General features: G+C 69.2%; 173 protein-coding genes (2 of these 173 running past the window's edge). 89 read left to right on the top strand and 84 right to left on the bottom strand.

Annotation, left to right across the window (positions count from 1 at the left end):
- The 10 genes from tgt to ACG00Y_RS08940 all read left to right on the top strand — a co-directional run.
- On the top strand, nucleotides 1-299 hold the final stretch of the coding sequence (tgt, locus tag ACG00Y_RS08985; RefSeq protein ID WP_394478005.1) for a tRNA guanosine(34) transglycosylase Tgt. It extends 829 nt beyond the left edge of the window; 299 of the gene's 1,128 nt are visible here — the last part of the coding sequence; its start codon lies off the left edge, out of view; it ends in the stop codon at nucleotides 297-299.
- 202 nt (nucleotides 300-501) lie between these two features.
- Complete coding sequence (locus tag ACG00Y_RS08980) at nucleotides 502-36,657, top strand: calcium-binding protein (protein WP_394478003.1); 36,156 nt, start codon at nucleotides 502-504, stop codon at nucleotides 36,655-36,657.
- A gap of 2 nt (nucleotides 36,658-36,659) precedes the next feature.
- The gene (locus ACG00Y_RS08975; protein ID WP_394478001.1) at nucleotides 36,660-37,391 is read left to right on the top strand and encodes a PEP-CTERM sorting domain-containing protein; all 732 of its coding nucleotides are present in this window, start codon (nucleotides 36,660-36,662) and stop codon (nucleotides 37,389-37,391) included.
- Nucleotides 37,392-37,454: 63 nt separating this feature from the next.
- On the top strand, nucleotides 37,455-38,801 hold the full coding sequence (locus tag ACG00Y_RS08970) for a TolC family protein (RefSeq protein ID WP_394478000.1): 1,347 nt from the start codon (nucleotides 37,455-37,457) through the stop codon (nucleotides 38,799-38,801).
- Nucleotides 38,798-40,510 carry an efflux RND transporter periplasmic adaptor subunit gene (locus ACG00Y_RS08965; RefSeq protein ID WP_394477998.1) on the top strand — a complete coding sequence of 571 codons (1,713 nt, stop codon included), beginning with the start codon at nucleotides 38,798-38,800 and terminating at the stop codon, nucleotides 40,508-40,510. Before ACG00Y_RS08970 ends, ACG00Y_RS08965 begins: the two co-directional genes overlap by 4 nt.
- A gap of 4 nt (nucleotides 40,511-40,514) precedes the next feature.
- On the top strand, nucleotides 40,515-42,665 hold the full coding sequence (locus tag ACG00Y_RS08960) for a hypothetical protein (RefSeq protein ID WP_394477996.1): 2,151 nt from the start codon (nucleotides 40,515-40,517) through the stop codon (nucleotides 42,663-42,665).
- Nucleotides 42,658-44,658, top strand: coding sequence for a preprotein translocase subunit SecA (locus tag ACG00Y_RS08955; protein ID WP_394477994.1), 2,001 nt, complete (start codon nucleotides 42,658-42,660; stop codon nucleotides 44,656-44,658). Before ACG00Y_RS08960 ends, ACG00Y_RS08955 begins: the two co-directional genes overlap by 8 nt.
- Entirely contained in the window at nucleotides 44,655-45,455 is an 801-nt protein-coding gene (locus ACG00Y_RS08950) for an efflux RND transporter periplasmic adaptor subunit (protein WP_394477992.1), read from the top strand. Before ACG00Y_RS08955 ends, ACG00Y_RS08950 begins: the two co-directional genes overlap by 4 nt.
- A gap of 5 nt (nucleotides 45,456-45,460) precedes the next feature.
- Nucleotides 45,461-45,970, top strand: a complete 510-nt coding sequence (locus ACG00Y_RS08945) for a hypothetical protein (protein WP_394477991.1) — start codon at nucleotides 45,461-45,463, stop codon at nucleotides 45,968-45,970.
- Nucleotides 45,971-45,995: 25 nt separating this feature from the next.
- Nucleotides 45,996-47,981 (top strand): DUF2075 domain-containing protein, encoded by a 1,986-nt coding sequence (locus ACG00Y_RS08940; RefSeq protein WP_394477989.1) that lies wholly within the window; start codon nucleotides 45,996-45,998, stop codon nucleotides 47,979-47,981.
- A gap of 17 nt (nucleotides 47,982-47,998) precedes the next feature.
- On the opposite strand, the gene ACG00Y_RS08935 is transcribed toward ACG00Y_RS08940, so the two are convergent.
- The 10 genes from ACG00Y_RS08935 to ACG00Y_RS08890 form a co-directional block, all read right to left on the bottom strand.
- On the bottom strand, nucleotides 47,999-49,459 hold the full coding sequence (locus tag ACG00Y_RS08935; RefSeq protein WP_394477987.1) for a radical SAM protein: 1,461 nt from the start codon (nucleotides 49,457-49,459) through the stop codon (nucleotides 47,999-48,001).
- The gene (locus ACG00Y_RS08930; protein ID WP_394477985.1) at nucleotides 49,456-50,184 is read right to left on the bottom strand and encodes a prolipoprotein diacylglyceryl transferase; all 729 of its coding nucleotides are present in this window, start codon (nucleotides 50,182-50,184) and stop codon (nucleotides 49,456-49,458) included. The genes ACG00Y_RS08935 and ACG00Y_RS08930 overlap by 4 nt, the downstream gene beginning before the upstream one ends.
- On the bottom strand, nucleotides 50,181-50,483 hold the full coding sequence (locus ACG00Y_RS08925; RefSeq protein WP_394477984.1) for a hypothetical protein: 303 nt from the start codon (nucleotides 50,481-50,483) through the stop codon (nucleotides 50,181-50,183). The genes ACG00Y_RS08930 and ACG00Y_RS08925 overlap by 4 nt, the downstream gene beginning before the upstream one ends.
- Before the next feature lie 9 nt (nucleotides 50,484-50,492).
- Nucleotides 50,493-50,750 carry a hypothetical protein gene (locus tag ACG00Y_RS08920; protein ID WP_394477982.1) on the bottom strand — a complete coding sequence of 86 codons (258 nt, stop codon included), beginning with the start codon at nucleotides 50,748-50,750 and terminating at the stop codon, nucleotides 50,493-50,495.
- Nucleotides 50,747-51,016: a hypothetical protein gene (locus ACG00Y_RS08915; protein ID WP_394477980.1), complete on the bottom strand. Its 270-nt coding sequence runs from the start codon at nucleotides 51,014-51,016 to the stop codon at nucleotides 50,747-50,749. Before ACG00Y_RS08915 ends, ACG00Y_RS08920 begins: the two co-directional genes overlap by 4 nt.
- The gene (locus tag ACG00Y_RS08910) at nucleotides 51,013-52,908 is read right to left on the bottom strand and encodes an MFS transporter (protein ID WP_394477978.1); all 1,896 of its coding nucleotides are present in this window, start codon (nucleotides 52,906-52,908) and stop codon (nucleotides 51,013-51,015) included. The genes ACG00Y_RS08915 and ACG00Y_RS08910 overlap by 4 nt, the downstream gene beginning before the upstream one ends.
- Entirely contained in the window at nucleotides 52,905-53,675 is a 771-nt protein-coding gene (locus ACG00Y_RS08905; protein ID WP_394477976.1) for a DUF2145 domain-containing protein, read from the bottom strand. Before ACG00Y_RS08905 ends, ACG00Y_RS08910 begins: the two co-directional genes overlap by 4 nt.
- The gene (locus ACG00Y_RS08900; protein ID WP_394477974.1) at nucleotides 53,672-54,100 is read right to left on the bottom strand and encodes a hypothetical protein; all 429 of its coding nucleotides are present in this window, start codon (nucleotides 54,098-54,100) and stop codon (nucleotides 53,672-53,674) included. The genes ACG00Y_RS08905 and ACG00Y_RS08900 overlap by 4 nt, the downstream gene beginning before the upstream one ends.
- 14 nt (nucleotides 54,101-54,114) lie before the next feature.
- A complete protein-coding gene (locus ACG00Y_RS08895; RefSeq protein WP_394477972.1) occupies nucleotides 54,115-54,579 on the bottom strand; it encodes a YiaA/YiaB family inner membrane protein in 465 nt (154 codons plus the stop codon).
- 106 nt (nucleotides 54,580-54,685) lie between these two features.
- Nucleotides 54,686-55,897 carry an amidohydrolase family protein gene (locus ACG00Y_RS08890; protein WP_394477970.1) on the bottom strand — a complete coding sequence of 404 codons (1,212 nt, stop codon included), beginning with the start codon at nucleotides 55,895-55,897 and terminating at the stop codon, nucleotides 54,686-54,688.
- Nucleotides 55,898-56,024: 127 nt separating this feature from the next.
- Here ACG00Y_RS08890 and ACG00Y_RS08885 point away from each other — a divergent pair, with 127 nt between their 5' ends.
- A complete protein-coding gene (locus ACG00Y_RS08885) occupies nucleotides 56,025-56,801 on the top strand; it encodes a helix-turn-helix domain-containing protein (RefSeq protein ID WP_394477968.1) in 777 nt (258 codons plus the stop codon).
- On the opposite strand, the gene ACG00Y_RS08880 is transcribed toward ACG00Y_RS08885, so the two are convergent.
- From ACG00Y_RS08880 to ACG00Y_RS08855, 6 genes are all read right to left on the bottom strand, one after another.
- A complete protein-coding gene (locus ACG00Y_RS08880; RefSeq protein ID WP_394477966.1) occupies nucleotides 56,770-57,453 on the bottom strand; it encodes a CAAX prenyl protease-related protein in 684 nt (227 codons plus the stop codon). The genes ACG00Y_RS08885 and ACG00Y_RS08880 overlap by 32 nt on opposite strands.
- A 74-nt stretch (nucleotides 57,454-57,527) precedes the next feature.
- Nucleotides 57,528-59,387 (bottom strand): phosphoenolpyruvate carboxykinase (GTP), encoded by a 1,860-nt coding sequence (locus tag ACG00Y_RS08875; RefSeq protein ID WP_394477965.1) that lies wholly within the window; start codon nucleotides 59,385-59,387, stop codon nucleotides 57,528-57,530.
- A gap of 495 nt (nucleotides 59,388-59,882) precedes the next feature.
- Nucleotides 59,883-60,428 carry a hypothetical protein gene (locus ACG00Y_RS08870; protein ID WP_394477963.1) on the bottom strand — a complete coding sequence of 182 codons (546 nt, stop codon included), beginning with the start codon at nucleotides 60,426-60,428 and terminating at the stop codon, nucleotides 59,883-59,885.
- A gap of 188 nt (nucleotides 60,429-60,616) precedes the next feature.
- Nucleotides 60,617-61,465, bottom strand: a complete 849-nt coding sequence (locus tag ACG00Y_RS08865) for a tetratricopeptide repeat protein (protein ID WP_394477961.1) — start codon at nucleotides 61,463-61,465, stop codon at nucleotides 60,617-60,619.
- A 95-nt stretch (nucleotides 61,466-61,560) separates the two neighbouring features.
- Nucleotides 61,561-62,676 carry a YbdK family carboxylate-amine ligase gene (locus ACG00Y_RS08860; RefSeq protein WP_394477959.1) on the bottom strand — a complete coding sequence of 372 codons (1,116 nt, stop codon included), beginning with the start codon at nucleotides 62,674-62,676 and terminating at the stop codon, nucleotides 61,561-61,563.
- Nucleotides 62,673-63,923 carry a cation:proton antiporter gene (locus ACG00Y_RS08855; RefSeq protein WP_394477957.1) on the bottom strand — a complete coding sequence of 417 codons (1,251 nt, stop codon included), beginning with the start codon at nucleotides 63,921-63,923 and terminating at the stop codon, nucleotides 62,673-62,675. The genes ACG00Y_RS08860 and ACG00Y_RS08855 overlap by 4 nt, the downstream gene beginning before the upstream one ends.
- 106 nt (nucleotides 63,924-64,029) lie before the next feature.
- On the opposite strand from ACG00Y_RS08855, the gene ACG00Y_RS08850 reads away from it, so the two are divergent.
- On the top strand, nucleotides 64,030-64,596 hold the full coding sequence (locus tag ACG00Y_RS08850) for an MOSC domain-containing protein (RefSeq protein ID WP_394477955.1): 567 nt from the start codon (nucleotides 64,030-64,032) through the stop codon (nucleotides 64,594-64,596).
- Nucleotides 64,593-65,735 (top strand): right-handed parallel beta-helix repeat-containing protein, encoded by a 1,143-nt coding sequence (locus ACG00Y_RS08845; RefSeq protein ID WP_394477954.1) that lies wholly within the window; start codon nucleotides 64,593-64,595, stop codon nucleotides 65,733-65,735. The genes ACG00Y_RS08850 and ACG00Y_RS08845 overlap by 4 nt, the downstream gene beginning before the upstream one ends.
- A gap of 6 nt (nucleotides 65,736-65,741) precedes the next feature.
- On the opposite strand, the gene ACG00Y_RS08840 is transcribed toward ACG00Y_RS08845, so the two are convergent.
- The 3 genes from ACG00Y_RS08840 to ACG00Y_RS08830 all read right to left on the bottom strand — a co-directional run bounded on the left by ACG00Y_RS08840 (nucleotide 65,742) and on the right by ACG00Y_RS08830 (nucleotide 70,607).
- Nucleotides 65,742-66,881, bottom strand: coding sequence for a hypothetical protein (locus tag ACG00Y_RS08840; RefSeq protein ID WP_394477952.1), 1,140 nt, complete (start codon nucleotides 66,879-66,881; stop codon nucleotides 65,742-65,744).
- Nucleotides 66,882-66,917: 36 nt separating this feature from the next.
- The gene (locus ACG00Y_RS08835) at nucleotides 66,918-69,431 is read right to left on the bottom strand and encodes a ShlB/FhaC/HecB family hemolysin secretion/activation protein (protein WP_394477950.1); all 2,514 of its coding nucleotides are present in this window, start codon (nucleotides 69,429-69,431) and stop codon (nucleotides 66,918-66,920) included.
- Between the two features lie 84 nt (nucleotides 69,432-69,515).
- Nucleotides 69,516-70,607, bottom strand: a complete 1,092-nt coding sequence (locus tag ACG00Y_RS08830) for an alkene reductase (RefSeq protein WP_394477949.1) — start codon at nucleotides 70,605-70,607, stop codon at nucleotides 69,516-69,518.
- Nucleotides 70,608-70,722: 115 nt separating this feature from the next.
- On the opposite strand from ACG00Y_RS08830, the gene ACG00Y_RS08825 reads away from it, so the two are divergent.
- From ACG00Y_RS08825 to ACG00Y_RS08810, 4 genes are all read left to right on the top strand, one after another.
- Complete coding sequence (locus tag ACG00Y_RS08825; protein ID WP_394477947.1) at nucleotides 70,723-71,589, top strand: 23S rRNA (adenine(2030)-N(6))-methyltransferase RlmJ; 867 nt, start codon at nucleotides 70,723-70,725, stop codon at nucleotides 71,587-71,589.
- An 18-nt stretch (nucleotides 71,590-71,607) separates the two neighbouring features.
- A complete protein-coding gene (locus ACG00Y_RS08820; RefSeq protein ID WP_394477945.1) occupies nucleotides 71,608-72,372 on the top strand; it encodes a UPF0149 family protein in 765 nt (254 codons plus the stop codon).
- A 125-nt stretch (nucleotides 72,373-72,497) separates the two neighbouring features.
- Complete coding sequence (locus ACG00Y_RS08815) at nucleotides 72,498-73,262, top strand: metallophosphoesterase (protein ID WP_394477944.1); 765 nt, start codon at nucleotides 72,498-72,500, stop codon at nucleotides 73,260-73,262.
- A gap of 200 nt (nucleotides 73,263-73,462) precedes the next feature.
- Entirely contained in the window at nucleotides 73,463-74,410 is a 948-nt protein-coding gene (locus ACG00Y_RS08810) for a formylglycine-generating enzyme family protein (RefSeq protein ID WP_394477941.1), read from the top strand.
- A 10-nt stretch (nucleotides 74,411-74,420) separates the two neighbouring features.
- Here the strand turns inward: ACG00Y_RS08810 and ACG00Y_RS08805 are convergent, their stop codons facing one another.
- The 3 genes from ACG00Y_RS08805 to glpD form a co-directional block, all read right to left on the bottom strand.
- Nucleotides 74,421-75,389, bottom strand: a complete 969-nt coding sequence (locus tag ACG00Y_RS08805) for a DMT family transporter (RefSeq protein WP_394478597.1) — start codon at nucleotides 75,387-75,389, stop codon at nucleotides 74,421-74,423.
- Nucleotides 75,390-75,520: 131 nt separating this feature from the next.
- Entirely contained in the window at nucleotides 75,521-76,468 is a 948-nt protein-coding gene (locus ACG00Y_RS08800) for an alkaline phosphatase D family protein (protein WP_394477940.1), read from the bottom strand.
- Nucleotides 76,469-76,508: 40 nt separating this feature from the next.
- Nucleotides 76,509-77,999, bottom strand: a complete 1,491-nt coding sequence (glpD, locus tag ACG00Y_RS08795; RefSeq protein ID WP_394477938.1) for a glycerol-3-phosphate dehydrogenase — start codon at nucleotides 77,997-77,999, stop codon at nucleotides 76,509-76,511.
- A gap of 23 nt (nucleotides 78,000-78,022) precedes the next feature.
- Here glpD and glpK point away from each other — a divergent pair, with 23 nt between their 5' ends.
- Entirely contained in the window at nucleotides 78,023-79,489 is a 1,467-nt protein-coding gene (gene glpK / locus ACG00Y_RS08790; RefSeq protein WP_394477937.1) for a glycerol kinase GlpK, read from the top strand.
- A gap of 8 nt (nucleotides 79,490-79,497) precedes the next feature.
- Nucleotides 79,498-79,749 (top strand): hypothetical protein, encoded by a 252-nt coding sequence (locus tag ACG00Y_RS08785; RefSeq protein WP_394477935.1) that lies wholly within the window; start codon nucleotides 79,498-79,500, stop codon nucleotides 79,747-79,749.
- Between the two features lie 114 nt (nucleotides 79,750-79,863).
- Here the strand turns inward: ACG00Y_RS08785 and ACG00Y_RS08780 are convergent, their stop codons facing one another.
- Entirely contained in the window at nucleotides 79,864-80,439 is a 576-nt protein-coding gene (locus ACG00Y_RS08780; RefSeq protein WP_394477934.1) for a TMEM165/GDT1 family protein, read from the bottom strand.
- Between the two features lie 86 nt (nucleotides 80,440-80,525).
- Between ACG00Y_RS08780 and ACG00Y_RS08775 the strand changes: the two genes are divergently transcribed.
- Both ACG00Y_RS08775 and ACG00Y_RS08770 read left to right on the top strand, forming a co-directional pair.
- Complete coding sequence (locus ACG00Y_RS08775; RefSeq protein WP_394477933.1) at nucleotides 80,526-80,921, top strand: VOC family protein; 396 nt, start codon at nucleotides 80,526-80,528, stop codon at nucleotides 80,919-80,921.
- A gap of 230 nt (nucleotides 80,922-81,151) precedes the next feature.
- Complete coding sequence (locus tag ACG00Y_RS08770) at nucleotides 81,152-81,826, top strand: helix-turn-helix transcriptional regulator (RefSeq protein WP_394477930.1); 675 nt, start codon at nucleotides 81,152-81,154, stop codon at nucleotides 81,824-81,826.
- Between the two features lie 105 nt (nucleotides 81,827-81,931).
- On the opposite strand, the gene ACG00Y_RS08765 is transcribed toward ACG00Y_RS08770, so the two are convergent.
- The 5 genes from ACG00Y_RS08765 to ACG00Y_RS08745 form a co-directional block, all read right to left on the bottom strand.
- Entirely contained in the window at nucleotides 81,932-82,501 is a 570-nt protein-coding gene (locus ACG00Y_RS08765; protein WP_394477929.1) for a glutaredoxin family protein, read from the bottom strand.
- 3 nt (nucleotides 82,502-82,504) lie between these two features.
- Nucleotides 82,505-82,873 carry a cupin domain-containing protein gene (locus ACG00Y_RS08760; protein ID WP_394477927.1) on the bottom strand — a complete coding sequence of 123 codons (369 nt, stop codon included), beginning with the start codon at nucleotides 82,871-82,873 and terminating at the stop codon, nucleotides 82,505-82,507.
- A 1-nt stretch (nucleotide 82,874) separates the two neighbouring features.
- The gene (locus tag ACG00Y_RS08755; protein WP_394477925.1) at nucleotides 82,875-85,652 is read right to left on the bottom strand and encodes a PAS domain S-box protein; all 2,778 of its coding nucleotides are present in this window, start codon (nucleotides 85,650-85,652) and stop codon (nucleotides 82,875-82,877) included.
- A gap of 167 nt (nucleotides 85,653-85,819) precedes the next feature.
- Nucleotides 85,820-86,902, bottom strand: a complete 1,083-nt coding sequence (locus ACG00Y_RS08750; protein WP_394477923.1) for an acyltransferase family protein — start codon at nucleotides 86,900-86,902, stop codon at nucleotides 85,820-85,822.
- 94 nt (nucleotides 86,903-86,996) lie between these two features.
- Nucleotides 86,997-87,320, bottom strand: coding sequence for a BON domain-containing protein (locus ACG00Y_RS08745; RefSeq protein WP_394477920.1), 324 nt, complete (start codon nucleotides 87,318-87,320; stop codon nucleotides 86,997-86,999).
- Nucleotides 87,321-87,484: 164 nt separating this feature from the next.
- Between ACG00Y_RS08745 and ACG00Y_RS08740 the strand changes: the two genes are divergently transcribed.
- From ACG00Y_RS08740 to ACG00Y_RS08700, 9 genes are all read left to right on the top strand, one after another.
- Nucleotides 87,485-88,021, top strand: a complete 537-nt coding sequence (locus ACG00Y_RS08740; RefSeq protein WP_394477918.1) for a DUF924 family protein — start codon at nucleotides 87,485-87,487, stop codon at nucleotides 88,019-88,021.
- Between the two features lie 75 nt (nucleotides 88,022-88,096).
- Nucleotides 88,097-89,815, top strand: coding sequence for a hypothetical protein (locus ACG00Y_RS08735; protein WP_394477916.1), 1,719 nt, complete (start codon nucleotides 88,097-88,099; stop codon nucleotides 89,813-89,815).
- Between the two features lie 97 nt (nucleotides 89,816-89,912).
- Nucleotides 89,913-90,767, top strand: coding sequence for a hypothetical protein (locus tag ACG00Y_RS08730; protein ID WP_394477914.1), 855 nt, complete (start codon nucleotides 89,913-89,915; stop codon nucleotides 90,765-90,767).
- A gap of 69 nt (nucleotides 90,768-90,836) precedes the next feature.
- Entirely contained in the window at nucleotides 90,837-91,817 is a 981-nt protein-coding gene (locus ACG00Y_RS08725; RefSeq protein ID WP_394477912.1) for an XdhC family protein, read from the top strand.
- Nucleotides 91,818-91,849: 32 nt separating this feature from the next.
- The gene (locus tag ACG00Y_RS08720) at nucleotides 91,850-92,476 is read left to right on the top strand and encodes a glutathione S-transferase family protein (RefSeq protein WP_394477910.1); all 627 of its coding nucleotides are present in this window, start codon (nucleotides 91,850-91,852) and stop codon (nucleotides 92,474-92,476) included.
- A 127-nt stretch (nucleotides 92,477-92,603) separates the two neighbouring features.
- Nucleotides 92,604-93,392 (top strand): spondin domain-containing protein, encoded by a 789-nt coding sequence (locus ACG00Y_RS08715; protein ID WP_394477908.1) that lies wholly within the window; start codon nucleotides 92,604-92,606, stop codon nucleotides 93,390-93,392.
- 41 nt (nucleotides 93,393-93,433) lie between these two features.
- Nucleotides 93,434-94,132: a response regulator transcription factor gene (locus tag ACG00Y_RS08710; protein WP_394477906.1), complete on the top strand. Its 699-nt coding sequence runs from the start codon at nucleotides 93,434-93,436 to the stop codon at nucleotides 94,130-94,132.
- Entirely contained in the window at nucleotides 94,129-95,457 is a 1,329-nt protein-coding gene (locus tag ACG00Y_RS08705) for a sensor histidine kinase (protein WP_394477904.1), read from the top strand. Before ACG00Y_RS08710 ends, ACG00Y_RS08705 begins: the two co-directional genes overlap by 4 nt.
- A gap of 136 nt (nucleotides 95,458-95,593) precedes the next feature.
- The gene (locus ACG00Y_RS08700; protein ID WP_394477902.1) at nucleotides 95,594-96,304 is read left to right on the top strand and encodes a PEP-CTERM sorting domain-containing protein; all 711 of its coding nucleotides are present in this window, start codon (nucleotides 95,594-95,596) and stop codon (nucleotides 96,302-96,304) included.
- Between the two features lie 28 nt (nucleotides 96,305-96,332).
- Here the strand turns inward: ACG00Y_RS08700 and sppA are convergent, their stop codons facing one another.
- Nucleotides 96,333-98,213 (bottom strand): signal peptide peptidase SppA, encoded by a 1,881-nt coding sequence (gene sppA, locus ACG00Y_RS08695; RefSeq protein ID WP_394477900.1) that lies wholly within the window; start codon nucleotides 98,211-98,213, stop codon nucleotides 96,333-96,335.
- 85 nt (nucleotides 98,214-98,298) lie between these two features.
- Between sppA and ACG00Y_RS08690 the strand changes: the two genes are divergently transcribed.
- The gene (locus ACG00Y_RS08690) at nucleotides 98,299-99,951 is read left to right on the top strand and encodes an FMN-binding glutamate synthase family protein (RefSeq protein ID WP_394477898.1); all 1,653 of its coding nucleotides are present in this window, start codon (nucleotides 98,299-98,301) and stop codon (nucleotides 99,949-99,951) included.
- 88 nt (nucleotides 99,952-100,039) lie between these two features.
- Nucleotides 100,040-100,687: a response regulator gene (locus ACG00Y_RS08685; RefSeq protein WP_394477896.1), complete on the top strand. Its 648-nt coding sequence runs from the start codon at nucleotides 100,040-100,042 to the stop codon at nucleotides 100,685-100,687.
- Nucleotides 100,688-100,830: 143 nt separating this feature from the next.
- Here ACG00Y_RS08685 and ACG00Y_RS08680 read toward each other — a convergent pair whose 3' ends face one another.
- Complete coding sequence (locus ACG00Y_RS08680; protein WP_394477894.1) at nucleotides 100,831-101,454, bottom strand: glutathione S-transferase family protein; 624 nt, start codon at nucleotides 101,452-101,454, stop codon at nucleotides 100,831-100,833.
- A 200-nt stretch (nucleotides 101,455-101,654) separates the two neighbouring features.
- Here ACG00Y_RS08680 and ACG00Y_RS08675 point away from each other — a divergent pair, with 200 nt between their 5' ends.
- The 4 genes from ACG00Y_RS08675 (at nucleotide 101,655) to purB (ending at nucleotide 106,625) form a co-directional block, all read left to right on the top strand.
- Complete coding sequence (locus ACG00Y_RS08675) at nucleotides 101,655-102,851, top strand: YjgN family protein (protein WP_394477892.1); 1,197 nt, start codon at nucleotides 101,655-101,657, stop codon at nucleotides 102,849-102,851.
- Nucleotides 102,851-103,879, top strand: coding sequence for a M48 family metallopeptidase (locus tag ACG00Y_RS08670; protein ID WP_394477889.1), 1,029 nt, complete (start codon nucleotides 102,851-102,853; stop codon nucleotides 103,877-103,879). Before ACG00Y_RS08675 ends, ACG00Y_RS08670 begins: the two co-directional genes overlap by 1 nt.
- The gene (locus ACG00Y_RS08665; RefSeq protein ID WP_394477887.1) at nucleotides 103,879-105,021 is read left to right on the top strand and encodes a YjgN family protein; all 1,143 of its coding nucleotides are present in this window, start codon (nucleotides 103,879-103,881) and stop codon (nucleotides 105,019-105,021) included. The genes ACG00Y_RS08670 and ACG00Y_RS08665 overlap by 1 nt, the downstream gene beginning before the upstream one ends.
- Nucleotides 105,022-105,248: 227 nt before the next feature.
- Nucleotides 105,249-106,625, top strand: a complete 1,377-nt coding sequence (gene purB / locus ACG00Y_RS08660) for an adenylosuccinate lyase (protein WP_394477885.1) — start codon at nucleotides 105,249-105,251, stop codon at nucleotides 106,623-106,625.
- 75 nt (nucleotides 106,626-106,700) lie between these two features.
- Here the strand turns inward: purB and ACG00Y_RS08655 are convergent, their stop codons facing one another.
- Entirely contained in the window at nucleotides 106,701-107,210 is a 510-nt protein-coding gene (locus ACG00Y_RS08655) for a GNAT family N-acetyltransferase (protein WP_394477883.1), read from the bottom strand.
- A gap of 71 nt (nucleotides 107,211-107,281) precedes the next feature.
- On the opposite strand from ACG00Y_RS08655, the gene ACG00Y_RS08650 reads away from it, so the two are divergent.
- The 4 genes from ACG00Y_RS08650 to ACG00Y_RS08635 all read left to right on the top strand — a co-directional run bounded on the left by ACG00Y_RS08650 (nucleotide 107,282) and on the right by ACG00Y_RS08635 (nucleotide 114,437).
- Nucleotides 107,282-109,531 (top strand): putative bifunctional diguanylate cyclase/phosphodiesterase, encoded by a 2,250-nt coding sequence (locus ACG00Y_RS08650; RefSeq protein WP_394477880.1) that lies wholly within the window; start codon nucleotides 107,282-107,284, stop codon nucleotides 109,529-109,531.
- The gene (gene pyrF, locus ACG00Y_RS08645) at nucleotides 109,528-110,331 is read left to right on the top strand and encodes an orotidine-5'-phosphate decarboxylase (RefSeq protein ID WP_394477878.1); all 804 of its coding nucleotides are present in this window, start codon (nucleotides 109,528-109,530) and stop codon (nucleotides 110,329-110,331) included. The genes ACG00Y_RS08650 and pyrF overlap by 4 nt, the downstream gene beginning before the upstream one ends.
- Before the next feature lie 2 nt (nucleotides 110,332-110,333).
- A complete protein-coding gene (locus ACG00Y_RS08640; protein WP_394477876.1) occupies nucleotides 110,334-113,636 on the top strand; it encodes a PAS domain-containing hybrid sensor histidine kinase/response regulator in 3,303 nt (1,100 codons plus the stop codon).
- 87 nt (nucleotides 113,637-113,723) lie between these two features.
- Nucleotides 113,724-114,437 (top strand): queuosine precursor transporter, encoded by a 714-nt coding sequence (locus tag ACG00Y_RS08635; RefSeq protein ID WP_394477873.1) that lies wholly within the window; start codon nucleotides 113,724-113,726, stop codon nucleotides 114,435-114,437.
- Between the two features lie 193 nt (nucleotides 114,438-114,630).
- Here the strand turns inward: ACG00Y_RS08635 and ACG00Y_RS08630 are convergent, their stop codons facing one another.
- Together ACG00Y_RS08630 and ACG00Y_RS08625 are read right to left on the bottom strand one after the other, a co-directional pair.
- The gene (locus tag ACG00Y_RS08630; protein WP_394477871.1) at nucleotides 114,631-116,709 is read right to left on the bottom strand and encodes an alpha/beta hydrolase family protein; all 2,079 of its coding nucleotides are present in this window, start codon (nucleotides 116,707-116,709) and stop codon (nucleotides 114,631-114,633) included.
- A gap of 64 nt (nucleotides 116,710-116,773) precedes the next feature.
- The gene (locus ACG00Y_RS08625) at nucleotides 116,774-119,836 is read right to left on the bottom strand and encodes a TonB-dependent receptor domain-containing protein (RefSeq protein ID WP_394477869.1); all 3,063 of its coding nucleotides are present in this window, start codon (nucleotides 119,834-119,836) and stop codon (nucleotides 116,774-116,776) included.
- A gap of 429 nt (nucleotides 119,837-120,265) precedes the next feature.
- On the opposite strand from ACG00Y_RS08625, the gene ACG00Y_RS08620 reads away from it, so the two are divergent.
- On the top strand, nucleotides 120,266-120,931 hold the full coding sequence (locus ACG00Y_RS08620) for an alpha/beta hydrolase family protein (RefSeq protein ID WP_394477867.1): 666 nt from the start codon (nucleotides 120,266-120,268) through the stop codon (nucleotides 120,929-120,931).
- Here ACG00Y_RS08620 and ACG00Y_RS08615 read toward each other — a convergent pair whose 3' ends face one another.
- The 4 genes from ACG00Y_RS08615 to ACG00Y_RS08600 all read right to left on the bottom strand — a co-directional run bounded on the left by ACG00Y_RS08615 (nucleotide 120,932) and on the right by ACG00Y_RS08600 (nucleotide 125,854).
- The gene (locus ACG00Y_RS08615) at nucleotides 120,932-122,140 is read right to left on the bottom strand and encodes a Fic family protein (RefSeq protein ID WP_394477865.1); all 1,209 of its coding nucleotides are present in this window, start codon (nucleotides 122,138-122,140) and stop codon (nucleotides 120,932-120,934) included.
- A 77-nt stretch (nucleotides 122,141-122,217) separates the two neighbouring features.
- The gene (locus tag ACG00Y_RS08610; RefSeq protein ID WP_394477863.1) at nucleotides 122,218-123,936 is read right to left on the bottom strand and encodes a M14 family metallopeptidase; all 1,719 of its coding nucleotides are present in this window, start codon (nucleotides 123,934-123,936) and stop codon (nucleotides 122,218-122,220) included.
- A 110-nt stretch (nucleotides 123,937-124,046) separates the two neighbouring features.
- Nucleotides 124,047-124,805 (bottom strand): LytR/AlgR family response regulator transcription factor, encoded by a 759-nt coding sequence (locus ACG00Y_RS08605; RefSeq protein WP_394477861.1) that lies wholly within the window; start codon nucleotides 124,803-124,805, stop codon nucleotides 124,047-124,049.
- Complete coding sequence (locus ACG00Y_RS08600) at nucleotides 124,802-125,854, bottom strand: sensor histidine kinase (protein WP_394477859.1); 1,053 nt, start codon at nucleotides 125,852-125,854, stop codon at nucleotides 124,802-124,804. Before ACG00Y_RS08600 ends, ACG00Y_RS08605 begins: the two co-directional genes overlap by 4 nt.
- A gap of 115 nt (nucleotides 125,855-125,969) precedes the next feature.
- On the opposite strand from ACG00Y_RS08600, the gene ACG00Y_RS08595 reads away from it, so the two are divergent.
- From ACG00Y_RS08595 to pcaF, 3 genes are read left to right on the top strand one after another with little or no spacing between them, the layout of a single operon-like run.
- On the top strand, nucleotides 125,970-126,767 hold the full coding sequence (locus ACG00Y_RS08595) for an enoyl-CoA hydratase-related protein (RefSeq protein ID WP_394477857.1): 798 nt from the start codon (nucleotides 125,970-125,972) through the stop codon (nucleotides 126,765-126,767).
- On the top strand, nucleotides 126,764-128,215 hold the full coding sequence (locus tag ACG00Y_RS08590) for a 3-hydroxyacyl-CoA dehydrogenase (RefSeq protein WP_394477855.1): 1,452 nt from the start codon (nucleotides 126,764-126,766) through the stop codon (nucleotides 128,213-128,215). Before ACG00Y_RS08595 ends, ACG00Y_RS08590 begins: the two co-directional genes overlap by 4 nt.
- Entirely contained in the window at nucleotides 128,212-129,414 is a 1,203-nt protein-coding gene (gene pcaF, locus ACG00Y_RS08585; protein ID WP_394477853.1) for a 3-oxoadipyl-CoA thiolase, read from the top strand. The genes ACG00Y_RS08590 and pcaF overlap by 4 nt, the downstream gene beginning before the upstream one ends.
- Here pcaF and ACG00Y_RS08580 read toward each other — a convergent pair whose 3' ends face one another.
- From ACG00Y_RS08580 to ACG00Y_RS08570, 3 genes are all read right to left on the bottom strand, one after another.
- Nucleotides 129,415-130,629, bottom strand: a complete 1,215-nt coding sequence (locus ACG00Y_RS08580) for an NAD(P)/FAD-dependent oxidoreductase (protein ID WP_394477851.1) — start codon at nucleotides 130,627-130,629, stop codon at nucleotides 129,415-129,417. It lies immediately after the preceding gene.
- Between the two features lie 112 nt (nucleotides 130,630-130,741).
- On the bottom strand, nucleotides 130,742-133,417 hold the full coding sequence (locus tag ACG00Y_RS08575; RefSeq protein ID WP_394477849.1) for a TonB-dependent receptor: 2,676 nt from the start codon (nucleotides 133,415-133,417) through the stop codon (nucleotides 130,742-130,744).
- Between the two features lie 313 nt (nucleotides 133,418-133,730).
- Nucleotides 133,731-135,911 (bottom strand): malate synthase G, encoded by a 2,181-nt coding sequence (locus ACG00Y_RS08570; RefSeq protein WP_394477847.1) that lies wholly within the window; start codon nucleotides 135,909-135,911, stop codon nucleotides 133,731-133,733.
- A gap of 159 nt (nucleotides 135,912-136,070) precedes the next feature.
- Here ACG00Y_RS08570 and ACG00Y_RS08565 point away from each other — a divergent pair, with 159 nt between their 5' ends.
- On the top strand, nucleotides 136,071-136,976 hold the full coding sequence (locus tag ACG00Y_RS08565) for a LysR family transcriptional regulator (protein ID WP_394477845.1): 906 nt from the start codon (nucleotides 136,071-136,073) through the stop codon (nucleotides 136,974-136,976).
- Between the two features lie 143 nt (nucleotides 136,977-137,119).
- Here ACG00Y_RS08565 and ACG00Y_RS08560 read toward each other — a convergent pair whose 3' ends face one another.
- The 6 genes from ACG00Y_RS08560 to ACG00Y_RS08535 form a co-directional block, all read right to left on the bottom strand.
- Entirely contained in the window at nucleotides 137,120-138,814 is a 1,695-nt protein-coding gene (locus ACG00Y_RS08560; RefSeq protein ID WP_394477843.1) for an AMP-binding protein, read from the bottom strand.
- A 95-nt stretch (nucleotides 138,815-138,909) separates the two neighbouring features.
- Nucleotides 138,910-141,672: a serine/threonine-protein kinase gene (locus ACG00Y_RS08555; protein ID WP_394477841.1), complete on the bottom strand. Its 2,763-nt coding sequence runs from the start codon at nucleotides 141,670-141,672 to the stop codon at nucleotides 138,910-138,912.
- Between the two features lie 16 nt (nucleotides 141,673-141,688).
- Nucleotides 141,689-142,273 (bottom strand): ECF-type sigma factor, encoded by a 585-nt coding sequence (locus tag ACG00Y_RS08550; protein ID WP_394477839.1) that lies wholly within the window; start codon nucleotides 142,271-142,273, stop codon nucleotides 141,689-141,691.
- Between the two features lies 1 nt (nucleotide 142,274).
- Nucleotides 142,275-143,561 (bottom strand): tryptophan--tRNA ligase, encoded by a 1,287-nt coding sequence (locus ACG00Y_RS08545; RefSeq protein ID WP_394477837.1) that lies wholly within the window; start codon nucleotides 143,559-143,561, stop codon nucleotides 142,275-142,277.
- Nucleotides 143,562-143,602: 41 nt separating this feature from the next.
- A complete protein-coding gene (locus ACG00Y_RS08540; RefSeq protein WP_394477835.1) occupies nucleotides 143,603-144,625 on the bottom strand; it encodes a LacI family DNA-binding transcriptional regulator in 1,023 nt (340 codons plus the stop codon).
- A gap of 11 nt (nucleotides 144,626-144,636) precedes the next feature.
- Nucleotides 144,637-146,559 carry a glycoside hydrolase family 3 protein gene (locus tag ACG00Y_RS08535; protein WP_394477832.1) on the bottom strand — a complete coding sequence of 641 codons (1,923 nt, stop codon included), beginning with the start codon at nucleotides 146,557-146,559 and terminating at the stop codon, nucleotides 144,637-144,639.
- A gap of 99 nt (nucleotides 146,560-146,658) precedes the next feature.
- Here ACG00Y_RS08535 and ACG00Y_RS08530 point away from each other — a divergent pair, with 99 nt between their 5' ends.
- From ACG00Y_RS08530 to ACG00Y_RS08505, 6 genes are all read left to right on the top strand, one after another.
- Complete coding sequence (locus ACG00Y_RS08530) at nucleotides 146,659-148,005, top strand: GH1 family beta-glucosidase (protein WP_394477830.1); 1,347 nt, start codon at nucleotides 146,659-146,661, stop codon at nucleotides 148,003-148,005.
- Between the two features lie 130 nt (nucleotides 148,006-148,135).
- Nucleotides 148,136-149,368, top strand: coding sequence for an ABC transporter substrate-binding protein (locus ACG00Y_RS08525; protein WP_394477828.1), 1,233 nt, complete (start codon nucleotides 148,136-148,138; stop codon nucleotides 149,366-149,368).
- Nucleotides 149,369-149,370: 2 nt separating this feature from the next.
- The gene (locus ACG00Y_RS08520) at nucleotides 149,371-150,246 is read left to right on the top strand and encodes a carbohydrate ABC transporter permease (protein ID WP_394477826.1); all 876 of its coding nucleotides are present in this window, start codon (nucleotides 149,371-149,373) and stop codon (nucleotides 150,244-150,246) included.
- A complete protein-coding gene (locus ACG00Y_RS08515) occupies nucleotides 150,246-151,112 on the top strand; it encodes a carbohydrate ABC transporter permease (protein ID WP_394477822.1) in 867 nt (288 codons plus the stop codon). Before ACG00Y_RS08520 ends, ACG00Y_RS08515 begins: the two co-directional genes overlap by 1 nt.
- The gene (locus ACG00Y_RS08510) at nucleotides 151,109-152,170 is read left to right on the top strand and encodes an ABC transporter ATP-binding protein (RefSeq protein ID WP_394477820.1); all 1,062 of its coding nucleotides are present in this window, start codon (nucleotides 151,109-151,111) and stop codon (nucleotides 152,168-152,170) included. The genes ACG00Y_RS08515 and ACG00Y_RS08510 overlap by 4 nt, the downstream gene beginning before the upstream one ends.
- A 128-nt stretch (nucleotides 152,171-152,298) precedes the next feature.
- Nucleotides 152,299-154,554 (top strand): putative bifunctional diguanylate cyclase/phosphodiesterase, encoded by a 2,256-nt coding sequence (locus tag ACG00Y_RS08505; protein ID WP_394477818.1) that lies wholly within the window; start codon nucleotides 152,299-152,301, stop codon nucleotides 154,552-154,554.
- Here the strand turns inward: ACG00Y_RS08505 and asd are convergent.
- Nucleotides 154,541-155,341: an archaetidylserine decarboxylase gene (asd, locus tag ACG00Y_RS08500; protein ID WP_394477816.1), complete on the bottom strand. Its 801-nt coding sequence runs from the start codon at nucleotides 155,339-155,341 to the stop codon at nucleotides 154,541-154,543. The two genes, ACG00Y_RS08505 and asd, sit on opposite strands and share 14 nt — an antisense overlap.
- Nucleotides 155,342-155,409: 68 nt before the next feature.
- Here asd and trhO point away from each other — a divergent pair, with 68 nt between their 5' ends.
- The 6 genes from trhO to ACG00Y_RS08470 all read left to right on the top strand — a co-directional run bounded on the left by trhO (nucleotide 155,410) and on the right by ACG00Y_RS08470 (nucleotide 161,717).
- A complete protein-coding gene (gene trhO, locus ACG00Y_RS08495; protein WP_394477814.1) occupies nucleotides 155,410-156,207 on the top strand; it encodes an oxygen-dependent tRNA uridine(34) hydroxylase TrhO in 798 nt (265 codons plus the stop codon).
- Between the two features lie 104 nt (nucleotides 156,208-156,311).
- Nucleotides 156,312-157,613: a UDP-N-acetylglucosamine 1-carboxyvinyltransferase gene (locus ACG00Y_RS08490; protein ID WP_394477812.1), complete on the top strand. Its 1,302-nt coding sequence runs from the start codon at nucleotides 156,312-156,314 to the stop codon at nucleotides 157,611-157,613.
- 2 nt (nucleotides 157,614-157,615) lie between these two features.
- Entirely contained in the window at nucleotides 157,616-158,506 is an 891-nt protein-coding gene (locus ACG00Y_RS08485; protein ID WP_394477810.1) for a hypothetical protein, read from the top strand.
- 145 nt (nucleotides 158,507-158,651) lie between these two features.
- On the top strand, nucleotides 158,652-159,551 hold the full coding sequence (locus tag ACG00Y_RS08480; RefSeq protein WP_394477808.1) for a pseudouridine synthase: 900 nt from the start codon (nucleotides 158,652-158,654) through the stop codon (nucleotides 159,549-159,551).
- Nucleotides 159,548-160,633, top strand: a complete 1,086-nt coding sequence (locus ACG00Y_RS08475) for a GGDEF domain-containing protein (RefSeq protein ID WP_394477806.1) — start codon at nucleotides 159,548-159,550, stop codon at nucleotides 160,631-160,633. The genes ACG00Y_RS08480 and ACG00Y_RS08475 overlap by 4 nt, the downstream gene beginning before the upstream one ends.
- Before the next feature lie 136 nt (nucleotides 160,634-160,769).
- Nucleotides 160,770-161,717 (top strand): GGDEF domain-containing protein, encoded by a 948-nt coding sequence (locus tag ACG00Y_RS08470; protein ID WP_394477804.1) that lies wholly within the window; start codon nucleotides 160,770-160,772, stop codon nucleotides 161,715-161,717.
- A 100-nt stretch (nucleotides 161,718-161,817) separates the two neighbouring features.
- Here the strand turns inward: ACG00Y_RS08470 and ACG00Y_RS08465 are convergent, their stop codons facing one another.
- The 3 genes from ACG00Y_RS08465 to ACG00Y_RS08455 all read right to left on the bottom strand — a co-directional run bounded on the left by ACG00Y_RS08465 (nucleotide 161,818) and on the right by ACG00Y_RS08455 (nucleotide 166,840).
- Nucleotides 161,818-163,650, bottom strand: coding sequence for an MORN repeat-containing protein (locus tag ACG00Y_RS08465; protein ID WP_394477801.1), 1,833 nt, complete (start codon nucleotides 163,648-163,650; stop codon nucleotides 161,818-161,820).
- Nucleotides 163,647-164,984, bottom strand: coding sequence for a hypothetical protein (locus tag ACG00Y_RS08460; protein ID WP_394477799.1), 1,338 nt, complete (start codon nucleotides 164,982-164,984; stop codon nucleotides 163,647-163,649). The genes ACG00Y_RS08465 and ACG00Y_RS08460 overlap by 4 nt, the downstream gene beginning before the upstream one ends.
- Nucleotides 164,985-165,064: 80 nt before the next feature.
- The gene (locus ACG00Y_RS08455) at nucleotides 165,065-166,840 is read right to left on the bottom strand and encodes a GGDEF domain-containing protein (protein WP_394477797.1); all 1,776 of its coding nucleotides are present in this window, start codon (nucleotides 166,838-166,840) and stop codon (nucleotides 165,065-165,067) included.
- Nucleotides 166,841-166,929: 89 nt separating this feature from the next.
- Here ACG00Y_RS08455 and ACG00Y_RS08450 point away from each other — a divergent pair, with 89 nt between their 5' ends.
- Together ACG00Y_RS08450 and ACG00Y_RS08445 are read left to right on the top strand one after the other, a co-directional pair.
- Nucleotides 166,930-168,405, top strand: a complete 1,476-nt coding sequence (locus ACG00Y_RS08450) for a M20 family metallopeptidase (RefSeq protein ID WP_394477795.1) — start codon at nucleotides 166,930-166,932, stop codon at nucleotides 168,403-168,405.
- A 13-nt stretch (nucleotides 168,406-168,418) separates the two neighbouring features.
- Nucleotides 168,419-169,366, top strand: coding sequence for a LysR family transcriptional regulator (locus tag ACG00Y_RS08445; protein ID WP_394477792.1), 948 nt, complete (start codon nucleotides 168,419-168,421; stop codon nucleotides 169,364-169,366).
- Here ACG00Y_RS08445 and ACG00Y_RS08440 read toward each other — a convergent pair whose 3' ends face one another.
- The gene (locus ACG00Y_RS08440; RefSeq protein ID WP_394477790.1) at nucleotides 169,367-169,882 is read right to left on the bottom strand and encodes a hypothetical protein; all 516 of its coding nucleotides are present in this window, start codon (nucleotides 169,880-169,882) and stop codon (nucleotides 169,367-169,369) included.
- A gap of 78 nt (nucleotides 169,883-169,960) precedes the next feature.
- On the opposite strand from ACG00Y_RS08440, the gene ACG00Y_RS08435 reads away from it, so the two are divergent.
- From ACG00Y_RS08435 to ACG00Y_RS08420, 4 genes are read left to right on the top strand one after another with little or no spacing between them, the layout of a single operon-like run.
- Entirely contained in the window at nucleotides 169,961-172,327 is a 2,367-nt protein-coding gene (locus tag ACG00Y_RS08435) for an LPS-assembly protein LptD (RefSeq protein ID WP_394477788.1), read from the top strand.
- A complete protein-coding gene (locus tag ACG00Y_RS08430) occupies nucleotides 172,324-173,625 on the top strand; it encodes a peptidylprolyl isomerase (RefSeq protein WP_394477786.1) in 1,302 nt (433 codons plus the stop codon). The genes ACG00Y_RS08435 and ACG00Y_RS08430 overlap by 4 nt, the downstream gene beginning before the upstream one ends.
- Nucleotides 173,613-174,392, top strand: a complete 780-nt coding sequence (rsmA, locus tag ACG00Y_RS08425) for a 16S rRNA (adenine(1518)-N(6)/adenine(1519)-N(6))-dimethyltransferase RsmA (protein ID WP_394477784.1) — start codon at nucleotides 173,613-173,615, stop codon at nucleotides 174,390-174,392. Before ACG00Y_RS08430 ends, rsmA begins: the two co-directional genes overlap by 13 nt.
- Nucleotides 174,393-174,419: 27 nt before the next feature.
- A complete protein-coding gene (locus tag ACG00Y_RS08420; RefSeq protein ID WP_394477782.1) occupies nucleotides 174,420-174,632 on the top strand; it encodes a hypothetical protein in 213 nt (70 codons plus the stop codon).
- Here the strand turns inward: ACG00Y_RS08420 and ACG00Y_RS08415 are convergent.
- From ACG00Y_RS08415 to ACG00Y_RS08405, 3 genes are all read right to left on the bottom strand, one after another.
- Complete coding sequence (locus tag ACG00Y_RS08415) at nucleotides 174,607-175,002, bottom strand: barstar family protein (protein WP_394477781.1); 396 nt, start codon at nucleotides 175,000-175,002, stop codon at nucleotides 174,607-174,609. The genes ACG00Y_RS08420 and ACG00Y_RS08415 overlap by 26 nt on opposite strands.
- A 46-nt stretch (nucleotides 175,003-175,048) precedes the next feature.
- Nucleotides 175,049-175,462, bottom strand: a complete 414-nt coding sequence (locus tag ACG00Y_RS08410; protein WP_394478595.1) for a guanyl-specific ribonuclease — start codon at nucleotides 175,460-175,462, stop codon at nucleotides 175,049-175,051.
- Between the two features lie 241 nt (nucleotides 175,463-175,703).
- Nucleotides 175,704-178,001, bottom strand: a complete 2,298-nt coding sequence (locus ACG00Y_RS08405) for an NADP-dependent malic enzyme (RefSeq protein ID WP_394477779.1) — start codon at nucleotides 177,999-178,001, stop codon at nucleotides 175,704-175,706.
- Nucleotides 178,002-178,091: 90 nt separating this feature from the next.
- Between ACG00Y_RS08405 and thiL the strand changes: the two genes are divergently transcribed.
- Genes thiL through ACG00Y_RS08390 form a run of 3 tightly spaced genes read left to right on the top strand, consistent with a single transcriptional unit; the run spans nucleotide 178,092 to nucleotide 180,054 of the window.
- The gene (gene thiL, locus ACG00Y_RS08400) at nucleotides 178,092-179,030 is read left to right on the top strand and encodes a thiamine-phosphate kinase (protein ID WP_394477777.1); all 939 of its coding nucleotides are present in this window, start codon (nucleotides 178,092-178,094) and stop codon (nucleotides 179,028-179,030) included.
- Nucleotides 179,027-179,554, top strand: a complete 528-nt coding sequence (locus ACG00Y_RS08395; RefSeq protein ID WP_394477775.1) for a phosphatidylglycerophosphatase A family protein — start codon at nucleotides 179,027-179,029, stop codon at nucleotides 179,552-179,554. The genes thiL and ACG00Y_RS08395 overlap by 4 nt, the downstream gene beginning before the upstream one ends.
- Nucleotides 179,555-179,556: 2 nt before the next feature.
- Nucleotides 179,557-180,054, top strand: coding sequence for a CinA family protein (locus ACG00Y_RS08390; protein ID WP_394477773.1), 498 nt, complete (start codon nucleotides 179,557-179,559; stop codon nucleotides 180,052-180,054).
- A gap of 10 nt (nucleotides 180,055-180,064) precedes the next feature.
- On the opposite strand, the gene ACG00Y_RS08385 is transcribed toward ACG00Y_RS08390, so the two are convergent.
- Genes ACG00Y_RS08385 through ACG00Y_RS08345 form a run of 9 tightly spaced genes read right to left on the bottom strand, consistent with a single transcriptional unit; the run spans nucleotide 180,065 to nucleotide 189,720 of the window.
- On the bottom strand, nucleotides 180,065-182,458 hold the full coding sequence (locus ACG00Y_RS08385) for a putative bifunctional diguanylate cyclase/phosphodiesterase (protein WP_394477771.1): 2,394 nt from the start codon (nucleotides 182,456-182,458) through the stop codon (nucleotides 180,065-180,067).
- A gap of 5 nt (nucleotides 182,459-182,463) precedes the next feature.
- Entirely contained in the window at nucleotides 182,464-183,051 is a 588-nt protein-coding gene (locus ACG00Y_RS08380; protein ID WP_394477769.1) for a methylamine utilization protein, read from the bottom strand.
- 38 nt (nucleotides 183,052-183,089) lie between these two features.
- Nucleotides 183,090-184,160 (bottom strand): DNA polymerase III subunit delta, encoded by a 1,071-nt coding sequence (gene holA, locus ACG00Y_RS08375; RefSeq protein ID WP_394477767.1) that lies wholly within the window; start codon nucleotides 184,158-184,160, stop codon nucleotides 183,090-183,092.
- Nucleotides 184,160-184,645: an LPS-assembly lipoprotein LptE gene (locus ACG00Y_RS08370; RefSeq protein ID WP_394477765.1), complete on the bottom strand. Its 486-nt coding sequence runs from the start codon at nucleotides 184,643-184,645 to the stop codon at nucleotides 184,160-184,162. The genes holA and ACG00Y_RS08370 overlap by 1 nt, the downstream gene beginning before the upstream one ends.
- A complete protein-coding gene (gene leuS / locus ACG00Y_RS08365) occupies nucleotides 184,645-187,305 on the bottom strand; it encodes a leucine--tRNA ligase (RefSeq protein WP_394477763.1) in 2,661 nt (886 codons plus the stop codon). The genes ACG00Y_RS08370 and leuS overlap by 1 nt, the downstream gene beginning before the upstream one ends.
- 40 nt (nucleotides 187,306-187,345) lie before the next feature.
- Entirely contained in the window at nucleotides 187,346-187,771 is a 426-nt protein-coding gene (locus tag ACG00Y_RS08360; RefSeq protein ID WP_394477761.1) for an ExbD/TolR family protein, read from the bottom strand.
- Entirely contained in the window at nucleotides 187,771-188,415 is a 645-nt protein-coding gene (locus ACG00Y_RS08355; RefSeq protein ID WP_394477758.1) for a MotA/TolQ/ExbB proton channel family protein, read from the bottom strand. Before ACG00Y_RS08355 ends, ACG00Y_RS08360 begins: the two co-directional genes overlap by 1 nt.
- Before the next feature lies 1 nt (nucleotide 188,416).
- Nucleotides 188,417-189,151 carry a 4-hydroxy-tetrahydrodipicolinate reductase gene (dapB, locus tag ACG00Y_RS08350; RefSeq protein ID WP_394477756.1) on the bottom strand — a complete coding sequence of 245 codons (735 nt, stop codon included), beginning with the start codon at nucleotides 189,149-189,151 and terminating at the stop codon, nucleotides 188,417-188,419.
- Nucleotides 189,151-189,720 carry an outer membrane protein assembly factor BamE gene (locus tag ACG00Y_RS08345; RefSeq protein WP_394477754.1) on the bottom strand — a complete coding sequence of 190 codons (570 nt, stop codon included), beginning with the start codon at nucleotides 189,718-189,720 and terminating at the stop codon, nucleotides 189,151-189,153. The genes dapB and ACG00Y_RS08345 overlap by 1 nt, the downstream gene beginning before the upstream one ends.
- A 103-nt stretch (nucleotides 189,721-189,823) precedes the next feature.
- Here ACG00Y_RS08345 and fur point away from each other — a divergent pair, with 103 nt between their 5' ends.
- Nucleotides 189,824-190,264 carry a ferric iron uptake transcriptional regulator gene (gene fur, locus ACG00Y_RS08340; protein ID WP_394477752.1) on the top strand — a complete coding sequence of 147 codons (441 nt, stop codon included), beginning with the start codon at nucleotides 189,824-189,826 and terminating at the stop codon, nucleotides 190,262-190,264.
- An 11-nt stretch (nucleotides 190,265-190,275) separates the two neighbouring features.
- On the opposite strand, the gene hprK is transcribed toward fur, so the two are convergent.
- The 3 genes from hprK to hpf all read right to left on the bottom strand — a co-directional run bounded on the left by hprK (nucleotide 190,276) and on the right by hpf (nucleotide 192,334).
- Nucleotides 190,276-191,232: an HPr(Ser) kinase/phosphatase gene (gene hprK / locus ACG00Y_RS08335; protein ID WP_394477750.1), complete on the bottom strand. Its 957-nt coding sequence runs from the start codon at nucleotides 191,230-191,232 to the stop codon at nucleotides 190,276-190,278.
- Nucleotides 191,233-191,270: 38 nt separating this feature from the next.
- The gene (gene ptsN / locus ACG00Y_RS08330) at nucleotides 191,271-191,741 is read right to left on the bottom strand and encodes a PTS IIA-like nitrogen regulatory protein PtsN (protein WP_394477748.1); all 471 of its coding nucleotides are present in this window, start codon (nucleotides 191,739-191,741) and stop codon (nucleotides 191,271-191,273) included.
- 251 nt (nucleotides 191,742-191,992) lie between these two features.
- Nucleotides 191,993-192,334, bottom strand: a complete 342-nt coding sequence (gene hpf, locus ACG00Y_RS08325) for a ribosome hibernation-promoting factor, HPF/YfiA family (RefSeq protein ID WP_348009756.1) — start codon at nucleotides 192,332-192,334, stop codon at nucleotides 191,993-191,995.
- Nucleotides 192,335-192,747: 413 nt separating this feature from the next.
- Between hpf and corA the strand changes: the two genes are divergently transcribed.
- Entirely contained in the window at nucleotides 192,748-193,737 is a 990-nt protein-coding gene (gene corA / locus ACG00Y_RS08320; RefSeq protein WP_394477746.1) for a magnesium/cobalt transporter CorA, read from the top strand.
- On the opposite strand, the gene ACG00Y_RS08315 is transcribed toward corA, so the two are convergent.
- From ACG00Y_RS08315 to ACG00Y_RS08280, 8 genes are all read right to left on the bottom strand, one after another.
- On the bottom strand, nucleotides 193,730-194,146 hold the full coding sequence (locus ACG00Y_RS08315) for a nuclear transport factor 2 family protein (RefSeq protein ID WP_394477744.1): 417 nt from the start codon (nucleotides 194,144-194,146) through the stop codon (nucleotides 193,730-193,732). The two genes, corA and ACG00Y_RS08315, sit on opposite strands and share 8 nt — an antisense overlap.
- 235 nt (nucleotides 194,147-194,381) lie before the next feature.
- Nucleotides 194,382-195,140 (bottom strand): SDR family NAD(P)-dependent oxidoreductase, encoded by a 759-nt coding sequence (locus ACG00Y_RS08310; protein ID WP_394477742.1) that lies wholly within the window; start codon nucleotides 195,138-195,140, stop codon nucleotides 194,382-194,384.
- Nucleotides 195,137-195,658 carry a DUF3833 domain-containing protein gene (locus ACG00Y_RS08305; protein WP_394477740.1) on the bottom strand — a complete coding sequence of 174 codons (522 nt, stop codon included), beginning with the start codon at nucleotides 195,656-195,658 and terminating at the stop codon, nucleotides 195,137-195,139. The genes ACG00Y_RS08310 and ACG00Y_RS08305 overlap by 4 nt, the downstream gene beginning before the upstream one ends.
- Nucleotides 195,655-196,890, bottom strand: a complete 1,236-nt coding sequence (locus ACG00Y_RS08300; RefSeq protein ID WP_394477738.1) for an MFS transporter — start codon at nucleotides 196,888-196,890, stop codon at nucleotides 195,655-195,657. The genes ACG00Y_RS08305 and ACG00Y_RS08300 overlap by 4 nt, the downstream gene beginning before the upstream one ends.
- A complete protein-coding gene (locus ACG00Y_RS08295) occupies nucleotides 196,877-197,392 on the bottom strand; it encodes a chalcone isomerase family protein (RefSeq protein WP_394477736.1) in 516 nt (171 codons plus the stop codon). The genes ACG00Y_RS08300 and ACG00Y_RS08295 overlap by 14 nt, the downstream gene beginning before the upstream one ends.
- Nucleotides 197,393-197,395: 3 nt before the next feature.
- Nucleotides 197,396-198,604, bottom strand: a complete 1,209-nt coding sequence (locus ACG00Y_RS08290) for a class I SAM-dependent methyltransferase (protein ID WP_394477735.1) — start codon at nucleotides 198,602-198,604, stop codon at nucleotides 197,396-197,398.
- A 5-nt stretch (nucleotides 198,605-198,609) separates the two neighbouring features.
- Nucleotides 198,610-199,356, bottom strand: a complete 747-nt coding sequence (locus tag ACG00Y_RS08285; RefSeq protein ID WP_394477733.1) for a DUF1365 domain-containing protein — start codon at nucleotides 199,354-199,356, stop codon at nucleotides 198,610-198,612.
- Nucleotides 199,353-200,654 (bottom strand): NAD(P)/FAD-dependent oxidoreductase, encoded by a 1,302-nt coding sequence (locus ACG00Y_RS08280; RefSeq protein WP_394478593.1) that lies wholly within the window; start codon nucleotides 200,652-200,654, stop codon nucleotides 199,353-199,355. Before ACG00Y_RS08280 ends, ACG00Y_RS08285 begins: the two co-directional genes overlap by 4 nt.
- A gap of 534 nt (nucleotides 200,655-201,188) precedes the next feature.
- On the opposite strand from ACG00Y_RS08280, the gene ACG00Y_RS08275 reads away from it, so the two are divergent.
- Both ACG00Y_RS08275 and ACG00Y_RS08270 read left to right on the top strand, forming a co-directional pair.
- On the top strand, nucleotides 201,189-202,160 hold the full coding sequence (locus ACG00Y_RS08275) for a MerR family transcriptional regulator (RefSeq protein WP_394477732.1): 972 nt from the start codon (nucleotides 201,189-201,191) through the stop codon (nucleotides 202,158-202,160).
- Between the two features lie 13 nt (nucleotides 202,161-202,173).
- Nucleotides 202,174-203,034, top strand: coding sequence for a ferritin family protein (locus ACG00Y_RS08270; protein ID WP_394477730.1), 861 nt, complete (start codon nucleotides 202,174-202,176; stop codon nucleotides 203,032-203,034).
- Here the strand turns inward: ACG00Y_RS08270 and ACG00Y_RS08265 are convergent, their stop codons facing one another.
- The 3 genes from ACG00Y_RS08265 to ACG00Y_RS08255 are packed head-to-tail and all read right to left on the bottom strand — an operon-like array spanning nucleotide 203,035 to nucleotide 205,137.
- Nucleotides 203,035-203,907 carry a hypothetical protein gene (locus tag ACG00Y_RS08265; RefSeq protein ID WP_394477728.1) on the bottom strand — a complete coding sequence of 291 codons (873 nt, stop codon included), beginning with the start codon at nucleotides 203,905-203,907 and terminating at the stop codon, nucleotides 203,035-203,037.
- Between the two features lie 10 nt (nucleotides 203,908-203,917).
- The gene (locus tag ACG00Y_RS08260) at nucleotides 203,918-204,787 is read right to left on the bottom strand and encodes an ABC transporter ATP-binding protein (protein WP_394477726.1); all 870 of its coding nucleotides are present in this window, start codon (nucleotides 204,785-204,787) and stop codon (nucleotides 203,918-203,920) included.
- A complete protein-coding gene (locus ACG00Y_RS08255) occupies nucleotides 204,784-205,137 on the bottom strand; it encodes a GntR family transcriptional regulator (protein ID WP_394477725.1) in 354 nt (117 codons plus the stop codon). The genes ACG00Y_RS08260 and ACG00Y_RS08255 overlap by 4 nt, the downstream gene beginning before the upstream one ends.
- Nucleotides 205,138-205,463: 326 nt before the next feature.
- Between ACG00Y_RS08255 and ACG00Y_RS08250 the strand changes: the two genes are divergently transcribed.
- On the top strand, nucleotides 205,464-206,009 hold the full coding sequence (locus ACG00Y_RS08250) for an EF-Tu C-terminal domain-related protein (RefSeq protein WP_394477723.1): 546 nt from the start codon (nucleotides 205,464-205,466) through the stop codon (nucleotides 206,007-206,009).
- Nucleotides 206,010-206,211: 202 nt separating this feature from the next.
- On the opposite strand, the gene ACG00Y_RS08245 is transcribed toward ACG00Y_RS08250, so the two are convergent.
- Nucleotides 206,212-206,751, bottom strand: a complete 540-nt coding sequence (locus ACG00Y_RS08245; protein WP_394477721.1) for an RNA 2'-phosphotransferase — start codon at nucleotides 206,749-206,751, stop codon at nucleotides 206,212-206,214.
- Nucleotides 206,752-206,756: 5 nt separating this feature from the next.
- Complete coding sequence (locus ACG00Y_RS08240; protein ID WP_394477719.1) at nucleotides 206,757-207,650, bottom strand: LysR family transcriptional regulator; 894 nt, start codon at nucleotides 207,648-207,650, stop codon at nucleotides 206,757-206,759.
- A gap of 103 nt (nucleotides 207,651-207,753) precedes the next feature.
- Between ACG00Y_RS08240 and ACG00Y_RS08235 the strand changes: the two genes are divergently transcribed.
- Nucleotides 207,754-208,272, top strand: a complete 519-nt coding sequence (locus tag ACG00Y_RS08235) for a hypothetical protein (RefSeq protein WP_394477718.1) — start codon at nucleotides 207,754-207,756, stop codon at nucleotides 208,270-208,272.
- 48 nt (nucleotides 208,273-208,320) lie between these two features.
- Here ACG00Y_RS08235 and ubiG read toward each other — a convergent pair whose 3' ends face one another.
- Both ubiG and ACG00Y_RS08225 read right to left on the bottom strand, forming a co-directional pair.
- Nucleotides 208,321-209,025, bottom strand: a complete 705-nt coding sequence (ubiG, locus tag ACG00Y_RS08230; RefSeq protein WP_394477716.1) for a bifunctional 2-polyprenyl-6-hydroxyphenol methylase/3-demethylubiquinol 3-O-methyltransferase UbiG — start codon at nucleotides 209,023-209,025, stop codon at nucleotides 208,321-208,323.
- A gap of 23 nt (nucleotides 209,026-209,048) precedes the next feature.
- A complete protein-coding gene (locus ACG00Y_RS08225) occupies nucleotides 209,049-209,456 on the bottom strand; it encodes a thiol-disulfide oxidoreductase DCC family protein (RefSeq protein WP_394477715.1) in 408 nt (135 codons plus the stop codon).
- Between the two features lie 97 nt (nucleotides 209,457-209,553).
- On the opposite strand from ACG00Y_RS08225, the gene ACG00Y_RS08220 reads away from it, so the two are divergent.
- From ACG00Y_RS08220 to ACG00Y_RS08210, 3 genes are all read left to right on the top strand, one after another.
- On the top strand, nucleotides 209,554-209,886 hold the full coding sequence (locus tag ACG00Y_RS08220; RefSeq protein ID WP_394477713.1) for a metalloregulator ArsR/SmtB family transcription factor: 333 nt from the start codon (nucleotides 209,554-209,556) through the stop codon (nucleotides 209,884-209,886).
- A gap of 378 nt (nucleotides 209,887-210,264) precedes the next feature.
- Nucleotides 210,265-211,491 carry a hypothetical protein gene (locus ACG00Y_RS08215; protein ID WP_394477711.1) on the top strand — a complete coding sequence of 409 codons (1,227 nt, stop codon included), beginning with the start codon at nucleotides 210,265-210,267 and terminating at the stop codon, nucleotides 211,489-211,491.
- A 10-nt stretch (nucleotides 211,492-211,501) separates the two neighbouring features.
- Nucleotides 211,502-211,717: a hypothetical protein gene (locus ACG00Y_RS08210; RefSeq protein WP_394477710.1), complete on the top strand. Its 216-nt coding sequence runs from the start codon at nucleotides 211,502-211,504 to the stop codon at nucleotides 211,715-211,717.
- A gap of 155 nt (nucleotides 211,718-211,872) precedes the next feature.
- On the opposite strand, the gene ACG00Y_RS08205 is transcribed toward ACG00Y_RS08210, so the two are convergent.
- Nucleotides 211,873-212,169 carry a DUF3892 domain-containing protein gene (locus ACG00Y_RS08205; protein ID WP_394477709.1) on the bottom strand — a complete coding sequence of 99 codons (297 nt, stop codon included), beginning with the start codon at nucleotides 212,167-212,169 and terminating at the stop codon, nucleotides 211,873-211,875.
- A 369-nt stretch (nucleotides 212,170-212,538) separates the two neighbouring features.
- Between ACG00Y_RS08205 and ACG00Y_RS08200 the strand changes: the two genes are divergently transcribed.
- Both ACG00Y_RS08200 and ACG00Y_RS08195 read left to right on the top strand, forming a co-directional pair.
- Nucleotides 212,539-212,874: a hypothetical protein gene (locus ACG00Y_RS08200; RefSeq protein WP_394477708.1), complete on the top strand. Its 336-nt coding sequence runs from the start codon at nucleotides 212,539-212,541 to the stop codon at nucleotides 212,872-212,874.
- Nucleotides 212,871-213,131 (top strand): hypothetical protein, encoded by a 261-nt coding sequence (locus ACG00Y_RS08195; protein ID WP_394477706.1) that lies wholly within the window; start codon nucleotides 212,871-212,873, stop codon nucleotides 213,129-213,131. Before ACG00Y_RS08200 ends, ACG00Y_RS08195 begins: the two co-directional genes overlap by 4 nt.
- A gap of 125 nt (nucleotides 213,132-213,256) precedes the next feature.
- Here ACG00Y_RS08195 and ACG00Y_RS08190 read toward each other — a convergent pair whose 3' ends face one another.
- Complete coding sequence (locus ACG00Y_RS08190) at nucleotides 213,257-213,676, bottom strand: Fur family transcriptional regulator (RefSeq protein WP_394477704.1); 420 nt, start codon at nucleotides 213,674-213,676, stop codon at nucleotides 213,257-213,259.
- Between the two features lie 83 nt (nucleotides 213,677-213,759).
- Between ACG00Y_RS08190 and ACG00Y_RS08185 the strand changes: the two genes are divergently transcribed.
- The 6 genes from ACG00Y_RS08185 (at nucleotide 213,760) to ACG00Y_RS08160 (ending at nucleotide 223,661) form a co-directional block, all read left to right on the top strand.
- Nucleotides 213,760-215,883, top strand: a complete 2,124-nt coding sequence (locus ACG00Y_RS08185; protein WP_394477702.1) for a TonB-dependent siderophore receptor — start codon at nucleotides 213,760-213,762, stop codon at nucleotides 215,881-215,883.
- 2 nt (nucleotides 215,884-215,885) lie between these two features.
- Entirely contained in the window at nucleotides 215,886-216,620 is a 735-nt protein-coding gene (locus ACG00Y_RS08180) for an ABC transporter ATP-binding protein (protein WP_394477700.1), read from the top strand.
- A 73-nt stretch (nucleotides 216,621-216,693) separates the two neighbouring features.
- Nucleotides 216,694-218,121 carry a DUF3526 domain-containing protein gene (locus ACG00Y_RS08175; RefSeq protein ID WP_394477698.1) on the top strand — a complete coding sequence of 476 codons (1,428 nt, stop codon included), beginning with the start codon at nucleotides 216,694-216,696 and terminating at the stop codon, nucleotides 218,119-218,121.
- Nucleotides 218,118-219,485 carry a DUF3526 domain-containing protein gene (locus tag ACG00Y_RS08170; RefSeq protein ID WP_394477697.1) on the top strand — a complete coding sequence of 456 codons (1,368 nt, stop codon included), beginning with the start codon at nucleotides 218,118-218,120 and terminating at the stop codon, nucleotides 219,483-219,485. The genes ACG00Y_RS08175 and ACG00Y_RS08170 overlap by 4 nt, the downstream gene beginning before the upstream one ends.
- 187 nt (nucleotides 219,486-219,672) lie before the next feature.
- On the top strand, nucleotides 219,673-220,212 hold the full coding sequence (locus tag ACG00Y_RS08165; RefSeq protein ID WP_394477695.1) for a hypothetical protein: 540 nt from the start codon (nucleotides 219,673-219,675) through the stop codon (nucleotides 220,210-220,212).
- A 5-nt stretch (nucleotides 220,213-220,217) separates the two neighbouring features.
- Nucleotides 220,218-223,661 (top strand): caspase family protein, encoded by a 3,444-nt coding sequence (locus ACG00Y_RS08160; RefSeq protein WP_394477693.1) that lies wholly within the window; start codon nucleotides 220,218-220,220, stop codon nucleotides 223,659-223,661.
- Here the strand turns inward: ACG00Y_RS08160 and ACG00Y_RS08155 are convergent.
- Complete coding sequence (locus ACG00Y_RS08155) at nucleotides 223,658-223,876, bottom strand: heavy-metal-associated domain-containing protein (protein ID WP_394477692.1); 219 nt, start codon at nucleotides 223,874-223,876, stop codon at nucleotides 223,658-223,660. The two genes, ACG00Y_RS08160 and ACG00Y_RS08155, sit on opposite strands and share 4 nt — an antisense overlap.
- A 178-nt stretch (nucleotides 223,877-224,054) precedes the next feature.
- Between ACG00Y_RS08155 and ACG00Y_RS08150 the strand changes: the two genes are divergently transcribed.
- The 6 genes from ACG00Y_RS08150 to ACG00Y_RS08125 form a co-directional block, all read left to right on the top strand.
- Nucleotides 224,055-226,472: a heavy metal translocating P-type ATPase gene (locus ACG00Y_RS08150; RefSeq protein ID WP_394477691.1), complete on the top strand. Its 2,418-nt coding sequence runs from the start codon at nucleotides 224,055-224,057 to the stop codon at nucleotides 226,470-226,472.
- Nucleotides 226,469-226,945, top strand: coding sequence for a Cu(I)-responsive transcriptional regulator (gene cueR, locus ACG00Y_RS08145; protein WP_394477689.1), 477 nt, complete (start codon nucleotides 226,469-226,471; stop codon nucleotides 226,943-226,945). Before ACG00Y_RS08150 ends, cueR begins: the two co-directional genes overlap by 4 nt.
- A 30-nt stretch (nucleotides 226,946-226,975) precedes the next feature.
- Nucleotides 226,976-227,368 (top strand): hypothetical protein, encoded by a 393-nt coding sequence (locus ACG00Y_RS08140; protein WP_394477688.1) that lies wholly within the window; start codon nucleotides 226,976-226,978, stop codon nucleotides 227,366-227,368.
- A 98-nt stretch (nucleotides 227,369-227,466) separates the two neighbouring features.
- Nucleotides 227,467-228,891: a TolC family protein gene (locus ACG00Y_RS08135; RefSeq protein ID WP_394477686.1), complete on the top strand. Its 1,425-nt coding sequence runs from the start codon at nucleotides 227,467-227,469 to the stop codon at nucleotides 228,889-228,891.
- Between the two features lie 13 nt (nucleotides 228,892-228,904).
- Nucleotides 228,905-230,272, top strand: coding sequence for a multicopper oxidase family protein (locus ACG00Y_RS08130; protein WP_394477685.1), 1,368 nt, complete (start codon nucleotides 228,905-228,907; stop codon nucleotides 230,270-230,272).
- A gap of 10 nt (nucleotides 230,273-230,282) precedes the next feature.
- Nucleotides 230,283-230,686, top strand: the 5' portion of a protein-coding gene (locus ACG00Y_RS08125; RefSeq protein WP_394477683.1) for a copper-binding protein. The gene runs 325 nt beyond the window's last position; the window shows 404 of its 729 coding nt (coding positions 1-404); the start codon lies at nucleotides 230,283-230,285; the stop codon falls past the right edge of the window.

Raw genomic sequence — 230,686 nt, 5'->3', positions numbered from 1 at the left:
ATGCGCGCAACGGCCATCTGTTCACGCGCTTCGGCGACCTGCGGCTGCGCAATGCCCGTTACAAGAATGACGAAAAGCCCGTGGATGAAACCTGCGCTTGCGAATGCTGCAAGGGCTTCAGCCGCGCCTACCTGCACCACCTGGACCGCTGCGGCGAGATGCTTGGCCCCATGCTGACCAGCGTGCACAACCTGCATTACTACCTGAACCTGATGCGGGAAATGCGGGACGCGCTGGACGCGGGCGGCTTCGAGGCCTGGCGGGCGCAGTTCCACGCCGATCGCGCGCGCGGAATCTAGGGAGGGCCCGCCCTCCCACGAGCTAGGGGGGCGGCGCCACTTTGGACGGGTCGAGTCCCCCGTTTGCAGGTCAAGAAACGTAAATCCGTCACGAGTGGCAGCCCAGAATCGCGCCGGCCTTCTCCGGATCGGGTGCGCTTGCTGCCGCCTGTAACTGCCTGAAACAGCGGGGTTGGCGAACCAACTCCCGAAGGTTTCAGACATGTCGATCAAGTCCCTGCGCGCCCGTGCGGCGGCCGCCCTGCGCCGCGCTTCCAAGACTGCCTCCGCCCGCGTCGAGGCGAGCCGCACCGAGCCCTGGAAGATCGAAACGCTGGAGCCCAAGCTGCTGCTGTCGGCGGATGCGCTGCCCGCCGTGCACCTGATGGCCAGCCAGAGCGAGGCGGCGGCGCCGAAGGTCTACGGCTTCGAGCGCGGCGAGGGCGCGGCCTGGGTGGATGCGCGCGCCGCCGGTGACGATGCCAGCGGCCTGCTGCAACTGGGCGCCGGCATCGCGCCGGCCGACGTGGCGCTGCGCCGCGTTGTGGACGACGCCACCGGCCAGGCCGATGCGCTGGAGCTGGCGCTGCGCGGTACGGCCGACCGTGTGCAGATCCGCGGCTTCTTCAGCGCCGCCAACCCGGTGCAGACCGTCGCCTTTGCCGACGGCACGCGTTGGAGCGCCGACGAGCTGCCCGAGCTGATCGAGACCGGCCCGCAGCGCCAGGCGCTGGCGGTGGGCGTGGCCCAGGCCAATGCCGTCATCAGCAACGGCCCGGGCAACAACCTCTACCTGTTCGGCCGCGGCGACGGCGCGACGACGGTGCAGTCCTACTCGGACCCCAACCTCGGCAAGGTCAACACGCTGCAGTTCAAGCCCGGCGTGCTGCCCGCCGACATCAGCGTCGCCCGCGCGACGGACGACCAGGCCGGCGGCAATGTCGCGCTGGCGCTGACCATCATCGGCAGCAACGACGTCATTTCATTCAACGGCTTCCTGTACGGCGGCACGCCGGCCAACGAGTTCAACGGCCTGCAGAAGGTGACCTTCGAAGACGGCACGGCCTGGGACGTGTCGCATCTGCTCTTCCTGCTGGGCATGGGCACGGCGGGCAATGACAGCCTCGCCGGTGGCACGGGCGCCGACCTGCTGAACGGCGCGGCCGGCAACGACAGCCTGAGCGGCGCCGGCGGCAACGACAGCCTCTACGGCGGGGCCGGCAACGACACGCTGGACGGCAGCAGCGGCGACGACGTCCTCGAAGGCGGCACGGGTGACGACACCCTCAACGCCGGCGCCGGCAGCAACGTCTTCCTGTTCGGCCGTGGCGATGGCTCGGACCGCCTCTACTACAACCACAGCGGTGGTCAGGCGCGCATCAACACGCTGCAGTTCAAGGCCGGCGTCGCGCCCGCCGACGTGGTGATTCGGCAGGCCTACGACAACTACTTTGGCGGCAACCGCGCGCTGGAGCTGGGCATTGCCGGCACCGCCGACAAGGTCACCGTCAACGCCTTTTTCTACAACGACGACCCGGCCAGCGCCTACGCCGGCATCCAGCGCGTGCGCTTTGCCGACGGCACCGAGTGGACGGCCAACCAGATCGTCACGATGCTGCTGGCCGGCACGCCGGGCGACGACAACCTGCGCGGCACCAGCGCGGCCGACAGCATTGACGGTGGTGCGGGCAACGACACGCTGAATGGCGCCGGTGGCGACGACATCGTCTCGGGCGGCAGCGGCAATGACAGCCTCACCGGCGAGGCCGGCGCGGACCAGCTCTTCGGCGGCGAGGGCAACGACACGCTGGACGGCGGCGAAGGCAACGACACGCTGGACGGCGGCGCGGGCAACGACACGCTGAACGCCGGTGCCGGCAGCAACAGCTTCCTGTTCGGCCTGGGCGACGGCCAGGACCGGCTGTACTACAACCACAGCGGCGGCCAGGCGCGCACCAACGTCATCGTCTTCAAGGCCGGCATCGCGCCGGGCGACATCGTCCCGCGCCAGGCCTATGACAACTACTTCGGCGGCAACCGCGCGCTGGAGCTGAGCATCGCTGGCACTGCCGACAAGGTCACCGTCAACGGCTTCTTCTACAACGACGACCCGGCCAGCGCCTACAACGGCATCCAGCGCGTGCGCTTTGCCGACGGCACCGAGTGGGATGCCGCCGCCATCGTCAGCATGCTGTTTGCCGGCACGGACGGCAACGACGACCTGCGCGGCACCAGTGGCGCGGACGTGATGAACGGCGGCGCCGGCAATGACGCGCTGAACGGCGCCGGCGGTGCCGATGTCATCTCCGGCGGGCCGGGCAACGACAGCCTGACCGGCGAGGCCGGCGCGGACCTGCTGCAGGGTGACGCGGGCGATGACAGCTTCGATGGCGGCGACGGCGACGACACGCTGGACGGCGGCGCCGGCAACGACAGCTTCAACGCCGGCCATGGCAGCAACACCTTCCTGTTCGGCCGGGGCGATGGCCAGGACCGGCTGTACTACAACCACAACGGCGGCCAGGCGCGCATCAACACGCTGCAGTTCAAGGCCGGCGTGCTGCCGGGCGACGTGATCGTCAGGCAGGCCTACGACAACTACTTCGGCGGCAACAACAACGCGCTGGAGCTGGGCATCGCCGGCACGACCGACAAGGTCACCGTCAACGGCTTCTTCTACGGCGACAACCCGGCCAACGCCTACAACGGGTTGCAGCGGGTGCGCTTCGACGACGGCACCGAGTGGGACATCCCCGCCATGCTGGCGCGGCTGTACGCCGGCACCGACGGCGACGACGTCTGGCGCGGCACCAATGCCGCCGAGACCTTCAGCGGCGGCCTGGGCAACGACAGCATCTCGGGCGCGGGCGGCAACGACCTGCTCGACGGCGGTGCCGGCAACGACAGCCTCGCGGGCGAGGAGGGCGACGACACGCTGACCGGCGGCACCGGCAACGACAGCCTCAGCGGCGGCATCGGCGCCGACCTGCTGCAAGGCGGCGACGGCGACGACAGCTTGGATGGCGGCGACGGCGACGACACGCTGGACGGCGGCGCCGGCAACGACAGCTTCAACGCCGGCCACGGCAGCAACACCTTCCTGTTCGGCCGCGGTGATGGCCAGGACCGGCTGTACTACAACCACAACGGCGGCCAGGCCCGCATCAACACGCTGCAGTTCAAGGCCGGCGTGCTGCCGGCCGACGTGATCGTCAGGCAGGCCTACGACAACTACTTCGGCGGCAACAACAACGCGCTGGAGCTGAGCATCGCCGGCACGACCGACAAGGTCACCGTCAACGGCTTCTTCTACAGCGACAACCCGGCCAACGCCTACAACGGCTTGCAGCGCGTGCGCTTCGACGACGGCACGGAGTGGGACATCGCGGCGCTGGTGGCGATCACCCAGACCTTCACCGACGGCGACGACAACGTGCGCGGCACGACGGCCGAAGAGGTCCTCAACGGCGGCCTGGGCAACGACACCATCGCCGGCGCGGCCGGCAACGACACCATCGACGGCGGCCCCGGTAACGACAGCCTCTCCGGCGACGATGGCGACGACACCGTCACCGGCGGCACGGGCAACGACAGCCTCAGTGGCGGCAACGGCGTCGACCTGCTGCAGGGCGGCGACGGCAATGATTCCGTCAGCGGCGGCGCAGGCAACGACCAGATCCAGGGCGGCATCGGCGACGACAGCCTGGACGGCGGCGACGGCGACGACTTCATGGAAGGCGGGTCGGGCAATGACACCCTCAATGCCGGCGCCGGCAGCAACACCTTGCTGTTCGGTCGCGGCGACGGCCAGGACCGGCTGTACTACAACCACAACGGCGGCCAGGCGCGCGTCAACACGCTGCAGTTCAAGGCCGGCGTGGCGCCGACCGATGTCGTCCTCAAGCAGGTCTACGACAACTACTTCGGCGGCAACAACAACGCGCTGGAGCTGAGCATCGCCGGCACGACCGACAAGGTCACCGTCAACGGCTTCTTCTACAGCGACAACCCCGCCAACGCCTACAACGGCCTGCAGCGAGTGCGCTTCGACGACGGCACCGAATGGGACATCGCCTACCTCGTCGCAACGCTGCTGGCCGGCACGCCGGCTGACGACAACGTCGCCGGCACCAGTGCGGCCAACGAGATGCACGGCGGCGCCGGCAACGACACGCTGGCCGGCCGTGGCGGCAACGACGTGCTTCATGGCGACGAGGGCAACGACGCGCTCTACGGCGAGGACGGCGTCGACACGCTGATCGGCGGCGCCGGCAACGACTACCTCGACGGCGGCACGGGCAACAACGTCTACGTCTTCGGCCGCGGTGACGGCCAGGACAATATCGCCGGCCGCTACGACACGGCGGCGGGCAAGCTCAACACGGTGCAGTTCCGCGCCGACGTGCTGCCCGGCGACGTGACGGTGCGCCGTGTCTACGAGAGCCAGAGCAGCGGCGTCAACGGCCTGGAGCTGGCCATCGTCGGCAGCAACGACCGCATCACTGCCAACTACTTCTTCCACGGCGACGACCCGGGCAACGTCTACAACTCGCTGCAACAGGCCACCTTTGCCGACGGCACGGTCTGGAACATCGCCCGCCTGCTGGAGCTGATGAGCGCCGGCAGCGAGGCCAACGACAACCTGCGTGGCACCACCGGCGCCGACGTGCTGACCGGCGGACGCGGCGACGACCTGCTCACCGGCAACGACGGCAACGACCGCCTGCTGGGCGGCGAGGGCAATGACGCGCTCTACGGCGGCTACGGCAACGACACGCTGGACGGTGGCGCCGGCAACGACTGGCTGGACGGCAGCTACGGCAACAACACCTACCTGTTCGGTCGTGGTGACGGGCAGGACACCATCGCCCACTACTACGACGCCACCGCTGGCAAGCTCAACACGGTGCAGCTCAAGGCCGGCGTGGCCCCGAGTGACCTGCTGGTGCGCCGCACGGGCAGCGAGTCCATCGAGCTGCTGATCCGCGACACACAAGACCGGCTGACGATCAACCTGTTCTTCCAGGGCGACAACCCGGCCAGCGTCTACAACCCCGTCCAGCAGATCCGCTTCGACGACGGCACGACCTGGAACATCGGCGCCATCCTGGCCGCGCTGGGTGCCGGCACGGCGGGCGACGACGCGCTGCGCGGCACCACCGGCGGCGACACGCTGACCGGCGGGCGCGGCAACGACAGCCTCGAAGGCCTGGACGGCAACGACACGCTGGTGGGCGGTGAAGGCAACGACGGCCTGTACGGCGGCTACGGCAACGACACGCTGGACGGTGGCGCGGGCAACGACTGGCTGGACGGCAGCTACGGCAACAACACCTACCTGTTCGGTCGCGGTGACGGGCAGGACACCATCGCCCACTACTACGACGCCACCGCCGGCAAGCTCAACACGGTGCAGCTCAAGGCCGGCGTGGCCCCGAGTGACCTGCTGGTGCGGCGCACGGGCAGCGAGTCCATCGAGCTGCTGATCCTCGGCACGCAAGACCGGCTGACGATCAACCTGTTCTTCCAGGGCGACAACCCCGGCAGCGTCTACAACCCCGTCCAGCAGATCCGTTTCGACGACGGCACGACCTGGAACATTGGCGCCATCCTGGCCGCGCTGGGTGCCGGCACGGCGGGCGACGACGCGCTGCGCGGCACCACCGGCGGCGACACGCTGACCGGCGGGCGCGGCAACGACAGCCTCGAAGGCCTGGACGGCAACGACACGCTGGTGGGCGGTGAAGGCAACGACGGCCTGTACGGCGGCTACGGCAACGACACGCTGGACGGTGGCGTGGGCAACGACCACCTGGACGGCAGCTACGGCAACAACACCTACCTGTTCGGTCGTGGTGACGGGCAGGACACCATCGCCCACTACTACGACGCCACCGCTGGCAAGCTCAACACGGTGCAGCTCAAGGCCGGCGTGGCCCCGAGTGACCTGCTGGTGCGCCGCACGGGCAGCGAGTCCATCGAGCTGCTGATCCGCGACACACAAGACCGGCTGACGATCAACCTGTTCTTCCAGGGCGACAACCCGGCCAGCGTCTACAACCCCGTCCAGCAGATCCGCTTCGACGACGGCACGACCTGGAACATCGGCGCCATCCTGGCCGCGCTGGGTGCCGGCACGGCGGGCGACGACGCGCTGCGCGGCACCACCGGCGGCGACACGCTGACCGGCGGGCGCGGCAACGACAGCCTCGAAGGCCTGGACGGCAACGACACGCTCGTCGGCGGCGAGGGCAACGACGGCCTGTACGGCGGCTACGGCAACGACACGCTGGACGGTGGCGCGGGCAACGACCACCTGGACGGCAGCTACGGCAACAACACCTATTTGTTCGGTCGTGGTGACGGGCTGGATCTCATCGCATCGGTGTACGACTCGGCCGCTGGCAAGCTCAGCACGGTGCAGTTCCGCGCCGGCATCACGCCTGACGATGTCGTGCTCCGCCGCGTGACGGGCACTCAGGGCGGTGCCAACGAGTCGCTGGAGATCACGCTGGTCGGCAGCGACGACCGTCTGATCGTCAACTACTTTTATCAAGGCGGCAGCAGCACCAGCGTCTACAACCCCGTCCAGCAGCTGCGCTTCGACGACGGCACGGCCTGGGATCTGGCCGCCATCACGGCTCGCCTGCAAACGGCGCCCGCCACGACCGTCATCAACGGCACGAACCTGGTCGACACGCTGACCGGCACGGCCGCCGATGAGACCCTCAACGGCCTGGCCGGCAACGACACGCTGGCCGGTGGCGGCGGCACCGACTTCCTGGCCGGCGGCACGGGCAACAACACCTACCTGTTCAACCGCGGTGACGGTGTCGACACCATCCTCTACAGCGGCGACACCAACGGCAGCCGGCTCAATGTCGTGCGCTTGGGGCCCGGCATCCTGCCGACCGACCTGGTGCTCAAGCGCCTCATCGACGGCCAGACCAACCGCTACAGCGCGCTGCAGATCAGCATCCAGGGCACAGCCGACAAGCTGGTCATCAACTACTTCCTGGAGAGCGACAACCCCGCCAACCCCTGGAACCCGGTCCAGCAACTGCAGTTCGACGACGGCACCATCTGGACGGCCAGCCAGATCTTTGCGCATCTGAACCTGCCAACAAGCGGCGACGACGCGCTGACCGGCTCCACCGGCGGCGAGACGCTGGAAAGCGGCGACGGCAACGACAGCTTGAGCGCACGCGGCGGCAACGACACGCTGCGCGGCGGCGCAGGCGACGATCTGCTCTATGGCGAGGCCGGCAACGACACGCTGGAAGGCGGCACCGGCAACGACTACCTCAGCGTCGGCGCCGGCAACAACACCATCACGCTCAGCCTGGGCGACGGCGTCGACACGCTGGCCTACACCGACTACGACACCAGCAAGACCAACACGCTGCTGTTCAGCGCCGGCATCACACCGGCCGACGTCAAGCTGCGGCGCGTGCTGGAAGAAGGCGCGCGGGCCTACCGCGCGCTCGAAGTCGCCTACGGCAACGGCGGCGACCGCCTCATCGTCAACGCCTTCTTCGAGAACGAGGACCCCAACCGCGGCTACAACCCGCTGCAGCGCATCCAGTTCGCTGACGGCACCGTCTGGAGCATCACCGACATCCAGGCCATGGTGCTGGCCAGCACGGCCGCAAGCGACACGATCAACGGCACGGCCTGGGCTGAGACCATCGCCGGCGGCGAGGGCAACGACACCCTCAGCGGCGGCTCGGGCAACGACACCCTGAACGGCGGCGGCGGTGACGACCTGCTCTACGGCGGCGCCGGCAACGACACGCTGGACGGCGGCACCGGCAACGACTACTTCAACGTCGGCGCCGGCAGCAACACCCTCACGCTGGGCCTGGGCGACGGCGTCGACACGCTGGCCTACACCGACTACGACACCGGCAAGACCAACACCCTGCTGTTCAAGCCCGGCATCGCGCCCAGCGACGTGAAGCTGAGCCGCGTGCTGGAAGAAGGCGCCCGCGCCTACCGCGCGCTGGAGGTGGCCTACGGTGCAGGTGGCGACAAGCTCGTCGTCAATGCCTTCTTCGAGAACGACGACCCCAACCGCGGCTACAACCCGCTGCAGCGCTTCGAGTTCGCCGACGGCACGGTCTGGACCCTGGTCGACATCGTTGCCCGCGTGAACGCCGGCAGCGATGGCGCTGACTATCTGACCGGCACGGTCGCCGGCGAGACGCTGGACGGCGGCCCGGGCGGCGACAGCCTCTCGGGGCGTGGCGGCAATGACACGCTCAAGGGTGGCACCGGCCATGACGTGCTGTCCGGCGAAGCCGGCAACGACACGCTGGAAGGCGGCGAGGGCGACGACCTGCTCTACGGCGGCGGTGACGCCGACACGCTCGACGGCGGCGCCGGCAATGACTACTTCAGCTTCGGCAACGGCAGCAACACGCTGACGCTGGGCCTGGGCGACGGCGTCGACACGCTGGCCTACACCGACTACGACACCAGCAAGACCAACACGCTGCTGTTCAAGGCCGGCATTGCGCCCAGCGATGTGAAGCTCAGCCGCGTGCTGGAAGAGGGCGCCCGCGCCTACCGCGCGCTGGAGGTGGCCTACGGCACGGGCGGTGACAAGCTCATCGTCAACGCCTTCTTCGAGAGCGACGACCCCAACCGCGGCTACAACCCGCTGCAGCGCATCGAGTTCGCCGACGGCACGGTCTGGGCCCTGGCCGACATCGTCGCGCGCGCGCTGGCCGGCACGCCGGGCCACGACAGCATCACCGGCACCGATTGGTCCGAGACGCTGGACGGCGGCGCCGGCAACGACAGCATCAGCGCCGGCGCGGGCAACGACAGCCTCAACGGTGGTGAGGGCGACGACAGCCTCACCGGCGAAGCCGGCAACGACGCCTTCGACGGCGGCACGGGCAACGACACCCTCAACCCCGGCGCCGGCAACAACACCTACCTCTTCGGTCGCGGTGACGGCCAGGACACGCTGATCGAGAGTGCGCACAGCACCACCAAGGTCAACACGCTGCAGTTCAAGCCGGGCATCGCCCCGGCGGATGTCATCGTGCGCCGCGTCTTCGACTACCGCACGGCCCAGTACACGGCCATCAGCATCGGCCTGGCCAACAGCGACGACAAGCTGACCGTCTCCTACTTCTTCTACGGCAACGACCCGAAGAACGGCTACAACCCGCTGCAGCAGGTGAAGTTCGACGACGGCACGACCTGGGACTTGAACGCCCTCGTCGCCGAGGTCGACAAGGCCGTGGGCATGGACCTCGTCGTTCGAGACGTGAGCGTCGTGCCGGCCGCAGGCGCCAGCCAGTTCCTGTCCGGCGGCAACGTCGTCGTCACGTGGACGACCCTCAACCAGGGCCCCACCGCCACCATCGGCGACTTCGCCGACCGCGTCACGCTGCGCAGCGCCGGCGGCGACGTGCTGGCCGAGTTCCTCGTGCCTTACGTCGAGGCGATTTCGGGCGCGCTCGCGTCCGGCGCCAGCATCACGCGCACCGCCACGCTCAAGCTGCCCGACGGCCCCACCGGCGCCGGCAGCCTGCTGGCCGTCATCGAGAGCGACTTCGGCAACACGCAGAAGGAAGGCGGCGTCACCGAGACCAACAACCGCGGCCAGGTCGCCTTCACCAGCACGCTGGCCGAGTACGTCAACTACGTCAACCTCGCCGCCAGCAACCTCAGCATCACGCCGGCCGGCGACTGGCAGAACGGCGACACGGTCACCGTCGGCTGGACGACCACCAACGCCGGCACCATCCCGCCGGGCCGCAACTGGACCGAGCGCGTCGAGGTGCTGAACCAGACCACCGGCGTCGTCATTGCCAGCCTGACACGCACCGGCACGCCGGCTGAAGCGGCCCCCGGCGTCAGCGTCGACCGCACGGCCGCGTTCACCTGGCCCGGCGGCGCCAACGCGGCCGGCGCGATCCGCCTGCGCGTCACGGTCGACGCCGGCAACGAGATCGCCGAGTTCAACAGCACCGGCACGCTGGAGAACGACAACCAGCTGCAGGCCAACGTCAACGTCGGCAGCGACCTGATCGCCCGCAACCTCAGCCTGGACTCAGGCACACCCACGTCCGGCGATGTGCTGACGCTGCGCTGGGAAGACGTCAACCAGGGCAACGTCGCCACCAACCTGAGCCACCAGGACCGCGTCGTCATCCGCCAGCGCAATGCCGACGGCAGCGCCGGGCCGGTGCTGGTGGACACCCTTGTCAGCTTCACCGGCGCCGCCGCGCTGCCGATGGCTGCGGGCGAGGTGCGCCAGCGCAGCTACGGCTTCGCGCTGCCGCAAGGCCTGCGTGGCGCCGGCACCTTCGACGTGACCGTCAGCGTCGACCGCAGCAGCACCGGCCAGGGCATCCTTTTCGAGGCCAATGCCGACGGCACGGCCGAGACCAACAACGACGCGGCCTGGAGCTTCACGGCCGTGCTGCGCACCTATGCCGACCTCGCCGTGACCGTGGTCGACGTGCCGCCCAGCGCCAGCTCGGGCACGGACATCAGCGTCGGCTGGACCGTCAAGAACAACGGCGCGGCGGACGCGACTTCTGCCACCGGCTGGGTCGACCGCATCGTGCTGAGCCGCGATGCCGTTGTCGGCAATGGCGACGACGTGGTGCTGGCTGAGATCCCGCGCGGCACCAGCCTCGCAGCGGGCGACGAGTACAGCCAGACGGCCACGGTCCGCATCCCCTCGCGCATCGACGGCGCCTACCGCATCGCCGTCATCAGCGACGCGACCGCCAAGGTCACCGAGCCCGACACGCGCGCCGACAACGCCAAGCTCTCGGCCGCCATCACCATCACCCAGACCTACGCCGACCTGGTGCCGACGCTGACCGTCGTGCCGGCCGAAGTCTTTGCGGGCCGCAGCGCGCGCGTGGAGTGGTCCGTCCGCAATTCGGGCACCGTCGGCACCGACGTGAACCGCTGGGTCGATCAGGTCTACCTGAGCAGCACGCCCAGCCTGACGGCGCAGTCCACGCTGCTCGGCTCCGTCACCCGCGTGGGCACGCTGGCCAAGGACGACAGCTACGCCGCCGCCCTGGACTTCACCGTGCCGCGCGACGCCGCCGGCCAGCGCTACTTCATCGTCAAGACGGACGCCTTCACAGCCGTCTATGAACTGGGCCGCACCGACAACAACGTCGTCGTCGCCACCGACGCGACCTTGGTCAAGGCCGAGCCCAAGCCCAATCTGCTGATCGAGGGCGTCAGTGCGCCCGCCAACTGGCGGGTCGGCCAGACCGTGCAGCTCAGCTACACGGTGCGCAATGCCGGCAACGACGCCATCAGCGGCTTCTTCGGCGAAGAGATCCGCCTCGTCGACACGCTGGGCCTGGCGCCCACGCAGGTGCTTACCAGCACCTGGGCCTTTCAGACGCTGGCCGCCGGCGGCACGGGCGTGCAAAACCAGACCCTGGCCGTGCCCGCCATCCCGCCGGGCAACTGGCGCCTGGAGATCGCTGCCGACAAGGGCAACTACGTCGCCGAGTCCAACGAGGCCGACAACATCGCCACGAGCGCCGTCGCCGTCATCGCACCCGACCTCGTCGTCGGCAGCCTCACCACCACCGGCCTGCTGCAGGGCGGCGAGGCCGTCACGCTGAACTGGGTCACGCGCAACGCCGGCAGCGCGCCGGCCGTGAACATCCGCGACAAGGTCTACCTGTCCAAGGATGGGCTGATCGATGCCGCCGACACGCTGCTGGGCGAGCGCCTCGTCGACAGCCTGGCCGCCGGTGCGTCCAGCGATGGCAGCCTGGGCTTCACGCTGCCGGTCGACCTGTCGGGCTCCTGGCGCCTGATCGTCGTCACCGACACCGACAAGGCCAACAACGAGGCCACGAACGAGGGCAACAACCAGGACGGCCTGGCCATCAACGTGGCCATGGACGCCTATGCCGACCTGGCCGTGCTGAGCGTCGGTGCGCCCACGCAGGTCATCGACGACCCGGCCAGCATCACGGTGGAGTGGACCGTCAAGAACGAAGGCCCCGGCGCCGGCCGCGCGACCAACTGGACCGACCGCGTCATCTACAGCACCAATGCCGTGCTGGGCGACGGCGACGACATCGTGCTGGGCAACGTCGAGCGCAATGGCGCGCTGGCCGCAGGCGCCAGCTACAACGGCAGCCTGAACTACGCCTTCGGCCCGGCCTTCAGCCGCCACGGCACGATCTTCGTGAAGTCGGATGCCACGGGCGCCGTCTGGGAAAACGGCAGCGAGACCAACAACACCCAGGACGCCGGCCACGCCACCGATGTGATGCCCATCGCCTACGCGGACATGCGCGTCGAGTCGGTCGGCACGACCGGCACTGCCTACAGCGGCCGTGACCTCACCGTGCAGTGGACCGTCGCCAACCGCGGCATCGGCATCACCAACACGACGAGCTGGAACGACAGCGTCTGGCTGAGCCGCAATGCCGACGGCAGCGGCCAGACCTTCAACCTCGGCAGCGCCGGCCACCTCGGCCAGATGGCCGTGGGCGACACCTACAACCGCAGCATCAACGTGCGCCTGCCCGAGGGCATCTCCGGCGACTGGTTCCTGAACGTCTCGACCAGCGGCCCCTACGAGTTCATCTACACGAACAACAACGTGGGCCGCTCGCTGGCCGTGCCGGTCACGCTGAGCGATTCGCCCGACCTCGTCGTCGAGACGCTGGACGCCCCGGCCACCGCGCAGGAAGGCGCCCTCGTCGACGTCAGCTGGACCGTGCTCAACCAAGGCATTGCCCGCGCCGCCGGCCAGTGGCAGGACACCGTGCTGCTGCTGGCGCCCAACGGCTCCACCGTCGTGCTGGGCAACTACGTCTATGACCGCGGCCTGGACGCCGGCCTGCGCTACACGCGCACCGAGCAGGTCCGCCTGCCGGGCAAGATCGAGGGCGGCTACCGCCTGCGCGTCGTCACCAACAGCCTGGTCGGCAGCGGCGGAAGCCCGCAGGTCTACGAATTCGGCGACGCCCGCAACAACAACACGACGACAGACACCGATGCCATTGTCGTCAGCCTGAACGACCGGCCCGACCTGCGCGTCACCGACATCGAGCTGCCCGCCAGCGTGACGGCCGGCACCAGCCTGGGCCTGAAGTTCACGGTCGGCAACTTCGGCCCCGAGGCCACCTCGGGCCAGTGGCAGGACTACGTCTACCTGTCGCTGGACGGCATCGTCAGCGCCGACGACGTGCTGCTGGCGCGTGTCGACAGCGGCTCGGCGCTGAGCCCGGGCGGCGAGCCCTACACGACCACCGTCAACGGCGTCGACATCCCCATCCGCTACCGCGGCGATGTCTACATCATCGTCGCGGCCGACGGCGGCAACCGTGTCGACGAGTACCCCAGCGACGGCAACAACACGCGCGCCGAGCGCATCCACATCGACCCCATCCCGTTCGCCGACCTCGTCACCAGCGATGTCGTCGCGCCCGACCAGGCCGTGCACGGTTCCACCATCGAGGTGCGCTACAAGGTCACCAACAAGGGCTCGGCCACCACGCGTGGCGACGCCGCGACCACCAACAGCTGGACCGACACCATCTGGCTGACCGTCGACAAGACCCGCCCCAACCCGGGCAAGGGCGACATCAAGATCGGCCAGGTCACGCACACCGGCCACCTCGCCATCGGCGAGGACTATCTCGGCCTGGTCAACGTTCAGATCCCCGACAACATCCAGTCGGCGCGCTACTACGTCACCGTCTGGAGCGACACCTACGACGCGATGCTGGAGGACACGCTCTCCAGCAACATCAACCCGGACGATCCGACCCAGATCGACAACAACAACTACAAGTCGCGCGACGCGGACGGCATCGGCCCGATGAAGGTGCTGGGCATCACGCCGCCCGACCTGCAGGTCACCAGCGTCATCGCGCCGACGACCGCCGCCGCCGCCGGCAGCTACAGCTTCAGCTACACGGTGCAGAACCGTGGTGACGCCTTCGACGGCGGCTGGACCGACAAGGTCTGGCTGATGGACAACCCCGATCCGACCCAGGCCAAGGTCTACTGGCTGCTCGGCGAGTTCAAGCAGCAGCGCGGCCTGGGCAATGGCGAGTCGTACAGCGTCAGCCAGACCGTCAACCTGGGCCCCTCGGTCAGCGGCGCCTACCTGGTCGTGCAGACCGATGCCAACTACGGCTACACCGGCCGCAACGAGGTGGGCGAGGTCGCGGAGGACAACAACGTCAACCGCGCCGCGTCCAACGTGACCAACGCGCCGGCCGACCTGCGCGTCACCAACGTCACGACGCTGCCCACCAACTATTCCGGCGAGGACACGACGGTCACCTGGACCGTGCAGAACGTCGGCGCGGCCGTCTGGAGCGGCACCAAGGGCTGGCTGGACCACATCTGGGTCAGCCCGGACCCGACCTTCATCCCTAACCGCGCCACGCAGATCGGCTCGGTCGTGCACAGCAACACGACGACGCTGGGCGCCGGCGAGAGCTACACCGCCAGCGCCGTCGTCAAGCTGCCGCCGGGCACCGACGGCGTCTACTACATCTACGTGATGGCGGACGGCAAGCACTCGGCCGACTCGCTCGCGCCCGACATGGGCCGTGGCGAAAGCGCCGACCCGCGCAGCCAGTCGCAGGACGAAATCCTCGCGCCGCCCACGCCGCACAGCGACTACAACGTCTACACGCGTGACCGCCTCTACGCGACCTCGGTCTTCGAGGGCGCGCGCCGCGACAACAACCTCGGCCGCGGCACGCTTGACATCATCTACCGCGAGCCCGACCTGCAGATCGACTCGATCACGGTCAACAACCCCAACCCGGGTTCGGGCGACACCATCACGGCGACCTGGACGGTCACCAACCGCGGCACGCGCGACACCCGCGTGCCGGGCTGGTTCGACGGCGTCTACCTGTCGCGCGACGCGACGCTGGACCCGAGCGACTACCCGCTGGTCGACCGTGGCAGCGAAGCCGAAATCCTGCTGCGCGCCCGCCAGGTCTACCTGACCGATGCGTTAGGCAAGCCGCGTTTCCTGAAGCCCGGCGAGAGCTACACGCAGACCGCCACGTTCGCGATCCCGACCTCCATCAGCGGTGACTTCAAGCTCATCGTCAAGGCCGACACCGGCGTCTTCAAGGACTTCTACAACGAGGTACCCAGCACCGTCCGCGCCGGCCTGAACGTCATCCGCGAGAGCGGCGCCAACGGCGTGCTGGAGTTCAAGGACGAGGCCAACAACGTCGCGCAGATCGCGCTGCCGATCACGCTGGCTGCACCGCCCGACCTGCAGGTCACCAGCGTCACCGCGCCCGATGAAGTCATCGCCGGCCAGAACTTCACCGTCGCCTACAAGGTCGAGAACCTCGGCGGCAAGACGCCGGTCGACCAGGGCACGTGGTACGACATGGTCTACCTGTCCAAGGACCGCTTCCTGGACCTGAACAAGGATCGCTACCTCGGCTATGTGCAGCATGGCGGCGGCCTCGCGGCCGGCGGCAGCTACACCGGCAGCCTGACCTACACCGCGCCGCGCGACCTGGAAGGGCCTTACTACGTCTTCGTCGTCACGGACCCGGCCCGCATCTGGGGCAGTGGCGAGACCGGCCGGGTGCTGGAGTTCGGCAAGGACGACAACAACAACGCGGCGGCCGTGCAGCCCATGCGCATCGAAACGCCGCCGCCGGCAGACTTGGTCGTCACCAACGTCATCGTGCCGCCGAGCGCCAAGGTGGGCGACGAGGTGGAGATCGTCTTCACGATCCAGAACACCTCCATCAATCCGGCCTATGGCCGCTGGACCGATGCGCTCTACCTGTCGGCCGACAACGCCTGGGACCTGAGCGACATCCTGCTCGGCAAGGTCGCCCATGTCGGCGACCTCGGCGAGAACGGCACCTACACCGCCAAGCTGACGGCCAAGCTGCCGGCGCTCAAGGACGGCGGCTGGCGTGTCATCGTGCGGCCGGACCTCTACAACGAGGTCTTCGAAGGCCGCATCACCTACACCGACACCGGCCTGAATCTGCCGCCCGGCGAGGCCAACAACCGCAGCGCCTCGGGCGCGACGCTGAACGTCACCGTGCCGGTGCTGACCGTGGCGCAGACGCTGTCCACGACGCTGAGCACCGGCCAGACGCAGGTCTACAAGGTCAGCGTCGGCGCCGGCGAGACGCTGCGCGTGCTGCTCGACTCGACCGCCGCCTCCGGCGCCAACGAGGTCTATGTGCGCTGGAACGACGTGCCCACCGGCAGCGCCTTCGACGTGGCCTACAGCAACCCGGTCTCGCCCGACCAGACGCTGGTCGTGCCCACCACCAAGGCCGGCGACTACTACATCTTCGTGCGCGCCCGCCAGGGCAGCAATGCCACGCCGGTGACGCTGCGCGCCGACCTGCTGCCGCTGTCCATCACCAAGGTCACGCCCGACCAGGGCGGCGTCGGCAACGACGACCACCGCTGGGTGACCATGGACATTGAAGGTGCCCGCTTCGCGGCGGGCGCCCTGGTCAAGCTGGCACGCCCGGGAGAGTTCGAGATCGAACCCGAGCGCTGGCAAGTCCTGGACGCCACCCGCATCCGCGCCGTCTTCGACTTGCGCCATGTGCCGCTGGGCCTGTACGACGTCATCGTCACCAACCCCGACGGCTCGCGCGTCGTCGAGCCCTACCGCTACCTCGTCGAACGCATGATCGAGGTGGACGCGGCCATCGGCGTCGGCGGCCCGCGCAACATCGAGCCGGGCGACTCGGCCACCTACAGCGTCAGCCTGCAGAGCCTGACCAACGTCGACACGCCTTATGTGCGCTTCGACGTGGGCGCCACCGACATGGGCAACAGCAAGTACGTGCTGGAAGGCCTGAACCTGCCCTTCGTCGTGTTCGGCGCCAACGTGGGCGGCATGCCCGATGGCGCCATCGCCGCCGGCGACGGCAACAACCAGCAGTACGGCACCACGCCCACCACCGGCGTGCGCGCCGACGTGCCCTGGGCCGCGCTGGACGGCATGACCAACACGAACGGCTGGAACCTGGCGCCGGGCTATGCCTTCGACCTCGCGGCCAACGGCTTTGCTGGTGCCACCTTCAAGGTCCAGACCTACCCGGGCCTGCAGGAGTGGATCAACTACGACTTCGAAGGCCTGCGCGACAAGCTCTACGCCATTCGCCCGGACTGGAAGGCCTCAGGCATCCTCGATGAAGGCGTTAGCGGCCTGAACAAGATCTCCCCGGGGCTGACCGCCAAGTTCCTGTCCACTGACCCCGAGGTGCACATCACCAAGGAAGAGGCGCTGGCCATGGCCTTCCGCTTCGACACGCTGGCCAGCGTGACGACGCTGACCCGCGCCGAGTTCATCGCCGACCAGACCCGGCATGCGCAGGCGCTGCGCGCCGCCATCCTGGCCGACACCACGGCGCCCAACACGCTGGCCGTGCTGGCGGCAGACGAGGCGCAGTGGGTCAAGGGCTGGCTGGGCGCGCTGGAAGCTGCCGGCCTGCTGCGTGCCGAGGGCACCGCCCCGGCCATCCGCAGCGACGAGCTGGTGCTGAGCCTGAACGCCACGCTGGCCACCGGCATCCTGATGGCCAAGGCCGGCGAGAGCTACCGCACGCAGGCCGACCTGCTCGGCTTCTTCGCCAAGGTGCAAGAGTGGTACGGCGACACGGCCAAATACGCCGGTGACCGCAATGCCGCGCATGCGCCTGTCGACTACGAGGAAATCCGTCAGTCCGACGAGGTCGTCGTGGAGGTGCCCGTGCCCGTCGCCCCCAACCCGGCCGACTACGACCAGGGCGCTTCGCAGTCCACGCACTTCATCAGCTTCGACGTCTTCGCCGGCAACCGCGCCGAGCTGGAGTACCTGCGCCACATCGGCGTGCTGGATGCCGAGTTCCGCCCCGTCGGCCCGCAGGCGCTCAACCTCACCAGCTACCTGCAGCAGGCCGCGCAGGCGCAGGCCAATGCCGGCGCCGCCATCAGCGTGCGCGGCCCGCAGGCGCTGCCGGCGGCCAACGGTTCGACCTACATCCCGACCGACTACGCGCTGCCCTACACGCTGTCGTTCAACAACGCCACCAGCGCGGCCGTGGGAGAAATCCGTCTCGTCACGGCCATCGACCCCGACCTCGACGCGCGCAGCCTGCGCCTGGGCGACCTGAAGATCGGCGACATCAACATCCATGTGCCCGCCGGCCAGGCCGTCTTCCAGGGCGACTTCGACTTCACCGGCGCGCCGGGCAAGGGCTATGTGCTGCGCGTCAGCGCCGGCATCGACGCCGAGGCCGGTGTGGCCACCTGGCTGCTGCAGGCCATCGACCCCGACACCGGCGAGGTGCTGCGCGACCCGGCCCGCGGCCTGCTGCCGCCGGATGCGAACGGCAAGGCCACCGGCGGCTTTGTCTCGTACACCATCCGCGCCAGCGACACGGCGCAGAGCGGCGCCAACATCAGCGCCGCCGCCCGCGTGTTCTTCGACGCCACGCCGCCCATCGTCAGCTCGGCCATCAGCCACACGCTGGACGCCGACGCGCCTGTGACGACGCTGACCGTCGCCAGCAACGGCAACAACGCCAGCGGCCAACCCACGTTCAAGCTGAACTGGAAGTCCGTCGACGACGCGGCCGGCGTCAAGCACGTGACCGTCTACGTCGCCGAGGACGGCGGCGACTTCAAGATCTGGCAGAAGCAGGTGGCCGGTGCCGAGAGCACGGCCATCTTCACCGGCCAGGCCGGCAAGGCCTATGAGTTCCTGGCCGTCGCCACCGACAACGCCGGCAACCGCGAGGCCGCCAGCATCTCCAACGCCGTGCTGCCCGACGACGGCAGCCGCACCGAGGCCCAGCAAGGCCTGGGCGTCACCGACACGCTGGACCAGACCGACGAGCTGCCGGCCGCAGCGCCCGACCGCAACTACAGCCCCAGCGACCTGTTCGCGCAGGCCGCGCAGCGGCTGCCCGGCTTCGTCATCACGCCCGCGCTGGGCGGCCTGGGTGCCGACCTGCAGTCGGTGCTCGCACCGCTGCAGCTGCGCGGCTTCGCCAGCGGCTTTGGCGCCAGCCAGGGCGCCATCGGCGCGCTCGCCATGGTCGAGCTGGCCGACGGCTCGGTGCTGGCCAGTGCCGGCGCCGAGCGCAACCAGGTCTTCCGCTTCGCCAAGGAAGGCGGCCGCTCCGTGCAGCCGCTGTTCACGACGCAGGCGGCCATCCTCGACATGGCGCTGGACACCGTCGGCAACCTGTGGGTCATGACCGGCTCCGAGCTGATGATGATCGACGCCGGCAGCGGCGCCGTCATCAGCCGCACCCGCGCCCCGGCCGGCGAGCCGCTGACGCATGCGCTGGCCATCCAGCCCGGCACCGGCCTCATCTATGTAGCCAGTGGCAACGGCGTCGAGATCTTCGACCCCTCAGCCCAGGCGGCGAACGCCTGGAAGCACTTCAGCAACACCCGCGTCGGCGACCTCGCCTTCGGGCCCGATAACCGCCTGTGGGCCGTGCGCTGGACCGGCAGCGACGTGCGCGGCGCGCTGCCCGAGGCGACGACCGACATCGTCAGCTTCCCGATGACCGGCCGCACCGTGGGCCGCGCCGAGCTGGAATACCGCCTGCCCGGGCTGGTCGACAGCATCACGTTCGGCAAGGCCGGCACGGGCCTGGCCGGCCTGCTGCTGGCCAGCAGCAACACGGCGCAGCGCCCGGTCGCCGCCAATGGCAGCACGGCCGTCGCCCACACCAGCGCGGTCTGGGCCGTCGAGCTGTCGAGCCGCCGCAGCCTCAAGCTCGCCGAGGGCGGCACGCGCGGCGAAAGCATCGTCGCCACCGCCGACGGCCGCGTGCTGGTTGCGCAGACGAACCGCATCGACGAACTCGCGCCCATCAAGGCGCCCAAGGTCGTCTCCGCCAGCGTCGCCGACGGCGCCCTCGTGCCGCTGCCGCTGACGCAACTGGCCATCAGCTTCGACCAGGCCATGTGGACCGGCGCCAACGGTGCCGACACCACCAGTCCGTCCTCGGTGCTGAACCCCAAGAACTACAGCCTCATCGCGACGGGCGCCAACAGCAATCTGATCCTGACGCCCGAGAGCGTGCGCTGGGATGCGGCGAGCAAGAGCGTCATCCTGACGCTGCCCAACCTGCCGGCAGGCGGCTGGCGTGTCGAGGTCGTCAACACGGTGCGCAGTAGCGCCCAGGTCACCTTGGGCGAGGCCTGGGGCCTGGTGTTCACGGCCGTCACCGACATCTCCAACCTCGTGCGGCTGGAGTTCGCCGACACCCGCGCCGACCGCCTGACCGGCGCGATCAGCTACGACGTCAACATCACCAACATCGGCGTGGACGACCTCAAGGGCCCGCTGCTGCTGCTGCTGGACCCGGGCCGCTACTTCGGCGACAGCATCACCGGCGCGGCGCAGGGCGATGGCGCGCAGGCCGAGCTGTGGGTGCTGGACCTGACGGCCGCGCTGCAGGGCCAGCCGCTGAAGACCGGCGAGACGCTGGCCAACCGCACGGTCACCGTGCGGCCGGCGTCCAGCTTCGGCACCACGCCGGGCTCGGGCCAGATCGTCAAGGTCAACCTGGGCCATGGCGTCTACGCACTGCCCTACGACAACACGCCGCCGGTGCTGGGCCAGGCCAAGGCCGATGGCAGCCTGGACCTGGCCACCGTCGCCCTGCCCGCCGCCACCGCCGGCACGGCCTGGACGGCCAACCTGGGCGCCGTCGATACGGATGGCCGCCTGTTCTTCTGGGAGCTGGTCAGCGCGCCCGCCGGCATGATGATCACGCAGGACGCGCTGGTCGAGAGCAGCGCCAGCGGCTACGGCAACAAGGCCACGCTGCACTGGACACCCCAGGCCACCGACCGCACCGACAACCAGATCCTGATGCGCGTCATCGACAGCCGCGGCGGCGTTGCGCTGCGCCGCTTCACGCTCGACGTGGCCGGCGCCAACCATGTGCCGGTGGTCGATGCGGTGCAGAACCTGACGCTGGAAGAGGGCGACAGCCTGCAGCTGCCGCTGCTGGCCAGCGACGAGGACGGCGACACCGTCACGCTGCTCGTGCGCAACCTGCCCGCCGGCGCCTTCTTCGACGCCGCCACCGGCATCCTGAGCTGGACGCCGGGCTATGACCAGGCCGGTGTCTACAAGGACATCACCGTCGTCGCCAGCGATGGCAAGCACGAGGTGCAGCGCCGCTTCAACCTGACCGTCAAGCAAGGCTACCCGGCACCCGTCTTCCCGGTGCTGGACACGCAGGTGCTGCGCGAAGGCGACCGCTTCGGCCTGCAGTTGCCTGGCGCCGCGCCGGGCGGCCTGCAGCAGGCCGACGGCAGCAGCGTCACGCTGAAGTGGAGCGCCGAGCTGCTCCCCGGCGGCGCCACGCTGGACGCTGACACGGGCTGGCTGTCGTGGACCCCGGGCTATGCCCAGGCCGGCCTGTTGACGCTGCCGGTCACGCTGATCGCCACCTTCACGGCCGCCGACGGCAGCAAGTCCGTCACGGCCGTGCGTCGCGAGCTCAAGTTCGACGTGCGCAACGCCAATGGCGCGCCGGTGTTCGACCCGGTCGAGACCTGGGCGGTGCTGGAAGGCCAGCCGCTGCGCATCAGCGTGTTCGCCTTCGACCCAGACAACCCGACCTTCGAGCCCAAGGTCCGCCTGACCCCCGGCGGCGAAGCCAGCGGCCCCGCCGGCAGCACCGCCAGCGTCAGCTACGCCGTCACTGGCCTGCCGACCGGCGCGACGTTCGACGCCGACACGCTGGAACTGATCTGGACGCCGGGCTATGCCCAGGCGGGCACCTACTACGTGACGGTCAAGGCCACCGACGACGGCAATGGCACCGGCACCCCGTTGACCAGCGAGATCACGCTGCCCATCGTCGTCAGCAACGCCAACCGCGCGCCCGAGATCCGCGATGTCACCAACGCCTTCGTCGACCGCGGCGCGGTGCTGGAGATTCCGCTGGAGGCGACGGACGCCGACGGCAACGCGCTGACGCTGACCGTGCAAGGCCTGCCCAGCTTCGCCACCTACACGCAGACGCTGAACAGCGCCGGCCGACTGACCGGCGTCATCCGCTTCGCGCCCGGCGCCGGCCATCGCGGCGACTACACGCTGACGGTCGTCGCGCAAGACAACGGCGACGGCGACGTGAACCAGGTGCTGGCCACGGCGAAGAGCTTTGTCGTCACGGTCAAGAGCCTGAGTGAAGCGCCCGTCATCACGCTGCCCAGCCAGGTCGTCGCCGTGGCCGGCACCGAGCTGCGCGTGCCCATCCTGGTCTCGGACATGGACCAGGACGCGCTGACCTACGCCGCCACCAACCTGCCCGCCGGCGCGCGCATCGAGAGCGACCCGCGCTACGGCCACGCCATGCTGGTGTGGACCCCGGCCGCCGGGCTGACGGGCAACTTCGACATCAGCCTGGCGGTCACCGACTCGGGCTTGCCCCCGGCCGACGCCGGCTATGTCGTCGACCCGCTGAACCCGCCCGTGCCCAGCACGTCCGTCAAGGACTTGCGCATCGTCGTGCGCGCGGCCAACGCCACGCCCACACTGTTCGCCGTCGCCGCCACCGGTGGCACCGTGCAGGGCGACCCGCTCGCCGGCACGCGCACCGTTATCAAGGTCGACGAAGGCTCGCCGCTGGCCATCGATCTGTCCGGCCTGGACGCCGACCTCGACCTGCTGCACTGGACGGCCCAGGGCCTTCCCGCCGGCATGCAGCTGGTGCCCAGCGCCGGCAGCGGCGGCCAGACCCGCCTGCAACTGCGCTGGACGCCCGGCCTCTTCGCCGCCCAGAGTGACAACCAGAACGGCGCCGCGCCCGGCCGCTATCTGCTCACGCTGACCGCCAGCGACGGCGCCGCCAGCTTCACGCGCGAGGTGGAGATCGTCGTCGCCAACGTGAACCAGGCGCCGGTGCTGATCCCGATGCCGCTGCAGCTGGTGCCCGAAGGCCAGACGCTGTCGTTCACGATGCGCACGACCGATGGCGACAACGAGGCCACGCAGCTGGCGCTGATCTACGACACCGACATGCCCAGCGGCGTGTTCTTCGACGCGTCCACCGGCTACTTCGAGTGGACGCCCGGCTCGGACATCGTCAACAACGCGACCGACGACACGCGGGCCTACACCTTCAACTTCAGCGCGACAGACGGGCAGGCCACCGTCACGCGCACGGTGCAGGTGCGCGTCTTCGACGTGAACCAGTCACCGCAGATCACCACCGCCAGCCGAGCGCTGCTGGTGGGCCAGAGCTTCTCGCTGCCCGTCGTCAAGGGCTCAGCAGCCCCGGCCGGCGCGCTGCGCCTGTTCGACGCCGACGGCGCGGCCCAGACCGCCGCGCTGGCCGTCAGCTTCACCGGCCTGCCCGAGGGCGCGGCCTATGACGCCGCCACCGGCCGCCTGAACTGGACGCCCGGCCCCGGCCAGGTGGGCGACTTCACCGTGCTGGCCACCGTCAGCGATGGCCGGAACTCGACCACCAACAGCTTCGTGCTGCGCGTCGTGGCGGACGCCAGCGCCAACGCGCCCAAGCTGCTGGTCAACCTGACCCCCAGCACGCCTGTGCTGCCCGGCCAGGTTGTGCTCGCCACCGTGCGCGCCGACGCCTTCAGCCCCATCGCCAGCATCTCCGTGCAGGCGCGCGGCGCCGGCATTGGCCAGGCCGACTGGGTGCCAGTCATGCTGGACGGCCTCGGCCGCGTGCGCATCACGCCCAGCCAACCCGGACTCATCGAGCTGCGAGTGACCGCCGTCGATGCCGACGGCTTCTCGGCCACGACGACGCAGACGGTGCGCGTGCGTGACCCGCTGGACACGACCGCGCCGACGCTGGCCTTCACCGGCGCGCTCGACACCGGCGGCCTCGCCCCCGCCGTCATCGGCGCCACCACCACGCTGACCGCCCGCGTGGCTGACCTGCAGTTGATGGGTTATGTGCTCGAAGCCGCACCCGCCAATGGCGACCGCCTGGATGAGTCCGCCTGGCGCACGCTGGCGTCGGCCGACTTCAGCGCCGTTGCCGTCAACGGCAACCTGACGCTGGCCACGCTCGACCCCTCGCGTTGGGCGAACGGCGTCTATCAGCTGCGCCTGCGCGGCTGGGACCTGGCCGGCCGGACGACCGAGATCACGACGCGCATCCTCGTCGACTCGACTGCCAAGCAGCTGGTGCAGGCCCGGGCCACCGACGCGGTCTTCCGCCTCGGCAACCACGACCTGGCGCTGACCCGCCACCTCGACGCCAACGGCGGCAGCGGCGACCTCGGCAACTGGACGCTGCCGCTGCTGGACACGCGCCTCAGCCACGACCAGGCCGGCAGCGATGCCCTCGGCGCGGCCGCCGCCTGGACGCTGGGCGCGCGCGTCTGGCTGCAGGTGCCCACCAGCCTGTCCGCCGCCAACGCGGCCAACGAGTACCTGAGCTTCACGCTGGGCACGACCGCCACGCCGCTGTCCAGCGACCCGACCTCGCCGCTGGTGCAGCGCCCGGTCTTCACGGGCAGCACGGCCGGCTGGAGCCTGTCGGTCGTCAACGCCGACCCGACCATCCCGGTCGCGCTGCTGCCCCAGGGCCAGCGCCTGCTGGACCGCGTCACGGGCCTGCCCTGGCAGCCCACCGCCTACCTGCTGACCGGCCCCGACGGCACCAGCTACCGGCTCGACGCGCGCGGCCAGATGCAGAGCGTGCGCTTTGCCGACGGCCAGCAATGGCTGGTGTCCGACGCGGGCGTGGCCCTGGTCGGCAGCAGCGACCCGAACGCCCGCCTCGTCTTCGAGCGCGACAGCCAGGGCCGCATCGAGCGCGTCGTCGGCCGCCAGACGGCCACGGCCGACGCGGCCATCGTCTACCGCTACGACAGCACCGGCCGCCTCGCGCTGGCGCGCAGCCTGTACGGCGATGGCAACCTGAACTTGAGCGTCGGCTACCACCCCGATGGCAGCGTCATCAGCGAGCCCATCACCGCCCAGTTCGGCACGGCGGCGGGCTGGCTCGCCAGCGTCGCCACGCCCAACAACAGCTGGAGTGGCAGCTTGAGCACCGGCACGCCCGCGCGCTTCAGCTTCGTCGTGCGCGACAGCGAACTCGCCAGCACCGTCAAGGCGCCGGGCGCCGCCGGCGCCATCATCTACGCGATCGAAACCGCGGCCGGCACCAGCCTGGCCATCGAAGGCGCCACCGTGCTCGGCCAGGTGGCCAATGGCGGCAAGACCGTCACGCTCGTGCGCGTGACCGAGGCCGGCCTGAAGCTGCTGACGCTGACCGGCAACGGTGCAGCCAGCATCAAGGTCAGCATCGCCGGTGACCTGAACCGCGACGGCCGCATCGACGGCACGGACTCGACCGCGTTTGCCGCGTCCGGTGTCGACCTGAACGGCGACGGCACGGCCAACGACACCGATCGCCAGGTGCTGTACGCCAACTACGGCTGGCGTGCCAACCTCGCGCCGGTCAGCGTCGTCAGCGCCACGCCGGTGCTGGCCCACACCGACCTGAACAAGTGGCTGACGCTCGACAACGTGGCGCTGGACCGCGAGGGCGACAGCGTCTTCTGGCGCGTCATCGGCGCAACCCATGGCAGCGCGCAATTGGCGGCCGATGGCCGCACGCTGCTGTTCAAGCCCGAGGCCGGTTATGCCGGCGCGGCCGCAGTCACCATCGAGGCTGACGACGGCTGGGGTACCAGCGGGCCCATCGTGCTGCAGTTCAACGTCAGCGGCGCGGCGCTGCTGGCGATCAACATTCAAGATGTCGGCCCGCTGCGCTCGGGCGAGAGCCGCGTGCTGCGCGCCTTCGGCGACTTCGCCGACGAGAAGGGCGTGGCGCTGACGGGCAACTACCTCCAGTGGACGGTGGAGAACTGGCAGGCCGGCGCCGCCAAGGTGGTCGTCACCCCCGGTGACACGCTGCTCAAGGGCGAGACCGACGGTTGGGGCTATGTGCGTGCCAGCCACGGCGCGCTGCAGGGTGTGCGCAGTTTCGAGGTGGGTGGGCCGAGCGAAGCCACCATTAAGCTGGCCCTCGGCGGGCTGGACGTCTACCCGGGCTCCGTCTCCCTGGTCGCGCCTGGGGCCGACGGCAACGGCGCCGGCCTGCGGCAGATCAAGCTGACCGAGGTGGTCGGCAGCACGGATGTGGCGGGCTCCTACTACACCAGCTACTTTGTGGCCGACGGCAGCGTGGTGGAAGTCAGCCTGGATGGCGTCATCCGCGCCAAGAACGCCGGCACCACCAAGGTCTATGCCATCTACAAGTCGGGTCAGGTCGAGCTGACAGTGCATGTGGCGGCGCCGACCGTGGTGACGGCACAGCAGCCGAGCATCCAGGTGGACGCCAGTGGTGCGCTGCTGCAGACCCAGGCGGGTGTGCAGGTCGCCATTGCCGCCGGCGCCTTCGACACGCCGCGCCAGGTCACCTTGACCGATCTCGACCTGGCCCACCTGCCCATCGAAGCGCCGCGCTTCGAGGGCTTTGAACTCCTCTCGGGCTTCCACCTGGACATCGGCACCGCCAAGAGCGCGCAGCCCATCCAGCTCGCCACGGCCGGCCTGGGTCTGGACCCGGCGAAGTACGAGGTGTTGATCCTGCGCCGCGGCACGATCACGTTGGAAGACGGGTCCGTGAAGGAGACCTGGTGGGTGGTCGACAACGGCCACATCGGCGCCGACGGTACCGCCCGCACGGCCAGCCCGCCTTACCCGGGCGTCACCAGCTCCGGCGACTACCTGGTGGGCGCGCGGCGCATTGACAAGGACCCGAAGACGGGCGCCTCGGCGACCCGCATCGTGTCCCTGGACGCGAACTACCAGTACATCTACTTCAACGCCATCAACACAGCCATGATGGTGGCGGCCGGCGGCAACCTGGTCGCCTCCGGCACCGCCATCGCGTTGATGGGCATGCTGCCCACGGCGGTGTTCGGCGTCTACACCTTCACGACCACGGCGCAGTACGTGCAGACCGGCACCGCGACCGTGAAGGGTGATGAGCTGGAGATCAGCGTCACGCCCATCCCGCCCATCGCCGCCAACGACCCGGTGTTGACCGGCATCACCAAGGTCAATGCGACGACCTTCAAGCTCACCGGAGACAACTTCAAGCTCGACGAGGGCGTCACGCGCCTGCGCGTCTGGATCAAACCCGTCGGCAGCGGTCTGGCGGACCGCAACTCGGCACCCGACCGCGGCCTGCTGTGGGACACGCTGACGGTCAGCGGTGTCACCAAGACCTCGGCCGAGGTCAGGGTGCCGGAGGGCGTCGCGCTGGGCCTGCACGAGATCTGGGTGGAGCGCGTCATCGATGCCGTCAACCCGGATGGCACGGCCGGCGACGGCTATGGCTTCATGTCGGGCAACCCGAGCTACCCCATTGAGCTGAAACCGCAGGAGGAGCTGGGCGTCGTGCTGGATCGCCAGCATGTGCAGTTCACCAACGGCATCATGACCAGCGGCCCCGGCACCGACGGACCGCTGAAGATCCTTCAGGACGTCATCGACCTGCCGGGCTATCTGACCGGACTGAAGACCGACGCGCTGATCTACGGCACCGACAACCGGGTCGTCTACGTGGCGGGCGCGGGCAAGATCTACATGATCGACATGCTCAGCCACAAGCTGGTCTACACGCTGGAGATGCCCGGGTCCACCGCCAACATCTCGTCGCTGGCCGTATCGGGCGACTGGATGTACATGGCCGAGGGCGCGAGCTACGGCAGCAGCAGCCCGGCGCGGCTGATGCGCGTCAACATCAACAGCAAGGACCCGAAGTTCCTGAAGGAGATCCAGCAGCTGCACCTGCCGGGCAGCATCTCCACCGGCCCGAGCGGCTTTGTCGACCTGGCGGTCAGCGGCGGCCGCTACCTGGCCGTGACGGCGCCCAAGACACGGGCGACCCGCATCGGCTTTGCCACGCAAGAGAAGGGCGACGTCTTCGTCATCGATCTGGTGATGATGGACAAGGCCTGGGAGAAGCAGGTCAAGGACAGCGAGGGTGCCGACCGCACGCTGCGTGTGCAGGACGTCGACGTCAAGATCATCGACTTCAACACCTCCGGCAAGCCGCGCACGGGCCAGGTGCCCTACTACGTCAGCGCCGGCTCGGAGGCCGGGCAGTTCGTCGTGAGCACGCCAGGGGCCTACAACCAGGGCTTCGCCGCCTTCACGGCCAAGCGGGACGATGATGGTGCCTGGAGCGATGCCAAGGTCGGTGCGCCATGGCTCAAGCCGTCGCAGTCCAACTGGTGGGACGGCACCAAGTTCCGCCAGAACATCCAGCACGCGTCGGGCGTCGTCGTCTCCGCCGACGGCAAGTACGCCTTCGTCGCCGACTACGAGCTGATCTTCGACGAGCCGGGCTTCATGGACGGCGCGCTGGTCTACAAGCAGGTCGGCGGCAAGATCGGCATCATCAAGGACCCGTTCACCAACCCGGTCTTCCTGGGCGCCACCACGCCCATCGAGGGCGCGAGCCTGGACAACGTGTCGCTGTCGGCCGATGGCAGCACGCTGCTCGTGACGGCCATGGTCGAGGAGTACGGCGGGCCGGGCGACGGCTACTACAGCCGCTTCTTCTCGACGGTGTTCCAGTTCAACGCCGCAGGGTTGATCGCGGCGGCCGAGGCCGGCACCGGCGACCTGCGAAAGCCCATCGATCTCGACAACGCCAGCCTGCTGCCGCGTCGCTACGACGATCTGCCCAAGTCCTGGGCGGTGGCGACGTTGGCCGCCAACGGCGACCTGGAGCTGATCAGCCCCAAGGTGGATGCCGACGCGCGCCCGGTCTTCGAACTCAAGTCCAGCCAGAACATCGTCGAGCTGAACATCTACCTCAGCAGCTTCGGGCCGGGTGAAGGGCTCTTCCCCAACGACACGCCGAAGTTGCCGGAATGGCATGCGGGCGACCATGACGCCACCGGCGCCGAGCACGACGAGCGAATCCTCACGCTCCGTGATGTTGGCGATGGCACCGTCTACCGCGCGGGCCAGCTCATCACGGTGCGGGACTTTGTCGACGAGGAAGACCTGGCCAAGTTCAAGCTCACCGCCGGCCAGCGCTACTGGTGGGCGGCCGAGGCCAAGCTGGCTGACGGCACCATCCTGACCGCTTCCCAGCCGTTCACGGTCAAGAAGGCCTACCTGGACGCCGACTTCGGCGGCTCATCCGTGACCATCCTCACTCACGGTTATCAGCCCCCCTTGGTCTCTGGCTCGGATGGTCTGAGCTCATCCATTCCCAACGCGGTGTTTGGCAAGACCAAGGCAGAAACCACCGGCGCCGCCGAACTCGCCCGCACCATCGCGAAGGACCAGGAAGGCTACGCGTTCAAGTACGACAGGTTCAGCGGCCGCTGGGTCGGCCTGGACGGCGACACGGGGACCAGCCTGACCGCAGCGCTGAACATGGGCAAGCCGGTCGCCCTCGTGCCGGACTGGGTGCTCGAGTCGGGCTGGAGCGACTCCGGTTTCGCGGAAGCTGCCGCCGATGCGGTGTACGCGTCCTTGCTCACGGCCGATCGCGCGGCGGGCGGCAAGCTGCTGTCGGGCAATCTGCATCTCATCGGGCACAGCCGCGGCACCGTCTTCAATTCGGAGCTGGCACAGCGCATCGTCTGGGGCGTCGACAAGTACAAGCTGGCGGCGCCTGCCGATCTGCAGATGACGACGCTGGACCCGCATGATTTCAACCAGCCCTCGTTGATCCAGAGTTCGACGGTGTCCAACCTGATGGTCAGCCTGGATCGCGGCGACCCCACCAAGCTGGTCACCAATTTCCTGGGTGCGCTGGGGCTCGGCGGCGTGGATGCGCTGCTGGAAAAACTGGGCATGGGCGGCCTGTTGGCCGAGATAGGCGCTGTCAAAGACGGCGGCATGCTGGACGACTTCATGAAGGTCGTCCGCGATACGCTGGTCGGCGCGCTCGGAGAAGCTGTCGACCAGGCCGTTGATATCGCCGAAATATTCCAGCTTGACGCAGAGAAGCTGGGCCTCAAGAAGATCGACTTTGCCGAGTTTTATGACCCCGATGTCATGGCCTGGGAGGGCATCAGCTACGCCGACAATTACTACCAGATCGTTGCCAAGGAAACGGCAGCGCCAGGTACCACGGTCACGCCCAATGGACGCTCATTGACGGGCGCTCAGGCCGCTTACAAGGATGCCGGTTTCGACTTTGAAATCGACCTCACCGGCCTCAAGGGCTTCACGGTGGACGACTTCCTGCCGTTGGTTGGCTCCAAGGCGCAGACCCATTCCCGCCCGCACGCCTGGTATGCCGGCACCCTGTCTTCGACGTTGAGCTACTTCAGCCCGTCGATGACCAAGGGCGAAGACGAATTCCCGGATCGTGATTGGATCGTGCGGCGTCGTGCAGACAGCGCCTTTGAGAAGGTGGCCGGGCTCGGCCATCGCCCCGCACCCTATGACGACAATGAATCGGCTTGGTACATCCAGCGCCTGAGCGAGCTTCTCGGGCGTCAGGTGGATGGGGAGGACATCAACGAACTGGCAGACGAGGCGGCGGCAGAGGACGAGCCCGGCAATACCTGGGAGGGCGTTGGCGCCGGCTTCTACTTCTCCAAGCTCGGTGGCGGTGCTGATGACCGCCTAGTGCTGGGCGAGGCGCAGCGGGTCGAGGCTTCCGTCGACAACACCGAGTTCGGTAAATCGGTCCTCGCGGTTCCGACCGTGTTCAACGGCGACTTCCAGGCCAGTGTTCGCCCCTACTTCGGCCGCTTCATCACCAGCTATCAGCTGCCGGGCTGGGGCCTGCACAACGGCCAGAGCCTGACCGGCAGCGACGCGATACAGGCGCGACAGCTGGAGTTCCTCGGCTTCAAGCCCAACTGGGAATCGCAGCTGGAAGCCAAGGATGTGGAGGACTTCAAAGCCACTTTCGAGAAATACGAGTCCGTGTTCGGCGAGCAGTTCGGCATGCGCCATCTGGAAGAAGCCGTCTGGATCTCGAATGTTGCCGACTACCTGCGGGACAAGCTGATCGAAGTGGTGGTCAAGCTGGCGATCAAACGCTTTCCGCCTGCGGGCATCGTGTTGAGCATCCCGGGGCTGACGGAGCTTTTGGAGGTCAAACTTCAACAGGGCTTCGATTTTGTGATTTCGAAGTTCCTGCTCGGCTACAAGCAGCAGATCGGCGACTTCGGCCAGAACCTGCAGAAGGTCGCGGATTGGGGCTTCCGTCTCGACGCGGGGGTCCCCACGCTCACGCACAACCGCACCGTGGTGCCGCAGTCGGTGCAACAGGTCAGCTTCAGCCTCAGCAGCGGCGCGGTGCAGCCTGGCAGCGACAGCGACCCGGTGTTGCTGGTCAAGCTGCTGGTGGACGACCCTGCGACGGGCCAGCCGACGGAACACCTGCTGCCGCAGCAGATCCGCATCCGCGATCTGCCCAAGGACGCGCCCACCGCACTGAAGATCATCGGCATCCCGGCAGGCATCCTGGCTTCGGCGGCCGAGTCGGTTCGACTCCAGTTCGAGTTGGTCAACTACCGGCTCGGCACCTCCGAGAAGATTCCGCTGGTCACGGGCGACCGTGTCGTCATCGACAACATCCGCTTCGGCAGCACGCTGAGCCTGCGCGACTCCAGCGGCGGTGCGGACGACCAGATGATCTTCATGCGCGACAACCCCGCCAGCTCGCCCAGCACCGCTGCCGAGCGCCTGGAGTGGATGCCGGCCGGCCTGTTCTTCCGCGCCAACGAGCATCGTGTCGACCTGAAGAACGACAGCGACGGCGACGTGAGATTCAGCGCCTACGCGCTGCCGAACGAGTTCCTGGGCTTCGGTCTTGGCGCCGGCGCAAGCCCGGCGGACACCACCAGTGGCGAGCGCCTGCTGCTGTCGAACCAGGCCCTGGCCAAGGGTGGGTCGGCTGCCATGACGGTGACCGCTCAACTGACGGAAGCCGCCCGCAAGCGCTTTGCCGACACCTACGACGCCGTGCTGCTGTCGGGCACGGTGCGTTTCGACGCCGAGCAGCAAACCGCCAGCGGCTATGTGGCGGCGGGGTCCACCAGCGTCCAGTCGGTCTACTTCAGCGAACTCGGTGATCTGAGCGCCGTCGACGGCGTGCTGAACGCCCCAGCCCTCCAGGCGGGCCAGTGGCGCAACATCCGCATCTACAACCCCAACGAGTTCGAGGTGCTCGTCGAGGGCGACGGGCGATGGACGGCCCAGCAAGAGGGTGCCAGCACGGTGCTGACGCTGCTCACCACGCCGCAGGATCGCGGCGTGATCCGCGCCAACGTGGTGTTCAAGCTCGCCGGTCAGGTCTACGGCCGCGCCGCTGTTCAGGCCGAGGTCATGGCGACTCAGCAACTGAGCGTCGATCTCGTCGCGCTGCAGAACCAGATCGCCCAGGCGATGGCGATCGCGCATGCGGACGCAGCCACCAGTGCCGGCTTCAGCGGCAATCAGCTGGCGATCTACAACCTGCTGGCGGGGGGCGACGTCAAGCTGGCGCTACCCGCCGACCTGAGCGCCGCTGACCTCGCGCTGATCAGCGAGGGCCTCAAGTCGGGCCTGGGCGGCGGCGACGGCAGCGGCCTGTTCGACCAGTTCAAGACGCCCGGTTTCGTGGACATCCGCTACGGCAGTGCCACCGGCCTGGACGACAAGACCGCGGCCCGCACCACGGCCGTGAGCTTCGTTTCCGAGTTGCTGGGCAATGGCACCGAAGCCGGTCAGGCGGGCGTGGACCTGCCCAGCCATCAGATGAACCTGTTGCTGACCAAGGCCGACGGCAGCGTGCGCGACGACGTTGGCAGCCGCGCCAAGCAGTACGCGCTCAGCCGCCTGCTCAACCAGGAGCAGGCCGGTTCGGCCTACGGCGCCACGGCGCAGGTGTCCGTGCCCGCGGCGCTCCGTCAGGCCGTCGCGTGGGCCGGCACCATCGCTGACCGCAGCGCGCGCATGGTCACGCTGGGCCGCTACTTCGGCTGGTTGGTCGGCCATGAGTTTGCGCACAACCTGGGCTTGCCCGACGAGTACAAGCTCGACGGCCTGGGCAACCGCATCCCGCTCACCTCGACTGCCAGCTTCATGGGCGTGCCGGGCAGCCAGGCGCGCAGTGCGGAGCAGAACCAGGCCTTGCTGCTCGCCCTGCACAGCGGAGACGGGCGCTTCGACGCCGCGAGCGTGGACAAGCTGATTCGCTACCTGCGCGACCTGTCGGCCGGCACGGCGTTCTCGGGCGCGCCGCCGGTGGCCGGCGGTGATTCGGCGGGCGCAAGCTTCGCCCTTCAGGCCAACGCCTCTTCGGAAGCGTCTCCTGCGGTCAGCCCGACGACGACGGCGCCCAGCTTCGTCGCCGGCCTGCCCGTCCACGCCACGCTGAGCGGCGGCGCGCTGCAGGACGCCACCGGCTGGAGCACGCGCGGCCATGTCGTCATCCAGGACGGCAAGGCCGTGCTGGGCGAATCCGCCTCGCGCCAGGCGCAGCTGTCGCAGGTCTTCACGCTCGGCGCCAACGACAAGCTGCTCAGCTTCACGGTCGAATCGCCGCAGCTGCTCGCCAACGCGGCCGGCCCGTTCGACGCCTTCGAGGTGGCCTTGCTCGACGCCACCACCGGGCTGCCCGTCGCCGGCAGCATCGGCCTGAACGGCTCCGACGCGCTGCTCAACCTGCAGACCAACGGCCGCGAGCGCCTGGCCACCACGGTGCGCAAGCAGCTCAACGCCGACGGCAGCGCGACCTACTTCGTCGCGCTGGCGCCGGAGCTGGCGGGCAAGGCCGTGCTGCTGAGCTTCGACCTGCTCGGCTTTGCCGCGCAGACCAGCACGATGACCGTGCGCGACATCAAGCTCATCGGCGACCCGCAGGCCGTCGGCGACGCCGTCGCGCTGGACGAGGACGGCGCCGCCAGCGGCAACGTGCTCACCAACGACCTGGTCTTCGGCGCCACCAACGTCACCATCGAGCAGGTCGACGGCCCGGCCCACGGCACGCTGACGTTGCTGGCCAACGGCCAGTTCAGCTACCAGCCTGCGGCCAACTACAACGGCAGCGACAGCTTCAGCTACCGCTTCGTCATCGATGGCCAGGCCAGCAACACGGCCACCGTGGCGCTCACCGTGCGGCCCGTCAACGACGCGCCCACGCTGACCGGCCGCAGCCTCACGGCCCAGGCTGGCCAGACCGTCGCCATCAATCCGTTGAGCACGGCGTTCGACATCGACGGCGACACGCTGACCGCCGCCGTCGTCGACGGCCCGGCGCATGGCGTGTTGACCGTGCTGGCCGACGGCAGCTTCAGCTACAAGGCCGTCAGCGGCTTCGCCGGGCCGGACAGCTTCAGCTACCGCGTCAGCGACGGCCAGGCGGAGTCCAACCTCGTCACCGTGACCATCACCGTCAGCAACGACGGCACGCCCAACGTGGCGCCCACCGCCGCCGACGGCCAGGCCACGGGCAACGAGGACGAGGCACTCGCGCTGACCTGGGCGCACTTCGCGGTCGTCGACCCCGACAGCCGGCCCGACCTGTTGCAGGTCGAGATCACGGCGCTGCCGGTCGACGGTTTGCTGCAACGCCTGCTGGCCGACGGCAGCTGGGCCGCGGTCGCCATCGGCGAGCGCTTCAGCCAGGCGGGACTCGCGGCACGCGGACTGCGCTTCGTGCCGGCAACCAACGCCTCGGGTGGCGCGGGCTACTTCGGCTCGGGTGAGGGCAACGGCCAGGCGCACTACGACCACATCGGCTTCAAGGCCTTCGACGGCGAGCTGTACAGCCCGGCCGCCCGCCTCGTCGTCGACATCGCGGCGGTTGCCGATGCGCCCACGCTCACCATCACCGGCGGCAACACCGCCACCGGCCTGGAGGACGCGGCCCTGGCCCTGCACGCCATCGTCGCGGGCCTGGTCGACAACGACGGCTCCGAGACGCTCATGCTGACGCTGACGGGTCTTGCGGACGGCTTCACGCTGTCCGACGGCACGCGCAGCTTCACCCCCTCGGCCACGCAACGCGTCGTCAACCTCGCTGGCTGGCAGCTCGACGCACTCGTGCTGACGCCGCCGCGCGACTTCAACGGCAGCGTGGTTCTGCAACTGCAGGCCACGGCCATCGAGGGCGCGACGGGTGAGTACGCAACGACGACGCAACTGCTGACCGCGCAGTTCGTCGCCGTGGCGGATGCGCCCGGCTTGACGCTGAGCCCGCGCGACGTGGCGGTCAGCCGGGAGTTGGTGGCGACGAGTTGGGAGACGCCGGCCAATGCAGGCACGACGGCGACCGTCGTCGGCGGGCCGACGCTGGAAGGCTGGACGGTGCGCACGCCCACCACCGGCAAGGCTGGTTCGTTCGAGATCTGGTCGGCCAACGACCGAATGCCCAACCTGGGCGGCAACCTCGTGCTGGTGCAACCGATGGCCGGCAACGGCGGCCAATGGCTCTCACTGCGCAACGGCCGCAGCAGCCTCGCGTACCAGACCGTGGCCATCGAGCGGTCGGTCGATACCTTTGACGGTGCGATCTACACGCTGAGCCTGGACTACGCCGGTGGTCTGGGTTTTGCGATTGCCAACACGCAGATCGGCATCTACGTCGACGGCGTCAAGGTCGGTAGCTACGCCGGCACCAGCACGGCCACGGCGTTGAAATGGGAAGCGCTGAGCTTCAAGTTCGGCGGCAACGGTCAGACCCGCCGCATTGCCATCGTGCTTGAAGGCGGGGACAGCATCGCCAGCGGCTCGGCAGTGCCGCAGCGCAGCGCCAATATCGACGACATCCATCTCGTCGAGACGCTGCCCGTCGGCGTTGCTCGCGTCTATGGCCTGGCTGATACGGCGATCGCATTGCCCAAGGTCAGCGCCGTGCTGACCGATGCGTTCGGCGGCGAGCGCCTCGGTCTCAGTCTGCTCGGCCTGCCTGCAGGCGCGGTGCTGAGCGACGGTGTGCGCAGCGCCACCGGTGGCTCGGTGATCGATCTGAGCGGTTGGGACCTCGCCTACCTGAGTGCCAAGCCGCCGGTCGGCTTCACCGGCGACTTCAGCCTCACCCTGCAGGCCGTCAGCGTGGAGACCAGCAATGGCGCCAGCGCCAGCGTCAGTCAGACCTTTGTTGTTCATGTGCTGCCGGGCTCGCCCGTCGCCACGCCTGTGGGTGTCAACCCCTTCGTCGTGACGGCGGTAGGCACGCAGACGGTGCAAACACAGGCCGGTAGTCAGGCGGTCACCTCGGCGACGGCTGCTGAATTGCTCGCCGATGCGCGTGGCCAGCTGGGCGGGGCAGCCGAGCCGGCGCCTCTGCCCAAGACAGCTGCCGAGATCGCCCAGGCCGAGGCCGACCGGGCCCGAGCATTGAGTGACGCTTGGCTCAAAGAGCTTGAGGAGCGCGCCAAGGCCCAGTGGCAACAACTGGTGGGCGGCAAGTAACCATGAAAACGCTCCTTCATCCGCCCCATGCTCCAGGGATGGTTGGCAGCACCCGCCATCCCTACCATCCAGGCAAGCGCAAGCCCCACGTCTCAGTCCTTTCGAGTCTCCACATGTCTCTACAAAATTCCTTTCGCCCTTGGTATGCCGCTGCGGCACTGACACTGGGCCTGTTCTGCGGTGCTGCTCAAGCTGGCCTTGTGACGGGCCAGATAGGCGTCGACGACGGCCTCGGCCCGGGCATTGCGAGTGGGGACGAGATCTTCGCCAGCGATTTCACGGACGGCACAGGCCTGGGTGAATGGCATGAAGGCGGCTTCATCGGGCAACTGAGCCGCAGCTGGTCGGGCAGCCTGACGGGCGCGCAACTGCAGGTGTTCGCTGGCGGCTGGGGGGCCTACGGGCCTGCCGAGGTCCTGCTGAACGGCGCGGTCGTCGGTCAACTCACGGTCGCAGACTTCGACATCCTGGGTGCCAACTACGCATTCCTGGACAGCATCAACCTGGGTGTCGGCAGCGGCGTGCTGAATGGCCTCAACGACATCGAGATTCGCGTCGCCACTTCGAGTGACCCTGACGCCCCGCTGGACACAGGCGTGGTCGGTTTCGTCAGGCTGGTTCTGCGGACGGATGACGGCACGCCCGGCAACACCGTTCCCGAACCCGGCAGCATCGCGCTTGCCGGCGTGGCCCTTGCCGGCGTGCTGCTGACGCGCCGCCGTCGTCGCGACTGACGCCATCGCGCACACTCACGCGCCGGCCATTTCGGTCGGCGCGTTTCGTTTGGGCTATCCCTCTTGATCCGACCTCTCCTGTTGTTGTCGCTCGCGCTGCCCGCCGCAGCCCAGACCCTGCCCGAACTGGCCGCCCGCGCGCTCGACGCCGACCCCGCCGTGCGCGCCACCGCCGCCTCGCTGCGCGCGGCCGACCAGCGCCTGTTCCAGGCCAAGGCCGCCTTCGGGCCGACGGCCAACGTCACGGTGACGAGCAACAAGAGCCGCTACGCCGAGCCGCCGACCTACAACGCGCGCGGCCTGCGCTCCGACCAGTATGTGTTGCAGGTCGCGCAGCCGCTGTGGCGCGGCGCGCTTTACCCGGCCGTGCAGGCCGCGCGCAGCCAGTTCGAGCAGGCCGAGAACGCGCTGGCGCAATCGCGGCTGGAGGCCCAGCAGCGCCTGGCCGAAGCGGTGCTGGAGGTCTTCAAGGCGCGCGACGTGCTGGCCCATGCCACCGCGCTGCGCGAGGCCTACACCGAGCAGTTCGCGGCGGCAAAGCGCGCCTTCCAGGTCGGCCGCGCGGCCGCGCCCGAGGTGCGCGAGGCCGAGGCGCGTGTCGACAACGCCATCGCCCAGGCGCTGGCGGCCGAGGCCGAGCTGGACCTGCGCCAGCAGGTGCTGGCCGAGATCGCCAATGGCCCGACGCCGGCGCTGCTGCTGCGTGCCGTCGCACCCGACGCGCTGCCCTCGCTGCGGGCCGACGGTGTGCTGGACTGGCTCTCACGGGCCGAGGTCGACAGCCCTTCGCTGCGCCAGGCCCGGCTCGCCGTGGAGGCCGCCGAGGCCGAGACGCGCAAGGCCTCGCTGGCCCATGCGCCGTCGGTGGACGTGAACGCCAGCTACACCCACTCCAACGACAACGGCACGGTGACCAGCATCTTCCCGCGCACCGGCAACACCACGGCCGTCGGCGTGACGCTGACCATTCCCATCTTCGCCAGCGGCGCCACGCAGTCCAAGGTCGTCGAGGCGCTGGCGCTGCGCGACAAGGCCGCCGGCGAGTTGGACCTGGCGCGCCGCACGCTGGTCATCGGCGTGCGCCAGGCCTTCGTGGCCACGCTGTCGGCGCTGTCGCAGGCCAAGGCGCTGGGCACGGCCGAGCGTTCGCAGGCCTTGTCGGTACGTGCCAACCAGCGAGGCTTCGAGGTGGGCATCAAGACCAATGCTGATGTACTGGAGGCCCAGGGCAAGCTCTTCGAGGCACGACGCGATCTCTCTCGCGCGCGGCACGACGCCTGGGCGAGTTACTTCAAGCTGCGCGCGCTGTCCGGCGCGCTGAGCGACGCCGACTGGCAGGCGCTGGACGCGCAGCTCGTGGCGCATCAGCCGAACGAAATGGGTCGAGCCCGCGACCGGAGTGGCTCATGAGTGACCACGAGGCGGTGCTGCCGCCGCCCTCCGCTACGCCGCAGGCCGCCGAGCTGGCACCGGCGCTGGCCATGTGGCTGCAGCGCTTGCATGCTGCTGGCCTGGGCTGCCAGGGCGTGGCGCTGCATGCGGCGGACGCGGCCTGGCGCGCGCCGTTCGAGCGCGCGGACGTGGCCGAAGCCTGGGCGGAAGCCCGCGCCCGTGTCACGCGCGACAGCCCCGTCGCGCTGGGCCGCGTGACCACGGCAGAGCTTCTCGTTGCCACGCACTTGATGCTGCCCAGCGGCCAGCCCGGCATCGTCGGCGCGTTGCTGAGCCCGCCGCACAACGACCGCAGCCTGCAACTGCTGCTGCTGTCGCTGGGCTGGCTGCAGCTGACGCTCAGCGCGGCCAGCCTGGCGCACAACCAGCGCGCCGCCGAGCTGCTGGAGCTGATGGGCCATGTCGCGTCGCAGAAGGACGCGCGCGGCGGTGCACAGGACTGGGTCAACCGCACGGCCGCCTGGGCGCGGCGCGAGCTGCCGCCGACAGGCGACCTGCGCCTGGCGCTGTTCGAGGTGCGCCACGAGCGCGCGCGCTGGTGGGTGGCCGCCGATGTCGCCTACGCCGAGACCGGCAGCCCGGCCGTGCAGGCGGCCACGGAGATCGCCCAGCGCGCTTTCGTCGAAGGCCGCGAGCTGACCGACCCCGAAGCCTGGGCGCTGCCGCTGCTGGACCAGGGCGAGGTCGTCGCCGTGCTGGTGGCGCAGGGGCAGGCCACGCCCGCCGCCCAGCAGGTGCTGCGCACGAGTGCGGCGTTAGCGGAGCCGCTGCTGCGCCACTGGCGCACGGCCGAACTGCCCCTGCCCATCCAGACCTGGCGCGCGCTGCGCCGCGTCGGCGGCCGCCTGCGTGGCCCCGGCCACTGGGCCTGGAAGTCCGGCGCCGCGGCGGTCGTGCTCGTGCTGGCCGTGCTGTTGCTCATCCCCGTGGACGACCGCGTCACGGCCCACACGGTCATCGAAGGCCGCACGCGCCAGCTCGTCACCGCGCCGTTCGAGGGCTTCATCGCCGAGGCCCTGGTGCGGCCGGGCGACCGCGTGCGCCAGGGCCAGGTCTTGCTGCGTCTGGACGACCGCGAGCTGAAGCTGGAGCAGGCCCGGCTGCGCGGCGACCGCGACCAGGCCGCCGCCAAGCTGCGCCAGGCCATGGCCGAGCGCGAGGCCGCGAGCGTGGCGATGGCCAGCGCCGAGCTGCAGGGCGCCGAGGGCCAGCTGGCGCTGGTGGAAGCCAAGCTGGCGCGGGCGCAGCTCGTCGCGCCCATCGCCGGCCTCGTCGTCAGCGGCGACTGGGTGCAGCAGGTCGGCGCGCCGACCGAGCTGGGCAAGGAGATGTTCGAGATCGCCTCCGAGGGCTACCGCGTCGTGCTGCATGTGCCCGAGCACGACATCGCCCGCGTGCGCACCGGCCAGCGCGGCGTGCTGCGCCTGGCGGGGCAGCCACAGGACGGCCACGACTTCGAGCTGAGCCGCGTGACGGCCACGGCCAGCGTGCAGGACGGCACCAATGGCTTCCGCGCCGAGGCGGCGTGGGTGGGCGAGACGCCGCCGCTGAGCCCGGGCATGCAGGGCGTGTCCAAGGTCGTCGTCGGCACGTCCAACCTGGTGACGATCTGGACGCGCGAGTCGGTCGCGTGGCTTCGTTTGAAGCTCTGGCAATACTGGATCTGAAGCCATGCAGGCGCTGCTTTCGGAGCACTGGCATGCGCTACGGCACCTGAGGCCAAGGCTTCGTGACGGCGTCGAGCCCCTGCACCGCCGCCTGCGTGGTCGCTCCTGGGTGCTGCTGTCCGACCCCGTCAGCCAGCGCTTCCACCGCATGACGCCCGAGGTCTGGCGCGTGCTGTCGCTGTGCGACGGCCGCCGCACGCTGGATCAGGTCTGGGACGCCGCCTGCGCCGCCGCCAGCGACGATGGCGCCAGCATCTCGCAGCATGAGCTGGTGCAGCTGGTGTCGTCTCTGCACTCCAACGACCTGCTGCAGAGCCAGGTCTCGCCCGACGCCGGCGAGGTGTTCGAGCGCTTCCAGCGCCAGCGCAAGGCCAAGTTCAAGCAGAACTGGCTCAACCCGATGAGCCTGCGCCTGCCGCTCTTTCACCCGGATGCGTGGTTCGACAAGCAGACGGCCCTGGCGCGCCTGCTGTTCAGCCTGCCGGTGGCGCTGCTGTGGCTGGCGCTCGTCGTGCCGGCCGCCGTGCTGGGCGCCCAGCACTGGCAGGCGCTGACCGAGAACCTGTCGGACCGCGTGCTGTCGGCCAGCAACCTGCTGCTGCTGTGGTTCGTCTACCCGGCCGTGAAGGCGGTGCACGAATGGGCGCACGGCCTGGCGGTGAAGGCGCGTGGCGGCACGGTGCGCGAGATCGGCCTGCTCTTCATCATCTTCACGCCCGTGCCCTATGTGGACGCGACCTCGTCCTACCGCTTCCCGTCCAAGTGGGCGCGCGCGCAGGTGGCGGCGGCGGGCATCCTGGCCGAGCTGGCTCTGGGGGCAGTGGCCGTCTACGTGTGGCTGGCGGCCGAGCCGGGGCTCGTGACGGCGATTGCGTACAACGTCATCCTGATCGCCGGTGTGTCCACGCTGCTCGTCAACGGCAACCCGCTGATGCGCTACGACGGCTACTACATCGCCACCGACCTGCTGGAGCTGCCCAACCTCGCGCAGCGCGCGCAGAACTACTGGGTCTATCTGAGCGACCGCTTCCTGTTTGGCGCCAAGGACGCGGAGCCGCCGCTGGCGTCGCAGGGTGAGCGCTGGATCCTGTTCCTCTACGGCGCCATCGCGCCGGTCTACCGCCTGCTCATCACGGTCGGCCTGATTTGGTTCGTCGCCAGCGAGTACCTGCTGATCGGCGCCATCATGGCCGTCATGGCGGGTTGGCAGGCGCTGGTGATGCCGGTCTGGAAAGCATGGAAGCATCTGGACGAAGGCGGCTCGCTGGCGCGCCGGCGCGACCTGGCCAAGCGGCGTACGCTGTTGTTGATCATCGGTGTGCTGGGCTTCCTGGGCCTGGTGCCGCTGCCGTTCTATTCGGTGCACCAGGGCGTGGTCTGGTTGCCCGACGAGGCGCTGGTGCGTGCCGAGGCGCCGGGGCAGATCAGCGCCGTGCAGGCTGCGGCGGGCAGCGTGGTGGCGCGCGCTGCGCCCATCCTGAAGATCGACAACCTGCCGCTGCAGGCCGAGCTGACGCAGGCCGCCGCCGCGCTCGCGCAGACCGAGGCCAACCTGCGCCGCGCCGAGGTGGCTGAGCCGGCCCGGGCCATCCCGCTGCGCAGCGAACTGGCCGCGCGGCAGTCGCGCTACGACGAGGCGCTCGCCCGCGTCACCGCGCTGGACGTGGTGGCCGCCACGGCGGGCCGCTGGTTGCCTGACGCGCCCACCGAGCTGACCGGCCGCGCGGTCAAGCGCGGCGAGCTGCTGGGCTACCTCGTCGCCGGCCCCACCGACCGCGTGCGCGTGGCCGTCACGCAGGAGGATGCGGACATGGTCAAGCACCGCGTGCAGTCCGTGCAGGTGCGGCTGATGCAGACGCCGCACGCGATGCTTGACGCCCGCGTGCGCCGCGAGGTGCCGGGCGGCGGCTTCGAGCTGGTGTCCGCCGCGCTGGGTTCGTCGGGTGGCGGCGAGATCGGCGTGGACCCGGCCAAGGAGGGCGGCAGGCACAGCCTGCGCCGCGTGTTCGATCTTGAATTGCAGTTGGACGATCCCTCGCCCAGCGCGGTGTTCGGCGACAAGGTCTGGGTGCGCTTCGACCTGGGCGCCACGCCGCTGGCGGCGCAGTGGCTGCTGCGGCTGCGGCAGGCTTTCCTCGCGAGGCTGAATGTCTAGCCTGGCCGCCGACCTGCGCTGGCTGCGCGCGCTCGCCGGCCCCGAGTTCCGCCGCGCCGACACGCTGCGCGACGAGCGCGGTGCCGAGGGCGACCAGAAGCTGGAGCGCTGGCTGCGCGATGCGGCCGGCTGGCTGCCGGTGCAGAGCGAATCCGCCCGCAGCATCGCCGCGCTGAACGCCGCCATCACCGCACTGCCGCTGCGCGACACCAGCGACGAGGCTCTGACGCAGCAACTGAGCGGGGCCATGACCGCCCTGCGTGCTGATGCCAACGACGCCGCCGCTCTCGCCCGTGCCCTCGGCGCCGTCGGCGAAGCCGCACGCCGCAAGCTGGGCCTGTGGCCCCACCCCGTGCAGTTCGCGGGCGCGCGCCTGCTCATCACCGGCCGCCTGGCCGAGATGCGCACCGGCGAGGGCAAGACGCTGGTGGCCGCGCTGGCCGCCACCGTGATGGCAGCCAGCGGCGCGCGCGTGCACGTCGTCAGCACCAACGACTACCTGGCCGAGCGCGACAGCGAGGAGATGCGGCCGCTGTTCGAGCTGTTTGGTCTGACGGGCAGCTTCGTCAAGGGCGGCATGGAGCCCCACGAGCGCCGCGCCGCCTACCGCCATGCCGTCTGCTACGTCAGCGGCAAGGAGCTGGTGTTCGATTACCTGAAGGACCGCCTCGCCGGCCACGGCCTGCTGCCCGGCCGCGTCGCGGGTGTGCGCGGCTTCGTTCGTGGCGATGCGCCCGAGCCGCTGATCCCGGCCCTGCACTTCGCCATCGTCGACGAGGCCGACAGCGTGCTCATCGATGAGGCGCGCACGCCGATGATCCTGTCGCAGGAGGCCGAGGGCATCCACGAGCCCGTGCTGCTGGCCTGGGCGATAGGCGCCGCGCGTGGTTTGCAGGAAGGCGAGCACTTCGCGCTGAAGCGCGCTAACCGCGAGGTCGAGCTGAAGCCCGGCACGCTGGACGCCTGCCCACCGCTGCCCGGCGGCATCCGCCCCGTCTGGCGCGCCCGGCCCTGGCGCGAGCAGCTGCTGCGTCAGGCGCTGACGGCGCTGCACTTCTACGAGCGCGATCAGCACTACATCCTGGCCCCCGGCGAGAAGCCGGAGGAGGGCCTGAAGGTGCAGATCGTCGACGAGAGCACCGGCCGCGTGATGGCCGACCGCAGCTGGGAGCAGGGCCTGCACCAGCTCATCGAAGCCAAGGAGGGCGTCAAGCTCACCGCCGGCCGCGACACGCTGGCGCGCATGACCTTCCAGCGCTTCTTCCGTCGCTACTACCTGCTGGCGGGGCTGACCGGCACCGCCGCCGAGGCCGCGCGCGAGCTGTGGGCGACCTACCGTCTGCGCGTGCGCCGCCTGCCGACGAACAAGCCCATCGCTCGCCGTGAGCTGCCGGCCGCGTGTTTTGCAAACGCCTCAACCAAGTGGCAGGCCGTGGCCGACGACGCCATCGCGGCGGCCGCGCGCGGCCAGGCCGTGCTGGTGGGCACGCGCAGCGTCGAGGCCAGCGAGGCCGTCGCGGCCGTGTTCGCCGAACGCGGCGTCGATGTCGTCGTGCTGAACGCGCGCCAGGACGCCGAGGAAGCTGCCGTCGTGGCCGCCGCCGGCATCTCCGGCCGCATCACGGTGGCCACCAACATGGCCGGCCGCGGCACCGACATCAAGCCCGACCCGGCCGCACTCGCTGCCGGTGGCCTGCATGTCATCCTGACGGAATACCACGAGTCCCCGCGCGTGGACCGCCAGCTCTTCGGCCGCAGTGGCCGCCAGGGGCAGCCGGGCAGCGTGCGCGCGCTGGTGGCGGCGGACGACCCGCTCTTCAAGACCCTGCCGGCGCCTTTGCGCGCAGCGCTTGCACAGGGTCAGGGCTTGCCGCTGGCCGTGCGCATCGCGCAGGCCGCCGCCGAGCGCCGCGCCTGGCAGATGAGAAAACAGACCCTCCGCCAGGACCGCGAGTTACACCGCATCATTGGCATTGCAGGCACAACGACATGAAACCGACCCTCCTCCTCGCCCTGCTCAGCCTGCCTGCCTTGCCCACATGGGCGCAGGACTACGACTGCATGATCGAACCCGCCCAGACGGTGGAGATCCGCAGCCCCGTCGTCGGCATCCTGGAGCGCGTGCACGCCCGCCGTGGCGACGCCATCCGCCAGGGCCAGGTGCTGGTCAGCATCGAGAGCAGCGTCGAGTCCAGCGCGGCGGAGTCGGCACGCGCGCGCGCCGACGCGCAAGGTCAGACGGAGCTGTCGCGCGCCAGGGTCGGCGCACTGCGCGAGAAGGCGCGTCGGCTGCAGGACTTGCTCGCCGAGGAATTCGTTTCCGCCCAGGCCGTCGAAGACGCGCAGGCCGAACTCAAGCTCGCCGAGGCCGAGCTGAAGACGGCCACCGAGAACAACCAGATCGCCCGCCTGGACCACCGCCAGGCCGTGGACCAGCTGCGCCGCCGCCAGATCCTCGCGCCCTTCAGCGGCGTCGTGGTGGACCAGTACCTCTACCCCGGCGCGCTGATGGACAGCAGCGACACCAAGAAGCCCGTGCTGAAGATCGCGCAGACCCACCCGCTGAAGGTGCAGGCGCTGCTGCCGGTCAAGGCGTTCACGCGGGTCAAGCCGGGGCAGATGGTCAGCGTCACGCCCGAGGCGCCGTTCGCCGACAAGCCCATCCAGGCCAAGGTGCGCACGGTGGACCGGGTGCTGGACGCGGCGGCCGGCACGTTTGGCATCGTGGCGGAGATCGACAACGCGAAGGGTGAGCTGCCGGCGGGGCTGCGCTGCAAGGTCAAGCTCTGAGCGTCATGCTCAAGCTCCTGCTGGCTCCGCTGCGCTGGACGGTTCGGTTCGTCTTCGCGCTGCTTATCCTCTTCGAGGAATGGGGCTGGGAGCCGCTGCGGCGCGTCTTTTCGCTGCTGGCCAGGCTGCCGGTCATCCGGCAGTTCGAGGCCCTGCTCAAGCGCCTGCCGCCGCGCTGGGCACTGGTCGTGCTGTTGCTGCCCAGCCTGCTGATCCTGCCCATCAAGCTGCTGGCGGTGTGGCTGGTGGCCGAGGGCCGCGTAACGCTGGGAATCGCCGTCATCGTTGCCGCCAAGCTGATCGGCACGGCGCTGCTGGCCTGGCTGTTCCAGCTCATCCAGCCGGCGCTGATGCAGCTGCCCTGGTTCGCGCGAGTCTATGAGCGCTGGACGTACTGGAAGGCGGAGCTGCTGGCCTGGGTGCGGGCGAGCGCCGTGTGGCGGTCGGCCCGGGCGATCAAGCTGCGGGTGAAGCGGTTGTTCAGGCGGGGGCGAGAGGTGCCGCCCTCGGCTTGAAGCCGCAGGCTCGATACTGAAAAACATGAATGTCAGCCGTGCCTACTACGCATCGACTCTCGACGATTTCCTGCGCGCATCGGCAGACAGCGTACTGGGTGAGTTGGCGCGGAACTCTGGTTTCTCGATTGAACTGAGTCAACGCAACGCCTGGGTTCGACAGACCGAGATCCTCAAGCTTCAGCTCGAAGAATGGGGGCGAGCAGGACACATTTTTCTTGAGTTCGTCGTTCCCCGGATGGGGCGCCGCATCGATGTGCTGGTACTCATCCGCAACACAGTGCTGGTCATCGAGTTCAAGGTGGGCGAGTCGAACTTCACGCGTGCCGCGCTCGATCAGGTCTGGGACTACGCACTTGATCTGAAGAACTTCCACGAACCAAGTCATGGGGTCACGATTGCTCCGCTACTCGTTGCAACGGAGGCCACCGCAGGATTCAGCGCAGTGGCGACAAGCCATCACAACGACGGGGTTCTGTTGCCCATCAGGACTGACCCCGCCTCATTGAGCTTGTGCATCCAGCAAGTGCTCGCTTTGAGTGAAGGGTCTGGCATCGACCCCGACAGCTGGGTGCGCGGGCGCTACAAGCCAACGCCCACGATTGTGGAAGCCGCCTCGGCCTTGTATGGGCAGCATTCGGTCGCAGACCTGTCTCGCAGTGATGCGGGTGCCAAGAACTTGTCGGTCACCTCTGCCGTCGTCGACCAGATCATCGAATCAGCACGACGGCAACGACGCAAGGCCATCTGTTTCGTGACTGGCGTGCCCGGCGCGGGAAAGACCTTGGTGGGTCTTGACGTCGCGACCAAGCACATGGACGCAAGCAGCGAGCTGCACAGCGTTTACCTCTCTGGAAACGGGCCGCTGGTCAAGATCCTCTGCGAGGCCTTGGCCCGTGACGAAGTGGCTCGGGCTCGGTCGAAGAACATGCGTCTGCGGAAAGGCGAGGCCTGCAAGGCGGTGGAGGCGTTCATTCAGAACGTTCACCACTTTCGGGACGCCTACCTCGTTGACGACCGTGCGCCCATCGACCACGTGGTGATCTTCGATGAAGCGCAGCGCGCGTGGACGCTGGAACAGACCAGCAAGTTCATGGCGCAGAAGAAGGGACGCCCCAACTTCAACCGATCCGAGCCCGAGTTCCTCATTTCGTGCATGGACCGGCACGAAGACTGGGCCGTGGTGATCTGCCTCGTCGGTGGCGGACAGGAGATCAACACGGGCGAGGCTGGCATCAGCGAATGGTTGGCGGCCGTTGAGCGGCATTACCCCTCGTGGCAGGTTCACGTGTCGCCGCATCTGACGGACAGCGAGTACGCGGCCACCGATGCGATTGCGTCGCTGCAGCAGCGCGCCCATGTCGTTTTCAATGAAGGCCTGCATCTGGCCGTCTCCATGCGCTCGTTCAGAGCCGAACACGTATCCAGCTTTGTGAAGCATTTGCTGGACCGCGACAAGGCCCAGGCGTCCGCTGCACTACAAGCCGTTCAACAGCGCTATCCGATCGTCGTCACGCGCGATCTGGGTGCAGCCAAGCAATGGCTCAAGTCCCAAGCGCGCGGGACGGAGCGCTATGGGATCGTCGTCTCATCGCAAGCCGAGCGGTTGAAGCCTCATGCGATCGACGTGCGTTCACCGATGGACCCGGTGCACTGGTTCTTGGACGAGAAGGACGATGTGCGTTCTTCCTACTACCTCGAAGACGTGGCGACGGAGTTCCACGTCCAAGGCCTTGAACTCGATTGGGCTTGCGTGGTCTGGGATGCAGACCTGCGGATCAGCGACGACGGCTGGCGACATCACCAGTTTGTCGGCAACAGGTGGCAGAACATCCACAAGCCGGAACGGCAGCTCTACCTGAAGAATGCCTACCGGGTGCTACTCACTCGCGCGCGGCAAGGCATGGTCATCGTTGTTCCGCGGGGTGATCCAGAAGATCCGACACGCGACGCGGCGTTTTATGACCCGATGTTTCTCTACCTGCGCGAGATCGGCGTGCCGACTCTTTAGGGGCCGCTCGCTTCAGGTCAGGCGCGCACGAGCGGCGCCACTTTGGGCCTGAACTGCAGCCGCTGTTTGCGCTGCCCGTCGATCTCCGCACGGATCTGTTCCAACTCGGCCTGGCGCTCATCCCGATAGAACAGGTTGTACGCCTCGAACGGCACCATGCGCCCGTCCGGCCGCGCGATGTGGATGCAGCTCTTCTTCAGCGCGCGGATGTCCAGCGATTGCGCGTCCATGAACTGCACGATGAGCACACGAAAGACGTCGCGGTAGCTGAGCTGGGGTGCATCAATCTTGGGCAGGCAGCACAGCAGCTCGGACAGGCAGTTGGACTGGCTCTCCGGCGAGTGGTTGGTGGAGAACAGCTTGAAGACCGAGGCCTTCAGTGCCGGGTCGCCCTCGAAGACGATGGTGCTGCGGTCGCCGCTGAGTAGCGTGGCTGCGTCGAGATAGCGCGTCAGTGGCACCAGCCCGTTCGGGCCGCGCAGCGCATAGGCCATGGCCAGCGTGTCCGGGTTGCAGGGCACGGGCAGCACATCGGCCAGTGTGAAGATGCCGCTCTGCTCGGCGATGCGGCGGCGCAGTTCGCTCACCGTCAGGCGATGCTTCGCCGCGTCATAGGCCTCGACACGCCCGGCGTTCTGGATGGGCTGCAGCGTCACGCCGCGCACGCAGGCAAAACTCTGGCCGTGGCGGATCACGTCGCCGATCTCGTCGTCGTTGATGCCGCGCTTGACGGTCATCACCAGCGTCGTCGAGATGCCCAGCGCATCCAGCCGCTTCAGCGCAGCCTCGTGCGGGCCGCGCAGGTCGGCGCCGCGCAGGTCCATCAGCGCTTCGCGTCGCAGCGAGTCGAACTGCAGGTAGACCTCCAGCCCCGGCGCATAACTCGCCAATCGCTCGGTAAAGGCCGCGTCTTGTGCAATGCGCAGGCCATTCGTGTTGACCATCAGGTGCTTGATGGGCCGCGCCTTGGCGGCGTCGAGGATGTCGAAAAACTGCGGATGCAGCGTCGGCTCGCCGCCGGAGATCTGCACCACGTCGGCCTCGCCCTCGGCGGCGACGACGGCGTCCAGCATGGCGATGACTTCGTCCATCGAGCGGTGCGACAGCCGCTCGGGCCCCGAGCCCGCGTAGCAGGTCGGGCAGCGCAGGTTGCAGTGGTCGCTGACCTCGATGAGGGACAGGCAGCTGTGTTGCATGTGGTCGGGGCACAGGCCGCAGTCGTAGGGGCAGCCGTATTTCATGGGCGTGGCGAAGCGCTGCGGCATCTCGGGCGGTTTGACGAAGACTTCGCGGCATTGCCGGTAGTAGCTCGCGTCGTCGCTGACGAGCACGCGCTCGGTGCCGTGGGCAGGGCACCACTTGTCCATGTAAACCATCTCGTCCTTGATGACGATCTTGGCCTCCACCGGGCGCAGGCAGGTCGTGCAGACGGACTGCGTCGTGTCGTAGAACAAATACGGGCGGACTTTGCGGGTCATGAGGGCGTGCGCGCAGCGCGCAGCGTGAGGGGCAGGTAGATGGCCAGCGCGACGAGACAGGTCCACTGGATGCCCGACAGGCCCAGCGGATACGCGACCGGCACGGGCTTGAGGAACTCAATGGCAAAGCGCCACAGCAGGTAGGCGCTCAGGAACAGCTTGAAGGCCAGGCCTGGCGTGGGCAGGCGGGCGCGGTGCAGCGCCAGGCCCAGCGGCAGCACGACGGCGATCTCGTAGAGCTGGGTCGGGTGGCGCGGGATGCCGTCGCCAAAGTCCATGCCCCATGGGGCAGCAGTCGGCAGACCGTAGGTGTCGTCATGCAGGCCGGCGAGGAAGCAGCCGACGCGGCCGATGGCGAGGCCCACCGCGATGGGCAGCACCATCGCATCGCCGGTGCTGCGCGTCTGGCCGGTGAGCTTCTTGGCGATCTCCACGCCGATGAGCCCACCGAGCAGGCCGCCGACGATGCTCTGGCCGGGGAACATCAGCGCGCGGCTTTGCCACATGGCCAGCACCACATCCGGCCGCTCGATGAGGAAGACCAGCTTGTTGCCGAGGGCCGCGCCGACCAGCAGGCCCACCAGCACGCCGAAGTTGCCCGGCGCCAGCGCGCCGCCGCGGTGCTGTTGTCGCAGGCAACGGCGCCACAGCGCCGCGCCGAGGCCCATGCCGGCGTAGGCGAAGGCGGTGTGCGCCCAGGCGGCGGTGGTGGCGCTGGCGATCACTCGCGCCACCACTTCCATAGCTTCCGCCCGCACCACCAGGCCACCCCGCAGCCGATCAACAGACTGGGCACGGAGATTTCGAGGAAGGCACCGGGGCCCATCCGGAGCCCAACGCCTGGCACCGGCGTGGTGAAGAAGCCGGTCCAGTCGCCTGATGACAGCCAACGGAATATGCCGGGCAGCGACATGACGGTGAAAGTGGCGCCGCACAAACCCGCCAGGCCGAAGCCCAGCGTGGCGAAGATCAGCACCCAGATCAGCAGTGCCCGAGCAATCGCAGAGCCGGTTTCGTTGCTCATGCCCGCCAATCAGTCCGAGCCGCGCAGTCGCTTGCGCAGGGCGTGCACGCACCACCACGTCAGGCCGCCGCCAATCAGCAGGCTGGGGATGGAGATGACGAGGAAGGCGCCTGCGTAGTTCTCGGCGCGCCCGGAGAACATGTCGGGCAAGGCCATCGCCGTGAAGGCCGCGCCGCAAAGCCCCGCAAGACCGAAGCCCAGCGTGGCGATGACGAGCAGGCCGGTGATCAGGGCCCGGCCCAGCCAGCCCTCGGTGTCGTCGCTCATGAGGCCTCCTCGCCCACGGGCGGTTTGCGCAGCAGTTGCCGGATCTTTTCCACGCAGATCCTGACCATGAAAAGGCCGCCCATCAGGCAGGGCACGGAGAGCAGCAGGAGCGCGATCGTGCCGGCGCCGCCGGGCTGGAACATGGCTGGCACCGTCCATGCGGTGAAGTAGCCGCCACACAGCCCGACCGCGCCGAAGCCCAGCACGCCCACGGTCAGGGCCAGCAACGCCAAGCCGCGCTCGATCTGGTCGAGCCGGCTGCTCACGATGAAGCGGATAGCAGTGCGGAGACGCGGCCCTTCAGCTCTTCCGGTGACACTGTGGCAGGCGCCATCGCCTCACCCACCGTCAAGCTGACCCGGCTCCAGAACCCTCGCCGCAGCGGCTTGCTCATCGCCTTGCCGCCCTCGACGCGCGAGAAGAAGCTGCCCCACAGATTGCCCAGCGCCATCGGGATGACGGGCACGTGGGGCAGGCCGTCGATGAGCTTCATGACGCCGCCCTTGAACGGCTGCAGCGTGCCGTCGCGCGTGATGCCGCCTTCCGGGAAGATGCAGACCAGCTCGCCATCCGCCAGCACGGCTCGGGCGGCTGTGAAGGCGGCTTCATACGTGGCGGGGTCGGCCTTGGCCGGCGCGATGGGGATGGCCTTGGCCAGCTTGAACATCCAGCCCAGCACCGGCGTCTTGAAGATCTGCGCATCCATCAGGAAGCGGATCGGGCGTGGGCTGGCGGCCATCAGCAGCACGGCGTCGACGAAGGACACATGGTTACACACCAGCACAGCCGGGCCGGTCGTCGGGATGCGGTCGTCGTTGACGATCTTGAAGCGGTAGACGATGCGCGTCAGCACGAAGGCCGTAAAGCGCAGCAGGTACTCCGGCACGATGAGGAAGATGTAGAACGCGACGACCGCGTTGGCGATGCCCACCGCCAGGAAAATCTGCGGGATGGTCAGCCCGGCGCTCAGCATTGCGCCTGCAATGACGGAGCTGGCGATCATGAAGATCGCGTTCAGGATGTTGTTGGCCGCAATGATGCGCGCCCGGTGCGTAGGTTGGGCGCGCAGCTGGATCAGCGCGTACATCGGCACGCTGTACAGGCCGGCGAACAGCGCCAGCAGCGTCAGGTCGGCCAGCACGCGCCAGTGCGCCGGCTGTGCCAGGAAAGCGCTCACCGTGTACGGCTCGCTGGCCGGCAGGCCGCTGGCGGCGAAGTACAGGTCAATGGCGAACACGCTCATGCCGATGGCGCCCAGCGGCACGAGGCCGATCTCGACCTGGCGCTTGCTCAGCATCTCGCACAGCAACGAGCCGATGCCGATGCCGATGGAAAACACGGCCAGCAAGAGCGAGGCGACCTGCGCATTGCCGTGCAGCACCTCCTTGGCGAAGGCCGGGAAGTTGCTGAGGAACACAGCGCCGAAGAACCACATCCACGAGATGCCCAGCAGCGAGCGGAACACGGCCAGGCCCTCGTGCGCGAGCTTGAGGTTGCGCCAGGTCTCGGTGAAAGGGTTCCAGTTGATGACGAGGTCAGGGTCGGTCGACGGGCTGGGCGGCAGCGCCTGCGCGGTGATGCGGCCGAGCACGGCCAGCGCGATGCAGGCCCAGGCCACGTGATGCGGGCCGACGACCGGCGTGTCGACGAGGATGCCGCCCGCCAGCTGGCCCAGCAGGATGGCCACGAAGGTGCCCATCTCCACCATGCCGTTGCCGCCGGTCAGCTCGCGCTCGTTGAGGTGCTGCGGCATGTAGGCGTACTTGACCGGGCCGAACAGCGTGGAGTGCAGGCCCATCAGGAAGACGCAGGCCAAGAGAGTCGGCACGTGGGCGGCATAGAAGCCCCAGGCGGCGATCACCATGATGGCGATCTCCAGGCTCTTCACCAGCTGCATCAGCCGCGCCTTGTCGTGCTTGTCGGCCAGCTGGCCGCTGGTGGCCGAGAACAGCACATACGGCAGGATGAACAGCGCGCCGATGACCAGGCCCGCCATGCTGGGCGGCAGCCACTCCAGCTGCAGCTGGTAGGTCACCATCAGCGTGAACGCGAACTTGAAGACGTTGTCGTTGGCGGCGCCGAGGAACTGCGTCCAGAAGAAGGGCGCGAAGCGGCGCTGGCCCAGCAGGGCGAACTGGTTGGGATGCTCTGTGCTCATTGCTGGACGAGTTGGGGTGGTTGGGACAGTCCGGCGCGCGGCAGCCAGGCAAACATCGAGTCGACGGTGACGGTGTCGATGTGCCGCGTCATGCGGCGCGCGGTCGGATGATCGTCGAAGGCGATGTTGGCCTGCGTCAGGCGGCCGCCCAGCCGCTCCAGCGCGGACAGGCGCAGGTCCGTCGGCTGGTAGCCCTGGGCCTTGAGCCAGGCCTGCGCGTCACGCCGGCTGTGGATGCCGGGCGCGGCGGCGCTGGCCAGCATCTCCAGCACCCACTGGTTGCTCTGCTGGTAGGTCGTCGCGAACGGGTAGGCCACCATGCTGTAGCGGCGCTCGTTCAGGCGAGCGACCCGTGTGTTGTCGGCCAGGATGGGCAGCAGCGCCTGCTGCAGCTCCGGCTTGAGCACGACGAAGGCGGCGTCATAGCGGTGCGGGCGGTCCAGAAAGAACTCGCCCAGGCCTTGCCGGTACAGCGCCGCGTGGTCGGTGCCGCAGTTGTTGAGCTTGTGCATGACGCGCCAGACATTCCCGTCGCGGTAGGCAAAGCCCAGGTGCGACCACTGCAGGCCGTACTTGCTCAGGTCCTGCCCCGCGCGCGCCAGGATGGCGACCTGGGCGCCGCTGGCGTCGAGCTGCGTGGCTGTGGCCTGGGCGAGGTTCAGGCCTTGCTCGACCTGGCGCGTTGTCTGCGGCTTCTCCTCGCAGGGCCGGCCGGCGTGGGCGGTGGCGGCCGCCGCGAGCAGCAGCAGCGCGGCGACGAACCTCACCGGCTCACCTGCTCGTTGTGCAGCAGCGCCTTGCCGACCTCGTTCGGGATGAAGGCGATGACCTTGCCGGCGGTAGACAGCACGACGCCGGTGCCGATGACGGACACGGCCACTGTCGCGCCGGTGGACACCACCAGCCCCTCGGCCAGCTTGCCCGAGGTGCGCAGGCTGATGCGCGCGCCGTCGGACGCGCGCTCCAGCACCCAGACGGTGGCGCCGCCGACCACCTCGACGCTGACGACCACCAGCGCCGTGCCGGCCGAAAGCAGGGCCGCTGGCACCACGCTGAGCGCCGCGCCGGTGGCGCTGACGGCCACGACGGACAGGGCCACCGGGGCGACGGAAATGGCGCTCAGCTCGGACTGGGCGTGGGCGTGGCTGGCAAGGGCCAGCGACAGCGTGAGGGCGGCGAGCAGGGGTTTCATGAGGGTCTTTCCGTTCATTGCGTTTCGGTGTTGTCGGTCATCGCGTCGCGGCGGCCTTGGAGACGGGCTTCGAGCAGGTCGGCCTCGTGGGCGTCGCGCAGCATCTTGGCCAGCGTGAACACGTTTGAAATGAGGTACAGCCAGCAGACGCCCAGGTAGGCCTTCCACACGGGCTGTATCTCCATGCGCCACAGGCCCCAGCCCGTCAGGCTCATCGCCAGCACGAAGCCGGCCCAGACGACGACGCGCCACATCGGCGTGTCGACCTGGCGGCCCTGGTTGTCGCGGATGAACTTGGCCAGCGCGAAGGCGGTGGACAGGCAGAACACATAGCCCATCACCATGAAGGCGCGGTCCAGGTCCTGCCCCGGCAGCCAGGCCAAGCCCGAGCCGCACAGCAGCACGCTGATGCCGAACGAGACCCAGACCTGCAGGCGCCAGGCACTGGTGTCGCGGCGGACGGTCAACGGTGAGGACATCGAAAAACTCCCTGTGGTTTGGAATGGGCGCGATCTTGCGTGAAGCCGCACCAGCCGACCTCGGGAATAGTTCCGAGGCGCACGGCAAGCGCCGGCCGGTAGCGTTTTATGCAACCAAATGCTGCCGGGTTGCAAAAATTGACGGCGACAGGCGCATGCCACGCCACCGGACGAGGCGCTTGAGGGCCAGGTCGAACAGCAGCGGGTTGTGCTCGCGCAGCGTCTCCAGCGCGGGCGCATTGGCCGCGTCCAGCAGGCCGGCGTTGACCAGAACCGACAGGCGCAGCGCGGCCGGGATGCCGGGCAGCGGGTAGTCCGAGCCGTGCAGCAGGCGCGGGTGCCAGTCCTGCCGCGTCAGCAGCGTGCGGGCGACCTCGGGCTCGCGGTTGGTCTGCAGCGTGACGGAGATGTCGCCCAGCAGCCGGCCGCCCCAGTCCTCATCCATCAGCCGGGCGAACAGCGAGAAGGCGCTGGCGTCGCGCGGGCGCTTCTGGTCCAGGTCCAGCGCGCTGCCCAGCGACGCGCAGTGGGCGATGACGACGCGCACGCCCCGCTCGAGAGCAGCGCGCACATGCAGCGGGTTGCCCAGCTCGTCGCGGCCGGCGCCGGGCACGGCGCGCTCCTCGCCGCAGTGCACGATGACGGGCAGGCGCGTGGCGGCCAGGCGGTCGTAGAAGGGCCGCAGACGTGGGTCGCGCAGGTCGATGTTCATGGCCGATGGCAACCACTTCAGCGCGACGGCGCCGTTGGCAATCGCCGAGTCCAGCCGCGTCAGCGCATCCGGTCGGTAGGGGTGGATGGACGCTACCCAGGCGAACCGCTGCGGTGTCTCGGCAGCAATGCGTGCGGCATAGGCGTCGGGCACGTGGAAGGTGGTGTGCGCCGCATGCGACCGGCCCGCGTCGTCGCAGGCGTGGTCGAAGGCGAACAGCATCCAGCGGGCGCCGGGCGGGAACTCGTCGGCCAGCGCATGCAGCCGCGCGACATAGGCGCGGTCCACGCTGGGCGCGTCGGCCGGCACGCAGGCCGCGTTCAGGATGAAGCGCTTGCGCAGCACCTCCATCGGGTGCCACCACTGGCTGAGCTGCGCATTGACGGTGCAGCCGGAGCCGGAGTCGCCGGTCCCCAGCAGATGGGTGTGGACATCCCACAGCTGAGTCGGGTCCAGACCGTCGAACGTGCGCTCGACCAGCGGCCGCAGCGCGTCGGGAATGCCGCTGCGGCAGGGGTTGAGCAGGCTGGCGCGGGCTGGCGCGGCGAGCGAGGTGAAAAGACCGGCAGCGGCGCCGCAGCACAGCAGGTGACGTCGGGAGAGCATGGTGTGAAACAGGCGGGGTTGGCGTGGGGCGCGACTGTCGTGGTGCGCCGCGACGCTGCCGCGCCTTTTGTCGCAGCGTGCCGGCCGCCGCGCCCGTCGGTGCCGCCATGCGCTACCGTTCGCGCCCATGTCGAGCACCCAATCCCTCGTCGCACTCATCAAGGGCGAACTGAAGAGCCAGGGCCTGAGCTATGCCGAGCTGGCCCAGGCGCTTGCGCTGTCGGAGTCCAGCGTCAAGCGCATGCTGGCGCCGGGCGGCGAGATGCCGCTGTCACGCGTGGACGAGATCTGCCGCGTGCTGAAGCTGGACTTCGCCGAGCTGGCCGCCCGCCTGGCCCGCGAATCGCCCACGCAGCGCGTGCTGAGCCTGGAGCAGGAGAAGGCCGTCGTCGCCGACCCCAAGCTGCTGCTGGTGGCCATCTGCTGCCTGAGCCTGTGGGCGCTGGAGGACGTGCTGGCACGCTACCGGCTCAGCGAGGCCGATGCCGTCGCCGCGCTGGTCAAGCTGGACCGGCTGGGCGTCATCGAGCTGCGGCCGGGCAACCGCTACAAGCTCAAGGTCGCCAAGACGCTGCGCTGGCGGCCGCAGGGGCCGGTGATGACCTTCTTCCGCGAGCGGGTGATGGCCGACTTCTTCGCTGGCGGCTTCGACGGCGAGGGCGAGCTGTTGACGCTCGTGCACGGCGAATTCGGCGCCGGCCATGCGCGCGAGCTGGCCGAGCGGCTGCAGCGCACGGCCGACGACTTTGCGCGCCAGCACTTGCTCGACCAGAAGCTGCCTTCCGCCGACAAGCGGCCCTACAGCGTCGTCATCGGGCTGCGGTCGTGGGTGTTCGAGGCGTTCCGTGACTTGGAGAGACCAGGTTTAGGCCTCACCAGAACTCCCAACGCCCGGTCCAGATAACCCAGATGCCTAATAGCCCGTTCGTCACCGCGTGGGCGATGACGGCCGTCCACAGCTTGCCCGTCTGGCGGTACAGCAGCGCATAGGCCAGGCCCGCCACGATGGCGGCCAGCCACAGCGTGTGCGCCAGCGTGAAGACGAAGGTGGACAGCACGACGGCCTTGATGCCGACCGTGCGCGGGTCGACGCGCTCGAAGCCCGGGTGCTGCACCCAGCGCATCAGGAAGGAGCGCCAAAACAACTCCTCCATGACCGGCACCACCAGCGCGGCGCCGGCCAGGCGCAGCAGCACCAGTGGCCAGATCAGCTCGCCGGCGGCGTCCAGCGGCACGAAGGTGGCGGTGGCGGTGCCCAGCTGCATCCATGGCGCGTCCAGCTGCACCCAGATGGCGAACACGACGATGCCCACGGCGATGGCCCAACCGGTCTCACGCGCATCGGGCAGGTTCTGCCGCACCAGCTCGCCGTAGCCGCGCCAGTACCAGGCCAGCAGGCCGGCGACGATGACGGCCTGGCCGCCGTAGATCCAGCGGGCGTCTAGCCCCAAGTCGGCGGGCAGGTAGCCGCGCAGCGCCAGCAGCGCCATGAAGACGAAGAAGGGAATGCAGCGGGCAAGCGCGGCGGGGCTGAGCGAAGGGGCGGCGGCAGGCATGTCGGCGCGCAGCTTAGCCCGGCGCCGTGACAGGCCGCCGCAGACGCCCTCCTTCGTATCAGGGGGGCGGTGCTTCAGCCCAGCTCGGCCAGCCTGGCCCGGGTCTGCAGCAGCGGCGCCGGCACCTTGGCGCCCAGCTGCGCGAACAGCGCGTCGTGCAGTGCCATCTCGGCCTGCCATTCGGCGGCGTCTATGCCGGTGACGGAGTCGAACTGCGCTGGTGTGAAGTCCAGGCCGTCCCAGTTCAGGTCGCCATAGCCGGGCGTCACGCCGAACACGTGCTCCTGGCCGCCGCCCGTGCCGTCCAGCCGGTCCAGCATCCACTTCAGCGCGCGCATGTTCTCGCCGTAGCCGGGCCAGACGAACTTGCCATCGGCGCCTTTGCGGAACCAGTTGACGCAGTAGATCTTGGGCAGTTCGGCGCCCGAGAGCTGCAATCGGGTGCCCAGGTCCAGCCAGTGCTGGAAGTAGTCGGCCATGTTGTAGCCCATGAAGGGCAGCATCGCGAACGGGTCGCGGCGCACGACGCCCTGCTGGCCGGCGGCGGCGGCCGTGGTCTCGCTGCCCATGGTGGCGGCCATGTAGACGCCCTCGGTCCAGTCGCGCGCCTCGGTCACCAGCGGCACGGTCGTGGAGCGGCGGCCGCCGAAGATGAAGGCGTCGATGGCGACGCCGGCGGGGTTGTCCCAGTTCTCATCGAGCGCCGGGTTGTTGGTGGCGGCGACGGTGAAGCGCGCATTCGGGTGGGCCGCCTTGGCGCCGGTGGCCTTGGCGATCTCGGGCGTCCAGTCCTTGCCCTGCCAGTCGATGCAGTGGGCCGGCGGCGTGTCCGTCATGCCTTCCCACCAGACGTCGCCGTCGTCCGTCAGCGCCACGTTCGTGAAGATCACGTCGGCTGCCAAGCTGGCCATGCAGTTGGGGTTGGTGTGCGAGTTGGTGCCCGGCGCCACGCCGAAGTAACCGGCCTCGGGGTTGATGGCGTAGAGCCGGCCGTCGGCGCCCGGCTTGATCCAGGCGATGTCGTCGCCGATGGTGGTGATCTTCCAGCCGTCGAAGGCGGCGGGCGGGATCAGCATTGCGAAGTTGGTCTTGCCGCAGGCGCTGGGGAAGGCCGCGGCGATGTGGCGCTTCTGGCCCGTGGGGCTTTCCACACCCAGCACCAGCATGTGCTCGGCCAGCCAGCCCTGGTCACGGCCCATCGTGGAGGCGATGCGCAGCGCAAAGCACTTCTTGCCCAGCAGCGCGTTGCCGCCGTAGCCCGAGCCATAGCTCCAGATTTCGCGCGTCTCGGGGTAGTGGACGATGTACTTCGTCTTGTTGCAGGGCCAGCTCACATCGGCCTGGCCGTCCGCCAGCGGCGCGCCGACCGTGTGCACGCAGGGCACGAAGTCGCCATCCGTGCCCAGCAGGTCGATGACGGCGCGGCCCATGCGCGTCATCGTGCGCATGTTGACGGCCACGTAGGGGCTGTCGCTCAGCTCCACGCCGATGTGGGCGATCGGGCTGCCCAGCGGGCCCATGCTGAAGGGCACGACGTAGAGCGTGCGGCCACGCATGCAGCCCTTGAAGAGGGCCTGGTCGCCGGTCTGCAGCAGCTCGCGCATGGCGGCCGGGGCCATCCAGTTGTTGGTGGGGCCAGCGTCCTGCTGCCGCTCACTGCAGATGAAGGTGCGGTCCTCCACACGGGCGACGTCGCTGGGGTCGGAGTTGGCCAGGTAGCTGCCGGGGCGCAGGGCCGGGTTGAGCTTCTTGAAGGTGCCGGCGGCGACGAGCTGGTCGCACAGGCGCTGGTATTCGGCGGCGCTGCCGTCGCACCAGTGGATGTTGGCCGCCTCGGTCAGCGCGGCCATCTCGGCGACCCAGGCGATCAACCGGGCGTTCTTGACGTAACTTGGGAGATTCAGGCGCAGGCCCTGCATCGCGGGTTGGTTCATGGGGAAGCTCCAATCATGGGGATGTGTTTGGGGCAACCCCGGAGCTGGCCCAAGCACACCGGGCCTGGGCCGGCGGCATGGAAACCAATGTAATCACGCCGTAACTGACGATCCTCCTGGCGTCATGCAAAACAGGAATAATCCCATGCTGTCATGGGAGAGAAGATCACGCCAGTCGTGAAGTGGGCCTCGGATTTGCACGAAGCACCCCTGAAACCGGGTGTTCTCTCCCGTGCCCTTGGGCAGCCGGCAAATCTGTCAGCACGTGCTACATCGCTCAGGCCCGACTGGGCGATGTGCCGGGTCGCCAGCGGCAGGCCAGCCGCCAGAGCGGGCGCCGCAGGCGCGGGCCAGGCGGCCCGGAGTTGCTGAACCAGAGTTGGCTGGTGAACCTGAAGGGGAGTCTCATGGCGGTACAGGGCAGCTGTCACACCCGGTGCAACCGGCAAACCGCGTTCCCACGCCCCGGTCAACGGCTCTCAGCCGCTCAGTCGTTCACTTCATGCGGGGCATGGGCCGCGTCTGCACGCGGGGCCACACGCCTTCGCCCATGGCCAGCGACAGGGTCTCGCCCCAGGTGTCCGGGCAGCGGTCCACGGCCACATCGGCGATGAGCAGCTCGGCCAGTGCCTCCTTGACCGACGCGCCCTGGCCGCCGGGCTGGTCGGGCGGCAGGCCCGCGACAAAGGGCCGCTGGCCGTACCAGAACTTCACCCAGCGGTGGATGTTCAGCGTCGTGCGGCTGCGGCTGGTGTCGCGCAGGCTGTACTCGCACTTCAGCGTGGCGGGCTTGCTTTCCAGGCCGGGTAGCGCCACCTCGATCGGCCGCGCGCCGTAGCCTGTGCCCGGTCGCAGCACTTGCAGCGGGATGGGGCGGGGCTCGCCGAAGGTGACATCGTGCCGGATCGACTTGATCTCGCCCGGCTCCGATTCATCGACCAGCGATTGCAGCCGCAGCTCATAGCGCCGCGGCTGGTTGGCCGCTATCCAGCGCGGCGCGGTGTTGTTGGTGGTGGTGCTGGCGTGGCTGATGGCTGGCATGCGGCCTGCAGGTGCCCGTGGGGCCACCACGGCCGTGGTCGGTCGCCTGGCCACGGTCTCGCAGCCTTGCAGCAACGGCAAGCCGGCGATTGCCAGGCAGAGACCGATCGCGGGGAGCTGAAGGGTGGGGCGCTGTGTCATCGGTGTCATGGTTGCTGAAAACGGGTTGAAGTCAGGGCGAGCCGGCATCAGTCGCAGCGCGAGTAGGTACCCTGGCGTGCGTTCTGGCGGAGGCATCGCGACTGCGCGTCACCCTGGCGCTGGGCCTCGGCGGCGGCCTGCCGTTCCGCTTCCAGCCTTTCTGCCAGGCCGGGAATCCAGGGCAGCACGTGCTTCAGCACGTCCTGGTGGGTGCGCACGTACATCAGGCGCCGGTAGAGCGCCTCCGCCGCCTCCAGGTCCTTGGGGCCGGACTTCGGCAGGTAGAGGTTGAACAGCATCCAGGCGGCGGGCCCTGGGCTCTCGGAGTAGCCCTCGATGTCGCCGAAGATCGCCTTGTACAGCCACGTCATGGCCTTGCTCCTGCTCGCCGGGCTGCCCTTGTCGGCCAGGTAGAAGTTGGCCAGGTGCATGGCGGCCGAGCCGTAGCCCCAGTTGGCGGCGCGCTCCAGGTAGGCGATGCCTTGCGCCTTGTCCCGCTTCACGCCCTGGCCGGACAGCAGCATCAGCCCATAGGCCTCCAGCGCATAGGGCGCGACTGCCTTGTCCCTGTTGCCATCGGCCACCGCCTTGATCAGGCAGGTGGCGACGGCCGTGCCGTCCGGCTTCCAGGCCCCGAGTTGTTGCTGCGCGCCCGACAGGTGCGCGAGCACCAGTTCCTTCATGACCTCCACGCGCTCCTGCATCGAGATGTTGAAGCCCTGGTAGCGGTCCAGCTGGTCTGCCTGCTCGGGCGTGAGCTTCTCGGCGGCCCGCGCTGCCATCTCGGCCTCGCAGTAGTTGGTCTTCAGTGCCAGCGCCGGGCTGCCGAGCAGCAGCGGCAGGACGAGCGCGGTCAGCGCGCGCAGGCTGCGGTTTGTGGAGGTGGATGTTTGCACTTCGTGTTCCTGGTCGAGGGGCGGCCTGGCGGTGTTTCCGCCAGGCCGCACTCGGGGAGACGAAGGCCGCGCCCAGTTGTCAGGCGGCCGATGTGTCAGCCATGCCAGCGCCGCGTCGCGCGCCGTACCACTTCGGGCAGCAGGTGGGTCTCGGCCTCCACGCGGCGCAGCCAGGCCGCGTCGTTGCCCACGCCGGCGATCTCGCGGCGCAGGTATTGCAGCGCGGGCTCAGCCTTCAGGTCGGAGGCGTGACTGTCCAGCCGCGACAGCACGGTGAACAAGTCGTCGCGCAGCACGCGGTGCTCGCCGGTCTCGGGGTCCACGAAGGTGCCGTCCAGCCCGAAGCGGCAGGCCTGGAAGCGGTTGAAGGTGTAGGGCAGGTAGTCGTCCTCGCTGAGCTTGAACGGCTTCTCGATGGTGATCCAGCGTGCCAGGCACTGGATGAAGCCGGCGATGGCGGCCGCCTTCTCGATGGTCAGCGGCGTGTCCAGCACGCGGACCTCGATGGTGCCGAACTCGGGCTTGGGGCGGATGTCCCAGTAGAAGTCCTTCATGCCCGCGACGACGCCGGTGCGCGTCATCTTGTCGAAGTACACGCCGAAGTCGTCCCAGCTCTGCACGAAGGGCGCGCGGCCCGACAGCGGGAAGGCGAACACCGAGTTCAGCCGTGCCGAGTCGAAGCCGGTGTCCTCGCCTTGCACGAACGGCGATGACGCGGCCAGTGCGATCAGGTGCGGGATGAAGCGGCTCATGCCGTGCAGCAGCACGAGGGCCTCGTCCGCGCTCGGGCAGCCGATGTGCACGTGCTGGCCGAAGATGGTGAACTGCTTGGACAGGTAGCCGTACAGCGACGACAGCTCGTGGAAGCGCGGCGTCTCGAAGATGCGCTGGCGCTTCCAGTGCTGAAAGGGGTGCGTGCCGCCGCCGCACAGGCTCACGTCCAGCTGCTCGGCGCAGCTGACCAGCGCGTCGCGGATCTGGCCCAGCTCCGACAGCGCCTGGCCGTAGCCCGAACAGATGCCGGTCGACAGCTCGATCATGCTGCTGGTGATCTCGGGCGTGATGGCGCCGGGCAGGCTGTGCTTCTTCACCAGCCGCAGCAGGTCGCCCGAGACGGGCGCGAGGTCGTAGTCGTCGCTGTTGACGATCTGCAGTTCCAGCTCGACGCCCAGCGTCAGCGGTTGCGATTTGGAGAATGCGCCCAGGCTCATTCTTGGGACTCCTTCTTGCGCGCGGCGCGCTTGGGCGCTGGCGGCAGCTCGCCAGCCAGGCGCAGCGCGAACTGCACGGCGATAGGGCCGATCAGCTCCAGCACCGCGATGCTGGCCAGGATGATGGGCACGGCACCGGCGGCCAGCGTCGGCTCGGCGCGCATCAGCTCGCTGAGCATGACCAGCGCCGTGGCCGACAGCGGCGTCATCGTGATCGACAGGGCCAGGCCTTGCCGCCAGCTGGACTTGGCCGCCGGCGCCAGCAGGACGATGGCCGCCGCCTTGGCGACGAAGCGTGCCACCAGCAGGGCCAGCGCCGCGAAGCCGCCGGCCACGAGGATCTGTGGCGACCAGGCCGAGCCGACGATGACGAACAGCATCAGCACCAGCGCCCCGCCCGACGTGCCGAAGTGGCGCGGCCACACCCAGGGCCGCTCGCTGGTGTTGCGCAGCAGCAGGCCGGCCAGCAGCGGCATCAGCAGCGTGGACACGCCGATGGAACGCGCCGCGACGATGGCGAAGGCCACCATGCCGAACAGCAGCAGCGCCGCGCTCTCGTTGCGCAGGTCCAGCCGCCGCGCCGTCAGGTAGGCGCCGCCGGCCAGCAGCGCCGCCACGCCCAGCGTCGTCAGCAGCGACACGGCCAGGCCGGCCAGCGCCTGCGGCAGGCTGCCGCCATCGTCGGCGGCCCACCAGGTGCGCATCAACGTCAGCGCGATGACGGCGTACAGCGTGTTCAGCGCCGTCAGCACCGTGGCCCGCTGCGTGACCTGACCCTCCGCGCCCAGCTCCAGCGCGACACGGCCCGATACGGCGGCCGGCGCCGGCATGGCCAGGATGGCGCAGGCGATGGCCGTCTGCCAGCCGACGTCGAACAGCCGCAGCACGGCGGCCACGGCGACGGCGCTCAGCAGCGCCTCGGCCAGGCTGGTGGCCAGCAGGCCGGGGTTGCGGCGCAGCCAGCGCAGGTTGACGCGGCTGCCGATCTCGAACAGCAACAGGCCCAGCGCCAGGTCCGTCACCGTCTGCGCGGCGCCCGACAGCGGCATGGACACGCCGTGGCCGAACGCGGCCGCGAGGCAGCCCGCCAGCGTGTAGCCCACCACGCGCGGCAGCCGCGTCGTGGCGGCGATGAACTCGCCCGCCAGCGCGCCGGCCAGCAACACGCCGACGATGAACATCAATTCGCTGGACGGTGTGACGGCCAGACCCGCCCACACCCTGGCGCCACTGTCGAGTGCATTCATGCGCTCTCCCTTTCCTAGATATCTCCGGGAGCGTAACCGCTGGTATCCACCCACCCTGTAGGCGAACACGCCGTGAGCCGCGCCTGCCGTCCTGGACAATCCTGCCATGCGACTCCTCAGCGTCAACACCGCCCGCATCGAGCACTTCGTCGCCACCAACGGCGAGCGTCTGGACTCGGCCATCCGCAAGCGCGCCCGCGCGGGTCGCGTCAACGTCGGCCCGCTGGGCCTGGACGGCGACGAGCAGGCCGACCCCAGCGTCCATGGCGGCCTCAGCAAGGCCGTCTATGCCTACCCCCAGGAGCACTACGCCTTCTGGGCGACCGTGCGCGGCCAGGCCAAGGTCGAGGGCGATCTGCAGCCGGGTGATCTCGGCGAGAACCTCACCATCACGGGCCTGCTGGAGAACCGGGCCTTCATCGGCGACGTGTTGCGCTTCCCGGGCTGCGAGCTGGTTGTCTCCGAGCCGCGCCAGCCCTGCTTCAAGCTGGCCGCCCACCTGGGTTTCAAGCACGCCGTGAAGATGATGGCGCAGAGCGGCTACTGCGGCTTCTACCTGGCCGTGAAGCGCGAGGGCACGCTGGCGACGGGCGAGCCGTTCGAGCTGATCCCGGGGCCGCGCGAGGTCGGCATCGCCGAGCTGTTCAAGGCCAAGATGAAGAAGCAGGCATGACGCGGCGCCGCGAATTGCTGGCTGCGGCCGGGCTGCTGCCTCTTTTTACTTCGGCCGCCCACGCCGGCCCGACGCTCAAGGTCGGCCCGCGCCAGGCCGTCAAGTCGCTGGCCGCGGCCGCGCACCAGGCCAAGGACGGCACGTTGATCGAGGTCGATGCCGGCGACTACATCGCCGACGTGGCCACCTGGCACGCGCACGACCTGACCCTGCGCGCCGTCGGCGGCCGCGTGCGCCTGATCGCGGCCGGCGCGCATGCCCAGGGCAAGGGCTTGTTCGTCACGCGCGGCCAGCGCATGCGCATCGAGGGCTTCGACTTCACCGGCTGCACGGTGCCCGACCGCAACGGCGCCGGCATCCGCCTGGAGGCCGGCTCGCTGACGCTGGTGGACTGCGGCTTCCGTGACAACGAGAACGGCTTGCTGACGTCAAGCGGCGAGGCCATCACGCTGGACATCGTCGACTGCGACTTTGGCGCCATCCCGCTGCGCCGCGGTGCCACGCACAACCTCTACGTCGGCGCCATCGCCCGCCTGTCGGTGACCGGCAGCTACTTCCACCACGGCCTGCTGGGCCATCTGCTGAAGAGCCGCGCCGCCGTCAACCACATCCTCTACAACCGCCTGAGCGACGAGATCGGCGGCCGTGCGAGCTACGAGCTGGAGTTCCCGAATGGCGGCGTCGCCGTCGTCATGGGCAACCTCATCATGCAAAGCTCGACGACGGACAACCCGCACGTCATCTCCTTCGGCGTCGAGGGCGCGAAGTGGCCCAGGCAGGCGCTCTACCTGGTGCACAACACGCTGGTGGACCAGCGGGCGGGCGGCGGCATCTGGCTGCGCGTGGCGCCGCGCCACGCCGAGGTCATGCTGGCCAACAACCTGCTCGTCGGCACGCCGCAACTGGCCGCCGACGGCCATTGGACGCGGCGCGCCAACTTCTCGGCCGACTGGGACGAGTTCGTGCGCGCCGCCCGCGAGGACTTCCGCCTCAAGCCCGCTTCATCGCTGCGCGGCAAGGCGCAGGACATGGGCGAGGCCGAAGGCATCAAGCTCAGCCCGGCGCGCGAGTACCGGCACCCGCACACCACGGTCGCGCTGGGTGGGGCGGCGCGGCACCCCGGCGCGTTCCAGGCCTGAAGCGACCTACCAGCTCACGCCCAGGAAGGCGCCGACACGCCGGCCGTTCGGGTCGTTGACCACCTCGATGCCGCCGGACAGCACGAAGTCGTCCTGCACCAGCTTGCCGGTGATCTTCCTGGACACCGTCTCGCCGTCCTTCCTGTACTCGATGAAGACCTCCGCGTTCTTGCTGACGAACTGCAGGGCCGTGGCCAGGTTGGTGGTGGACTTGCTGCCGGTCTTGGAGTTGATGTATTCGAAATCCCAGCGCAGCGAGGCGCCGCTGTCGAAGGTCGCCTGCAGCCGCCCGCCCACGGTGATCTGCTGGGCCGTGTTGCTCTTGCTCTTGCCCACCTTGAGCACCAGCGCGCCCTGGCCGCCATCCCATTCGAATGTGGACTCGACCTCGATGGTGCTCGCCTTCAGGCTGCCGTCGCTCGCGTTGTCGATGCGGAACACCAGCTTCCAACCCTTCTTGATCTCCAGGCTGCCGGCGAACTGCAGGCGCTTGGCGCCGAAGCTGTTGGACTGATAGAACAGCTCCAGGTGGTTGCGGCGCGGGTCCACCTTCAGCTGGCCCGGCAGGTTCAGTGGCTTGCCCGGGATCTCCAGGCCTGCGCCCTTGGGCACGAAGTGCAGGCGGATCTCGTCCTTCTTGCCCGTGGGCTCCCAGGCACCGGCCAGCACGAAGGCGTTGGGCACGCCTGACGGGAAGCTTTTGTCCGGGAACTCGAAGCGAAAGCGCGATTGCGTGTCGGCCAGGTAGCCGTCGATCTCGGATTCCTTGCCGTTGATGGCGACGACGAGGTTGCCGTTGGCAGCGTTGAGGCCGAACTTGCAGGTGAGCTGGAACCAGAAGTCGCCGTCACCGTCCGGGTCGACGAACAGCACGTTGTTGCGCAGCTGCAGGCGCGGCAGGCCGTCCGTGCTGGCGGCGAAGGCCATCAGCACCGTGCCGCCCTGGGCGATGGTCAACTGGTTGTTGCCGTTGAAGGCCCAGTCCACCGCGATCTTGATGGCATCGCCACCCTCGGCCGGCTTGACGCTGAGGGCGTTGTCGGCGGTCGTCCACTTGCCGAACTCGTGCCCGTCGGGCTTGGTCACGACGCCGTCGGTGTCAAAGTGGCACTGGATGCCGTTGATGGGGAGCGAGAAGGTCTGCATGGCTGTCTCCGGGTGGCTGAATGAAGGGTTGAGGCGCTAGAGCGTGTGGCGGCTGGTGATGGAGAGCAGCCACTGGCCGGAGCGCAGGCGGGCGTCGTCTTCGCCCACGGGCCGCGCCCAGTCCAGGCGCAGCGTCACGCTGGCGTCGGCCAGGTAGCGCAGGCCCAGGCCGGCACCGGCCTTGGTGCCTGCATGCTGCGACGGCGAGCCGCGCAGGCCGCCGATGTCGACGAACAGCGCCAGCGCCACCTGACGGCGCAGCAGGGCGCCCAGTGCGGCATCGACACGGTCCGCGCCCGGTGGCGGCAGCCAGAGCTCGTTTTGCAGCGCCCACGTGCGGCGGGCCACCGCCAGGTCCGCCGCATAGCCGCGCACCGACTGCTCGCCGCCGAAGGTCGGCCACTCCGCCTGCGGTGCAGGGCCGCGCACCGCCGTGGCGTTGGCGCGCAGGTCCCAGCGCCAGAACGGGCCGACGAAGCGCTGCCAGGCCAGCGACGCTTGCGCGCGCCCGTAGCGGCCATGGCCGGCACCCGCGCGGCCGGCCTGCACCTGCAGCTCCGCGTCCAGCGCCGAAGGCCGCGCCGTTGCGTGCAGGCTGTGCGAGAACACCAGACCCAGGCCGGCCGAGCGCAGCGTCACCCCCGCCGTGCCGGTCGGTGCGCCGGCTTCGGGCCTGATCGTCTTGCGGCCGGCGGTCAGCAGCAGCTGCGCGAAGGAGTTCTCAACGTCCCGCCACAGGTCCACCGTCGCGCTCAAGTCCAGGCCGGTGTGGCGTTCGTCCTGTTCGCCGCTGCTGCGCGGCTGCCCGGGCTCGAACTCGGTGTAGCTGCGCACCGAGGCTTGCACGCGGCGCGCCACGCCGTTGTCGAACCACAGGAAGTCGCGGCTGTACTGCAGGTCGGCCGAGGCCTTGCCCTGGAACGCCGCCGACAGGCTGAGCGTGTCGTCGGGCGACAGGCCGGCGCGGGCGAGCGTGCTCAGCAGCCGCAGCGGGTGGGCGCCGTCGTACTGCGCGCCCACGGCCAGCTCGTGGCGCGGCGGCTCCCTGCGGCCGTTGTCCTGGGCGGCCCTGGGCGGCGGCGCAGCCACGGCGGCGATGTCGGCCACGGCGCCGGCCTCGGGAGCCGACCCACCCGCGCAGTCGGTCAGCCCGAGCGCGCCGACCGGCATGCCCGCGCTGGCGCTGCCGGACTTCGTGACGACCAGGCTGACCGACTTGCGCCGGTGCTCTGCGCGCAGAATCGGCGAGGCGAGCTGCAGCCGGTAGCCCACGTCGGCCAGCCGGCGCATGCGCTCGGCCAGCGCGCGCTGGGTCAGGTAGGTCGACGAGAACTGCGTCGGGAATGCCGGGTCCACGAAGCTCAGCATCAGCGGCTGCGTGCCCGGGCCGGGCTTGCCCCCGGGCAGGCGGCGCGCGATGCACATGCGCGTGGCCAGCGCGTCGCGCAGCGAACCCCAGTCCGGCGTGGGCAGCAGCAGGTACAGCACGCGGCGCACCAGCGGGCCGTCCAGGTCGGGGTCGGCGTGGACGATGAGGTAGTCGAGCTGCGGGTCGGGGCTGAGCAGCACCCGCCCGCCGACCACCTCGACGGACCCGGGTTCATTGCGGTAGCGCGTCGGCTCCACGGCGATGCCGGCCTGGTCGTTGGGCTCCATCTGCGGCAGGTTGGCAGCCTGGCCCTTGCTGGCCATGGCCTGCGTGGCGTAATGCTGCAGCGCCACGCCGCGCGCCTGCATGTAGTCCTGCGCCCGCCCCACCACGGCCTGGCGCGACCAGAGCTGGCAGTGCAGCGGGTCCAGCAGGTCCTCGCGCAGCGCTTGCAGACGCGACGCCCATGCCGCCAAGTTCACCGTCAGCGCCAGCTTGGACTTGCCCGTGCCGTCCTCCCGGGCCTGGAAGGGCGGGGCGATGTCGAAGATGACGGCGCCGCGTTCAAGCGCCTGGTGGTCTTCCGTCTGCAGCGTGCCGTAGAGGTCGGGGATGGGCCGCGCCGGCTCGTCCAGCCAGTCGCTGGCACTGGCCATAGTCGCGTAGACATCGGCGTACAGGCCTCGCTCGAACGTGACCCGCACGGGCAGCGGGTCGTTGCGGTGCGCCTCCAGCCAGCGGGTGAACACCTGCTGCGCCTGGGTCCAGGGGCCCGAGAAGGTGTTGGCTTCGGCGGTCGCCGGGTCCGACTTCGCCAGGCGGCCCAGCGCCAGGCGCAGCGCGGGCAGGTCGGTGCGCGGCTGGTTGTCGGCATCCGTCGCGTTGAACGGGTCGAGCGCCAGCTGCTCCAGCACCGGGCCGCGGCGCTGCAAGGTCTTGTCGATGGCGGCGATCAGCCCGGCCTTGAGCGCGTCATCGGACAGCTGGCAGGCCCGGTACACGGCGGCATGGTCGCCCAGCGCCAGGCGGGTGCTGGCCGGGTCCAGCGCGAGGTGACCGCCACGCAGCATCAGCGTGGCATGCAGCCGGGGCGGCGGCGACTGGGCGAGCGCCGCCGCCGGGCCGAGCAGCGCCGCTGCCAGCCCCACGGCGGCGAGCCAACTGCCAAGTCCACCCGCCATCGCGCCCTCCTTGTGGGGCGGCCAATGTCGCACGACGAGCCCGCCGGCGTTTCCCCAGGATTAGGGAACGCGGCTGGCGGGGGGTCAGGCGCGCAACAGTTCCGCTGCGGCGGGGTAGTCCGTGTAGCCCTCGGCGCCACCGCCGTAGAACGTCTCCTTCTGCGGCGCGGCCCAGGGCAGGTCGTCACGCAGGCGCTCCACCAGGTCGGGGTTGGCGATGAAGGGCCTGCCGATGGCCACTGCATCCACCCGCCCGCTGGCCACGGCGTCCAGCGCCATGGCCCGGTCGAAGCCGTTGTTGGCGATGTAGGGGCCGGCGAACCGGCGGCGCAGCTCGGCGTAGTCGAACGGCGCGTTGTCGCGCGGGCCGCCGGTGGCGCCTTCGACGACCTCCAGGAAGGCCAGTTTCAGGGGTGCGAGCTGGTCGACGACATGGTTGAAGAGGGCTTGCGGGTCGCTGTCCTGGCCAATGTCGTTGGCCGGCGTGACCGGGCTGATGCGCAGCGACGTGCGACCGGCGCCGATGGCATGCGCCACCGCCGTCATCACCTCGATGAGCAAGCGCGCGCGGTTCTCGATGGAGCCGCCGTATTCATCCGTGCGGTCGTTGGTGCTGTCGCGCAGGAACTGCTCCAGCAGGTAGCCGTTGGCGGCGTGCACCTCGACGCCGTCGAAGCCGGCCGCAATCGCGTTCTTCGCCGCCTGCGCGTAGTCGGCGATCAGCTGCGGCAGCTCGTCGGTGCGCAGCGCGCGCGGCACGTCGGTCGGCACCAGTTCGCCATGGGCCGCATAGGTCCGGGTCTTGGCGGCGCGGGCCGTGGACGACACCGGCGGCTGGCCGCCCGGCTGCAGGCTGTTCACCGAGATGCGGCCCACATGCCACAGCTGCACGACGATCTTGCCGCCGTCCGCGTGCACGGCGTCGGTCACCTGCTTCCAGGCGGCGATCTGCTCTGGGCTGTGGATGCCGGGTGTGTCGAAGTAGCCTTGGCCGTCGGGGCGGATCTGCGTCGCCTCCGTGATGATCAGGCCGGCGCTGGCGCGCTGCCGGTAGTACTCGACGTGCAGCGCATGCGGCGTCTGGTTAGGCGCGCGGTTGCGCGTGAGTGGCGCCATGACGACGCGGTTGGCGAGGGGGATGTCGCCGAAGCGGACGGGGTCGAAAAGGGTAGGCATGACGAGCGAGATGGGGATGGAAACGATGGCCGCAAGGCTAGCCGCGCCACCGCTTTCCCCGGCTGAGCGCGGTTGATGGGGCTGTGTTAGCGAGCCGCATAAGACAATTGGCCCCATGCTCGCCTACCGCCACGCCTTCCATGCCGGCAACCATGCCGACGTCCTCAAGCACCTGGTGCTGACCCGCGTGCTGCGCTACATGGGTGAGAAGGACAAGCCCTACACCCTCATCGACACCCACGCCGGCGCCGGCGGTTACTCGGTCGAGGGCCGCTATGCGCAGAAGAACGCCGAGTACGGCACGGGCGTCTCGCGGCTCTTCGACGCCAAGGGCCTGCCCGAGCCGCTGGCCGACTACATGAGCCTGGTGCGCGCCTTCAACCCCGATGGACAGCTGCGCCAGTACCCCGGTTCGCCCGCCATCGCCAACATGCTGATGCGCGAGACCGACCGGCTGCGCGCCTATGAGCTGCACTCGACGGACCACCGCATCCTCGTCAGCTACCTGGAGGGCCGCGCCAACACCCAGGTCAGCGACCGCGACGGCTTCACGGCCATCAAGGCGGAGCTGCCCTCGCCCACGCGCCGCGCGGCGCTGCTGATGGACCCGTCCTACGAGATCAAGACCGACTACGCCAAGGTGCTGGCCGCGCTGCGCGAGGCGCTGGAGCGTGCGGCCGACACGGTCGTCATGATCTGGTACCCGCAGCTGCAGCTGCTGGAGTCCAGCCAGCTCGCCCAGCGCCTGAAAGGCAGCGCCGACGCGACCGCCAAGAAGGGCTGGCTGCACGTGCGCCTGACCGTGGCCGAGCCCGCCGACCGCCCGGACGGCAAGGGCCTGGGCATGCTGGGCAGCGGCATGTTCATCGCCAACCCGCCGTTCACGCTGCACGACGAACTGGCCGAGTGCCTGCCGCTGCTGGTGGAGAAGCTGGGCCAGTACGACGGTGCGAACTTCGTGCTGGAGCAGAAGGCGGCCTGAAGGCCACAATCCCCCGCCATGAGCACCACCCAAGACCTGACCGACGCCGAGTTCGCCGAACTCGACGAACTCCTGGCATCCACGCCCGAGCCGCTGCAGCCACTGGACGCGTCCATGCTGGACGGCTACCTGTGCGGCGTCATCGTGCAGCCCCGCCTCATCGACACGGACGAGTGGCTGCCCAACATCTTCGACTACGACGGCGGCCTGCTGCCCGACAGCGTCGACGCCGCCTGGCTGGACCGCCTGACCCAGCTCGTCGAGCGCCGGCACGCCGCGCTGATGAAGGGCCTGGCCGAGGACGGCTGGTTCGACCCGGTCGTGCTGGATGTCGACGAAGATGCACAACCCGACCCGCTGCCCGAGGACGCGACCGACGAGGAGCGCTCGGCGCGCGCCAGCTACGACGCGCTGGGCCCGCTGTCGCATGCGCTGATGCCCTGGGTGGCCGGCTTCCAGCATGCGGTGCTGTGCTTCCCCGAGCTGGCCGACATGCCCAACGACGACGTCGCCGCCGCGCTGGCCCGCCTGTACCGTCACCTGCCGGCCGAGACCGACGAGGAGAAGGAAGTCGTCGCCACGCTGAACCGCGAGTACCCGCTGAAGGACCTGGACGACGCCATCGAGGAGATGGTGGCGGCGGTGGCCGATCTGGCCGACCTGACCGAGGCCGAGCGCTACCGCGTCGAGACCATCCGGCGCGACACGCCCAAGGTCGGGCGCAATGACCCATGCCCTTGCGGGTCGGGGCGGAAGTACAAGGTTTGCCACGGTTCCAATTGATGTGAGAACCAACCCCGTAGGGCGGGTCATGACCCGCCGTTTGGTTGCGGAATCAGGACGCGCGTGTCGGGTTGTCGCCATCGAATGGTGGGTCGCGATCCGCCCTACGCCTGTCCGCCACTGACATGAGGTTGCAGCTGCTCTCCGATCTGCACCTGGAGACGGAGTCCTACCTGCCAGTGCCCGCCCCAGGCGCCGAGCTGCTGATCCTGGCCGGCGACATCGACACCACCTGGCGCAGCTTCGAGCTGTTCCGCGGCTGGCCGGTGCCGGTGCTGTTCGTGCCGGGCAACCACGAGTTCGACAAGCGCGACGTGGACGAGGTGCGCGAGGCGCTGCGCGCGCACGTGAAGGACATCGGCCTGCGCATGCTGGACGACGAGTCCATCGTGCTGAGCGACGCGCAAGGCCGGCGCGTGCGCTTTGTCGGCTGCACGCGCTGGTGCGACTTCGACGCCTTCGGCCCGTCGGGCCGCGACCGCGCGATGCGGGCCGGCAGCTACTTCCAGAAGGTCATGCAGTCCACGCGGCACGGCGAGGTCTTCGGCGTGGACGCCGTGCGCGCGCTGGCGCTGGAGAGCCGCGCCTGGCTGGCCGATGAACTCAAGCGCACCGGCGACTGGGATGCCACGGTGGCCATCACCCATTTCGCCCCCAGCCTGAAGAGCGCCGACCCGCGCTATGGCCGCCAGCCGGGGACGGCCAGCTTCTGCAACGACGACGAAGCGCTGCTGCCCTTCGCGCAGCTGTGGCTGCACGGCCACTTGCACTGCCGGCAGGACTACCGGCTGGGTGACACGCGTGTCGTCAGCAACGCGCGCGGCCATTTTCGCAAGGGCGAGGCCGATGGCTTCGACGGTCAGCGCGTCGTCGAGGTCTTTCCCGCCTGAGGGCGGCCTGCGGCGCTCCGTCTGGGGTGCCGGGTCTTGCGCATGGTCGCGAGTTCGTGTCCCCGCTTTCGGAACTCAAGCGCCCGGAGCCTGATTCCGTCGCGCAGGGCTCGCGATGAGGGCGCGGCATTCCTAACATGCCCGTCGCCCGGAGCTTCCCTCCTCCGGCCTTGCCACCCGAACGCAACCCGGATACGCCCATGACCTGTTCCCTCCCGACCCTCTGGCGTGGCCTCGCCAGCGCCGCGCTCGGACTCGCCTTGATGCCGGCGCAGGGCACACCTGCCGTCGGCCAGACGATCAAGGATTGCGCCGATTGCCCGACGCTGGTGGTGCTGCCCAGTGGCAGCTTCCTGATGGGCTCGGTGGACACCGAGAAAGGGCGCCGCAGCAACGAAGGCCCGCAACACCGCGTGACCATCGCCTATCGACTGGCCGTGGGCCAGTTTGAGCTGACGCGGGGCGAGTTCGCGCGCTTCGTGAACGCCAGCGGCTATCGCGACGAGCTGTCGAAGGGTGAGGCCTGCCATGTGCTTGACGGCAGGAAGTGGGGCAAGAGCAGCCAGCACAACTGGCTCAACCCCGGCTACGCGCAGACCGACGAGCATCCGGTCAGCTGTGTCAGCTGGCACGACGCGCAGGCCTACCTGGCCTGGCTGAACCGGCAGGTGCCCGGCAAGGGCTACCGGCTGCTGAGCGAGGCCGAATGGGAGTACGCGGCGCGAGCCGGGCAGGGCGGGCGCCACGCCTGGGGTGACGACGACGACGTCACCGCCGCCTGCGCCCACGCCAACGCCATGGACCAGACCGGCAAGGAACAAATCCCCGACGTGACATGGGCGGGCGTCAACTGCGCCGATGGCGCGGCCTACCCGGTCGCCGGCCCGGTGTTCAAGCCCAATGCCTTCGGCCTCTACAACATGGCCGGTAATGTGTGGGAATGGGTGCAGGACCACGGCCGCGTGGACTACACGGGTGCGCCGACCGACGGCTCAGCCTGGACCGAAGGCGGCGAGCCGAACTTCCGCGGCACCCGCGGCGGCGCGTGGTTCAGCTATCCGCCGGCCCTGCGCTCGGCCTATCGCGGCAAGAGCGCGCCCGAGTTCCGGGGTGGCGGCGTCGGCTTTCGCATCGCGCGGCCGCTCTAGGAGTCTGTCGTCAGGCCGTGTGCTTCACCGGCTTGATGCGCAGCGCCCACATGACCCCTGCGATCAGCAGGGCTACGCCCGCCAGCGTCGCCGGCGGCGGCGTGCGCTGGTTCCACATGAAGGCATAGGCCAGCGCGGCCAGCGTCTCGAAGACGATGAGCTGGCCCGACAGCGAGGTGGGCAGGCGCTGGCTGGCCTCGTTCCAGCACAGCGTGCCCAGCCAGGACGAGCACAGGCCGATGGCGGCCATCAGGCCCAGATAGGCCAGTGGCCGGTCGCCGAGCGGGAAGGTGTAGCCGGTCGGGATCAGCGCACCCGGCGCGGCCAGATGCACGAGACCCAGCAGCACCAGGCCGATCAGCGCCATCGGCCCCGTGACCAGCCCCTGCGCCGTGGCCCAGGCGCGTGGCGAGCGATCGGCGTGCGCGCGCAGCCAGTCGGCGTTGCGGATGGGATACCAGGTCCAGCAGGCCACTGCCAGCACGGCCAGCGCGGCGCCCTCGGCATAACGGCGCAGGTCACCGGCGCCCGAGCGCAGCACCGCCAGCTCGTCGTGGTTGACGAAGCTCAGACCCGCCGCAATCAGCGCCAGCGATGGCGCCAGCTTCCCCCACGGCAGATGGCCGTCGCGCACGCGGTTGCGGTGGTTGGCGCAGATGGCGATGACGACCGGCAGCGTGCCGATGATCATCGTCGGCAGCGGCGCGCCGGCGCGCTGGATGGCGGCCGACAGGCACAGGTAGTACAGGAAGTTGCCCACCAGGCTGAGCTTGGCCGCCTCCCACCAGTCGGCGGCGTGCAGCTCGCGCAGCACGCGCCGGTCCAGCATCAGCGCCAGCGGCAGCGCGATGAGGCCGAAGGCCAGGTAGCGCCCCACCGTCAGCAGCGCCGGCGCATAGCCGGGCAGCATGACGGGCGCGACGAACACCAGGCCCCACATGAGGCCGGCGGCAAGGGCGAACAGCAGGCCGAAGAGCATGGCGCGCATCATCCCCGAAGCCTCACAGCCGGCTACAGGCGGGGTGCGCCTTCGGCGCAGGCATGGCGTTTTCGCTGCAGCTGCGGCTGGCGGCCGCAGGGTTCAAGCCGGCCTGGTGCGCGCCGAGGCATTCAGCGCCAGGTGGCGCGATCAATGCTCACCGGCGCCAGCGGCGAGGGTTGCCCGAACTCGAACCAGCTGGCTGTGAGGTTTTGAGCGTCGATGTCGACCAGACCGTAGTTCTGGCATGTCGAGCCGACCCAGATCGCCTTGCGGATGGCCGCACCCGAGGCGGTGAAGTCGAACAGCCGCCATGGCCCGGTGTCGATGGCCTGGAAGTCGACGTTGTGGATGTCGCCGCTGAGGCAGGCGATACGGTGAACAGCCGCCAAGGATTTGAGCCAGGCGAGGTCTTCGAAGTTGGCCCAGCAGTCTCCCTTGTGAGCCTCCAGCACGGAGCCGCTGGCGAGCAGATGCACCGTGTCTGGCGGAGCCCCCTCGATGGCCTCCTGGATCTGGCGCCGCTGCGCCTCGCCCAGCAGCGCCCGCCTGAGGCGCCAGCTGCGGCCATCGGTGAGGTGCAGGCGCAGGGGAGCTTGCCCGGGTGGGTCCAGGACCACCTGGCGATAGCCGGGCGCAGGTTCGCCGGCCTGCCAAAAGCGGGCGTCGCTGTTGCTGGCTGGAAAGGGCGCTCGCCCTTCAAGGTGGGCGCAGAACGCATTGAACAGGGCGCGCGAAGCGCGGATCAGGCCTGCGTAGACCTTGCGGGTGATGGCCTTCTCTTCATAGCTCTCGTTCCAGAGGAAGTCGTGGTCGTCCCAGATCGCCACCGTCGGCACCTGGGCGATCAACGCGGCGAAGTCGGGCTGGCCCAGTTGGCGGCGGTATTTCTCGGCCACCAGTTCGACGAACTCGTACTCCGACAGTTGCTTGGGATGCAGCGGCGAGGTGAGCTCGTCGATGTAGATGGCATCGCCGGTCAGGACGAGCCGGTCGGGCCGCGCAGCGAGGATGTGCCTCCAGACCGGTTGCTCCCGAAAGACGGTCGCGCTGAAGCAGGAGGTGTGGGCGATTCGCATGGCGTTCCCTGTCGTTGAGGCAGGGCAATCTAGATGCGAGTCAGCGCGGCGGCATCAACACTTGTGACGAGTGTTGTTGCATCCATGCCGCCACCGCCTCGCGTTGCTCCTCCGTGTAGTGCAGGCCCAGCTTGCTGCGCCGCCACAGCACGTCGTCGGCGCTACGGGCCCATTCATGGTCAGTGAGATGGCTAAGTTCGGACTCGAACAGGCCCGGCGCGATCTCGGCGCCCGGGGGCGCGGCCAGCAACTCGGCGGCCACACTGCCGTAGGCGCGGGCCAGGCGGGCGACGACGGCCGGCGCGCGGTCTGCATGCCGCGCTTGCAGCTCGGCCGTGAAGGCGGCGATGTCCACACCATGCGGCCCCAGGTCGCCGCCGGGCAAATGGGTGCCGGCCGTCCAGGGCTTGCGCGCATCGCCGAGCAATTCGCCGAGCTGCGTCGCGCCGTCCTCGGCCAGCTTGCGGTAGGTCGTCAGCTTGCCGCCCCAGACGTTGAGCAGCGGAGCGCCCCCGGCCACGTCCGTCTCCAGCAGGTAGTCGCGCGTCACGCTCGATGCCGAGCCGCCTTCGTCCAGCAGCGGCCGCACGCCGGCATAGGTCCACAGCACATCGGCAGGCGTCACGGGGCGGGCCAGATAACGGCTCGCCTGCTCGCACAGGTAGCTCACTTCGGCGGCCTCGATGGCGGCGCGCGCCGGTGGGTCCTGGCCGTCGGGCAGCTCCACGTCCGTTGTGCCGATCAGCGTGAAACGACCCTCGTAGGGGATGGCGAAGATGATGCGCCCGTCGGCGTTCTGGAAGATGTAGGCGTGGTCATGCGTGAAGCGCTGGTCCACGACGATGTGGCTGCCCTTGACGAGCCGCAGGCCGCGCGCCGGCAGGCCCTGATCGCGCAGGAAGGCTTCAGCCCACGGCCCGGCCGCGTTGACGAGGGCGCGGCTGCGAATGCGGCGGCCGTTCTGCAGCGTGATCTGCCAGGCCTCGGCGCCGCGCTCGGCCTTCGTGACGGCGCAGCGCGTCAGCACCTCGGCGCCACGGGCCTGTGCGTCTTGCGCGTTCAGTACGACGAGACGGGCGTCGTCCACCCAGCCGTCCGAATAGACAAAGCCGCGCGTGAACTCGGGCTTCAGCGGCGCACCGTAGGCGCTGCCCGCCAGCCGCAGGCCGTGCGAGCCCGGCAGCAGCTCGCGGCGGGCAAGGTGGTCATAGAGGAACAGTCCTGCGCGGATCATCCAGGCCGGCCGCAGGTGCGGCGCATGCGGCAGTACGAAACGCAGCGGGCGGATCAGATGAGGCGCGCTGCGCAGCAGCACCTCGCGCTCCTGCAAGGCCTTGCGCACCAGCGAGAACTCATAGGTCTCCAGGTAGCGCAGCCCGCCGTGCACGAGCTTGGTGGACGACGAGGATGTGTGCGAGGCCAGGTCTTGCGCTTCAGCCAGCAGCACCCGCCAGCCGCGCCCGGCAAGGTCACGCGCCAGGCCGGTGCCGTTGATGCCGCCGCCGACGACCACCACGTCAAAATCGATCATTGGCTCACTCTAAGGGACAAGTGATGGATGCACTGCTGGCGCTGGATCAAGGCACCTCCAGCTCGCGCGCCGTGGTCTTCGGCCGCGACGGCCGCATGCTGGCCGTGGCGCAGCGCGAGCTGACGCAGCACTTCCCGCAGCCGGGTTGGGTCGAGCACGATGCCGGCGAGATCTGGGAGGGCCAGATCGCGTGTGCCCGCGAGGCGATGTCCAAGGCGGGGGTGAAGGCAGCCGCCATCGGCATCACCAACCAGCGCGAGACCGTCGTGCTGTGGGACCGCAAGATGGGTGAGCCGTTGCACAAGGCCCTGGTCTGGCAGGACCGGCGCACGGCGGCCTTCTGCGAGAGCTTGAAGGCGCAAGGCCTGGAGCCGCGTGTGCGCGAGCTGACCGGCCTGCTGCTGGACCCGTACTTCTCGGCCACCAAGCTGCGCTGGTTGCTCGACAACGTGGCCGGCGCCCGCGAGCGCGCCGAACGCGGCGAGCTGGCCTTCGGCACGGTGGACAGCTGGCTGCTGTGGAAGCTGACCGACGGTGCCGTGCATGCGACCGACGCCAGCAACGCCTCGCGCACGCTGCTGTTCGACATCCACCGTGGCGATTGGAGCGATGAGCTGCTGGGCATCTTTGGCATTCCGCGCGCGCTGCTGCCCGAGGTGCGGCCATCGGCTGGCGTGTTCGGCCAGGCGGCGGAGTTCGGTGTGCCGATCTCGGGCATTGCCGGCGACCAGCAGGCCGCGTTGTTTGGCCAGGCAGCGCTGCAACCCGGCCAGGCCAAGAACACGTATGGCACCGGCTGCTTTTTGCTGATGCACACCGGCACGCAGGCGCACATGTCCACCCAAGGCCTGCTGACCACGCGCGCCGCGCAGCTGGATGCGTTGCCGCAGTACGCACTGGAAGGCAGCGTCTTCGTCGGCGGCGCCGTCGTGCAATGGCTGCGCGACGGGCTGCATGCAGTGCAGGCCAGCAGCGAAGTGCAGGCGCTGGCACTGAGCGTGCCGGATGCCGGCGGCGTCATGTTCGTGCCCGCCTTCGCCGGCCTGGGCGCGCCCTATTGGCGGCCCGACGCGCGTGGCGCCATCCTGGGCCTGACACGCGGCAGCACCCAGGCCCACATCGCCCGCGCCGCGCTGGAGAGCATCGCCTTCCAGAGTGCGGCGGTGCTGGCGGCGATGAATGCTGACGTGGGCGCGGCCGAGCGCCTGACCGAGCTGCGCGTGGACGGCGGCGCGTCGGCCAACGACTTGTTGATGCAGTTCCAGGCCGACCTGCTGGGCATCCCGGTGCTGCGGCCCCAGGTCATTGAGACCACGGCGCTAGGGGCGGCGCTGCTGGCGGGGATTGGCGCCGGGGTCTATGCGTCGGCCGATGAGATCGGCGCCATCTGGCAACTGGACCGCGCCTTCGAGCCGCGCATGTCGCGCGACGAGGCGGAGGCGCGGCTCGCGCAGTGGGACCGGGCGGTGCGGCAGGTGTTGGCGGCGTGAGAGTGCGTATGGACCGTGAGACGAAGTGGGTCGGCTGGTTTGCCTTGACGCTGGGTGGCGTCGGCATCCTGGAGGGCGTGCGCACGCTGGTGGATGGATTCACGCCCGCCGAGGTGAGCTACTGCAGGGCGTTTTGCGGGCTGGCACTGCTTGCGACGGAGCTGTTCGGTGCCGGCGCGGGCACGCTGGTCGGCGGCTTGCTCTGGCTGGCCGCAGGCGCGGTCTTCTGCTGGTTTGGGTATCGCGTCCTGAAAGGCTAGATCAGCCTCGTAGGGCGGGTCATGACCCGCCGCTTGGTGGCGTACCCGAACCCGAATTCCGATGTGGGTTTGCGGGGCGAAACGGCGGGTCGCGACCCGCCCTACCCGCTTGCATCAGCCCAGCAGCGCCCCACCCGCCACCAGCGTCACCACCCCCAACACCGCAAAGATCACCGCCGCCACCGCGTGCACCAGCTTCACCGGCAGCTTGTGCGCCAGCTTGTCGCCCACCAGCACGGCGGGCACGTTGGCCAGCATCATGCCGGCCGTCGTGCCGGCAACGACGCCGATGAAGTCCAGCGGGAAGCGCGCCGCCAGCGCGACAGTGGCGATCTGCGTCTTGTCGCCCATCTCGGCCAGGAAGAAGGCGATGACCGTCGTCACGAACACGCCGTGGCCAGGTTTGGGCGCGTCGTCCTCGTCGAGCTTGTCGGGGATCAGCATCCAGCCGGCCATCGCGATGAAGGACAGGCCCAGGCCCCAGCGCAAGGCCGTGGGGCCGATGACGCTGGTCAGCCAGCCGCCCAGGGCGCCGGCCAGCGCGTGGTTGACGACCGTCGCGACAAAGATGCCCAGCACGATGGGCCAGGGCCGCTTGAAGCGGGCCGCGAGCATGAAGGCGAGGAGCTGGGTCTTGTCGCCGATCTCGGCGAGGGCCACCAGGCCGGTGGCGATGAGGAAGGCTTGCATTGGTGGCGATTTTCGTCTGCCTTGCTGACACGGCCTGACAGGCGACCTGGCGCAGCATGCGTGCCTGCCAAGCCAAGGAGCACTGCATGAACTTCGCCTACACCCTCGTCTACGTGGCCGATGTCGCCTCGTCACTCGCCTTCTTCGAGCGCGCCTTCGGCCTACCGACTCGCTTCCTGCACGAGAGCGGCGCCTATGGCGAGGTCGACACCGGTGCCAGCGGCACCACCTTGGCCTTTGTCGACCACGCGACGGCGCGTGACAGCGTGCAGCACGACTACGTGGCCGCCGACGCCAGCGACAAGCCGCTGGGCATGGAGATCGGCTTCACGGTGACCGATGTTCAAGCGGCCTTCGACAAGGCCGTGGCCGCCGGTGCGAAGGCGCTGGCCTCACCCGTCACCAAGCCCTGGGGCCAGACGGTGGCCTATGTGCGCTGCCCGGACGGCACGCTCGTCGAACTCTGCACGGCGATGGGCTGACCTTGCCCCTTCGCTGGGCGGTCCGGCCCTGGCGCGGCGCGGGCGGTGAAGAGCTGATCCTGCGCCAGTGACAGCAGCGGGGCGCTGATGGCGCCCATCGAAACCACATCGACCCGCTGGGTGCCGCAGGCATGTGAGGAGGCGTAGATGCCCATGATCGTGTTCGACCTCGTTATCGGTGACCCATGCCTTCTGCAAGGACCGTACCGACACCCCCACAATTCCCTCCCATGCGCCGCGCCGACCGCCTCTTCCAGATCGTCCAGCTCATCCGTGGCCGCCGCCTCACGACGGCGGACTACCTCGCCCAGCGGCTGGAGGTGTCCATGCGCACCGTCTACCGCGACATCGCCGCGCTGGCCCAGCAGGGCGTGCCCATCGAGGGCGAGGCGGGCGTGGGCTACCGCATGCGGGCGGGTTTCGACCTGCCGCCGCTGATGTTCAGCAAGCAGGAAGCGCAGGCCCTGGTCGCGACGGTGCGCATGGCCGAGTCGCGGCTGGACGCGGCGCTGGCCCGCCAGGCCGAGAACGCGCTGTCCAAGATCCTCGCCGTGCTGCCGCTGGACGCCCGCGCCGCCGCCGAGAGCCTGGCGCTGTACGCGCCGCTGCCGGCGCTGGACCCGCAGACCGGCGCCCACCTGACCGTGCTGCGCGAGTCCACCGAGGCGCGGCGCAAGCTGAAGATGGGCTACCTGGACCTGGGCGGCGTGCGCAGTGACCGCATCGTGCGCCCGCTGGCCTGCCTGTTCTGGGGGCCGGTGTGGACGCTGTCCGCCTGGTGCGAGCTGCGCAACGACTTCCGCAGCTTCCGCGTCGACCGCATCGAGACGCTGGAGCCCATGGAGACCTTCCGCGACGAGCCGGGCAAGACGCTGGCGGACATGCGGCGCCAGCAGGACTGTTGACCCCTCGCCCGGGCTCAGCCCCCGAGGGGACGGCGATGCTCACGGATTGCGCCGCGAGCACATCGCAGGCCCGACGCTCGGCCCGAACTCAAGACGCAGAGGACGTCAGCTGCTCAACGCCTTGATGAACTCGTCGCTGTCGAAGCCTTCCTTCATGTGGTGCTCGCCGCGCGGGCCGCGCACGACGAGATAGGGTGTGCCCGTGGCGCCCAGCGCGCGGAACTCGTCCTCGCAGCGGCTGTCACGGCTCATGTTGCATTCGGTGAAGGCGAAGCCGTAGTCCTGCATCCAGGCGCGGGCCTGGGTGCAGTAGCCGCATTCGGTCGTGGAGTACATGACGACCTGCTCCGCGCGCACCGTGCCGGCCAACTGGCGCATGGCGGCCTCGTCCGTGCTGTCGGTGCCGCTGAACAGCTCACCCAGGCCGCGCTTGTCGAGGTGTGCCTGGTGGCCGCCATAGAGGCCGACGAGCACGGCGACGATGGTGAGCATCACGCGCCAGGGCGGGCCGCTCTTGCCCGGCGTGGCGCGATAGCCCGTGCTGCGCGCTTCAACCGGCCGGTTCATGGCCGCACCGGCCTTGGCGTAGGCCACACCGCAGGCGGGGCACTGCCAATCGGGTGCGGTCGTGTCTGCGGGGCGGATGTGGCGGCACTTGGGGCAGATCGTCGTCATCGTTCAGTGGTGGGTTGAGGGCTCAGTGTCCACCAGCACGAACTGCTTGCGCACCGGCTCCAGCACCTCGAACTCGCCCTCGAAGCCCGGGGGGATCACGGCGCCCTGACCGGGGCCGATGTCGGTGGCGCCGTCAGGCCCGTGCAGCCGCACGCGGCCGCTGAGGACGTGGAAATACTCCTGCCGCGTGGTGGGGAAGGCGATGCGCCAGCGGCCCACTTCGCATTCCCAGACGCCGGCGCTTGCCGGCCCGGCCTCGTGCAGCAGCCAGGTCCGGCGCAGCGGGTTGCCGGCCACGAGTCGGTCGGTGCGGGGGCGGTCCAGCGTGACAGCGTTGGGGTCAGTGGTGTCGAGCAGGACGATGGCGGTCATGTCATTTGCCGAGCACGCGGATCACTTCCGCCTCCGCCACCGGCTTCGCAATGAACCCGTTCATCCCCGCCGCCATCGCCGCCTGGCGTTCCTGGTCGAGCACGGCGGCGGTGAAGGCGTGGATGGGCAGGTGGGCAGTGGCCGGGTCGGCGCGCAGCAGCTCGGTCGCGCGCAAGCCGTCGACTTTGGGCATGTGCAGGTCCATCAGCACGGCGTCCAGCTGCCCGGCCTGGGCGCGGGCGATGGCCACGGCCTGCTCGCCGTCCTCGGCCTCCACGACCTCGGCGCCCAGGCGCTGCAGCAGCGCGCCGATGATGAGGCGGTTGACCGGGTTGTCCTCGGCCACCAGCAGGCGCTGGCCGGCCAGCGGGTAGAGCTGCGGGATGGGGATGCGCCGCCGCTGGGCGGTGTCGTCGATGGTCAGCGAGCGCGGCAGGCTCAGTGAGGCCCAGAAGGTGGAGCCGGTCGCGCCGTCGCTGTCCACGCCGACGTGGCCGTCCATGCGCGCCGCCAGCTCGCGGCAGATGGACAGGCCCAGGCCCGTGCCGCCGAAGCGCCGCGTCGTCGAGTCGTCGGCCTGCGCGAAGGGGCGGAACAGCCGCGCCTGCAGCTCCGTCGGCACGCCGATGCCGCTGTCCTGCACAGCGATGCGCACGCGGTCGGGGCCGGCCGGCGCCAGGCTCAGGCGCACGCCGCCGCGCTCGGTGAACTTCAGCGCGTTGACGAGGAAGTTGGCCAGGATCTGGCGCACCCGCACCGAGTCGCCGATGACCAGCCGGGGCAGGTCGGGCGCGATGTCCAGCCGCATGTCCAGCCCGCGCTCGCGGCCCAGCGCGGCGCAGCCCTCGAAGCTGGCCTGGGCGAGCGCGTGCAGGTCGAACTCGATCTTCTCCAGCTCCAGGTGGCCGGCCTCGATCTTGGACAGGTCCAGCACGTTGGAGACGATCTCGTTGAGCGACTCGGCCGCTGCGGCGAGGTGGGTCAGGTACTCGGGCCGGCGCGCGTCGTCCACTTCGGCCATCTGCAGCAGCCGGGCCAGGCCCAGCACGCCGTTCAGCGGCGTGCGGATCTCGTGGCTCATCGTCGCGAGGAAGGCGCTCTTGGCGTGGCTGGCCATCTCGGCCTGCAGCTTGGCGGCCTGCAGCTCGCGCTGCTGGCGGCGGTGCTCGGTGACGTCCTCGGCCACCCACAGCGTGGCGCGCTCGCCGTCGTGTTCGACGCGGCCGGACAGCGGCGGCAGGCCACGCGCGTTCAGGCTCACGGTGATGGTGCTGCCGTCGGGGCGCAGGTACTCCTGCTCGAAGGCCTGGGCCGCGCCGGTCGCGACCTGCGCGGCGGGCAGCTGCGGCTCGGCGCCGCCGAAGATCTCGCGCCAGTGGCGGTTGACGCGCTCGAACTTCGCGCCGCGCGTCAGCGCGATGCCGACGCTGGCGTGGTCGAGGATGGCGTCGGCCTCGATGCGGGCGCGCTCGCGCTCGGTGATGTCGCGCGCGATCAGCATGGTCGCCGGCTCGCCGTCCCAGTCCATCGACGCGGCGGAGACGAGCAGGTCGCGCCACTCGCCTTTGACGAGGATGGCGGAGCGGAAGTCGCGAGCGATGCCCGTGGTGGCCATCTCGGCGGCCAGGCGCTTGGGCTCGCGGCTGTCGGGCCACAGGCCCAGCTCGCGCCCGGAGCGGCCGATGACCTCGTCGCGGTTGCGGCCGATGAGGGTGCAGAAGCCCGAGTTGGCGAAGCGGATGCGGCCGTCGGCCGTGCGCGCCACGCAGATGGCGTCGGGGCTGGCGCGCAGCAGCCGGTCCAGCATGCCGGCCGTGCGCTCGTGCTGCTGCAGCGTCAGGCGCTCGCCGGTGATGTTGTGGCTGACGCCGCGCCAGCCGGTGTGCTTGCCGGCGGCGTCGAAGATGGGCTCGCCCGAGCTGAGCGTCCACAGCAGCCGGCCGTCGGGCGTGCGGAAGCCGTTGATGCGGTCGCGGTAGGGGCGCTTGGCGCGGATGTCTTCCACCAGCGCGTGGTAGTCGGCGTCGCGCACGAGGACGGCGGCGTCGGGCTCGCCCATGCGCAGGAAGTCGTCACGCTTGTGGCCGGACAGCGCCTCGAATTCGTCGGACAGCGACTTGACGCGAAAGCGCTCGTCGGCCTCCCAGGCCCAGTTGTGCGCGGCCTGCACGAGGCGGGCCAGGCGGGCCTCCTCGGCGATGGCGCGGGCCAGTGCGGCGCCGAGGATGCGGTTCAGCAGCAGCGCCGACGACAGGCCGCCCACGGCGATGAGCACATGGGCGACGACGCGGTCCATCACGCTCGGCAGCGTCGGCGCCTGCAGGCCCGGCAACAGGCCTTGCGCCTCCAGCACCGCCAGGCTGGCGATGGCCCCGAGATAGACCATGGTCAGCACGATGGCCGCCGCGTTGCCGGCCACGCCGCCGCCCAGCGCGATCAGCAGCGCGCCAGCAGCCAGGATGAGGGTGTGCACGCCCAGGCCGATGTGGGCCGCGTGCGCCACCAGGCTGACGAGGGTGCCGCCCAGCACCAGCGTCGTCGCCAGCCGCGGCCGGCCGGCGTGGTACAGCAGCGCCGCGACGCCGCCCACGCCCAGCAGCGCCGCGCCGATCAGCAGGCGCTGGCTGCCCCACAGCGCGCGCATGCCGAAGACGGTCTCGACGGCGCCTATCACCGCTGCCACGGCGCCGACGATGACGATGATCCAGATCAGCGTGCGCGCGGCCATGCGTTGCAGCGCGTCGCGGGTTTCGCTGGGTTCAAGCGGCGCTGCAGCCATCGCGTGCGGGTGGGCCTTCAGAGGAGGGTTGCGCGGCGCGGTGCCGCAGCGGTCGATGGGCTCGTCGTGGGGAGCGCCTGCTCCGGCAGGCAGCGCGGGCGATTAGACCGCAGCAGCGGTGGGCGGCCTCTCCGGGCATGCTCGGGGTTTGAGCAACGCGGGCCGCTTCAAGCCGTGCGCGGGCGGGGCAACCAGGCCAGCGGGTCCAGGCGCGCGGCCGGCACCTCCACCCAGCGGTGGAAGGGCAGGGACAGCCAGTTCGCCAGTGCCCAGGCCACGACCAGCAGCAGCAAGCCCGCCGCCACGCTGGCGTTGTCCACGTTGGCCAGCAGCGTGTTCGCCAGCAGCAGCACCGGCACGTGCAGCAGGAAGAGGGCATACGAAGGCCGCGCCCAGGCGGCTAGCGCCGGTGCCCAGTGCACGGGCAGCAGCGGCCGGCCCTGCGCCTGGCGCGCCTCGGCCCAGGCCAGCCACAGCGCGGTGGCCAGGGCCAGCGCCAGGCGGTCGCGCCAGTCCAGCGCCAGTGCCGCGCTGAAAGCCAACCCCAGCAGTGCCAGGCCGGCGCGCCGGTGCTGCCAGAGGTCCAGCCAGTGCACCAGCGCGCCCAGGCCGTAGGCGGCGAAGAAGTAGGGCGCCCAGGCGTCCAGCGCCGGGTCGCGGTTGAAGGCGAAGGCCGACGCCAGCGCCAGCGCGGCCACCAGCAGCGGCCCGGCGACGCGGCTGCCCGGCGCATGCGGGCTGCAGCGCCGCGCCAGCCACAGCAGGCCCGCGAGGCAGGCGAACAGCTGCAGGTCGATGGCCACGTACCAGGCGCCCACCGTCAGCGCCTCGAAGCCCAGCACGTCGTGCAGCAGCAGCGCATGAGCCAGCAGCTGGCCGGCGCTGATGTCGGCCGGCACCAGCTCGGGCCAGGACGGCGCGGCCAGCAGGCAGGCGCCCAGCGTCAGTACCAGCGCGGCGAGGAAGGGCAGCGTCAGGCGCAGGTAGCGCCGCCACAGCAGCGCCGGCAGCCCGGCTCGCAGCGTGCCGCCCTGCGGCGACAACGCGCGCGCACTCAAGTAGCCGCCGACGACGAGGAAGACCTGCACCGCCATGCGGCCGTACTCGTGCAGCACGCCCGCCAGCAGTGGCAGCGCCTCATGCGCCGCGTCGGCGATGGGGCCGTAGCTGACGAGGTGGTGCAGCACGATGACCTGGGCCGCCAGCGCCTTCAGGGCGTCGACGTGCGGCAGGCGAGAGGGCGATGACATGGGGTGCGGACAAAAGAAACGGGCCTGCGCAGGCAGGCCCGTTGTCGGGGAGGGGGCGAATTGTAAGGACGCCCCGGGTCGACCCAGAGGGGTCTTACTTCGGCGTCACGGTCAGCTGGTTGTCGACCATCTTCACGCCGTCGACCGCCTTGGCGATGGCCTCGGCGCGGTCCTTCTCGGCCGACGTGGCGACCTTGCCGGTCAGCTGCACATGGCCGTTGGCGTCGGTGTCGACCTGCACGGTGGTGAGCGACGACACCTTGCTGGCGGCCAGCTGCGCCTTGATCTTGGTCGTCACGACCGAGTCCTTGACCCAGGTCTTGGCGGTGCCGGCGGGCTTGGTGTCCTGCGCGTAGCTGGCGAGCGGCACGGCCAGGGCAGCGGCGACGGCGAGGGAAGCGAGCTTGGTGAACTTCATGAGCTTGTCCTTTCAAGGGCGCGACACGCCGGATGCGCGTCTCATGGTTGGCAAATCTAGGCAGCCCATCGCGCGGTGCCTGCCGGGCGACGTGAGATCGCGCTGTAGGAGGCCGCGCCGCCGGCGCTTGGCGGCGCCGCAGGAAACAGCCTATCGTGCGAGCCATGCCACACGCCGTCCTCGACTTCTGGTTCCGCGAAATCCGCCCCGCCGCCTGGTGGTCGGCCGACCCCGCGTTCGACGCGCTCGTCGCCGACCGCTTCGGCCCGCTGCTCGAACAGGCGCTGCGCTGCGAGCTGTCCGGCTGGCGCATGACACCCGAGGGCCGGCTGGCCGAGGTCATCGTGCTGGACCAGTTCTCCCGCAACATCCACCGCGGCACGCCGCGCGCCTTCGCGGCGGACCCGCTGGCGCTGGCCCTGGCGCAGGAGGCCGTGGCCGCCGGCGCCGACCTGCAGTTGCAGTTCGAGCAGCGACCCTTCCTCTACACGCCGTACATGCACAGCGAGTCCGCCGCCATCCACGCGGTGGGCGAGCCGCTGATGAGGGAGCGCGCACCGCAGCACACGCATGAGTTCGAGCTGAAGCACAAGGCCATCATCGACCGCTTCGGCCGCTACCCGCACCGCAATGCGATCCTGGGCCGCGCGTCGACGGCCGAGGAGGTCGAGTTCCTGAAGCAGCCGGGGTCCAGCTTCTGAATCGGTAGTCGCCCCGAGGCCCAGGGGCGGACGGGCATGCTTCAATGCGGCGATTGGAACCGATTCCAAATCTGCATGACCCTCCCCACCCGACTGCTGGCCGCCGCGCTGGCCACCCCCCTCGCTGCCCTGGCCGCGCCGCCGGACTTCGGCCCCAACGTGCACGTGCTCGACCCCGCCACTCCGGGTCTGCAGCAGCGCATCGATGCCATCTACGAGGCCCAGCAACCCAACCACTTCGGCCCGCGCCGCGACGCCATCCTGCTCAAGCCCGGCACCTACCGCGACCTGCGCATCCCCGTGGGCTTCTACACGCAGGTGCTGGGCCTGGGCGCGCAGCCGGGCGACGTGCACGTCATCGGCGACCTGCGCTCCACGGCCTTCCTGGACGGCGACAACGCGACGCAGAACTTCTGGCGCGGCGCCGAGAACTTCGCGGTCACGCCGACGCTGGGCATAGGCGACAACACGCTGCAATGGGCCGTGTCGCAGGCCATCCCGTTCCGACGCATGCATGTGCGCGGCAATATCCGGCTCAACCAGAAGCAGGGCTGGTCCAGCGGCGGCTGGTTTGCCGACGTGCTGGTGGACGGCCAGGTCAACTCGGCCAGCCAGCAGCAATGGCTGTCGCGCAACAGCGAGTGGGCGCGCTGGACGGGCTCGAACTGGAACATGGTCTTCGTCGGCGTGCCGCAGGCGCCGGCAGGCGAGTTCCCCACGCCGGGCCAACGCTTCACCAAGATCGCCAAGACGCCGCTGGTGCGCGAGAAGCCCTGGCTCTTCATCGACAAGGCCGGCGGCTACGCGGTGCGCGTGCCGGCGCTGCGGCGTGACAGCGCGGGCATCTCCTGGGCCAAGGGCACGGCGCCCGGCAAGACGCTGCCCATCACCCGCTTCCACATCGCCAAGCCGGGCGACACGGCGGCCGCGCTGAACGCGCAACTCGCCGCCGGCAAGCACCTGCTGTTCACGCCCGGCGAATACCTGCTGACCGAGACGCTGCAGGTCACGCGCCCCGGCACCGTCGTGCTGGGCATCGGCTTCCCGACGCTGCGCTCAGACAACGGCGCCCCGCTGCTGAAGACGGCCGACGTAGACGGGCTGACGATCGCCGGCCTGTTCCTGGATGCGGGCCGGGAGGACTCCGGCGTGCTGATGGAAGTGGGCCCGCCCGGCAGCAAACGCCGCCACAAGGCCGACCCGACGGTGCTGCACGACGTGTTCTTCCGCGTCGGCGGCGCCGCGCCCGGCCGCGTGCACACCGCCTTGCGCATCAACGCCCACGACACGCTGGTGGACCACACCTGGGTCTGGCGCGCCGACCATGGCGAAGGCGTCAGCTGGACCAGCAACCCCTCCGCCCACGGCGTCGTCGTCGATGGCGAGGACGTGACCATCTACGGCCTCTTCGTCGAGCACTTCCAGGACTACCAGGTGGTCTGGCGCGGCAACGGCGGGCGGGTCTACTTCTACCAGTCCGAGATTCCCTACGACCCGCCGACGCAACCGCAGTGGAACAGCCCCACCGGCCGCGGTTTCGCCTCGTACAAGGTGGCCGACACGGTGACGCGCCACGAGGCCTGGGGCCTGGGCGTCTACAGCGTCTTCCTGCAGCCGGACGTGCTGCTGGACCGCGCCATCGAGGTGCCTGAGAAGCCCGGCGTGAAGCTGCACCACATGATCACCGTCTGCCTGGTGGACAAGGGCAGCATCGAGCGCATCGCCAACGACAAGGGCGAGCCGGCGCGGTGCAAGGGCGGGGCCAACACGGCGACCTTGAAAGAGTTCCCGTAAGCATTTGCATCGGGTGGGAAGGAAGGCGGCGCGGCGGGCGTTGTGCGGTTGAAGGGGCCAAAAAGCAGGCCTCGCCCACAACACCGAGGAGCCCGCCATGTCCCGTCTGACCATCACCACCCTCGCCACCCTGCTCGCGCTGCCGGTTCTTGCCCAGGCCGACGAGCCGGCACCCAATCCCGGCAAGCGCGCCGTCGCCGTTGCCGCGCAGCGCGACTCGCTGAAGAACCAGCAGGCGGCAGCCTCGCTGACCCTGCCGGTGGGCCAGCGCGCCTGGGTCAACGTCGGCGCCGGCACGTCACGCAGCCAGGACGCCACCCGAACCTACCGCCCCACGCAGGTCAGCGCCGGTGTCGGCGTGGCCGGCAGCGCCTGGCAGGCCACGCTGGACGCCAGCCGCCGCCGCGACGGCAGCGCCTTGCACCAGACCGACTGGGCCGCCGCCGCGGACGTGCGGCCGGTGGACGGCGTTAGCGTGGGCGTGGATGCAACGCATCGCACGGCACGGGCGCGCAACGCCACGACCGAGCAGCGCCTGCGTGGCCGTGGCGTCGGTGTGCACGGTGCCGTGGCCGTGGGCCAGCATCTCACCGTGCACGGCGCGATGATGCGCAACCGCTACAAGGTCAGCGAGACGACGACGCAGACCGGCTCTTCCGGCGCGCTGGGCCTGCTGCTGCAGCCCCGCCCCTCCGTCGTCAACCGCGACGAGCTGGCGCTGGCGCGCAGCGCGCAGGTTGGCGCCACCTGGCGCTTTGACAACCAGGTGGCCGTCACCGGCGAAGTGCTGCGTGACCGCCTGCAGGACGGCGGCAGCCTGCGCACGGCCCAGCTGAAGGCTGCGGTGCCCGTGGGAGGCGGCTGGACGCTGGCGCCGGCCATCGGCCGCAGCCACGGCCCGCAGCGCACGCGTGCCACCTACGGCCAGCTTGGCGCCAGCTTCGCCTGGTGATGCCCCCAGGCGCCGCCAACGTCGAATTGGCGATTACCCTGCGGCCTTTTGCGGATGGGGCAAGGGGCGATGGACAACCTCGATCTCGGCGTGCTGCGCACGGCGGCCGGCTGGCGGGCCGAGGCGCGCGGCGTGGTGCTGGGCACGATCACGCGCACCTGGGGCTCGGCGCCGCGGCCGGTGGGCTCGCTGGTGGCGGTGCGCGACGACGGGCTGATCGCCGGCTCGGTGTCGGGCGGCTGCATCGAGGACGACCTCATCGCCCAACTGCGCGCCGGCAGCCTTCAGATCGACCACCCCACGCCGCTGCGCTACGGCGTCGGTGCCGAGGAGGCGCGCCGCTTCGGCCTGCCCTGCGGCGGCACGCTGGAGCTGATGCTGGAGCCACTGGGGCCGCAGTCCGGCATCGATGAACTGCTGGCCCGCCTGACGCGCGGCGAGCGCGTGCGCCGCACGCTGGATCTGCTGACGGGTGTCGCCACCTTGGCCGATGCCGAGCCCGGTGCCGACACGCTGACCTTGACCGACACGCAGCTCATCAGCCACCACGGCCCGCAATGGCGGCTGCTTGTCATCGGCGCCGGCCAGATGACCGACTACCTCGCGCAGATGGCGCTGGCGCTGGGCTACGGCGTGACCGTCTGCGACCCACGCGCCGAATACGCCGACGGCTTCGCGCTCGAAGGCGTGACGCTGACCCGCGACATGCCCGACGACGTCGTCACCGCCTTCAAGCCCGACGGCGCCACGGCCATCGTCGCGCTGACGCACGACCCCAAGCTCGACGACCTCGCGCTGCTGGAGGCGCTGACGAGCGCGGCCTTCTACGTCGGCGCCATCGGCTCGCGCGTCAACCAGGCCAAGCGCCGCGCGCGGCTGGCGGAGCACTTCGACCTGACCGACGCGCAGCTCGACCGCCTGCACGGCCCCGTGGGCCTGGACATCGGCGCCCGCACGCCGCCGGAGATCGCGCTCTCCATCCTGGCGGAGATGACGGCGGTGCGGTATCGCGCCGGCAGCGCGAAGGCGGAGGCGGGCTGCGCCGTCTAAAGTCCCGCGCATCCTTTCGTCGACCGCCCGCCATGATCGAACTGCACTACTACCCCAGCAACGCCAGCTTCGCGCCCCACATCCTGCTGGAGGAGATGGGCATCCCCTTCACGCTGCGCACGGTGGACCGTGCCAACAACGAGCACAAGTCGCCGGCCTACCTGAAGCTCAACCCCAACGGCCTGATCCCGGTGCTGGTCGACGGCGACCTCGTGCTCTACGAGACCGCCGCCATCCTGATGCACCTGGCCGACTGCCACCCCGGCTTTGCGCCCGCGCCGGGCACGGCCGAGCGGGCCGAGTACTACAAGTGGATGGTCTGGCTGACCAACACGCTGCAGGCCATGCTCATCCACTACTTCTACCCGGACCGCATGGCCAGCGATGCCGCCGAGGTCAAGGCCCGCGCGGAGGCGCAGGTGGCGCCGATGCTTGAGCAGATGGAGGCCCACCTGGCCCGCCACGGCGGCGACTGGTTCCTGGGCGAGCACTACACGGCGGTCGACCCGCTGGCCTTCATGCTGTGCCGCTGGACGCGCATGCAGGCCAACCCGGCCAAGACGCGGCCGGCGCTGGGGGCGTACCTGAAGCGGGTGTTCGACCGGCCGGCGACGCAAAGGGTGGTGGCGAAGGAGAAGCTGCCGGAGCCGGTGTATTGAAGCCTGGGGCCCGTAGTCCGAGCAAGTTCACGGCCCCGTGAACTTTGCGCGAGGCGGCCGTGAGCTTGCCTGGACACCATGGCGACGCCACCAAGCAGGTGGCGACACCTTTGTCCAAGGAAGCCTCATGCCCACCATCGCCCGCACCCCCCTCCTGCACGGCGCCCTCGTTGCGCTCGGTCTGGCCGCCGCCAGCGTCGCCCAGGCGCAGTCGACCCAGCTCACCGTCACCATCACCAACCTGGCGCCGGCCAACGGCCTGGCCTTCGCGCCGCTGCGCGTGGGCTTTGGCGACGGCAGCTTCGATGCCTTCAACCTCGGCCAGGTGGCCGGTGCACCCATCGTCTCGGTGGCCGAAGGCGGCTCCGGCGCGGCCTGGTTCCCGGCCTTTGCCGCCGCAGACCCGGGGGCCCTCACCGGCACCGTGGGCGGCCTGCTGCTGCCCGGCGCCTCGGCCCAGGCGCAGTTCACCGTCAACACCAGCAGCCAGGGCATGTTCACCTTTGCCGCCATGGTCGTGCCCAGCAACGACTTCTTCATCGGTAACGATGACCCGATGGCGTACAGGCTCTTCAACGCGAACGGCCAGCTCATGATGCCGAGCATCACCGTCAAGGCCCGTGAGATCTGGGACGCCGGCTCCGAAGTGTTCGACCCCGCCGCTGCCGCCTTCGTCGGCAACAACGACCTGCGCAGCGACCAGAACTCCGTCGTCGCCTTCAACTTTGCCGAGCTGTCGGCGTTCAGCGGCCTCGCGACCGGCGCGGGCTACACCTTCAACAGCAGCCTGGCGGCCGACAGCGATGTTTACCGCATCGACTTTGCGCTGGCCCCGGTGCCCGAACCCAGCACCTACGCGCTGCTGCTCGCAGGCCTGGGCCTGGTGGCGGCGAGGCGGCTGCGCGCTCAGGGTTAGTCCCTGAAATGTCGGGCGGGCAGCGTGCGACAGAGGCGGCTATGGCCGCTACGGTGTTCCTGGTCGAAGACGACGATGCAATTGCAGAAACCCTGCAGGAGCATCTGTGTCGCGCCGGTTTCACGGTGGACCGCGCCAGCGACGGGCTGCAGGCGCTGCGGCATGACCGGCCCTTCGACCTGCTGCTGCTCGATGGCATGCTGCCCGGCGCCGACGGCTTCGAGGTCTGCCGGCATTTCCGGCAGGCACAGCCGCAGTTGCCCATCCTGATGCTGAGCGCGCGCAACAGCGAGGCTCATCGCGTGCTGGGCCTGGAGCTGGGCGCCGACGACTACCTCGTCAAGCCTTTCTCCATGCTGGAGCTGGTGGCACGGGTGCGCGGTCAGCTGCGCCGCCTGGCCCATTGGCGGGCCTTGCCGCAGGAGGGCCAGGTGTTGCGCGTAGGCCCCTTCGAGTTGCAGCCGCAGTCGCGGGCGCTGCGGCGCGACGGCGGCCAGGCCCATGTGCTGCCGCTGCGGGAGTTCGAGCTGCTGCAGTTCCTGATGCGGCACCCGGGTGAAGTGTTCAGCCGCGAGGCGCTGCTGCGGCGTGTCTGGGGGGCCGGCTTCGATGGCTACGAGCACACCGTCAACAGCCACATCAACCGCCTGCGCAACCGTCTGGAGGACGACCCCCGTCAGCCGCGCTGGCTGCAGACCGTCTGGGGCGCGGGCTACCGCCTGAGCGCCGACGCGCCATGAACTTTGCCGTCCGCCTCACCCTCACGCTGGCGCTATTGCTGCTCGGCTTTGGCGCGCTGATGGCGGCGGCCGGTCTGCGCCTGTCGGCCGAGCGCGAGGCCGAGGCCTTGCAGCGGCTGAACGCCAACCTGGCGCAGCACATCGTCGGCCACTGGCCGGTGATCCAGTCCCAGCAGGTCGATGCCGGCGACCCCGGCGCCATCCGGCGCCTCATTGAGATGCTCACCGCCGTCAGCCCCGGCATCCAGGTCTACACCCTCGGCGCCGATGGCGCCGTGCAGCAATACCTGGGCGAGCCGGGCATGGTGCGCATCCCCCGCGTCGACCTGCAGCCCGTGCGCGCCTTTCTCGCTGGGCAGGCGCTGCCCTTGCGCGGCACCGACCCCATGGGCATGCCGGGCGCACGGCTGTTCAGCGCGGCGATGTTTCCGCCGCGCGTGGGTGATGTGCGCCCGCCCGGATACCTCTACATCGTGCTCGACGGCCCGGCCCGCCGCCAGGCCAACGCGCACGCCGAGAACCATGGCTTGATGACCCTCGCCCTGGCCTGGCTGGGCGTGGCTGCCTTGCTCACGCTGGCCGTCGGTGCCTGGGTGCTGCGTCGCCAGACCCTGGCCGAGCGCGAACGCCTGCGGCTGGCCCAGGAGCAGGCGCTTGCTGCCGAGCACCGCGAGCACATGGCCCAGCTCGCCCACGATCTGCGCACGCCGCTCACGGCCTTGCATGGCCAGTTGGAAGCCCTGTCCGCGCAGGCCCGCCCCGATGAACCCAACGCGCCCGAGCGCCCCGGCCTGGCCCGCGCCCTGGCGCAAAGCGAGCGCGTGCGCCGTCTGACCCAGCAACTCTTCGAGTTGGCCATGCTCGAAGCCACCCAGCAGGTGCCCCAGCGCGAACGCTTTGCGCTGGATGAACTGGTGAGCGACACCGTGCGCAAGTTCGGCGCCGCCGCGCAACTCGATGGCCCAGCGCCGGCGCGCCTGCAACTCGACGGCGACTGGCAGCTCGTCGAGCGCGCCCTGTCCAACCTCATCGACAACGCGCTGCGCCACGCCGGGAGCGTGCGCGTCAGCCTCAGTGTCGAAGGGCGACTTGCGCGGGTGCTGGTGCAGGACGACGGCCCTGGGCTGCCGCGCGACGTGGCCGAGCGGCTCGCCAGTGGCCACAGCCTGCGCCGCCCGCCACTGGCGCGGTCCGGTGGCGGCATCGGCGGCCTGGGCCTGGCGATCGCGCAACGCGTGGCCCAGCTGCATGGTGGCCGACTGATGACGATGGTGGGCTCGGGTGCCAGGCTCGCCTTGTGCCTGCCCCTGGCGGTGGAACACTGAGCGTCGGTGCGTTCTTGCGCTCCCCCACGTTTGCAGAGTGGTGCCCTGTCCGGGTCTGGCAGCGGTTTGCGTTGGTCTGAATGAGTCGAACTTGTCGGCTGCATTCCGTCCACCCCGCCACTCCAAGGAGCACCCCGTGACCCGCCATCAACTTGCCGCCCTCGCTGCCGCCGCCTTCGCCCTGAGCAGCGCCCAGGCCGCTTCTATCCAGGACACCTTCAGCGACGGCACCGGCCTGATCCAGACCGACGCCGCGCCCTTTGTCGAAACGCATCTTCCCTCGGCCGAGGCGCCGGGCGGCGGGCGCTACATCGCCAACAGCATCGAGGCGGGCGTGGCCCAATCGGGCAAGTTCAGTTTTGCGGCGATCCAGGCCGGCGCCTACTTCACGATGGCCGATACGGCCGTGCCGCTGGTCACCAACCTGACCTACGGCGTGGCCAACCAGCTGGGCCAGTACTTGTCCATCAACCTGCTCAGCGAGTCCGCCTTCCGGCTCGACTTTCGCTACGTCTCGGCGCCGATGTCGCTGACGGTTTCCGTCATCACCGCCCACGGCCCGGGCACGTTCAGCAGCGTGGCCGACTACGGCACGGCGCTGAATGCCTCGCTGGCGCAGAGCGTCATCATTCCGTTCAGCGCCTTCATCGACGACGCCGGCAATAGCAGCCCGGTGGACTGGGCCGACATCGACGCCATCAGCGTCCTGGTCTCCGGCCCCGGCGGTTCTGGCTTTGCGCTGGATACCTTCAGCACGACGCCCGTGCCCGAGCCGACGAGCCTGGGCTTGCTGCTGGCGGGCCTGGGCGTCGTCGGGGGTGTGGTGCGGCGACGCAGCGCGCGTTGAATCGCCATGGTTGGGCGGCGGTGCCGGCTCAAGGCGCCGCGCACAAACAATGCACCGCCGCCCCCCGCTCCCAGCTTCCCTGCGCCGACAGCCGCGCCAGCTCCCGCAGCGCGGTGAGTTCCTCGACGACGGGCGCCGGCAGCGCATCCAGCCCCAGCGCCTGACCGACCGCCTGCGCCAGCGGCGGCGCCGCCACGTCGGCCAACGACGCCAGCAGCCGCTCCTTGCGACTCAGGTCGCGCTCCACGTAGGCCACACGCGGCTTGTCGCCGGCGGTGACGTCCAGCTTGGCCAGCTTGACGGCCGCTTGCACCGCGTCGTCCAGGCTGCCCAGCCGGTCGATCAGGCCGCGCTCCTTCGCCTGCGCGCCGGTCCAGACACGTCCCTGAGCGACGGCATCAATTTTCTCCGGCGTGCTCTTGCGTGCCTGCGCCGCCAGCGTCGTGAAGCGGGTGTAGATGTGGTCGATGCTGGACTGCATGACGGCCTGCAGCCGCGGGTCCAGCGGGCGGCGGGCGTCGTGGCCGCCGGCCAGCCAGGTGGTCGTGATGCCGGCGGTGTGCAGCGACAGCTTGTCGATCAGCCCCTCCGCCGTCGGCAGCATGCCGTACACGCCGATGCTGCCGGTGATGGTGCCGGGGTCGGCGATGACGGCGTCGCTGCTGGTCGCGATCCAGTAGCCGCCCGAGGCCGCCACGTCGCCCATGGACACGACGATCGGCTTGCCGGCCGTGCGCGTCAGCTCCAGCTCGCGGCGCACGATCTCGGAGGCGAAGGCGCTGCCGCCGGGCGAGTTCACGCGCAGCACGACGGCCTTGATGGCCTCGTCCTCGCGCGCCTTGCGGATGAGGCGGGCCGTCGAGTCACCACCGATGCGGCCCGGCCCGGCCTCGCCGTCGACGATCTCGCCCTCGGCCACGACGATGCCGATGCCCGGTTGCAAGGCATTGGGTGTCGCGGCCTCCTTCACATAGGCCATATAGGCGCCCGACGAGATCTGCCGGAAGCTCTTGCTCGGCTCGTCCTTCGCGCCCTTGGCGATGAGCAGCTCGCGCATCTGGTCGCGCGTCTTCAGGCCGTCGACGAGCTTGCCCTGCAGCGCCAGCTGCGCCGCGTCGCCTTTCACGGCGGCCATGCGTTGCGGCAGCGTTTCGATGCCCTGAGCGATGCTGCCAGCCTCCAGCTTGCGTGCCTTCTCGATGGCGGCCGTGAAACCTTCCCATAGCTCGCCGTAGACCAGGCCCACGGACTCGCGCGTTGCCGGGCTGGGGCCGTTCTCGCTGTAGACCTCGGCGCCGCTCTTGTAGGTGCCGGCCTTGATGACATGGGCCTTCACGCCCAGGCGGTCCAGCGCGTCCTTGTAGTACAGGTTCCAGCGGCCGAAGCCCTCCAGCCCCACCATGCCCATCGGGTGCAGGTAGACCTCGTCGGCCAGCGCGGCCAGGAAGTAGCCGCGCTGGCTGTAGCTGTCCGAATACGCCAGCACCGGCTTGCCGCTCTGCTTGAAGCGCTGCAGCCCGGCGGCCACCTCGTGCAGGCCGGCCAGGCCCGCGCCGCGCAGCTCGTCCACGTCCAGCAGCAGGGCGCCGATCTTGTCGTCCGTGGCGGCCTGGTCCAGCACGGCCAGCACGTCGCGCAGCCGCGTCTGGCGCGCCGTCGAGCGGCCTTGCGCCTGGGCCAGCAGCTGCTCGCGCGGGCTGCCGGAGAACTGCTCGACGAGGTTGCCGTCCAGCTTGAGCACCAGCGTCGTCTTCTCGGCCAGCGGCGTGGGGCCGCGCGTGACGAGGGCCGTCACGACGATGACGATGAGTACCAGCATCAGCAGGTTCAGCAGCGCGCGGCGCGTGCCGTCGATGAGCCACCAGGTCTTGGAGAAAAACCAGCCGAGTGCGGAGAACAGGGACTTCATCGACAGCGATCCTGAGGGTTGATGCGCGCCGATTGTGAGCGCCAGCGGGGCTAGCATCCGTCGGTCACGGTTGAGAGAACCCCACATGCTTGCTTGGCCCCGCTGGACGAGACGCCTCAACGAGCACTTCCCTGTGCGTTATCTCACCTGGGTGCTGTGCGGCCTGCTGGCGTTGTTCTTCGCCATTCGCTGGATGGGTGACCTGGCCCATGGCCTGCTGGTGCTGGTGTTCCTGGCGCTCACGCTGCTGGGCCTGCGCGACATCCGCCAGACGCGCCACTCCATCCTGCGCAACTACCCCGTCATCGGCCATTTCCGCTTCCTGCTGGAGTTCATCCGCCCGGAGATCCGCCAGTACTTCGTCGAGGGCGACAACGACGCCGCGCCGTTCTCGCGCGCCCAGCGCTCCATCGTCTACCAGCGCGCCAAGGGCGACCCGGATCAGCGGCCGTTCGGCACGCAGCTGGACGTCGGCGCGCGCGGCTACGAGTGGATCAACCACTCGCTGGCGCCGACTCATCTCACCAGCCACGACTTCCGCATCACCATCGGCGCCGGCCGCGCCCAGCCCTATTCGTGCAGTGTCTTCAACATCTCGGCGATGAGCTTCGGCGCGCTGAGCGCCAACGCCATCCTGGCGCTGAACAAGGGCGCCAAGCAGGGCGGCTTTGCGCATGACACCGGCGAGGGCTCGATCAGCGCCCACCACCGCGTGCATGGCGGCGACCTGATCTGGGAGATCGGCTCCGGTTACTTCGGATGCCGCAATGACGACGGCTCGTTCAGCGCCGAGAAGTTCCAGGCCGCAGCGGCCGACCCGCAGGTCAAGATGATCGAGTTGAAGCTCAGCCAGGGCGCCAAGCCGGGCCATGGTGGCGTGCTGCCGGGCCCCAAGGTGACGGCCGAGATCGCCGCCGCGCGCGGCGTGCCCGAGGGCGTGGCCTGCATCTCGCCGGCCCGTCACAGCGCCTTCTCGACTCCCATCGAGATGATGCAATTCATCGAGCACCTGCGGAACCTGTCCGGCGGCAAACCCACCGGCTTCAAGCTCTGCATCGGCCACCCGTGGGAATGGTTCGCCGTCTGCAAGGCCATGCAGGAGACTGGCATCACGCCCGACTTCATCGTCGTCGACGGCGCCGAGGGCGGCACGGGCGCGGCGCCGCTGGAGTTCACCAACTACGTCGGCGCGCCGCTGCAGGAGGGGCTGCTGCTCATCCACAACACGCTGGTGGGCCTCAATCTGCGCGACAAGATCAAGCTCGGCTGCGCCGGCAAGGTCACCACCGCCTTCGACATCGTGCGGCTGATGGCGCTGGGCGCCGACTGGTGCAATTCGGGGCGCGGCTTCATGTTCGCGCTCGGCTGCATCCAGGCCCAGGCCTGCCACACCGGCCACTGCCCCACCGGCGTGACGACGCAGGACCCGCAGCGCCAGCGCGCCATCGTCGTGCCCGACAAGGCCCAGCGCGTCGCCAACTTCCACCAGGGCACGCTGAAGGCGCTGAAGGAGCTGGTCGAGGCCGCCGGCCTGTGCCACCCCCAGGAGATCACGGCCCAGCACATCGTGCACCGGCTGGACAAGCACGAGGTCAAGCTGCTGGCCAACCTGCTGCCCTTCATCGAACCCGGCGCCCTGCTGCGCGGCGAGCTGCCGCACAACACCTTCAAGGTCTACTGGCCGCTGGCCAGCGCGCGCAGCTTTGCGCGGCAGGGCAGCATCCAGCGGTCTGCGTAACCGCCTGGACGCGGGGGATGGTGACTACAAACTAGGGGGTTTCGGGGGCAAAACGCGCACAATGCGCGCCGTTGTACATCCTGTTGCCATGCCCACCGTCTATCTCCTCCGCCACAACGAGCCCTCCCTGCAGCGCACCCGCTCGCTGCTGCTGCAGGCCGACGGGGTGGAACTGGCAGGCAGCAGCGCCGTGCTGTCCGACGCGCTGGAAGAACTCGCCACGCTCGCGCCGGACATCGTCGCCTCCGACCTGCGCCTGGTCGACGCGCATGCGATGCGCGTCGCCCACGAACTCGGCCGGCTGCCGGTGCGCCCGCAGCTGCTGCTGCTGACGCCGACCGCCGACGACCTGCAGCTGTTCGCCGCCCTGAGCGCCGGTGCCAACGCCTATCACGTGGACGACGGCAGCGGCGCCGGCCTCGTCGAGGCGCTCATCCGCTTGCATGAGCGCCGCGCCATGCTCAGCCCGCAGCTCGCGCGCCAGGCGCTGGCCGCCTTCGGCATCGAGCGCAGCCCGTTGGTGATGGCCCGCCAGCCGGCGGCCTCGCTGGACACCACGCCCGCCGGCCGCCAGATCGACCAGGCCAGCCGCCACCTGCTGACGCTGCTGGCGCAAGGCCTGCTGCTGACGGAGATTGCCGCACTGTGGGCGCTGGACATCGCCGAACTGCAGCGCCGCATCTGGCGCCAGGTGCGCCTGCTGCATGTGCGATCCCGCGAACTGCTGATCGCTTGATTCGGGCCGAGAGCGCCGGGCCGCCCCAAGCCGGCCCGCGCTGGCGATGTGCTCGCGGCTCAACGCCGCGAGCATCGCTGTCCCCTCGGGGGACCGGCCAGACGCGCTCGCGTTCAGCGAAGCGAGGCTGGGCGAGGGGCCTGTCAGGCCGGCACGGAGTCGATGAAGCTCTGGCGCTGGGACAACTTGTCCATGTGGCGCGCCAGGTTCGGGTAGTCCTCGCGCCAGGTGATTTCCGGGAAGCGGAACTCCAGCCAGCCCAGGGCGCAGCCGACGGAAATGTCGGCCAGCGAGAAGTGGCTGCCCGAGCACCAGGGCTTGTCGCCCAGGCCCTGGCTCATCGCGGCCAGCGCCGCCGTCACCTTGGTCATCTGCCGGTTGATCCACGCCGGGCTGCGCTGCTCATCCGAGCGCTGGGCCCAGGTGCGCTCCATGCGCGCCAGGATGCCGGCGTCCATGATGCCGTCGGCCAGCGCCTCCCAGGTGCGCACCTCGCAGCGCTCTCGACCGCGCTCGGGGATGAGCTTGCCCACGGGCGACAGCGTGTCCACGTACTCGACGATGACGCGCGAGTCGAACACCGCGCCGGTGATGGAGTCCTGGCCTTCCATGACCAGGCAGGGCACCTTGCCCAGCGGGTTCATCTTCAGGATGGCGTCGCTGCCCCAGACGTCTTCGAGCACCAGCTGGAAATCGAGCTTCTTCTCGGCCATCACGATGCGCACCTTGCGCACGTAGGGGCTGGTGAGCGATCCGATCAACTTCATCGCGGTCATAGGCAGGCAGGGGTCACAGGTCGAAACGATTCTAGCCAGCGGCCCCGGCCGGCCCGGCCGTGAAAAAAGCCTGTCGGCTGGGGCCGACAGGCCCCCCAGGGAAGCAGGGGTTGCCAGCCACGCGGCCGGCCGCCAAAGTGTTGCCCGGCCCACCACGGCAGATGGTGGCTTTCGCAAATCAGGGAGTTCCCATGTCAGACATCCATGCCGCCCCCGAGGCGGCCGCCTTGCCTTCGCCCATGTCGGGGGGGCGTGTCCTTGAAATCCGCTTCACGGGTTCGGGCAGCGAGTACTTCCGCATCTGGGCGGTCAACCTGCTGCTCATCCTCGTCACGCTGGGGCTGTACCTGCCCTTCGCCAAGGCGCGGCGCATCCGCTACTTCTATGCCAACACGCTGGTTGACGGCCAGGCGCTGAGCTTCCACGGTGACGCGTGGAAGATGTTCCGCGGCTTCCTGCTGCTGGTGGTGCTGATGGGCGCTTACACCTTCGCCGGCAAGGTGTCGGCCACGGCCGCGCTCGTCGCCTTCCTGATCCTGTGCGGCGTCTGGCCGGCGCTGTGGCGGGCGTCGCTGCAGTTCCGCCTCGGCAACACCAGCTGGCGCGGCCTGCGCATGCGCTTCGACGGCAAGCTGAAGGACGCCTACCTGGCCTGCGCCCCGCTGTACCTGCCGCTGATGGCCTTCATGGTGTGGGCGCGCCTGATGGAGCCGGCCACCGACACCGATCGCGCCGCCATGGAGGCCTATGGCCTCACCAGCCTGCTGGTGATGGGCGTCGTGATGCTGCTGTCGCCGCTGTCCTTCGCGATGTTCAAGCGCTACCAGCACAACGGCTATCGCATCGCCGCCCAGCAGGCTCACATCGAGCTGAGCAATGGCCGCGTCTACCTGCTGGGCCTGAAGCTGCTGGGCGTGTCGATTGCCAGCACGCTGCTGGCGGGCCTGTTGGTCGGCGTGCTGGCCGTTGCCGTGTTTGCCGTGAGCGGCTTCAAGCCCAACACGGCGTCGCCTCTGTCTCAGGTGGGCTTCTTTGCCATCGGCCTGCTGGTCTACCTGCTGGTGTTCGCTGTCGTGCTGCCGTTTGGCGCCGCCCGCATGCAGAACCTGGCCTGGAACGGCACGCGCAGCCAGGCGCTGGCCTTCCGCAGCGATCTGCGCTTCAAGGCACTGTTCGGCCTGACCTTGACGAACTGGCTGCTGACGGCGCTGACGCTGAGCCTGTACCGCCCCTTCGCCGCCGTGGCCACGGCGCGCCTGCGCCTGGAGGCCGTGCAGATTGACAGCCAGGAAGACCCTGCCGACTGGGTGGCCGCGAGCCTGGCCGGCCATGCCGACGCCACCGGCGACATCGCCGGTGACTTCTTCGGCATCGACATGGGGCTTTGATGGCTGACTCCCCCCGCCTGGCCGCCGACTGGTTCGACGGCCGCAGCGCCCGCGCGCGGCCGGTGGAGGTCTGGCTCGCCGGCAGCACGCTGCACTTTGGCGACCAGACCGCACCGCTGCACAGCCTGACCTGGCCCGAACGCCAGCGCCATGGCCAGCGCCAGGTCTTGCTGCCCGGCGGCGGCCTGCTGAGCTTTGCCGACGCAGACGCCTTCGACGCCTGGGCGCAGGCCTCGGGCCGCAGCGACAGCGCCGTCGTGCGGTGGCAGCAGAGCTGGCGGTTGGCCCTGCTGTCGCTGGTGCTGCTGGTGGCCGGCCTGCTGGGGGCTTATCGCTGGGGCCTGCCCTGGGCGGTGGACCGCGCGGTCGACCTGCTGCCGCGCTCGGTCGAGCAGCGCCTGGGCGAGCATCTGCTGAGCGGGCTGGACGGCGAATGGCTCAAGCCCAGCCGGCTCGCGGCCGACCAGCAGCAGGCCTGGCGGCTGCGCTGGGCCACGGCGCTGAGGCAGGCGCGCGGCAACGGCGGCCCGGCCGTGCCGGAGCGCTTCGAGATCCACTTCCGCGACGGCGGCAAGGCGCTCGGGCCCAACGCCTTCGCGCTGCCGGGCGGCGACATCGTCATCACCGACGAACTGCTCAAGCTGCTGGCCGACGAGCCCGACGCCGTGCTGACCGTGCTGGCCCATGAGCTGGGCCATGTGCAGCACCGCCACGGCCTGCGGCTGATGCTGCGCGCGGGCGCCATCGGCGTGGTCGCGTCCGTCATCGTGGGCGACTTCTCCGCGCTGCTGGCGGCCGCGCCGGCCCTGCTGGCCAGCAACGCCTACTCGCGCGACAACGAGCGCGAAGCCGACCTCTATGCCCGCACGCTGGCACGGGCCGGCGGGGTGGATGCGTCGCGCATGGCGGTCTTCTTCGAGCGTGTGGCCAAGAAGCGCGAGGCGGCCGTGGAAAGCCACCCGGTGGCCATCGCGATCTCGTCGCATCCGGCGGACGAGGAGCGGGTGCGGTTCTTCAGCGAGCCCTGATGACCGAGCCCCCGCCGCCCGTTGAGCCGACGCCGCGCACGCTGGAGATCCGCTTCACCGGCTCCGGCAGCGAGTACTTCCGCATCTGGGCGGTGAACCTGCTGCTCATCCTGCTGACCTGCGGCCTGTACCTGCCGTTCGCCAAGATGCGGCGCATCCGCTATGTCTACGCCAACACGCTGATCGACGGCGAGCCGCTGGCCTTTCACGGCGACGCCTGGAAGATGTTCCGCGGCTTCGCGCTGCTGGCGGTGCTGCTGGTGACGTGCACGGTAGCCCGCGAGTTTTCGCCGGCAGTGGCGCTGCCGGCCTTCGTGATGCTGTGCGTGGTGTGGCCGGCGCTGTGGCGGGCGGCCATGCAGTTCCGCGTGGGCAACACCAGCTGGCGCGGGCTGCGCATGGGCTTCGAAGGCTCGCTCGCCGGCGCCTACCTGGCTCATCTGCCGGTCTACATCCCGATGGGTTTGCTGATGGTGCTGGTGCCCGACGGTCAGGGCCCCGGCAGCGACCCGGGTGCCAACGGCAGGTTCTGGTTCTACGTAAGTGTGACCGTGTTCTGCGCGATGACGCCCTGGTCCATCGCGCTGCTCAAGCGCTACCAGCACCGGGGCTACCGCATCGCGGGCGAGCGCGGCGAGATCGTGCTGCCCATGTATCCGGTCTACGTCATCGCCCTAAAGACGCTGGCGCTGGGTCTGGTGATGCTCCTGACCGTCATTGTGGTTGTGCTGCCGATCGCCGACTTGCTGGTCAGGGACGCAGGCTTCAAGGGATTGGGTCGCTATCGCGGCCTGATTGGCGTGGGCGTTTCCTGCCTGCTCTGCGTCGGCGGTTTGCCGGCCTACTACGCCTCGCGCCTCCAGGACCTCGTCTGGGGCAATACGCGGAGCGCAACACTGCGCTTTCGCAGCACGGTGATCGGATTGCCCGTGCTGTCGCTGACGAACTGGGTACGCACCATCCTCACGCTGGGCTTGTATCGCCCCTTCGCCGTGATGGCCACGATGCGGCTGCGCCTGCAGTCCGTGCGCATCTACACCACCACCGAACCGTCCACCTGGACGGCCACGCGCGCGGGCCTGCACACCGACGCCGCCGGCGACGTAGCGGGTGACTTCTTCGGTGTGGACATGGGGCTGTGACATGCGGCGTTGCGAACTGGGTTCGATGTCCAGCGAGGTGAGGCTCGGCCCGTGAAGGTGAGCCTCCGCGACCAGCAGCTGCAGTTGGCCAGCGCGCAGTGGCCCAAGCGGTTGCGGTACAGCCGGCGGCGTGGACCCGGCGCGCATCACCGTCTTCTGCGATCGCATGGCCTTCTTCAAGGGCCAAAACTAGAATCGCGGGTTTTCCACGATCAGCCCGGCCCGCCATGACCACGTCCGACTACTCTGCCATCAGCGCCCTCTCACCGCTGGACGGCCGCTATGCCGCCAAGGTCGCGGCGCTGCGCCCGCTGCTGTCCGAGTTCGGGCTGATGCACCGCCGCGTGCAGGTCGAGGTGGAGTGGTTCATCGCGCTGAGCGACGCCGGCTTCAAGGAGTTCAAGCCGCTGTCGTCCGCCGCGCGCTCGCGCCTGCGCCGGCTGGTGAAGAAGTTCAGCGAGGCCGACGCGGAAGAGATCAAGGCCATCGAGCGCACGACCAACCACGACGTGAAGGCGGTCGAGTACTGGATCAAGCGCAGCTTCGAGGGCCATCCTGAGCTGCTGGCCGCCGGTGAGTTCGTGCACTTCGCCTGCACCAGCGAAGACATCAACAACACCAGCCATGCGCTGATGCTGAAGGCCGCGCGCGACGAGGTCATGCTGCCGGCGCTGGACGGCATCGTCGCCACGCTGCGCAAGATGGCCCACCAGTTCGCCGGCGTGCCCATGCTCTCCCGCACGCACGGCCAGACGGCCAGCCCGACCACGGTGGGCAAGGAGATCGCCAACGTCGTCGCCCGCCTGGTCACGGCGCGCGCGCGCATCGCGGCCGTGAAGCCGCTGGCCAAGATGAACGGCGCGGTCGGCAACTTCAACGCCCACCTGTCGGCCTGGCCCAAGCACGACTGGGAAGCCTTCAGCAAGACGGTCATCGAGAAGCAGCTCAAGCTGACGTTCAACCCGTACACCATCCAGATCGAGCCGCACGACTACATGGCCGAGTTGTTCGACGCGTTCACGCGCGCCAACACCATCCTGATCGACTGGTCGCGCGACGTGTGGGGCTATATCTCGCTGGGCTACTTCAAGCAGCGCACCAAGGCCGGCGAGATCGGCAGCTCGACGATGCCGCACAAGGTCAACCCCATCGACTTCGAGAACGCGGAAGGCAACTTCGGCCTGGCCAGCGCCGTGCTGACGCACCTGTCGCAGAAGCTGCCGGTGAGCCGCTGGCAACGCGACCTGACCGACTCCACCGTGCTGCGCAACATGGGCGTGGGCCTGGGCTACGCGCTCTTGGGCTACGACTCGCTGGCCAAGGGCCTGGGCAAGCTGGAGGTCAACGAAGCCGCGCTGGCCGACGACCTCGATTCGGCCTGGGAAGTGCTGGCCGAACCCATCCAGACGGTGATGCGCCGCTTCGGCCTGCCCAACCCGTATGAGCAGCTCAAGGAGCTGACCCGCGGCAAGGCCATCACGCAGGAGTCCATCCGCGCCTTCATCGAGGGGCTGGACCTGCCCAAGGCGGAGAAGGCGCGGCTGTTGAAGATGACGCCGGGCAGCTACACGGGCATCGCGGCGGAGCTGGCGAAGCGGGTTTGACGGTGTAGGGCGGGTCGCGACCCGCCGTTTGGTGGTGTGGTGCCGTGCGACGTCAACGGCGGGTCATGACCCGCCCTACAGCTCCAACCGGAACACCCTCGAGGGCTCGTTGTAGCCCTCGATCTGTTGCTGCGCCTGCTCCACGAAGCCCAGCTTGCCGAGCAAGGCCACGCTGCCGGTGTTGTCCACGGCCGTGATGGCCATCAGCGCCGGCCAGCCGAAGCGCTCGCGCGCATGGGCCACGCAGCCGCGCGCCGCCTCCAGCGCGTAGCCGTAGCCCTCGTGCTCGGCCAGCAGCGCGTAGCCGAGGTCGGGCTCCGGCAGCGCGGGCCGCCTGAACAGGCCGCACATGCCGACGAGCACACCATCGTCGCGCCGCTCGACGGCCCAGAAGCCGTGGCCCAGCTCGCGGTAGGCCGTGAACAGCCGGCCCTGGGCCCAGGCCAGTGCGTCGTCCTGCGTGCGCACGCCGGGGTCGTTGATGTTGCGCAGCCAGCCCGGCTCGTTGACCAGCCGCAGCAGGAAGGGTGCATCAAGCGGTGTGAATTCACGCAGGGACAGGCGTTCGGTGTTGAGGATATGCATGGGACCAGACAATAAACCGCCGCCGCCCCGGATACTCCGCGCCTCCCAGCTCGCCGCTTGATGACGCCTTCATGAGCCTTGCGCCAGACACCAGCGACAACCCCGCGCTCAACCAGGCCATGCGGGAACTGGATGTCATCCTGGCCAACGCCGGTGTCGGCGTCGTCTTCGTCAAGGCCAAGACGCTGGTGCGCTGCAACCAGCGCTATGCCGAGATCTACGGTTTCGCCAGCCCGGAGGCCGCCGTCGGCCGCAGCAGCGTGGAGCTGTACGAAAGCGAGCAGGACGCACGCAGCCTGGGCCGTCGCGCCTACCCGCTGCTGGCCGCTGGCGAGACCTTTCGCAGCGAGCAGCTGATGCGCCGCCAGAACGGAGAGCTGTTCTGGGCCCACCTGACGGGCCGCCTCATCAACCCCGACGATGCTGCCGACGGCTCGATCTGGATCGTCGACGACATCCAGGAACGCAAGCTCGCCGACGCCGCGCTGGCCGACCTGCATGCCGAGCAGCAGCTGATCTTCGACCACGCGATGGTCGGTATCGTCTTCCTGCGTGGCCGCGGGGTCACGCGCTGCAACCGCGCCTTCGAGCAGCTGTTCGGCTACGGGCCCGGCGAGCTGGACGGGCGGCTGTCGCGCACCTGGTACCTCAGCGACGACGACTGGCAGGCCGCTGGCGACCGCTGCTACGAGCCGCTGTCGCGTGGCGACTCCTTCCATGCCGAGATGCTGCTCTGCAAGAAGGACGGCACGCCGGTGTGGTGCGAGGTGCGCAGCAAGGCCATCGACCGCAGCGACCTGTTGCGCGGCTCCATCTGGATCACGCAGGACATCACCGCCCGCAAGCTGGCCGCCCAGGAGCTGGAGCAGGCCCGGGCCCAGCTGGAGGCGCTCGTGCAGCAGCGCACCGAGCAGCTCAGCCAGACCGTTGCCGAGCTGGAGCTGAAGGTGGCCGAGCAGCAGGCGGCCGAGGCGCGCGCCGAGCGGCTGGCGCTGTTCGACGGCCTGACCGGCCTGCCCAACCGCCACCTGCTGGCCGACCGCGCCAGCCAGGCCATCGACATCGCCCGCCGCGGCGACGAGCCGCTGGCCGTGCTGTTCCTGGACCTGGACCATTTCAAGAACGTCAACGACTCGCTGGGCCACCGCATTGGCGACGCGCTGCTGGCCCAGCTGGCCAGCCGGTTGCGCGGCGCCGTGCGTGAGCAGGACACCGTGGCCCGCATGGGCGGCGACGAGTTCGTGCTGGTGCTGCCGCTGACCGACATCGCCGGCGCCGCCCACCTCGCCACCAAGCTGATGGCGCTGGCCAGCGCGCCCTTCCAGGTCGAGCAGCAGGAGCTGACCGTGACGCCGTCCATGGGCATCGCCATGTTCCCGACCGACGGCGACGACTTCGACACGCTGTGCAAATGCGCCGACGCAGCCATGTACCGCGCCAAGCGCGACGGCCGCAACGCCTACCGGTTCTTCACGAGCGAGATGCAGGCCCAGTCCGCCCGCGCGCTGCTGCTGGAGAACGCGCTGCGCCGCGCCCAGGAGCGCGGCCAGCTCAGCCTGCACTACCAGCCGCAGTTCGCGCTGGAGGACGGCGACCAGAGCCGCGTCATCGGCGCCGAGGCGCTGCTGCGCTGGCAGCACCCCGAGCTGGGCTGGGTGTCGCCGGCCGAGTTCATCCCCATCGCCGAGACCACCGGCCTCATCCTGCCCATCGGCGAATGGGTGCTGCGCGAGGCGCTCTCGCAGCTGCGCCGCTGGGACGCCGCCGGCCTGCCGCAGCTGACGATGGCCGTCAACCTGTCGGCTGTGCAGTTCCGCCATGACGACCTGCCCGACCTCGTCGAGCGCGTGCTGGCCGATGTCGGCATCCCCGCGCAGCGCCTGGAGCTGGAGCTGACCGAGGGTGCGGCGATGGACAACCCGACCGTGGCGATCACCGTCATGAACGAGCTGCATGCGCGCGGCGTGCGCCTGTCCATCGACGACTTCGGCACCGGCTATTCGTCGCTCAGCTACCTGAAGAAGTTCCGCGTCAGCAAGCTCAAGATCGACCAGTCCTTCGTGCGCGAGCTGAGCGACGATGCGGAGGACCGCGCCATCGTCGACGCCGTCATCCGCATGGCCGGCGCCCTGGGCCTGCAGACGCTGGCCGAAGGCGTCGAGACCGAGGGCCAGCTTGCCTTCCTGCGCCGCCAGGGCTGCCAGGCCGTGCAAGGCTATCTGTTCAGCCGGCCGCTGCCGGCCGAGGCTTTTGCACAATTCATGCTGGCCCGAACGTCGACGGCCCCCGCCCCCCTTTCCGCCTACGCCGCCCTGCCATGAGTTTTGTTTCCCAACTGCAAGCCCTGACCCCTCAATCGCGCTTGTGCATCGGCCTCGACCCCGAACCGGCCAAGCTGCCCGGCGCCTGGGCCGGCGACGCCAGCAAGATCTACGACTTCTGCGCCGCGATCGTCGACGCCACGCATGACCTCGTCTGCGCCTTCAAGCCGCAGATCGCCTACTTCGCCGCCCACCGCGCCGAGGAGCAGCTCGAACGCCTCATCGCCCACATCCACGCGGTCGCGCCCGGCGTGCCCGTCATCCTGGATGCCAAGCGTGGCGACATCGGCTCCACCGCCGAGCAGTACGCCCGCGAGGCCTTTGTCCGCTACCAGGCCGACGCCGTGACGCTGTCGCCCTTCATGGGCTTCGACTCGGTCGAGCCCTACCTCGCCTACGAAGGCAAGGGCGCCATCCTGCTGTGCCGCACGTCCAACAAGGGCGGCGACGACTGGCAGATGCAGCGCCTGGCCGACGTGCCCGGCCAGCCGCGGCTGTTCGAGCACCTGGCGCATCTGGCCGAGACGCAGTGGAACCGCAACGGCCAGCTGGGCCTGGTCGTGGGCGCCACCTATCCGGCCGAGATCGCCCGCGTGCGCGAACTCGCGCCCACGCTGCCGCTGCTGGTGCCCGGTGTCGGCGCCCAGGGCGGCGATGCGGCGGCCGTCGTGCAGGCGGCGGGCCGCGTGGCGCCGCTGGTCGTCAACTCCTCTCGCGCCATCCTCTACGCCAGCAGCGGTGCCGACTTCGCCGCGCGCGCCCGCGCCGTGGCCGAAGCCACGCGCCTCGCGTTGAGCTGACGATGCCGCGCGGCGCCGACGACCTCAGCAGCCTCGTCGGCCACGCGGAGCCGCCCGAGCAGCAGCGCCAGCGGCTGCACAGCAGCATGCGCGCACAGGCGTCGCGCATCTTCCTGCTGACCTGCTGCCCGGTGTTCCTGCCGGTGGCCGTGCTGCTGTGGTTCACGCGGCAACCGCAGGAATGGCAGGGCGGCTGGCTGCCGCCCGCGCTGTCGCTGCTGATCGCGGTGCTGGCCATGCTGAGGCTGCTGACGCTGGCCCGGGCGACACGCCGCAAGGAGCAGCCCTTGGTTGCGCTGCTGATGCTGACGCTGGTGCTGGCGCTGCCGGTCGTCGTTGCCGTGTCGCGCGACCTGGGCCTGTGGTCGCTGAGCCTGCCGTTGATGGGCCTGGTCATCGCCTTTGCGACCGGCCTGCTCGGGCTGTTCACCGGGCTGGTGCTGACGGCGCTGGGCGCGGCGGCGCTGGCCGGCCTGGGTGTGGCCGAGGCGCTGGGCTGGGCCACCCATCCGACGGCGTCTGCCAGCCTGCTGCTGCGCAGCATCCTGCAGGGCGCCTTGCTGGCCTCCGGCCTGGTGGCCGGCATCGGCCTGTTGCGGATGGTCAGGCGCTCGCTGGCCGAGGCCGACGAGCGCACCGCGCGTTTTCGTGGCCTGCTGGGCATGGCGGTGGACTGGTACTGGGAGATGGACCGCGAGTTCCGCTTCACCCATGTCGCCGAGGAACGCGCCGGCAGTTCGGGCCTGGACCTGCAGGCGCGTCTGGGCAAGACGCCCTGGGACGTCGAAGGCATGGGCTTGAGCGACGACGAGCTGGACGCCCACCGTGCCGACCTCGAATCGCACCGCCCCTTCCATGGCATGGTGGCGCGCCGTACCGGCGTGGATGGCTGCCCGCGCTGGGTGTCCATCAGCGGCGAGCCGCGCTTCGACGCCAAGGGCAACTTCCGCGGCTACTGGGGCGTGGGCCGCGACGTGACGCACGAGGTCGCCGCCGAGCAGACGGTGCATGCCACCGAGACGCGCTACCGCGAGCTGTTCCGCCGCTCGCCCAGCCCGCTGGTGTTGCACCGCTGGGGCCGCGTGGTGGACGCCAACCCGGCGGCCATGGCCATGTTCGGCTATGCGCAGCGCAGCAGCATGATCGGCCAGGACTTGTTCAGCCATTACGAGCCCGGCGACGACGAGACCGCCCGCCAGCAGGCTGCGCGGCTGGAAGGCATGGCACCGGGCGCCATGCAGCCCATGGCCGAGTACCGGCTGCGCACGCTGTCGCGCCGGCGCCGCCTCGTGCAGGCCACCAGCGTGCGCGTCGAGACCGCGAGTGGCCCGGCCACGCTGACCTTCTTCACCGACCAGACCGAGCAGAGCCGCGCCCAGGACGCGCTGCGCCGCAGCGAAGGTCTGCTGAGCCACCTGGTGGCCACCAGCCCCGACGTCATCACGCTGACCGAGGCCGAGAGCGGCCGCTATGCGATGGTCAACAAGGCCTTCGAGCAGCTCAGCGGCTGGACCAGCTCCGAAGTGCTGGGCCGCACGGCAGACGACATCGGCATCTGGCACAACGCCGCCGACCGCACGGCCATCCGCGAGGCCATCCGCCGCGACGGTGTTGCCAGCAACGTGCCCATCGCCTTCCGCCGCAAGGACGGCAGCGCCATCTCCATGCTGGTGTCGGTCGCGCCCTTCGAGATGGACGGGCAGAACTACCTGGTGCTGTATGCCCGCGACGTGTCGGAGAGCGAGCGCACGCGGCTGGTCCATGGCGCCATCCTGGAGAACGCGTCCATCGGCATCGCGCTGACGCGGGACCAGCAGTTCGTGCTGGCCAACCCGCGCATCGAGTCGATGTTCGGCTGGGAGCGTGGCGCGCTGATCGGCCAGCATGGCAGCGTCGTCTGGCCCAGCGTGGAGGACTGGCAGGCTGTCGGCCGCGAGCTGGGCCCTCGCCTGGCCGCCGGCGAGCAGGCCGAGGCCGAGCACACGATGCGCCGCCGCGACGGCTCCACCTTCCTCGCGCGGCTGCTGGCCCAAGCCGTGGACGTGGCCCACCCCAGCCGTGGCGGCACCATCTGGATCATCGAGGACATCACCGAGCGCCGCCGCGTGGAAGACCAGCTGGCCCAGGCCAAGAACGACGCCCAGGCCGCCAACCGCGCCAAGAGTGCCTTCCTGGCCAACACCAGCCACGAGATCCGTACACCGCTAAACGGCCTGCTCGGGCTGGGTCGCCTGGCGCAGCAGCCGGACATCTCGGACGAGCAGCGGCGCGACTACCTGAACCAGATGATGGACAGCGCCGAGAGCCTGTCGGGGCTGATCTCCGACATCCTCGACCTCTCCAAGATTGAGGCCGGCCGGCTGACGCTGGAGACCCAGCCGTTCTCGCTGCGCGAGCTGCTGGCATCCATCCGTCTGGCCTACCTGACGCTGGCGCAGGCGCGCGGCCTGACGTTCGCGGTCGAGATCGACCCGGCGCTGCCGGCCTGGGTGTTCGGCGATCCGCTGCGCACCCGCCAGATCCTGTCCAACTACCTGACCAACGCGCTGAAGTTCACGTCCCAGGGCGGTATCACCGTGAGCGTGAAGGCGCTGAGCCGTAACAGCCAGGGCAGCGTCGGCGAGTGGGTGCACATCGAGGTCAGCGACACCGGCACGGGTATCGCGGCCGAGCAGCAGGCGCGGCTGTTCCAGCCCTTCACGCAGGCCGACGAGTCGACGACGCGGCGCTTTGGCGGCACCGGGCTGGGCCTGTCCATCTGCCGCGAGCTGGCGACGCTGATGGGCGGCGAGGTGGGTGTGCGCAGCCAGGTGGGCGAGGGCTCGTCCTTCTGGGCCGAGCTGCCCCTGCCCGGCGCGCCGGCGCCGCTGGCCCACCAGCCGCGCGAGCCGCGCGCCAGCGGTGCAGCGCAGGAGGCCTTGCACGGCCGGCGCGTGCTGATCGCCGAGGATCACCCGGTCAACATGCTGATCGCCGTGGCACAGCTGGAGCAGTGGGGCATGGAAGTGGCGCAGGCCAGCGACGGCCGCCAGGCCATCGAGGCCGTGCATGCGGCCGCCAGCGTCGGCAAGCCCTTCGACATCCTGCTGATGGACGTGCAGATGCCGGTCATGGGCGGGCACGACGCGACGCGCGAGCTGCGCAAGCACTTCAGCGCCGAGGAGCTGCCCATCGTCGCGCTGACGGCGGCGGCCCTGGTGTCGGAGCGCGACGACGCCTTTGCGGCCGGCATGAACGACTTCCTGACCAAGCCCATCGACACGCTCAAGCTGCACCAGACCTTGCTGCGCCTGACGCGGGGGTGATTGTTGAGCGTGCGGCTGGGCGCCGGGCGGGCATGAATAATGCGCGCGGCTTCATGCCCCACCGTCAACGTCTGACCCCCTACCGCCATGAGCACACCCAGCCCGCGAAGCTACAAGTACTACGACTTGATCATGGCGGCCTGCGTCTGCGTGCTGCTGTGTGCCAACCTGATCGGCCCGGCCAAGGCGGCGCAGGTGGACCTGCCGCTGATCGGTACGGTCACCTTCGGGGCGGACCTGTTCTTCTTCCCGATCAGCTACATCTTTGGCGACGTGCTGACCGAGGTCTACGGCTACGGCCGCGACCGCCGCGTCGTCTGGGCCGGCTTCGGGGCGCTGCTGTTCGCGGCCTTCATGGCCTTCGTCATCGTCCACCTGCCGCCAGCGCAGAACGCCTTCATGGATGGCTACCAGCAGCATGTCGAGGCGATGTTCGGCAACACCTGGCGTGTCGTCGCCGCGTCCATGATCGCCTTCGCGGCGGGCAGCTTCGCCAACAGCTTCGTGATGGCCAAGATGAAGGTCGCGAGCAGCGGCCGCTTCCTGTGGGCGCGCATCGTCGGCTCCACCGCCGTGGGCCAGTTGCTGGACACGGGCCTGTTCCTGACCATTGCCTTCTGGGGCATCTGGCCGCAGGAGCAGCTGCTCGCCGTGTTCGTCGCGCAGTACTGCTTCAAGCTGGTCTGGGAGGCGGTGCTGTTCCCGGTCACGGCGCGCTTCATCGCCTTCCTGAAGCGGGTCGAGGGGCTGGACCACTATGACCGCGACACCAACTTCAATCCGTTCACGTTGAAGGTCTGAGGCTGCTCGTCGCAGCGACCAAAGAAAAAGGCACCTCGTGGTGCCTTCTTTGCGGGCCGAGCGCCGGGCCGCTCCCAAGCCGGCCCGGGTTGGCGATGTGCTTGGCGGTCGATCCGCCAAGCATCGCCGTCCCCTCGGGGGACCGACAAGACGACCCGCGTTCAGCGGGGGCGCCTGGGCGAGGGGTCAACAGTTACAAACCGCCGCCACCGCATCCTTTGCCGAGATAGCTGCTGATCAGGTTCAGCTGGTCCGCCATGATCTTGCGCGTCCATGCCGGCCCGTGGGCGTAGTCCTTGAGCACGTGGTACTCCACCGGCTTGCCGGCGGACTTGGCCTTGTCGACGAACAGCTCGGACTGGATCAGCGGCACGACCTGGTCCCGGTCACCGTGGTAGACCATGATGGGGATCTCGATCTTGTCGGCCTTGCTCAACGGGCTCAGCCCGCGCACGGTGGGCTCCTGGGCAGAGCGGAAGTACGGGTTGTCGAAGAACTTCGCCCAAATGCGCTCGATGTCCGACACACCCGCGCCGGCGATGGCGCACTTGTAGAGCCCATGCGGCCGCACCGCCGCCGCGAACGCCGAATAGCCGCCGTAGGAGAAGCCGAACATGGCGATGCGCTTGGGGTCGGCCAGCTTCTCGCTGACCAGCCACTTGGCGCCGTCGTCCTTGTCGTCCTGCATCTTCTGGCCCCATTCGCGGTCGCCGGCAAACCACAGCGTGCGGCCCCAGTCGGCCGAGCCGCGGAACTGCGGCTGCAGCACGACGCGGCACTGCGACACCAGCAGCGGCACCCAGCCCGAGGTGTCGTACTCCATGTAGTCGCGCCCCCACGGGCCGCCGTGCGGGTGCACGACCGCTGCATACGGGCCGGCGCCGCACAGCTGCGGGTTGGGCACGGTCAGGTAGGCGGGGATGTTCAGGCCGTCGCGCGCCTTGTAGTAGACGAAGCGGGCGGTGCCGAGGGCACGCCTGTCCACGTCCGGGCGCTCCTTGGCCAGCAGCTGGATGCTCTGGCCGCGCAGCAGGTAGTGCTCGGTCGGGTAGGTCAGGCCGCTGACGCGGATCAGGTAGGTCGGCGTCTCGCCGGCCACGTAGCCGGTGAGGCGCACGGACACGCCATCGAAGGAGCGCACCGTTGCACGCTCGCCGCTGCCCACGCCGACAAACTCCTGGTCGATCTCCTTGATGCCCAGGGCCTGGCCGACGCCGCGCACGACGGCATCCAGCTTCTCGTTGACCCAGTGGGTGTCGCGGGCCAGGTGGCCGTCGTAGGTGTAGCCGTCGTAGGCCTCGTCGGGCGGCGTGTCGTCGCTGCGGAGCGAGCGCACGCCGGTCGCGTCGAAGAACTTGTGCTCGAACAGCGCAGGGCCCATCTTGCGGGCGGCGATGTCGTACTCGTACAGGGCCGTGAACTCGCGGCCCACGTTGCTGCTGATCACGGCCGTGCCCGGCTTGGTGCCGACCGCGATCACGTCGACGACGTCGCGGTTCTTCACGTAGTTGCGGAAGTGCTCTTCCCAGTCGCCGTCCTTGTTGCGGAACTCGATGGCGATGAAGGTGCCCTGGCTGTCGCCGTTCAGGCGCGACTTGGCCCAGACGACGCCCTTGCTGTTGACGAAGACGTTGTTGTCCGATTCGCCCAGCCGCATGATGCGCTGGGCCTTGTTGCTGCGCAGGTTGTAGCGGTAGACGTCGCGGCTGGTGGCGTTGCCCGAGTCGCTGACGACGATGACGTTCTCCGGGTCGCTCAGCAGTCGGTTCAGCACCGTCGGGTTGGCCAGCGCGGCGGCCTTCTTGGCGATCTCGGTGCGCGGGATCTCTGTGGCCGCCATCGGCTCAATCCAGTTCTTGCCCTCGAGGTCGGTGAAGTACAGCTTGTTGATGAAGACCTTGATGGTCTCGTCGGTGCGCAGGTCGAAGGGCTGCGTCATGTTGACCTGCAGCATGTCGTTCTTCAGGAACGACACGCTGGAGATCTGCATGTTCTTGGCGCCGATGACGGTCGGCTTGGCGGCCAGGTCGGCCAGCTTCCAGACCAGGATGTTGCGGATGTCGCCCTGGCTCTGCAGGGCAACCATGTGCTTGCCATCGGGCGAGATCTGGAAGCCCGTCATGCCGGGGAACTGCGCCAGCGTCTCCACGGTCGGGACGCGGATGGGCGCGGCGGCGGGGGCGGTCTGCGCCATCACGGCGGCCGGGCAGGCCGCCAGTGCGGCACCGGCGACGGCCAGCAGCCGTGCCAGTTTGTTCAAGTAGCTTTGCATGGAAATCACACCTGAAAAAAAGCCCTGGCAACCGGGGTTGCCAGGGCGATGGAGCGTTGGCTTATCAGAAGGTCTTGGAGACGTTCATGAAGAAGCGGCGGCCTTGCAGGTCCATGCCGCTGTACAGCGGCGCATTGCCGATGCGGTTGGTGCCGTAGGTGGTGGCTGCGGAGATCTGCGGCGGGTTCTTGTCGGCGATGTTGCGCACGCCGCCGGTCACCTTCCACTTGCTCACCGAGTCGCTGTAGGACAGCGACAGCGAGTGCAGGAAGTAGTCCGGCGTGTCCAGCTTGAACGGGCTGGTGGCGGCGTCCAGGCCGTAGTAGCCGTAGTTGGACATCTTGCCGACCCACTCCAGGCCGTAGTACAGGTTCCAGCCCTTGACCGTGTAGTTCAGGTCCATCGCGCCCGACCAGGCCGGCGAACCGAGGGTGCCGTTGGTGTCGCGCAGCGCATCGGTCACGAACAGCTTGCTCGACTGCTCCTTGTACTCGGTGGCCATCATGTTCACACGCAGCTTGCCGGGGCCTACCTCGTTCGTGTAGCGCACGTTGAATTCATAGCCGCGGACGACGTCCGTGGCCAGGTTCACGTAGCTGTTGTTGACCGTCAGCGCGTTGTTGGCCGTGCTGCGGGTCACCAGGCGGCAGAAGCCGCCAGCGGCACGGAAGCCCGGATCGTCGTAGCACTTGGTCAGGATGTTGCCCGGGCCGCTGCGGTCGACGCCGTTCTCCACCTTGACGTCGAAGCGGTCCACCGCGAGCGACAGGTCACCCCAGCCGGTCGGCAGGCTCGGCTGCAGGATGATGCCCCACGAGGAGTTCCTGGAGGTCTCTGCAGCCAGCCCGGAGGTGGCGCCACCCGAGGTGATCGAGGTGATGCTGTTGGTCTGCAGGAACGTGGTCGGCAGGCCTTCGCTGGCGCAGTTGGCCGCGCGCACGGCACCCTTGGTGCTGTAGTCGTTGCACGGGTCACTCGTCGACGCAATGAAGCCGGTCGTGGCACCCACGAACTGCTCGAACAGCGCCGGGGCGCGGTAGGACGTGCCGCTGGTGCCGCGCACCGAGATCCAGCCTGATGGGGCCCACAGCGCGCCGATCTTGTGGGTCGAGCCCGAGCCATAGGACTTGTAGTCCGCACGGCGAGCCGACAGGTTCATCGTCAGCTCCTTGGCCATCGTGATGTCCTTGAGCAGCGGCACTTCCAGCTCGGCGAACACATCGGTGGCCTGGTCGCTGCCGCGGGTCACCCCGCTCGACGTGAAGTTGTAGATGGCAGCCGTCTGCATGGCTTCCGACGGCGTGTCGTCGATGGAGGCCTTGCGGAACTCTGCGCCGAACGCGCCCTTCACGTCGCCATAGGGCAGCTTGAACAGCTTGCCGGTCGTGGAGGCCGTGACCACGGTCTCCTTGTACTTCGTGTTGCCGACGAAGTTGCCGTAGACAAAGCCCAGCCAGGCCGCCGGCAGCTTGCCGGCAATGATGTCGGTGGTCAGTGCCGGTGCGGCCACGCAGCCATTGCTGGTGTCCACGCAGTTGAAGCCGCCGCTGCCGTTGGCCACGACGTTCAGGCTCTGCGCCAGCTTGCTGGTCGTGAAGCCGTCGAACGTGTAGGAGCCGCTGCTTTCGGAATGGACCGCCGAGACGTCGTAATCCCAGTTGATCTTGCCGAACGAGCCACGCAGGCCGACGACGGCGCGCGTGAAGTCCACTTCCTGGCTGGAGTAGCTGTTGCCGGCACCGATGAAGCCGCGCACGCCCAGCGCCAAGCCGTTGGTGATCAGCGTCGGGGCGGTCTGGACCGTGCTGAAGGCCAGGCTGGCCGGCAGCAGCGGGCTACCCTTGGCATAGTCCAGCGACAGCTGGCGGAAGCCCACCTGCGAGGATTCGCGGCGGTTGAACAGCAGTTCACCGTACAGCTCGGCGTCGCCCATGGCCGCCAGGTCCATGGAGCCTTCGGCGTAGAAGTTGTGGTTGCGGATCGGCGACAGCAGCGTGTTGTTCAGCATGCGCTCGTCGAAGGTGTCGCGCGGGTGCAGGCTGGTGGTCGCGCCGCCGCCGACGCCTTCGTAGCCGACCAGGCCCGTCGTCACGGCGGCGTTCGGACGCCAGCGGTTGAAGTTGGTACCCACGGCTCCTGGCGCTGCAACGCCAACGGTTGTCCCGCGCAGGGCTGCGGGGACAGAAGCGATGTTCGTCAACGGGTCAAACGTGCCGATGGTGTTGATGGTCACACCGTTCTCGCCGGTCTGGCCGGTCGGGTAGCACTTGGGCTTGCCGGTCTTCGGATCGACGTAGTCGGCGCTGCCCCAGCCGCCGACGACACCGCCAGCGACCGTGCGCTGGTAGGTCGTGTTGCAACGGGTCCAGTCGCGATCGCCCAGCGTCTGTGCCTGGTTGTCGTTGAAGTTGTACGACGCCAGCACGCGGTAGCTGTCCTTGATCAGGCCGCCGGCGATGGAGAAGTTGTAGGCATTGCCGCCGCCGTGCTCGGTGGCGGTGGCGCCGGCGTCGAGACGGATGGAGTCCAGGTCCTTGCGGGTGATGATGTTGATCACACCGGCTACGGCGTCGGAGCCGTAGATGGACGAGGCGCCGTCCTTCAGCACTTCGATGCGGTCGACGATGGAATTGGGCAGCGTGTTCAGGTCGGCGGCGCCGACCGAGCCGCGGGTGCCGGACGGCGACATGCGGCGGCCGTTCAGCAGCACCAGCGAGCGGGTCGGGCCGAAGCCGCGCAGACCCACGGTGTTGGCGCCCGGGCCGCCGTCGGTGACGTAGCCGCCGAACGCGGCGTTGATCTGGCCCTGGCCGCTGGTCACGGACGTGCTCTGCAGCACCTGGGCTGTGGACGTGAAGCCCGCCAGTGCGGCGTCTTCGTTCTTGATGATCTGGATGGGCGCCGGCGAGCTGAACACATCGCGCTTGATGCGGGAGCCGGACGTGACGACGACGGTATCCAGCTTGGTCGCTGCCGGCTTCGCTGCGGGAGTTTCAGCCGTGGTCGCCGGCTTGTTACTGTCGGCCGGGGTTTGTTGTGCTGCAGCATGCTGCGCAAACATCAGGCCGAGAACCGCCAGGGCGATGGGTTTTTGAACGGGTTTGAAACTGGAGGATTGGGTGGGCATAAATGGGTCCGTCAAGGGGGTGCGTTTCAAAGCCATCCGCCATCCGGGTAGGGCAGCGCAGCCAGCGGCTCGTCAACGAAGTTTCATGCTAGGGGGTGGCCTTGGTTACATGTGACCTTCAGCACGGATCTAGGGTCATTACCGATCCATCCGGCCTAGGCCGTGTGACGGCTTTGTTGCAAGTAGCCAACAAAGCAGGCGCTTTGCCCGGCGGCGGGCGGCGGGTGTGCGGCTGCCTGCGCGACCAGCTGGTCGGGCGGGTGAATACTCACGGAAACCTTCGCATACTGCGAACCAAGCAAGCTCGGCCGGCGAAATCAAATGTCCTTGAAATCTCTCGATGCCGGCTTTCTTACTGGGTCGCAAATATTCGGCCATGATTTTTTACGCAGTTGAAAAAATATCCCGGCCGCACCGAAAATCCCGTTCATGACCCCTCGCCAAGACGCCACCGCCCCGGACCTGCTGTTTGTGTTGCTGCCCGACAGCGGCCTCGCGCCCGACGGCCCGGACACGCTGGCCCCGCTGGCTGCCGCGCTGCAAGGCCAGTACCCGAACGCCGCCACGCTGACGCTGCACCCGCCGCTGCGCGATGCCGAAGGCCGCTGCCGCTGGTGGCTGGGCGAGACCGGGCCGGTGGGTGTGGAGGCCGCGCTGCCGCAGCTGATAGCCCGCCTGCGCGGAGAGGCCGGCAAGCTGGGCCTGCCCTGGGAGCGCGTGGCCCTGGCCGGCCTGGGTGACGGCGCGTTGCTGGCGCTGGAGGCGGTGCAGGCCGAACCAGCCCTGGTGGGCCGCGTGCTGGCCTTTGCCGGCGGCTATCTGTCGCGGCCCGAGCATGCGCCGCAGGATGTCTGCGTGCACCTGCTGCATGGCCTGGCGGACCAGCGTTTTTCGTACCGCCATGTGGTCGACGCCGCCCAGGCGCTGGTCGACCTGGGCGCCGATGTGACGGCCGATGTGCTGCCGCACCTGGACCATGGCCTGCACCCGGCACTCGTCGCCAAGGCCATGGAGCAGCTGCGTACCTTCATCCCGGCGCGGTTGTGGCGGGCGGCGGTGATTGCCGCCCAGGAGAGCGAGCGGCCTGCCGACTGATCAGCGGCCGGCCTGCGCCACATCGGCCTCCGCCTCCGGCCACAGCGCCGGAAAGTAGAAGCGCAGCGCATGCAGCGGCAGCCCGAAGCGCACCTGGCCCTGGGGCGAGTCGCTGGCCAGCAGACCGCGCTTGAGCAGGGCCGTCAGCAGGCTGGTGGCGGTGCGTTCGCCCAGGCCGGTCATGCGCTTGAAGTCGCCGCGCTCCAGTGAGGCACTGCTCAGGAACAGGTAGTGCAGCGGCCGCAGCGCCTCGATGCGCACGCCGCTCTTGAGCGAGGTCTGCTCGAAATGCAGGCAGGCGGCGATGCGGCCCTCCATGGCGGAGAGCTGCAGCAGGCCGGTCATGAAGCGGGTCTGGTCCAGGCAGATGTCCAGCACATAGGCGATCCAGTCCACCAGCGCGGCCTCGCTGAGGTTGCCCCGGCCGTCCAGGTCGCCCCGGCGGGCTTCGTCAGCGGCGGCAATCAGCGCGTAGTAGCGCTCCACGCTGCGCGCAAAACCGCGCAGTGGCGACCAAAGCCCTCGGGTGTAGCCCAGCGCGCCCAGCGCCAGATGGGTGTGCAGCCGCATCACGCGGCCATTGCCGTCGATGAAGGGGTGGACCCAGCCCAGGCGCTGGTGCGCCGCCGCCAGCGCCACCAGGCTGGCCTCGCCCCGGCGCACGCCGCTGTAGACCTGGCCCCAGCGCTCGATCAGGCCGGGCAGGCTGGCGGCGGCGGGGGCAATATGGCGGCCCACCTGCACATCGCGGCTGCGCAGCTGGCCGGGCGTGATGGCCTCGCCCTCGTCGGTGCGCAGGTCGGCTTCGGGCAGGCGTGCAAACAGCGCGTGATGCAGCTCGCCCAGCGCGGCCGGCGTGTAGAGCTGGCGCAGGCCGGCCTCGCCGGTAAAGCGGGGTTCAAGCGCGGCTTCGGCGGCGATATGCGCCAGCGCCAGGCGTTGCCGCGCGGCCAGCTTGGCGTCGGCCGAGAAGTCCTGTCTGAGCGCCTGCTCCAGTTCGAGCGGCCGGGTGTGCTGGCCCTCGATGCGGTTGGAGTAGTAGGAATTCATCGCCCGCAGCAGGCCGCGCAGCACGTCGGGCGCGGGTTGGCTGACGAGACTGAGTGCGGCCGCGCTCAGGTCATGGGCCTGGGACAGCAGGGGTTCAAGCTGGGCCTCCCGGGGGAGGAGCGGCTCAAACTGATGGGGCGAGTTATAGAGTGCAGGCAAAATTGCGCACTTGAATAGGTTTGTAATTCATTGAATTGAATCACTTTTTCTTCAAGTGTGCGTACATTTTTGCGTACTTAGTCGAGGACAACCTCGGTCCGAACAATGCCCGCCCGCTCCGCGCTGGCGCTCAACGCCAGCCGCGTGCCTACCGGCGCACGCACCACCCATTCGGCCACCGCGCGGTCGCCGGTGGGCTGTTTGCTCGGCAGGAAGGCCAGCTGGCTCTGCCTGGGCGCATGGCCTTCCAGCTGCGGGCCTTCGATGCGCTCCTTGCCACTGACCAGGCTGATGGTCGGGTCGCCCGTGGGCATGTGGATCTCGAACATCACGCCGCGCACCGTCTTGCGCTCCAGCGCGCGCTGCGTCACGTAGGCCGGCAGGTAGCCCGCATTGGCCACGGCCAGGCGCACGCGCCACATGTCGGGGCCCAGCGCGCGCACCTCGGTGCGGATCAGCTCCAGCTGGGGCAGGCTCATCGCCACCTGCGTCATCCAGGCCGGGAAGCGCGCCGCCTCGCGTTCGCGCAGCGCCGGCGGCGGGTTGCGCCAGTAGTTCATCTTGTCCCAGCCACCGATCTCCACGGCACCCAGCTGCGGATGCTGGAACGGCGTCCACTCGACATGCGCCTTGCCGCCGCATTGCTCGTCGCTCCACTTCAGCAGCTTCAAGTCGTCCTCGACCGGATGCTCCCGGTACCAGTCGATCCAGCGGTTGTCGTCGATGCCGGCTTCCTTCTTGGGCGACCACAGCTCCACCACCCAGAACAGCGCGCCCAGGTGCTCGTACACCCAGTCCTGCGTGCCGGTGATGACGTCCTTGGGGTCGTAGCGGAAGTCCTCGTAGATGCTGATCGCCGGATAGCCGGTGTGCTTTTCGCCCAGGGCCGAGAACTTCTGGAACAGGCGCAGGTCGTCCGGCGTCATGTCCTTGTCGCTGCGCGTGCCGCAAGGCCGCAGGATGACGCCGCTGTGCGTGTGGAAGCTCACCGCTGCGCCGATGTTGGGGTGCTGGACGATGAAGTCCACCATCGCCCGCACCTCGGGTTCGCTGGTCGGGTAGGGGCCGGCACCGACCTGCTGGAACTCCTGGCGCCATTCGCCGGGGAAGTTGCGGTTCAGGTCCAGCCCCTCGCGGTCGCCGTTGAGCTTGACGGTCAGGCCGTCATGGTTCTTGATGAAGCCCTCGGGGATGAGGCGGTAGTACTCGCCGCCGAACTCGCCCGGCTCGCGCGGCACCATCAGGCGCGGGTCGCCGGCGTGCTTCTTGTAGCCGCCATGCGGGTCGGGCACGCGCATCGTCAGGATGCGGCCGTCGCCGTCCACGTCTTCGGGCGTCAGGCCGTCGACCGGCTCCTCGGTGTAGGGGTAGGGCCGCGTGGAGCTGCGGATGTGGCGCGGCCGCTCGGCCAGGGCCAGCTCGGCGCCGTCGGGGTTCAGGCGCGGCACGAGGTAGAGGGTGCGCGTGTCCAGCAGGCGGTTGACCTGTGCCGCGTCGGCGCCGCTGCCGCCATGCTGCAGCAGCAGGTGGTGCAGGTAGTACAGGCAAGTGGTGGACGCCGTCAGCTCGGCCGCGTGGATGTTGCCGTCCACCCAGAGCGCCGGCTTGTCGATGTCCATGCCGCTGGCCAGGTTCGTGACGACGACGACCCAGATGTCGCGGCCCTCGTAGCTCTTGCCGATGGAGCGCACCGACACGAGGTTGGGCCGTGCCTCGGCGTAGGCAAACAGCAGCGCCGTCAGCTCGTCGTAGCGGTAGAAGTGGTCAAAGCGTGGGTTGGGCAGGGCGCTGGGCATGGTGTGCTTGTTGGTTTGGGCGCCCCCACGATTTAGGGGCTTCTCTGGTGGCGCGGATTGTCCGAACTCGCCCCCCCCGCTCCCCCAGGGTTTGCCCCGAGCTTTGGTCTTTATTGACCCTTGAACAGCGCCTGGAACTGCCGCGACACCGGCAGCTTCTCGTCCCGCCCGCGCAGCGTGACGACCATGGTGCCTTCGTCCACGCGCACGGCGCGCGCGATGCAGCGGCTGTTGACGAGCACGCTGCGGTGGATCTGCCAGAACTGCTCGGGGTCCAGCTGGGTCAGCAGCTCACGCAGCGGCGTGCGGATCAGTGCCTCGCCGCCGCTGTGCACGACGCGGGTGTAGCGTGCATCGGCCTCGAAGTAGATGACCTCCTCCGGCGGGATCAGCACCACCTCGCGGCCCACGCCGGCCTGGATGGGGCGGGCCACTGGCCTGGGTTGCACAAGGCCGGCAAGCAGCCGCTGCAGCGCCGCCGTGTCGGGCGCCGGCTGGGCCAGCCGCGCGCGCAGCCTGGCCAGTGCCTGGGCCAGGCGTTCGTCGTCGACCGGCTTGAGCACATAGTCCACTGCGCCGGCGTCGAAGGCGGCCAGTGCGTGGTCGTCGAAGGCCGTGACGAACACGATCAGCGGCGGCGCAGCCAGCGCGGACAAGCGGCGCGCCACCTCCAGCCCGGTCAGGCCGGGCATGCGGATGTCGAGGAAGGCGATGGCCGGCTCGTGCGCCAGGCAGTCGTCCCAGGCCTCGGCGCCGTTGCTGCTGGCGGCGACCAGCTTCAGCTCGGGCCAGAGCCTGGCCAGCGCGGCGCGCAGTTGTTCGCGAGGGGCCTCCTCGTCATCGGCGATCAGGGCAGTCAGTGCAGTCATGGGGTCAGCGGGATGGGCAGGGTCAAGGTGGCGACGCAGCCGGGGGAAGCATCGGCCAGCGTCAGCGTGGCCGCTGGGAAGGCGCTCGCCAGCCGGCGGCGCGTGTTGGCCAGGCCCACGCGCTCCGTCCAGCCGGGCGCGAGGCCGGGGCCGTCGTCGCGCACGGTCAGCACCAGGCGGTTCCCGTCACGATGGCCGGCGATGTCGATGCTCCCGCCGCGCAGCTGTGGCTCGACGCCGTGGGCGATGGCGTTCTCCACCAGCGTCAGCACCAGGCCCGGCGGCAGCTGCGCATCGATGTCGGGGGCCATGGCGATGTCGACGCGCAGCCGCTCGCCCAACCGCGCCTGCATGATGGCCAGGTAGCGGCGCACCATCTCTATCTCATCGGCCAGCGGCTGCAGCTCGCGCTCGAACATCGGCAGCGTGGCGCGCAGATAGGCCGTGAAGTCACGCAGCAGCGGCGCGGCGCGGGGGTCGCCGGTGTCCACCCAGTGCTGCAACGAGGCCAGCGTGTTGAACAGGAAATGCGGCTGGATCTGTGCGGCGGCCAGGCGCGTGGACAGGCGCAGCGCGGCGTCCTGGTCGGCCAGCTCGCGCAGCCGCGCCTCGATCTGGTCGACGCGGTAGACGGTCAACCCCCACCAGGCCGAGAGGATGGCCGTCATCACGACCACGGCGAGTGCGGCGTGATCGATGGCCACCTCGCGCCAACCCGTTTTGGCCAACACGATTAATGCCGCCGTGACGACGAGCGCCAGCCCGTAGCAGGCGATGTTGAGCCAGCGCCGGCTCGGCCTGCGCCAAAGCCAGCGCGCCACGCCCAGCGCGATGGAAGTGACAAACAGCGCCAAGAACCATGCCACCGGCCGCGTACCCTTGGACATCTGGTGCGAGAACGCGGCCAGCAGCAGCACGACGTTGACGAACACGTATTGGTCGATACCGGACGGCCACAGCTGCGTGCCGCCGCGAGCCATCTCCTCGGGCGTGAAGACACGGCGTGACCCGGGGTAGAACCACTGAGAGAAGTCTTCGAGGCGAGGCATGGGCCGCAGTCTAGGAGGCGCATGCATCTGCTGCGGGTCCGTGCGGCGAATGGCGCGCCCGGGCGTCTGAATGGCAGTGCGGCTGTCTAGACAAGTGCGGTGCAAGAATGCCGCCATGCCCTCCTGGACCTCCCTCGACCTGCAACGCCGCCCTGATGGCGTGGCCCAGCTGACGATGAACCGGCCTGCCGTGTTCAACGCCTTCGACGAGACCTTGATCGCCGAGCTGGACGCGGCCTTCGCGCTGCTGGGCGGCGACGCCAGCGTGCGCGCCATCGTGCTGGCCGGTGCCGGCAAGCACTTCAGCGCCGGCGCCGACCTGCAGTGGATGCAGCGCGCGGCGGCCGCGTCCGAAGCCGACAACCTCGCCGATGCGCGCCGCTTCTCGGCCATGCTGGCGCGCATTGCCGACTGCCCGAAGCTGACGCTGGCGCGCGTGCAGGGCGCGGCGCTGGGCGGCGGCGTCGGCTTGGTGGCGGCCTGCGACATGGCCGTGGCGTCCGACGCGGCGAGCTTCTCGGTCAGCGAGGCGCGGCTGGGCATCCTGCCTGCTGTCATCGGCCCGCATCTCGTCAACGCCGTGGGCCTGCGCGAGGCGCGGCGTCTGGCGCTGACGGCTACGCGCATGGGTGCCGACGAGGCGCTGCGCCTGGGCCTCGTGCAGCGCGTCGTGCCGGCTTCAGCGCTGGACACGGCGGTAGACGCCCTGGTGATTGACCTGCTCGCCTGCGGCCCGCAAGCTCAAGCCGAGATCAAACAGCTCTATGTCCGCCTCGCGCCCGGCCCGGTCACTGCGGACGTGCGCGAGCTGACCGCCCAAACCATTGCCCGCGTGCGCGCCACGCCCGAGGCCCGCGAGGGCTTCTCGGCCTTCCTGGCCAAGCGCAAGCCGAACTGGACACCGCCCGAATGACACTGGACAACGCCCGCATCCTTGTCGTCGGCGCCGGCCTGATGGGCGCCGGCATCGCCCAGGTCGCCGCCCAGGCCGGTCATGACGTGCTGTTGTTCGACACCCGCACCGGCGCTGCCGAAGCGGCCAAGGCCAAGCTGGCGCAGACGCTGCACGGCCTGGCCACCAAGGGCAAGCTGACCGCTGAAGCCGCGCAGGCGACGCTGGCGCGCATCACCCCGGTCGACGCGCTCGCGCCGGTGGACCTTGTCATCGAGGCCATCGTCGAGAACCTCGACATCAAGCGTGCGCTGTTCGCCGACCTGGAGGCGGTGCTGCCGGCCGAGGCCGTCATCGCCACCAACACCTCGTCCATCTCGGTCACGGCGCTGGCCCGTGACATGAAGAAGCCCGAGCGCCTGGTGGGCATGCACTTCTTCAACCCGGTGCCGCTGATGAAGCTGGTGGAGGTGGTGTCGGGCCTGGGCACGGCGCCCGAGGTGGCGCAGGCCATCCACGACCTCGCCGGCCGTTGGGGAAAAACCGCTGTGCACACGCGCTCCACGCCGGGCTTCATCGTCAACCGCATCGCCCGGCCCTACTACGCCGAGGCGCTGATGCTGCTGCAGGAGCACGCGGCGACGCCCGAGGTCATCGACGCCTGCCTGCGCGCAGCGGGTTTTCGCATGGGCCCCTGCGAGCTGATGGACCTGATCGGCCACGACACCAACTTTGCAGTGACGAACTCGGTCTTCGCCGCCAACTTCTTCGACCGCCGCTTCACGCCTTCGCTGGTGCAGCAGGAGCTGGTGGATGCTGGCTATCTAGGCCGCAAGAGCGGGCGCGGGTTCTACAGCTACCCCGAAGGCGCGCCCGCGCTGCGCACCTACAAGTACCCGCTGCCTGACGCCAGGCGCCTGGTCGTGCATGGCCAGGGCTTTGTCGCGGAGCGATTCGCTGCGGCCTTCCCGCAAGCCGAACGCGAGGAGGTCAGCGACTGGGTGGGCCTGGCCGCCGACCGCGCGCAGATCCGCCTCACCGATGGCCGTTCCGCCCGGGAGATCGCCGCAGAGCGCGACCTGCAGGCGCCGGTCGTCGTCTTCGACCTGCCTCTCGGTGCCGGTGGCGACCTGGCCTACGCCAAGTCCGGCAACTTCGACGACCACGTCGGCTGGCTGGTGGCGCTGGGCTTCACGCCGCGCGAGATGGTCGACGCCCCCGGCCTCATCGTCGCGCGCACCATTGCCATGCTCGTCAACGAGGCGCACGACGCCGTGCAGCAAGGCGTCTGCAGCGAGGAAGGGGCCGATGCAGCAATGAAGCTCGGCGTGAACTACCCGGCCGGGCCGTTCGAATGGCTGGGCCAGTGGGGCGCCGGCTCTATCGTGGCCTTGCTGGACTGCCTCGACACCTACCACCGCGGCGAGCGCTATCGCGTCAGCCCCTACTTGAGACGGTCGCTGACATGACCCACGCCTTCATCTGCGACGCCATCCGCACGCCCTTCGGCCGCTACGGCGGCGCGCTGTCGTCCATCCGCGCCGACGACCTGGCCGCGCTGCCCATCAAGGCGCTGATGGCGCGCAACACCAACGTCGACTGGGCGGCGGTGGAAGACGTCATCTACGGCTGCGCCAACCAGGCCGGCGAGGACAACCGCAACGTCGCCCGCATGGCCGCGCTGCTGGCCGGCCTGCCGGTGGTGGTGTCCGGTGTGACGGTGAACCGGCTGTGCGGTTCGGGCCTGGATGCCGTCGGCACGGCGGCCCGCGCCATCCGTGCCGGCGAGGCCGGGCTGCTGATCGCCGGTGGTGTCGAGAGCATGAGCCGCGCGCCCTTCGTCATGCCCAAGGCGGAGAGCGCCTTCAGCCGCTCGAACGCCATCTATGACACCACCATCGGCTGGCGCTTCATCAACAAGGCGATGAAGGCGGCCTACGGCGTCGATGCGATGCCCGAGACGGCCGAGAACGTCGCCACCGATTTCGGCATCGAACGTGAAGCCCAGGACCGCATGGCGCTGGCCTCGCAGATGAAGGCCATCGCGGCGCAGAAGCGCGGCTTCTTCGAGCGCGAGATCGTCCCGGTCGACGTGCCGCAGAAGAAGGGCGAGCCGCTGCGCATGCTGCTGGACGAACACCCGCGCGAGACCAGCCTGGACGCGCTGGCGAAGTTGAAGGGCATCGTCACGCCGGACGGCAGCGTTACGGCCGGCAATGCGAGCGGCGTCAACGACGGCGCCTGCGCACTGTTGCTGGCCAGCGAGGCTTCAGCGCAGCGCCATGGCCTCACGCCGCGCGCCCGCGTTGTCGGCATGGCCACGGCGGGCGTGGCGCCACGCATCATGGGCATCGGCCCGGCGCCGGCCACGCGCAAGGTGATGGCGCTGGCGGGGCTGACCTTGGCCGACATGGACGTCATCGAGCTGAACGAGGCCTTCGCCGCCCAAGGCCTGGCGGTGCTGCGCGACCTGGGCCTGGCGGACGATGACGCCCGCGTGAACCCGAATGGCGGCGCCATCGCGCTGGGCCACCCGCTGGGCGCCAGCGGCGCGCGACTGGTGACGACGGCCGTCAACCAGCTCGAAGTGACGGGCGGCCGTTATGCGCTGTGCACGATGTGCATCGGCGTGGGGCAGGGCATCGCCCTGGTCATCGAGCGCGTCTGATCACTCAAAGAAGAGTCGGCTGATGCCCTTGAGGCTGACGATATTGCCCGGGTTGCTCGTCTCGTTGAGCACGCCCGCCATGCGTTTGAGCACGCGCGGGCTCTTCTTTGCCCGCCAGATCACCAGGTCCGCCAGCCAGGGGTGGGCGTTGACGCGGTTGGCGGCCTCGTAGAGCTTGAATTTCGGTTTCAGCGCCGTCAGGCCGGCCTCGTAGGCGGCGCGGGCGGCGCTGTCGTCGCTGTGGGCCAGCATCGCGTCCGCCGCCAGCATGCCGGTCTCCATCGCCTTGCCGATGCCCTCGCCGGTGAAGGAGTAGGTGGAGCCCGCCGCCTCGCCGGTGACGATGAGGCCGGGCCGCGTCCACTTCGCCCCGGTCAGCGTGAAGCGCAGCGGCGCGCCCTTCAGGTCGCCCACCAGTTCGCCCACGCGCATCAGCTCGGCGGCGGGTTCGTAGTTGGTCACGAAGGCGTCGAAGATGGCGCGCAGGTTGGCGCTCTTCTTCTGGCCCTTGCCTTCGATGTCCATGTGCGAGTCGGTCACGCCCACACCGATGTTGAAGTGGCCGTCCGGCGCCGGGAAGATCCAGCCATAGCCCGGCCGCAGTGCCTTGTTCCAGACGACTTCCAGCGAGGTGATCTTGCCCGCCATCTGCGGCGCCTTCACATAGCCGCGCAGACCCACGCCGCTGGGCGTGTGGCGTTCGCACATGCCGGCTGCCGTCAGCGCCTTGGGCACGGCGCCTGTGGCCAGGACGACCCAGCGAGCCTGGACTTCAACGATCTCATCGCCCTGCTTCAGCCGCGCGCCGACGACGCGGCCAACTACTTCCAGCGGCGCCTCGAAGCGCGCCTGCTCGAAGCGCGCACCGGCGTCCCGGGCGCCCTGCAGCAGCAGCGCGTCCAGCTCCCTGCGCGGCAGCACCGCCATGGTGCCCGGCACGTCGACGCGCCCGCCGCGCGGGCCGATGCAGCCAACATGGCTGACCGGCTGCGCCCGGCGCATGACCTCATCCAGCAGCCCCAGCCGCTCAAGCGCCTTGTGCGCGTCGGGGATCAGGCCGTCGCCGCAGGTCTTGTCGCGGCCGGGTGGGTGCTGGTCGACCAGCAGCACGGCCAGGCCGGCACGGGCCAGCACGCGCGCGCAGGCGCTGCCGGCCGGGCCGGCGCCGATGACGAGGACCTCGGCTGGCCGAAGTTGCCGGGAAGGATCAGACATGCGCCACTTTCGATTCGGGGCTGCGATTCTCGCCGCCCATGAAAAAGGCCCTTGCCGAGGGCAAGGGCCTTGCTGCGCAGACCCGGGGGGGCGACCCTCCGGGGCTGGCGAATCAGAAGCGATACGTACTGCGCAGGTAGTAGGTGCGGCCAGTGGGATTCGCGAAGCGGGGGTCGTAGTTGGCCTGGAACACCTCGCCCTGGTTCGAGTAAGGCGGGTCGCGGTCGGTCAGGTTCTTCACGCCGACGGTCAGGTTCAGGCCTTTGTAGCCCGCCCAGGACACATAGGCGTCCGCCGTGGCGTACTGGCTGACCTTGTTGGTCGGGTCCTGGTCGACGTAGCCGCTCTTGTAGTGGCCGATCATGCCCAGCGTCCAGCTGCCCACATTCCAGACGGCGGTTGCCGAATGCTGCCAGCGGAAGATGGGCGCCGTGCCGACGTAGATGCCGACGTTCTGGTTCCAGGGGCCGTTGACATAGTCCTGGTACTCGTACTTCGTCACGTAGGTGCTGTTCAGGCCCAGGGTCGCGCGACCCAGGCTGCCCAGCGACTGGCGGAAGACCACACTGATGTCCACACCGTTGGTATTGAGGCCGCCCAGGTTCTGCTGGCGCAGGTCAAGGTAGCCGCAATCGCTGCCGGGGCAGGAGAAACCGTCGATCGACAGGTCACCGGTGCCGTTGCGATAGACGTACTGGGTGAAGTCCTTGAAATCGTTGCCCAGCACGGTGGTCTCGGACAGCGCGGCGATCTGGTTCTCCAGGCGGATCCACCACCAGTCAAAGCCGATGGACAGGTCGGCGGTCGGCTCGAGGACGATGCCGAAGGTCAGGCTCTGCGACTCTTCGGGTTGCAGGTCGATGTTGCCGCCGGTCAAACGCTGGAACTGCACGTTGCAGTTCAGCGCCTGCGACTTGCCGGCGATCGCCTTGCCGCCAGGGCAGTTGACGGGGTCGTTCACGTTGCCGGTGTTGGTGTACGCCGGTGTGGCATTCAGCTCATACAGCGACGGGGCGCGGAAGCCTGTCGAGTAGCTGGTGCGCAGCAGAAGTTCCTTCATCGGCTGGTAGCGCAGACCGAACTTCGGGTTGGTCGTGTTGCCGAAGTCGCTGTACTTGTCGTAACGCACGGCGGCTGTGGCATCCAGCGTTCGGGTCAGCGGAACGTTCAGTTCGGCGTAGACCGCCGACACCTTGCGGTTGCCTTCGGACAGCGAGTTCGGGTCCACACCGGTGCTGGCCTGCAGCAGCTCGGCCACGGGTGTGTTGGCCTTCGAGATGAAGTCTTCCTTGCGGAACTCAGCACCGATAGCGACGGCGGCACCGCGACCGGCACCGAACCAGTCACTCAGTTCGCGGCTGATGCGGCCGTCGAAGGTCGTGACCTTGCCCTTGTGGTTCTGCAGGTTGCCGCCAAGCAGCGCGTCCTGGATGGCCGCGTTGCCGGCTGCGTCCTGTTCGCCGAAGGGGTTGATCACGCCATTCAGCATGGCGGTCGTGATCTTGTTGCCGTCCGTGTAGCCGGAGACCACTTCCTTGATCTTGTTCTCGTTGATGCTCGCGCCGACCTGATAGTCCCAGCCGGAAACGAAGCCGTCCAGGCTCACCAGGAAGCGGGTCTGGTCGTTCAGCGAGGTGTTCGAGCGCTGGCCGCCGTCCAGGGCACGCCACTTCACCGTGACAAAGCCAGGCTGCAGAACGACGCCCGGGCGCGGCGTCATGTTGGCCTGCGTGTAGGTCGTGGTGATCGGCACGGCCGCCGTACTGGCGGGCATGTAGGGATTCGCTGTGCCGTCCGGGCGCAGGCGGTTCATCCACAGCGTGCCGTAGGGCACGGGCGCGATGGCGGTGGTGGAGTCGTTGCTGGTGGCGAACAGTTCGGCCGACAGCGTGTGTTCACCCAAGGCCACCGAGCCGCGCAGCATGCCGGCCGTGCGCTTGGTCTTGGCGGTGTAGTCCACGAAGCGCGACGTTGCCATCAGGCAAGACGTGCCGTCGCCGGCCGGCACCAGGAAGGTCGGGTCTGTACAGTCCGGTCCGGCAGGGTTGCCGGTCACCGAGGGGTTCTGGTAGTAGTTGGCCGGGAAGGGCGTCGGGGAGATGCCGCCGGGGAAGCGGTTGTTGAACTCGCGCTGCTGACCGCCGATCGCGTCAGTCTTGGCAACGTCCACGAAGCCGAAGATGTTGTAGCCGTCCTTGGCGATGTCGCCGAAGCCGAAGCCGATGTTGGCGTTGCGGCTCTTGCCGCCCGACTCCTTGGGCACGTCGACACCGAAGGTGATCTGGCCGCCGGTGTAGTCCTTGTTCGTGATGAAGTTGATCACGCCGCCGATGGCGTCCGTGCCGTACAGGGAGGAAGCGCCATCGCGCAGCACTTCAACGCGCTGCAGGGCAGCAAACGGGATCATGTTGAGGTCAGGTGCGGACCCGTCGATCGCGTTGTTCGCGATACGTCGGCCGTTCAGCAGCACCAGTGTCTTGCTGGCGCCGATGCCGCGCAGGTCGGCAAACGAAGCACCACCGGTGCCTGCGCCCACTTGCTGGCTGGAGCCTTGTGTCATCTGAACCGAGCTCAGCGAGCTCATGATCTGCTCGACCGAAGTGACACCTTGTGACTTCAGGTCTGCCATCTTGATGATGGTGACCGGAACGGCTGTCTCGGCATCGATTCGCTTGATTGCGGAACCCGTGACTTCGATCCTTTCCAGCTGTTGCTGGGCGAGGACGGGGACAGCGAATGCGGCCAGGTAGGCCAGCGCCGCTGCGCTCATGACGTTGAGTTTGAACATTGGGACTCCAAAGAGATCTAGACCAACCCCGGCTTGATGTGCCGGAGCGCGCCTCACGGCCGCGGTGCCACGGCGAAGAGGCGCCTAGTCTCAGTGGGCGTGAATCCTCAGAAGTGCGGGTTCATCTCTATTGCCCTGCCATTCGTCATGGCAAGTCGCCTAATGAGTAAAAAACAAGGGTTTACCCTTGCATTTGCGGTAACAAGCAGTCATGCACCTGTTGTCCAAGGGCGACGTGTGACCTTCGGTAGGGGTCAAGTATTCGTTGTGCCAATGTGTCAACTGATCGGCGCGCTAGGCGTCGCCCCCTAGATCAGCACTGCTTTACCTTGAGCCGCCAGGCGTGCAGCAACGGCTCGGTGTAGCCGCTGGGCTGGGCCTCGCCCTTGAAGACCAGGTCCAGCGCCGCCTGCATGGCCGCGCCGTCGGGATGGGTGGCCAACGGCTGGTAGACCGGATCGCCGGCGTTCTGGCCGTCGACGACGGTGGCCATGCGCGTGAAGGTTGCGCGCACCTGCTCGGCGCTGACGACGCCATGGCGCAGCCAGTTGGCAATGTGCTGGCTGGATATCCGCAAGGTCGCACGGTCTTCCATCAAACCGACACCATTGATGTCGGGCACTTTCGAGCAGCCCACGCCCTGGTCCACCCAGCGCACGACGTAGCCCAGGATGCCCTGCACGTTGTTGTCCAGCTCCTGCTGGCGTTGCTCGGGCGTCCAGTTGGCTTCGGGCGCGACGGGGATGGTCAGCAGCGCGTTCAGGATGCCTTCGCGCTCGGCGGCCAGATCCACCTTCTCCAGCTCCTGCTGCACGGCGGCCACGTTGACCTGGTGGTAGTGCAGCGCGTGCAGCGTGGCGGCGGTGGGCGAGGGCACCCAGGCGGTGTTGGCGCCGGCCTTGGGGTGGCCGATCTTCTGCTCCAGCATGGCCGCCATCAGGTCGGGCATGGCCCACATGCCTTTGCCGATCTGGGCGCGCCCGCGCAGGCCGCAGGCCAGGCCGGTCAGCACGTTGCTGCGTTCGTAGGCGGTGATCCAGCTGGACGTCTTCATGTCGCCCTTGCGCAGCATGGGGCCGGCGCGCATCGCGGTGTGCATCTCGTCGCCGGTGCGGTCCAGGAAGCCGGTGTTGATAAAGGCGACGCGGCTGGCGGCCGCAGCGATGCAGGCCATCAGGTTGACCGACGTGCGGCGCTCTTCGTCCATGATGCCCAGCTTGACGGTGCTGTCGGGCAGGCCCAGCAGCTGCTCCACGCGGGTGAACAGCTCGGCGGCGAAGGCCACCTCAGCCGGGCCGTGCATCTTGGGCTTGACGATGTAGACCGAGCCGGTACGGCTGTTGCCGCGGCGCTTCAGGTCATGCATCGCGATCGTCGTCGTGATGGCCGCGTCCATGATGCCTTCGGGGATCTCGCTGCCGTCCTCCAGCAGGATGGCCGGGTTGGTCATCAGGTGGCCGACATTGCGCACGAACATCAGCGAGCGGCCATGCAGCGTGACCGTGCCGCTGCCGCCCGGTGCCGTGTAGACGCGGTCCGCGTTCAGCCTGCGTGTGAAGGTCTTGCCGCCCTTGGCGACTTCCTCGGTCAGCGTGCCCAGCTGGATGCCCAGCCAGTTGCGGTAGGCCAGCAGTTTGTCCTCGGCATCGACGGCGGCGACAGAGTCTTCCAGGTCCAGGATGGTCGACAGCGCCGACTCCAGGATGACGTCGCTGATGCCGGCCGGGTCGCTGCGGCCGATGAGCGTCTCGCGGTCGATGCGCACGTCCAGATGCAGGCCGTGGTGCACCAGCAGCAGGCTGCTCGGTGACTCGGGCGCGCCCTGGTAGCCGGCAAACGTGCCCGCGTCGGCCAGGCCGGTCACGTCGCCGGACGCCAGCGTGACGGACAGCTGGTCACCCTCGACGCGGTAGGCCACGGCCTGGCCATGCGAGCCCTCGGCCAGCGGCGCGGCCTGGTCCAGCACCTGGCGGGCAAAGGCGATGACCTTGGCGCCGCGCACCGGGTTGTAGCCCCCCGCGCGGGTCGCGCCATCGGCTTCGGAGATGGCATCGGTGCCGTACAGCGCGTCGTACAGCGAACCCCAGCGCGCGTTCGCCGCGTTCAGCGCGTAGCGGGCGTTCAGGATGGGCACCACCAGCTGCGGGCCGGCCTGCAGCGCCAGCTCGGCGTCGACGTTGGCCGTCGTCGCCTGCACCTGCGCGGGCGGCTCGACCAGGTAGCCGATGCGGCTCAGGAAGCTGCGGTAGGCCGGCATGTCGGTGATGGGCCCGGGGTGGGCCTCGTGCCAGGCGTCCAGCTCGGTCTGCAGGCGGTCACGCTCGGCCAGCAGCGCGCGGTTCATCGGCGCCAGCTCGTGGGCGATCTTGCTGAAACCGGCCCAGAAGGCCTCGCTGGCGACGCCGGTGCCGGGCAGCACCTCGGTGTCGATGAAGCGGGCCAGGTCGGTATCGACCTGCAGGCGGTGGAGCGTGGTGCGGCTGGCGGTGGACATGGGCGAACTCCTGGCAGAGGGGCAAAACACGGATGCCGAAATCTAGCGCGCCGCCGTGTCGGGATTCCCGCTGCGGCACGCCATTCATCTGTGACTTGAACGCATGGATCGTGCCCGGAACGGTCGGTTTTGCATCGATGACCCAGCACAATCGCCGGCATGGACAAGCTCAAGCAGATCGAGTCCTTCGTGCTCGTCACGGCCAAGGGCAGCCTGACGGCGGCGGCGCAGTCGGAAGGCGTGGCGCCCGCCGTCATGGGCCGGCGGCTGGACGCATTGGAGGCGCGCCTGGGCGTCAAGCTGATGCTGCGCACGACGCGGCGGCTGACGCTGACGCCCGAGGGGCAGGCTTTTCTGGAGGACTGTCAGCGCCTCATCACCGCGCTGGCCGATGCCGAGGCGGCTGTCAGCGCCGGCGGCCTCAAGGCCAGCGGTCATCTGCGCGTGACCGCTCCGGCCGGCTTCGGCCGCCGCCATGTCGCGCCGCTGGTTCCGGGTTTCCTGGCGGAACACGCCGAGCTGAGCCTGTCGCTCAACCTCAGCGACCGCGTCGTCGACATCGTGCACGAGGGCTTCGACTGCGCGGTGCGCGTGGGCGACCTGCCGGACTCCAGCCTCGTCAGCACCCGCCTGGCCGACAACCGCCGCCTGTGCGTCGGCGCGCCCGGCTATCTGAAGCGCGCCGGCACGCCCAAGCACCCCGACGACCTCGCCCGCCACGCCTGCCTGACGCTCAGCTCCGAAGCCAGCCAGACGCGCGGCTGGGCCTTCCAGGTCGACGGCGCCGTGCAGCACCTGCGCCTGAGCGCGCGGCTGGACTGCAGCGACGGCCAGGTGCTGCACGACTGGTGCGTGGCGGGCCTGGGCCTTGCCTGGCGCAGCACCTGGGAGGTCGAGGCCGACATCGCGGCCGGGCGGTTGGTCAGCGTGCTGGACGGCTTTGCCGCGCCGCCCAACGGCATCTACGCGGTGTTCCCGCAGTCACGCCACCTGCCGCTGCGGGTGAGGTTGTGGGTGGAGCATCTGCGGGGGCACTATGGGCGCACGGACTACTGGCGCGGCTGAATTTCGGGCCGAGCGCCGGGCCGCCCCAAGCCGGCCCGCCATGGCGATGTGCTTGCGGCTCAATGCCGCAAGCATCGCCGTCCCCTCGGGGGACCGACCAGACCCGCCTGCGTTCAGCAGGGCAGGGCTGGGCGAGGGGCTTGTCAGTCCCCGAACTGCACCTTCGCCCGCTTGCCAGCCCACGCGTCGAACTTGCCTGCGTAGGCCTCCTCGACGCGGTTGCGCTTGACCTTGAAGGTCGGCGTGATGAAGCCGTTGTCCACCGTCCACGGCGTCTTGATGAGCACCAACGTGTCGAGCTGCTCGTGCGGGTCCAGCTTGGCGTTCACGGCTGCCAGATGCTGGGTCAGCTCGGCCTGCAGGCCGGCCGCGTCGCTGCTGGCGCGCTGCACGCCTTGCGGCGACAGCATGGCGATGCCCAGCGGCTGGCCCATGTTGGCGCCGGCCACGCAGCAGGCCTCGATGGCGGGGTTCATGCCCAGCTTGTCCTCGATCGGCGCGGGCGCGACGTACTTGCCCTTGCTGGTCTTGAACAAGTCCTTCACGCGTCCGGTGATGCGCACGCAGCCGTCCTTGTCCTGCGTGACCTTGTCGCCGGTGTGAAGCCAGCCGTCCTCGGTCAGCGCGTCGGCGGTCAGGCCGGGCTCCTTGTAGTAGCCCATCATCAGCGCCGGGCTGCGCATCTGCAGCTCGCCGCTGGCGGGGTCGATGCGCGTCTGCACGCCGGCATAGGCCGGGCCCACGGTGCCGCGCTGGTTCACGCCGGGCAGCGTCATGTGCGAGAGCGCGAGGTTCTCGGTCATGCCGTAACCCTCGTTGATGTGCAGGCCCAGCGTGCCGTACCACTCCAGCAGCGCCACGGGCATGGGCGCGGCGCCACCGACGGCGATGCGGCACTGGTCCAGGCCCAGCGCCTTCAGCACCTTCTTGCGCACCAGCCCGCCGATGATGGGCAGGCGCAGCAGCGTGTTCATCTTCTGCGGCGGCATCTTGGCCTGCACACCCTGCTGGAACTTGACCCACAGCCGCGGCACGCTGAAGAAGATGGTCGGCCGCGCGCGCTGCAGGTCCTGCGTGAAGGTGTCCAGCGACTCGGCGAAGAACACCTTGAGTCCGACCTTCAGCCAGGCATGCTCGATCAGCACGCGCTCGGCCACGTGGGCCAGCGGCAGGTAGGACATCATGCGGTCGCTGGCGCTCATCGGGAAGCGATCCAGCCCCTCGGCGATCGCCCAGGTGAAGGCGCCGAAGCTGTGCATGACGCCCTTGGGGTTGCCGGTGGTGCCCGAGGTGTAGATCAGCGTGCACAGCTCGTCGGCGCCGCGCGTGGGCTCGCCCTTCAGCGGCTCGGTGCGGGCGCAGAGGGCGTCCCAGCTTTCATAGTTCTGCTTCACGTCGTCGGGCGACAGCGCGTAGCTGGCGCCGGGCAGGCTGGCCGGCACGCCGGGCTTCATGCCCTCCCAGCCGTCCAGCTTGCCGATGAAGACGAAGCGGGCCTCGCTGTGCGTCAGGATCTGCTGGATGGTGTCCGCCGCCAGCGTCGGGTACAGCGGCACGCTGACATAACCGGCCATCCAGATGGCGAGGTCGCTCATCAGCCACCAGGCGCAGTTCTTGGAGAGGATGGCCACCTTGGCATCGGCCGGCCAGCCTTCGGCGGCGCCCTTGGCCTTCAGGAAGGCGGCCATGCGGCGCACCTGGTCGCCCACCTGGGTCCAGGTGAAGTCCTTGACGTCGGCGCCGCCCATGGGCTGGGTCAGCGTGATGCTGGCGCCCGCACTGCGTTCCCAGTGGTAGAGGCGTTGCAGGGCGAGTTGATCGGCGGCGATGGTGGCCATGGGGGTCTCCTGTTCTTCTTCGGGAGGAGGGAAGTTACCTGCACGGCCCGCTCCTGCCCCTACGGGTAAACGCGTTTTTGCGTGGAGAGTTGACCCTAAAAACGCCACTCGCAGTCGGCCGGCAAGTCCTCGGCCAACCGGGTGGCGAGGCCGGTCAGCGGGTGGGGCGAGGCCGTCAGCGAGGCCAGGTTGGCCGGCCGTGCCTGCTCGGCGCGGGCCAGCGCGTCGGCCCAGGGCTGGCCGTTGGCACGCAGTGCGCAGGCCAGCTGCAGGCGAGCGCTCCACTCGGGCAGGCCCTGGGTTTCGGGCAGCGCATCGAAGTAGGCGACGCGCTCGCGTGCCGCCGCGAGCGCGGCCTGCGGCGTGCCGGCCAGTCGGCCCTCGAAGACGGCGATGCGGCTCATGGCGTTGCGCGCCTGGGCCAGCACCGGGCGCAGCGCCTGCAGCCTCGTGCTCACGTCGCGCGCCAGCGCCAGGCCTGCCGGGCCAGCGCCTGGCGCCAGCGCCACGCGGCCCAGCATCAGCAAGCCGTCGGCGCGACGCACGTCGCCGATCAGCGGTGCACCGTCAAGCCCGGCCAGCGCCTGCGCGGCGGCCTGCACGGCGGCGGCGTCGGCCCCGCCGGCCGCCAGCGCACGGGCTTCCAGCAGCTGGATGCGGCGCAGCTGGCCGGTGACGGCGTCTTCGGCACCGGCCGCGTCCGTGTCCGCCTGGGCTCGTTCCAGCTGTGCGCGGGCGGCGTCGAACTCGCCGAGTTGCTGCAGGTAGATCGCCAGCTGCTGGCGCATCAGCGAGCTGCCGTGGTTGCCGGGGCGGGCCAGCGCGTCCCAGCGGGCCACGAGTTCGTCGCTGCGGGCCGTGGCGGCGGCGGCGCTTTCCGTGGCGAGGCGCCAGGAAGTGAAGATGTGGTTGCGTTCCAGCACCAGGCTCGGCCGCACGCGTGCGGGCTCCGCAGGCCGCCACAGTGGGCGCGTCGTTTCCAGCAGCGCGACGGCCTCGCGGATGCGCCCCTCGCTGGTCAGCACCACGCTGGCATAACCCTTGAACCGGGCGTGCTCCATCGGGTTGTCGGCGTTGACCACGTCGTTGGAGCGGCGGCCGATGTCCAGCTCGCGGTGGGCGTCGGCAAAGCGGCCCACGCGCGCATACGCTACCAGCAGATGCATGCGCAGCGCGTGGGACTGCGCGCTCATCTGGCCATGGCGCTTGTCCACGCGCGGCAGCACGGGCTCCAGCAGGTCGATGACGGGTTGGCCGCCCGCCACTGCGGAGTGGATGTTGGCGAGCGCGACGGCCGCGTCGTCGGCGAGTGGGTGCGTGGGCCCGAAGGCGGCGCGGGCATGGGTCAGCCGTGCCTGCGCCAGCTCGGCCGCCACGCCGAAGCGCTGCAGCGCGAAGTAGGTCTTGCCCAGCGTGTCGTAGATACGGTCCTTGACCTCGGGTTCGTCGTTGAAACGCTCCGTCAGCTCCTGCCGCTTCCTGTCCAGCAGCTCGATCACCGTCGGCTGACGGCCCGCGTTGCGGTCCGGGCTGGCGGCGCTCAGGACTTCGCTCAGATAGCCCGTCACCAGCTCCGCCCGCGCCGCCGCCGCCTGGGCCTGGCTGCGCTGCCAAAGCGCCGCTGTCATGCCTGCCGTCAGCGCCGCGAAGACCAGGCTGCCGCCCAGCGCCACGGCAGCATTGCGCCGCATCCACAGCCGCATGCGGTGGCGCCAGTCGTCGCGGCGCACGCTGACCGGCCGCTGGGTAAGCCAGCGCTGCAGGTCATCAGTCAGTGCGCCCACGCTGGTGTAGCGCTCTGCGGGGTTCTTGCGCAGGGCCTTGGCGACGACGGCCTCCAGGTCGCTGTCCACACGCCGCACGTCGGGCGGGCGGCCAGGGCCGGCATCGGCGCTGTCCTCCTCGGCCCGGCCCAGGGTCTGCCGCAGCCGCCGTGCTTCGCCGTGCACGACTTCATGCTCCAGCGCCGTGCGGCTCGAGCTGCGCTTGCCGAACGGCAGCTGGCCGGTGGCCAGCTCGTGCAGCATGACGCCCAGCGAGTAGATGTCCGCCGCCACGCCGATGGCACCGCCGGTGATCTGCTCGGGTGCGGCGTAGGCCGGCGTCAGGCGCCGGCCGGTGATCTGCGTCAGCGCGTTGTCCGACTGCTGGCCCGAGTCGTCCAGCAGCCCGGCGATGCCGAAGTCCAGCAGCTTCGGTGCCCCCTGCTCGTCGACGACCACGTTGCTCGGCTTCAGGTCGCGGTGGACGATGAGCTGGGCATGCGCGTACTCCACGGCGCTGGCGACGCTGACCAGCAACTGCACGCGCTCGGCGAGGCTGCGGCCACGCACATGCGCCGACAGCGTCTGCCCGGCCACGTACTCCAGCACAAGGAAGGCGCGGCCGTCCTTCTCGCCGGCGTCCAGCAGCCGCGCGATGCCGGGGTGGGCCAGCCGGCCCAGCAGCGCGCGCTCGCGGGCGAAGCGCTCGGCCAGGCCGGCGCCGGCCACGTCGTCGCGCAGCAGCTTGATGGCGGCCTCGCCCTGGTAGAGGCCGTCGGCGCGCTCGGCCCGCCACACCTGGCCCATGCCGCCTTCGCCCAGCAGCTCGGCCAGGCACCAGGCGCCGAAGCGCTCGCCGGGCTGGGCGGCAGGCGCCGCAGGCTCGGACAGCGCGCCGGCCAGTTGCTGCTGGAAGCCGAAGATGCTGCTGCCCACCACGGTCGGCACTTTGGCGGGAAGGTTGGCCAGCATGCGCGTGAGCGGCGCAGCCAGCTCGGGCGGCAGTGCGGCGAGCCGCGCCTCGCGCTCGGCCTCAGGGAGGTCTGTCAGCTCGTCGAGCAACAGGGACAGCCGCTGCCAGTCCGAGATCTGCATGGCCTGCCAGGCGCGGTCAGTACGTCGTGTCGGGCGGGTCGCCCAGCAGTTCCTGCAGCAGCGCCCGCGCCTTCAGCAGCTCGCGGTTGATGCTGCGTGTGGAAATATCGCGCAGCGTCGCGACCTCGGCGATGGTCAGGCCCGCGAAGCCGATCATCTCGATCAGCTCGTACAGGCCGGCGTCCAGCTCGCGCATGCGTGCCAGCGCCTGGTCCAGGCCGATCAGGTCGACGGCCTGGCTCTGCACGGCGGCCACGTCGTCGGCGGCCGACAGCGTCACCATGACGGCGTCGCCGCCGCGCTTGTCGCGGCCCTCGGTGCGGAGGTGGTCGATGACGACCGAGCGCAGCACGCGGCCCACGTAGGCGAAGAACTGGCCGCGCGTGTCGCCCTGCAGGCCTTGCTGGTCGGCCATGCGCAGGAAGCCCTCGTGCACGAGGGCGGTGGTGTTCAGCCCGGCAGCATGGCCGCTCTGGGCCAGCCGCATGCGGGCGACACGCTTGATCTCCGGGTAGAGCGCCGCGTAGAGCTGCTGCAGCGCCGCCGCGTCGCCGCGCGCGGTGCCGGCGAGCAGCTCGGTGATTGCCGGCGTAGTGACCACGTCAGACGTCTTCCTGGAAGGCAGCCAGCGCCGCAGCGATGTCGGCCTCGCTCCCCTCGCGCTGCACCGGCGCGTCGGCGACCCAGCCTTCCTTCTTCAGTCGCGCCACCCACTGGCCCGCCTCGCGGCCCTGCTCGAAGCCGCTGCTCTGCAGCAGCAGATCACCGCCGGCCGACAGCAGCTTGAAGTAGAACTTGCCGTCCGCCTCGCGGTACTGCTTGAAGACGGGCAGCGCGGACTTCTCCACCTTGGCCTGGGCGGTCACCGCAGTGGCGGTGTAAGGCCGCAGGCCGACGGCCTCGCGCAGGTCTTTAAGGAACGGCACGGCGATGGCGCGGGCCTTGGCGGCGCCGGCCTGCAGGATGGCCTCGAGCTGCTCGGGGTTGGCCATCAGCTGGGCATAGCGCTCGCGCATCGGCCCGATCTGCGACTCGATCTGCGCCACCAGCTGCTGCTTGGCCTCGCCCCAGCCCAGGCCCGCCCGCAGCGCCGCGCGGAAGGCAGTCCGCTCCTCGGGCGTGGCGAAGGCGTCGTACAGCGCCACCAGCGCCTGGCCGTCCGGGTCCTTGGGCTCGCCGGGCAGCTTGCTGTCGGTGACGATGCGTGCCACCGCCTCCTTCAGCGCCGCGCTGCCGCCTTCAAAGAGCGGCACGACGTTGTCATAGCTCTTGCTCATCTTGCGGCCGTCCAGGCCCGGCAGCAGTTCCATCTCGGCGTCGGTCACGGCCTCGGGCAGCGTGAACAGCTCCCGGCCCTTGCCGAAGAGATGGTTGAAGCGCTGGCCGACGTCGCGGGCCATCTCGATGTGCTGGATCTGGTCCTTGCCCACCGGCACCTTGTGCGCGTTGAACAGCAGGATGTCGGCCGCCATCAGCACCGGGTAGCTGAACAGGCCCAGGCTGACGTTGGCGTCCGGCTCCTCGCCGGCAGCGACGGCCGCGTCGACGGCGGCCTTGTAGGCATGGGCGCGGTTCATCTGGCCCTTGGCCGTGACGCAGGTCAGCAGCCAGGTCAGCTCGGGGATCTCGGGGATGTCGCTCTGGCGGTAGAAGGTAACGCGGTCGGCGTCCAGGCCGGCGGCCAGCCAGGTGGCGGCGATGGCGCGGCTGGAGTGGGCGAGGCGGTCCGGCTCGTCGCACTTGATCAGCGCGTGGAAGTCGGCCATGAAGAAGAAGCTCTCCACGCCGGGCGCGCGGCTGGCTTCGATGGCGGGGCGGATCGCGCCGACATAGTTGCCGAGGTGCAGGGTGCCGGTCGTGGTGATGCCGGTCAGGACGCGGTGGGACATGTGAGGGTCGAGGCCAAAAGTTCGCGACCCGGATTGTGGCCTCAGCTTCGTTTTCTGGACGGTGGTGCGGCTACCGACGCTCGCCACGTCACGGAGATGTCGAACTGCCTTGAGACGGGCAGTTCCGCCTCGTAGCAGCGGTTCAGCAGCCAGTTCAGCCCGGCGAGCGTGACTTCGTGGCTGGGGATGTGTACCGACGTGAGGCGCGGCGCGGCGAAGGCGGCGCTGGGCGAGTCGTCATAGCCCAGCACCGACACCTCGTGCGGCACCGACATGCCGCGTTCCTGGAAATGCGCCAGCAGGCCGATGGCCATCTCGTCGTTGGCGCAGAACACCGCGGTCGGCAGGCGCTTGAGCTTGAGCAGCGTCTCGGCCGCGTCCCAGCCGGCCTGGTTGGAAAAGTCCCCCGGCACCGTCAGCACCTTGGTTGTGTCCAGCCCGCGCAGCGCCAGCTCGCCCATGAAGCCGGCGATCCGGGCCATGTTGTCGGGCGACGAGGCGGGGCCGGCGACGACGGCGATGTCCTTGTGTTTGTGCTGCAGCAGCGCGCGCGCGGCCTGCACGCCGCCCTGCACATGGTCGGCCGTGAAGCACTGCTCCTTGATGCGGTCGAAGTGGCGGTTCAGCACGACGACCTGGCGCGCCGCCGTGCCCAGCGTCCTGATGTCCTCGTCCTGCAGCGCGTTGGACATGACGATGAGACCGTCGCAGTCGCGGTCCAGCAGGAAGCGCATGCCGTCCACGGTCTCGGCGCGCTCGTCCGCCCGGCCCGCGCCGAAGGCCACCACCATGTGCAGGCCCTGGCCGCGCAGCACCGTGTCGATGACGCGCAGGATGGGCGTGTAGTAGGTGCCCAGCAGGTAGGGGATGTAGACGCCGATCAGCTTTGACGTGCCGTTGCCCAGCGAGCGCGCCGCGTGCGAGGGCCGGAACTTCAGCTGCGCGATGACCTTGCGCACGCGCTCGGCGGTGGCCGGCGCGACGGAGCCGTTGCCGCTGATGACGCGCGACGCGGTGCCCACGCCCACGCCGGCCAGCCGGGCCACGTCCTTGATGGTTGCCATGCCGTCGCCGCTCAGAGGGGGCACAGGGCCGGCGGGTCGGCCAGCTCGGGCAGCGGCCTGGCCGCCGCCGTGGTTTCCTTGCCGCTCAGGCCGGCGCCGAGGGGCCACTGCGGCTTGGCGTCGCGCGTGCTGAACTGGCAGGGCCCCGCCGGCCAGGGGAAGGACAGCCGCCCCGTGAAGCCGGGCCAGGCCTTGCCGACGCCGGATTCGACCAGCAGGTCCACCATGCCCGCGCCTTCGCTGCCCGGCAGCCAGGCGGCGATGAAGGCGTCGCTCTTGTTGGCCATGTCGTTGACGTACAGCGGCCGCCCCGAATACAGCAGCGTGACGACCGGCGCGCCGCGCCCGGCCACCTTCTGCAGCACGGCCGCGTCCTTCGGGTGGCGGCGGCTAAAGCGCAGGTTCTCGGTCAGGCGTACATCGCCCTCGCCCTCGGCATAGGGCTCCTCGGCCAGCACGGCCACGACGGCGTCGAAGCGTGCCGGGTCGCTCTTCGAGCCATCGGCATCGAATGTCACCTGTGCCTCGCCCAGGCGCTGGCGCAGCGCGGCCAGCAGCGTGGTGGCCTGCGGGTAGTCGGCGTTGCTCGTGTCGCGGCCCTGCCAGGTCACGCTCCAGCCGCCGGCCTGGCGCTTCATGTCGTCGGCCGCTTCACCGACGACCAGCACGCGCGCCGTGCCCTTCAGCGGCAGCAGACCCGGCTTGTGCTTGAGCAGCACCAGCGACTCGCGCACCGCGCGGCGGGCCAGTTCGGGCGCCTGCAGCGCCTCGACGGTGGCGGGCACGGCGGTGGGCACGGACATGCTGAACTTCACGCGCAGGATGCGGCGCACGGCGTCGTCCAGCCGCGCCATGGGGATGCGGCCCTGTTCGACGGCGCGCACGGTGTTGGCGTAGAACTCTTTCCACTTGAAGGGCACCATGACGATGTCCATGCCGGCATTGATGGTGGCCGGGCAGTCCTCCGCCGTGCAGCCGGGCACCTGGGCCTGGCCGTCCCAGTCGCTGACGATGAGGCCGTCGAACGCCAGGCGCTGCTTCAACACATCGGTCAGCAGCGTCTTGTTGCCGTGCATCTTGCCGTGCTCGACATAGTCGGCGCTGTCGGTCCAGCTGCTGAACGAGGCCATGACGGTCAGCACGCCGGCGTCCAGCGCGCCGAGGTAGCCGGCGCCGTGTACGTTGGCCAGTTCGGTGGGCGAGGCATGCGCCACGCCCTGGTCGATGCCGCGGCGCGTGCCGCCGTCGGCCACGTAATGCTTGGCGGTGGCCAGCACGCCGCGGCCGTCCTTCAGGCCGTCCTGCAGCCCTTCGACGGCCGCCTGGCCGAGGCGGCGCACGAGGGCCGGGTCGGCGCTGTAGCTCTCGTAGGTGCGGCCCCAGCGCACGTCCTGCACGACGGCCAGCGTCGGCGCGAAGGCCCAGTGCAGGCCCGTGGCGCGCACGGCCCGGGCGGTGGCGCGGCCGATGTCGCGCACGAGGTCGGCATTGCGCGTCGCGCCCAGGCCGATGTTGTGCGGGAAGAGCGTCGCGCCGCGCACATTGTTGTGGCCGTGCACGGCGTCCGTGCCCCAGATCAGCGGGATGCCGGGCGTGGCCTGCAGCGCCGCAGCCTGGAATTTCTCGGACAGCGCGCGCCACTGCGCGGGCGTGGCTGCCTTGTCCATGTCGGGCCAGCCGCCGCCGCCGTTCAGCACGGTGCCGATGCCGTAGTCGCGCACCTCGTCGGGCGTGATGGCGCGGATCTCGGGCTGCACGATCTGGCCCACCTTCTGGCGCAGCGTCAGCGTCTTCAGCGCGGCCTCGACTTTGGCCTCGACGGCGGGGTCGCGCACGGGCTGGCGGGCCGGCCAGGCGTTGACGATGGCGTCCGGCTCGGCGGCGCCGGCCGTGGTGGCCAGCAGCAGCGCCAGCGCGAGGGGGAGTTGTCTCATATCTGCCTTCGTTTGGGGTCGCGACGGTAGGGGTTCGCAATGGCGGCCGTCAAGACCCGCAGTTGCGCAAGCGTATGGAATCGGTTCCAATTCTGCGCCATGACGACGCACACCATCCCCACCCGCCAAGACTTCCCCGCCGACTTTCGCTGGGGGGTGTCCACTTCGTCCTTCCAGATCGAGGGCGCCGGCCAGGCCGACGGCAAGGGCGAGTCCATCTGGGACCGCTTCTGCGCCGAGCCCGGCCGCATCCGCGATGGCTCCAACGCCTTGGTCGCCTGCGATCACTACCACCTGTTCCCGCAAGACCTGGACATGGCCCAGGCGATGGGCGTCAACGCCTACCGCTTCTCCATCGCCTGGCCGCGCATCCTGCCCACGGGCCGCGGCGCCGTGAACGAGGCCGGCCTGGCCTTCTATGACCGGCTGGTGGACGGCATGCTGGAACGCGGCCTCGACCCCTGGGCCACGCTCTACCACTGGGACCTGCCGCAGGCGCTGCAGGACGAGGGCGGCTGGCTCACGCGCGACACGGTGGCGGCCTTCGTCGAATACACCGATGTCGTCACCCGCCGCCTGGGCGACCGCGTCAAGCACTGGATCACGCACAACGAGCCGTGGTGCTCCTGCATGATGGGTTACTGGGAGAACATCCACGCGCCCGGCGGCACCAGCCTCGCCGACGCGCTGCAGGCCAGCCACCATGTGCTGCTGTCCCATGGCCAGTCGATTCCCGTCATCCGCCGCAACTCGCCCGGCGCCGACATCGGCATCACGCTGAGCCTGCACCCCATCACCGCCGCCTCCGGCAGCGCCGAGGATGCCGCCGCAGTGAAGCGCCACGACGGCCTGCGCAACCGCTGGTTCCTGGACCCGCTGTTCGGCCGCGGCTATCCCGCCGACACGTTGGCGCTGGTTGGCGACGCCGCGCCCACCGTGCTGCCCGGTGACCTGGAGGCCATCGCCACGCCCACCGACTTCCTCGGCGTCAACTACTACTTCCCCGAGATGGTCAAGGACGACCCGGCCGGTGGCCCGATGCGCGCCAGCCTCGTCGAGAAGGAAGGTGTCGAGCGCACCGGCTTCGGCTGGGAGGTCTCGCCGCAAGGCCTGGTCGACCTGCTGACCCGCGTGCAGCGCGACTACAACCCGGCCGTCATCCAACTCACCGAGAACGGTTCGACTTTCGAGGACGTGCTGACGCCCGAAGGCCGCGTGCATGACAAGGAGCGCCTGTCCTACCTGCAGCGCCACCTGGCCGCGCTGAAGCAGGCGGTGGACGCCGGCGTGCCGGTCAAGGGCTACTTTGCCTGGAGCCTGCTGGACAACTTCGAATGGGCCGAGGGCTATCTGCGCCGCTTCGGCCTGGCCTATGTGGACTACGCCACGCAGCAGCGCACGCTGAAGGACAGCGGGCTCTGGTACGGCCGATTTCTGAACGAGTGATTAATGTTTTTGTGGCGTTTTAGCCCTGTGAGCGCTGATTTCTAAACGAAACATTACAGGGTTCTTGCTCAGGCGGCCTCCGTCGGGCTGCGAGACACTCCGGCACCGAACCCACAAGACCGGAGACAAGATGACATCACGCCGCCGTGCCCTGGCCGCTGCCTTGCTCACTGCCGCTGCCCTGCCGGCGGCTGCCCAGCCGTTGAAGGCCGAGGTCATCCACTGGTGGACCTCGGGCGGCGAGTCCGCTGCCGTCAAGACGCTGGCCGAGGCCTACAAGGCGCAGGGCGGCCTGTGGGTGGACACGGCGGTGGCGCTCGGCGAGCAGGCCCGCTCCGTGGCCATCAACCGCATCGCCGGCGGCAACCCGCCGACCGCCGCGCAGTTCAACACCACGCAGCAGTTCCGTGACATCGTCGACCAGGGCTACCTGAACAACGTCGACGCCGTGGCCCAGCGCGACGGTTGGGACAAGTTCCTGCCGCAGCTCGTGCTGGATGTCATCCGCGTCAAGGGCCACTACTACGCCGCGCCGGTCAACATCCACAACATGACCTGGTTCTGGTTCTCCAAGGCCGCCTTCAAGAAGGCCGGCATCGCCGAGGAGCCCAAGACCTTCGACGAACTCTTCGCCGCGCTGGACAAGCTCAAGGCCGCCGGCCTCGTGCCGCTGGCGCATGGCGGCCAGCCCTGGCAGGACGGCATCGTCTTCACCGCCACGCTGGCCCATTTCGGCGGCCGCGACCTCTACCTGAAGGTCTTCCGCGACCGCGACCCCAAGGCCATCCTCAGCGAGGATTTCAAGAAGGTGCTGCTCACCTACAAGCGCCTGCAAAGCTACACCGACAAGGGCTCGCCCGGCCGCAACTGGAACGACGCCACCGCCATGCTCATCAACGGCCGCGGCGGCGTGCAGATCATGGGTGACTGGGTCAAGGGCGAGTTCGCGCAGGCCAAGCAGGAGCACGGCCGCGACTACGGCTGCGCGCCCGGCTTCGGCCCCAAGGCGCCCTACATCATCCAGGGCGACGTGATGGTCTTCCCCAAGACCAACAAGCCCGACCAGATCAAGGCCCAGCAGCTGCTGGCCAGCGTCATCACGCAGCCGGCCACGCAGGTGGCCTTCAGCATGAAGAAGGGCTCCATCCCCATCCGCACCGACGTGGACGCCAGCAAGATGGACGCCTGCGCGCAGATGGGCCTGGCCGCCATGAAGGACAAGTCGCGCCACCTCGGCAACGGCGAGATCTACCTGACGCCCGACCAGAACGGCGCGCTGCAGGACGTCATCACCGCGTTCTGGAACCGCAACGTGCCGGTCGAGAAGACCCAGAAAGACATCGTCAGCGCCTTGAGGAATTGACGATGAAGCGTCGTTCCCTCGCCGCCTGGGGCGCGCTGCTGCCCCTGGCCGTCATCGTTGGCGTCGGCTATATCGGCACCGTGCTGTGGACGCTGCGCACGTCCATGTCCAGCTCGCGCACCTTCCCGCGCGACGACTTCGTCGGTCTCCAGCAGTTCGAGCGCCTGCTGGAGAGCGACCGCTGGATGCTGGCCATCCAGAACGTCGCCATCTACGGCGTGCTCTACATCACCGCGGCCATGGTCATCGGCTTCCTGCTGGCCGTCTTCATCGACCAGAAGGTGCGCGGCGAGGGCGTGCTGCGCACGGCCTTCCTCTACCCCTACGCGATGTCCTTCGTCGCCACCGGCCTGGTCTGGCAGTGGGTGCTCAACCCCGACAGCGGCCTGCAGCACGCGGTGCAGCAGCTGGGCTGGAGCAGCTTCCAGTTCGACTGGATCGTCGACCAGGACATGGTCATCTACACCGTCGTCATCGCCGGCACCTGGCAGGGGGCAGGTCTTGTCATGGCGCTGATGCTCGCCGGCCTGCGCGGCATCGACGAGGAGATCTGGAAGGCCACCAAGCTGGACGGCATCCCCGCCTGGCGCGTCTACCTGTCCATCGTGCTGCCGATGATGGCGCCGACGCTGGCCACCGTGTTCACGCTGCTGGCCGTCGGCGTCGTGAAGGTCTACGACACCGTCGTGGCCATGACCCAGGGCGGCCCGGGCATCGCCAGCGACGTGCCGGCCAAGTTCATCATGGACCACCTCTTCAGCCGCGCCAATCTGGGCCTGGCCTCGGCCGGCGCGGTGATGCTGCTGGTCACCGTGCTCGCCCTCGTCGCACCGCTGTTCTACGTGCGCAGCCGGCAGAAGGCGCAGGGAGGCCACTGATGGCGAAGAAACGCAAATCCGGTGCGCTGTGGGCCCGCTTCGGCATCTACGCCTTCCTGCTGTTCGCTGCAGCCTTCTTCCTGCTGCCGCTGTACGTCATGCTGACGACCTCGTTCAAGAGCATGGACGAGATCCGCCTCGGCCAGATCTTCGCGCTGCCGTCGGCGCCGTCGCTGGACGCCTGGCGCGCCGCGTGGAGCGAGGCCTGCACGGGCGTCAGCTGCGAGGGCGTGCGTGGCGGCTTCTGGAACTCGGTCGCCATCGCCGTGCCGTCCATCGTGCTGCCCATCCTGCTCGGCGCCATCAACGGCTATGCGCTGAGCTGGTGGAAGCCCAAGGGCGGCGAGTGGCTGTTCGGCATCCTGATGGTCGGCGCCTTCATTCCGCTGCAGGTGATGATCTATCCGCTCGTCAAGCTGGAGGCGGCGCTGGGCATCTACAGCAGCCTGCCAGGCATCGTGCTGGTGCACCTGGTGTTCGCGATGCCCATCATGACGCTGCTGTTTCGCAACTACTACGCGGGCCTGCCGGCCGAGCTGTTCAAGGCGGCGCGTGTGGACGGCGGCGGCTTCTGGCGCATCTTCATCCAGCTGGTGCTGCCGATGTCCACGCCCATGCTCATCGTCGCGGCCATCATGCAGATCACCGGCGTGTGGAACGACTACATCCTGGGCCTGACCTTCGCCGGCCGCGAGAACCAGCCGATGACGGTGCAGCTCAACAACGTCATCAACACGACGACCGGCGAGCGTCTCTACAACCTCAACATGGCCGCGACCATCCTCACGTCGGCAGTGCCGCTGTTGGTCTATCTGATTTCGGGCCGTTGGTTCGTTCGCGGCATCGCCGCCGGGGCAGTGAAATGAGTGGCGTCAACATCGAAGGCCTGAGCATCAAGTTCGGCCACAACGAGGTCATCAAGAACCTCGACCTGCAGGTCATCGAGGGCGAGTTCCTCGTGCTGCTGGGTCCCTCGGGCTGCGGCAAGTCGACGCTGCTGCACAGCATCGCCGGCCTCATCGACGTGAGCGCCGGCCGCATCCACATCGGCGGCCAGGACATGACCGATGCCGAGCCTGCGGAGCGCGGCATCGGCATGGTGTTCCAGAGCTATGCGCTGTACCCGACGATGACGGTCGAGAAGAACATGAGCTTCGGCCTGCGCGTGGCCGGCACGCCCAAGGCCGAGATCGCGCGCCGCGTTGCCAAGGCCGCCGAGATGCTGCAGCTCACGCTGCTGCTGGATCGCAAGCCCGCCCAGCTGTCCGGCGGCCAGCGCCAGCGCGTCGCCATCGGCCGGGCGCTGGTGCGCGAGGCGGGTGTGTTCCTGTTCGACGAGCCGCTCTCCAACCTCGACGCCAAGCTGCGCGCCGAGCTGCGCCGCGAGCTGAAGCTGCTGCACCAGACGCTGGGCAGCACCATGGTCTACGTGACGCACGACCAGGTCGAGGCAATGACGCTGGCCTCGCGCATCGTCGTCATGAAGAGCGGCGTCATCCAGCAGATCGGCACGCCGGCCGAGGTCTACGAGCGGCCCGTCAACCTGTTCGTCGCCGGCTTCCTCGGCGCGCCGGCCATCAACCTCGTGCCGGCCAAGGTCGGCGCGGATGGCCAGTCGCTTGAAGGCGCATTGCCGCTGCAGCTCGCTGCCGGCCGCGTGAAGGCCGGCCAGAACGTCGTGCTCGGCGTTCGCCCCGAGCATGTGCGCCTGCAGGCCGACGGCCGCTGGCGCGCCACCGTGCAACTCGTCGAGCCCATGGGCAACCACCAGGTCGTCTGGATGAAGCTGGGCGAGCAGGGCTTCTCGGTGCTGGTGCATGACGGCCGCCGCGTCACGGCCGGCGAGGAACTGGCCTTCGACATCGACGAGCCCCTGCTCAGCGTTTTCGACGCGGCCAGCGAACAGCGCCTGCCGTCGTCGTGACAGCCTGCGGGTGAGGCAAGCCCTGGCACCTGGGAGCGTGACATCCGGCCGGTGTTGCTGACTTGCACACCTGACCGGAAACTTTCACCCCGTGTTGCAGCGCGGTCGGTCATCGCTAGGATGAGGCGATGACCGGTCTGCTCCTGATCAGCACCAGCTTGATCACCATGCTGGGCGTGACGCTGCTGGCGCTCGCCCGCCTGGAGCCCGGCCATCCCCACATCAGCGACTGGGGCTGGAGCCACGTGCTGCTGGCCCTCGGCCTGACGCTGGGCGTGGCGCTCGTGCCGGCGGACACGGCCTCCTTGCCTTACCGCGTGCAGGCCACCGTGGCGACGGCCTGCGTCATCGCCTCGCTGGCCCTGCAGCTGGCGGGCGCCGCACGCTATCGCGGCCAGCCCTGGCGGTGGAGGCGCAATGCGCCGGTGTTTGCCGCGCTGCTCGTCGCCATCCTGGCGCTGGCCCTGCTTGAGCAGCGCTACGGCGTCGTCGCTGCGGCCTTCGTGCTGACCGGCGGTGCCTGGCTGGCGGCGGCCTGGCTGTGGCGCGACGGCTCGCGCAGCGAGCGCTTCGTGGCGGGCTGCTTCGTTGCCTCGGGCGCCGTCCACCTCAGCGGCCCGCTGCTCGACCCGCTGGCCCGCTCCACGCTCACCCACGTCGCCGGCACCTATGTGCAGATGACGCTGGCCATGGCCCTCATCCTGCTGTCGGTGCGCCGCGCCCACCACGAAACCGAGCGGGTCAACGCACGGCTGCGTCAGCTCTACGAGCAGTCCATGCAAGGCCTCATCGTCGTGCGGGAGGGCCGCGCCGTCTATGCCAACCCGGCCGCGCTGCAGATATTCGGTCTTGCTCGCCTGGACGGCGAGCGTCCCATCGAGGCCGGCATGGCGCCCGCCGACGTCGAGGCCTTCCGGGCGCGCTGCGCCCAGCTGATGGCGCAACGCGGTGGCCACATCGCCTGGGAGGGCGAGCGCCTGCGCCGCGACGGCAGCGCCGTCTACCTGCGCGGCATCACCAGCTACATCGAATGGGAAGGCGACCCCTCTTTGCTGGTGCTGATGCTGGACGACACCGAGCGCCAGCGCGCCATCGAGGCGCTGCGCCGCCAGGCCTTGCACGACGAGCTGACCGACCTGCCCAACCGCCATGCCGCGCTGGACCGCCTTGCCGAGCTGACCGCGCCCGGCAGCCCCGGCTTCGCGCTGCTGTCGGCCGACGTGGACCGCTTCCAGCTCGTCAACGAAAGCCTGGGCCACGAGACCGGCGACGCGCTGCTGCAGGCCATCGCCCGGCGCCTGGGCGACGCGCTGCCGCCCGGCGCGCTGCTGGCCCGGCTGGGGGAAGACCAGTTCCTGCTGCTGCAGCCCGGCGTTGACGACGACGCTGCCGCGCTGCTGGCCGGCCAGCGCCTGCTGGCGCAGATGAACGCGCCGTTCGCCGTGGGGCACCGGGCGCTCTACGTGCACCTGTCGGTCGGCGTCGCGCGCTACCCGGCCCACGGCGAGAGCGGTGCGGCGCTGCTGCGCGCCGCCGACATCGCCATGCACCAGGCCAAGCAGCAGGCCGGCGCGGCCGTCGTCGCCTACCGTGCCGGCATGGCGGCCGGCGCGGGCGACCTGCTGGAGATCGAGCAGGCGCTGGCTGCGGCCATCGAGCGCGAGGAGTTCCAGCTCGATTACCAGCCCAAGTACGGCGCCGGCCTTCGCCGGCTCGCCGGCTTCGAGGCACTGGTGCGCTGGCAGCGGCCGGGCCAGGGCCGCGTCAGCCCGGCAGACTTCATCCCCGCCGCCGAGCGCACCGGCCAGATCGTCGCGCTTGGCGCGCTCATCGTGCGCCAGGCCATGCGCCAGCTGCGCGACTGGCAGCAGCAGGGCCTGGCCGTGCTGCCGGTGGCCGTCAACGTGTCGCCGCTGCAGTTCGAGGACACCGGTTTCGCCGACTGGGTGCTGGCGCTGGTGCAGGCCCACGGCCTGGCGCCGGCGCTGCTGGAGGTCGAGATCACCGAGACCGCCGCGATGACGCACATGGAGCGCGTGCTGCCCCAGCTCGCCCGCCTGCGCGAGGCCGGCGTGGGCGTGGCGTTTGATGACTTCGGCACCGGCCAGAGCTCGCTGACGCTGCTGCGCCGCCTGCCCATCTCGACGCTCAAGCTGGACCGCAGCATGGTCGAGCCCCTGCCCGAGCCGTCGGCCGGCGCTGTCGTGCGCGCGGCCTGCGTCGTCGCCGAGGCGCTGGGCCTGGCCATCGTGGCGGAGGGCGTCGAGACCGAGGCCCAGGCCGGCGAGGCCGAGCGCCTGGGTTGCACGCATCTGCAGGGCTGGCTGCTGGGGCGGCCGCTGGCAGCGGACGCGGCCGGCGCGCTGCTGGTCAGCGCGCCATAAGTTCGCCCATGCGGATCGCGCCGCCGGGCTGCCAGCTGTCGTTGAACTGCAGGCCGCTCTTCTCGAACAGCATGACGACCGTGGAGCCTAGCAGGAAGCGGCCCATCTCGTCGCCTTGCGCCAGCGTGACCTGGCCGGGCGCGTAGTCCCATTCCCGCACCGGCCCGCGCCGGCTGACGGGGCCGTGCCAGACGGTCGTCATGCTGCCGACGATGGTGGCGCCCACCAGCACCAGCACCCAGGTACCCAGCGTGTCGTTCTCGAACACGCAGACGACGCGCTCGTTGCGCGCGAACAGCCCCGGCACGCCGCGCGCCGTCGTCGGGTTCACCGAGAACAGCGCGCCCGGCACATGCACCATGCGCACGAGGCGCCCGGCGGCGGGCATGTGAATGCGGTGGTAGTCCTTGGGGCTGAGGTAGAGGTTGGCAAACAGGCCGTCCTGGAACTTGGCGGCGAGCGCCGCGTCGCCGCCGACAAGCGCCGTCGTCGAGAACGCCTGGCCCTTGGCCTGGAACACCTGGTCGCCCTGGATGCGGCCCACCTGGCTGATCGCGCCGTCCACCGGGCAGATCAGCGGTGCCTGCGCCAGCGGCCGGGCGCCGGGCTTCAGCGCGCGGGTGAAGAAGTCGTTGAAGGTCGCGTAGGCCGTGATGTTGGGCTCCGCCGCCTCGGCCATGTTGACGCCGTAGCGCGCCACGAAACGGCGGATCGTCGACGTCGTCATGCCGCCGCGCGGCTTGCTCGCAATGCGCCCGGCCAGGCGGGTCATGGCCGCTTTGGGCATCAGGTATTGGGGGAGGACTTTGAGGCGCGACATAGGGGGCGGAGTTTAAGAGTCGACAATTCCGGCCCATGTCCTTTGTGCACAGCTCCTTCTACCGTTTTACCCCGATGCCGGACCCGACCGGCTTTGCTGAATGGCTGCGCGAACGCGGCGCGGCGCTGGCGCTCGGCGGCGTCGTGCTGGTGGCCGAGGAAGGCCTGAGCGCGGCCGTGGCCGGTGAGGCCGAGGCGGTCCACACGTTTGAAGACGAACTGCAGGCGCAACCCGGCCTCGCCGACCTGCACTTCAAGCACAACGCCTGCGAGCGCCGCCCCTTCAGCCGCTTCAAGGTCTCGGTCAAGCGCGAGATCGTCGCCTTCGGCATTCCCGGCGTGCAGGGTGACGCGACCGACACCCACGTCAGCCCGCAGCGCTGGCGCGAGCTGCTGGCCGAGCCCGACACCGTCGTGCTCGACAACCGCAACACGTTCGAGTTCAAGCTCGGCCGCTTTCGCGGCGCCATCGACCCCGGCGTGCCCCACTTCCGCGACTTCCCCGCCTTTGTCGAGGCGCACCGCGACGAATGGCAGGGCAAGACCGTCGCGATGTATTGCACAGGCGGTATCCGCTGCGAGAAGACGGCGGCGTGGATGCAGGAGCGAGGGTTGAAAGTGGCCCAGCTCGATGGCGGCATCCTGAACTTTCTCGAAGCCTTTCCCGACGCGGCGGCCGATTGGGAAGGCGAGTGCTACGTCTTCGACAAGCGCATCGCCATCGATGCCGCCGGCCGGGAGACGGGCACGACGGCGGAGCAGGTCTTCACCGACCCGGGCGATGCCTGGCGGCTGAACCGGGCCAAGCGGCTTGACCCTGCAGCGGACGATTGATTCCCCCGGCGCGGAGCAAACCTTCCGGACGGCGGCGCATGCGCCCCGCCCCAAACGTCGACAATGCCACCGCGCGCCGCTTGCGCGCACTGAAATCTCATTCGATGTCCCACCTGATCGTCCACGGCGGCACGCCCCTCTCGGGCCGCATCACCCCCTCGGCCAACAAGAACGCCGTCCTGCCCATCCTGTGCGCGACGCTGCTGACCCGGCAGCCTGTGCGCCTGCGCGGCGTGCCCGAGATCACCGATGTGAAGAAGATCGTCGAGGTCTTCCGCAAGCTCGGCTCCATGGTCGAGCTGGACTTCAAGACCGGCATCCTCGACGTCCATCACCGCGACACGCACTTCGACCCGGCCACCGACCGGCTGCCCGAGGAGATGCGCTCCTCCATCATGCTGGTGCCCGGTCTGATGGCCCGCTTCGGCGCGGCGCGCATCGAGGACGACGTCAAGGGTTGCACGCTCGGCGCGCGCGAAATCGACCCGCATGTGGAGGTGTTCCAGCGCTTCGGCGCCGACGTGGAGCGCCTGCCCGATGGCCTGGTGCTGCACGTCAAGCGCCCGCTCTCCGCCAACGACCACTGGACCGACTACGCCTCCGTCACGACGACCGAGAACTTCGTGTTGTGCGCGGCGCTTGCTGACGGCGTGTCCACGCTGACCAATGCCGCCAGCGAGCCGCATGTGCAGGAGTTCTGCAACTTCATGTCGCTGCTGGGCGCCAAGATCGAAGGCCACGGCACGTCGAAGCTGAAGATCACCGGCGTGCAGGAGCTGGGCGGCGCCGACTACACCTTCACCGAAGACTTCCACGAGATCGTCACCTTCCTGGCGCTGGGTGCCATCACCGGCGGCAACGTGCAGGTCAAGAACGGCGCGCCGGAGATGTTCCCGCTGCTGGACCGTACCTTCGCGAAGTTCGGCGTGCAGATCGTTCATGAAGACGGCTGGAGCCGCTGCGTCACCGACGGCCCGCTGAAGGTCAAGGAGCCGTTCACGCGCAACATCCTGCAGAAGGTGGAAGCTGCGCCGTGGCCTTATGTGCCGGTGGACCTGCTGCCCATCTTCGTCGCGCTCGGCGTCAAGGCCGAAGGCAGCGTGATGTTCTGGAACAAGATCTATGACGGCGCGATGGGCTGGACGAGCGAGCTGGCCAAGTTCGGCGCGCATGCCTTCCTGAGCGACCCGCACCGCATGATCACCTTCGGCGGCAAGCCGCTGAGCCCGGCCGAGGTGGAAAGCCCCTACATCATCCGCGTGGCCATCGCGCTGCTGATGGTGGCGGCCAGCATCCCGGGCAAGAGCGTGATCAGGAACGCGACGCCCATCCGCCGCGCCCATCCGAACTTCGTCGAGCACATCGGCGAGCTGGGTGCCCGCATGGAGTGGGTCGAGGGAGACTGAGCATGCGCTGGGCATGGGCCGTCGCGGCCCTGCTGACAGCGGCGGCCGCGCAGGCCGACACTATCCGCTGGGTGGCGCAGGACATGTCGCCGCACTTTAGCTTCATCCACGGCCATGCGCCGCGCAGCGTGGCCGAGCTGGGGCGGGGCGAGGTGGATGGCTTCATGCGCGTGCTGCTGCCGCGCATGGCCGGCGTGCAGCATGCGTTCATCGAGGCCAGCACGACGCGTTACGAGGCACTGAGCCGCAGCGGCCAGACGCTGTGCTCCACGCTGCATGTGCGCACGCCGGAGCGCCTGAGCTGGCTGTACTTCTCCCACCTCTACCCGTCGCTGGTCTCGCGCGAGATCCACGTCATCGTGCGGCGCGATGCGATGGCGAAGATCGCGCAGGGCCCTGCGGGGGATGGCCGCGTCGTACTGGCGGACCTGCTCAAGCGTCCCGACCTGCGCCTGCTGCTGGCGCGCGACCGTGCCTTCGGGCCGCAGATCGATCCGCTGCTGGCCGGGCACGCCGTGCCGCGCCAGGCCGTGCGCGCCCAGCACAGCAGCCAGTTGTTGGACATGCTGCGCGCCGGCCGCATGGACTACACGCTGGACTACCCGGCCGTCGTCAAGGATCACCTGCGGCGCGCTGGCGACCCCGACGCCCTGGTCGCGCTACCCGTGGCCGAGGGCCTCAGCACGCTGCTGGCCACCGTCTCCTGCAGCCGCACGCCCGAGGGCCGGCGCCAGATCGAGGCCATCGACGCCGCCGTGCGCGCGCTGGCGCGGGAGCCGGATCGCGCCGCCTGGGTGCGCGAGTGGCGTGGCGTCAAGTTCGATGCCGTCGACCTGAAGCGCCTCAACACCTACATGGACGAGCGCGCCCGGGGCGGCCCGCGCATCGAGTGAGCGCCGCGCCGGGCCGCCCCAAGCAAGCTCGCTCCCGCCTGGCGGGAGTGAGCCCGGACATGAGATGCCCTGAGGGCATCTCGTGCCTGGCGAACGCCTGGCCGATCCGTCGGCCAGGCAAGGCCGCAGGCCGAAGGGTGCACCAGTGAGTCGTCCACGCAAACCCGAGCTGCCGCTGCGTGAGGGCGTGGCCGCCAGCGCCGTGTTCTGCCCGCCCGGGCCCTGGGCGACGACGGCGGCCTTCCTCGCCGAGCGCCTGCCCCGTGTCGACGACTGGGCTGAACGCCTGGCGCGCGGCGATGTCGTCGACGATGATGGCCGCGCGGTGCAGGAGGCGTACCAGCCCAACCGCCGCATCTACTACTGGCGCCACCTGGCCACGGAGCCCGACGTGCCCGGCGCCGAGCGCATCGTCTTCCAGGACGAGCACCTGTTGGTGGCCGACAAGCCGCACTTCCTGCCCGTCACGCCCAGCGGCCTCTACGCCCGGCAGACGCTGATGGCGCGGCTGCGCCACCGCACCGGCCTGGCCGACCTCATCCCCGTGCACCGGCTGGACCGCGAGACGGCCGGCCTGGTCGTCTTCAGCCTGAAGCCGGCCGAGCGCGACGCCTACCACCGGCTGTTCCGCGAGCGCGAGGTCGAGAAGGTCTACGACGCCATCGCGCCCTGGAGCGAAGGCCCCTGGCCACGCGTCGTGCGGCACCGCCTAGAAGAGCCGGACACCGAGCAGTTCCTGCAGATGCAGGTCGTCGCCGGCGAGCCCAATGCCGAGACCCACATCGCCCTCGTCGAGCGACTGGACGGTGGCCTGGCCCGCTACGAGCTGCGCCCGCACACCGGCGCCCGCCACCAGCTGCGCGCGCAGATGAACGCGCTGGGCTTGGCCCTGGTCGGCGACCGCGTCTACCCGCTGCTGCAGCCGCATGAGAACCCGCCGCGCTTCGACGCGCCGCTGCAACTCATCGCCCGCGAGATTGCCTTCACGGACCCGATCACCGGCGAGCCGCGCCGGTTTTCACGCGCCACAATCGCCGCCACATGACCGCTGTCGACACCCAAGCCCAGGTCCAGGAGCTGCGCCGCCAGCTGCAATCCCTGCTCGAAGCCGCCACGGCCAACGAGCGCAAGCTCGATCGCTTCGACGCGCTGGAGCGGCGCCTGATGGCGGTCGAGTCGATGGAGGAACTGGTCAACCTGCTGCTGGTGGAATGCCGCGCCGACTTCGGCCTGGACGCCGCCGAGCTGTGGCTGCTGGACCCCGACGGCGAACTCAGCCGCGCGCTGCCCAGCCTGCCCATGGCCCATGCGCCGCGGCTGCTGGAGAACCACCTGCCGCTGAAGGACTTGTTCGGCGCCGCGCGCACGGCCCGCCTCATCGGCCCCGGCCATGGCGAGGCGCTGCTGGCCCAGGCCTTCGGCGACGGCACGCCGGTGCGCTCGGGCGCGCTGCTGCCGCTGATCCGGCAAGGCCTGCTGATCGGCAGCCTGCACTTCGGCGCCAACGACGCCGAGCGCTACGACGCCGCCTCGGGCACCAAGTTCCTGGATCGGCTGTCCACCATCGCAGCCATCGCCATCGAGAGCATGCTCAACCGCGAGCGCCTGCGCCGTGCCGGCATGACCGACGGCCTGACCGGCGTGCACAACCGCCGCTACTTCGACCACCGCAGCCTCATCGAGTTCAGCCAGGCCGTGCGCCACCGCTACCCGCTGGCCTGCCTGTTCCTGGACATCGACCACTTCAAGGCCATCAACGACGGCCACGGCCACCCGGTGGGCGACGAGGTGCTGCGCCAGGTCGGCGGCCTCATCCAACGCTCGCTGCGCACGGGCGACTTGGCGGCCCGCTACGGCGGCGAGGAGTTCGTCGTGCTGCTGCCGCGCACCGACCTGGCTGGCGCCCGCGAGGTGGCCGAGCGCATCCGCCTGACGGTGCAGGACGCGCCCTTCATCACGCCCGAGGGCGGCACGGTCAGCGCGACGCTGTCGGCCGGCCTGGCCATGCTGCCGGCCGGCGCGGTGAGCTTCGCCGAGCTGCTGTCGGCGGCCGACCGGGCGCTCTACGAGGCCAAGCGCGCCGGGCGCAACCGCACCATCGCCGACACGGCGGGCGAAGCCGCGTGAGCTTGGGCGCCGCCGCGCGCCCCCTGACAAACCCCGAGCCCGAAACTCTCACAGCCGCTGGCGAGGCCGTGACAATTTGTGCCTTGCCGGCGCGCCCATGAACCTCGAATCCCTTGCCCCGCCTTCGGACCCCGCCATGCCGCGGCGGCTCAGCTCCGTGCGCTGGCGGCTGATGCTGGCCGTGCCGCTGGCGACCGCCGTCGCGGTCGCCTTGTTCGCGTGGAGCGCGGGCGGCTTCGCGCCGGTCGCTGGCGGCTGGGAGCGCGCCGGCTGGATGGTGCTGCTGCTCAGCGCCATCCAGCTGCTGCTCATCGAGGCCATGCTGCTGCGCCCGCTGCGCCGCCTGGCGGCCGGCTGCGAGGCGATGGAATCCGCGCCGCTGCCGTTGACGCCCGAGGATGCGGCGCCCACGCCGGGCCAGGCCGCCGAGCTGGACCGCATCGGCCACGCGATGCGCCGCGTGCGTGGCTCGCTGTGGCAGCAGGACCAGGACGCCCGCGAGCTGCGGCGCGAGCTGTCGCAGCAGCGCCTGCTGCTGGAGCAGGCCCACACGGCGCTGGAAGCCAACCAGCGCGAACTGGCCAGCCTCGCCCGCACCGACGCGCTGACCGGCCTGGCCAACCAGCGCGCCTTCGACGAGGCGCTGCGCCGTGAGTTCAAGCGTGCGCAGCGCCAGCGCGGCCTGCTGGCGCTGGCGGTCATCGACCTGGACGACTTCAAGCGCTTCAACGAGCGCTACGGTGCGGATGTCGGTGATGCTGCGTTGCAACGCATCGCGGCGCTGCTGGACGAGCGCTTCAAGCGCGACACCGACGTCGTCGCCCGCCTGGGCGGCGAGGAATTCGTCGCGCTGCTGCCGGGCTTCGGCATGGCCGAGGCGCAGAACGTGCTGGAGTTGCTGCGCGACGACCTGCGCACGCTGCGCCTGCCCGACGGCGAGGGCAGCCTGACCGTCAGCATCGGCCTGGCCGCCGCCAGCCCGGCCCATCCCTACCTGAGCGCCCAGGCGCTGATGCAGGCGGCCGACGAGGCGCTGTACATCGCCAAGCATGCCGGCCGGGACCGGCTGAGTCTTGCGGCTTGACTTGTAGGGCGGGTCGCGACCCGCCGTTTCGGGGCGGGCTACGGAATTTGTCGACGGGTTGGCGCCACCCAACGGCGGGTCACGACCCGCCCTACAGGCGTCAATGCCCCTTGCGGATCGTGTGGCCGTCCTCGGTCCGCTCGTCGTCCTTGAACACGCCCTCCCAGCGGTCGCCGCTGGGCCAGTGGAAGATGCCGTGGCCGTGCTTGAGGCCGCGCGCCCAGGCGCCTTCGTAGCGCTCACCGCTCTTCCAGGCGTACTTGCCCTGGCCGTTGGCCTTGCCGTTGTCGAACTCGCCTTCGTAGATGTCGCCGCTCGGGAAGATCATGCGGCCCTTGCCCTGCGGCAGGCCGGCGGCGAGCTGGCCTTCGTACTGGTTGCCATTGGAGAAGCGCATCTTGCCGACGCCCTGCGGCTTGTCGTGCACCCAGTCGCCCTCGTAGCGCTGGCCGCTCATCCAGACATAGCTGCCCTTGCCGTGCGGCAGGCCGTTGCGGATCTGGCCGGTGTAGACGTCGCCCGACGCATAGGTCAGCTTGCCCTCGCCCTCGGGCTGGCCGTCCACCAGCGTGCCGTCGAACTGGTTGCCGTTGGCAAACGCCATCAGGCCGCGCCCGGTGGCGCGGTCGTTGACCCATTCACCCTTGTAGCGCTGACCGCTGGCCCAGCGGATCTCGCCGACGCCGTGGCGCTGGCTGCGCGTCAGCGGGCCTTCGTAGGCGTCGCCGTTCTTCCACTCGACGCGGCCCGTGCCGGTGACGGTGTCGTCGTCGTTGCGCACGAACTGGCCCACGTAGCGGGTGTCGCCGGCCGTGCGGTCGAACAGCTTGGTCTCGGGTGCCGGCGCCGCTGTGGGCGGTGCGGTGGACGTGGTCAGCGGCACGACGGGCGTGGCGGTGGCCTGGCGCAGCGGCGTGGTGGCCACGGCGGCCGTGGCGGCAGCGACGGTGGCGGCCGCTGCGGGCTTGGTGATGGCGGGTGCAACGGCCGCCGGCTTGGGCGCAGCGGCCACGGCGATGGCGGGCGCGGGCGCGGGCTTGGGGGCCGGCTTGGGCGTTGGCGGTGCGCCGGGCAGCGGCGTCGACACCCAGGGCGTGCCCCGCTCGCGTGCCAGCGCCTGGGCGTGGTTGGTCGCCAGCTCCTGGGCGTTGCCCCGGCACTGGGCGGCGGTGTCGCGCCACAGCGTCTCGCCGATCTGGCTCTGCGTCTGGCGCTCGGCCAGCGGCAGCGCGGCGCCGCTGTTGCGCAGCTTGCCGGAGAACTCGCGCGCCCGCTCGAACGGCGGCGCGCAGAACTCGGCGTTGTGGCCGTCGATCTCGCTCAGCTCGCGGCGCGCCTGGGCCGTCTGCTGCTGGCTGCCGGAGCATTGCTCGGCGGCCAGCTCCCACATGCCCTCGGCCTTGCGGTAGAGGCTGGCGGCCTCGGCGAAGCGGCGCTCGCCGAACGCGCCGCGCGCGAGTTCCTGCAGCGCAGTGGCATCGCGGTGAGCGTGCTCGCACTGGCTGCCCGACTGGAGCTTCTCGGCCAGCGCGTCGTGCGCCTTCTGGCTGTCGGCCAGGTTGCGCTGGGCGCGCTCGCGGGCGCGGCCGTCGCAGGTGGCGATGGCCGCACCCCACTGGGCCACGGCCTCCTCGTAGAGCTTGACCAGGGTCTGCAGCGGCTGGTTCTGTGACTGCGCCGTGGCGGCCTTCAGGTCGGCCGACAGCGCCCGGCTGGTGAGCTGGGCACAGCTGGGTGGCGCGACGGGTGGCGGCGGCAACTGGGCATCGATGGACGACAGGGACGCGGCTGGTGCGGCGGATGCGGGCGCCTCGGGGCGCGCGGCGGCGTCGGGCGCCGAGGCTGAGGAAGCGGCCGGTGATGGCGGCGTCTGGGCCCGCGCCACGGTGCCTGTGAGCAGGGCCAGGCACAGGAGGAGGGCGAACTTCGTCATTGTTTTTTTCGGGCGCCGCTCTCGGCGGGCATTTCCAGCATCGCGTCGATCAGCCCGCGCGAGAAGCGGCCGGCGCCGGGGTCGTCCGCGCTTTCGAAGGAGAAGCTGGCCTGGGCGGACGCCAGCGGCATGGCGCCGATCTCGGCCAGCAGCGCGTCGGGGCGGAAGCCGCCGAGGATGGCGGTGATCTCGCGCTCGAAGCCGCGCGCGGCGGCCACCTTGTTCAGCGCCGCCAGGCGGTCGGCGTCGAACAGCAGTGCGTTCTGCGCCAGGCTGCGCTCCAGCAGCTTCTGGTGCAGCGTGAAGCCCGCCAGCGGCGGCGCGCCGAGGGCGGCCATGCGCGAGAAGGCCCAGGCGTCGGCGCGCTCGAAGCTGGTGGCGGCGATGCGCGAGATGCCCGACAGCGACCCGCGGTTGGCGGCCGCCGCCTGCATGACGTTGAGCACCTGTTGGCGGGTCAGGTTTTGCGCGGCGTCGACCAGGCCCTCGCGGATTCGCTGCGCGGCCAGCGCGCGGCCCTGCTCGATGAGCTGCTGCTTCAGGAAGTCGCTGGCCACGTTGGCGGCGGCGCTCTTGGCCGCGCTGATGGCGGCGTCGGCGGCCAGCGCGGCGGCCTTGACGCCCGAGGCCAGCGTGGCCAGGTTGTAGAGCGTGCCGGCGATCTTGAGCGCGTAGTGATAGGTCTTCATGCGCGCCCCGCCCTCCTCAGACAGGCCTTGCGTCCACAGCACCAGCCACAGCGCCTCGTCGGGCGTGGGCTCGGCCTGGATGACCTCCAGCGGGTGCAGGCTGAGTAGCCAGTGGTAGTCCTGCATCTGCGGCGTGTTGGGCGGCGCGAAGCGGGCGTAGCCGCGGCAGACCTCGAAGGGCTTGATCTGCACCGCCTTGCCCGCCGCCGTGCCGACAGTGAAGGGCTTGCCGTCGTCGCGCGCCTCGGCCAGCCATTCCAGCAGCTTCTCGCCGTCGTCGCTGGCCTGCCCGGCGATGTGGTTGAGCCGCGTGCCGACGGTCAGCGGCGAGTCCTGCGTCACGGCGATGACGGTCAGCCGTTCGTCCACCTGCAGCGCCCGCGCCCAGGCCACGCGGTCGTTCTCGTCCCAGCCGGCACTGGTGGCCACCGCGAACGGCAGCTCCCACTGCTTGTCGCATTCCTTGTCCTGCAGCGCGGCGCTGCGGGCGATGGCCGGGCGCATCAGCCGCTCGCCGGCGCCATAGGCCCGCATGCCGGCCAGCAGCGTCTCGTCAACCTTGCGGCCGTCGTCGATGGTGTATTTGGGGCCGGAGGCGCAGCCGGTCAGCAGCAGTGCGGCCAGCATCAGCAACAGTGAACGCATAAGGTCGAGCCTAAGTGCAGGCCCGTGGCGGTCGGGCCGTCGTTTTCCCCGATGGGGCGAGGTGGTGTCAGCGCACGTGCTCAATTCACGCCCGGCATGACGCCGTCGCCGCTGCTGCTGCGGACGCAGTTGCGGCCCGCTGACTTGGCGCGGTAGAGGCCGGTGTCGGCATCGCGGTACATCGTGTCTAGGTCGGCGATGCGGCGCGGCTGCACCCACGCCAGGCCGAAACTGGCCGTCACCTGCAGCGTGCGGCCGTCCGGCAGCGGGATGGGCGCGCCGGCCAGCGTCAGGCGCAGCCGCTCGGCCAGCTGCAGTGCCTCGTCGGCACGGCAGTCCACGGCCAGCACGATGAATTCCTCGCCACCGTGGCGAGCCAGCAGTTCGCCGCGACGCACCTGGCCGCGCGCCAGGTCGGCCACCGCGCGCAACACGGCGTCGCCGGCCGGGTGGCCGTGCTCGTCGTTGATGCGCTTGAAGTGATCCAGGTCGAACACGATCAGCGCCACCGGCCAGCCATGGCGGCGCGCCTGTGCCAGCAGCCCGGTCGCTTGCTCGGTGAACGCGCGGCGGTTCAGCAGGCCGGTCAGGAAGTCGGTGTCGCTGGCCTGGCGCAGCTGGGAGATGAGCTGCTCGCGCTCGGCCTCCAGGGCGCGGCTGCGCGCCGTGGCGGCTTGCAGTGCCACCACGGCGCGCTTCATGTCGCCGATCTCGTCGTTGCGCACCACCGGCGCCAGCGTCTGCGTCGGCACGTCGTGGCCTGCCATGACGGCGTTCATCGCGCGGGTGATGCGCAGCAGCGGCGACAGCACGCGACGGCGTATCAGCAGGAACACGGTCAGCTCGATGCACAGCACCGCCAGGCCCAGGCCGGCGTTGATGGCCATGCGGGAGCGGGCGTCGGCGACGCGTGCGGTGGCGGCGTCGCGCGCCGCGCTGAACATCGTGTCGCGCAGCGCCACGATGCTCTTCATCGGCGGTACGTAGAGCGCCACGAAGGTGGCCGAGTCCATGCCGTAGCCGCGCCCGGCCAAGCCGCGTTCCGTCAGCCCGGCGATGAAGGGCAGGCCGACGCCGAAGTACTGCGCCTCCATCTTCGCGAGGGCGGCCTGCAGCGGAGGCTCGGCGCGCCCGGCGCGGGCCTGCAGGGTGATGAGCTGGCGCAGCTGCTCGATGCGGCCCGTCAGCAGCGGAATCTCGCGCTGCTCCTCGCGGCCCAGCGGCAGGCCGGTGGCCAGCGGCGTCGTGAACTGCGAGCCCAGCCGCCCGGCGTACTCGCGCAGTTCGGCCGCGTAGCGCGCGCCGACCAGCGGCATGGCCAGTTCGGGGTAGACGGCCTCGGCGGCGGCGGACTGCGTGGTCACGCCGGCCAGCACCGTGTCGATGACGGCGAACATCAGGTCGATGGGCGCACGCGTCAGGCGCTGGCCGGGCGCGCTGCGCTGGGCATGGGGCAGGGCGGCGACGCGGTCGACCTCGGCGCGGGCGCGGTCCAGCTGCTGGCGGGCCTGGGCCAGCTGCGCGCGGGCGGACAGCGAGACGGGGTCGGTCGAGCCGGCCAGCGCGGCCAGCGCCTCGTCAAAAGCGGCGTCGGTGATGCGGCGGAACTCCTGCAGCCGGGCTCGCTTGGCCGGGTCGGCGGGCTGGGTGTCGTTCAGCACCGGGATGGCGGGGCCGCGCTCGGCCGACGCCTTCTCGGCCACCTTCATGCCCAGGTAGGCGCGCTGCATGGCCGCCAGGCCCAGCTCGGCCGCATCCACCTGGCGCCAGTCGGCCCAGATGGAGCGCAGCAGCAGCGCGGAGACCAGGCTCAGCAGCAGGCCGGTAGTCAGCAGGAACAGGCGAGTCAGGCGCATGGGAGGAGGGGCGGCGGCGCATTATGTAAGCGCCTAAACTGACCCGCCCGTCCATAGGCGCGCCACAAGCGCGCCGTCAGGAGTACGCCATGAACGCACGAGACCCCAACCTCCCCTTGCAGGCTGACGAAGCCAGCGCTTTGGGCGACTTTGCCGCCCGCGTCTGGGACGAAGAAATCGTCCCCGCACTGACCGACTACATCGCCATCCCGGCGAAGAGCCCGATGTTCGACGCCGACTGGGCAGCCAACGGTCACATCGAGAAGGTGTTGACGCAGGCCGCCGCCTGGGTTGAGGGCCAGAAGGTCGCCGGCCTCAAGCTGGAAGTCGTGCGCATCCCCGGCCGCACGCCGGTCATCTTCTTCGAGGTGCCGGGCACCAAGGCCGGTAGCGACGACACCGTCGTGCTCTACGGCCATCTGGACAAGCAGCCCGAGTTCAGCGGCTGGCGCAACGACCTGGGGCCCTGGACGCCCAAGTACGAGAACGGCCTGCTCTACGGCCGTGGCGGCGCGGATGATGGCTATGCCGTCTACGCGTCGCTGACGGCCATCATGGCGCTGGACAGGCAGGGCATCCCGCGCCCGCGCTGCGTCGGCCTCATCGAGACCTGCGAGGAGAGCGGCAGCTTCGACCTGCCCGCCTATCTGGACGTGCTGCGCCCGCGGCTGGGCAATGTGTCGCTGGTCGTCTGCCTGGACTCCGGCGCAGGCAGCTACGACCAACTGTGGCTGACGACCTCGCTGCGCGGCATGGTGTCGGGTGTGCTGAAGGTGGAGGTGCTGACCGAGGGCATCCACAGCGGCGACGCCTCGGGCTGCGTGCCGTCGAGCTTTCGCATCCTGCGCCATGTGCTGGACCGCCTGGAGGACAGCGCCACCGGCCGGCTGCTGCCGCAGAGCTTCCACTGCGAAATCCCCGGCGCGCGGCTCGACCAGGCCCGCGCCACGGCGGCCATCCTGAAGGACGAGGTCTACAAGCGCATGCCCTGGGCCTGCGGCGCGGACGGCGGCCCGGTGCTGCCGGTGACCAGCGACCCCGTCGAGGTGCTGCTCAACCGCACCTGGCGGCCGACGCTGTCGGTGGTCGGCGTCGATGGCTTCCCCGAGCTGAAGAATGCCGGCAACGTGCTGCGGCCCTACACGGCGTTCAAGCTGTCACTGCGCCTGCCGCCGCTGGTCGATGGCAATGCGGCGGCGCTGGAGTTGAAGGCGCTGCTGGAGGACAACGCGCCCTACAACGCCCGTGTCACGTTCACGCCCGACGGCCGCGCCGGGGCTTACGGCGCGACCGGCTGGAACACGCCCGACCTGTCGCCCTGGCTCAGCCAGGCACTGGACGACGCCAGCCAGGCCCACTTCGGTGCTCCCGTGGGCTACATCGGCCAGGGCGGCACCATCCCGCTGATGAGCATGCTGCAGAAGGGCTTCCCCCAGGCGCAGATGATGGTCTGCGGCGTGCTGGGCCCGAAGAGCAATGCCCACGGGCCGAACGAGTTCCTGCATGTGCCCTACGGCAAGCGTCTCACCGCCGCCGTCGCGCAGGTCATGGCCGCCCATCCCTGATCGAAGAGCAGGGATGGATCAACTCCGTGCCATCAAGGTCTTCGTCCGCGTCATCGACGAGGGCAGCTTTGCCGGCGCGGCGCGGGCGCTGGACCTGGCGCCGGCCGTCGTCACCCGCCTCATCGCCGAGCTGGAGGACCATCTCGGCACGCGGCTGCTGAATCGCACCACGCGGCGCCTGGCGCTGACGGAGATCGGCGACGCCTACCTGGAGCGCGCGCGGCGCATCCTGGCCGATGTGGACGAGGCGGCGGCGCTGGCGGCCTCGGCCACGCAGGAGGTGCGCGGCCTGCTGCGCGTGCTGTGCCCGCCGGCCATCGCCGTGCACCAGATCGCCAAGCACCTGCCACGCTTCCACCGCGACTTTCCGCATGTGACGCTGGAGATCACGTCCCCCGGCCCGGTCGCCACGGTGGACGACAGCTATGACCTGACCATCCTGCTGTCCCGCGAGCCGCTGGACGGCGACTTCATCGCCCGGCGCCTGGCGCGCAGCGAGTTCATCATGTGCGCGTCGCCGGACTACCTTGACCAGCGCGGCCGGCCGCTGCACCCCAGCGAGCTGAAGACCCACGACGCGCTGCTGCCGCCCAGTTCGGCGCTGCAGCGCGGGCTGACGCTGCAGCGCGGCGACGGCGGCGAGGAGATCACGCTGCCCATCGTGCCCTCGCGCGCGGCGCTGTCCACCAGCCACCTGGACACCAACTACGCCGCCGCGCTGCACGGCCTGGGCGTGGCCGGGCTGCCCAGCTTCATGGTGGAGGACGCGTTGCTGGAGCAGGCTCTGGAGCGCGTCATGCCGCAGTGGCGCCTGTTCCACACGACGCTGTGGGCCGGCATGCCGAGCCGCAAGTACGTGCCGGCGCGCACACGGGCCTTTCTCGACTTCCTGCTGGAGATCTTCGGCGGCGAGGACAAGGACCCATGGCTGGTGGCGGCCGGGTGCGCGACCTGCCCCTGACTATCTGAGACTGAAGCCGAGGTCGAAGAACTCCGGGTAGCGCGCCTCCATCGCCCGCTTCAGGAAGCCCAGCGCGACATAGCGGGCCGAGGTCTTGGCGATGCGGGCCAGCAGCCGGCGTTCTTCCGCATGCCCCTGGCCCAGCAGCGTCAGGTCTTGCCGGATGGCGCTCCACTCGATGCGGCGCCAGTACTCGCCGAAGTCGGCCGCCAGTTCCTCGTCCAGTTGGCCAGCGTCCCGGCAGGCCTGCCAGTGGCGCACGGCCCAGTCGATCTCCTGGGCCTCATCCCAGGCCTGGTCGGCCGGGCGAAGCAGCGCCGCGAGCGCGTCGGTCGAGCTGCCCTGCGGAGCGTCGGCGACGAGGCGCTGCAGCACCACGTCCAGCCCGCTGTCCGCTACGCGGGCCAGGCCGGCGGCCAGCGCGGTGGTATCGGGGGGCAGAAGGGCGGGCGGCTGTTCGAGAAGCCGGGCGCAGGCGGCGCGCATCAGCGGGTCGGCTTCGGTGGGAGATGTCATCGGAGAAAGCCCTCGTGGATAATCAATTTTAAGAAGCCGGCCCCGGCACTTCCTTCCGACTTCGCGCCCTTGCCGCCCGTGCCGCGTCCGCTCCGCACTCCCCACCCCGCCCCGCTGCCCACGCTGATTGCCCTGGCCTTGTGCGCCTGGGGGCAGGCCTGGGCGCAGCAGGTCGAGGAGGGCCTGCCGCTGCGGGGCAGCCGGGTGCTCAGCGCGCCGGCCCGGCCGGCCGCCAAGCCGGCGGTGGTCATCAGCGCCGGCAAGCTGTCGGCCCAGGTCGAGCAGCAGGCCGAGGCCGAGGACGATGTCGAGCTGCGCTACGGCGAGCTGCTGCTCAATGCCGACAAGCTGAACTACCGCGTCGTCGACGACTTTGCCCGCGCCGAGGGCAATGTGCGCATCCAGCACAAGGGCAACGTCTTTACCGGCCCGCTGCTGCAGCTGCACGTGAACCGCTTCGAGGGCGAGTTCCTGACGCCCAGCTTCTTCCTGAAGAGCACCGGCGGCGCCGGCAAGGCGCAGATCGTCAAGTTCCAGGACAGCCAGCATTTCACCGCCACCCAGGGCAGCTACAGCAGCTGCCCGGTGGTGGAGGACGAGGAGCCGGCCTGGCAGATCACGGCCAAGCATCTGCGCCTGGACATGGCCGCCAACGAGGGCGAGGCCGAGGGCGCGGTGCTGCGCTTCCTGGGCGTGCCGCTGCTGGCGGCGCCGGCCTTGAGCTTCCCGCTCAGCTCGGCGCGCAAGTCGGGCTGGCTGCCGCCCAGCATCTTCCTGGACAACCGCAGCGGCCTCGAATTCAGCGTGCCCTATTACTGGAACATCGCGCCGCAGCGCGATGTGACGCTGGCGCCCTTCGTGATGACCAAGCGCGGCGTCGGTGTGGACGGCGAGTTCCGCTACCTGGAGCCGGGCCACGCCGGCCGCATCAACGTTGACCTGCTGCCCACCGACCGCGTCTTCAGGCATTCGCGCTGGAGCCTCAAGCTCAACAACGACGGCCAGCTCGGCGGCTGGCACTACCGCCTGAAGAGCGAGCGAGTCTCCGACGACGACTACTGGAAGGACTTGTCGCGCCGCGTCGAGAGCCAGACGCCGCGGCTGCTGGCCAGCGACCTGGCGCTCAACCGCCGCCGCGAGCTGTCCTGGGGCACCATCGACAGTTACGCCCGCCTGCAGCGCTGGCAGACGCTGCAGGGCAGCGACGCGCTGGCGCGCTTCGACTCGCCCTACCAGCGCAGCCCGCAGCTGGGCATCCGCGTGTCGACGGCGGCCGACGAGGCGGTGCTGGACAGCTTCCGCCCCTGGGGCCGCAAGGCGCGGCTGGAGGGCGGCATGGAGCTGGAGTACAACCGGTTCGACCTGCCCGGCTCCGCCCTGGCGGGCCAGGCGCCCGGCGGCCAGCGCGTGCATGCGCTGGGCCATGTGGCCGCCCCGGTGGGCGGCGAGGCCTGGTGGTTCATCCCGCGCATCTCGGTCAACGCCGCCGCCTATGACCTGGACGAGCCCCAGGCCGATGGCCGCCGCCGCATGAGCCGCGTCATCCCGACGCTGAGCGTCGACCACGGCTGGGTCTTCGAGCGCGACACCAAGCTGTTCGGCCGGGCCGTGCGTCAGAGCCTGGAGCCGCGCGTGCTCTACGTCAACACGCCGTTCCGTGACCAGGCCGCGCTGCCCAGCTTTGACGCGGCGGCCAAGGACTTCAATTTCGACTCCATCTACACCGACAACCTGTTCTCGGGCGTGGACCGGGTGTCAGACCTGCATGCCGTCAGCGTTGGTGCCACCAGCCGCTGGGTCAGCGCGTCGCAGGGCGAGGAGATCATGCGCGTGGGCGCGGTGCAGCGCTTCCTGTTCCGCGACCAGTTGGTCACGCCGGACGGCCAGCCCGTCACGCAGCGCTTCTCCGACCTGCTGCTGGCCGCCGCTGCGCGGCTGGACGACCGCTGGTGGGCCGACAGCACGCTGGAGTTCAATCCCGAGATCGGCCGCTCGGTGCGCTCGGTGCTGCGCCTGCGCTATTCGCCCGGCGCATTCAAGACCGTCAGCGTCGCCTACCGCCTCGCGCGCGCGCAGAGCGAGCAGATCGAACTGGCCTGGCAATGGCCGATCTACGGCCAGCCCATCACGCAGCGCGGCGCCGACAGCAAGAGCTGCGGCGGCGCGTGGTACAGCGCCGGCCGCGTGCAGTATTCGCTGCGCGACAAGCGGCTGACCGATTCGGTCGCCGGCTTCGAGTACGACGCCGGCTGCTGGGTGCTGCGCTTCGGGCTGGAGCGGTTGTCCACCGGCCGGGCCGAAACCAACACCCGCTTCATGCTGCAACTGGAGCTGGTCGGCCTGTCGCAGCTGGGCTCCAATGCCCTGAAGGTCTTGAAGGACAATGTGCCCGGTTACCGCCGGTTGAGTTCCGACCGCTCGCCGAGTTCAGACTTCCTACCATGATCCATCGCCTCGCTCCCCTCGTTCTCGCCTTGGCCGCCCTGCATGCGGCCGCGCAGACGTCGCCCACGCTGCAGCCGGGGGACTACATTGCCGCCGTCGTCAACCAGGACGTCGTCGCCGCCAGCGAGGTCGTCGCGCGCACCGAACGGCTGCGCCTGGAGGCGCGCCAGAAGGGCGAGGCCATGCCCGAGACGGCCGGTCTGCGCAAGCAGGCGCTGGAGGCCCTCATCGAGGACCGCGTGCTGGTGACCCATGCGCGTGACAGCGGCCAGCGGGTCGAGGAGACCGAGCTGGACCGCGTGGTCGCCAACGTCGCCGCGCAGAACAAGCTGACGATGGCGCAGTTGCGCGAGCGCCTGAAGGCCGACGGCACCGACTACAAGAGCTTTCGCGAGAACCTGCGCGACCAGATGATGACCGAGCGCGTGCGCGAGCGTGAGGTGCAGGGCCGCATCAAGATCAGCGATGCCGAGATCGACGCCTGGCTCGACAAGAAGCGCGCCGCGCTGGAGCAGGGCGGCCAGATCAACCTGGCCCAGGTGCTGGTGGCCGTGCCCGATGGCGCGGCGGAGAGCGTCGTCGCCGAGAAGCGCGGCATCGCGCAGGCCGCGCTGGAGCGCGTCAAGGGCGGCGAGGACTTCGCCAAGGTGGCCCGCGAGGTCTCCGAGGACAGCAACAAGGCCAAGGGCGGCGAGATCGGCATGCGCCCCGCCGACCGCCTGCCTGACATCTTCGTCAACGCCGTCAAGGGACTGAAGGGCGGCCAGGTCGCGCCCGAGCTGCTGCGCAGCGGCGCCGGCTTTCACGTGCTGAAGGTCGTCGAGCGCCAGGGCGCCGGCTCCCTGACGCAGACGCAGCAGACCCGCGCCCGGCACATCCTGCTGCGCCCGTCGGCCCAGCTGACCGCCGAAGTCGCCGCCCGCCGCCTGGCCGAGATGAAGCGCCAGATCGAGGCCGGTCAGGCCAAGTTCGAGGACCTCGCCAAGGCCAACTCCGAGGACGGCAGCGCCGAAGGCGGTGGCGACCTCGGCTGGATGGGCGCCGGCGGCTTCGTGCCCGAGTTCGAGGAAGCCATGAACGGGCTGGCGCTGAACGGCATCTCCGGCCCGGTCCCGTCGCGTTTCGGTGTCCACCTGATCCAGGTGCTGGAGCGCCGCATGGTCGAGGTCGAGATGAAGACGCTGCGCGACCAGGCCCGCGCCGCGCTGCGCGAGCAGAAGTACGACGAGGCCTACCAGGAGTGGGTCAAGGAACTGCGCGCCAAGGCCTTCGTCGAAGTGCGCGAATGGCTGGACTGAAGTCCCATATCCCGCGCAAGCGGTTTGGCCAGCACTTTCTGACCGACAAGGCGCTGATCGAGGCCATCGTCGACCTGATCGACCCGCAGGCCGGCGAGACCCTCGTCGAGATCGGCCCCGGCCTGGGCGCGATGACGCTGCCGATACTCGCGCGCTACCAGCCGCTGACCGTCATCGAGCTGGACCGCGATCTGGCCGCACGGCTGAGGAAGCGTGACGACGTCGAAGTCATCGAAAGCGACGTGCTCAAGGTGGACTTCAAGGCGCTGGCCGCCGCCAAGGGCGCGAAGCTGCGCGTCGTCGGCAACCTGCCTTACAACATCTCCACGCCCATCCTCTTCCACCTGCTGGACGCGGTGGACGACGTGGTGGACCAGCATTTCATGCTGCAGAAGGAAGTCGTCGACCGCATGGCCTCGGCGCCTGGCAGCAAGGACTACGGCCGCCTGTCCGTCATGCTGCAGTGGCGCTACGCCATCGAATCGGTGCTGGACGTGCCGCCCGAGGCCTTCGACCCGCCGCCGCGGGTGGACTCGGCCATCGTCCGCATGGTGCCGCTGAAAGACCCGCCGGCGGTCGATCCCAAGCTGCTGGGCGCCGTCGTCACCAGCGCCTTCTCGCAGCGCCGCAAGCTGCTGCGCCACAGCCTGGGCCGCTGGCTGGCCGAGCGCGGCTACGAAGGCCACTTCGACCTGCAGCGGCGCGCCGAGGAAGTGCCGGTGGATGAGTTCATCGCACTGGCGCTGGCTGTGCCGCAGCAGAAATAGAAAACGGGACCCGAGGGTCCCGTTTTGATGGGTGAACAGCCGCTTCAGGCCGCGCTCAACCACATCGACGTATCGAAGGCGCTGCACATCATCGGCATGTTCATGCCGAAGTTGGGGTTGCCAATCGTTGCCTTCGCGCTCTTCGGCGCAGGCTTCTCAATAACCGGGGCCACTTCAGTAGCCCGCTCCCATGACCCGTTATCTTGGGAGCGGGCTACTGAAAAGAATAGAAGCACCTGAACGCTATCTTCCTGTCGGCCCAGTAGTCGGCCGTGTCTCGGAAGACATCGAGCAACTGCTCCCTCGCCTCGCGGTCGAAGCGCACGTTGTCGGGCAACTGCTCCAGCACCACGACGAAGCCCGGCTGGGAGCCGGCCTTGTGGACGAGGTCGGTCATGCAGTCATGCAGGGCGTCCAGGTTCTTGCCGAAATGTGTCGGGAACAGGAAGGCCTGCGCGATGCCATCGAGGACATCCTGCTTGGACTGCGCCTCCGACAGGTTGGCGTACAGGAAATGCTGGCCCGCCTCTTGAGCGGCCTGCATCAAGTCCTCGACTCGGTAGGCCCGTATGGCCTGCACGATATTGGGACGGACGGTCTGCAAAAGCATGGTCGCGTTCCTCCTTTCAAGTCACAAAACTACTGAACCCCGACTCTCACCGGCCAGCTGCGGCGCGGATGCGCTGGAAGCTGGCATAGTGATCGGCGGTGTAATAACAAACCTCGGGTGCGCTTGGGGGCATGCCGCCGCAGACGAGGCGGCGAGCGCCCCGATTGCGCGCGCCAGGCGTCTTGACCGTGTATTCGCGATAGAAGCCACGTGCCTTGCGGGGCAACAAGCGTTCGCGATTGCCGAACACCGCGCCGTCTTTGGCATAAGGAAACGGGCCGCCGGTGAAGACGAGCCGGTGGGTTTCCTGAGCCTGGACGGGCAGCTCGCTCAGCGAAATTTCGGCCGAAGCGGGCGTTGCGGTGGGGGCTTCCTTGGCTTGAGCCGTTCCGGCAAGGCCGGACAGCAGCAGGGCGGTGGCAACCGCCGACGCGCCGGAGCGCGTCAGCCACGAGAGCAAAAACACGGGTTTACCCTGTTCTGAAAACCGATATGGTATCGAACCAGCCCCAAAAGCTCAAGCCGGACCCAGGCGCCGGCGTCCGGGAATAGCGTCTGTGAGCATGCACTCACATTCCTATAAGCGCTTGATTTTTCAGGGCATATGACGGCGCCATGACGCCGTTTTCTATCTGAAAACTAATGTCAATTGGGGGAGTCCGGGCGGCGCGCGCCTGCCCGGCCCGGTCTTTGCAGGCGCTTCAGGCGCGCGCGGCGTTGGCGTCGGCGACGGTCAGCGCCGTCATGTTGACGATGCGCCGCACCGTCGCTGAGGGTGTCAGCACATGCACCGGCTTGGCCGCACCGAGCAACACCGGGCCGATGGCGATGCCGCCGCCTGCCGCCGTCTTCAGCAGGTTGTAGGAGATGTTGGCGGCGTCGATGTTGGGCAGCACCAGCAGGTTGGCTTCGCCGGTCAGCGGGCTGTGCGGCATCAGTTGCTTGCGGTAGGGCGCGTCCAGCGCGGTGTCGCCGTGCATCTCGCCATCGACCTCCAGCCAGGGTGCGAGCTGCTGCACCAGCGCCAGCGTGTCGCGCATCTTGATGGCCGAGGGCTTGTCGCTGGTGCCGAAGTTGCTGTGCGACAGCAGCGCGGCCTTCGGCGTCAGGCCGAAGCGGCACATCTCCTGCGCCGCCATGATGGTGATCTCGGCGAGCTGCTCGGCGGTGGGGTCGTAGTTGACGTGGGTGTCGACCAGCATGACCTGGCGGCCGGGCAGGATGAGCCCGTTCATGCAGGCATAGGTCTTCACGCCGGCGCGCTTGCCGATGACCTGGTCGATGTAGGCCAGGTGGGTGGCGGTGGTGCCCCAGGTGCCGCAGAGCATGCCGTCGACCTCCCCCTTGTGCAGCAGCATGGTGCTGATGAGGGTCAGCCGGCGGCGCATCTCGATCTTGGCGAGTTGCTGGGTCACGCCCTTGCGCTCGGTCATGCGCAGATAGGTCTGCCAGTAGTCGCGGTAGCGGTCGTCGTGCTCGACATTGACGACGTCGTAGTCGCGGCCCTGCTCCAGGCGCAGGCCGAAGCGCTCACAGCGCTCGGCGATCACCGACGGCCGGCCCACCAGAGTCGGCCGGGCCAGTTTTTCGTCGACGACGATCTGGGCGGCGCGCAGCACGCGCTCTTCCTCACCCTCGGCATAGGCGACGCGCTTGTTGGGCGCGCGCTTGGCAGCGGTGAAGATGGGCTTCATCGTGTTGCCGGAGGCGTAGACGAAGCTCTGCAGCTTTTCGCGGTAGGCGTCCCAGTCCTGGATCGGGCGGGCGGCGACGCCGGAATCGGCTGCCGCCTTGGCCACGGCCGGCGCGATGCGCATCATCAGCCGCGGGTCGAAGGGCTTGGGGATCAGGTACTCGGGGCCGAAGCTCAGTGTGGCACCCGCATAGGCGGCGGCGACGACTTCACTCTGCTCGGCCTGCGCAAGATCAGCAATCGCGTGGACGGCGGCGATCTCCATCTCGACGTTGATCGTCGTCGCGCCCGAGTCCAGCGCGCCGCGGAAGATGTAGGGGAAGCACAGGACGTTGTTGACCTGGTTCGGGTAGTCCGTGCGGCCGGTGGCCATGATGGCGTCGCTGCGCACGGACTGCACTTCCTCCGGCAGGATCTCCGGCGTCGGGTTGGCCAGCGCAAAGATCAGCGGCTGCGCGGCCATCGTCGCCACCATGTCGGCCTTCAGCACGCCGCCGGCCGACAGGCCCAGGAAGACGTCGGCGCCGGCAATCGCCTCGCGCAGCGTGCGCTGCGAGGTCGGCTGGGCGAACACCGCCTTGTCCGGGTCCATCAGCTCGGTGCGGCCTTCATAGACGACGCCGGCCAGGTCGGTCACCCAGATGTTCTCGCGCGGCAGGCCCAGCTTGACGAGCAGGCCCAGGCAGGCGAGTGCCGCCGCACCCGCGCCCGACGTGACGAGCTTGACCTGCTTGATGTCCTTGCCGACGACCTTGAGGCCGTTCAGGAAGGCCGCGCCGACGACGATGGCGGTGCCGTGCTGGTCGTCGTGGAAGACGGGGATCTTCATGCGCTCGCGCAGCTTGCGTTCGACGTAGAAGCAGTCGGGCGCCTTGATGTCTTCGAGGTTGATGCCGCCGAAGGTGGGCTCAAGTGCTGCGATGCAGTCGACCAGCTTGTCGAGGTCGTTCTCGGCCACTTCCAGGTCGAAGACGTCGATGCCGGCGAACTTCTTGAACAGGACGGCCTTGCCCTCCATGACCGGCTTGGACGCCAGCGGACCGATGTTGCCCAGGCCCAGCACGGCCGTGCCGTTGGAGACCACGGCGACGAGGTTGCCGCGCGAGGTGTAGCGGAAGGCGTTGGCCGGGTCGGCGACGATCTCCTCGCAGGCGGCGGCCACGCCGGGCGAATAGGCCAGTGCCAGGTCGTGCTGGTTGACGAGCTGCTTGGTGGCCGCGATGGCGATCTTGCCCGGCGTCGGGAACTCGTGATATTCGAGGGCGGCCTGGCGGAGCTGGGCGCGTTTTTCTTCTGGGCTGGGCATGGCGGTTCGAGCAAGGGCCGGCGGGGTGGGAATCATGCCACCGCAGCCGCACTGGGGGCGATGTGGATCGCCGCAGAGACAATCCACCGCATGGGCGAATTCGATCTGATCCGGCGCTACTTCCAGCGCCCTGCGGCTGCAGGTGTCGAGGTGGGCGTGGGCGACGACTGTGCCGTGCTCGTGCCCACGCCCGGCGCGCGCTGGCTGGTCTCCAGCGACATGCTGGTCGAGGGCCGGCATTTCCTGTCGACGGTGGACCCTGCGCGCCTGGGCCACAAGGCGCTGGCCGTGAACCTGAGCGACCTGGCGGCCTGCGGCGCGACGCCGCGAGGCTTCACTTTGGCGCTGGCCTTGCCGCGTGTTGACGAAGCCTGGCTGGCCGGCTTCGCGCGTGGCCTGTGGGCGCTGGCCGACGCGAGCGGCTGCCCGCTGATCGGCGGCGACACGACGCAGGGGCCGCTGAACCTGTGCATCACCGTCTTCGGCGAGGCGCCGCCTGGCCAGGCCCTGCTGCGCAGCGGTGCGCGGGTGGGCGACGAGATCTGGGCGTCGGGCCGGCTGGGCGATGCGCGGCTGGCGCTGGAGGTGTTTCGCGGCACGGTGGCGCTGGGTGGGGACGCTTTCGAGACGGTGCGCGCCGCCATGGAATGCCCCACGCCCCGCCTGGCGCTGGGCCAGGCGCTGCGCGGCATCGCGACCGCGGCCGCCGATGTGTCGGACGGGCTGCTGGGCGACCTCGGCCACATCCTGGCGGCTTCGGGCGTCGGTGCGCGGCTGGATGTGGACGCGCTGCCGCGCAGCGCGGTGCTGGCCGCGCAGCCGGCGGCGCTTCAGCGGGAGTGCCTGCTGGCGGGTGGTGATGACTACGAGCTGGTGTTCACGGCGCCAGCCGGTGCGCGCATGCCGGATGTCGGCGTGGCGGTGACGCGCATCGGCCGCATCGAGGCGGAGCCTGGGCTGCGCGTGGTCGACGCCTCGGGTGCCGAGGTCAGGCACGGCCTGCGGTCGTTCGACCATTTCCAAGAATGACCGGCGCACCCATCCGCCCGACGCTGGCCTTCATGGCCCGCCACCCGGCGCGCTGGATCGCGCTGGGCTTCGGCAGCGGCCTGGCGCCCCGGGCACCGGGGACGGTCGGCACGCTGTGGGCCTGGGCGGCGTTCGTCGTCATCGCGCCATGGATGGACGACCTGCGCTGGGCGCTGCTGATCGGTGGCGGCACCGTCATCGGCTGGTGGGCCTGCACGCGCTGCGCCCAGCACATGAACACGCCCGACCCGGGCTCCATCGTCTGGGACGAGGTGCTGGCCTTCTGGCTGATCCTGTGGCTCATCGCGCCGGCCGGCTTCCTCGGCCAGCTCATCGCCTTCGCCCTGTTTCGCTTCTTCGACGCCGCCAAGCCCGGCCCGGTGGGCTGGGCGGACCGGCTGTTCAAGGGCGAGCGCGGTGCGCGCGTCGGCTGGGCCCAGGGCTGGGGCATCCTGTTCGACGACTTCGTGGCGGCCGGTTGTACGCTTGCCGTCATCGCGCTCTACCGCGCGCTGCTGGGGTGAACATGAATGCCGACAACACCGAACTGATCCACCGCGTCGCCGTGGCCCTCATGCAGCGGCGCGAGCGCATCGGCACGGCGGAGAGCTGCACCGGCGGCCTCATCGCGGCGGCCTGCACGGACCTGGCCGGCTCCAGCCAGTGGTTCGAGCGCGGTGTCGTCAGCTACAGCAACGAGGCCAAGGCCGAGCTGCTGGGCGTGCCCAAGGGCTTGATCGCACTGCATGGCGCCGTCAGCGCCGAGGTGGCCGAGCACATGGCGCGCGGCCTGCTGGCGCATGCGCCCATCGACTGGGCGCTGTCGGTCACCGGCATTGCCGGGCCCACGGGCGGCAGCGAGGCCAAGCCGGTCGGCACGGTCTGGCTGGCGCTGGTGCATGCCGGCCGGCCGGCGCAGGTCTGGCGCGAGAACTTCAGCGGCGACCGCCACGCGGTGCGCGCGCAGACGGTGACGGCGGGACTGACGGCGTTGTGCGAGGCGCTGGAAGACAAGGACGCCTGAACGAAGCCCTTCAGCCCAGTTTGGCCATCATGCTTTCAGCCAGCAGCGTCGACGCATCCGGCGGCTGCCAGGCCGCAGCCCAGGCGATGAACTGCTCCTGCGGCATGGGCTTGCAGATGAAATAACCCTGGCCTTCGTCGCAGCCCAGCCGCGACAACATGGCCCAGGCCTTGGCCGTCTCCAGGCCCTCGGCCACCACCGTGAGGCCCAGGTTGTGGGCCAGCTCGATGGTCGAGCGCACGATGCGCGCGTCGTCCAGGTCGCGCTCCATGGCCATGACGAAGCTCTTGTCGATCTTCAGCTCGTCCACCGGCAGGCGCTTCAGGTAGGCCAGCGACGAATAGCCGGTGCCGAAGTCGTCGATGGACAGCTTGAAGCCCATCGCGTGCAGGTGCTCCAGCGTCGACAGCGCCCGTTCGGGGTCGTCCATGATGGCGCTCTCGGTGATCTCCAGGCACAGCGAGGCGGCTGGCACGTTGCGCGGCGTGATCAGCGCCTCGATCTTGGCCGGCAGCTCTTGGTCCATCAGGTCGCGCGTGGACAGGTTGACCGACAGCCGCAGCGTGAGCCCCGCGTCCAGCGCCTCGCGCGCGAACTTGGCGGCGCCGGACAGCACCCAGGCGCTGAGCATGCGGATGAAGCCGGTCTGCTCCGCGAATGGGATGAACTGCATCGGCGGCACCAGGCCGCGCGTCGGGTGCTGCCAGCGCACCAGCGCCTCCGCGCCGATGACGCGGCCGGTCTGCAGGTCGATCTTCGGCTGCAGGAACAGGCGCAGCTCGTCGTTCTCGACGGCGCGGCGCAGTTCGGACAGCAGCGACAGCGACTCCTGGCTGCCGGCATCCAGTTGCGCGTGGTAGATCAGGCTGCCGCACTGCTTGGTCTTGGCCGCGTACATGGCCAGCTCGGCGCGGCCCAGCAGCAGGTTGACGTCCGTGCCGTGCTCAGGGAACAAGGCGATGCCGATACCCGCGCTGAGGTCGATGGTCTCGTTGTCCAGCTGCAGCGGGCGCTCGAAGTCCTTCAGGATGGCCAGCGCCGCCTCACTCGCGGCATGGGCCTCGGTGTGCGCCAGCAGCACGGCGAACTCGTCGCCCGACAGCCGCGCCAGCACCGAATGCGCCGGCGCGCACAAGGCCTGCAGCCGCTCGGCCACGCTCTGCAGCAGGCGGTCGCCGACCTCGTGGCCCAGCACGTCGTTGACATGCTTGAAGCGGTCAAGGTCCAGCATCAGCACGGCGCCCGGCGTGTTGCTGTGCGTCAGGTGGTGCTGCAGGAACTCGGCGAAGCGGGCGCGGTTGGGCAGCAGCGTCAGCTGGTCGACATAGGCCAGGTTGTTGACGAGCGCGTCGCGGCGGCGGATGCCCTCGCGCATGCTCTCCAGCGCGAGGGCCAGCTTGCGCACCTCCTCCACGCTGGACGTGGCGGGCACGGGCGTGTCGTAGTCGCCGCGCTCCAGCCGTCGCGCGGCGGCCGACAGCGCCGTGATGGGGCCGCTCAAGCCGCGCGCCAGCAGCACGCTGACGAGGGCGAAGACGGCCACGCCCAGCAGCGTCAGCCCCAGCAGCACCAGTTGCAGCTGCCGGTAGGGCGCGAGCGCCGCGTCCAGCGAACGCAGCAGCAGCACGCCCAGCCGGGGCTCGCCGCCCAGCAGCGGCACGAAGCGGGCGTGCAGCCGCTCGCCGGCCAGCGCCACCATGCCCTCGGCCGGCGCCTGCGTGCCGAGCGCCTGCTGCAGCGCCGCCGCCGGCGCGGCGCCGAGGTTGGCGACGATGCCCAGCCAGCGCTGGCCGGCCGGCTGCAGCAGCACGACGCTGTCCAGATCCGACAGCGCCTTCAGGTCGTCCAGCACCTCGCGGTTCAGCTCGAAGCCCATCAGCACCCAGCCGACCGGCGCCGGCGTGCGCACCTGCACGGCGACGACTTGGTAGACACGGTTGCCCAGCACCGCCAGCGCCGTGCCGTCCTTGCTGTCGTTGGTCTGCTGCAGCGCCGCGCCGAACGCGCCTGCGCCGTCGCGCGTGGCGGCGACGAGCTGGCGCTGCATGTCGAAGTAGGCGACGACCGAGGCGCCAACGCGGTCGCCCTGGTTGACGAGGGCATCCCGGATCGTGTCGACCGTGTCGGCCTCGGCCAGCGACAGGCCCACCGTGCTGCGAAAGCCGTAGTCCTTGGCCAGCAGGTCCGCAGCATCGTGCAGCTTGCCGGCGCGCTGGTCCATCAGCCGGCGCAACACGCGTTCGCCGGTCTGCAACTCGGCGGCCAGCGAGTCCTCGGCGTTGTGCGTGATGCTGGCGTGGATGGCACCGAAGCTGACGAGCTGCACGACCAGCAGCAGCGCCAGGAACAGCGCGACGATGCGGCCCTCCAGGTGGCGCAGGTTCAGCCAGGCGGGCAGCTGCATCGCCTTCAGTCCAGCGTCAGCACGCTGGTGCCGCCAGCCGCCGGCACGTCGAGCCGGGTGCTCTGCAGCGTGGGCGACTTCTGCGCCGCGTGCCAGGCTTTCACCGAATGCGTGCCGGGCGGCAGGTCGAACGTGGCCTGGCCCTTGTCGTCGGTTCGGGCAAAGGTCGGTGTGTCGACGACGACGACGTGGGCGCTCATCTTGTCGTGGATGTTGCAGCCCAGCGCGGCCACGCCGGGCTTGTCGAAGACCACGGGCTCGGCCGGCGTGCCGGAATAGAGCTTGATGTCGATGACCTTGATCGGCGAGAACGAGTAGACGTGATGCCGCACGGTGTCGAAGTTCGGGAAGTTCACGGAGGTGCCCGTCTGCACGATCAGCAGCTGTGGCGTGAACTGCCGCTCGCGCTGGCCGATCTCGGCCTTGGCCGTGCTCGTGCGGCCGGTGCGGCCTTTGATCTCGATGGCCACGGCCGCGCCGGCCAGCGGCTGCCCGCCGGGCCCGCGCAGTTGCACCGTCACGGGCACGGCCAGCGCGGCGGCGCAAGGGGCCAGCGCCAGGGTGGCAAGGGTGAGTCTTTGATATGGCGTCATGGCGGCGAGGTTGCGCCCGGACGATAGCCCAAGCGCGCTCAGCGAACCGTGAGAACTGCCCCGGTTTTGCCGGTCGCTGCCTCGGCAAGCATCAACGCGAAGCGGCGCAGCGCGGCCCAGGGGTCGCCGGGCCAGTCCGGGTGGCGCAGGCCCTTGACGAGGCCGTCGCAGACCTGGGCGGCCTGGACCAGCGCGCCGGCCTGAAGACTGTCCAGCCGGGGTGCGATGCGTTCCACCAGGCGCTCCTTGGCGCCCCAGACGCGCGCTTCGCGCATCGCCATGGGCAGCGGCCGGCCGGCGTCCAGCGCGGCGCGCACGCGGGCCAGGGCGCGGGCGTCCTCGGCCAGGTTCCAGTGCACCAGCACGGCGGCCTCGCCCTCGGCCTCCAGGCCGTCCAGCATGCGCAGCAGACGCGGCACATTGCCTGAGAGGACGGCCTCGCTGAGCTTGAACACGTCAAAGCGCGCCACGTCCAGCACGGCGGCCTCGATGTGGGCCAGTGTCAGCTCGCCCTTGGGATGCAGCAGCGCCAGCTTCTGCAGCTCCTGGTGGGCGGCCAGCAGGTTGCCCTCGACGCGGTCGGCGAAGAAGGCCAGCGCCCGCTGGCCGTCCTCGCCCTCGGGCACGGACTGGCCCTGGGCCTTCAGGCGCTGGGCCAGCCAGGCCGGCAGCAGGCGGCGCTCGACGGGCTCCACGCGGATCGATACGCCGTTGCCGTCCAGCGTCGCGAACCAGGCGCTGCTCAGCTGGGTCTTGTCCAGGCGCGGCAGCGTCACCAGCGTCAGCACGTCGTCGGGCGCGGCCTGGGCATAACGCTGCAGTGCATCGGAGCCGTCCTTGCCGGGCTTGCCGTTCGGGATGCGGATCTCGATGAACTGGCGGTCGGCGAACAGGCTCATCGCCTGGGCGGCGGCCAGCACCGGCGCCCAGTCGAAATAGGCGCCGGAGACGATGAAGATCTGCCGCTCGCCAAAGCCGTTGGCGCGCGCGGCGGCGCGGATCTGGTCCGCCGCCTCCTGCGCCAGCAGCGGCTCGTCGCCGTGGACGGTGTAGATGCGGGCCAGGCCCTTGGCGAGGTGGGCGCTGAGGCCTTCGGCGCGAAGCTGCATCAGCTGGGAAGCTTGACGGCGGCGAGGCGGCGCATGACTTGCGCGATCGCGTCGGAGTGCATCGCCCCGTACAGGTTGGCGGCCTCCTGCTCCTTGGCCAGCGCGGCGGTCTCGGTGTAGTTCATGTCGCGCGCCAGGCGCAGCTCGACCCTGGGCACCAGCAGCTCGCCATCCGCCGTGCGGATCAGGTAGTCGAACTGCAGCCGCAGCTGCCATTCACGCACCTGGCCGACGCTGGTGGACGCCACGACGTTGCGGTCGCGCTCCTCGCGGGACACCTCCAGCACGACCTGGGCGCGGTTGGGGTCGTCGACGAGCTGCACCGGCGTGCGCTTGATCTGGCGCCTGAGCCCGGCCGCCAGCGGCGAGTCGGGTTCGAAGCCGGTCAGCGCCAGCGTCTTGAACGACAGCTCGGGCTCGCGGCGCAGCGCGAAGCCGCAGCCCGTCAGGGCTGCGAGACTCAACAGCGCGAAGCGGCGGTCCATCACACGACGATGTTGACGAGGCGGCCGGGGACGATGACAACCTTCTTGGGCGCCCTGCCCTCGCTGAACTTGGCGAACTCCGGGTTGGCCAGCGCGGCGGCCTCGATGGCGGCCTTGTCGGCACCCGCCGGCACCTTGACCGAGCCGCGCAGCTTGCCGTTGACCTGCAGCATCAGCTCGATCTCGTCCTGCACCAGCGCGGCCTCGTCCACCGTGGGCCAGGGCGCGTCGAGCAGATCGCCCAGCTGGGCGGCAAAACCGAGGTCTTGCCAGAGCTGGTGGCTGATATGCGGTGTGGCGGGGTAGAGCACGCGCAGCAGCACCGAGAAGCCGTCGCGCACAGCAGCCCCTTGGCCTTCGGCCTTGAAACCTTCCAGTGCATTCAGCAGCTTCATCGCGCCGGAAACGACGGTGTTGTACTGCATACGCTCGTAGTCGTAGCTGACCTGCTTGAGCACGTTGTGCACCTCGCGGCGCAGCGCCTTGCCGTCGCCGTTCAGCGCGGCGAAGTCCTGGCCTCCCGACTTGATCGCATCGGCGTTGCGCGCGCCGAAGTTCCACACGCGCTTCAGGAAGCGGTGTGCGCCTTCCACGGCCGAATCGTTCCATTCAAGCGTCTGTTCGGGCGGCGACGCGAACATGACGAACAGGCGGGCCGTGTCGGCGCCGTACTGGTCGATCAAGGCCTGCGGGTCCACGCCGTTGTTCTTGGACTTGGACATGGTCGTCATCTCGTACTCGAGCGGCGTGCCGTCCTTCTTCAGCCTGGCGCCGGCGATGCCGCCCTTGTCGTCGTGGATGACATCGATCTCGTGGTCCCAGTAGTAGTCCTTGCCCCCGCCCTCGGGCTTGTGGAAGAACGCACCTTTCAAGACCATGCCCTGCGTCAGCAGCTTCTCGAACGGCTCGCTGATCGTGACCAGGCCGAGGTCGCGCATCGCCTTGGTCCAGAAGCGCGCATACAGCAGGTGCAGGATGGCGTGCTCGATGCCGCCGATGTACTGGTTCATGCCAACCCGGCCAGGGTTGGCCTTGTCAGCCCCCATCCAGTATTCGGTGCCGTCCGCGACCATGGCCTGGTCGTTCGTCGGGTCGCAGTAGCGCATGAAGTACCAGGACGAATCGACGAAGGTGTCCATCGTGTCCGTCTCGCGCTTGGCCGGCTTGCCGCAGCTGGGGCAGGCGACGTTCAGGAAGGCCGCGTGCTTGTTCAGCGGGTTGCCGCTGCCGTCCGGGATCAGGTCGTCCGGCAGCACGACCGGCAGGTCCTTCTCGGGCACCGGCACGACGCCGCAATCGTCGCAGTGGATGATGGGGATGGGTGTGCCCCAGTAGCGCTGGCGGCTGACGCCCCAGTCGCGCAGGCGCCAGGTGGTCTTCTTCTCGCCCAGGCCCTGGGCGGCCAGCAGTTCGGCGACCTTGTTGACGGCGTCGACATGGCCCAGGCCGTCCAGCACGCCGGAGTTGATGCAGCGGGCCTTCTGCTTGTCGCCGTACCACTCGGCCCACTTCTTGTCGTCGTAGGCCTGGCCGTCGACATCGATGACCTGCTTGATGGGCAGGCCGTACTTCAGCGCGAACGCGAAGTCGCGCTCGTCATGCGCCGGCACGCCCATGACGGCGCCGTCGCCGTAGCTCATCAGCACGTAGTTGCCGACCCAGACCTCGACCTGCGCGCCCGTGATCGGGTGCGTGACGAAGAGGCCCGTCGGCACGCCCTTCTTGTCCTGCGTGGCCAGCTCGGCCTCGGTCGTGCCGCCGGCCTTGCATTCCTCGATGAAGCGGGCGACTTCCGGCTTGTCCTTGGCCGCGACCGTGGCGAGCGGATGCTCCGGCGCCACGGCGCAGAACGTCACGCCCATGATGGTGTCGGCGCGGGTGGTGAACACCCACAGCCGCCCGCCACCGCCCTCGATGGAATGAGGGAACGCGAACCGCACGCCCTGGCTCTTGCCGATCCAGTTCTCCTGCATCAGCCGCACGCGCTCGGGCCAGCCGCTCAGGTAGTTGGGGTCAGCGGGATCAGCGACCGCCGACAGCAGCTCCTCGGCGTACTGCGTGATCTTCAGGTAGTAGCCGGGGATCTCGCGCTTCTCCACCAGCGCGCCCGAGCGCCAGCCGCGGCCATCGATGACCTGCTCGTTGGCCAGCACGGTCTGGTCCACCGGGTCCCAGTTGACGACCTGGGTGCGGCGTTCGGCGATGCCCTTTTCCAGCATCTTCAGGAACAGCCACTGGTTCCACTTGTAGTAGCTGGGCTGGCAGGTCGCGACCTCGCGGCTCCAGTCGATGGCCAGGCCCATGGCCTGCATCTGGCCCTTCATGTGGGCGATGTTGGAGTAAGTCCACTGGGCGGGCGGCAGCTTGCCCTTCATCGCGGCGTTCTCGGCCGGCAGGCCGAAGGCGTCCCAGCCCATGGGCATCAGGACGTTGTAGCCCTTCATGCGCAGTTGGCGGGCCAGCATGTCGTTGATGGTGTAGTTGCGCACATGGCCCATGTGCAGCTTGCCCGAGGGGTAGGGCAGCATGGAGCAGGCGTAGAAGTGCGGCTTGCTGGCGTCTTCGGTAACGCGGTAGGCGTCGCGCTCCGTCCAGTAGGCACGGGCGGCGGCTTCGATCTCGTTCGGGTTGTAGCTGGGCGCTTCGGTCTTGGCGTTCATGCGCCAAATTGTAGGTGCCGCCCTCTCGGCGGCCCTTCGCTCAAGGCGCTGAAGCGGCAGCCTGCGCGACGAAGGCGATGCGGTTCAGCCCGGCGGCCTGCACCCAGCCGATCAGCTCGGCCACCTGGCCATAAGGCACGGCACGGTCGGCGCGCAGCTGCACTTCCATCTGCGTGTTGGCGCGGCCCAGTTCGCTGATGCGCTGCTGGAAGGCGTTCGCGTCCAGCTCGTCTTCTCCGAGATGCAGCTTGCCGTCCGGCGTGATGGCCACGGCGATGAAGCTCGGCGCGTCGCTGGGCGTCGCGGCCTCGCTCTTGGGCAGGTCCATGCGCAGCGAGGCGGTCATCAGTGGCGCGGTGATCATGAAGATGACCAGCAGCACCAGCATGACGTCGATCAGCGGCGTCATGTTGATGTCGCTCATGGGGCGAGCGGCGTCGGTTCGTTCGAGCCGACCGAATGCCATCAGTCGTGGTCCAGCAGTTCGCGCAGGTCGTGCGCAAAGCCTTCGAGATCCGCCTCGCAGGCCGCAACCAGCTTGCCGAAGACGTTGTAGGCCAGCACGGCAGGGATGGCGACCGCGAGGCCGGCGGCCGTCATGATCAGCGCCTCGCCCACCGGGCCGGAGATCTTCTCGATGGTGATGTTGCCCGCCACCGAAATGCTGGCCAGCGCGTGATAGACGCCCCAGACGGTGCCGAACAGGCCCACGAAGGGCGCCGTCGCGCCGATGGAGGCGAGCATCACCTGGCCGAACTGCAGCTTGGCCAGCACCGCGTGCAGCGCGTCGCGCAGGCGGCGGGTCAGGCGGGATTCGCGTTTGCCGGCGGCATCCAGCGTCGCCGCGCGCGTCTCGGCGGTGGCGGCATCCAGCAGCGGCAGCAACAGGCCTTCGGTGTCGAAACTCTGCAATGCGTTGCGCCCTTCGGCAACGCCGCTCGCGGCCCAGAAAGCCGGCACCGCACGTACGAGGCCACGACGCGCCCGGCGCAGCAGCCAGGTCTTCCACAGGATCAGTGCCCAGGCGCTGACCGACATGGCCAGCAGTAGCAGCGCCACCGCGCGGCCAACCAGGTCGCTTTGGGCCCAGAAGTCCGCGAAGCCGCCCATGTCAGCTGTTGAAGCCCAGCACGTCGTTCATGCCGAACAAGCCCGTCGTCTTGCCCGCCAGGAAGCGCGCCGCGCGCAGGCTGCCCTGGGCGTAGATGCTGCGGCTGCTGGCCTTGTGACTGACTTCGATGCGCTCGCCGATGCCGGCGAACAGCACGGTGTGGTCGCCGATGATGTCGCCGCCGCGCACGGTGGCGAAGCCGATGGTCGACGGGTCACGCGCGCCGGTGACACCTTCGCGCCCATAGACGGCGCAGGCCTTCAAGTCGCGGCCCAGCGCGTCGGCGACGACCTGGCCCATCTGCAGCGCCGTGCCGCTGGGCGCATCCACCTTCATGCGGTGGTGGGCCTCGACGATCTCGATGTCGAAGCCTTCGTTCATGGCGCGGGCGGCCATGTCGAGCAGCTTCAGCACGACGTTGACGCCGACGCTCATGTTGGGCGCGAAGACGATGGCCGTGCGCTCGGCGAGTCGGGCCAGTTCGGCCTTCTGCGCTTCATCGAAACCCGTCGTGCCGACGACGGCCTTGACGCCCAGTTCCGCGCAGACGGCCAGGTGCGCCAGCGTCGCCTCGGGGCGGGTGAAGTCGATCAGCACGTCGGCGCCGGCCAGGCCCGCGCGAACATCGTCGCCCTTGTCCAGCGTGACGTGCAGCGTGCAGTCCTCAGCGGCCTCGACGGCCTCGATGAGCATCTTGCCCATGCGGCCCGAGGCTCCCGTGATGGCGACCTTCATCAAGAGCCGGCTCCGAGCTTGGCGTCCAGCGGCGGGTAGGTGCGACCGGGCGCCGGGCCTTCGGCGGCGGCCGTCGGCGCGGCTTCGGCGCTGCGCTTGGGGGGCGGCAGCGCGCTGCGCTCGGCTTCGCTCAATTCCAGCTTGGGCTGCTTGCCGCTCGGCTTGAAGGTGTTGACGGACGCGACGAAATCAATCTCCGTCGGCAGGTCCGCCGGCACGTCGAGCGACTTCAGGTTGTCGCCGTCGAAGATCGCGACCACGAGGCGCTGCTGCAGCGGGGCGCCCTGGCGGCGGATGGTGAAGGGGTAGTCCCAGCGCGACTCGTGGAAGACGTCGGTCAGCAGCGGCGAACCCAGCAGGTCGCGCACCTGGGCCTTGGGCATGCCAGGCTTGACGCGGGCGACCATCTCCTTGGTCAGCACATTGCCCTGCACCACCTCGACGCGGTAGGGCGTGAGCACGCCCAGCACCTTCTCGCCGGTGATGGAGGGCAGGGAGCCCCAATTGGGCATCAGGGAGCAGCCGCCAAGCAGCGCAAGCAGCGGGAGTGAGGCAAGCAGGGGACGCATGGGCGGCTGACAGAAGAGACGGGAAACGCCGGCCGAGGGTTCGGCTGGCTATGATCGCGTGGATTCTAGCGGGGCCACTTTCGCGGCCCCGGCCCCACGCGCCATGCCCTCCTCCGTCAAAGACCAGACCAGCGACATCAAGAACAGCGGCCTCAAGGCGACGCTGCCGCGCATCAAGATCCTGGAGATCTTCCAGCGCACGCAGCAGCGCCACATGACCGCCGAGGATGTCTACAAAGCCTTGCTCGGCGAGGGCGCCGACATCGGCCTGGCGACGGTCTACCGCGTGCTGCAGCAGTTCGAGCAGGCGGGCCTGCTCAGCCGCAACCATTTCGAGACCGGCAAGGCCGTCTACGAGCTGAACGAGGGCCATCACCACGACCACCTCGTGTGCCTGAATTGCGGCAAGGTCGAGGAGTTCTTTGACCCCGGCATTGAGGCGCGCCAGCACAGCATCGCCAGCGAGCGGGGCTTCCAGTTGCAGGAGCACTCGCTGGCGCTGTACGCGACCTGCACGAAGGTCGACTGTCCGAACAAGAGTTAGGGCTAACAGCCCTAGTCCATCGAGCCGCTGTCGATCGCGCGCTGGTGGCGCTCGACGAATTCCTTGTACGTGTCGATGCCACGCAGTTGCAGGATGGTGTTGCGCACGGCAGCTTCCACCAGTACGGCCAGGTTGCGGCCGGCGTCCACGGCGATGACGACCTTGCGCACCGGCATGCCCAGCACATCCTCGTGCAGCGGCTCGTAGGGCAGGCGCTCGAAGTCGCGCTCCATCGTCTCCTTGCGCACGAGGTGGACGATGAGCTTCAGGCGCATCTTGCGGCGCACGGCGGTCTCGCCAAAGATGGCCTTGATGTCGAGCAGGCCGATGCCGCGCACTTCCAGCAGGTTCAGCAGCAGGTCGGGGCAGCGGCCCTCGATGGCGGTCTGGGCGATGCGGAAGAAGTCGACCGCGTCGTCGGCGACCAGGCCGTGGCCGCGCGAGATCAGCTCTAGGCCCAGTTCGCTCTTGCCCAGGCCCGACTCGCCGGTCAGCAGCACGCCCAGGCCCAGGATGTCCATGAACACGCCGTGGCGCGTCGTGCGGTTGGCGAACAGCTGCGACAGGTAGCCGCGCACCAGGTCGATGACGTGGCCGGCGGACTCCTTGGTGCGGAACAGCGGGATCTCGGCGCGGTCGCACATGGCGACCAGGCGCGGTGGCGGCAGGGCGTCGTCCGCGACGATGATGACCGGCGGCTCCAGCGTGACGATGCGGGAGATGCGGCGGTCCTGGACGTCGGTGCCTTCCTGGTTCAGGTAGGCCACCTCGCGGCGACCGACGATCTGGACGCGGTAGGGATGGATGTAGTTCAGGTAGCCGACCAGGTCGGCCGCGCTTTGCGCATCGCGCACGGCGGCTTCGTCGAAGCGGCGTTCCGGGTGGCCGTGCCCGGCGATCCATTCCCAGCGAAGGGCTTCGCGGTGTTCTTCAAACAGCCGCTCGGCGCTGATCGACGTCGGTTTCAATTGGGATCAGGGTTTACGCGAAGCGCCAATTGGCGGCATCAGGCGACGGACTTCAGCGGCTCCCAGGCCGCGATGAGCTTGTGCAGCGTGGCCGCCTCGGGCTCGCTTTTGAGCTGCTCGCGCAGTTCGCGGTCGGACAGCATCTCGGCGATCTCGGACAGGATTTCCAGATGGCGCTGCGTGGCGGCTTCCGGCACCAGCAGGAAGATCAGCAGGCCGACAGGTTCATCGTCCGGCGCGTCGAAGGCGATCGGCTGCTGCAGGCGCAGCACGGCGGCCAGCGGGTTCTTCAGGCCCTTGACGCGGCCATGCGGGATGGCGACGCCGTGACCCAGGCCGGTCGAGCCCAGGCGTTCGCGGGCGAACAGGTTGTCGGTGACCAGCGCACGGGCCATCTGGTGATGGTTCTCGAACAGCAGGCCGGCGTGTTCGAAGGCGCGTTTCTTGCTGGACGCATCCACGGTCACCAACACGTTGTCGGCAGGCAGGATGGCGGCGAGACGGTTCATGGGCTGAGGCCGAGTGTCGGGGGCGCCTGGTGGGCGCGGCCGAAGCCGGGCGGGTGGGTCAATCAGAGTCGCAGATTATGGAACTGCGGGCTGTCTTGGGGTGGGCGGGTGACCCTAGAGGCGTGCAAAACGCCCCGTGAGACCCCCGAATGCAGGGTTTTGCGGCACTGCAGCAACAAACGATTGGCGTGGATTGCGCATCGCAAAAATGCAAAAGCGGCCCGCAGGCCGCTTGAGATGAGCGCCGCGTTTCAGCGGGCCGGGACCTCAAGGCGCTTGGCCGAGGCGTGGTGGTGGTCTTGCACCTTGTCCTTGTGGCGGCAGACCTGGCGATCCAGCTTGTCCATCAGCTGGTCGATGGCGGCATACAGGTCTTCATGGGACTGTTCCACGAAGATGTCGCGGCCCTTCACGTGCAGCGTGACTTCGGCGCGTTGCCGGCGGTCCTTCTCCTTTTGCTTCTCTACGGTCAGCAGGACGTTGATGTCAACGACCTGGTCGAAGTGGCGGGTCACACGGTCCAGCTTGGTGAGCACGTATTCGCGCAGCGCTGGCGTGACTTCGAGATGATGGCCACTGATCGTCAGATTCATAAAGCTTCCTTTCACAGGAATGGGTCGGAAAACAAACCAGAAAACTGAAAAAACAGAAGAGGGAGATTGAGGAGGGGAGGGGTGATTACAAGTAGCAGAGGTGGGTGGGAGTGGGGAATCGACGAGGCCAGTTTGCGCGCGAAGCGGCTGCGTGACAAGGGGATGACGGTGAGGTTTTGTGCCCATCGAGGTCAGGTTCTTGCGCCTTCTTTCACGTCTTGCGCCGGTGCAATAATCGCTGGCTATTCCCCCTACGGAGCCCTTCTTGGACAGCGATCACCCTCGGTGACCGTCCACTCCCGCCATGTGTGCTGAGCAGCGCACCCCGCCCGGAGTGAGACGGTTGAACTGAATCCCGCCACCCCGGACGGCGCCGCGCGTCGTTCCTTTGCCAGCGCTGCTGGAGACGATGCATGCTGAACGTATTCACGCTGGACAACGGGCGCCTGAAGGGCGGGCTGTTCCAGGAAGAGATCGAGACCGCCGAGGACCTGGCCCTGTCGCGCCCGATCTGGGTCGACCTGGAGAGCCCGAGCGTCGAGGAGAAGGGCTGGATTCGCGACCGCTTCGGGCTGACCATTCCCGAGGACATCGTCGACGAGGACCTGGAGGAGTCGGCGCGCTTCTACGAGGAAGACAACGGCGAACTGCACATCCGCTCCGACTTCCTCATCGAGGGCGATGACAGCGGCGAGGGCAAGCCGGCGCGCAATGTGCGCGTGGCCTTCATCCTGTTCAACAACGTGCTGTTCTCCATCCACAACGAGGACTTGCCGGTGTTCCGCCTGCTGCGACTGCGGGCGCGGCGCATCCCGGCCCTGATCGAGGACGCCAAGGACGTGCTGCTCAAGCTCTACGACGCCGATGCGGAGTATTCGGCCGACGTGCTGGAGGGCATCTACGACAAGCTCGAAGCGGTCAGCGTGCGCGTGCTGAAGAGCGAGGTCACCGACGCAGAAGCCGGCGAGGTGCTGTCGGCCATCGCCCGCGAGGAGGACTTGAATGGCCGCATCCGCCGCAACGTGATGGACACGCGCCGCGCGGTCAGCTTCATGATGCGCAGCCGCATGCTGAACGCCGAGCAGTTCGAGGAATCGCGGCAGATCCTGCGCGACATCGATTCGCTCGATTCACACACGGCCTTCCTGTTCGACAAGATCAACTTCCTGATGGATGCCACGGTCGGCTTCATCAACATCAACCAGAACAAGATCATCAAGATCTTCTCGGTCGCCAGCGTGGCCCTGCTGCCGCCGACGCTGATCGCGTCCATCTACGGCATGAACTTCCAGCACATGCCGGAGTTGGCCTCGAAGTGGGGTTATCCGTTCGCGCTGGTGCTGATGCTGCTGTCGGTGGCCGCGCCCTTCATCTACTTCCGCCGCAAGGGTTGGCTCAGGTAGCCCGCAGCCGGCGTTTCAGCAGGCGCATCAGTGCGCCCAGCACCGGCAGCTTCTCGTACAGCTCCTCGGCCACGTCCCAGTAGTCGCGATGGGCGACGACGAGGCCGGCGGCGTCGAAGTGCAGATGGCTGGCGCCGCGGATGACGAAGTCGCCGGCATGGAAATCCCAGCTCAGGAAGCAGCGATCACCTTCCACCATCGCCTCGGCGACGACGAAGCGCGGTGCCTTCACCGTCTCGAACATGTGGGCGAAGACGCGGCGCAGCGCGGCGCGGCCGCGCACGTCGTTGAACGGGTCCTTGAAGCGGCAGTCCTGCGCGTACAGCGTCACCAGGTCGTCCAGGCCGGCGGGGCTGAGAGCCTCGTACTGCGCGATCAGCGCGGCGGCGCGCGGGTCGGGGTGCTTCAACCTAGATCCGGCAGTTGACCGCTTGCTACTCATCGAAAGTCTCGGTGCATCAACACGTTGTGCGCCTGGCAGCGTTCACTACTTCGGTGAACAGCGCTGCACGCCCGCTGGTCTGGCGCTTCGGGCCGCTGGCCGCGTGGCTTCTCCTCGTGGGCAGGAGCCCACTTCGTCGGCGCGCCTTGCCAGCCCCCCGCCGCGCCAGCCCTTCGGGCGCGCCCAACTGCCGGATCTAGGTTCATCGGTTCGCCTTGCCGGCGAGCTTGAAGTAGGCGCCATCGCCGAGCAGGCGCAGCAGCTTCATCAGGCGCGTGAAACGCTTGGGGAAGTGGATCTCGAACTCGCCCGCCGCCCAGCCGGCCAGCATCGCCTTCGCGGCCTGTTCGGGGCTGATCTCGGCCGGCATCTTGAAGTCGTTCTGCGCCGTCATTGGCGTCGTCACGAAGCCGGGGTGGATGACGGACACGCCCACGCCGCGCGGATGCAGGTCGAGGTAGAGCGCCTCGGCCAGATGTGTCAGCGCGGCCTTGGCCGGCCCGTAGGCCAGCGCCTTGGGCAGGCCGCGGTAGCCCGCCACGCTGGACACCAGGCTCAGGTGGCCTTGGCCGGATGTGAGCAGCAGCGGCAGCAGCGCGTCGAGCAAGTTGAGCGCGCCGATGTAGTTGATGTCGAGGTGGCGGCGCGCCTCGGCGAGGTCGAAGCTGGTCGCGCCCATGGGCCGGTAGTAGCCGGCGCAGTACACGCACAGGTCGATGGAGCCGATGGCGGCGACCGCCGCCTGCAGGGCCGGGCCGTCCATCACATCCAGCGCCAGCGCGTGGCTGCCCGGGTGGGTGGCGACGAACTCGTTCAGCAGCCCCGCCTGCCGTGCCGAAACGACGACATGCGCGCCGGCCGCGTGCAGCGCGCTGGCCGTCGCGCGGCCGATGCCGGTGGAGGCGCCGACCAGCCAGACGGTCTTGCCCTTCCAGTCGCGCAGCTGCGGGTTGAGGCTCATGGTTTGTAGAACGACAAGGTCACATCGCCAAGGTGGAAGCCGAACTTGCTCATGCGCGCCTTGTTCAGCATGACCTTGCCGTCCATCAGGTACATCCAGTCGTCGAACTGCACGTCGTAGGTCGTGCCGTCTACCGGCAGGCGCAGCGTGTAGCTCCAGCGCAGCGCGTTCCCGCGCGCCTCGCCGGCCGCCTCGCCGACGACATCGGCCGCCGTGCCCTTGTACCGCCCATTGCCCAGGGACGTGATGGTCCAGACGCGGCGCTCCGTCTTGCCGTCGCTGTAGATGAAGTCTTCCTCCAGCGTGCCGACATCGCCCTGCCAGCGGCCCAGCAACTGCACGACGAAGCGGCGCTGCACCTTGCCGGCGCGGTCGGTGAAGAGGCCGTGCGCCGTCATCGGCCCGTTGAAATAGGTCTTCAGGTCCAGCACCGGCTTCTCGGCGGCGTAGTCCTCGGGTACGGGTGCGCTGGCGCAGCCAGTTAGCACGAGGGTGGCAAGCAGCAGGCGTCGGTTCATGGTGTGGCGATGAAGTGGCGGTACAGCAGCGCGGCGGCGCCGAGCTTGAGGGCGCAGGGCAGCAGGCAATAGGCGATGGTGAGGGCCTGCAGCGCCTGCGGATCGCGCTGGCCGGGCGCATAGCCCAGGGCTTGCAGCAACGGCAGCGCGAGGCCGGCGGCCAGTGCGAGGTTGAGCTTGTTGGCGGCGTTCCACCAGCCGAAGAAGGCGCCCTCGGCGCGGCCGGCCAGGCCGGCCCGCTGGATGACGCCGGTCAGCAGCGCGCCAGGGATGGCGAGGTCGGCGCCCAGCGCGGCGCCGCTGGCGATGCAGACGGCGAGAAAGCCCAGGCGGTCCCCCGCGCCGAGCGCGGCTGCCCAGGCGAAGGCCGCGACGGCGAGCGCCATGCCCAGCGCCCAGGCGCGCGGCTGGCCCAGGCGGGCGATGACGCGCAGCCAGACAGGCAGCGACGCGACGGCGGCGACGAAATAGCTGGCGAGGAACAGGCCTTGCGACTCGGGCAGGCGCAGCCGGTCGTCGATGAAGAAGAGCAGCAGCGTGGCCGGCACGGCGGCGGCGATGCCGTTGAGCAGGAACACCGTGAGCAGGCGGCGGAACTCGGGCACGCGCCAGGCCAGGGCCAGCGGTGCGGGCGCGTCGTCGCTGGTCTGCGGCCGTGGCGCGGCGCTCAACAGCGCCAGGCCCACGGCCAGCGCAACCGCCAGCACGAGGGCCGTGATGCCGAAGCCGAACAGGGATGGCAGCAGGCTGGCGCTGACGACGCCCACGAGCGCAAAACCCTCGCGCCAGGCTACCACGCGGGTCTGCCTCGCCGGGCTGCCGCCCAGACGGGCGCCCCAGGCCTGGTGCAGCACGGTCAGCCAGCTGTAGGCGAGGTAGGTCAGCACCAGGCCGCCGCCGGCCCAGGCCAGCAGCGCGGTGGGTTCGCGCAGCGGCGGGAAGAACAGGCCGGTGAAGCCCAGCACCAGCAGCAGTGCGGCAGCGGGCAGCTGCCAGGCCAGTGCGCGACGGCCCAGCGCGCGGTCGCAGAGGCGGCCTATCCAGGGGTCGACGACGGCGTCCAGCGCGCGGGCCGCCAGCAGCAGCAGGCCCAGGCTGGCCAGCGGCAGGCCGAAGCGGGTCGCGTAGTGGGCCGGCAGATGCACATAGAGCGGCAGCGCGACGAAGGCCAGGGCCAGGCCCAGCGCGCCGTAGCTCAGCCCGTCGCGAGAAGCTAACTCAGGGCTTGCCATCGCCGGCCAGCAGCTGTTCGCGCAGCGCCGGCTCCGAGGTCTGCGGGCTGAGCCAGATGCCGAAGAAGAGCCGCGCGAACTGCGCGTCGGACACGCGCCGGCGCGGCTGGCCGTTGATGAAGAACTGCGCTGCCGTGCCCGGATCGAAGCGGCCGCTGATGCGGTCACCGGCCTTCACGTCGGGGAAGGCGGCCTGCATCTCGGCGAGCCAGGTTTGCGCCTGCGCGTCTGCAACGCTGGCCTGGCGGCGCATCTCCTTCAGCGAGCGCTTGGCGATCTCTGCGCCGTCCAGGTTGCGCGCGTATTCGATCTCCAGCGTCAGCGGCTGCTCCTGCCAGTTCGCGGCCGTGACGGGCGCGGCCGACCACAGGCGGATGTCGTAGACATGCAGGCCGAAGAAGCGAAAGCGGGCCTCGCCGCGCTTGGTCAGCCCGGACAGCTCTGCCGCTGCGTGAGCGCCGCCGGGCAGGGCCAGGGCGAGCAGGAGGGCGCGTCTTTGCATGGCCTAGTCGCGCACCAGCGTGAACTGCATGACGTCGGTGTTGCCGGCCGCGAACGCCGCCTCGCAGTAGGCCAGGTAGAACTCCCACAGGCGCATGAAGCGACCGTCGAAGCCCAGCTCGCGCACCGGGCCCTCGTGGCGCAGGAAGGCCTCGCGCCAGCGGCGCAGCGTCTCGGCATAGTCGGCGCCGAAAGCGAGTTCATTGACGACACGAAGCCCGGCCTTCTCGGCGTGCGCGCGGAACTGGCTGGGGCTGGGCAGCAGGCCGCCAGGGAAGATGTATTGCTGGATGAAGTCGGTCGAGCGGACGTAGCGCTCGAACAGGTCGTCGCGGATGGTGATGCTCTGGATGCAGGCGCGGCCGCCGGGCTTGAGCTTGGCGGCCACGGTGCGGAAGTAGCCGTCCCAGTACTCGCGGCCGACAGCCTCGAACATCTCGATGGAGACGACGGCGTCGAAGGGCTCGTCGGCGATGTCGCGGTAATCCTGCAGCCGCAGGTCGGCGCTCAGGCCGGCGGTCTGCAGGCGCTGCTGCGCCCAGGCGAGCTGCTCGGTCGACAGCGTGACGCCGGTCAGCTTGGCGTCGAAGTCGCGCGCGGCCACCTCGGCCACGGCGCCCCAGCCGCAGCCGATCTCCAGCACACGGCTGCCGGTTGTGACGCCGGCCTCCGCCAGCGCGCGCCGCATCTTGGCCTGCTGGGCGGCGTCGAGCGAGCCCTCCGGCGCGCCGGCGAACCAGGCGCTGGAGTAGTTCATCGTCGGGTCCAGCCACAGCTTGTAGAACGCGTTGCCGAGGTCGTAGTGGGCGTGGATGTTTTTGCGGCTGCCTTGCCGCGTGTTGCGGTTGAGCAGGTGGCGAGCGCGGTGCAGCAGGCCGCCCCAGAAGCCGCCGTAGACCAGCGACTCCAGCGCGGTGCGGTTGCGCACCAGCAGTTCCAGCAGCGCACGCAGGTCGGGGCTGGTCCACTGGCCGTCGACAAAGCTCTCGGCAAAGCCGACATCGCCCGAGGCGAGCGCGGCGGCGCAGACCTGCCAGTCGACGATGCGGATGGCCGCGCGCGGTTCGCGGCCGTTGCCGAAGTGCAGCATCTCGCCCTGCGGCGTCTGCAGGTCGAGGCTGCCGTGCTGCAGATGGTTCAGCAGCGCAAGGACGCGGCGGGCGTGGCGCGGCAGCGAGGCCGCAAAGGTGGGGGCGGAGGTCGTTGTCGTCATGGCGGTCAGCGCGTCACAAAGCGCTCTGGCGGCTGGGGTTTGGAGAAGAAGGGCACGCGCTTGAAGATCAGCTTCAGCGCCTGCCAGTGGATGCGCGCGACGACCATCAGCGTCAGCGCCGGCATGGCGAAGAACGCGGCGCGGGCGCTGCGCGTGGTGAGCGGTTGCAAGTGGCCGCTGACGCTGGTGTGCAGCAGCGCGCCCTGGGCGTCGTCGTGGTCGACACGGGCGACGATGCGGCCGTCCGCACGCATGAAGCGAAAGCGGTAGTGGCCCTCGACGCGGCAGAACGGCGAGACGTGGAAGACCTTGGCCGCCTGCTGCTCGCGGCCCCAGGCCAGCTCGGGGCCGCGCAGCAGGTAGCAGTGGCGCTCGCCGAAGGTGTTGTTGACCTCGACGACGACGGCCGCCAGCGAACCGTCCGCGCGCTCGCAGAACCAGAAGCTGACCGGCTTGAACACATGGCCCAGCACGCGCGGGTAGGTCTGCAGCCAGACCTCGCCGTTAGCGTCGGCGATGCCTTCAGCCACGAGCAGCGCCTCCAGCCAGGCCAGGGCATCCGTGCCGCCGTCGCCGTGGTCGGCGTCGTGGAAGCTCAGCCAGCCCCGGCCGTTGCGGTTCAACGGTGCCGAAGGCTCGTGGCGCAACGCGCGCATCGGCAGCCACAGGAAATAGCTGGGATAGGCGAAGGCGTTTTCGCGCGGCCGCAGGCGGCGGTGCCGCACTTCGCCGAGGCCGAGCCATGCGGTCATGACAGAACCTTCTCGATGACGCCCTGCGCCGCCGTCAGGCCCGACAGCAGGCCATCTTCGTGGAAGCCATAACGCGTCCATGCGCCGGCAAACCAGACGCCGCCCGAGCCCTGTATGTCCGCCAGCCGGGCCTGGGCGCGCACGGCGCCATCGTCGAAGACTGGGTGCGCGTAGTGGTAACGGCCGATGACGCTCGCCGGGTCGGGCTCACGCAGCGGGTTCAGCGACACGACGACCGGCTGCTCCCAGGGCAGCGGCTGCAGCTGGTTCAGCAGGTAGTGCAGGCAGACGGCGCCCGCCTCATGGCCGCTCTCGTAGTTCCAAGCGGCCCAGGCGGCGCGGCGGCGCGGCAGCAGGCGCGCGTCGGTGTGCAGCACCGCTGTGTTGGGCTGGTAGCGGATGGCACTCAGCACCTGGTGTTCGGCATCCGTGGGCAGGTCGAGCAGGGCCAGGCCCTGGTCGCTGTGGCCGGCCAGGATGACGGCATCGAAATGCTCGCGGCCGCGCGGGCTCTGCACGACCACATCGCCGCCCGCAACCGGCCGGTAGACGGCCTGCACCGGCGTGCCCAGCCGCACCTGGTGGATGGCCGGCAGCATGGCCTCGACGTAGTGCCGCGCGCCGCCGGTGACCGTCCACCATTGCGGCCGGTCGTTGACCTGCAGCAGGCCGTGGTTGTGGCAGAAGCGGATCAGCGTGCGGATGGGGAACTGCAGCATCTGCGCCGTCGGGCAGGACCAGATGCACGCCACCATCGGCAGCAGATACCAGTCCCGGAAGCCGCGGCCGAAGCGGTGGCGATCCAGGAACTCGCCGATCGGCTCGGCCAGCGCACCCTCCTCACCGCTGGCCGCCAGCGCCGTGCACAGGCGGTTGAAGCGCAGCAGGTCGGCCAGCATCCTCCAGAACGCCGGCCGCAGCAGATTGCGGCGCTGCGCGAACACGGTGGACAGGCTGCTGCCGCTCCACTCGATGTCGTTGCCCGGCACCTGGGCAGAGAAGCTCATGTCGCTCCTGGCGGTGGCGACGCCGAGTTGGGCGAAGAGCTGGATCAGCAGCGGGTAGGTGCGCTCGTTGAAGACGAGGAAGCCGGTGTCCACGCCATGGGTGATGCCGTCCAGCGTCACGTCGACCGTGTTGGTGTGGCCGCCGGCATGGTTGCCGGCCTCGAACAGCGTGACGTGGGCGCGGTCACTCAGCGCCCAGGCGGCCGACAGGCCCGAGATGCCGGCGCCGACGACGGCGATGCGCTTGGCCGCCTGGTCGCCCGGGGCGCGCGGGTGGCCGCGCCCGCGCAGCAGCCCCAGCAGCTCGGGCGACGCGTGGCCGCCCGGCAAAAACGAAGGGCCCGCGTCATCGACACGGGCCCTGTTTGTAAAAGCGGCCGCAGAACGCCTCGAAGCCAACGAGGGAGGGAGGGAGGAGGAGGAGAACGGCTTCGAGCTTGCTGCTCTGGTCTCAGAGAGTTTCAGCGGCCGAAATGGCGTGGGGGTGTGCGGCTCCTCCGTGCGAGCGTTGCTCGGGTTTTGGCTGCCGGTGTAGCTTGAGCGCTGCCCGGATGCATGAAGTTCTGCGTCGCTGTCCCAGGTTCGGGTGACGATTGTTGTCGTCATGGTTGGTTGTCCAACAAAGCATTCCCGCGCAAGGCGCGCTTTACAAATAGTGCTGCCCGCGCCCACCCGGGAGACTGCAGTACAGGCAAAATGTTCATGTTTTGTCCACTACAAAACGGCGTCGATGTGGCTATATTAGGTCAAGAAGCAAAGTTTGTCTTATGTTTGTCCAGGACAGTTTGATGTGTGGATGCTTGAAGCCCTTCTTAAGGGCAGGCCGTGGCTGACACCACGGAATACGCCGGCAGCGGCGCTGCGGATGCGCTCGCGCCGGCGGGCAGCGTCGGTATCTCGGCCGTCGAGCGCGACACGGGCATCAACAAGGAGACGCTGCGCGTGTGGGAGCGCCGCTACGGCTTCCCCGCGCCCTGGCGCGACGCCGCTGGCGAGCGCCTGTACCCACCGGAGCAGGTGCACCGGCTCCACCTCGTCAAGCGACTGCTGGACGCTGGGCATCGGCCTGGGCGCATCGTGGCGACCTCTGTGGACGAACTCGCGGCGCTGCTGCAGCCCGCAGCCGCCACCGGCCTGGCCGGCGTCGCGGCCGAGGCGCCGGAGATCGCTGCCTGCGTGGCGCTGCTGCAGGGGCATGACATCGACGGCCTGCGCCGTGCGCTGTCGCAGGTGGTGCTGCGGCGGGGCCTGGCCGGCGGCATCGGCGAGGTCTTCGCGCCGCTGACGACGCGCATCGGCGAGCTGTGGATGGCCGGCGCGCTGCAGGTCTTCGAGGAGCACATCTACAGCGAGTCGCTGCAGCTGGTGCTGCGCCAGGCCATCCACGCGTTGCCGGCGGCGCAGGGCGACGGCCCGCGCGTGCTGCTGACCACGCTGCCCGGCGAAAGCCATGCGCTGGGCCTGCTGATGGCAGAGGCCTTGCTGAGCCTGGAGGGGGCGAGCTGCCTGTCCCTGGGCGTGCAGACGCCGCCCGCGCAGGTGCCCGGCGCCGTGGCTGCGCACCGGGCGGATGTCGTCGCGCTGAGCTTCAGCAGCCAGTTGCCCAACCGCGCGGTGATCGACGGGCTGACCGAGCTGCGCGCCCTGGTGCAGCCGGGCATAGAGATCTGGGCCGGCGGCAGCAGCCGGGCACTGCGTTTGCCGGGGCTGCCGGAGGGCGTGCGCTGGCTGGATGGCCTTGCGGCAATCGCACCGGAAATGACACGCTGGCGCGAACTTTTAGAATCACGCCTCTAAACGAGGACCCGACATGCTTTACCCGGAACTGTTCAAGCAACTCGAAGCCGTGCGCTGGAACATGGACAGCGACATTCCTTGGGACAAGTTCGACGCCAGCCTGCTGTCGGACGAACAGGCCCAGACCATCAAGATGAACGCCATCACGGAGTGGGCGGCGCTGCCGGCCACCGAGATGTTCCTGCGCGACAACCGTGGGGACAGCGACTTCTCGGCCTTCATGAGCGTCTGGTTCTTCGAGGAGCAGAAGCACAGCTTGGTGCTGATGGAGTATCTGCGGCGCTTCCGCCCCGACCTCGTGCCCACCGAGGCCGAGCTGCACGAGGTGCGCTTCGACTTCGACCCCGCGCCGGCGCTGGAGACGCTGATGCTGCATTTCTGCGGCGAGATCCGCCTGAACCACTGGTACCGCCGCGCGGCCGAGTGGCACAGCGAGCCGGTCATCAAGGCCATCTACGAGACCCTGTCGCGCGACGAGGCCCGCCATGGCGGCGCCTACCTGCGCTACATGAAGCGCGCCATGGTCAAGTTCGGCGACGAGGCGCGCGCCGCTTTCGCCAAGGTCGGTGTGCTGATGGCCAGCGCCCGCCGCACGGCGCAGGCGCTGCACCCCACCAACCTGCACGTCAACGCCAGCCTGTTCCCGCGCGACACCATCCAGAGCCGCCTGCCCGACCCCGCGTGGCTGGAGCACTGGCTGGACAAGCAGATCCAGTTCGACAGCGTGTGGGAGAACAAGGTCGTCGAGCGCATCCTGCACAACATGAGCCTGCTGATGGACCGCAGCTTCGCCAGCGTCCAGGAGCTGAACCGCTTCCGCAAGGAAATGGCGGCGCGCATCGCGCCGCCAGCGGGGTCGACCTCGGCCGCCTGATCAGCCGCCGCGGGCGCGCTTCGCCACCACCAGCGCGAAGCCCGCTGCGGCAACTGCCGTCCAGCCCAGGAACTGCAGCGACGCCAGCTCGGCCAGCGCTCCGCCGAAGTCCCGCAGCGCCCAGGTGGCAAGGTTGTCGCCCGACTGCAGGGTTTCGACCAGGCGGACGTTGTGATGGACCAGCGTCTTGCCGATCTGCTGGGCCAGCGATTCCAGCGCCTGTGCTGGCCAGCCGATGTCGTAGACCTTCTTCAGCAGCACCACCGCCACGCTGCCGCCCACCAGGACCAGCGGCACGCCCAGGCGCTTGAGCCAGGCCGATGCGGCCATCAGCGTGGCGATGACCGGCAGCAGCCACAGCAAAGCGAGCAGCGAACCCGCGACGACGCGCAGCAGCACGGGCAGGCCGGCGATGACCACCTCCCCCCAATGCACCGACATCGCACCGTCCAGGCCGGTCTGCTTGGCGATGATGGCCGCCGCCAGCGGCACGCCCAGCACCGCGCCGGCCAGCAGCCCGCCCAGCGGCGCCAGCCAGCCATGCGCCAGCACCGTCGCGGCCACGCTCTCGCTGGGTCGTCCGGGCAGCGACAGCCAGAACTCGATGGACCGGTCCTGCGTGTCGCGCCGGGTCAGGCCCGGCAGCTGGAACATGCCGAACAGCAGGCAGATGCCATAGACCGTCATGGTCGAGATGCCGACGATGCCCAGCGCCGTCAGGCTCAGATGCTCTGTGGGCAGGCCCTGTACCGTCGCTTTCGGGATCAGCAGCAGCGCCAGGAACAGCAGCGGCGGGGTCAAGGCGGCGATCAGCCAGCCGCGCTTGTGCTGCATCCATTCACGCTGCAGCAGGGTGGGGATATGGGTGTTCATCATGTGTCCTTCAGGCCTGCTTGTTGTTGAGCGCCGGGTTGCGGGTCAGCGCCACGAAGAGGTCGACCAGGCTGGGCCGCACGCGCTGGCCCAGGCTGGCGACATGCTCGGGCGGCGCGCCGTCGAACAGCGAGGTCGTGCGGCCCTGCTCGCGGTAGCGCAGCAGCGGGTGGGCGGCGGCCATCGCGTCGGCGGCGGCCGGGTCGTGGTTCAGCGCCACGAAGCGGCGGTCGATGTCCTCCAGGCTGATCGACAGCGCCACGCGGCCCTCGTCCAGCATGATCACGTCGCTCAGCAGCGCCTCGACCTCCTCGACCTGGTGCGTCGAGATCAGCACGCTGCGCTCGCCGTCGCACCACTCGTCGATGAGCATCTCGTAGAAGCTCTTGCGCGACACCACGTCCAGGCCCAGCGTCGGCTCGTCCAGGATCATCAGCTTGGCGTCGATGGCGGCGATCAGCGCCAGGTGGGTCTGCGCCACCATGCCCTTGGACAGGCTCTTCACCTTGTCGCCCTCGCTCACACTCGTGCGCTTGAGCAGCGCCCGGGCGCGCTCCGCCGAGAACTTGGGTTGCAGCTGGCTCATCAGGGTGATCAGCTCATGCACCTTGGCCCAGCGCGGCAGCACGGCCACGTCGGGGATGTAGCTCAGCTCGGTCAGCAACTGCTGGCGGTTCTTGGTCGGCTCGTGGCCCAGCACGCGCATCTCGCCCTGCACCGACAGCAGGCCCACCAGCGCCTTCATCAGCGAGGTCTTGCCGGCGCCGTTGTGGCCCAGCAGGCCCACGACGCGACCCTTGGGCACGGTGATGGAGACGTCGTTCAGCGCGGTCTTCTTGCCGTAGCGCAGCGAGACGTTTTTCACTTCTATGAGGTTCATGTCGACTCCCAGTTCAGATCCTTGGCGGTCAGCCCCAGCCGCTTGAGCTTGGCGCGCAGCGCGGGCCAGTCCTTCTGCAAGAACTGTTCGCGCTCCTGTTTCAGCAGCCGGTTGCGCGCCCCCATCGTGACGAACATGCCGAGGCCGCGGCGCGTCTCGATGAGGCCGTGGTCGCTGAGCGCCTGCAGCGCCCGCGTCACGGTCAAGGGGTTGATGACATAGGTGCTCGCCAGTTGGCGAACCGAGGGCAGGGCCTCGCCTTCCGGGGGGCTGCCGTCCAGCAGTTGCACGGCCAGTCGGTCGGCAAGCTGCTGGTAGATCGGTGCCTGGTCAGTCCAGGTGGGCGTCATGTGCGCTCCGGGGTGTGTTGCTGATGTAGCACACCATATCTCCGGGGCGGGGGCGGGCCCAAGCGGGGGGCGACGGACTGCAGATTTGGGGGGATGGGCTGTACGTGAGCCCGTTTGCGCCCCGCCGGGTGTGTCGGTTTGCGCTTAACTTGGAACTGTTTGCGCTTAACTCTGGACTCGACCCCGCTGGCTCGCGTGCACATGTGATCCGCCTCAGCCGCCTGTGCGTCGCCGCAGTCTCGGGTGCGGTCGTAGGAAGAATCCCTAGCGGTGGATTGACGTAGTGCAAGGGTGCCGTACTGAGTGGGCGGATCTCATCGACCCAAGTGGAGACGGACACCATCGCGGGCCGCGGCACCGTCATCAGCGGCCGTGTTGAGCGCGGCGTGATCCGCGTGGGCGACTCTCTGGAGATCGTCGGCCTCAGCCCGTCCGGCGACGACCCTGTCGTTGTCACAGGCGTGCAGTCCTTCCACAAGGACGTGGCCGAGGGTCGTGCTGGCATGAACGTGGGACTGCTGCTGCGTGGTGTCAAGCGCGATGACGCCGTGCGCGGCCAGGTCGTCGTGAAGCCCGGCGCGCTGAAGCCCTACCGCACGGGGCGTGCACAGATCTTCGTTCTCAGCAAGGATGAAGGTGGCCGCCACACCTCGTTCGGCTCCGGCTACCAGCCGCAGTTCTTCTTCGGCCCGACCGACGTGACCGGCGTCATCAGCGTCGACACCGAAGCCGGCGTTGTCGAGCCCGGTGCGCAGGCTCTGATCAGCTTCGAGCTGAACAAGCCCGTGGCAATCGAGAACGGCATGCGGTTCGCCATGCGTGAAGGCGGCAAGACCGTCGGCGCTGGCATCGTGACTGAAGTGCTCGGCTGAAAGGCTGAGCCTTCCCCGCCCCTGTTGCTTGCTTGTCAGGCAACGGGGGCATTCTCATTCCCGCCGGAGCTGTGAGCAGCTTCGCCAAAGGTCGTGTTCGGCTACACCCATGTGGGGTAAGGCGTCGGCCTCATTCGGCGCGCCCACGGCAGGCCATATCAGGAGGCGCCACGGCCCTTCGGCGGAGCGACGCGTGAATTTCCTAGGGCAAGTGAATGAACCGACTTGGAACCGCGTCCGCAAGCCAAAACGTGTAGTTCGCCTTGTAGAAAACAATTCCTTCGGCGTGCGCCAGCGCCGCATCAACGCGCAGCAAGCAGGGTGCGCCGTGCCTGCCTCCGACGGACAGCGCTAACTGGCTGTCCGTTGTCAGATGGACGTACTGGCGCCTCATGGGCAGCAAACCGCAGTCTCGGATTTCAGCCAGGGCATCATGGCTTGTGCCATGAAAGAGTTTGGTCGGAGGTTCGGCTGGACTGAGTGCGATGCGGTCGGCCACGGAATGCCCATAGTTCGCTCGCACGGCGTCGCCTTCAATCGAATACCGCTGCTTTCGTGGCTCCACTTGGGCCACCACCTCCCTGACGATGTCTGGCGTGACATCAGGGACTGTCAACCGGAGTGCGTCGACCACGTCGTCCAGTAAGACATAGCCCTCGGGGTCGAGCCTCAGGCCGGCCTGCTCGGGCGCGTGGCGAAGCAGGTACGCCATCTGCTTGCTGACCCGCTTCAGCAACTTCATGTCGGTCACACAGAGGCCTTCCATGCATTGCCGCTATCTTGCAGAGAAACGCGCAGCCGTTCCGCAGGTGTCGACTTCAAGAGGCCGCGCAGGTGGAAGCAGTGATATCGCAGCGTCGGCAGTTCCGGTATCGGTATCGCCACGACACCGGGTGGCATGCTGCAGCAGGCGTTGACAACGGCCGAGCCGGCACCCATCGCGACAAAGCTCAGCATCAACTCCCACCCGTTGGCCTCCAACGCAACCTCCCAGAGCACCTCTGCCGACTGCAGCAGGGCGGCCAGCATCTCCCGATGTGGCCGGCCACGAGGCGGTACGACGAGCCGCTCACCGGCCAAGTCCTTCAGCCTGAGGCGTGATCGCCGGGCAAGGCGATGTCCTTCTGGTACCGCCAGGACCTGACCGACGGTCGTGAGAACGATCGATTGAAGTTGCTCCGGCACGATGTCCAGCGGCGCGACGCCCAGTTGAGCCTTGCCTCCCAGTACCGCAGCCAGCGCCTCATCGCGATTCAACGTTAGCAAGCGAAGCGGCGCCGATGCGTCCTTCTGGAAATGCGTGATGCCTGCCTTCAGCAGGTAGAGATAAGCACCTTCGCCGGCCGCCAGCGTCACCGGACGCTCTGCCATCCCATGCAGCTGGGCCAGTAGCTCACTCGTTCCTTCACGCAATTGACGGCCGTACCTTGCCACCAATTCGCCGTGCTCCGTCAGCTCCAGAGCGCGTCCGACACGGCGGTAGAGCGGCCGGTCGAGCCGTTCGCTCAGCTTGCGCACCTTGACGTGGAGGGCTGGCTGAGAAATGTGGAGGCCTCGAGCAGCCTCGCTGAAGTTCAGCGAATCGGCAAAGGTCGCGAACGCCAGCACGGCGTCGAGATCAAGGTTTGAAGGCTGGGTCATCTATATCTCAGGACTATAGCCAATATGAACTCAGTAGTTCTCGGATAGCTATGGCGTTCCTAGCATTGCCTCCCATCAATCACATAGACCTCAGGGAGTCATCATGAAAAATCTTGGTATCGACATCGGGCGCGTTCTCATCGCGCCAGACGCGCCCGACGGGCGTGCAGACACTTCCTTCATCGGAGGAACGCTCGCAGACGCGCTAGCAACACCGCCCTACAAGGGGATGTTCGACTTCGTGCCTGGTCTCGTTCAACAGTTTGGGGGGCGGGTTTGGCTGGTCTCGAAGGCGGGGCCGCGAGTCCAGGAGAAGACTCGACATTGGCTGCGGCACCACCGCTTCTTCGAGCGCACGGGCATTCCGCCGGACAACCTGCGCTTTTGCTTGGAGCGGTCTCAGAAGGCGGGGCACTGTGCCGCCTTGGGCATCACGCATTTCATCGATGACCGTGGCGATGTCCTCGACCACCTCGATGGCGTGGTTCCGCACCGATTCCTGTTCGGTCCTCAGCGGAAGCCTCAGGTTCCGCGCGGCGTCGTGCCGGTCATCGACTGGCCAGCCGCGGCGGATGCTGTCATCGTCACGCTCGGGAAAGAGCTGGCAGCTCCGCTCAGTTGAGGCGACGCGGGTCAGCACGGCACCGCACGTGGGCGCCGGAGCAATGGCCTAGTCTTTCCTCATCGCGAGCAGGTAATTGACTCCCATCCAGGTGCCTAGCCCAAAGGTCCTGGTGATGGGGTTGTAGCGAAGACCCTTTTCTTCGCGCAGTACCAGCCCGGATGTCGAGGCCATCTCCTTCAGCTCCGCTGGCTTGATGAACTTCGCATAGTCGTGCGTACCGCGCGGAAGTACCTTCAGCACACGTTCGGCGCCGAAGACGGCAACCATCCAGCTCAAGGGTGATCGGTTGATCGTGGAGAAGAACGCCCACCCGCCCGGTTTCAGCAGCTTCGAGCAGGCGGCGACGACCTGTGCCGGATCCGGCACGTGCTCAAGCATCTCCATGCAGGTCACCACGTCGAATGCGCCAGGCATCTCGCGCACAAGCTCCTCTGCCGCGATGTGCCGGTAGGTCACCGAAGCCTTGCTCTTGGCCGCATGGAGCGCCGCGACCTTCAAGCCTTTGTCGGCCAGATCGATGCCCAGCACGTCAGCGCCGCGATGCGCCATCGACTCAGCCAGGATGCCGCCGCCGCAACCGACATCCAGTGTCTGCTTGCCGGCCAGCGACGCCAGGCCATCAATCCATTCGAGACGACGTGGATTGATCGCGTGAAGCGGCCAGAAGTCTGACTCGGGATCCCACCAGCGCGAAGCGAGCGCCTGAAACTTGTCGAGCTCAGCGGCGTCGAAGTTGGTATGCGTAGCCATCGAATCTTCCTCGTCTGAGTGGATCACCAGTGACCCTGGCGGCGGTTCCAGCGGTACAGCTCGCGGGCGAACGCGATGTAGGCCCAAGAGGTCAACGTGCGCAGGCCGGGCCAGTTCAACGGCTTGAGCAACCAGCTCCAGCGCGACTGCAGTGACCACGTTGTGAGCAGCGCAGGCGCGCCGACCTGCAGGTGCCCGCTCGGGTCAACCAGGTGCAAGCGCTCCCGGACGTCCTCCAGATCGAGCCCCAGCGGAGCAAGACGCTCCGGATTGCGATGAACGTCCACCCATTCGACGTCACCCTCAGCGATGCGAGCGCGCATCGCGCACACGCCAGCGTCGCAAACCGGGCAGGCGCTGTTGTAGTAAACGACGTGAGGACCGGTCGCCGGTTCAGCGGGCTGCGCGGGTGCGGGCGAGATGTCGGACACATGGGCTCCCAAAGGCTGACCCATTGTGCATCGGAATTAGCTAAGTAGCTAAATAAGCAATTAGCGAGAAGGGAAATTAAGTTGCTAGGATCCCGTCATGGAAAAGATCTTTGAAGCGCTCGCCTCCACACCCCGGCGCAAGATCCTCGCGTACCTGTCCGAGACCGAACTCTCGGCCGGCGACATCGCGAGCCGCTTCGACATGACGAAGCCGTCCTTGTCCAAGCACCTGAAGATCCTGGAAGCGGCCGGACTGGTCAGGGCGGACAAGCGCGGGCAATTCGTCTTCTACAGCCTGCAGAAGGACAGCCTCACCAACACCTTGACGAGCTTCGTCCAGCAGGTCTGCCCGGTTTCTACGAAGCTCCGCAAGGAGAGCAAGGCGATCGCGACGGCCAAAACTTCGCAACGTGGAAGCGGCAACGCATAGGCACGTGAACGGCTGCTCGGGGCGAACGTCCTCTCGATGCCGATTGGCGCAGGCTCGTTCGTCCGGTGGCGCCTGGTGTTTTGCTTCGGCCGAACTCTGAGGAACAACAGCCTTCACTGGAAGGCGACCCGCCCTGCGCCACGCCGCGTACCCTTGGCTGGGTCGGCTGCGGTCCGCGAATTGTTTGAGCGACAGGACCCGGTAGCGGCGTTGCTCCGCGTAGCCGTACAAGTGCGGTGACTACCGTAGATACCCGGCTTTTGCGAGCTACGGTGCGGACACACACTCCTGCCCCATAAGACAGAGGGAGCGGCAATCATGACATGCGAGGTAGCGGTCGCAAACCGACTGGCGATAGCACTAGCTGCCGACAGTGCAGTGACCTTCACGGAGCCGGGTAAGACGACCTACGCCTCCGGCGCCAACAAGATTTTTCAGCTCGCGGGCGACGCCCCGGTCGCCGTGATGATCAACAACAGCAGTTCCCTGGGCGGCGTGCCTTGGGAGCTCATCATTAAGGTGTACCGAGGAAAGCTGGGCAAGGGCACGTTCCCGACCCTACAGGGCTATTGGGACAACTTCCTCACCTTCCTAAACGATCCTGCACACGGGCTACTCCCAGCCGTGCTGCGTGAGACCAACGGCAAGCGCACCATCGCGTTGGCGGCCGTGCAAGTAGTAAAGGAAGTCACATCTGCCGACCGCAGCCTTGCTGATCGTGCAACGCCGGCTCCAGCACTAGCCGCCGGCTGGGCAACGGGTCTAGCCGACCTGGTTGCAGCGCACCTGACCCCTATAGCTGTGTTCAACGGCCTCAACCCTGCCGACCAGGCCCCGCTTTTGACAGATCATCTGGCCGCTCTCACAACGTCGGTAGATGAGTATCTCGCCCAGGAATGGCCGCATCTGGTGCCGCACATCCAGATGCCAGCGCTCTTGGCGGCGGCAGCAGACCTTGCGTTCAAACGGCCCGACCTCATCCTCGCCAGCACCGGCATCGTGATCGCGGGGTTCGGAGACGACGACTACCTGCCTAGCTATTTCAGCAAAGAGGTGTTCGGCTTCGTCGGCGACCTCATTGCCTGGAAAGATGACAAGCAGGGAAACGTCGATTACACGACTAAGCGATCACTTATCGAGGCTTTCGCTAAGGCGGACATGGTGGAGACTTTCAGCCAAGGCGCGAGCCCGGAGGTCTGGAGCGCGGTCGAGCAGGCCTTTGAGACTCATGCGGCCGCCGTTGCAGAGGCGGCGTGCCGGGCGGCCGGTGTAGCGGCGCCCGACCTGACGCAGATCGCGGCTGAGGTCCAAGCCAGAGCGGGGGCCTTCAGAGCCGAATGGACCGATGCGACCTTCCGCGCTCACTACGTACCGCTGTGGTCTTCGGTCGCAAGTCTCAACGTCGAAGAGCTGGCAGAGTTGGCCGAAACCTTGGTCTTGCTAGAATCGTTGAAGGAAAAAGTTACATCTAGAACACAGTCCGTGGGCGGTCCAATCGACGTAGCTGTGATCACCAAGTCTGAGGGGCTTGTCTGGATCAAGCGGAAGTTGTATTTTGATCCTGCGATCAATCAGCGATATTTGAACCGCCTACAGCGAAACTGAAGAGGCAACCATGGCAAAACTTGTTGACCGTTCTTCGCCCCATCGTCATCTTGTCCCTTCTGCCTCCCTGAAGTCGGACTACGAGGCTTCCGTGCAAGCTCGGCGGACCGCCAGCACCAAGGTCGGCAGTCTGTCTCGGGAGCAGGCACAGAGCTATCTGAATCAGCGTCGCACCTTCGAATCCAAGGAAGATGACCTCACTTTGGCGCTGGCCGCCGCTCGCTGATTGCAAATCTGTACGATGAAGCCCGCGTCGAGCGGGCTTTTTTCTGGCCGACTGGCAAACATGGCTTACCTACCGCGTTGCCGTCGCCCGCGCGCAATTAATGCGCGAAAAAGGGGCCTCTGTGAGGCCCCTTGCACGCTTGTAGATTGCGCGGTTTAGGCCGCAGCGCTCCAGGGGCATGAGGTCAGCGACAGCAAGTTGTCGTTCCAGACGCCGTCAGCGTATGTGCGCAGGTATGGCGCGTGGTTGCTGGGGCGTACCACACCGACATCCGCGCGCTTACCCGATGCGGGATCGGTCACGAAGAAGGTATTGGTCTTGGTGTCAATGCTGTTGACGACCTGAGCCACGGTCCACATCCAATTGCCGGCGGGGTTGCCGACGTGAGTGATGTGGTCGTGACCGCCCTGCTGATGCGGTTTCAAGATACAGGTGATTCGAACGTCAGCCATTGGCCGGTTCTCCTAGTTACTAACACTAGACCACCGTGAAATCCCGACCGTGTAGCATCAAGCTTCCACACATGATCTTCGGATCGAGCCCCGGGTGGTCAACTTGGGGGCAGACGGCCAAGCGCGCAAGCTCTTGGCCGTTTTGCATTCCTGCTAACAAGAATAGCAGGAAAACTAAATGTGGTGCATCGGCCTCCGTCTGACACTACATATAGTGCTTTATCCAGTTCTTACAACGGGTTGTGAACTGCTTATCAACAGACTTATCAACATATTGCTGGGATGCTGTCGGGCTTAATGCTGGGGGTCGGTGAGGTTGTGTAGGGACCAGGCTCATCTGGTGAGCCTAGTCGGACTCACGATAGAGGCATGACTGAAGTTCTAGACGGGCGCGCGTCGCCACGACATGCGCCGACTGACAGCGGCGTACTGGCCCGGGTGCCTGGCCAGTACATCGCACAGGCCAGCAAATCCCTGCCGGACCCCGCCTGTGCGCTCGACGATGAAATGACCGTCGAGATCGACGCCGAGCGGGTGGGGCGCGTGCGCCTGACGTTCAGGAGGCAGCGCTACAACAGACCCCTGGGCAAGGTCTCCTATTTCTCCTGGCTCTGCCGACACGCCGAAAACGTCGCTGACCCATCGACACAAGATCTCCCCGGTTCGCGGCATATCCTCAAATGCCCGTCCGAGACTTCACCATGAACGCGCCGTTGTTGCCTCAGATCCTGCTTCGGCAAGACCCCTCGCCGCAGGCTGACCTGGACCTTGCGACTGAAGGCGTGCTGCGCTACGTGTGGAGTAGCGAGTGGGGCGACATGCTCATCGAAGCGCGGGATGGCGTGGTCTACGTCAACGGTCGGCGCGTCGATGCGGCTCCCGCGTCGGCCAGTGCCGCGTCCTATGGTGGCCGCGTCGCCGGTGCCGAAAGTTCAAAGTTGAGTGAAACAAAAAACCGATAGTTCAGACTTGAGTGAGACACGGGTTCAAAACCTGTTGACCCGTCCGGAGCCAAGTGGTTGATCAGCGCCGGTTTTCAGTTCTGGGTTGAACGCAAACCGACAGGGTGTCTGCTACCCCGCCACCCTCAATGCCCGTGCGCCCTGGCCGGCTTGCGTGCGCTGGCGGGCCGCTTGGGGTCGCTGCAGTCGGCGCAGCGCCCATACAGCGTCAGCTCGTGGCGCTCCACCACGAAGCCCTGGGGCGCCAGGCCCGCCAGGTTGCCGGGGCAGGCGTGCACCTCGAACACCCGCTGGCAGCTCTCGCACTGGAAATGGTGGTGGTGGCCGGCGCCGGCGATCTCGTAGCGCGCCACTTCGCCGGGCAGCGTCACGGTGAGCAGCTCGCCCTCTTCCACCAGCGTGCGCAGGTTGCGGTAGACCGTCGCGAGGCTCAGGCCGGGCACCGCAACTTCGGCCGCCTGCAGGATCTCCTGCGGCAGCAACGGACGCGCCGCTTCGGCGATGGCTTGACGGATGGCCGTGCGCTGGCGGGTGTTTCTTTCCATGGCGCAGATTAGACCCGGTCTTTAATGCAAATGCATTCGCATTAGAATTAGCGACTGATCCGCAGACCCACACGCGCCGTCCCATGACCCACCGCCCCGTTCCCCATCTGATCGCCCTTGCCGTTGCCGCACTGGGCAGCCCAAGCGCCCAAGCCCAGGCGGCCAACGACGCCGCCACGCTGCCCGCCGTCGAGGTGGTGGGCCGCACCGCCTCCGGCGCGTACCACGCGGGTGATGCCTCCGGCGCGAAGACTGAGCTGCGGTTGCGTGAGCTGCCGCAGTCCGTGCGCGTCATGACCCGCCAGGCCATAGCCGACCTGGGCGCCACCAAGCTGGACGACGTGCTGGACTACGTGGGAGGTGTCTCGCGCCAGAACAACTTCGGCGGCCTGTGGGACAACATCGCCGTGCGCGGCCTGGCCGGCAACGAGAACACCGGCATGGCCACGCTGCTGAACGGCTTCTCGTCCAACCGCGGCTTCAATGCGCCGCGCGACCTGGCCGGCGTCGAGCGCATCGAGTTCCTCAAGGGCCCGGCCGCCGCGCTGTACGGCAGCAGCGAGCCCGGCGGCACGCTGAACATCGTCTCCAAGCGCCCGCTGTGGCAGGCCGGCCATGCGCTGGAGGTCTACGCCGGCAGCCACGACCTGAAGCGCGCCGCGCTGGACAGCACCGGCCCAATCGGCCAGACGCTGGCCTACCGGCTCAACGTCGCCATCGAGGACCGCGACAGCTTCCGCGACCAGGTGCATGCCCGCCGCGAAGTGGTCGCGCCGGCCTTCAGCTGGAAGCTGGGCGCCGACACGACGCTGGACTACAGCGGCGAGATGCTGCGTCACCGCACGCCGCTGGACCGCGGCGTCGTCGCCACGGCCGACGGCCGGCTGGGCGTCATCCCGCGCGAGCGCTTTCTCGGCGAGCCGGCCGATGGCGACGTGACGGTGGACAACCGCACGCACCAGCTCATGCTGTCCCACGACTGGGGCGACAACTGGCGTGGCCGCCTGGGCCTGTCGCATCGCGAGACCGGCATCCACGGCTTCTCCACCGAACCGACCGCGCTGCGGGCCGACAACACGCTGACACGCCAGCGGCGCTTGCGCGACTACGACTCCGACGACACCGCGCTGCAGGCCGAGCTGCAGGGCCGCGTGCGCACCGGCGCGGTCGTCCACGAGCTGCTGCTGGGCGCCGAGAGCTTCCGCTTCGACATGGACACGGTGATGCTGCGCGTCAACCCCAGCGCCACCAGCCCCTACGCGATCGACATCTACCAGCCGGTCTACGGCCAGGCCCAGCCCACGCCGGCGCCCAACACCGACACGCTGGAGCAGCAGCGCGCCACCGCCTTCTATGCGCAGGACGCCATCACGCTGGCGCCGCAGTGGCGCTTGCTGGCGGGCGTGCGCGTCGACCGCCACCGCCAATCGCTGCTGAACCGCCGCACCGGCGTCACGACTCGGCAGGACCCTTCGGCCACGTCACCGCGCATCGGCATCAGCTGGCTGCCGACCTCGCATTGGACGGTCTACGCCAGCGCCGGCAAGTCCTTCCGCCCAAACGTCGGCACCGACTTCGGCGGCCAGGCCTTCGCGCCAGAGAGCGGCCGCGCGCTGGAGCTGGGCGCCAAGTGGGAGAGCCCCGGCCAGCGCATGGGCCTGACGGCGGCGCTGTTCGACATCCGCAAGCGCAACGTGCTGACCGCCGACCCGGCAGCCCAGACGGACCCCGCCCGGACCGGCTACTCCGTTGCCGCCGGCGAGGTGGGCAGCCGCGGGCTGGAGCTGGACTTCGCAGGCCAGGTCAGCACGTCCTGGCGCGTCAACGCCAGCCTGGTCTACAACGACGTGGCGGTCCGCCGCGACAGCACGCTGCTCACCGGCACCCGGCTGCTGAACGTGCCCAGGGTCAATGGCAGCCTGCTGGCCGTGTACGAAGGCGCCTTCGCCAACGGCCAGCGCTACGGCCTGGGCGGCGGTGTCACGCATGTCGGCGCGCGCCTGGGCCAGACGGCCACCGCCTTCGAGCTGCCCGCTTACACCACCGCCAAGCTGGTGGCTCACTGGCGCATCAGCCCCGCGCTGCGCGCGACGCTGGACGTCGACAACCTGTTCGACGCCACCCACTACACCAGCTCCTACAGCCGGGTGTGGGTCACGCCGGGCGCCTCGCGCACGGTGACCCTCGGCCTGCAAACCAAGTTCTGACGATGACCATCACCTCCTCTCCGCTGCTGGACATCGCTGACGCCGTGGTCGGCTACGGCGACCGCGACGTGCTGCAAGGCCTGACCCTGTGCGTTGCCCCCGGCGAGATCTACGCGCTGCTGGGCGCCAACGGCGCCGGCAAGACCACCACCATCAGCCTGCTGCTGGGTTTCGTGCAGGCCCGTGCCGGCCGCGTGCGCGTGGGCGGCATCGACCCTGCCGCCGACGCCGCCGGCGTGCGCCGTCAGATCGCCTACATCCCCGAGAACGTCGCGCTGTACGAGCACCTGAGCGCCCGCGAGAACCTGGCCTACCTGCTGGACCTGGCCGGCCAGCCGGCCAGCGACGCCGCCATCCGCGAGGCGCTGAACGCGGCCGGGCTTGACGCCGCCGCCCACGACCGCCGCGTGGCTGGCTTCTCCAAGGGCATGCGCCAGAAGGTGGCCATCGCGCTGGCACTGGCCCGCCATGTGCCGGCGCTGCTGCTGGACGAGCCCACCTCCGGCCTGGACCCGCAGGCCAGCGCCGAGTTCAGCCGCCTGCTGGGCCAGCTGCGCGCGCGCGGCGTGGCCGTGCTGATGGTCACGCACGACCTGCTGGGCGCGGCCGACGTGGCCGACCGCATCGGCTTCCTGCTGGCCGGGCGCATGGTCGAGGAAGTGGCAGCCCACGGGCCAGAGCGCTTCGACGTGCGCGCGCTGCACCGCCACTACGCGGCTGCCGAGGTCGCCGCATGAGCGCCACGCCGGGCCGCCCCAAGCAAGCTCGCTCCCGCTTGGCGGGACAGGCCGCAGGCCGAAGGGTGCACCAGTGAGCGCGGTGCGCCGCATCGCGCGGGAGGAATGGCGGCTGATGCGCCGCGACCGCGTCGCCATGCTGGGCCTGGCGCTGCTGCTGCTGCTGGGCACGGTGGCCGCCTTCACCGCCTGGGACCAGCGCCGCGCCGCCCAGGCCGACCGCCAGCGCCACCAGGCCCAGGTGGACCACGAGTTCGACGCCCAGCCCGACCGCCACCCGCACCGCATGGTGCATTACGGCCACTTCGTGTTCCGGCCGCTGAATGCGCTGGCGGCCTTCGACGCTGGCATCGACCCCTTCACCGGCCACACGCTGTTCCTCGAAGGCCACCGCCAGAACAGCGCCAACTTCGGCGACGTGCGCCAGTCCTCGCTGCTGCTGCGCTTCGGCCAGCTGACGCCGGCCTTCGTGCTGCAGGTGCTGGCGCCGCTGCTGCTGGTGTTCATCGGCCATGCGGCCGTCGCCCGCGAGCGCGAGAGCGGCCTGCTGCGCGTGCTGATGGCGCAGGGCCTGCGCCCCGGCCAGCTGGTGGCCGGCAAACTGCTGGCGCTGGCGGGGGTGGCGGCGCTGATGTTGCTGCCGGCCGGTGTGGCGCTGGCCGCCATCGCAGCGGACAACCCGGCCAGCGCGCCGCTGGCGCTGGCGGTCGCGCTGGCCTATGCGGCGTGGCTGGCGCTGTGGGCGCTGGGCGTGGTGCTGGTGTCCGCACTGGCACGTCACGGGCGCGACGCGCTGCTGGCGCTGCTGGCCGTCTGGACCGTCGGCGTGGTGCTGCTGCCGCGCTTGGCGCCTGAGCTGGCCACGGCGGCCCGGCCGCTGCCCACGCGCCTGGAGACCGACATCGCCGTCGCGCGCGACCTGGCCGCGCTGGGCGACAGCCACAACCCCGACAACCCCCACTTCAGCCAGTTCCGCCGCCAGGTGCTGGCGCAATATGGCGTCTCGCGCGTGGAAGACCTGCCGGTCAACTACAAGGGCCTGGTGGGCATGGAGGGCGAGCGCCTGACCAGCGCGCTGTTCGAACGCTACGGCCGCGAGAGCTTCGCGCGCCAGCAGGCGCAGCTGCAGCAGGTGGCGCTGTTCTCGGCGCTGAGCCCGGTCATCGCGCTGCGCCGCCTGTCCATGGGCGCGGCGGGTACCGACCTGCCCAGCTACCAGCGCTTCCTGGACCAGGCCGAGCAGCACCGCTACGCCATGGTGCAGGCGCTCAACCGCCTGCAGGCCCAGCAGCTGAGCTGGGCCACCGACCGCAACAGCCGCGAGAGCCGCATCAGCAAGGACCACTGGCACGGGCTGGCGGCCTTCCGCTTCCAGCCCGAGCCGGCCGCTGCCACGCTGCAGCGCATCGTCCCGATGGCGGGCGTGCTGGCGGCCTGGCTGCTGGCCCTGGGCGCCGCGTTGGTCTGGGCCAGCCGGCGCCTGCAGGGAGCGACGCGATGAGCGCGCTGCGCTTTGAATGGCGGCTGCTGAGCCGCTCCCGCTGGGCCATGGCGGCGCTGCTGCTGTTGCTCGCGCTGTCCACCGTGGCTGTTGTCAGCGGCCTGCGCGAGGTGCAGCGCCAGCAAGACACCATCGCCCGCGTCGCCGAGCTGCAGCGCGAGGAGCTGGCCCGCCAGGCGCCCAAGCTGACGCGCAATGGCGACGCCGGCACGGTGGGCTACTACGCCTTCCTGGGCACCTGGGACGAGCCCACACCGGCCGCCTTCCTTGCTTTGGGCCTGCGCGACGCCACGCCCTATGTGCTGCGCGTGCGGGCGCTGGCGCTGCAGACCCAACTGCACGAGGGCGAGACCTACAACCCCGAGCTGGCGCTGGCCGGCCGCTTCGACCTGGCCTTCGTTGCGGTCTACCTGTTGCCGCTGTTCCTCATTGCGCTGCTGTACGACCTGGTCAGCAGCGAGCGCCAGTCCGGCCGGCTGGCCACGCTGCTGGCGCTGCCCGGCGCCGGCCGCGCGCTGTGGCTGCGGCGCGCCGGGCTGCGGGCGGGACTGGCGGCGCTGTGTGTGCTGCTGCCCGTGCTGGCAGGCGGCGTGGTCAGCGGCATGCCGGTCGCCGCGCTGGCGGCCGTCATGCTGGCGCTGCTGGCCTACATCGCCTGCTGGACCGGCCTGGCCCTGCTGGTAGGCCTGCGCGGCGGCAGCTCGGTGGCCAACGCGACGGCGCTGATGGGCGGCTGGGCCCTGCTGACGCTGGTGCTGCCCACGCTGGGCGGCGCGGTGCTGAGCCGTGCCGTGCCGGTGCAGCAGGGGGTGGACCTGATGCTGGCCCAACGCCAGGCCGTGCACGGCGCGTGGGACATCTCCCGCGAGGACACGCTGGCGCGCTTCTACCAAAGCCATCCGCAGTGGCAGCACACCGCGCCCTTGCCGGCCGGCTTCCACTGGAAGTGGTACTACGCCTTCCAGCAACTGGGCGACGAGCGCGTGGCGCCGCAGGTGGCCGCCTACCGTGCGGCGCTGCTGGCCCGCCAGCAGGCGACCGAGGGGCTGGGCTTCGCGCTGCCCGGCGTGGGCCTGCAGGCCGTGCTGCATCGCGTGGCCGGCACCGACCTGCTGGCCCAGCTGGCCTACCAGGACGCCATCACCGCCTTCCACAGGCGGCTGCGCCACCAGCTCTACCCCTACCTGTTCGAGGAGCGCAAGTTCGAGGCTGCGGACTTCGCGCGCCTGCCGCGCTTCGAGCCGCCCGCGCCGGCTGTCGACATCCCGCTGGCCCCGCTGGCGGCCCTGGCCGCGGTGGCTGCCCTGCTGCTGGGCCTGGCGGCGCGCGCCGCCGGCCGTGTGGCGCGTGACCGGCGGTGCTGACATGCCAGGCGCCACGGCCGGCGCCCAGGCATACCCGACCCAGCGGGTCGCCGCTTCGGCGCTATCCTCGCTCGGGGCAATCAACACCTGACCCCATGCGCCGGCCGCCCGGGGCGGCGCCCGGCACACGATGAAGGCTCGGCGTGGTCCGGCCGGGGTTTCTTCAGCTCGACGGGGGACTGGTGACGTGAAAAAGATGCTGCGGCGCGCCGCCCTGCTTGCACTGGCGCTTGGCCTGGCCGGCAGCGCCCTGGCGGCGGATGCCGACACCCAGCCCGCGCTGCGCCAGCACGCCAAGTCGGTGTTTGCCAGCGTCACGCTGGAAACGCCGCCCGCCGTGGGCAGCGTGCAGGTGATGACCGAGACCAAGCTGCCGGAATGGACCCACAACATCCAGCAGGCCATCCAGAAGTCCGGGGTCTTCGCCGAGCTGTACTCGGAGCCGGGGGCCGACTACACGCTGAAGGTAGTCATCAGGAAAGTGCCCGTGATGGAGGGCTGGCACTTCAACATCTTCTCCGCCATGACGCTGGAGATGGAGGCCGAGTGGACGCTGGTAGCCACGTTGACGGACGCAGTGGTCATGAAGCAGCTCATCAAGACAGTGCATTCGGACGGCGCCAGCGCCTGGAACGCCGTCGAGAAGCACCAGATCACCAACCGCGGCCTGATTGCCAAGCACATCGCCGAAGGCCTGTCGGCGCTGTCGCAGCTGAAGCTGGAGTGAAGGCCATGCGCGTGCTGGCCTGCATCCTGGCGCTGGCCTTGCTGCCGGCGCGCGCGCTGGCGCAGCAGGAGGTGGAGGTCTTCGTGCAGAAGGGCCACTCCGGCCTGGTGCAGGCCGTCGCCATCAGCCAGGATGGCGCCTACGCGCTGACCGGCGGCAGCGAGAAGAAGCTGGTCTATTGGCGCCTGCGCGATCGCCGTGAGATCCGCTCGTGGGACCGGCATGCCGGCGGCATCGACGCGGTGGCCATCAGCCCGGACGGGCAGCTGGCGCTGTCGGCCAGCAACACCATGGTCCAGGTGTGGAACCTCGCGACCGGCAAGGCCTTGCAGACCTTGCCCGGCCTGGGTTCGGTCAGCTCGATAGCCTTCAGCCCGGATGGGCAGCAGGTGCTGCTGGGCCACCGGGCGGGCGCGCTGACGCTGCTTGCCGTGCCCGGCTGGCGCCCGGCCTTGCAGTTCGACACGAAGAGCGGCGGCGTCTGGGCCGTGGCCTACAGCCCCGACGGCAAGCGGGTCGCCTCGGGGCACAGCGACGCGACGATCAAGCTCTGGGACAGCGCGACCGGCGAGCTGGTGCGCACGTTGTCGGGCCACAAGGGCCGCGTCGCCAGCCTGGCCTTCACGCCGGATGGGCAGCGGCTGGTCTCGGGCGCGGCGGACAAGACGGTGCGCACCTGGCAGGTCGCGACCGGCCAGGGCCTGCGCAGCTGGGTGGCCCATGACAACCGCCTGACCGCCGTGGCGCTGAGCCCCGACGGCCGGCACATCGCGTCGGCCAGCATGGCCAACACGCAGGTGCGCATCTGGGACATCGACACGGGCGCCGAGGTGCGTTCGTTCGACGGCGGCCAGCAGCGGCTGTATTCCGTCGAAGGCCGCAACCTGGTCGCCGCCATGGCCTATGCGCCGGATGGCCGGACCCTGCTCGCCGCCAGCATGGGCGCCACCAGCATCTGGGACATCGCGAGCGGCCAGGCGGTGGGCTCGCTGTCGGGCGCGGCGCCGGGCAGCTCGGCCTTGGCGCGCAGCCCGGACGGCAAGCTCGCGCTGAACGCGGCCTGGAGCTTCTCGGAGCGGCCCTCGTTCCACCTGTGGTCGCTGGAGACCGGCAGAGGCCTGCGCGCCTACCAGGGCCATGAGCACCCGATCAACGCGGTCGCCTTCAGCCCCGACGGCCAGCGCATGCTGACCGCCAGCGACGACAAGACGCTCAAGACCTGGGACTTCAACACCGGCGCCGAGCTAAAGACCTTTGCCGGCCACACGGCCGTGGTGCTCAACGCGGCCTTCAGCCCGGACGGCAGCCGGGTCATCTCCACGTCGCGCCAGAAGGGCGAGGGCAGCGTCAAGCTGTGGGATGCCGCTTCCGGCGCGCCGCTGCTCGACTTCCGAGGCAAGTACATCGCGGACGGATCGAGCCCGGTGGCCTTCCTGCCCAATGGCCGCCAGGCGATTGCCGCAGCGCAGTTCATGCAGGACTTCGACCACGCACCCGGCAACTACAAGGACATGGCGGGCAACGACGTCACGGCCACCATGCGGCGGCACTCGCTGAACCTGTTCGACGTCGGCAGCGGTGCAGTCGCCAGCACCTTCTATGCGGCCCGCTCGGTGAGCGGCTATCTCTTCGACATCAAGACCGGTCACGGCGGCGCGGTCACGGCGGCCGCCATCAGCCCTGACGGGCAGTTCGCGCTGACCGGGGCGCTGCGCTCCGGCATCCCGAATGACAGGAACATCCGGCTCTGGGATGTCCGCTCGGGCAAGGAGGTCCGCGGGTTCGACGGCCATGCCGGCTACGTGACGTCGCTCGCCTTCAGCCCGGACGGCCGCACCGCCGTGTCCAGCGAGGGCTACCAGAACGGCGTCAGCGAGCTGCTGATCAAGCACTGGGACATCGCCTCGGGCCGCCAGATCGGCAAGTTCTCGGGCCACACGGACAGCATCAGCGCCGTGATGTTCAACCGCGCCGGCACCCAGGTCGTGTCCGCCGGCATGGACGCCACCAGCCGGGTGTGGGATGTGGCCAGCGGCGCGGAGCTGGTGCAGCACATCCGCTTCAACGACGGCGAATGGATTTCACTGACGCCCAGCGGCTACTTCGCGACCTCGTCCCTCAAGGCAGCGAAGAACGTCAACATCCGCATCGGCATGGCGGTCTACGGCATCGACCAGTTCTACGACCTGTTCTACCGGCCCGACATCGTCGAGGCCACGCTGGCCGGCAAGGATGTGTCGTCGCTGGTGGCGATCTCCATCCAGGACGCCGTCAAGCATGCGCCGCCCGTGGTGGAGCGCGTGCAGGCGCCCGGGCCGGGGGAGGCCGGCAGTGTCCGCGTCGCCTACCGCGTCAAGGCTGGTGGCGGTGGCATTGGCGATGTGCGGGTGTTCCACAACGGCAAGCTCGTCAAGTCGGACGGCGTCTCGCGCAGCATGCCCGAGCGCACCCTCGTCAAGAGCGTCGCGCAGATCAACCCGGACGAGATGCTGGCGCAGATGCGCAGCCTGAAGCAGGGCTCCACCGACAGCGCACCGGCGGGCGCGGTGCTGACCCAGGCGCGCAACGCCGAGCTGGTCGAGTCCTTTGCCGACATCGACCCCGTGCCGGGCGTGAACGACATCGAGGTCGTGGCCTTCAATGCGCAGAACTCCATCCAGTCCGAGGGCGTGTCCACCACCTACACGTCCACCCAGCGCCCGGTGGCGCCGCGCCTGCACATCCTGGCGATCGGCATCGACGAGTACAAGGACAAGTCGGCCCGGCTGAACTTTGCCGCCAAGGATTCGCGCGATGTCTCGGCCAGATGGCAGGCCCAGGCCGCCGGCATCTACGGGCCCGAGAACATCACGGTGGAGACCCTGGCCAATGCGCAGGCCAGCCGCCAGGGCATCCTCGACAAGATCGACGGCATCGCCGCGCGCGCCAGGTCGACCGACCACTTCCTGCTGTTCGTCGCCGGCCACGGCGTGCTGCTGGGCGACCAGTACTACATGGTCACCAGCGACTACGACGGCGGCCTCAACCCCGCCAGCATGATCAGCGCCAACGAGATCATCGAGTTCTCCAAGCGCATCAAGGCGCTGACGCAGCTGTATGTGCTGGACACCTGCCACGCCGGTGGCATGGGCGGCGTCGTCAGCGGGCTGTACGACGCGCGGGTCAGCGTGATGGCCAAGCGCATGGGCCTGCACATCTTTGCCTCGGCCAGCTCCACGGAAGAGGCGCTGGACGGCTATGAAGGCAACGGCCTGTTCACGCACACGCTGCTCAACGGCCTGAACAACAACAGCAAGCCCGACCTGAACGTCGACCGCGTCGTCAGCATGTTCGAGCTGGGCAAGTACGCCAGGGACGCGACCAAGGCGATCGCGCAACGGGTGAAGCATGCGCAGGAGCCGCTGATCATCAACTTCGGCCAGGACACGCCGGTCTATCGGCTGCCTTAGGCGGCTGGAGTCGGCGGCAGCGGCATGGCGCTGTAGCCGGCGTCCCTGATGGCGTCGGCCAGTTCCTCGGCGTCGGCCGAGGCCGATTCGACCTGCACGCGGTGGCTGGCCAGGTCGATGTGCACCTTGGCTGCTGGGTCAGCAGCCTTCAGCGCCTTGGTGATGGCGCTGACGCAGTGACCGCAGGTCATGTCGTTGATTTCGAAGGTAAGCATGGTGTCGTCCTGAGGACTGAGTGGATTGGTGGGGGTACTTTCAGGCCTTCCACAGTGGGAAGGTCAACACCGCAGGCGCAGAATCCACGCAATTCTTGTGGGATTTCCGCAAGGACCCTTGACCTTGCCAGCGTTGGAACCTTGACGATGCCGAGATCGAATCGCATCCGAGGTCGCCATGAGCACTGCTGAACTCTCTAATCCACTCGGCATCAAGCTGCAGGTGACGGGCATGACCTGTGCCTCCTGCGTGCTGCGCGTCGAGAAGACGCTCAAGGCCGTGCCGGGCGTCCAGGCGGCTAGCGTCAACCTGGCCACCGAGCAAGCCTCGGTCAGCGTCGACGCCTCGGTCAGCGCGCAGACGCTGGCTGCCGCCGTGCGCAAGGCCGGCTACGACGTCGCGACGACGCAGACGGTGCTGCAGGTGCAAGGCATGACCTGCGCATCGTGCGTGGCCAGGGTGGAGAAGGCGCTGCTCAAGGTGCCGGGGGTCACCAGTGCGTCCGTCAACCTGGCCACGGAGAAGGCCACCGTCCAGGCGCTGTCCACGGTGCCGGTCGCCGCACTGAAGTCGGCCGTCGCCAAGGCGGGCTATACCGCCAGTGACGGCCAGGGCGAGGCGCAGCCACAGGCGGGCCTCGCCCCGGACTGGTGGCCGGTGGCGGTCGGGGCCTCGCTAACCGTGCCGCTGATGGCGCCGATGCTCCTTGCGCTGTTCGGCGTCGACTGGATGATGGACGGCTGGGTGCAGCTCGCGCTGGCGACCCCGGTGCAGTTCTGGCTGGGCTGGCGCTTCTATCGTGCCGGCTGGAAGGCGGTACTGGCCGGCACGGGCAACATGGACTTGCTGGTCGCGCTGGGTACCTCGGCGGCCTACGGGCTGTCCGTCTACCTGCTCATCAAGCATGCCGCGCATGGCATGCCGCATCTCTACTTCGAGGCCTCTGCCGCCGTCATCACCCTCGTGCTGCTGGGCAAGTGGCTGGAGCATCGGGCCAAGCGCCAGACGACCGACGCCATCCGCTCGCTCAATGCGCTGAGGCCGGCCAGCGCGCGGGTGCGCCGCGACGGGGTCGAGTCGGACATCCCGGTCGAGCAGGTGGTGGTCGGCGACCTCGTCATCGTCCGCCCGGGCGACCGGGTCGCCGTCGACGCAGAGATCGTCGAGGGGCGCAGCCACATCGACGAATCGCTCATCACCGGCGAGAGCCTGCCGGTGGCCAAGGGTGTGGGCGACAAGGTGACCGGCGGCGCCATCAATGCGGAGGGCTTGCTGACCGTGCGCACGACCGCCATCGGTGCCGAGACGACGCTGGCGCGCATCATCCGCATGGTCGAGTCCGCCCAGGCCGGCAAGGCGCCCATCCAGCGCATCGTCGACCGCGTCAGCGCCGTGTTCGTGCCCGTCGTGCTGGGCATCGCCCTGGCGACCTTCCTCGGCTGGGTGCTGTGGACCGGCAACTGGGAGTTCGCACTGATCAACGCCGTGGCCGTGCTGGTGATCGCCTGCCCCTGCGCGCTGGGCCTGGCGACACCGACCGCCATCATGGTCGGCACCGGGGTGGCGGCCCGCCACGGCATCCTCATCAAGGACGCGGAGGCGCTGGAGGTGGCGCATGCCGTGACCGTGGTGGCGTTCGACAAGACCGGCACGTTGACCGAGGGCAAGCCTTCGCTCGCGGCCGTGGTGCCGGCTGAGGGCCTGAGCCGCGAGGAGGTTTTGCGGTTGGCCGCCGCTCTGCAGAAGTCCAGCAGCCATCCGCTGGCCGTCGCCGTCATGGACAAGGCCCGTGACGAGCGTGTGCCGGTGCCGGAGGCGCAACAGGTGGTGGCCCTCCCTGGCCGAGGCGTCGAGGGCATGGTGCGCGGCCAGAAGGTGGCGCTCGGCAGCACGCGGTTGTTGCGCGAACTGGGCCTGGACGAAGGCGCAGCGCAGTCCGACGCTAGCCGGCTTGAAAGTGAAGGCAAGACCGTGTCCTGGCTCATCGGCTCGGAGGGCGACCGGAGGCGCGTGCTGGGCCTGCTGGCTTTCGGCGACACCGTGAAGGCCTCCGCCGGCGCCGCCGTGGCCCGCCTGCACGAGCTGGGCATCCGCACCGTCATGCTGACGGGCGACAACCACGGTGCCGCGCAGGCGGTGGCGCAGCAGCTGGGCATAGCCGAAGTCCGCGCCGAGGTGCTGCCTGGCGACAAGGCGGCTGTCGTCAAGCAGCTGTGCGACGAGGGCGCGGTGGTGGCCTTCGTGGGCGACGGCCTCAACGACGGCCCGGCGCTCGCGGCGGCTTCGGTGTCCTATGCGATGGCCGGCGGCGCCGATGTGGCGACGGAGACGGCCGGCATCACGCTGATGCGCGGCGACCTGCGCCTGGTGGCGGACTCGCTGGACGTGTCGCGGCGCACCTACTCCAAGATCAAGCAGGGCCTGTTCTGGGCGTTTGGCTACAACGTGCTGGGCATCCCGCTCGCCGCTTTAGGCCTGCTGAACCCGGTCATCGCCGGCGCCGCGATGGCCTTCAGTAGCGTCAGCGTGGTGGCCAACGCGCTGACGCTGCGGCGCTGGCGTGGTGCGGCCAGCGCTCCTAAGGACACCCAATGAGCATGAACATCGGCGAAGCCGCCAAGGCCTCGGGCGTGTCGGCCAAGATGATCCGGCACTACGAGAGCGTCGGCCTGTTCCCGGAAGCCGCGCGCAGCGAATCGGGCTATCGGCAATACACCGACAAGGACGTGACGACGCTGCGCTTCATCCGGCAGTCGCGCGACCTGGGCTTCTCCATCGAGCAGATCCGTGAGCTGCTGGGGCTGTGGCAGAACCGCAAGCGGCCCAGCCGCCAGGTCAAGGCGCTGGCGCAGGCCCACATCGAGGAGCTGGACGAGAAGCTCAAGGATCTGCAGGCGATGAAGGCCACGCTGGCCCACCTCGTGCACTGCTGCCACGGCGACGACCGCCCGGACTGCCCGATCATCGACTCGCTGGAGTCGGCCGCGCCTGTGGTCGGCGAGCACGAGGGCCATGGGAGCAGCCTTGGCGGCCTGCAGCCGGGCAAGCATCGCCGGCGTGGCGTCTAGCCTCAACCCGCGTCTGCTAGTCTTTCGGCCGTGAAAGTCCTGCGCATCTGCCTGTTGGTGTTGCTCGCCGTGCTGCTCCCCGTGCGGGGCGCGCTCGCGGCTGCCATGGTCTGCGCGCCTGCGGGCAGCGCCATGGCGAGCCCCGTGGCCGCGCAGGGCGATCAAGGCGCCATGCCCTGCCATATGGACTTGGACGGCCAGCCAGCAGCCAGTGCGGTCGGTGAGGGCGACGCCCCGCCGCATCCTGACAAGACCGACCGATGCAACCTGTGTTCCGCGTCCTGCTCGGCCACGCCGCTGTTGCGTGACGTGCCGGGCATTGCCGAGCCGGGCGGCCTGGCATCGGCCAGCTATCCGGATGTGCCGGCTGCCGCGCCGAGCTTCCTCTCCGACGGCCAGGAACGGCCACCCCGAAGCCTCTGACCCAACGGGGCCTCCGCGCGAGGCCCGATGGAGCCCGTGTGTCCTACGCACGGGCATCGGCCGACGCTCATGGGTCGGCGAGCAGATGTCTTCCCACCATGCAAATCCTTTTCAAACGGCTGGCGCCCGCCACTGCCGTTGCTTCGCTAACGCTCATCCTGGCCGGATGCGCGTCCTTCTCGCCCGATGGCGGCATGGGCGCGGTCTCGGACCTCACCAAGGAGCGGACCGGCCAGCCGGTGGCCGCGCAGCGCTCGGCTGCCGAGGCCGATGCTGCCGGCACGCGCCGGGACGAAATCCTCCAGCAGCCGCTGAGCGCCGACAGTGCGGTCGAACTGGCGCTGCTCAACAATCGCGGGCTGCAGGCAAGCTTCGCCCAGCTGGGCATTGCGGAGTCGGCCCTCGTCGAGGCCGGCCGGCTGCGCAACCCCGTGCTGGGCTTCGGGCGCATGGCGCTGGGCGGCGGCGCGGTGGAGATCGAGCGCTCGGTGATGTTCGATGTGCTGGGTCTGTTGACGATGCCTGCCGCGCGGCAGGTGCAGCAGCGCCACTTCGAGCAGGCCCAGCTCCAGGCCGCGTATGAGGCCGTCGGCATCGCCGCAGACACCCGCCGCGCCTACTTCGCCGCCGTCGCGGCGCAGGAGCTGGTCGCCTACTTTCATCAGGTCAAGGAAGCGGCGGACCTGTCGAACGAGCTCGCCAAGCGCATGGCCGCGGCGGGCAACTTCAGCAAGCTGGCGCAGATGCGCGAGCAGGCCTTCCGCGCCGATGCCACGTCCGGCCTCGCGCGGGCGCAGCACGAGGCCGTCGCCGCCCGGGAGCGGCTCACGCGGCTGCTCGGCCTGTCGGGTGCGCAGGTCGCTTTCAAGCTCCCCGAGCGGCTGCCCGAGCTGCCTCAGGCGCCCGTGGACCCCAAGGACGCCGAGCAGACGGCCATAGACAAGCGGCTCGACGTGTTGATGGCGAGGCGCGCGACAGAGGCGACCGCGAAGTCGCTGGGCCTCACGAAGGCCACGCGCTTCATCAACGCGCTGGAGCTGGGCTACCAGAACAAGAGCGAGACCGGCGAGCACCGCACCAACGGCTATGAAGTCGAGCTGGCCGTGCCGTTGTTCGACTTCGGTGCCGCGCGGACCCGCCGCGCCGAGGCAACCTACCTGCAGGCCGTCCATCGCACGGCGGAAGTGGCCGTCAACGCGCAATCGGAGCTGCGGGAGGCCTACTCCGCCTACCGCACGGCCTTTGACTTGGCCAGGCACTACCGCGACGAGGTGGTGCCACTGCGCAAGCGCATCTCCGAAGAAAACCTGCTTCGCTACAACGGCATGCTCATCGGCGTGTTCGAGCTGCTGGCCGACTCGCGCGAGCAGGTGCGTGCCGTCACCGACGCCGTGCAGGCCTTGCGCGACCACTGGGTGGCCGAGGCCAACCTGCAGACCGCGTTGACCGGCCGCTCCCCCGCCGGTGGCAGTGCCATGGCGCCCGCGCGAGCAGCCGCAGCCAACGAGCCCGCCGGGCACTAACCCCACATCCACCATGACCAATCGCAGAACCTTCTTCACGGCCGCAGGTGCCAGCCTGCTGGGCGCCGCCGCCGTCAGCCGTGCCGGCGCAGCGCTGCTGCCCGAGGCCGTCATCCAGACCTCGGCCGCAACGCAACTGCCACCCCCGCCGCCCAATGGCCGCCCGTTCCAGCCGCTGGTGACGCTCAATGGCTGGTCCCTCCCCTGGCGCATGAAGGACGGCGTCAAGGAGTTCCACCTCGTCGCCGAACCCGTCGTGCGCGAGATCGCGCCGGGCATGAAGGCCAACCTGTGGGGCTACAACGGCTCCAGCCCAGGCCCCACCATCGAGGCGGTGGAGGGCGACCGCATCCGCATCTTCGTGACCAACAAGCTGCCCGAGGTCACCAGTGTGCACTGGCACGGCGTGCTGCTGCCTTCGGGCATGGATGGCGTCACCGGGCTGACCCAGCCACCCATAGCCGTCGGCAAGACCTTCGTCTACGAGTTCGTGCTACAGCGGCCCGGCACGCACATGTACCACCCGCATGCCGACGAGATGGTGCAGATGGCGATGGGCATGATGGGCCTCTTCATCATCCACCCCCGCGACCCCCGGCAGTACCGGGTCGACCGGGACTACGGCTTCATCCTGAACGCCTACGACATCGACCCCGGCAGTGCGACGCCGCGCGTCAACACGATGCTCGACTTCAACCTGTGGACGTGGAACAGCCGCGCCTTCCCGGGCATCGACCCCTTCGTCGCCCGCACCGGCGAGCGCGTGCGCATCCGCGTGGGCAACCTGACGATGACCAACCACCCCATCCACATGCACGGGCCGCACTTCGAGGTGACCGGCACCGACGGCGGCTGGGTGCCCAAGAGCGCGCGCTGGCCGGAGGTGACGACCGATGTCGCCGTGGGCCAGATGCGCGCCTTCGAGTTCAATGCCGTCGCGGGCGACTGGGCCATCCACTGCCACAAGAGCCACCACACGATGAACGCGATGGGGCACGCCGTGCCGAACATGATCGGCGTCGACCACCGCGACATTGCCGAGCGCATCACGAAGCTGGTGCCCGACTACATGGTCATGGGCGACAAGGGCATGCACGAGATGGCCGAGATGGAAATGCCGCTGCCCGACAACACGCTGCCGATGATGACCGGCACGGGACCGTTCGGCGCCATCGGCATGGGCGGCATGTTCAGCGTCGTCAAGGTCCGCGACGACATCGCGCGGGGTGATTTCAAGGACCCCGGACCCTACCCGCACCCCGCCGGCACGGTGGCCAGCGAGTACACCGCCGAAGCCCCGCCAGCCCCTCGGGCCGCCGCGCCGAAGGCCGACGCCAACACCTTGAAGGTCCGCAAACCCAGCGGCCATGACGGCCATTGAAGGAGTCCCCATGAAGAAGCTACAAGCATTCGCTGCTGCGGCATTGACGCTGTGCACGGCCGCCGCGCTGGCGCATGGCAACGAAGGCCACGCCGCAGCGCGCACCTACGACGCCGCCAAGGTGCAGGACACGGCCTTCGGGCGCGAGGGCGACCCCGCCAAGGCGACCCGCACCATCCGCGTCGACATGGCCGACACCATGCGCTTCACGCCGGCCAACATCACCGTCAAGCGCGGCGAGACCGTCAGGCTGGTCGCCACCAACAAGGGCCAGGTCTTGCATGAGATGGTGCTCGGCACCGCCGACGAACTCCAGAAGCACGCCGAGCTGATGAAGAAGTTCCCCGGCATGGAGCATGACGAGCCGCACATGGCCCACGTCAAGCCGGGCAAGAGCGGCGAGATCGTCTGGCA

The sequence above is a fragment of the Pelomonas parva genome (assembly GCF_043555835.1).
Classification (GTDB): Bacteria; Pseudomonadota; Gammaproteobacteria; order Burkholderiales; family Burkholderiaceae_C; genus Pelomonas; species Pelomonas parva.
The sequence above is the reverse complement of the archived record's forward strand: the minus strand, read 5'-3'. Positions and strand labels throughout refer to the sequence as shown.

Excerpts from the sequence above, each read along its gene's own strand:
- ACG00Y_RS08635 (WP_394477873.1), top strand. The coding sequence starts at position 113,724 with ATGAGCACACCCAGCCCGCGAAGCTACAAGTACTACGACTTGATCATG.
- ubiG (WP_394477716.1), bottom strand. The coding sequence starts at position 209,025 with ATGGCTACGCATACCAACTTCGACGCCGCTGAGCTCGACAAGTTTCAG.
- dapB (WP_394477756.1), bottom strand. The coding sequence starts at position 189,151 with ATGAAGGTCGCCATCACGGGAGCCTCGGGCCGCATGGGCAAGATGCTC.
- ACG00Y_RS08285 (WP_394477733.1), bottom strand. The coding sequence starts at position 199,356 with ATGACCGCATGGCTCGGCCTCGGCGAAGTGCGGCACCGCCGCCTGCGG.
- pcaF (WP_394477853.1), top strand. The coding sequence starts at position 128,212 with ATGACCCACGCCTTCATCTGCGACGCCATCCGCACGCCCTTCGGCCGC.
- ACG00Y_RS08975 (WP_394478001.1), top strand. The coding sequence starts at position 36,660 with ATGAAAACGCTCCTTCATCCGCCCCATGCTCCAGGGATGGTTGGCAGC.
- ACG00Y_RS08160 (WP_394477693.1), top strand. The coding sequence starts at position 220,218 with ATGCGCGTGCTGGCCTGCATCCTGGCGCTGGCCTTGCTGCCGGCGCGC.
- ACG00Y_RS08955 (WP_394477994.1), top strand. The coding sequence starts at position 42,658 with ATGTCTAGCCTGGCCGCCGACCTGCGCTGGCTGCGCGCGCTCGCCGGC.
- ACG00Y_RS08815 (WP_394477944.1), top strand. The coding sequence starts at position 72,498 with ATGAGGTTGCAGCTGCTCTCCGATCTGCACCTGGAGACGGAGTCCTAC.
- ACG00Y_RS08475 (WP_394477806.1), top strand. The coding sequence starts at position 159,548 with ATGACCGCTGTCGACACCCAAGCCCAGGTCCAGGAGCTGCGCCGCCAG.
- ACG00Y_RS08565 (WP_394477845.1), top strand. The coding sequence starts at position 136,071 with ATGGACAAGCTCAAGCAGATCGAGTCCTTCGTGCTCGTCACGGCCAAG.
- ACG00Y_RS08265 (WP_394477728.1), bottom strand. The coding sequence starts at position 203,907 with ATGAACACCCATATCCCCACCCTGCTGCAGCGTGAATGGATGCAGCAC.
- ACG00Y_RS08390 (WP_394477773.1), top strand. The coding sequence starts at position 179,557 with ATGAATGCCGACAACACCGAACTGATCCACCGCGTCGCCGTGGCCCTC.
- ACG00Y_RS08610 (WP_394477863.1), bottom strand. The coding sequence starts at position 123,936 with ATGCCCAGCGCCCTGCCCAACCCACGCTTTGACCACTTCTACCGCTAC.
- ACG00Y_RS08255 (WP_394477725.1), bottom strand. The coding sequence starts at position 205,137 with ATGACGCCCACCTGGACTGACCAGGCACCGATCTACCAGCAGCTTGCC.
- ACG00Y_RS08760 (WP_394477927.1), bottom strand. The coding sequence starts at position 82,873 with ATGACCGCCATCGTCCTGCTCGACACCACTGACCCCAACGCTGTCACG.
- ACG00Y_RS08735 (WP_394477916.1), top strand. The coding sequence starts at position 88,097 with ATGACCCTCCCCACCCGACTGCTGGCCGCCGCGCTGGCCACCCCCCTC.
- ACG00Y_RS08820 (WP_394477945.1), top strand. The coding sequence starts at position 71,608 with ATGAGCACCACCCAAGACCTGACCGACGCCGAGTTCGCCGAACTCGAC.
- cueR (WP_394477689.1), top strand. The coding sequence starts at position 226,469 with ATGAGCATGAACATCGGCGAAGCCGCCAAGGCCTCGGGCGTGTCGGCC.
- ACG00Y_RS08540 (WP_394477835.1), bottom strand. The coding sequence starts at position 144,625 with ATGGCAACCATCAAGGACGTGGCCCGGCTGGCCGGCGTGGGCGTGGGC.
- ACG00Y_RS08470 (WP_394477804.1), top strand. The coding sequence starts at position 160,770 with ATGCCGCGGCGGCTCAGCTCCGTGCGCTGGCGGCTGATGCTGGCCGTG.
- ACG00Y_RS08945 (WP_394477991.1), top strand. The coding sequence starts at position 45,461 with ATGCTCAAGCTCCTGCTGGCTCCGCTGCGCTGGACGGTTCGGTTCGTC.
- ACG00Y_RS08640 (WP_394477876.1), top strand. The coding sequence starts at position 110,334 with ATGCCGCGCGGCGCCGACGACCTCAGCAGCCTCGTCGGCCACGCGGAG.
- ACG00Y_RS08525 (WP_394477828.1), top strand. The coding sequence starts at position 148,136 with ATGACATCACGCCGCCGTGCCCTGGCCGCTGCCTTGCTCACTGCCGCT.
- asd (WP_394477816.1), bottom strand. The coding sequence starts at position 155,341 with ATGCCCAAAGCGGCCATGACCCGCCTGGCCGGGCGCATTGCGAGCAAG.
- ACG00Y_RS08460 (WP_394477799.1), bottom strand. The coding sequence starts at position 164,984 with ATGCGTTCACTGTTGCTGATGCTGGCCGCACTGCTGCTGACCGGCTGC.
- ACG00Y_RS08150 (WP_394477691.1), top strand. The coding sequence starts at position 224,055 with ATGAGCACTGCTGAACTCTCTAATCCACTCGGCATCAAGCTGCAGGTG.
- ACG00Y_RS08345 (WP_394477754.1), bottom strand. The coding sequence starts at position 189,720 with ATGCGTCCCCTGCTTGCCTCACTCCCGCTGCTTGCGCTGCTTGGCGGC.
- ACG00Y_RS08780 (WP_394477934.1), bottom strand. The coding sequence starts at position 80,439 with ATGCAAGCCTTCCTCATCGCCACCGGCCTGGTGGCCCTCGCCGAGATC.
- ACG00Y_RS08705 (WP_394477904.1), top strand. The coding sequence starts at position 94,129 with ATGAACTTTGCCGTCCGCCTCACCCTCACGCTGGCGCTATTGCTGCTC.
- ACG00Y_RS08720 (WP_394477910.1), top strand. The coding sequence starts at position 91,850 with ATGATCGAACTGCACTACTACCCCAGCAACGCCAGCTTCGCGCCCCAC.
- ACG00Y_RS08935 (WP_394477987.1), bottom strand. The coding sequence starts at position 49,459 with ATGACCCGCAAAGTCCGCCCGTATTTGTTCTACGACACGACGCAGTCC.
- rsmA (WP_394477784.1), top strand. The coding sequence starts at position 173,613 with ATGGCTGGACTGAAGTCCCATATCCCGCGCAAGCGGTTTGGCCAGCAC.
- ACG00Y_RS08220 (WP_394477713.1), top strand. The coding sequence starts at position 209,554 with ATGGAAAAGATCTTTGAAGCGCTCGCCTCCACACCCCGGCGCAAGATC.
- ACG00Y_RS08800 (WP_394477940.1), bottom strand. The coding sequence starts at position 76,468 with ATGCGAATCGCCCACACCTCCTGCTTCAGCGCGACCGTCTTTCGGGAG.
- sppA (WP_394477900.1), bottom strand. The coding sequence starts at position 98,213 with ATGAAGTCCCTGTTCTCCGCACTCGGCTGGTTTTTCTCCAAGACCTGG.
- ACG00Y_RS08465 (WP_394477801.1), bottom strand. The coding sequence starts at position 163,650 with ATGACGAAGTTCGCCCTCCTCCTGTGCCTGGCCCTGCTCACAGGCACC.
- ACG00Y_RS08730 (WP_394477914.1), top strand. The coding sequence starts at position 89,913 with ATGTCCCGTCTGACCATCACCACCCTCGCCACCCTGCTCGCGCTGCCG.
- ACG00Y_RS08740 (WP_394477918.1), top strand. The coding sequence starts at position 87,485 with ATGCCACACGCCGTCCTCGACTTCTGGTTCCGCGAAATCCGCCCCGCC.
- ACG00Y_RS08510 (WP_394477820.1), top strand. The coding sequence starts at position 151,109 with ATGAGTGGCGTCAACATCGAAGGCCTGAGCATCAAGTTCGGCCACAAC.
- ACG00Y_RS08810 (WP_394477941.1), top strand. The coding sequence starts at position 73,463 with ATGACCTGTTCCCTCCCGACCCTCTGGCGTGGCCTCGCCAGCGCCGCG.
- ACG00Y_RS08530 (WP_394477830.1), top strand. The coding sequence starts at position 146,659 with ATGACGACGCACACCATCCCCACCCGCCAAGACTTCCCCGCCGACTTT.
- ACG00Y_RS08965 (WP_394477998.1), top strand. The coding sequence starts at position 38,798 with ATGAGTGACCACGAGGCGGTGCTGCCGCCGCCCTCCGCTACGCCGCAG.
- leuS (WP_394477763.1), bottom strand. The coding sequence starts at position 187,305 with ATGAACGCCAAGACCGAAGCGCCCAGCTACAACCCGAACGAGATCGAA.
- ACG00Y_RS08845 (WP_394477954.1), top strand. The coding sequence starts at position 64,593 with ATGACGCGGCGCCGCGAATTGCTGGCTGCGGCCGGGCTGCTGCCTCTT.
- ACG00Y_RS08755 (WP_394477925.1), bottom strand. The coding sequence starts at position 85,652 with ATGGCTGCAGCGCCGCTTGAACCCAGCGAAACCCGCGACGCGCTGCAA.
- ACG00Y_RS08560 (WP_394477843.1), bottom strand. The coding sequence starts at position 138,814 with ATGGCCACCATCGCCGCCGATCAACTCGCCCTGCAACGCCTCTACCAC.
- thiL (WP_394477777.1), top strand. The coding sequence starts at position 178,092 with ATGGGCGAATTCGATCTGATCCGGCGCTACTTCCAGCGCCCTGCGGCT.
- ACG00Y_RS08570 (WP_394477847.1), bottom strand. The coding sequence starts at position 135,911 with ATGTCCACCGCCAGCCGCACCACGCTCCACCGCCTGCAGGTCGATACC.
- ACG00Y_RS08925 (WP_394477984.1), bottom strand. The coding sequence starts at position 50,483 with ATGAGCAACGAAACCGGCTCTGCGATTGCTCGGGCACTGCTGATCTGG.
- ACG00Y_RS08415 (WP_394477781.1), bottom strand. The coding sequence starts at position 175,002 with ATGCTTTTGCAGACCGTCCGTCCCAATATCGTGCAGGCCATACGGGCC.
- fur (WP_394477752.1), top strand. The coding sequence starts at position 189,824 with ATGCCCTCCTCCGTCAAAGACCAGACCAGCGACATCAAGAACAGCGGC.
- purB (WP_394477885.1), top strand. The coding sequence starts at position 105,249 with ATGACCACGTCCGACTACTCTGCCATCAGCGCCCTCTCACCGCTGGAC.
- ACG00Y_RS08270 (WP_394477730.1), top strand. The coding sequence starts at position 202,174 with ATGCTTTACCCGGAACTGTTCAAGCAACTCGAAGCCGTGCGCTGGAAC.
- ACG00Y_RS08445 (WP_394477792.1), top strand. The coding sequence starts at position 168,419 with ATGGATCAACTCCGTGCCATCAAGGTCTTCGTCCGCGTCATCGACGAG.
- ACG00Y_RS08880 (WP_394477966.1), bottom strand. The coding sequence starts at position 57,453 with ATGCCTGCCGCCGCCCCTTCGCTCAGCCCCGCCGCGCTTGCCCGCTGC.
- ACG00Y_RS08850 (WP_394477955.1), top strand. The coding sequence starts at position 64,030 with ATGCGACTCCTCAGCGTCAACACCGCCCGCATCGAGCACTTCGTCGCC.
- ACG00Y_RS08960 (WP_394477996.1), top strand. The coding sequence starts at position 40,515 with ATGCAGGCGCTGCTTTCGGAGCACTGGCATGCGCTACGGCACCTGAGG.
- glpD (WP_394477938.1), bottom strand. The coding sequence starts at position 77,999 with ATGATCGATTTTGACGTGGTGGTCGTCGGCGGCGGCATCAACGGCACC.
- ACG00Y_RS08835 (WP_394477950.1), bottom strand. The coding sequence starts at position 69,431 with ATGGCGGGTGGACTTGGCAGTTGGCTCGCCGCCGTGGGGCTGGCAGCG.
- ACG00Y_RS08535 (WP_394477832.1), bottom strand. The coding sequence starts at position 146,559 with ATGAGACAACTCCCCCTCGCGCTGGCGCTGCTGCTGGCCACCACGGCC.
- ACG00Y_RS08830 (WP_394477949.1), bottom strand. The coding sequence starts at position 70,607 with ATGCCTACCCTTTTCGACCCCGTCCGCTTCGGCGACATCCCCCTCGCC.
- ACG00Y_RS08655 (WP_394477883.1), bottom strand. The coding sequence starts at position 107,210 with ATGCATATCCTCAACACCGAACGCCTGTCCCTGCGTGAATTCACACCG.
- ACG00Y_RS08170 (WP_394477697.1), top strand. The coding sequence starts at position 218,118 with ATGAGCGCGCTGCGCTTTGAATGGCGGCTGCTGAGCCGCTCCCGCTGG.
- ACG00Y_RS08135 (WP_394477686.1), top strand. The coding sequence starts at position 227,467 with ATGCAAATCCTTTTCAAACGGCTGGCGCCCGCCACTGCCGTTGCTTCG.
- ACG00Y_RS08770 (WP_394477930.1), top strand. The coding sequence starts at position 81,152 with ATGCGCCGCGCCGACCGCCTCTTCCAGATCGTCCAGCTCATCCGTGGC.
- ACG00Y_RS08750 (WP_394477923.1), bottom strand. The coding sequence starts at position 86,902 with ATGTCATCGCCCTCTCGCCTGCCGCACGTCGACGCCCTGAAGGCGCTG.
- ACG00Y_RS08715 (WP_394477908.1), top strand. The coding sequence starts at position 92,604 with ATGCCCACCATCGCCCGCACCCCCCTCCTGCACGGCGCCCTCGTTGCG.
- ACG00Y_RS08685 (WP_394477896.1), top strand. The coding sequence starts at position 100,040 with ATGCCCACCGTCTATCTCCTCCGCCACAACGAGCCCTCCCTGCAGCGC.
- ACG00Y_RS08725 (WP_394477912.1), top strand. The coding sequence starts at position 90,837 with ATGGACAACCTCGATCTCGGCGTGCTGCGCACGGCGGCCGGCTGGCGG.
- hpf (WP_348009756.1), bottom strand. The coding sequence starts at position 192,334 with ATGAATCTGACGATCAGTGGCCATCATCTCGAAGTCACGCCAGCGCTG.
- ACG00Y_RS08870 (WP_394477963.1), bottom strand. The coding sequence starts at position 60,428 with ATGCCAGCCATCAGCCACGCCAGCACCACCACCAACAACACCGCGCCG.
- ACG00Y_RS08485 (WP_394477810.1), top strand. The coding sequence starts at position 157,616 with ATGCGCTGGGCATGGGCCGTCGCGGCCCTGCTGACAGCGGCGGCCGCG.
- ACG00Y_RS08775 (WP_394477933.1), top strand. The coding sequence starts at position 80,526 with ATGAACTTCGCCTACACCCTCGTCTACGTGGCCGATGTCGCCTCGTCA.
- ACG00Y_RS08395 (WP_394477775.1), top strand. The coding sequence starts at position 179,027 with ATGACCGGCGCACCCATCCGCCCGACGCTGGCCTTCATGGCCCGCCAC.
- ACG00Y_RS08890 (WP_394477970.1), bottom strand. The coding sequence starts at position 55,897 with ATGCTCTCCCGACGTCACCTGCTGTGCTGCGGCGCCGCTGCCGGTCTT.
- ptsN (WP_394477748.1), bottom strand. The coding sequence starts at position 191,741 with ATGAACCGTCTCGCCGCCATCCTGCCTGCCGACAACGTGTTGGTGACC.
- trhO (WP_394477814.1), top strand. The coding sequence starts at position 155,410 with ATGTCCTTTGTGCACAGCTCCTTCTACCGTTTTACCCCGATGCCGGAC.
- ACG00Y_RS08405 (WP_394477779.1), bottom strand. The coding sequence starts at position 178,001 with ATGCCCAGCCCAGAAGAAAAACGCGCCCAGCTCCGCCAGGCCGCCCTC.
- ACG00Y_RS08210 (WP_394477710.1), top strand. The coding sequence starts at position 211,502 with ATGGCAAAACTTGTTGACCGTTCTTCGCCCCATCGTCATCTTGTCCCT.
- ACG00Y_RS08180 (WP_394477700.1), top strand. The coding sequence starts at position 215,886 with ATGACCATCACCTCCTCTCCGCTGCTGGACATCGCTGACGCCGTGGTC.
- ACG00Y_RS08195 (WP_394477706.1), top strand. The coding sequence starts at position 212,871 with ATGAACGCGCCGTTGTTGCCTCAGATCCTGCTTCGGCAAGACCCCTCG.
- ACG00Y_RS08595 (WP_394477857.1), top strand. The coding sequence starts at position 125,970 with ATGCCCTCCTGGACCTCCCTCGACCTGCAACGCCGCCCTGATGGCGTG.
- ACG00Y_RS08825 (WP_394477947.1), top strand. The coding sequence starts at position 70,723 with ATGCTCGCCTACCGCCACGCCTTCCATGCCGGCAACCATGCCGACGTC.
- ACG00Y_RS08590 (WP_394477855.1), top strand. The coding sequence starts at position 126,764 with ATGACACTGGACAACGCCCGCATCCTTGTCGTCGGCGCCGGCCTGATG.
- ACG00Y_RS08680 (WP_394477894.1), bottom strand. The coding sequence starts at position 101,454 with ATGAAGTTGATCGGATCGCTCACCAGCCCCTACGTGCGCAAGGTGCGC.
- ACG00Y_RS08670 (WP_394477889.1), top strand. The coding sequence starts at position 102,851 with ATGGCTGACTCCCCCCGCCTGGCCGCCGACTGGTTCGACGGCCGCAGC.
- ACG00Y_RS08885 (WP_394477968.1), top strand. The coding sequence starts at position 56,025 with ATGTCGAGCACCCAATCCCTCGTCGCACTCATCAAGGGCGAACTGAAG.
- ACG00Y_RS08910 (WP_394477978.1), bottom strand. The coding sequence starts at position 52,908 with ATGAGCACAGAGCATCCCAACCAGTTCGCCCTGCTGGGCCAGCGCCGC.
- ACG00Y_RS08355 (WP_394477758.1), bottom strand. The coding sequence starts at position 188,415 with ATGGGCGGCTTCGCGGACTTCTGGGCCCAAAGCGACCTGGTTGGCCGC.
- ACG00Y_RS08205 (WP_394477709.1), bottom strand. The coding sequence starts at position 212,169 with ATGGCTGACGTTCGAATCACCTGTATCTTGAAACCGCATCAGCAGGGC.
- ACG00Y_RS08370 (WP_394477765.1), bottom strand. The coding sequence starts at position 184,645 with ATGGACCGCCGCTTCGCGCTGTTGAGTCTCGCAGCCCTGACGGGCTGC.
- ACG00Y_RS08505 (WP_394477818.1), top strand. The coding sequence starts at position 152,299 with ATGACCGGTCTGCTCCTGATCAGCACCAGCTTGATCACCATGCTGGGC.
- ACG00Y_RS08765 (WP_394477929.1), bottom strand. The coding sequence starts at position 82,501 with ATGACGACGATCTGCCCCAAGTGCCGCCACATCCGCCCCGCAGACACG.
- ACG00Y_RS08950 (WP_394477992.1), top strand. The coding sequence starts at position 44,655 with ATGAAACCGACCCTCCTCCTCGCCCTGCTCAGCCTGCCTGCCTTGCCC.
- ACG00Y_RS08855 (WP_394477957.1), bottom strand. The coding sequence starts at position 63,923 with ATGAATGCACTCGACAGTGGCGCCAGGGTGTGGGCGGGTCTGGCCGTC.
- ACG00Y_RS08805 (WP_394478597.1), bottom strand. The coding sequence starts at position 75,389 with ATGCTCTTCGGCCTGCTGTTCGCCCTTGCCGCCGGCCTCATGTGGGGC.
- ACG00Y_RS08310 (WP_394477742.1), bottom strand. The coding sequence starts at position 195,140 with ATGAGCCTCAACCCGCAGCTGCGCGACTGGAAGGGCAAGACCGTCTGG.
- ACG00Y_RS08420 (WP_394477782.1), top strand. The coding sequence starts at position 174,420 with ATGGGTGAACAGCCGCTTCAGGCCGCGCTCAACCACATCGACGTATCG.
- ACG00Y_RS08440 (WP_394477790.1), bottom strand. The coding sequence starts at position 169,882 with ATGACATCTCCCACCGAAGCCGACCCGCTGATGCGCGCCGCCTGCGCC.
- ACG00Y_RS08305 (WP_394477740.1), bottom strand. The coding sequence starts at position 195,658 with ATGAACCGACGCCTGCTGCTTGCCACCCTCGTGCTAACTGGCTGCGCC.
- ACG00Y_RS08190 (WP_394477704.1), bottom strand. The coding sequence starts at position 213,676 with ATGGAAAGAAACACCCGCCAGCGCACGGCCATCCGTCAAGCCATCGCC.
- ACG00Y_RS08300 (WP_394477738.1), bottom strand. The coding sequence starts at position 196,890 with ATGGCAAGCCCTGAGTTAGCTTCTCGCGACGGGCTGAGCTACGGCGCG.
- ACG00Y_RS08385 (WP_394477771.1), bottom strand. The coding sequence starts at position 182,458 with ATGCAGCTGCCCGCCTGGCTGAACCTGCGCCACCTGGAGGGCCGCATC.
- ACG00Y_RS08380 (WP_394477769.1), bottom strand. The coding sequence starts at position 183,051 with ATGACGCCATATCAAAGACTCACCCTTGCCACCCTGGCGCTGGCCCCT.
- ACG00Y_RS08515 (WP_394477822.1), top strand. The coding sequence starts at position 150,246 with ATGGCGAAGAAACGCAAATCCGGTGCGCTGTGGGCCCGCTTCGGCATC.
- ACG00Y_RS08920 (WP_394477982.1), bottom strand. The coding sequence starts at position 50,750 with ATGAGCGACGACACCGAGGGCTGGCTGGGCCGGGCCCTGATCACCGGC.
- ACG00Y_RS08840 (WP_394477952.1), bottom strand. The coding sequence starts at position 66,881 with ATGCAGACCTTCTCGCTCCCCATCAACGGCATCCAGTGCCACTTTGAC.
- ACG00Y_RS08690 (WP_394477898.1), top strand. The coding sequence starts at position 98,299 with ATGCTTGCTTGGCCCCGCTGGACGAGACGCCTCAACGAGCACTTCCCT.
- ACG00Y_RS08665 (WP_394477887.1), top strand. The coding sequence starts at position 103,879 with ATGACCGAGCCCCCGCCGCCCGTTGAGCCGACGCCGCGCACGCTGGAG.
- ACG00Y_RS08710 (WP_394477906.1), top strand. The coding sequence starts at position 93,434 with ATGGCCGCTACGGTGTTCCTGGTCGAAGACGACGATGCAATTGCAGAA.
- ACG00Y_RS08200 (WP_394477708.1), top strand. The coding sequence starts at position 212,539 with ATGACTGAAGTTCTAGACGGGCGCGCGTCGCCACGACATGCGCCGACT.
- glpK (WP_394477937.1), top strand. The coding sequence starts at position 78,023 with ATGGATGCACTGCTGGCGCTGGATCAAGGCACCTCCAGCTCGCGCGCC.
- ACG00Y_RS08650 (WP_394477880.1), top strand. The coding sequence starts at position 107,282 with ATGAGCCTTGCGCCAGACACCAGCGACAACCCCGCGCTCAACCAGGCC.
- ACG00Y_RS08360 (WP_394477761.1), bottom strand. The coding sequence starts at position 187,771 with ATGGCATTCGGTCGGCTCGAACGAACCGACGCCGCTCGCCCCATGAGC.
- holA (WP_394477767.1), bottom strand. The coding sequence starts at position 184,160 with ATGCAGCTTCGCGCCGAAGGCCTCAGCGCCCACCTCGCCAAGGGCCTG.
- ACG00Y_RS08745 (WP_394477920.1), bottom strand. The coding sequence starts at position 87,320 with ATGAAGTTCACCAAGCTCGCTTCCCTCGCCGTCGCCGCTGCCCTGGCC.
- ACG00Y_RS08520 (WP_394477826.1), top strand. The coding sequence starts at position 149,371 with ATGAAGCGTCGTTCCCTCGCCGCCTGGGGCGCGCTGCTGCCCCTGGCC.
- ACG00Y_RS08235 (WP_394477718.1), top strand. The coding sequence starts at position 207,754 with ATGAAAAATCTTGGTATCGACATCGGGCGCGTTCTCATCGCGCCAGAC.
- ACG00Y_RS08155 (WP_394477692.1), bottom strand. The coding sequence starts at position 223,876 with ATGCTTACCTTCGAAATCAACGACATGACCTGCGGTCACTGCGTCAGC.
- ACG00Y_RS08600 (WP_394477859.1), bottom strand. The coding sequence starts at position 125,854 with ATGCCTCGCCTCGAAGACTTCTCTCAGTGGTTCTACCCCGGGTCACGC.
- ACG00Y_RS08260 (WP_394477726.1), bottom strand. The coding sequence starts at position 204,787 with ATGAACCTCATAGAAGTGAAAAACGTCTCGCTGCGCTACGGCAAGAAG.
- ACG00Y_RS08875 (WP_394477965.1), bottom strand. The coding sequence starts at position 59,387 with ATGAACCAACCCGCGATGCAGGGCCTGCGCCTGAATCTCCCAAGTTAC.
- ACG00Y_RS08240 (WP_394477719.1), bottom strand. The coding sequence starts at position 207,650 with ATGACCCAGCCTTCAAACCTTGATCTCGACGCCGTGCTGGCGTTCGCG.
- ACG00Y_RS08860 (WP_394477959.1), bottom strand. The coding sequence starts at position 62,676 with ATGAGCCTGGGCGCATTCTCCAAATCGCAACCGCTGACGCTGGGCGTC.
- ACG00Y_RS08545 (WP_394477837.1), bottom strand. The coding sequence starts at position 143,561 with ATGTCCCACCGCGTCCTGACCGGCATCACCACGACCGGCACCCTGCAC.
- pyrF (WP_394477878.1), top strand. The coding sequence starts at position 109,528 with ATGAGTTTTGTTTCCCAACTGCAAGCCCTGACCCCTCAATCGCGCTTG.
- ACG00Y_RS08580 (WP_394477851.1), bottom strand. The coding sequence starts at position 130,629 with ATGTCTGATCCTTCCCGGCAACTTCGGCCAGCCGAGGTCCTCGTCATC.
- ACG00Y_RS08785 (WP_394477935.1), top strand. The coding sequence starts at position 79,498 with ATGGACCGTGAGACGAAGTGGGTCGGCTGGTTTGCCTTGACGCTGGGT.
- ACG00Y_RS08605 (WP_394477861.1), bottom strand. The coding sequence starts at position 124,805 with ATGACTGCACTGACTGCCCTGATCGCCGATGACGAGGAGGCCCCTCGC.
- ACG00Y_RS08625 (WP_394477869.1), bottom strand. The coding sequence starts at position 119,836 with ATGCCCACCCAATCCTCCAGTTTCAAACCCGTTCAAAAACCCATCGCC.
- ACG00Y_RS08295 (WP_394477736.1), bottom strand. The coding sequence starts at position 197,392 with ATGCAAAGACGCGCCCTCCTGCTCGCCCTGGCCCTGCCCGGCGGCGCT.
- ACG00Y_RS08290 (WP_394477735.1), bottom strand. The coding sequence starts at position 198,604 with ATGACGACAACGACCTCCGCCCCCACCTTTGCGGCCTCGCTGCCGCGC.
- ACG00Y_RS08450 (WP_394477795.1), top strand. The coding sequence starts at position 166,930 with ATGAACGCACGAGACCCCAACCTCCCCTTGCAGGCTGACGAAGCCAGC.
- corA (WP_394477746.1), top strand. The coding sequence starts at position 192,748 with ATGCTGAACGTATTCACGCTGGACAACGGGCGCCTGAAGGGCGGGCTG.
- ACG00Y_RS08620 (WP_394477867.1), top strand. The coding sequence starts at position 120,266 with ATGACCCCTCGCCAAGACGCCACCGCCCCGGACCTGCTGTTTGTGTTG.
- ACG00Y_RS08130 (WP_394477685.1), top strand. The coding sequence starts at position 228,905 with ATGACCAATCGCAGAACCTTCTTCACGGCCGCAGGTGCCAGCCTGCTG.
- ACG00Y_RS08555 (WP_394477841.1), bottom strand. The coding sequence starts at position 141,672 with ATGCAGATCTCGGACTGGCAGCGGCTGTCCCTGTTGCTCGACGAGCTG.
- ACG00Y_RS08575 (WP_394477849.1), bottom strand. The coding sequence starts at position 133,417 with ATGTTCAAACTCAACGTCATGAGCGCAGCGGCGCTGGCCTACCTGGCC.
- ACG00Y_RS08900 (WP_394477974.1), bottom strand. The coding sequence starts at position 54,100 with ATGAAACCCCTGCTCGCCGCCCTCACGCTGTCGCTGGCCCTTGCCAGC.
- ACG00Y_RS08980 (WP_394478003.1), top strand. The coding sequence starts at position 502 with ATGTCGATCAAGTCCCTGCGCGCCCGTGCGGCGGCCGCCCTGCGCCGC.
- ACG00Y_RS08630 (WP_394477871.1), bottom strand. The coding sequence starts at position 116,709 with ATGCAAAGCTACTTGAACAAACTGGCACGGCTGCTGGCCGTCGCCGGT.
- ACG00Y_RS08185 (WP_394477702.1), top strand. The coding sequence starts at position 213,760 with ATGACCCACCGCCCCGTTCCCCATCTGATCGCCCTTGCCGTTGCCGCA.
- ACG00Y_RS08430 (WP_394477786.1), top strand. The coding sequence starts at position 172,324 with ATGATCCATCGCCTCGCTCCCCTCGTTCTCGCCTTGGCCGCCCTGCAT.
- ACG00Y_RS08940 (WP_394477989.1), top strand. The coding sequence starts at position 45,996 with ATGAATGTCAGCCGTGCCTACTACGCATCGACTCTCGACGATTTCCTG.
- ACG00Y_RS08895 (WP_394477972.1), bottom strand. The coding sequence starts at position 54,579 with ATGTCCTCACCGTTGACCGTCCGCCGCGACACCAGTGCCTGGCGCCTG.
- ACG00Y_RS08245 (WP_394477721.1), bottom strand. The coding sequence starts at position 206,751 with ATGAAGTTGCTGAAGCGGGTCAGCAAGCAGATGGCGTACCTGCTTCGC.
- ACG00Y_RS08675 (WP_394477892.1), top strand. The coding sequence starts at position 101,655 with ATGTCAGACATCCATGCCGCCCCCGAGGCGGCCGCCTTGCCTTCGCCC.
- ACG00Y_RS08455 (WP_394477797.1), bottom strand. The coding sequence starts at position 166,840 with ATGCGCCTGACTCGCCTGTTCCTGCTGACTACCGGCCTGCTGCTGAGC.
- ACG00Y_RS08490 (WP_394477812.1), top strand. The coding sequence starts at position 156,312 with ATGTCCCACCTGATCGTCCACGGCGGCACGCCCCTCTCGGGCCGCATC.